Origin of the sequence: Pseudomonas sp. SO81 (genome assembly GCF_030374125.1) — a bacterium.
Taxonomy (GTDB): domain Bacteria; phylum Pseudomonadota; class Gammaproteobacteria; order Pseudomonadales; family Pseudomonadaceae; genus Aquipseudomonas.
Genome location: NZ_CP126126.1, coordinates 3,769,298 through 3,982,996, shown reverse-complemented (window position 1 = coordinate 3,982,996; position 213,699 = coordinate 3,769,298). Strand labels below are relative to the sequence as shown.

Genomic DNA, 213,699 nt, shown 5'->3' with positions numbered 1-213,699 from the left:
GCCGCCGCCCTCGCGCAGCCGGTCCACCGTCCGGTCACCCAAGGCGCCGGAGAGGGCCGGCGCGGCCAGGTTGGAAATCACGATGGTCGGCTTCACGTCCTCGTAGCGGGCGTTCACCACCTCGAACATCACCATCCGCTCGAAGTCAGTCCCGTAGCTGGCCCCCACCTCGTCCAGGATCAGCAGGTCTGGCGTCCGGAAGATCTCCAGCGCCTCGCGCTCGGACTGCTCCGCCTCCTTCCCGTAGCTCGCCTTCACCTGCTGGCACACCCGGGCCACGGTCGTGTACAGCACGTTGCGCCGGTGCTGCTCCACCACCTCGGCGGCGATCGCCGCGGCCAGGTGCGTCTTGCCGTTGCCCACATGGCCGAGCAGCAGCAGGCAGCGCCCAGCGCCGGCGTGCTCCGGGAAGTCCGCTGCATACCCGCGGCAGATGGTCAGCGCCAGGCGCTGCGCCTCCGTCTCGGCCCGGTAGTTCGCAAAGGTCTTGGTCTTAAACCGCAGCGGAATCAGGGCCTGGCCCAGCTGCCGCTCCAGCTTCGCCGCAACGGCCAGGCGCTGCTGCTCGGTGCGGTCGATGGCCTCCTGCTCGGCCAGGCGCTGCCGCGCACACTCCGGGCAGCCGGAGAGCACGTCGTCGCGCAGCTTGTTGGCGATGTAGTCACCATGCGCCAGGCACTTGGCCGGCGCCGTGCCGGTGATCCCGGCAGACCTCTGCAGGCGCGCGAGGCTGTCGCCCAGCGAACTCGGGCGGTTAGAACGAGTAGGTTCCATCGGGATTGGGCTCCAGGCCGTCACGCAGGTTTTGGGATTTCAGATCGGTGTGCTGGCTGGTCCGCCCGTTGCGGGCGGCCTGGGCAGGCTTGGCTGCAGTGCGCGCAGCAGCACGCTTGATCGAGGTAACCAGCTCGCGGCACCAACCGCCCTGGTTGTTCGCCGTCTCGGGCCGGGTCAGCCAGTACGACACGAACTCGGCAACTACCTCGTCGGTCACCTGCTCAGCCGCCACGCCGATCATCTTCAGGTGGGTGGCCAGGCTCACCTCGTCCGGCTTCCAGGTCTCCACCATCACGAAGCGCTGGCGGGCGTCCTCGGGCGGCTCCCCCTGTTGTTGTTCTTTATCTCTTCTCTTCTCTTCTCTGGTCACGCTGCTGTCACGCTCACTACGTGACGGTTCGGGTGACTCTGGCGTGACGGATGGCGTGACAGCACCGCGCTTTTTCTGCTGCCGATTCGCCGCCAGGCCCCGTGCCTTGGCGGTTGCGCCGTTGTGTCGCTCAAAATTGGGGAAGGTGATGCCCTGCTCGCTGATCACCAGCCAACCGGCCTCAGCCATCACGCCGGCGAAGCCATCGCAACGCAGGTAACGGTCGATCCATTTTTGTGTCACGCCAGCAGCGTGACCGTCGCGTGACTGACTGTCGGCCCAACTCCACAGATGCTGCAGCCGCCCAACCACCGAGAACTCGTCCAGGCCCAGCCGATCCGCGATCAGAATCACCGCAGGGTCGTCAGCCAGGGAGACGCGCATCTTGATCCAGTCGCCTGCCATGTCAGGCCACCTGCACCGAGGCTTCGAGCTGGTCCAAGCTCTCGCGCACGCCGCCGATCTCCCGGCGGATCATCGCCTTCTCCACCTGGCTCACCCGGCCGTCGGCCATGGCCACGGTCACCGCCTTGGTCACGTCGGCCACCTCGGCGTGCATGTGCAGCACCGCAGCGGAGAGGTTCACCGCCTCGGCGCCCTCCTTCGCCACCAGGTTGAAGCCGAACTCGGCAGCCAGCGCCGCCAGCGGCCGCATGTCCTGGGTGTGCAGTAGGATCTGGTACAGATGGTTGATGGTCAGCTTGTGCGCGTCGTTGTCCGGGTTCGAGCGCTGCAGCAGGCTCACATGCGGCAAACCCATCTGGCCCGCCAGGCGCTTCGGCTCGGCGTCCTTCACAGCGTCATGACAGGCCCTGAGGAACTGTTCCATGCGTAAAACCTCTCTGCTCTTTCCGTGGCGCTGTAGTCATCGCGCCTTCAATCTGGTGGCCATGAAGAACACAGCCCCTAAACCCCATTGCGTCAGCGGCGCCTGCCCTCAGGCCGCCGACTTTGCGCTCGGCTTCGCGCTCTCTTTCAGCTCGGCGGTTTGGAAAGGCTCGCCTCGCGCTGCAGCAGCTGCAGCCAGCAGCTCGGCGTACTTCGTTTCGCCGGTGTACTCGGTGCGCGGCAGCGCGCCTGCCGCGAGCCACTTGTAGATCGCGCGCGGGCTTTTGCCGCAGATGCGCGCCGCTGCAGCTGGGCCGCCAGCTGCGTCGATCGCAGCCTTGAGAGTGCTCATGGTTGCTCCTGATGGATTAGGTACTTCTGGTACATATTATGTCGGTACTGAAAGTTCACGCAACCACGTGTGATAGTGAACGAATGGTTCAAGAAATCGACTCTATCCGCGCCGGGTTCGTAGCCCGCCTAAAACAGGCGGCGGTAGCGGCTGGCTTGCCGGAATGGGGACTGGGCGCTCACCTGGCCCGCGCAACGAAGCGCACGCCCAAGGCGGTCAGCAAGTGGATGAACTGCGAGAGCATGCCCGAGCGGGATGCCATGCTCGATCTGGCCACCACCCTGGGCGTTCGTACCGAGTGGCTGGAGTACGGCGAAGAGCCAATGAAGAGCCAGTTCATGACCCCGCCTCGAACCGTAGCGGCAATCCAGCAGATCGCAGAACAGGCCTCTACCGGCTACAAGGCAACCGAGCAGGCCGCAACCAAGGTTCTGGAGATGCTGGCCAAGCACGGCAAGCTGAACAAGGACGCCGAGGCTCGCCTGGTCGAGGCCGTGCAGCAGAGCCTCGCTGAGGCGAAGACAGGCAAGGTCATCTCCGCCGACTTCTCCGGCTCGCGCCTCAAGCCAGGCGAGATCCTGATCCCGCAGTACGATGTGCGCGGCTCCATGGGCCACGGCCAGGTGCCGGCCGACTACACCGACTTCATGCGTAACGTGACGGTGAGCGGCCCCCAGCTGGAGAAACTGGGCCTCGACTACACCTCCCCCGCCAACCTGGCCATCATCAGCGGCTGGGGCCAGTCCATGGCGCCGACGATCCAGGACAAAGACCCGGTCATCGTCGACCGCGGCGTCACCGACTTCACCGGCGACGGCGTCTACGTCATCACCTGGGACGGCATGCTCTACATCAAGCGCCTGCAGAAGGTAGACGCCGAAAGCATCGAGCTGATCTCGGACAATCCCAAACACAAGGACCGCGTTGTCAGCCTCGACGAGGTCGCCATCCATGCCAGAGTACTGCTGGTATGGAACGCGCAGAAGCTCTAGCGTAGAGGCAGCGGCATCAAGGAGGGGGCGTGGAGGCACTAGCTACGTGGATTCAAATTCTCCTACCGATTGGCGGTGGGTTATGGATTTACGGGACTGCATCAGATCACAAGCGCGCCCAGTTCAGGCGCTGGCTGTCAGAAAAGGCATCCGCTTCGAAGCCCTATATTCAGCGGTTGTTGCTTCGACTTGGATGCGGAGCGGTAACAGTCGCCGCCGGCTGGATTGTCTGGGACTCGATCATCGGGGTCATCGACTTCAAGAGCAGTGCGGCCCCATTGAGCCGACGAGACGTTTTTCTCTTTGTACTTAATGCGTTTAACGGCATTTGCTACGCCGTGGTGACGGCAACATTTTTCGGGCTCACTATCAGGCGCAACGAGGAATCCGGAGAAAGTGGACGGCTCGTCGTAACACTCAACAAGCGGGAGTACTTAACCTTAAAGATTGTTGAGGGCGCGGATATCAACGGACTCATCGAAGCGCTCAAGCGGGGCGAGGTCTGCCTCCAGATGGTCGGGACTTCCAGAGGCAAAGTTAAGGTTCGCGTAGATGCGCCTAGGGATCTCCTAGTGCTCCGACAATCGGAAAATGAAAGGCTTGTTTGACCGGCCCGTTGAACAGAAAAACCGCTGCCTAACGTATAGCCTCGTCCACTGTCAGCGACCTATACTCGAATGATGAAAACGCTAACGCTCGCTTTAGATGGGACCAAGCCAGGACTGCTATCTATGGCACGTCTTACGGACTATCTTTGCGAGCTCGTTGAGTTGCTGGGTCATCCGGACAGTGTCCACTTTGATTCCGTCACTGAAGGCTCTGCGTGCCTGAACACTCACATCGATGATTCGTACTACCAGCATGTAGTGCATCGCGTACGCGAAGCTGGCCAGAATGTGGGTCCGAAAAGAGCAATCAAAGCGTACAAACGTCTCGCGAGCCTCATGGAGGAGGATCGGGTGGATGGAATCTTGCGCACGGACGATGCCCAGATTCTGCAGTTTCCCAAGGTTAAGAGCTCTGCCGCTCCTCTGGTCGTCATCAAACAGGGTAGCGTGCAAGGGCGCCTTTACATTGTTGGTGGGAAAGACGATACCGTCCCGGTACGCCTAGAAGGGGCCAATGGAGAGACATTGCTCTGCGAAGCAGATACGCATCTCGCCGAAGAGCTAGGAAAACTGCTTTTCAAGCACGTACGAGTGCACGGCAAGGGCGAGTGGCAGAGTCGCCCCCACGGCGGGTGGAGACTAAAAAAAATGTTCATCCATTCGTATGAGAAGCTTGAAAAGAGCAACCTAAAAGGCACGGTTGATCGGATCAAGAGAGCGGGAGGAATGCTCTGGGATGATCAGGAAGATCCGCATGCTACGATCCATGAGCTGAGGAGCTAAGGTGCGCGTAGTTCTCGACACAAACATCCTCATTCAAACGCTAAGGAATGCTAAAGCTGGCGCACAGCTATACGACCCCGAAACAGGTGAGCCGGTTGATCGGTTGGAGGCGCGCGCGGAAGCCCTGATCGAGCAAATAGACTCCAAAGACGGGGTTGTCTTAATCCCTGCGCCGGTACTTGCGGAATACCTTATTGGCGTAGCTCACGATGCTTATCAGACCCATTTGGACTTAATCGGAGGCACCTCCTGTTTTGAGGTTGTTCCTTTCGACCAAATCGCAGCGATCGAATGCGCGCTTATGGTCAATGACGAGGAGTTAAGAGCTCTAGACACCGTGGCCAGCAAGGCGAAACTTCGCGTCGATCGCCAGATTATCGCTATCGCATTGGCAAATAACGCGGACGAGTTATGGACGCATGATGTAGGTCTCTACAAGAAAGCCGTCAGTTGCGGGTTAAGTTGTAAATCGCTGGCACACATTCTTCCGAAACCTGAGCAACTCGAAGTCTCACTAAATGACGGTGCCGCCTAGTACTGCACATCATCCTCCACCGCCTCCAGCTCCCCCTCCTCCACCGCCCGATCCTCTTGGGTCGGCAGATCCCACCGCAGCGTCACTGACCCATCCTCGTTCGGCGTCACCGCCACCGCATCCTCCTCGGCCAACAGCTCCAACACCCCCGCCCAGTCCTCGGCTGAATCCGTATCCAGCCGGTGCACCGTCACGCAGCGCTCAAGCTGCGACCTGGGCGAATTGATCATCATCGAAACCCGCAACCCCAGCCGCTCCAACCCGGTCAGCTCGCGCTTCGCCTGACGCTCTGGGGACTTCTGCTTTGCCATCTTCCCTACTCCTGATTCTGTATATCCGTACAGTATTTCAACTGCCGCTCCGCTTGCAACGTCCTGCGCAACCGTTAGCGCGCAAAACGAAATATGTACTTTTGGTACTTGACCATATATGAACCATGAGTACATATTTATCTCACGCCGGTTCATACCAGCCAGGCCACGAGGCCACCGCTCTTTAACAACGCACGCCATGAACAGCTAGCCGGCAGCCGCCGGCGAGGCAGCCCCGGCCACTACCTGTGGGGCGACAGAAAGTCAGGTGGACACCATCAACAACAGAACGCATCGCCTCTTCGGCGACCGGCGATCAGACAGGTGCAGAGGCAACACCTGCCAACGCGAAGGCGACCCAGAACCATGGGCGACCGGAGACGGCTGATCGAGGGCCCTACCCAACCGAGAGAACGACCCGAACGCGATGCGCCCCGCCTCAACCTCCAGGGCGGCCAGGTCAGGAGGACAAGTATTCGAGAGCCTGCCCAGCAGGCACACCAGCAACGCCAACCCGAGGATCACCCCATGAAAGCGACCCACATCCTGCTCGCCGTGCTGCTGACCATCAGCGGCCTGGCCAGCGCCACCCCTGCCCCGCTCACCTTCTGCACCGGTGGCGAAGGCGGCTTCTACGAGAGCCTCGGCCAAGCCATCGGCAAGGCCATCACCAAGAACACCGGCGCCCAGCTCGAGGTGCTCAACACCGGCGGCTCGGTTGAGAACGCCCAGTTGCTGAAGGACGGCGACTGCCGCATAGCCATCATGCAGGCCGACGTCGTCACCACTGCCCCGCTCCCCGCGGACATCAAGGTGTCCGACGCCCACTCCGAGATCGTGTACTGGCTGCACGGCAAGGCCGGGGTGGACGACTTCGGCAAGATGGAAGACGACAGCGTGGCCGAGAAGTACGCCTTCGCCGCGGTCAGCGGCTCCGGCGCCCTGGTCACCGTCAAGAACTGGGTAGCAACCGACAAGGACTACGAAGGCGCGCGCATCGTCGAGTTCGACGACTGGTACAGCGCGGCCGAGGCCGTCGCCCAGGGCTACGTCTCCCGCGCCGGTGTGCGCATCGAGATCGCCGGCATGCTCTACGTCGGCCGCGCCGGCAAGATCACCACCGACATCACCGAGGACTTCGGCAACCAGATCCTGATCGGTGAGATCAACGACGACTCCTTCGCCAACGCCAAGGACGCCAACAACAACCCGCTCTACACCCACTGCAGCGTGGAAACCCAGGCGGCAACCGGCCTGAAGACCAGCACGACCTTAGCGCCGGACACCTACTGCCTACGCGCCCAGGTCGTCTACGACAACGAGTACCACAAGGACCTGGCCAGCAAGGAACAGCGCACCGTGCGCCGCGCTGTGGATAAGGGCATCAACAGCATCGTGAAGGCGGTGCGCTGATGCGCCGGCGGCTCGTGGCGGCCTGCCTGGTGCTGGCCGCCGCGCTTCTCACCATCTGGCTGCTCACCCGCCTATTCGCCTGGGGCGCCTGCTCCTGGTACGGCTACCAGACCGAGCGCAACACCCGCTATGCCGCCTTCGTGGGCTGCATGGTCGAGGTGAACGGCCGCTGGATACCGCGTAACGAGCTGCGCGTTGTGCAGTGAGGCTTCCCCGATGCCCTTGCGAGGGGCTGCAGGGAACCACCCAGGAGAACACCTATGGAAAACCAACACCGCAAGATCGCTGGCTACCGCGAGCTGAACGAGGACGAAATATCGCTGATGAACGCCATCAAGGCCCAGGGCGCTGAACTGCTGAAGCTGCAGGGCAAGCTGGTGACGATGCTGCAGGCGCAGCGGATTGGTAAGGCTGTCGCAGCTGAGCACGACGACCAGGCTGCCATCGATGAATACGAGCGTTTCAAGGCAGCTGAGCCTGAGCGCTGGGCGGCCATCGGCAAAACCGATATCCAGACCGGAATCATGGCCATGGTTCGCGCTGTCGCGCAGCCGGCTGGCGTTTGACTTCCAATCCGTGCCGGTTCGGCATGCAGCTGCGTTAGCGCGGGCTCATATCACCCGCAGATCAGCTCGCCTTCCCCTGCCGGGCCGGATCAAAGCGCGCACCTGTTCGAGTAAATCGGAAGCCAAGGGGGAAGCCCCTGCTACCGAGGTAGCCGGCGCCTCGGGCGACAAGCCGGCACACCACTCTCCCCGCCTTCATACGCCGCCGCCTTACCGAAAGACCTTGCGGAAGACCACTTCCGGCCAGGGCGGCGACCTATGCACGCAACCCCAACGAGGTGCCCATGAACATGATCACCATGGCCCAGGAGAGCATCCTGGAACTGGCGGAGATGCTCCGCCTCAGCAGCCAAGCGCGCATGGCCTTCGAGGCACGGCGCACCCAGCCGGCGCCCACCACCTACCGCGCCCAGGTCGTGGCCACCGGCTCCGGCATGGTCCGCGTCGTCGAGATCGGCACCGGCCGCGTCCTCGGCTTCCGCCGCACCATCCGCGAGGCCAAGTGGCTGGCCGAGTCCCTGGCGCGCAGTCAACAGCAGGTGCCGGCATGATCCAGCAACCCCACTTCCGCAGCCACGCAGACCAGTTGGCCGCCCTGGGTTCCGCTGCGCAGCTCGACCCAGCCAAGTATCCACGTCGTGCCGCCTTGGCCCGCGCCCGCGAGAAGCAAATGGCAACCCGCCGTGGCCACGGCGACAAGTTTCGCCAAGCCAGAGACGAGCTCGCCTCAGGCATAAAGATGCAGGCCACCACCATGACTCTAGCCGAGATATCTCGCGCTACCGGCATCGACCGCAAGCGCCTGAACCTGATCGCCGAGGAGAACGGCTTCACCTTCCTCTCCCGCCCACAGATCGAACAGGCCCGAATGGCCAAGATCGCCCGGGCATTCCTGGAGGAGGAACCACAGGATGGCGGCTAAGAGCCAGAAGGAGCGCGACGACAAGGCCGCCGCCAAGCGCATCGAGATGGACGAGAAGGAGCTGCGCCACCGCTGCCGGCGCGGCACCCGCGACAAGCTCGAAGAGCTGATGGCCTGGCACGGAATCACCGAGCAGGCCGAGGCCATTCAGCTGCTGATCTGGAACGCCCATGCCCTGGGACCGGAAGGCTCGGCACCTGCCCTTGCAATCCCGCGCCACGAATACGCACTACCGGAAAGCGTGGCGCGCACTCTCTACCAGCAGGGCGCCAAAGAAGCCGCCAGCATGGATCGCTTCGAGCAGTTGCCGAATAGCTAATTTCCGCTACCGAAGCCTGGCTCGTACCACCCTGTTGGGGTGACTCGCAAAAGCCCTCTATGCGCAACACTCTGCAGCCTGGCCTTCGCCTCGCTCTTCGAAATCCCTAGTGCATCAGCCACGAACTGCGGCGAGATCCGACCGTGTTGCTTGGCTTTGGCAACCAGCCAATCGCTCTGCGAGTCGTCAATGCGGCCAGCCAGCGCATCGCGCAGCCCATCGAGACCAGGAATGTATGCCATGTGCAGCTCCTAGCGAATCTGGTCAACAAGCCTAGCAGCCCCGCCCCCATCCCAATCTACATCCCCACGCCATCGGCCGCCCTGGGCGAGCAGATGGCCCTGTTCTGAGGTACGCATGAACCCCTATCGCATAACTGGCCCGGCGCAGATCGGGCTCAGCGGCGGCCGCACGTCCGGATTTTTGACGCGCCGCATTCTCGATGCACACGGAGGCAGTCTGCCTGCCGACGTGCATGCCTTCTTCCAGAACACCGGCAAAGAGGTGGAGGAAACGCTGGAGTTCGTGCAGGAGATGTCCGAGCGCTGGGCTTTCCCTGTCGTATGGATGGAGTGGTGTCGGGAGTACGGCCAAGCAGAGGATGCGCCGTGGTACCGGCTGGTGGACTTCAAGACCGCGAGCCGTAGTGGCGAGCCGTTCGACATGATGCTCGACTACTACGCCCGCTACCGTCGCGAGGAAAAGCAGCTACCTCCGGTCCTCCCCAACTTCTCGAACAACATGTGCACCGCCTACCTCAAGATCAAGATCGGCGAGAAGCATATGCGCAGCCTCGGCTACGACCAGTGGGATTGTGTGGTGGGCATCCGCTACGACGAGCCAGGGCGCTATCACCGCATGATGGCAGCCAATGAGCGCGGCGGTACACGCTGGGAGAACTACACCCCGCTCTACTTGGATGGCATCACCAAGGAGCATGTCGCTGAGTTCTGGAGCCAGCAGCCCTTCGACCTGGGCATCCACTCGGACATGGGCAACTGCGACCTCTGCTGGAAGAAGAGCGAAGACAAGCTCTACAGGGCGATCATCGAAGACCCGTCGAGGGTTCTGTGGTGGTCAGGCACCGAAGAGCGTTTCGGCCAGGTCTTCCGCCAGGACCGCCCCAAGTACGCCCACATGGCCTGGTATGCCGAACGCATGGCAACCCAGGACGCCTTCGACTTCGAAGCAGCTGGCCTTATTTCCGAGGACATCGACTGCTTCTGCGGGGATTGATCATGAACACCTACCGCATCACCTTTGCCGCCACCTGCCCCAACGATGGGGAACTGATCGTCTACAAACTGGAGATCCAGACCAGCGAGGTGATCTACGTCGAGCATCTCAAGGCCGAAACGGCGCTGATCAAGACGGGAATCCAGGAGCAGATTGCGGATCGACTGCAGCAGCGCTTCGGCGGCGAGCAGACGATGGTTGCAGTTCACCAGGGCGTCGAGATTGAGACTGTGCGGGCGCCGGCGTGATGATCCACTATCACGGCACTCCGGTCGGTGGCACGCGCCATGATGCGGCTCGCCTACTGGCTGGCCGGCACGCCCTGGTGCCATTCCCTCGCCAGGACGACATGGGCATCGTCGCCGAGGCATGCCAGTCCTTCGTCTTCGATAATGGGGCGTTCACTGTCTGGCGCCAGGGCGGCCAACTCGACGTTGACGGCTACCTTCGCTGGGTCGATGACTGGTACCGACATCCTGGCTTCGACTGGGCGCTCATTCCTGACGTGATCGACGGCGACGAGAACGCCAACGATCTATTGCTCGAGCAATGGCCCGCACATCTGCCTGGCGTACCGGTCTGGCACTTGCACGAGTCACTGGAGCGCCTTCAACGGCTGGCCAGCGATTGGCGCACAGTGGCCTTCGGCAGCTCCGGCCAATGGTCCTCTCCCGGTACAGCGCCATGGTGGACGCGCATGAGCGCGGCCATGGATGCGATCTGCGATGAACATGGCCGCCCTCTCTGCCGGCTGCATGGCCTCCGCATGCTAGACCCAGCCATCTTCTCGCGCCTGCCCCTCGCCAGCGCCGACAGCACCAACGCAGCGGTCAACGGCGGAAGCGTCAAGCGCTTCGGTATGTACGTGCCGCCAACGGCTGGGCAGCGCGCGGCGGTGATTGCCGACCGCATCGAGGCTCACAACTCAGCCCCGATCTGGCAGCGCAGCGGGCAAGCCGAATTCGCGCTCTAGCCCAGTTCAATACCCTCAACAGATCCGGAACACCAGCATGACCACGCCAGTAGCCGTGTTGTTCGCGCGCGCCGACAGCAACTACAAGCCCCTGCCAGGATGCGATGTGTACGACATTGACCGCGACGCTAGAACGTTCGCAGGCGGCATGCCAGTTGTGGCGCACCCGCCCTGCAGGATGTGGGGGAAGCTCCGGAAGTTCGCCAAGGGACGGGCAGACGAGAAGGACCTGGCGCGCTTCGCCGTGAAAATGGTCCGTGAGTGGGGAGGCGTCCTAGAGCATCCTTTCTCATCGACGCTTTGGCTTGATCAAGACCTGCCAGCTATCGGTCAGCGTGACGGGTACGGTGGCTGGACATTGGTGATCGATCAGGATTGGTTCGGACACAAGGCTGAGAAACGGACGAAGCTCTATATCGTCGGTGTGGAGCCTAGAGATATACCGCCACTGCCATTCCGAATTGAAGAGCCCACCCATGTGCTGGCATCTGATCGCCGAGCCGGACCTGGCCGTGATTCGCCGCGGCTGAAGAAGGGTGACCCAGGGTGGCGCCCGGAGATCAGCAAGGCCGAGCGCGAACACACCCCGCAGCTTCTGGCTGAATGGCTGGTAGAACTGGCGCGGCGCTGCCGCGTCGATCGCCGCCAAGGTGCCTAAGCCACCCTGTCCGGCCGTCATCCTTGCCCGATGCGCGGCCGGCGGGCGTGCCGCGGAGTATAGGGGGCGAGCAGCACCAGGCCAGGTACAAGAGGTCGCAGCCGACGAGCTACCCCTTGGCATCCTCCGCGTCGTTGTTATCCCAATACGCATAGGCGGCCTGCTCTGCGGCAGACTCCAGGGCGAACAGCTTGTCCTGCAGCTCGACCGCGCTGATGTCGGGGTTGGCTGCCAGGAAGGAGTCGATCTCCATCCAGCTGGCGGCGGCAGCCCGGGCCAGGCGGCGCGAGCGGTCGTGAAATGTCTCCATGGGCATGCTCCTGCAGGGTGTCTTCGGATAGACCGCAGGCGGCCGGCAAGGTTGAGGCGACGAGCGCGCCTCGACCAACCGAAAGGAAGGCGCCAGAATACTGTATATACAAACAGTATTTAGCCATGCATTACGAAATCCTGCCCCTCTACAACCTTGGCGTCCGGCGCAAGCCGAAGGAGCTGGACCGCGCGGACCGGATCAGCGCCGACATCCACATCCAGAAAGACCCGTGGGGGCCGCTGGGTAGGGAAAGCCTGAAGGCCTACTTGTTCAGCGCCTCGCTACCCAGGAGCGTGCATCAGCACCAAGAGCCGCGAGATCTGCCACCGCTCTGGGATGTCCGCATGGAAGGCATGGCCACCCTGGCCTTTGTGATCGAGGGTGTCGAGTTCGTCGACGGCCGCATGTACCAGCAGGCATGGCACTGCAAGGTGTCGGATGAGCGCTTCACAGTTCCGTGGACCCTATGCCCACGCGGGCCATTAGACGAATTGATGTAGTCAGATCGGATTCTTTCTACCGGCCGCTAACCCGGTGATCCGTTGCTATGCGCGGTTTCCAAAAACTTCGAGAAACGGCCTTGTTCCACATCGAAGTAATACAGCACCTGATAACGAAGATGACGGACATCCTGATACAGTATTATTAGCTGGCCAGTTATATCCTCAGCCCCCGGTTCGATCAGAACTTCAAATTCTCGCACCTCATCCCTTCTAATCAATGCAAAGTTCATACTATTTAGCGATCCTGCAATGGGGCTTGCAATAATTGACACATGCAGAGCATCACCGCCCAGGTTTGTGATTCTGAACTTGGATCTCACTCCTTCCGAGGAGGTCATCTTGTGGCGCGCCTCGATAGCAAATTTTGCTTTGTAGGCTAGCGCTTCACGCGACCGTGCCTCTTCGAGCTCTTTCAATTGATTATCAACTTGCATCCGAGTGGCTTCGGCCATAACTTTCTGCTGTTCCACGGAGTTCTTCAATTCAGTTGCCTGAAGGCGCAACTCAGCACCCTGCTGGAGATATCCGAGAACAAGCCAAAGAAATGCCAGAGGCCCAAATATGCCCGCGAAGAAATCCCCAAGCTCGTTGAGATCTAGCGCCCCCAGCGTGGTAAATCGCGAACCGATTAAAGACCAGACCCACAGCAAGTAAGCGGCACTGACGAATACTCCAAACCAAGTTCTTCTCGACCCCATACTTCGCATCCTTTCCAGTTTCGCCGCTTCGCTTGACCCTACCCCACAACCCACCTTTCACGCCACTGGCGAGGGAGAAGTCATGTCCACCGAAAACACCGCCAACGCAGAGTTCCTGCGTGACGTGGCCACCCACGAACTGACCATCATCCGCGAGGACGGCCTCTATCGGCACCTGCGCTTCAAGCGCCCAGGCACGTCCTGCATGTTCTTCGACTTGATCACCTGGCCTGGCCACCTCTGCTACACCGGCGACATGGGCACCTACGTATTCCAGCGGATCGAGGACATGCTGGAGTTCTTCCGCCGTGAAACGAAAGGCGAGGACCTGCCGATCAATCCGAGCTACTGGTCGGAGAAGGTTATTGCCGTCGACGGCGGCCGCAGCGCTGGCAGCGTGTTCGAGTATGACCACCAGAAGTTTCTGGATGCCGTGATGGACTATCAGGGCGACTGGCTCGAAGGCCTCAGCGAGGAGCACCAGGCCGAGCTGAAAGAGGCGGTATGGGATGACGTCCTGCAATGGGCCGACGAGCACGACGAGCACGGCAATTATCGGCGGGTGTACGACTTCTCAGCCGAGGTCGGCGGCCGGGAGTACCAGTTCACCGACATTCTCGAGCGCAGCATGCGCCGCTTCACTGACCGCTATATCTGGTGCTGCCGCGCTCTCGTGTGGGGCATCGGTAAGTACGACGCTGCCACCCAGCCGACCGAGCAGGAGCAGCAGCCATGAAAGAACGCCCCATCCTGTTCAGCGGCGCCATGGTGCGCGCCATCCTCGAGGGCCGGAAGACTGTCACCCGGCGGGTAGTACCCAGCTGGCAGCTACCAAGCAAAACACGAGGCGAAGATATCGAAGGGCTGCGCTGGATGTCGGTGGCACAGCGTCACCCTCGGTGGGGGTTTGGTGTGTTTGGCGCCACCGAAGAAGAGTGCATGGCGAACTACTGCGCCGAGTACAGGAGCTGCTGCCCGTACGGCATGCTAGGCGACCGGCTGTGGGTACGCGAGAGCACCGAGGCTGACTACGACACCTTCGAAGAGGTGGTGCTCGCGCGCTACTGCGCCGACAAGGAGCCCGTTCTGTACGAGGCCGTCGATGAGGAAGGAGACCCTATCCAACCCGTTGAGCACTGGAACTATCCGCGTGACGTGCGCCCGTCCATCCACATGCCGCGCTCCCAAGCTCGCATCCTGCTGGAGATCACCGCCGTGCGCGTCGAGCGCCTGCAGGACATCAGCGAGCAGCAGGCCCTGGCCGAGGGCGTCCGCGATGCTGGCGAGGGGTTCTTTGACGTCGAGGACAGCCGGCACCTGGCGGCAGACCCACGCGAGAGTTTTGCCTCTCTGTGGGAATCGATCAACGGCGCCGAGTCCTGGGCCGCCAACCCCTGGGTCTGGGTGGTCGAGTTCAAGCGGGTGACGCCATGAACAAGCCCACCACCTCAACCACCATGACCACCGCCCAGCAGGCAGTGATCTGGCAGCCCTACCTCGACGACCGCGGCCCAGGCGAGCCCGCCCTGCTCGTCCAGGTCGACGCCTGCGGCCTACTCACCATCACCCAGGAAGGCCGCGACGTGCTGATCCAGCCCGAGACGCTGCCAGAGCTGTTCAAGCAGCTGCGGCGCCTGACCAAAGGAAAACCATGACCACCAAGATCCTCTGCCGCACCACCCGCAAGCCGGTCGAAGAGTGCCGCTGCCTGCGCTGCACCCCAGTTCAGCCTGGGGGCTAGCCTCCTGCTCCAGGAGCCCAACCACCCACCTCGTGGAGCCTGGCCACGATCTGCCGCATACCCACGTGAGTGCAGGGCCTACCAGGCGCCACCTGCTCGATCAGCTGGTTGATCCGCGCGTCCGAGAGGTCTGCCTCCAGGATCGCTGGATAGAGCTGCCGCAGATGCTGCTCGCTCAGCCACTTATCGCTCGTCTCGTTGAAGCAGATGCTCCACCCGGGCCGCCGCTCTTCGATCTTCAGGCCGAGCTCAGCCGCCAGCTGCAGCACAGCCTCCACAAATCCATCCGCATCCAATGCCTTCATGACCATGCCCTCGGCTGTTTATTCGGCCGAGTATAGGAGCTGCACGGAATGAAACGAATCTACCTAGCCGGCCCCATGACCGGCCTGCCCGAATACAACTACCCCGCCTTCCACGCCGAAGCCGCCCGCCTCCGCGCCTTGGGCTACCACGTGGAGAACCCGGCGGAGAATCCGGAGCAGGACAGCTGGGAGGCCTACATGCGCCAGGCCATCCGCCAGATGCTCACCTGCGACATCGTCGCCTTCCTGTTCGGGTGGGCCGAGAGCCGCGGCGCGCTGCTCGAGCGCTACATCGCGCAGCAGGTGGGGCTGGCCGTCATGCCTTCCGCGCAAATCGAATTGCAGGAGGTGCCATGCGAGGCCTGAACGAATCAGCGGCACAGGCCCGGGCGCGCCGCGACACCCACAACGAGCTGCAGGAGATGGAAAGCCGAGTCGGCCCGATCTACGCCCTGATCGCCATCGCCGGCCTGATCAGCCTGGGCATCTTCATCTGGAGCCTGACCTATGAACCGGCATCCCGCCAACGGCATTCGGCAGCGCCAGGCGCAGTACCGACCACCCTGCAGCCACAACTGGGGCTTCGGCGCTCCTGGGTGCATCCGCTGCACGTTGTGCCCGGCTACCGGGACGAGGCGCTTGTCTGCCGCCGAGGTTGAGGAGCTGAGCTCCGGCGCCTGGATATACCTGCGCCACCCCTGATCACCCTATACGCACCCCATAGCTCGCCGGCGACGCCCGGCGTGGAGGAAAGTCATGGCTGCTGCCGAGAAGATCCACCCGCTCATCACCCCGGCCGACTGGTTCCGGGGCAATCTCCTGCCGGCCGTGTTCGGCATCACCAGCGAGGCGGCGCGAAAGTACCGCGAGCGAGGCCAGTGGCTGGAGGGCGTGCACTACCGCAAGGACCCGGTCGGCCAGTATGTCTACAGCCGGCCGGCGATCACCGCATGGATGGGAGGCAGGGTTTGAGCAAGGCGAAGCTGCCCAAGGGCGTGGACAAGCTACCCCAGGGGGTCGAGATCAACGGCAACCGCCTGCGCATCTCCTTTTACCTGAACGGCCGGCGGTGCAAGGAGCCCCTGCCGGCCGTTACCACCATCACCAAAGCCTCGATCGCCTACGCCGACAACAAGCGGCGGACGATCCTGGCCGAGATCAAGGAGGGGCGGTTCGACTACGCGACTCACTTCCCAGAGTCACCCCTGGCGCCGATCTTCTCCGGCACCGGCGGGCCAAGCACAAACAGAACAGTAGCCGAGGGCGTGACGCGCTGGCTGGAGGTGCAGAAGGCCAAGCGAGCGAAGAGCACCTACGACAACTACGCCAGCAAGTCGAAGCACATTACCGCGTGGGCCGGCCCGCGCCGAATCGCCGACATATCTAAGACCGAGTTCGAGCTGCTCCAGGCGAAGCTGCTCAAGTCAGGCCTCAAGCCGAAGACGGTCAACGACGTGTTCACTGTGGTGCGCGGGGTATGGGCGGATGCCTTCAGCGACGGGGTGGTGAAGTCCAACCCTCTGGAGCGGATCACCAACATCGAGCGCGACAGCGACGACGGCGAACACGCCAACCCCTTCAGCCGCGACGAGATCGACAGCATCGCCGCCGGCGACCCCAGCCGCATGCCCGACGTCCGGATGATGCTCTTCAACTGCTGGGCGGGGCTGTCGTTGTCCGAGATGGTGGCGCTTGCTATTGAGGATGTGGACCTGGCAGCCGGCGGCATTTACGTCCGGCGCGCCCGCGTCGGGGCGGACTACAAGGTGCCCAAGGAGCGCTCGCGCATACGCTTCGTCGAGCTGATCACTCCCGCCCTCGAGCTGCTGCAGCAGATACTGCTCGATGCCGCCGACCACCCTGCCGCCACCATCGAAGTGATCCAGCGGGACAACATGACGGTGAAGAAGGAGCGCGTTACCCTCCTGTTCCGGAACTCCGTCAGCGGCATCCCGTGGAGCGGCCAGAACGTGCACGAGTGGTTCACCGACCACCTGGCGCGCAGCGGAGTAGCCCACCGCGGGCCAAACCAATGCCGCCACACCTTCGCCAGCCAGGCGGTGTCCAGCTACGTTCCCCTGGAATGGGTCGCACGCCAGCTCGGCCACACCGACACAACGATGGTGAAGAAGCACTACGCGCGCTGGATACCCGCAAACACGAAGAGCATGGCGCGGCTCGTGTCGGAGATGATGGGATTCAAAGCGGACTAAGGCGTCCAGATACGGCCTAGAGGGTGGCGTTTCGGTCCTAATTTGGTCCTAAACGCAGCGCCAGAAAAGACAAAGCCCCTGTAATCTTCAACAGATTCAGGGGCTTAGGCTTACTTCAATATGGCGGGAAGATAGGGATTTGAACCCTAGGTGCCATTGCTGACACAACGGATTTCGAATCCGTCCCGTTCGACCACTCCGGCATCTTCCCAAAGCGGTGCGCATGATATCAGCTGAGCGCCGTTAGTCCAGCAGTTTTTCTTGTGTGATCAGGTGCTTGCGGCAGACATGAAAAAGGGAGCCATGGCTCCCTCGTTCTTTCCACGATTAAACTCAGCTGGTCAGCCGAGTCAGTGCCTCGCGGTATTTGTCGGCAGTCTTCTGTGCCACTTCGGCCGGTACGGCCGGGGCCGGCGGCTCCTTGTTCCAGCCGGTGGACTCCAGCCAGTCGCGCACGAACTGCTTGTCGAAGCTCGGCGGGTTGCTGCCTTCGGCGTAGCTGTCGGCCGGCCAGAAGCGGCTGGAATCGGGGGTAAGCGCCTCGTCCATCAGCGTCAGGGTGCCGTCTTCGTCCAGACCGAACTCGAACTTGGTGTCGGCGATGATGATGCCGCGAGTGGCCGCATATTCGACCGCCGCGCTGTACAGGGCGATGGCGGTGTCGCGCACCTTGGCCGCCAGCTCGGCACCGATGATGGCCTCGCACTGGGCGAAGCTGATGTTCTCGTCGTGGTCGCCGACGGCAGCCTTGGTCGAAGGGGTGAAGATCGGCTGCGGCAGCTTGGCCGCTTCCTTCAGGCCGGCCGGCAGCTGTATGCCGCAGACGGTGCCGCTCTTCTGATATTCCTTCCAGCCGGAGCCGACAATATAGCCACGCACGATGGCTTCCACCGCCACCGGCTGCAGGCGCTTGGCGACCACCGCACGACCCTCCACCAGCGGCAACTCGGCGGCCGGCACCACGTCCTCGACCTTGTCGCCGGTGAAGTGGTTGGGCACCACGTCCTTGAGCTTGTCGAACCAGAAGTTGGAGATGGCGGTGAGGATCTTGCCCTTCTCCGGGATCGGCTCGTCGAGGATCACGTCGAAGGCCGACAGGCGATCGGTGGCGACCATCAGCATGCGCTTGGCATCGATCTCGTAGAGGTCGCGGACTTTGCCGGAGTAGATCTTCTTCAGGCTCAGGGTGGTGGGAGTGGTCATGTCGAAGTTTCCGCCTGGTTTAAACGAAACAGGCGAAACCCATCGGGTTTCGCCTATCGATTCGCTGCAGGCCCGGCAGGTGCCGGGCCGGGATCAGCCGAGGTTTTCCTGGATCAGGGTCAGCACACGGCGGGCCACGTCTTCCGGGGCCACGGTGTTGATGTCCTTCTCCACGGTGACCTGCACGTCGCCACCGGCGCTGCTGGTCAGGCGTACCTGATAACGCTCGGCGCGGGCGTCGATCTCTTCCTGGGTCGGCTCGCTGCCGAACAGGCCGCTGATGAAGCCCTTCTCTTCTTCCGGCTTCTTGGCGCCCTCGGCCAGGTTGACGTAGTACACGCCCAGGCTGCGGTTGATGTCGTCGACGCGTACGTCGCCCAGCTCCAGGGCACGACCGACGCTGGACCAGGCACGGTCGAAGTCGGTGCTGAGGTTCAGTACCGGGTTGCCGGCACCGTCCTGGGTCAGGTTGATACGGCTCGGGGCGTCATAGTTGCGCGCGGCCAGCAGGGACACCGAGCCGTGCTCGGCGGTGCTGCTGAGGTCGGCGAGCATGCCGTCGAGCAGCGAGGCCTCGAGGCTGGCGTTGCCGGTGCGGGCCGGGAAGGCCACGTCGGCAGTGCTGCCTTCTTCACGCTCGGCGCTGACCACGAACACTTCGCTGGTATTGCGCACCACGCCCGGCTCGATGCGCACACGCACACGAACCTGGTTGTCGGTATCGGCCATCAGGCTGCCCACGCGACGGCCCATGGAAGGAGCCAGGTCCTCGACGCCCTGCCACTCGGTGATGAATTCACCGGTCTGCGGGCGCTCTTCGGCGATGCGGAAACCGCTGTTCTCGAAGTAGGAGCGAGCCACCGGCCAGACTTCCGCCGGAGCGCGCTGGGCCACCAGCCAGCGCGAGTCGCCGCTCTTCTGCAGGCTGAACTCGCTGGCCTCGCCAGTAGTGCCGAGGGCCTGCGGACGCGGCACCTCGAAGCTCTGCGGGGTTTCGGAACTGGTGGCGACGTGCGCCGGCACCGGCAGCAGCGGGTCGATGCGCTTGGCGTCAACGTTCGGCGGCATCTGCATCGGCGCAGTCTGACGCGCATCCAGATAGTCGGTGGAGCGATCACGGAAGTAGCCTTCATCGCCCCAGAGCCAGCCGCAGCCGCTGGTGGTGGAGATGATCAGGGCAAGGGCAGAGAGTCCAGCCAGTCGCTTCATGCGCAAGTATTCCTCGATTAAGCCAGGACGCCGGACTGGCGCATGGCCTGACGCAGCGGTTCGTGACAGCGCGGGCTGAGCCAGGTCAGCGGCAGACGAATGCCGTCCTGCATCATGCCCATTTCCTGCAGGGCCCATTTCACCGGAATCGGGTTGGATTCGATGAACAGATTCTTGTGCAGCGGCATCAGGCGCTCGTTGATAGCGCGGGAGGTGGCGGCATCGCCGGCCATGGCGGCGGCGCACAGCTCGGCCATGGCGCGCGGGGCGACGTTGGCGGTTACCGAGATATTGCCCTTGCCGCCCATCAGCATCAGCTCGACGGCGGTGGCGTCATCGCCGGAATAGACCAGGAAGTCGGAGCTGACGCGATCGAGGATGTCCTGAGCGCGCTGCAGGTCGCCGGTGGCTTCTTTGATACCGATGATGTTGGCCACCTTGGACAGGCGCTCGACGGTTTCCGGCAGCATGTCGCAGGCGGTACGGCCCGGCACGTTGTAGAGAATCTGCGGGATGGCCACGCTCTCGGCGATGTGGCGGAAGTGCTGGTACAGGCCTTCCTGAGTCGGCTTGTTGTAATAAGGGGTGACCAGCAGGCAGGCATCGGCGCCGACGCTCTTGGCGTTCTGGGTTAGCTCGATGGCTTCGCGGGTGCTGTTGGCGCCGGTACCGGCGATCACCGGGATACGACCGGCAACCTGGTCGACCACGCGGCGGATGACTTCGACGTGCTCGTTGACATCCAAGGTGGCGGATTCGCCAGTGGTGCCGACGGCGACTATGGCGTTGGTGCCCTCCTGCAGGTGGAAGTCGACCAGCTTGCTCAGAGCAGCCCAGTCCAGACCACCCTGTGCGTCCATGGGCGTGACCAGTGCCACCATACTGCCCGAAATCATGCAACCGCTCCTGCCGGAAAAAGAGAGCGGTAATGGTACTGGCGCCACCTGTGTTGCACAAGCGAACGGGACCCAGGCCAGCATTCCCCTGAGCGGCGCTTTTCGCTACCCTTCCCTCTTTGTTGGGCGCCTCATCGCGCCGACCCTCATCGTTTCAGGAAAGCTGAATGTCCACCCCCCAGGTTCGCGAACAATTCCTTGTCATCAGTGCCCTCGGCGCCAACCCCATGGAGCTGACCAGCGTGCTCTGCCGGGCCAGCCAGGAAAACCGCTGCGGCGTGGTCAGCAGCCGCCTGACCCGCCACGGCGAGTACAGCTCCCTGACCCTGCAAATCAGCGGCAGCTGGGACGCCCTTGCCCGTCTGGAAGGCGTTCTGCCGCCCCTGGCCAAGCGCCACAGCTTTAGCGTCAACATGATCCGCAGCGGCGCCCTCGAGGCTCGCCCCAATTCGCTGCCTTATGTCGCCTATGTCAGCTGTGCCTACCGCCCGGACATCCTCAACGAGCTGTGCCAGTTCTTCAGCGACCACCGCGTGGAGCTGGAAAGCATCACCTGCGACACCTATCAGGCCCCGCAGACCGGCGGCACCCTGCTCAACGCCACGCTGACCGTGACGCTGCCGCCGGGCACCCAGATCAGCTGGCTGCGCGACCAGTTCCTCGACTTCTCCGACGCCCTCAACCTGGACGCGCTGATCGAACCCTGGCGCCCGCAGAACCCATAAGGAATCCGAGATGGCCGTTTCCATCGACCAGCCGGTCGCCGACTTCAGCGCCGCCGCCACCAGCGGCCAGCAGGTCTCGCTCAGCGCCCTCAAGGGCCAGCAAGTGGTGATCTACTTCTACCCCAAGGACAGCACCCCGGGCTGCACCACCGAGGGCCAGGGCTTCCGCGACCAATACGCCGCCTTCAACGCAGCCAACACCTTGGTCTTCGGCGTATCGCGCGACGGCCTGAAGTCCCACGAGAACTTCAAGTGCAAGCAGGAATTCCCCTTCGAGCTGATCAGCGACAAGGACGAGGCGCTGTGCGAGCTGTTCGACGTGATCAAGCTGAAGAAGCTCTATGGCAAGGAGTACCTAGGCATCGACCGCAGCACCTTCCTGATCGACGCCAACGGCGTGCTGCGTCGCGAATGGCGCGGCGTGAAGGTGCCGGGCCATGTGGACGAGGTACTGGCGGCGGCCCAGGCCCTGCACAAGGGCTGATGACGCCGAGGTGAAAAAAGGGCCGCCGATGCGGCCCTTTTTCATGGCACTCGCGTCAGGCCTTCCTCAGCCAGTAGCGGAACACCCCACCCTCTTCCTCCTCGCGCAACAGCTCATGACCGGCCAGCCGGGCGAAGGCGCGAAAGTCCCGCTGCGAGCCGGCGTCGGTGGCGGTCACCTTGAGTACCGCGCCGCTGGCCAGGCGATTGAGCTCCAGCTTGGCCTTGAGCAAGGGCAGCGGGCAGTTCAGGCCGCTGGCATCCAGCTCGGCGTCACAGGCGGGGAAATCGGTCATGCAGTCTCTCCTCGAAGGCCGGCAAGGATACCGCACAACCCTGGCCAGCAGAGCGGCGAGGCGGCTACAGTAAGGCCTTCGTTTGCCAAGAGCCCCGTGCATGACTCTTCTGCGCCCCTCCCTGCTCGCCCTCGCCTGCCTGGTGCTACCCGCCTTCGCCAGCGACCTGCCGTCGCTCGGCGACTCCAGCTCGTCCATCGTCTCGCCGGAGCAGGAACACCGGCTCGGCCGCGCCTGGCTCAGCGTGCTGCGCGGCCAGGTCGACCAGCTCTCCGACCCGTTGCTCAAGGACTACGTGGAGACCAGCGTCTATCGCCTGGCCGAGACCAGCCAGCTGGAGGATCGGCGCCTGGAGTTCGTCCTGCTCAACAGCCCGCAGATCAACGCCTTCGCCGCGCCCGGCGGCATAGTCGGGGTCAATGGCGGCCTGCTGCTGCACGCACAGACCGAAGCCGAGTACGCCTCGGTGATGGCCCACGAACTGGCGCACCTGTCGCAACGCCACTTCGCCCGCGGCATCGAGGCCCAGCAACGCATGCAGGTACCGGTGATGGCCGCCATGCTCGCCGGCATCGTCGCCGCGGCGGCCGGTGCAGGCGATGCCGGCATCGCTACCATCATGGGCGCCCAGGCTGCGGCCATTCAGGAGCAGCGCCGCTTCTCCCGTCAGAACGAACAGGAAGCCGACCGCATCGGTCTGCTCAATCTGGAGAAGGCCGGCTACGACCCACGCGCCATGCCGAGCATGTTCGAGCGCCTGATGCGCCAGTATCGCTACGACTCCAGACCGCCGGAATTCCTCCTCACCCACCCGGTGACCGAGTCGCGTATCGCCGACACCCGCAACCGCGCCGAGCAATATCCGGCCAAGGGGGTCGAAGACAGCCTGCGCTACCAGCTGATGCGCGCCCGCACCCAACTGATGTTCGAAGAGACCCCGGGCATCGCCGCCAAGCGCTTCCGCGCCATGCTCGACGGCAATGCCAAGCTGGACGCCGCCCGCTACGGCCTGGCCCTGGCGCAGATCAAAGCCGGCCGCCCCGAGGAGGCGCGCAAGGGCCTCAACGACCTGCTAGCCAAGGCGCCCGACGAGCTGATCTACAACCTGGCGATGATCGACCTGGACGAGAACGCCAACCGCCTGGCCGACGCCCGCCAGCGCGTCGAACGCCTGCGCGGCCTGTACCCGGACAGCTATCCGCTGGAGCAGGCGCGCATCGACCTGATGCTCAAGCAGAACCAGACCAAGGAGGCCGAGGTCGCCCTCGACCAGCTGCTCAAGCAGCGCGGCAACGACCCGGACGTCTGGTACCAAGTCGCCGAGGTGCGCGGCATGACGCGCAACATCATCGGCCTGCACCAGGCCCGCGCCGAGTTCTTCGCCTTGGTAGGCGACTACGACCAGGCCCTAGAGCAGCTCGACCTGGCCAAGCGCCGCGCCAGCAGCAACTTCCCCCTGGCCTCGCGCATCGACGCGCGCCAGCAGGAGCTGATGGAAGAGAAACGCGCACTGGACAAGATGATGCGCTGAACCCGGCCATGAAAAAGCCCGGCACTGCCGGGCTTTTTTCTGTGCGCAAGCTACTCAGGCGTTGCCGGCCAGCTTCAGCCGCGCGGCCTGGGTGAAATCCAGCATGCGTTTAAGCGGCTTGATTGCCCTCGGGATCAGCGCCGGCTCGACGAGAATCTCACCGCTGCCCTCGCGCAGGCATTGCAAGGTGCGCTGCAGGGTATTCATGGCCATCCACGGGCAGTGCGCGCAGCTGCGGCAGGCGGCGCCGTTGCCGGCGGTGGGCGCCTCGACAAAGACCTTGTCCGGACACAGCTGCTGCATCTTGTAGAAGATGCCGCGGTCGGTGGCGACGATGAAGGTCTTGTTCGGCAGGGTCTGCGCGGCCTTGATCAGTTGGCTGGTGGAGCCCACTGCGTCAGCCAGCTCGATCACCGCTTCGGGCGACTCGGGATGGACCAGGATGGCAGCCTCCGGATAGAGCGCCTTCATGTCCTCCAACTGCTTGGCCTTGAATTCCTCGTGAACGATGCAGGCACCGTCCCACAGCAGCATGTCGGCACCGGTCTCGCGCTGGATGTAGCGGCCCAGGTGCTGGTCCGGGGCCCAGAGGATCTTCTCGCCGTTGTCCATCAGGCTCTCGACGATCTCCAGCGCGCAGCTGGAGGTCACCACCCAGTCGGCACGCGCCTTCACCGCCGCCGAGGTGTTGGCGTACACCACCACGGTACGGTCCGGATGCTGGTCGCAGAATGCCGAGAACTCATCTACCGGGCAGCCCAGGTCGAGCGAGCAGGTGGCCTCCAGAGTCGGCATCAGCACGCGCTTTTCCGGATTGAGGATCTTCGCCGTCTCGCCCATGAACTTGACCCCGGCCACCACCACGGTCTGCGCCTCGTGCTGATTGCCGAAGCGAGCCATCTCCAGGGAGTCGGAGACGCAGCCGCCGGTTTCCTCGGCCAGGGCCTGGATCACCGGATCGCAGTAATAGTGGGCCACCAGCACGGCGTTCTGCTTCTTCAGCTCGGCGGCGATCTCGCTGCGATAGAAGGCTTCTTCGTCCGGCGTCAACGGCTTGGGTTGTTTGGCGTCGAGGTGAGCCTGAACCAACAGGCGTTCGGAAATCTGGGTCATGTCATCAGGCTCTGAATATGCTTTCAGTGCGGTCGATTATACCCACCAGGAGTTCTGGCGAGAGCGTTCTGATGGGGAGTATGCGAGGAGGTGACGCGAAGGAGGGAGTGGTGGGTCGTGTAGGATTCGAACCTACGACCAATTGGTTAAAAGCCAACTGCTCTACCGACTGAGCTAACGACCCAACGCGGAGCGCATGATACTGATTTGATTCAGGAAATCAACACTCCACGAAAAAATTTTAGGCGTAACGGGTCGGGTCCGCCACTCCGGCCGCGGTAAAACCGGCGGCGCGCAGGCGACAGCTGTCGCACTTGCCGCAGGCGCGGCCGTCGTCATCGGCCTGGTAACAGGACACCGTCAGACCATAGTCCACGCCATACTGCAGGCCGATCTGCACGATCTGCGCCTTGCTCAGGTTCTGCAGCGGCGCCTGGATGCGGAAGCCACTGCCCTCCACGCCCTCGCGAGTCGCCAGATTGGCCACCCGCTCGAAGGCGGCGATGAACTCGGGGCGGCAATCCGGATAGCCCGAATAGTCCACCGCGTTGACGCCGATGAAGATGTCATGGGCGCCCAGCACTTCCGCCCAGCCTAGGGCCAGGGAGAGGAACACGGTGTTACGCGCCGGCACGTAGGTAACCGGGATGCCTTCGGTCGGGCCCTCGGGCACGGCGATGGAGCTGTCGGTCAGCGCCGAACCGCCGATACCATTGAGGTTGAGACCGATCACCTTGTGCTCGACCACGCCCAACTGGCGCGCCACGCGCTCGGCGGCCTGCAGCTCCGCGCGGTGGCGCTGGCCATAGTCGAAGCTCACGCTGTAGCAGGCGAACCCGGCGGCCTTGGCCTGGGCCAGAATGGTTGCCGAATCGAGGCCGCCCGAGAGCAGCACCACGGCTTTCTTGTCAGTCATATTCAGTGCCCCGGCTCGTCGTTCCAGAGAATCTTGTGCAGCTGCAGCTGGAAACGCACCGGCAGGTTGTCGGCGATGATCCAGTCGGCCAAATCGCGTGCGCTCACCTGCTGGTGGCTGGGCGAGAACAGCACCTCGCCGGCGCGCTCGTCCAAGCGGTACTCGATCAGCTTGCTCACCGCCCAGTCGTAGTCCTCGCGCGAGCAGATGACGAACTTGACCTGATCGTTGCGCGTCAGCTCGGCCATGTTGCTGTAGAGATTGCGCGAGACCTCCTGGGAACCAGGCGTCTTCAGGTCGACCACCCGGCTGACGCGCTGGTCGGTCGGGGCGATATCGATGGCACCGCTGGTTTCCAGGGATACCTGGTAGCCGGCATCGCACAGACGCTGCAGCAGCGGGACGCAATTGGGCTGGGCCAGCGGCTCGCCACCGGTCACGCAGACATAGCGCGGCTTGTAGCTGGCTACCCGCTCGAGGATGGTATCCAGGCTCATGATTTCGCCGCCGCTGAAGGCGTAGGCGGTGTCGCAGTACTGGCAGCGCAGCGGGCAGCCGGTGAGGCGGACAAAAACCGTGGGCAGACCACTGGTGAGCGTCTCGCCCTGCAACGAGTAAAAGATCTCGGTGATGCGCAGGGTTTCTTGCATATGAGCACCGGGCGTGACGGCTAAACAGGCCATCCGCCTCCGTTGCGGGTGATTCGGGGCGGCGATTCTAACGAAAAACCCGCGACTAGCGCGGGTTTTCTGACCAGCAGGGCTGGCGATCAGGGCAGGCGCTGCAGGTCGCGCTGGGCCAGCTGGGCCGCCGAAGAGCCGGGGTACTGAGCGATCAGCTGCTGCAGGATGCCCTTGGCGCGATCGGTATTGCCCATGCGCTGCTCGACATCGGCCAGCTTGAACAGCGAATCCGGCACCTTGGCGTGAGTCGGGTAGTTGGCCGCGACCAGGGCGAAGGCCTTGCCGGCTTCCTGCAGGTTTCTGTTGGTCAGATTGATCTCGCCCAGCCAGTACTGGGCGTTGCCGGCGTACTGGCTCTGCGGGTACTTGCGCAGGAAGGCGTTGAAGGCCTGAGCGGCCCTGTCGAAGTCTTTGGCCTTGATCAGGTCGAAGGCAGCGTCGTAATACAGCTTTTCCTTCGCCGGGTCGGCCGGTTCGTTGCTGGCTGCCGGAGCCTGCTGGGCAGGGGCGGCGGGGTTGCCGGCGGCGTTGATCGCGCCATCGGCCGGAGGATTCTGTGCGGGCGCTTGTGCACCGGCGGCACCGCCTTGCAGGCGGCTGTCGATGTCCTGATAACGGGCATCGCCTTCTTGCTTGAGACGCTGGATCTCGTTTTGTTGCTCTTCGAGCATGCCACGCAGTTGGGCTATCTCGTCCTGCATCTGCTGCAGCTGCATGAACAGCTGGCCTTGCGCCGTGGCCGGGGCTTGCGCCCCGCCCCCGGCATAGGCGCCACTCGTACCATAACCAACCGGCGGATAGCTGCTACCGGAGCTGCCATCCACCACGGGAACCTCGGCCACGGCCGCGAGCGGCAGGGCGAGTACCAGAGAGGTCAGGATACGAGGGCACTTACGCATGGCAAATTACTTGCGCAGTTCGACGCGGCGGTTCTGAGCCCAGGAGGACTCGTCGCTGCCGGTAGCAACCGGACGCTCTTCACCGTAGGAAACCAGTTCAAGCTGAGCCGGGGAAACGCCCTGCAGTACCAGGTAGCGCTGAACGGCCTTGGAACGACGCTCGCCCAGAGCCATGTTGTACTCGCGGGTGCCGCGCTCGTCGGTGTGGCCTTCCAGAACGACGCGAGCGCCGTTGCCTTTCAGGTCCTTGGCGTGTACGTCCAGAGCGCGCATTGCTTCCGGCTTCAGGTCGGAGCTGTCGTACTCGAAGTAGAAAGTGGTGATGGCGCGCAGAGCGGCTTCTTCGCTCAGAGCACCGTCAACGCCGCTGCCGTTGGCGTTGTAGCCAGCGTTCGGGTCAACAGCGCCTTCGCCGGAAGCGTCGCCGCCTTTGGACGAGCAACCAACAGCCACGGCCAGAGCCAGGCTCAGAGCGGCAAATTTGCCAAATTTCAGCATTTCCATGGTGTAGCTCCTAATGATTTCTAGGTGTGTTTACAGCAGAAAGTGTTTTACCGCATCAGTTCAGGAAAGGAGACCAGGACGGTTCCCGGACATCACCTTGAGCGGTGGGAATCGGGAGCCTGACACGCCCGTTGGTGGACACGAGCATCAGCACTCCCCGGCCCTGCTGGCGGGTGGCGTAGATTAGCATGGTGCCATTGGGCGCAACAGTGGGCGAGTCGTCCAGACTGGTCTCGGAGAGGATGCGCAGGCGGCTGGTCACCAGATCTTGGGCGGCCACCTTGAAGTTGGTGAAACCGTCCTGACGGTGGATCATCACCAGGGTCTTCTCGTCGGCCGACAGCTTCGGGTTGGCGTTGTAGTTGCCGGTGAAGGTCACACGCTGGGCGGCACCACCATGGATGCTCTGCTTGTAGATCTGCGGCTTGCCGGCGCGGTCGCTGGTGAAGTACAGGGTCTGCCCGTCCTTGCCCCAGAACGGCTCGGTCTCGATCGAGCCGGAATTGGTCACGCGCTGAATCTGGCGCGAGCCCAGATCCATCACGTAAATCTCCGGGTTGCCGTCCTTGGACAGCACGAAGGCCAGGCGATTGCCGTCCGGCGAGAAGGCCGGGGCGCCATTGAGGCCTTCGAAGTTGGTCAGCTGCTCGCGGCGCCCGGTGTCGATGTGCTGCAGGAAGATGCGCGGGCGGCGCTGCTCGAACGACACATAGGCGATGCGGCGGCCGTCCGGTGCATAACGCGGCGACAGGATCGGCTCGCGCGATTGCAACAGGGTCACGCCACGGGCGCCGTCGTAGTCGGAGCGCTGCAGGGTGTAACGGGTGTTGTTCACGCCGAAACGCTCGGCGGTGACGTAGAGCATCTTGGTGGAGAAGGCGCCCTTGATACCGGTGAGCTTCTCGAAGGCCTGATCGGCGATATGGTGCGCCATGTCACGCAACTGATCCGGAGTACCGCCAACGGTACCGGCAACCACCTGCTGCTGGGTGGCCACGTTGAACAGGGCGAACTGCACCTGCAGGCGACCACCGTTCGGCACGATGCTGCCTACCATCACGTACTGGGCGCCCAGGGCCTGCCAGTCGCGGTAGATGATCTCGGCCGCCGAGGTCGGCAGGCTGATCATGTTCTGCCGCGGGATCGGCTCGTACATGCCGCTGTTGCGCAGGTCGTTGCCGATGACGGTGGCCATGTCCTCGGGCAACACGGTGCCGCCCTGCCAGCCGAAGGGCACCACGGCGATAGGTATGGCACGGTCGCTACCACTGGTCACCACCAACGGGTCCGCTGCCTGCACGCTGCCAACCAGCAACGCCAGACCCAGCAGGGCGATACGAATCAAGGTATTCACAGAGACAAATCCTCCGGTTTGAAAATCATCCGCCGCTGACGATACATGGCGTTAAAGGTTGCACTATCCAGCTGTTGCATCTCGGGAATACGCACGACGTTCTTGACTGCAGCCACAGCAGAACTGTCGAAGGGCGCGTCGCCACTGGAACGGGTGACAGAAGCATTGACGATAGTGCCATCGGGCAGCATCTGAATCATTACCTCGACACTCATGCCGTTGCGTGCCGACGGTGGACGCTGCCACTGCTCGCTGACCAGCTTGATGATCAGGTCATCAAGGCTACCGGCCACCTGATCGCCCACCTCGTCGGCCAGCGCCTGCTGGCGCTCGGTGGTGTCGCCCAAGAGCTCAGCAAGCGCCTGGGCCTTCTTGTCCTCGGCGGCCTTGCGCGCGGCATCCTGGGCTTTTTTCTTCTTGGCCGCCTCGGCAGCGGCCGCCTTCTTCTTGGCGTCTTCCGCAGCTTTCTTCTTAGCCTGCTCGGCCGCTTTCTTACGGGCCTCCTCGGCAGCAGCTTTTTTCTTCTCTTCCTCGGACTTCTTCTTGGCGATATCGGCCTGCTTCTTCTGCTCGGCCTTCTTCGCCTCCTCCACCTTCTTGGCTTCGGCCTGCTTCTTCGCCTCAGCCTGTTTGGCCGCCTCGGCTTTCTTTTGTTCCGCCGCCTCCTGCTTCTGCTGCTCTTCCTTCTTGGTCTCCAGCTGCTCCACTTCGTACTGGCGAGCCTTGGTCTTCTGGGCCTCGCCGGCGATCTTCTGGTTGGTCTGAGTGGTCGCCTGGCTCTGCGACTTCAGTTGGTACAGGGTCGCCTGGACGATGGGCCTGGCCGGCGGCAGCTCGGGTGCAAAGTGGAAGCTGACAAACAGCATGGCGAACATCAGGGCGTGCAGAGCCACGGCCCAGACGGTCGGCCAGAAGTAACTTTCCGATGAGGAGCGAACGCTCTGCTGCTGCATCAAGGCGCCTCGGTGATCAGCCCGACGTTGCCGACACCGGCCTCTTGCAGGCCACCCATCACGGACATGACCGAGCCATAGTCGACCGCCTTGTCGCCACGCACGAAGACCTGGACCTTCTTACCCTGGCCGGCGTTCTGGCTCATGATCGCGGTCACCGTCTGCACCAGCGCCGGCAAAGCGGTAGCGGTCTCGCTGGCCTTGCTCTGGTCCGGATCGACCTCGTCGCCCATGTTCCAGTAGTAGGTCTTGTCGGCCTTGATCGAGATGGTCAGCACGCGGGAGTTGTTGTCCTGCGGCAGTACCTCGCTAGAGACCTTGGGCAGGTCGACCTTGACGCCCTGGTTGAGCATCGGCGCGGTCACCATAAAGATCACCAGCAGCACCAGCATCACGTCGATATAAGGCACGACGTTCATCTCGGCGACCGGCTTGCGTCTGTTGCGAATTCTGGCCATGGGCTGAGCCTCAGTCCTCGCTGGTGTGCACTTTGCGGTGCAGGATCGCCTGGAACTCGTCGGCAAAGGTGTAGTAGCGGCTGATAAGGCGATCGCCTTGCGCCGAGAAGCGGTTGTAGGCGATGACCGCCGGGATCGCGGCGAACAGGCCGATGGCGGTGGCGATCAGCGCCTCGGCGATACCCGGTGCCACGGTGGCCAGGGTGGCCTGCTGCACCTGGGCCAGGCCGCGGAAGGAGTTCATGATGCCCCACACGGTCCCGAACAGACCGATATAGGGGCTGGTGGAGCCTACGGTGGCGAGGAATGGCAGGCTGGTTTCCAGCTTCTCTTCCTCACGCGAGATGGCGACGCGCATGGCACGGGCCACGCCATCCATCACCGCATCCGGATCGACGCCGGACTGCTGGCGCAGGCGGGAGAACTCCTTGAAGCCGGCGCGGAAGATTTGCTCGACGCCGCAGTCCGGGTCTGGATTGCTGCCGGCCTGGCGATACAGCTTGGACAGGTCGATGCCGGACCAGAAGCGCTCCTCGAACACTTCCAGCGACTTCTTCGCCGCACGCAGCATGGTGCTGCGCTGGAAGATCATGATCCAGGACACCACCGAGGCGGCCACCAGGGTCAGCATGACCAGCTGCACCACGAAACTGGCGTTGCTGATCAGGCTCCACATCGACATATGGTCAACGGCGTTGGCTGTTGCTTCCACGCTACTCTCCTGCTGTGACTTGACCCATGCCGGCGAAGGCTGCGCGCAGCGCTTCGGGGATGGCACGGGGCTTCAAATTGTCGGTGCGCACACAGGCCACCACGAACTGCCCCTCGCAGAGCAGTGCCTCATCCGTTGCCCGCCGTACCTGTTGACGAAAGCGCAGGCTGGCACGGTTTAACTCGATTACCTCGGCAGTGATAAAAAGTTCGTCATCCAGCTTGGCCGGCGCGTGATAACGCGCCTCGGCGGAATGCACGACGAACAACAGGTTCTCTCCGGCGAGCTGCGATTGGGCAAAACCCAGACTGCGCAGGCACTCGGTGCGAGCCCGCTCCATGAACTTGAGGTAATTGACGTAGTAGACGATGCCGCCGGCGTCGGTGTCCTCGTAATACACCCGACACTTGAGGGCAAAAGGCTGGGCCTCGTTTTGCGCGCGCATACTCTAGTGTTTACTCCTGGCCTTGCCAATCCGGGCAAGCCTTTGTTTTGCAACTATTCGTCGCTGCCGGTGAAAAGGTCGGCAGTGGATGGTTCGGACAGGCGCTTGGGCAGATTGAGCCCGAAATGCAGATAGGCATGTCGGGTCACCACCCTACCCCGCGGGGTACGCATGATATAGCCCTGCTGGATCAGGTACGGCTCGAGCACGTCCTCGATGGTGCCGCGCTCCTCGCCGATGGCGGCAGCCAGGTTGTCGATACCGACCGGGCCGCCGTCGAACTTGTCGATCATGGCCAGCAGTAGACGTCGGTCCTGGTGATCGAAGCCACGCTCGTCGACATCCAGCATGTTCAGCGCCTGGTCGGCGATGCCACGGCTGATCTGCCCACCGGCACGCACCTCGGCGAAATCACGCACGCGGCGCAGCAGGCGGTTGGCGATACGCGGAGTACCACGGGCACGACGGGCGATCTCAAAGGCGCCCTCCGCATCGATATGCAGGCCGAGAATGCCGGCCGAGCGACTGACGATGGTGGCCAGGTCCTGGCTGGAGTAGAACTCCAGGCGCTGGACGATACCGAAGCGGTCGCGCAGCGGGTTGGTCAGCATGCCGGCGCGAGTGGTGGCACCGACCAGAGTGAAGGGTGGCAGGTCGAGTTTGATCGAGCGGGCAGCCGGCCCCTCACCGATCATGATGTCGAGCTGGAAGTCCTCCATGGCCGGATACAGCACCTCCTCGACCACGGGCGAGAGGCGGTGGATCTCGTCGACGAACAGCACATCGCCGGCTTCCAGGTTGGTCAGCAGCGCGGCCAGATCGCCCGGGCGCTCCAGCACCGGGCCGGAAGTGCTCTTGATCGATACGCCCATCTCCTGGGCGATGATATTGGCCAGGGTGGTCTTGCCCAGGCCGGGCGGGCCGAAGATCAGCGTGTGGTCCAGGGCCTCCTGGCGATTCTTGGCGGCCTGAATGAACAGCTCCATCTGCTCGCGCACCACCGGCTGGCCGACGTACTCGGCCAGCTTGAGCGGGCGAATGGCGCGGTCCTGCTGCTCGTCGCGGTCGCGGCTGCTGGCGGTAATCAGGCGGTCGGCGTCTATCACTTCTTACACCATTCCTTTCAGGGCACGACGGATCAGCTCTTCGCTGGAAAGCCCTTCTTCCTGCACGGCCGCCACGGCCTTGCTGGCCTCCTGCGGCTTGAAGCCGAGCGAGATCAGCGCGCTCACGGCGTCGCTCTCGGCGCTTGAGACTGCCACGCCGGCACGAGGTTCCACCACCAGCGGTGCGATGGACGGCATGCTTTCCCAGGCCTTGAAGCGATCCTTGAGCTCCACCAGCAGGCGCTCGGCGGTCTTCTTGCCGACGCCCGGGATCTTCACCAGGGCCGAGGTGTCCTGAGCCTGCACACAGCGCACCAGCTCGTCGACTTCCAGGCCGGACATCAGCGCCAACGCCAGCTTGGGCCCGACGCCATTGAGCCGGATCAGCTCGCGGAACAGCTCACGCTCGCGCTTCTCGGCGAAGCCGTAGAGCAGATGCGCATCCTCGCGCACCACCAGATGGGTATGCAGCGTCACAGGCTGACCCAGGGCCGGCAGGCGGTAGAGGGTGGTCATCGGCACTTCCAGCTCGTAGCCGACACCGTTGACATCGAGGATCAGGTGCGGCGGCTGTTTCTCCGCCAGAGTGCCCTTCAGGCGTCCGATCACGAATTGGTTTCCTTCTGGTTACAGGCGCAGCCGCCCGCTGCGCCGCTTGGCGCCGAGCAGGCCGTGGGGAATCAGGCTCTGCCGGTGGTGGGCATGGCAGAGGGCGATGGCCAGTGCGTCGGAGGCGTCGATCTGCGGCTTCTGCGTCAGCTTGAGCAGGTGCATCACCATCATCATTACCTGCTGCTTGTCCGCCCCGCCGGTACCGGCGATGGCCTGCTTGACCTGGCTGGCGGTGTATTCGTTGACGTCCAGACCCGCCTCGATGCCGGCGACTATGGCCGCACCGCGAGCCTGGCCTAGCTTGAGCGCGGAATCGGCGTTCTTCGCCATGAATACCTGCTCGATGCCCATGGTCACCGGCCCGTGCAGGCGAATCACCTCACCGACCCCGCGGAACACCACCTGCAGACGGCTGGCCAGATCACCATCACCGGTGCGGATGCAACCCGAGGCGACGTATTCGCAGCCACGCCCGGTATCGCGCACCACGCCGTAGCCGGTGATGCGCGAGCCGGGATCGATGCCAAGAATCAGGGTCATGCAGCGTTTCGCTCCGCGGGCCGGTCGAGCCGACACACTGTCTATTTATCCAGCCGCGAGTATACGGAGCGGCGCCCATATAAAAAAGCCGGAAGCGCACGAGGCGACTTCCGGCTTCTGCCGACGAGTCGGGATCAGTCCAGCTGCTCCATGATCTCGTCCGAGATTTCCGCGTTGTGGTAGACGTTCTGCACGTCGTCCAGGTCCTCGAGCATGTCGATCAGCTTGAGCACCTTCTTGGCGGTCTCCAGATCGGCGATGGGCGCCATGGTCGAGGGGATCATCGCCACCTCGGCCTCCTCACCCTTGAAGCCGGCAGCGGTCAGCGCCTCGTTGACCGCGAGGAAGTCGGCGAAGCTGGTCGACACCAGGGCCGAACCGTCTTCACCCATCTCCACATCGTCGGCGCCGGCCTCCAGGGCCGCCTCCATCAGGGCGTCCTCGCTCACGCCCGGGGCGAAGCTGATCTGCCCCTTGCGCTCGAACATGTAGGCCACCGAACCGTCGGTGCCGAGGTTGCCGCCGCACTTGGTGAAGGCGTGGCGCACGTCGGCGGCGGTGCGGTTGCGGTTGTCGGTCATAGCTTCGACGATGATCGCCACGCCACTCGGCGCGTAGCCCTCGTAGCTCAGCTCGATCATGTTGTCGGCTTCGGTGTTGCCGGCGCCGCGGGCGATGGCGCGGTCGATCACATCACGCGACATATTGGCCGTGAGGGCTTTATCGACCGCCAGGCGCAGGCGCGGGTTATCCGCCGGCACGCCGCCGCCATGCTTCGCGGCCACGGTCAGCTCACGAATCAGCTTGGTGAAGATCTTGCCGCGCTTGGCGTCCTGACGCCCCTTGCGGTGCTTGATGTTGGCCCATTTGGAATGACCGGCCATAACTCACTCCGTTTCTTTCGGTTTTGTAGTGCCTGAAATGCAAGGAGCCTGGCATGCCAGGCTCCTGTTGCTACCGCTTACTCAGCCTTGGGCTGTTCGCGCAGGCGGATATGCAGCTCGCGCAGCGCCTTGGCATCGACGATGCCCGGCGCCTGGGTCATGACACAGGCCGCGCTCTGGGTTTTCGGGAAGGCAATCACTTCACGAATCGAGCTGGCACCGGTCATCAGCATCACCAGGCGGTCCAGGCCAAAGGCCAGACCACCATGGGGCGGAGCACCGAACTTCAGGGCGTCGAGCAGGAAGCCGAACTTCTCCTGCTGCTCGTCTTCGCTGATGCCCAGCACGCGGAACACGGTCTGCTGCATGGCCTTGTCGTGGATACGAATCGAACCGCCGCCCAGCTCGGTGCCGTTGAGCACCATGTCGTAGGCACGGGACAGGGCGGCAGCCGGGTTGGCCTCCAGCTCTTCCGGGGTGCATTTCGGCGCGGTGAACGGGTGGTGCATGGCGGTCAGGCTGCCGTCATCGTTCTCTTCGAACATCGGGAAGTCGACGACCCACAGCGGCGCCCACTCGCAGGTGAGCAGGTTCAGATCGTGGCCGACCTTGATGCGCAGCGCGCCTAGAGCGTCGCAGACGATCTTGGCCTTGTCGGCACCGAAGAACACGATGTCGCCATCGACGGCGCCCACGCGGTCGAGGATGACCTTGAGGTTGTCTTCCGGGATGAACTTGACGATCGGCGACTGCAGGCCCTCGACGCCCTTGGCGCGCTCGTTGACCTTGATGTAGGCCAGGCCCTTGGCGCCGTAGTTGCCGACGAACTTGGTGTAGTCATCGATCTGGCTACGCGGCATGGAGGCAGCGCCCGGTACACGCAGAGCGGCAACGCGGCCCTTCGGGTCGTTGGCCGGACCGGAGAACACCTTGAACTCGACGCCCTGCAGCTGATCGGCAACGTCCACCAGTTCCAGCGGGATACGCAGGTCCGGCTTGTCGGAACCGAAGCGGCGCATGGCTTCGGCCAGGGTCATGTGCGGCAGCTCGCCGAATTCCAAATCCAGCACTTCCTTGAACAGGTTGCGGATCATGGTCTCGGTGATGCCCATGATGTCGCTTTCATCGAGGAAACTGGTCTCGATGTCGATCTGGGTGAATTCAGGCTGACGGTCGGCACGCAGGTCTTCGTCGCGGAAGCACTTGGCGATCTGGTAGTAGCGGTCGAAGCCGGCCACCATCAGCAGCTGCTTGAACAGCTGCGGCGACTGCGGCAGGGCGAAGAAGCTGCCGGCGTGGGTGCGGCTCGGCACCAGGTAGTCGCGTGCACCTTCCGGAGTGGCACGGGTCAGGATCGGGGTTTCGACGTCGAGGAAGCCGTTGTCGTCGAGGTAACGGCGGATGCTGCTGGTGATGCGCGAGCGCAGCTTCAGCTTCTCGGCCATTTCCGGGCGACGCAGGTCGATGAAGCGGTAGCGCAGGCGGGTTTCCTCGCCCACGTCGGTGTATTCGTTGAGCGGGAACGGCGGGGTTTCCGCTTCGTTCAGCACCTGCAGCTCGTAGCCCAGCACTTCGATGGCACCGGAGGCCATGTTGGCGTTGACCGCACCGGCCGGACGCAGGCGCACCTTGCCGGTGATCTTCACCACGTACTCGCTGCGTACGCGGTCGGCCTTGGCGAAGGTCTCGGCGCGATCCGGGTCGAACACCACCTGGGCCAGGCCTTCACGGTCGCGGATGTCGAGGAAGATCACACCACCATGGTCGCGACGGCGGTGAACCCAGCCGCAAAGGGTGATTTCCTGGCCGTCCAGGCTCTCGTTCAACTGGCCGCAATAGTGGCTGCGCATCATGGTCGTGGTTCGCTTCTCTAGATCAGTCTTGAATTCGTACCCGGCCGGCCCGGGCATGTTTCCGCCGGATAGTGGCAGACATTTTCTTCAATTCGGAGGGGAAACCGCAGGAAAACGCGACCAATGGCGCCACAGCGCCGCGATCGATGCGTTTCCGCATCCGGAGACAAGGGGCGCGATTATATAGGGTTAATCGCCCCCTTGCAGCCCACCGCCCGCGGCCTTTCTATACTGAGAGTCCAGCCCAGCGGAGACCGCCCCATGGCCCTAGCCCGCCCCGCCGACGTCCCCAGTGATCTGCTGGAGGAATTTCGCCTCGATACCGCCGATCATCTGCCGCGCTGCGAGCAGCTGTTGATCGAACTGGAGCGCCACCCACGTGACGGTACGCGCCTGCGCGAGCTGTTCCGCCTGGTACACACCATCAAGGGCAGCCTCGGCCTGGTGGAACTGAACCACCTACTGCCGCTGCCGCAGGCCATGGAGGATGTGCTCGATCGTCTGCGCGAGGGCAGCCTGCAGTTCGACAGCCTGCTCGGCGACATCCTGCTGCTCAGCCTGGACCAGCTGCGCAACCTGATCGAGGCTGCCCTGGGCCGGGCTGCAAGCCCTGATCCCGTGCAGATCGCCAGCCAGTGCCAGGCCCTGCAAGCCCTGGCCGCCGCTCCAGCCTCACGACAGACCGAGATTCGCCGCACGCTGCTGCAACACCTGGCGCCGGAGACCCGCCTACAGCCCGTCGAGGTTGGCCACGGGCAGACTCCGCAACTGCTCGCCGACTACGGAATAGCAGTAGACGCCGACCTGCTGTTCTTTATCGAGCTGATGACCACCAGCGAACACCGCTCGCCGTTCTGGCACGGCCGCGGCCTGCGCCTGCTCGACCTGGCGCTGGGCATGAACGAGGTCGCCGAGCGGCCGGTAGAGCCCGCGCAACTGGCTGCCGCGGTCTGCCTGCACGACCTCGGCATGGCCTTTCTGCCGCTCGACCTGCTGCACAAGGAAAGCGAGCTGAGCCGCGAAGAGCGGCGACAGATGCAATCCCACCCACGCCAGGCCTGCGAGCTGCTCAAGCGCATGCCGGCCTGGAACGCGGCGAGCGAGATCATCCTGCAGCACCAGGAGCACGCCGACGGCAGCGGCTATCCCAAAGGCCTGCGCGAGGCGGAAATCCACCCGGGCGCCCTGCTGCTGAACATCGCCGATACCTTCGACGCCCGCACCCACGAGCGCGCCCACCAGACCATGAGCAAACGCCCACGCCTGCGCGCCATCCTGGAGATCAACAACCTGTCGGGCATGCAGTTCAGTGGCTACTGGGTCGAGGTATTCAATCGCACCCTGCAACTGCACCCGGAACTAGTACACCGGTAGCAGACGGAACCGCCGGCGCGCTCATAGCCTCCAAGCATCGCCTTCATTGACATAGATCGAACGGGCAAACGCAGCCCCTGTGATAGGCTCGGAACCATCACGGGGAACGTCTACCCCGGCCACCTGAGAGGAGTAAAGGTATGGAAATCAATATTGGCATCGCCGAACAGGACCGCGCCGCCATCGCCGAAGGACTGTCGCGCCTGCTGGCGGACACCTACACCCTGTATCTGAAGACCCACAACTTCCACTGGAACGTCACCGGCCCGATGTTTAACACCCTGCACCTGATGTTCGAGGCGCAGTACACCGAACTGGCACTGGCCGTGGACTCCATTGCCGAGCGTATCCGCGCCCTCGGCTTCCCGGCGCCCGGCACCTACGCCGCCTATGCCCGCCTGTCCTCGATCAAGGAAGAGGAAGGCGTGCCGAGTGCCGAGGACATGATCAAGCTGCTGGTCCAGGGCCAGGAAGCGGTGGTGCGCACCGCTCGCGGCATCTTCCCGCTGCTGGACAAGGTCAGCGACGAGCCAACCGCGGACCTGCTGACCCAGCGCATGCAGGTGCACGAGAAAACCGCCTGGATGCTGCGCAGCCTACTGGCCGCGTGATCGTCCAGAGGCAAAAAAAGGCCCGGCTAGACCGGGCCTTTTGCTAGGCGAAGCGCCCACAGCTACTCTATCCTTTGCCTTTTCCCATACCCCAGTGACGCGCATGAGCCAGCCGAAAGCCCCCTCCATTCTCGAGCTTTACCCCGAAGAGACTCGCGAGGCCGCCGATCTGCTCAAGCAGGCCGTGCCACACATGGTGCGCCACGATATTCCGCCGAACCCGGTGCATTACGCACTCTGGTACAGCTACTGCAAAGGCTCCGACCCCGAACTGAACCGACGCCTGGAAAAGGCCATCAAGGACTTCTCCAGCTTCCCGCCCGAGACGGCGATCAAGCTGTTCCGCGACTTCATCATCCGCGGCGAACTGGAAGACGCCCGCGCCGGCCAGCATCAGGTCATCGAGTTGGTGGACGATATCGAGGGCGACGTGCAGCGCAGCGTCAGCGGCAGCCAGCATTATCAGGCCAGCCTCTCCCAGGGACTGGCCGCCTTGCAGGAGCCGATAGTCGACGACCTGCCCAGCGTGCTCAACGAACTGCAGCTGAGCACCCAGCAGATGCAGGACCAGCAGGAAAAATTCCTCTACCGCCTGCGCTCGGCACAGGCCGAAATCCAGAACCTGCGCGGCCAACTGGAGCGCGCCCAGGCCGCCGCGACCCTGGATAGCCTGACCCATGTATTCAATCGCCACGCCTTCACCCGCCTGCTGGAACAGGCCCTGGCCGGAGATATCAAAGGTCTTGCCTTGGTGATGCTGGATATTGACCACTTCAAGCAGTTCAACGACCAGTACGGACATCCCTTGGGTGATCGCGTGCTGCAGCATGTCGGTCAACTGCTGCGCGAACTGCTGCCGGCACGCGGCGTGGCTGCACGCTACGGCGGCGAAGAGTTCTGCGTGATCCTGCAGGACTGCTTCGACCTTGGCACTGCCGGCGACTTCGCCGAACAGCTGCGCCTGAAGATCCAGGCCCTGCGCGTCAAGGTGCGCAGCACCGACAAGGTACTCGACACCATCACCGCCTCATTCGGCCTGGCCCTGGCCGAGATGGGCGACACCTTCGACAGCCTGGTCACCCGGGCCGACGATGCGCTCTACCAGGCCAAACGCAACGGCCGCAATCAGATTCACCCGCCTACCCCGGAAGCGGCGCTAAGCGCTTGATTTGAGCCGACATCCTCTTTGCGGTTAAATACGCACCGTGCCGTATTGCTGCGGCATAGGCGAAGCGCATTGCCCATTCATCGGACTTGCGACTCCGCTCTTCTGATATCCATTTCGAACAAGCGAGTTCCTTGACCATGTTGAAGATCGTTCACCTGATTACAGGCGGCGGCGCCCTGCTGCTGTCCTTCGCCCCCAGCCTACGCAGCGAAACGCTGCCCTACCTGCAACAACCCGACGCGATTTATCTGGCCCTGTTCGGCCTGGCCAACCTGCTGCTGGCTCCCCTGCTGCCGGTACGCCATGAAGGTGTGCGCAACCAGCTGCAAGCCCTGGTATCGGCCCTACTGGTATTCGCCAGCGTACTGCAGGCTCTGATCCTGCTCGCCCCGCTGGCACAGATCGGCAATCAACCCGCCGTATCGCTGAGCCTGGCCACCCTGCTGGCTGCCGCCCTGCTGCATCTGGCCATCAACCTAGGCAAACGCAGCCCGCGCATCGCCATGCCCCGTCGCGACCTCGACGACAGCCGCGAGACCGGCACCGTCAAGTGGTTCAACACCTCCAAGGGCTTCGGCTTCATTTCCCGCGACATCGGCGACGACATCTTCGTGCACTTCCGCGCCATTCGCGGCGAAGGCCACCGCGTTCTGGTCGAAGGCCAGCGCGTGGAGTTCTCGGTCATGCAACGCGACAAGGGCCTGCAGGCCGAAGACGTAATAGTCGCCCTGCCCGGCCAACGCTGAATAAAGGCGTATAAAAAAAAGCCCGCAGATGCGGGCTTTTTTATGGGCTCAGTAATGAGGCGGCGGCGCATCGCCCTCGGCGATGCCGAACTGGCCGACCATCTCTTCCTGGCGACGGGCCAACACGGCAATTTGCTGCTGCAGACGTTCTATATCCCGCTGCTGCGCCACCACTACGTCATTCAGCGCCGCGATGGTGTCGTCCTGAAAGGCCAGCCGGCTCTCCAGCTCAATGACACGCTGCTCCAGCCCCATCGCTCAAGCCTCCGCAAACTGGAAATCATTGGTAAGCACCAGACGCAGGCGCTCGCGAATCGAGGACACCTCGCCGGCCTCATAGGCACGCGCCGGATGCCGCCCCCAGACAGGAGCCGGCCAGGCCTGATCCTCACGGCGACGCACGATCACATGCATGTGCAGCTGGCTGACCACGTTGCCCAACGTGGCGACATTCATCTTATTGGCAACGAAGGCATCCTTGAGGGTCTCCGCCAGGCGAGTGGTTTCCAACCAGAGCTGCTGCTGATCGGCAGTATCCAGCTGGAACAGCTCGCTGACCGCCTCGCGACGCGGCACCAGAATGAACCAGGGGTAATTGGCATCGTTCATCAGCAGCAGGCGGCAGAGCGGAAAATCCCCCATGACCAGGGTGTCCTGCTGTAAACGGGAATCAAGGCTGAACATCTGAGCTTCCTCCGGACCAGGCCCAACGGCCGCGCAGCATAGCGGGATGGCCAGCGCAATTCACCTTCAGCGACTCGCCCACTGCGCCAAGATGATGCGCATCGACTCCCCGAGCGAGCCAGATGACAGCCTAAAGTATGGCCAAGCCTCGACAGCAAAGAGGAGCGAGAGGTCACCGCTCCAAAAGTGGGCACTCTCAAATCGGCAGCGCCCACAAATTGAACAAGCGCACAGGCAAAAACGTTACCGACGAGTAAATTCCACCTGCAGCAATGGATCACGGTAACGCTCGGATGCCTGCCCTATAAAGGAAATGATCCCATCAAGAGCAGGCTCGCCTGCTGTAGGGCCCATGAAAGGGGACTTCTAGCCGTGAGCCCACTCCGAAGAGAGTAAAAGAAAGAAACTTTCATAGCCGATTAGCGTTTTGTGCATGGAAGTTGCTTTAGGAGGAGCACCGTCAGCGTCGGCACGTTCCGATCCGCCTGCAAAGCCCTAAGCAATTGGATTTGCAGTCTTTTCAGAACAAGCCGGAGCGCGGGACTGAAGACGACAAAACCTACAAAATTGCGACGTTAAAAATGCAGATTTGCGACGCGCACTGAGAGAACTTGTAGGGAATCAATGATATCTGTCGCCAACTTAAGTCACCGTGCTATAAGTTAGCGCCGACACAAAAAGAAAGAGCCGCCCAGAAAACAAGACAATGGGCAGCACAAATCTTCTAAACCAAAGGAGCAATCACAATGCAAGTGATGAAGTGGAGCGCACTGGCTCTGGCCGTGACCGCCGGTACCACCCAACTGGCTTTCGCCAGCGCACAGTCCGAGTCCAAGGGCTTTGTTGAAGACAGCAGCTTCGACATCTTCAACCGCGTTCTGTACATGAACCGCGATTTCAAGAATGGCGCCGCCAACGGTGCTAGCACTTCTGCCAATCCGGCAGGCTATCGCGAAGAGACCGGCCTGGGCATCCGCCTGCTGTTCGAATCCGGTTTCACCCAAGGCACCGTTGGTGTCGGTGTTGACGCCCACTCCCTCTCCAGCATCAAGCTTGACAGCGGTCGCGGCAAGTACGGCACCGGCCAGTTCGACCAGACCAGCGATGGCCGCGGCGACGACACCCAGACCGAAGTTGGCGGCGCCATCAAGTTCCGTATCTCCGACACCGTTCTGAAGTACGGCAACCAGTTCGTTGCCAGCCCGGTATTCTCCACCGACGACAGCCGCATCCTGCCGGAAGTCGCTACCGGTACTTACCTGGTCAGCAACGAAATCGAAGGCCTGGAACTGAGCGCAGGTCGTTTCACTGCCCTTAGCAGCCAAGCATCTTCCGACCGTGATACCTTCGAAGTTACCGAAGGCGACATCGTTGGCGCCAGCTATGCCTTCACCGAGAACTTTAGCGCTGCTCTGCACCACGCTAACTTCGAGGACTACCACAAGAAGACCTACGTCAACTTCAACTACACCCTGCCGCTGGCCGATGAGCAATCGCTCAACTTCGACCTGAACGGCTACCGCACCACCGACGAAGGCGACGCTCTGGCCGGCGAGATCGACAACAAGATCTGGAGCTTGGCATCCGCTTACACCATTGGCGCCCACAAGTTCACCCTGGCCTACCAGCGTTCTTCCGGCGACACTCGCTACTCCTACGGTGTAGTAGACGGCGGCGGCACCGTTTGGCTGAACAACTCCGTTCAGTTCTCCGACTTCGACGCCCAAGACGAGAAGTCCTGGCAGGGTCGCTACGATCTCGACATGACCTCCTACGGCGTACCGGGCCTGAGCTTCATGACCCGCTACATCTACGGTGACGACATCACCACCAGCTCTGGCGAAGAAGGCAAAGAGCACGAGTGGAACTTCGAGACCAAGTACGTCATTCAAGAAGGCGCCGCGAAAGACCTGTCCTTCCGTCTGCGTCACGCCATCTGGCGTGCCAACGATGCCTACAACGCTGACTACAGCGCTGACCTGAACGACACCCGCCTGATCGTCGAGTACCCGCTGGACGTGCTGTAAGTCCTAGCGATACCGCAATCTATGCAAAAAGAACCCGGCCTAGGCCGGGTTCTTTTTTATCGGTCATCGCATCTTATTGCGGCAACGCATAGGTCCCGGTGACATGCGCCACCAGCTCGCCTTCCTCGCCTTGCGAGTAGAGCTGCACCTCGCACACCGCCTGGCGCCGTGACAGACGCAGAATGCGCGCCTCGGCAATCAGATCTACCGGCTTGGGCCGAGCCAGGAAATTGATATTGAGATTGGCCGTCACCGCCATCTCCACCCGCCCCAACCGCCCCAGCACCACCGCATACATGGCCGCATCGGCCAACGACATGATGGTCGGCCCCGACAGTGTTCCACCCGGCCGCACCAGCTTGCCTTGAAAAGGTACCCGCGCCACCGCCAGATTGGCATCGAGACGGTCGATGCACAGGTCGATATCCTCGGCCATCGGCACTCCAGCGCGGATCAGCGCCTGCACCTGGCCAGCGGTCAGTTCCGCCATCCTCAACTCCCGGTCTGTCCTGTACGCCACATGGCTGGCACCGTACAATGCCGAGTCATTATTTGCCCTCGCAACCGACATAACGGCCAAACATGCGTACCAGTCAGTACCTGCTCTCGACCCTCAAGGAAACCCCCTCCGATGCAGTAGTGATCAGCCACCAGCTGATGCTGCGTGCCGGCATGACCCGCAAGCTCGCCTCCGGCCTGTACACCTGGCTGCCGATGGGGCTGCGCGTGCTGCGCAAGGCCGAGGCCATCGTGCGTGAGGAGATGAATGCCGCCGGCGCCCTGGAAGTGCTGATGCCAGCCGTGCAGCCGGCGGAGCTGTGGCAGGAGTCGGGACGCTGGGAGCAGTACGGCCCCGAGCTGCTGCGCATCAAGGATCGCCACGACCGCGAGTTCTGCGTCGGCCCGACCCACGAGGAAGTCATTACCGATCTGGCGCGCAACGAGCTGAACAGCTACAAGCAGCTGCCGATCAACATGTACCAGATCCAGACCAAGTTCCGTGACGAGATCCGTCCGCGCTTCGGCCTGATGCGTGGGCGCGAGTTCCTGATGAAGGACGCCTACTCCTTCCATGCGGACCAGGCCTCGCTGCAGGAAACCTACGACCGCATGCACCAGGCCTACTGCAACGTGTTCACTCGCCTGGGCCTGAATTTCCGTCCGGTGCAGGCCGATACCGGCTCCATCGGCGGTACCGGCTCCCACGAGTTCCATGTGCTGGCCGAATCCGGTGAAGACGATATCGCCTTCAGCGACACCTCCGATTACGCCGCCAACATCGAGAAGGCCGAGGCCATTCCGCGCGAGAAGGCACGCGGCGCGGCCACCGAAGAACTGCGCCTGGTCGATACGCCGAACGCCAAGACCATCGACGAGCTGGTCGAGCAGTTCGGCCTGGCCATCGAAAAGACCGTGAAGACCCTGGTGGTGCATGCCGCCGAGGAAGGCAAGCTGATCGCCCTGATCGTTCGCGGCGACCACGAGCTGAACGAGATCAAGGCCGCCAATCATGAGCTGGTCGCCAGCCCGCTGGTGTTCGCCTCCGAGGCCGAGATTCGCGCCGCCATTGGCGCCGGCCCCGGCTCGCTGGGCCCGCTGAACCTGCCGATAGCCTGCGTGATTGACCGCAGCGTGGCCCTGATGAGCGATTTCGGCGCCGGCGCCAACGTCGACGACAAGCACTACTTCGGCCTCAACTGGGAGCGCGACCTGCCGCTGCCGGCGATCGCCGACCTGCGCAATGTGGTCGAAGGCGACCCCAGCCCGGACGGCCAGGGCACCCTGGTGATCAAGCGCGGCATCGAAGTCGGGCACATCTTCCAGCTCGGCACCAAGTACAGCGAGGCCATGGGCTGCAAGGTACTGGGCGAGAACGGCAAGCCGGTGACCCTGACCATGGGCTGCTACGGTATCGGCGTATCTCGCGTGGTGGCCGCAGCCATCGAGCAGAACTACGACGAGCGCGGCATTCTCTGGACCGACGCCCTGGCGCCCTTCCAGGTCGCCATCGTGCCGATGAAGTACGAGAACGAAGCGGTGCGCGAAGCCACCGACAAACTCTACGCCGAGCTGACCGCCGCCGGCTACGAAGTGCTGCTGGACGATCGTGACAAGAAGACCAGCCCCGGCGTGAAGTTCGCCGACATGGAGCTGATCGGCATTCCGCACCGCATCGTGGTCAGCGAGCGCGGCCTGGCCGAGGGCAACCTCGAGTACAAGCACCGCCGCGATAGCGAAAGCCAGCCACTGCCGGCTGCCGAGGTGTTGTCTTTCCTGGCAACCCGCATCCCCCGCTGAGTACCGAAGCCGCATGTTCCAGCGACACACCCTCAGCATTGGCGCCGCCCTGCTCAGCGCCCTCCTCCTCGGCGGCTGCGCCAACCAGCTGCCGCAGCGCAGCGAGCACGAGGAGCGCTTCGAGCGCCGCCTGCTCGACCACAGCCTGCAGATCGATGTAGGCGAGCCACGGGTGCTGGAGCTGCCGCAGCGCCGGGTACGCATCCACGAGCAGAAGACCTTCGAAGTCACCGAATTCGAGGTCACTCGCCGCTACGACCGCTACACCCCCTACCAGCCCTGGCGCGAGCTGTACGAAGTGCCGCTGGGCGCGGTGGCGGTGGTCGCTGGCGTCGGCGCCAACGTGGTCAACGTGATCGCGCTCGGCCGCCTGCCGGACAGCATGACCAAGGACTGGATCAGCTACGGCGTGGCCGGCCTCAACCCGGCGATGAACGTCGAGTCCAACGGTCGCTCCCAGCAGAACCTGGCGGCCATCGAGGAAAAGCAGCACGACAAGCGCATGGAGTATTCCAGCCTGCCCTGGGCGGAACGCCCGGTGCTGGTCAAGGCCGGTCGCGAGACCCACGAGCTGACCAGCGACCGCAGCGGCGTGTTACGCCTGAACCTGCTCGACGGCCCCTTTGCCGAGCATGACGCCAGCCAGGTCGGCACCCTGCTGCTGAGCGTGGAGGATCCGCAGGACGGCGCGCGCGCCGAAGCCACCCTGCTGGTCAGCCGCAACCTGCGCGGCAAGCTGCGCGAAGCCCACGCCCTCATCTACGACGACCTCGAAGATGACGAGGTGAGCCACTGGGTACACCGGGTCAAGCGCCTGTCAGACCTGGGTCTGGAAGAGGAAGCCAGCGAGCTGGAGCAGAGCCTGATCGAGCTGACCCGCAACGATCCGGAACTGCAACAGGAGTTCCTTAAGGCGCTGATGAAGGACGCCGGTCGCCTCGCCGCCGACCCGGGCGAAGACTGATCAACGCCTGACGACGAAGCCGGTGACGCCCTGCACCGGCAGCTGCTCCAGCTCCAGCGCATCCACCCGCGCCGCCTGCGGGCCGTGCCCGAGCCAGGTCTCCAGCTCGCGCACCGCGGACTCCTCCCCCTCGACCAGCACCTCGACCCTGCCATCGGCCAGGTTGCGCACCCAGCCATTCAAGTCGAGGCGTTCGGCCTCCTCCTGAGTGTGCTGACGAAAGCTCACACCCTGCACCTTGCCGCTGACGAAACCGTGCAAGCAGATCTGCATTCCCGTTACTCCTCGGCCTGCCAGTGGGCCAGCCGTGCCTGCAGGCCGGCGGCGGTCTGCTCGCCAACCAGCCGTTCGCGCAGCCTGCCATCGGCATCGATGATATAGGTGACCGGCAACACGTTGTTGCGCGGCAGCTCCAGGCGCGACGCGGGATCCTGCGCCAGCACGGTGAAACGGATAGCGAAGGCCTCGGCAGCCTTGCTCAGCGCCTCGCCTTGCAGGGCATCGAAGTTGACCCCGAGCACCTGGGCGCCCTTGTCGCGCAGCCCGTCGTTGAGCTTGTTCAGCTCCGGAATCTCGGTGCGGCAGGGCTTGCACCACTCGGCCCAGTAATTGATCACCAACCACTGGCCTTCCAGTTGTTCAGCCGTTACCTTTCGTCCATGCTGATCGACGCCCCAGTCCTCGGCGCAGCCGGCCAGAAGAAGCCCGGCAATGACACCTATCACCATCTGGAGTGGCCTTCCCATGCATTCGCTCCTCGTGCACGCGGGGTTGATATGACGCTGGATGCTCTGCACCTGGAAGTGCCGGACATCCTCGAAGAGGATGCCACGCCACTCGCCGACCTCATGTCCGAGCTCGCCGGCGCACGCCAGCAGTCCCGCGAGGATGGCCTGCAGCAAGTGCTGAGCCTGCTGTTCCGCCTCAATCGCTGCGCCATGACCTTACTGGAAAGGCAGCGGGCCCTGCAAAGCTTCTGCGAAGAGTACCGCCACTACTGCCAGCCGCTGCGCGACGGCGCTATGCCCAGCGCGCTGTTCGTGCACCTGTGCGACGAACTGGCTGCCGGCTTCAAGCGCCTGTTGCTGCAGATACTCCAGGGACGCCAGCCCTCGCGACCGCACCTGGCGTGGTGCCTGTACATGGCCGAGCACTTCCTCGCCCAGAGCCTGCTGCGCCATTACCAGCTGTACCAGGAACCGCCGGCCTCGCTGTGGAGCGACAGCCACCTGCTGTACTGGATCGGCGAACACCAGGGCTGCCTCGACGAACACGTCGCCGCTCCGTTCCAGCCCGCCCCGGCCGGATCGTTGCGCGGCCTGTACCAGCAGATGCTGGTGCTGGCCCTGAGCAATCCCTTCCACCTGGCCGAAGGCGAATGCGCTGTCCTGTTCGGCGCCCTCACGCCGCTGGCCGAGCTCGCTCGCCTGCTGCCCTGGGACGAAGACGAAGAAGGCGAAGGCCCGCTGATCGACCTCAGCCAGGCCCACCCCTGCCTGCCCTACGACGCCGAAGTGCAAGGCGCGCCCGAATATCTGCGCCGCTTGGAACTCGGCGCCCTGCTGGTCGCCCTGCATGAGCCGGCACCGCTGCAGAGCCCGCGCGAGCGCGAGCTGCTGGAGCGGGTGCGGCAGAACTGGCTCGGCCGTCAACAACGACGCCATCCGCGCGCCGATTTCAGCGCCGATTGCAGCCTGGTGATCGGTCTGCCAGCCATCCACGCCCAACTGCTGGAAAAGCGCCCCACCAGCTGCGCCGCACAGATGCTCGACGCCAGCCCCGGCGGTGCGCGCCTGCTCTGCCACGCCGACCAGGCCGTGCAGTTGCCGGTCGGGCAACTGGCCCTGGTGCTGACCCACAGCGGCACGCCAACCCTGGCCCTGGTGCGCTGGCGCCACCTCAATCAGGAAGGCCTGCATCTCGGGCTGCGCTATCTCAAGGGCTTGCCGCGCGCGGTCTGGCTGCGCCGCGCACCAAGCGCCCAGACCCACCCCGGCGTGCTGCAGAGCACCCCCGAACCCGGCGCCGGCTGGCACCACGGCCTGTGGTTGCCCTGCGGGCAATTCGTCGAGGGCGAGAACGTCTGGCTGCAACTGGCCAACGTCAACAACCAGGCTGTGCTGCCGCTGCCCGCAGCCAATCTCAGCACTCCCACGGTGATTCGCCACCCCCTGCGCCTGGCCTGATCCTTCAGCCAGGTTCTGCGACGAAAGTCTCAGCCAGCGGAGCTTTAGTGCACAGTTTCGCCGGGGACCCCACGCCTATAATCCGCCCATTCCTATACCAACGAGTTCTGCCGGAGCCCTCCCATGTCCCAAGCCAACGACAAGCTGATCGGCCCAGTACCTGCCAGCATCGTCAATAGCGCGCGCCTGAGCGTAACGCCCTATGAGGGCCGGGTCGGGGAGTTCAACGTGGCGGTGTGGCTGCACCTGCCGGGGCTGGCCAACCTGCCGGTGTCGCTGATGGTGCGCTACCGTGACGGCAGCCAGGTACGCGAAGTGGCGGTGGATCATGGCAAGGTCAACGGGCACAACAAGGTCATGCTCTCCGGCATCGCCCGCCTGCCGATGAAGCAGAAGATCGAGGACATGCAGGTGCGCCTGCGCTCGGCGGTACCGGCGCAGACGCTGATCGTCGAGGAACTATTCGTGCAAGCCGTGGAAATGCTAGACGCCGCTTCCCGCCAGGCGCTGGCCTGACACTTCCGGCTCTTCCCCACCCCCGCCTCGGCGGGGGTTTTGTTTTTCGGGGGCTCAGAAAACCCCGAAGCGCACCACGCTGCTGGGCTTCGGCGGCTCGGCCTCTTCCGCTGCCTGGCGGGCCAGTGCTGCCAGTGACTCGGGCCAACGCGAGAAGCGCAGGCCGGTGATGCGGTTGAGCCGCTCCAACGCCTCCTCCGAGTCCCGGGGCTGCAACGGCACTATCTTGTTCTTGCTACTGCTCATTCACTCGACTTCCCTGAGTCATCAGGCCGCTAGCAGTGTGCCAGCATATAGCTGGGTAGTTGCCAGAAGCGTGCCAGCCTTCCTGGGCCGGTGGTTTCTGCGCCTCAGCGCACCTGCAGTCTCATGCGACAGACTGCACCTCGCCTTAAACTGACTTTTTTCGTCACTTCTGGCAAGCCTATTCCTTGGCACGCAGCCACTGCGCGAGGCTGCCATCGAACAGCGCCGCCTGCTGCTCATGCAGTTGCGCCAATGCCTGGCGCAGCGCCGGATACCAGACCTCGTCCAGTTGTTCCGGCAACTGCCCCGGTCGCGGCAGCGGCCAGGGGCTATGACCGAGCAGGCGATGCAGGCTGTAATGCTCAAGATCGCGACACAGCACCCAGCCACCGCCGCTGGTGCGACAGATCAACTGTTCACGCTCGAGGAAGTCGAGCACTTCTTCCCACTCGTCCTCCGGCAGCAACCAGCCTTCGCGCTGCACATCGAGATGGCGCACCGGCCGACCACGCTGCTGACGATCGTGGAATACCCGCAGTACGCCGAGTAGCACCAGCAGGCGCGGCACGGCACGACGCCGCCAGATACGCGACGACGACAGGTTGCATACCAGCTCGGCACCGAACAGCACGATCAGCCAGGACAGATAGACCCACAGCAGAAACAACGGCACCGTGGCGAAGGCCCCGTAGATCAGCTGATAACCGGGGAACAGGCTGACGAACAGGCCGAAGATGCCCTTGGCTATTTCCACCAGCACCGCGGCGAACAGCCCACCGGTCAGCGCATGCGCCAGCGGCACGCGGGCATTGGGCACCGCCGAATAGATCAGGGTGAACGCCGCCGTGCTGAACAGCAGCGGCGCGAAACCCAGCAGGGTCTTGGCGCCGATCAGCGCGTCCGGCCCGGACAGCAGCGACAGCGAGGCGATGTAGGTGGTCACGGCAAAACCGGCGCCCAGCAGCAGCGGCCCCAGACTGAGGATCGCCCAGTACAGCAAGAAGCTGGAAATACCCCGGCGCGGCTGACGCACCCGCCAGATCGCGTTGAAGGTCTTCTCGATGGTCACCAGCATGAAGAACGCGGTGACCGCCAACAGCGCCACGCCGACCCAGGTCAGGTGACGCGCCTGGGTAGTGAACTCGCGCAGGTACTGCTGCACCGTCTCGCCGGACGACGGCACGAAGTTGTGGAAGATGAAGCTCTGAATCTGCTCGCCGGTGTCCTGAAACGCCGGCACGGCGGAGAGCGTGGCGAAGGTCACGGTCATCACCGGCACCACGGCGAACAGCGTGGTGTAGGTCAGCGCGGCGGCGCTGTTAATGGCGCGGTCGGCGAGGAAACGCTGCAACAGGAAACGCCAGAACTCCACCACATCATCCAGCCGCTGCCGCATGCCCACTCCTTAGAACCCGTTTCGTGCTCGACGCGGCTAGAATAGCGCCCTCATTCGCCAATGGGCACCCGCCATGACCGATCTGACCCTCTACCACAACCCGCGCTGTTCCAAGTCCCGCGGCGCACTGGAGCTGCTCGAAGCCCGCGGCCTGACACCGCAAGTGGTGCGCTACCTGGAAACGCCACCCAGCGCAGCCGAACTGCGCGAGCTGCTGAGCAAGCTGGGCATCGGCGCCCGCGCGCTGCTGCGCAGTGGCGAGGACGAATACAAGGAGCTCGGCCTGGGCGATGCCAGCCTCAGCGATGAGCAACTGATCGCCGCCATGGCCGCCCATCCCAAGCTGATCGAGCGGCCGATCCTGATCGCCGGCAAGCGCGCCGTGATCGGTCGCCCGCCGGAGAAGGTGCTGGAGCTGCTGGCATGAGTTCGCCCTATATCCTGGTGCTCTACTACAGCCGCCACGGCGCCACCGCCGAGATGGCCCGGCAGATTGCCCGCGGCATCGAACTGGGCGGCCTGGAGGCGCGCCTGCGCACGGTGCCGGCGGTGTCCAGCGAATGCGAGGCCGTGGCCCCGGCCATCCCCGAGGAAGGCGCGCTGTACGTCAGCATCGACGATCTCAAGCAGTGCGCCGGCCTGGCCCTGGGCAGCCCGACCCGCTTCGGCAACATGGCCGCGCCGATGAAGTACTTCATCGACGGCACCAGCAGCCTGTGGCTGACCGGCGAGCTGGTCGGCAAACCGGCCGGCGTGTTCACCTCGACCTCCAGCCTGCATGGCGGCCAGGAAAGCACCCTGCTGTCGATGATGCTGCCGTTGCTGCACCACGGCATGCTGGTCTGCGGCCTGCCCTACAGCGAAGGCGCCCTGCTCGACACCCGCGGCGGCGGCACGCCTTACGGCCCCAGCCACCATGCCGGCGCCGACGGCAAACGCAGTCTCGACGAACACGAAATCGCCCTGTGCCGCGCACTCGGCCAGCGCCTGGCGAACACCGCCGCGAAACTGGAGACCACCCGTGGCTAAAACGCCCAAGCCCCTGCCCAGCCTCGAGTGGCTGGCCCCGCGCCTGAAGATCAGCCGCGCCCTCAGCCTGTTCAGCTTCGCCGCCCTGCTGGTCCTGCTGCTGGTGTGGAACCTGGCCTTCGCCGACCTGCACGGCGCGCGCACCTGGGTAGTGCTGAGCATCCAGCTGCTGCCGCTGCTGCTGCTCGCGCCCGGGTTGCTGCTGGGCAACGCCCGCGCCCACGCCTGGGCCTGCTTCGTGGTAAACATCTATTTCATCCAGGGCGTGCTGGCCGCCATCGACCCGAACCGCGCCCTGTTCGGCGCCCTGGAGACGGTGATCAGCCTGCTGCTGTTCTGCAGCGCCCTGCTCTATGTGCGCTGGAAGTTCCAGTACGACCGCAAGCTGGCGGGCGAGTAGTCTGAGCGAGCCCTGGGCCTTACCAGCCCAGGGTTTCCTTGAGGAAGGGAATGGTCAGCTTGCGCTGGGCCTGCAGCGAGGCCTGGTCGAGGCGTTCCAGCAGCTCGAACAGCGCGCTCATGCTGCGTTCGCCGCGGGTGAGGATAAAGCGACCGACTTCGTCGGTAAGGTGCAGGCCACGGCGCGAGGCGCGCAGCTGCAGGGCGCGCAGCTTGTCTTCGTCGGACAGGGAATGCAGCTGGAACACCAGCGCCAGGGTCAGGCGCGACTGCAGGTCGGGCAGCTGGATCGGCAACTCGCGCGGCGACACGGTGGCGGCCAGCAGCAGGCGGCGGCCGGAATCGCGCAGGCGATTGAACAGGTGGAACAGCGCCTCTTCCCAATCCGCACGACCGGCCACGGCGTCGAGATCGTCCAGGCAGACCAGCTCGGCCTGATCCAGGCCATCGAGCAGCTCGGGACCGTAATCCGCCACTTCGGCCAGGGGTAGGTACACGGCCTGCTCGCCACGCTGCTCGAAGCGCAGGCAGGCCGCCTGCAGCAGATGGCTGCGCCCCACGCCCTCGCCGCCCCAGAGGTAGATCAGGCTCTCGGTCCAGCCGGCATCGGCCTCGCACAGGCGCTCGACATAGCCGAGCGCGGCCGCGTTGGCGCCGGGGTAGTAGTTGGCGAAGGTGGCGTCGTCACGCAGACGCACGCCAAGGGGCAGTTGTACAGGTTTCATGCACTGGGCGGCGGTTCTTGCGAATCGCCGGAAGACTCTCCGTAAAGTGCGGAAAGTTTATAGAAATCATGCGCATGGCGCAGCAAAACCATGATCACTGCGGCCACCGGCAGGGCCAGTAGTACGCCGGTGAAACCGAATAGCTGACCGCCGGCGAGGATGGCGAAGATCACGGCGACCGGGTGCAGGCCGATGCGATCACCGACCAGCATGGGGGTCAGCACCATGCCTTCGAGCAGTTGGCCGATGCTGAACACCACGGCGATGCCGATCAGCGGGTACAGATCGAAGCCGGCGTACTGGAACAGCGCGGCCACCACGGCGGCGCCGAAGCCGACGACGAAGCCCATGTACGGCACGATGCTGGCCAGGCCGGCGAGCAGGCCGATCAGCAGGCCCAGTTCCAGGCCGACGGCCATCAGGCCGACCGAATAGATGGCGGCCAGCGCCAGCATCACCAGCAACTGGCCGCGCATGAAAGCGCCGAGCACTTCATGGCATTCGCCGACCAGACGCACGATCAGGCCCTCGCGGGCGCGCGGCAGCAGGTTCTGCAGCTTGGCCATCATCAGGTCCCAGTCGCGCAGCAGATAGAACGCCACCACCGGGATCAGGAACAGGTTGCCCAGCCAGCCGAGCAGCGCCAGGCTCGATGCGGTGGCCTGGGCCAGCAGGCCGCCGACGATGTCGGTGGTTTTGCCCAGGTGCCCGGACAGCGCCTGCTTGACCTGTTCGAAGCGCCAGAATCCCTCGGCCAGGCCGAGTTGCGCCTGCACCCAGGGCAGCGCCTGGTGCTGCGCCCAATCCAGACCCTGCGGTGCCAGCTCGTAGAGACGCACCAGCTGACGGCCGAGCATGGGGATCAGCACCAGCAACATGATCAGCAACAGCAGGCTGAACAGCCCGAAGACGATGACCACGCTCCAGGTGCGTGACAGGCCACGCTTTTCCAGGCGATCGACCAGCGGATCGCCCATGTAGGCCAGCAGCATCGCCACCAGGAACGGCGACAGGATTGGGGTGAGCAGGTAGATCAGCCAGCCACACAGGAACAGTCCGGCCAGCCACAGCCAGCGCCGCGAATCGGTCATCTCAGGCACTCCGCCTCTAGTGATGGAACCTGCACGCCCAGTGGGCAGTGCACCTATCAGTCCTTAAACGGCGAACCGCGGTTACCAGCTGAAGCGCATGAGATTGGCCGGTGCCGGAGCGGGCGCAGCCTGGGGATCGCCGCCGGCATCCAGCGGCGCGGCATCGGCCGGCACTTCCTGCAGGCCAGCCAGGCCCAGCTGGGCGCGCAGCTGCTCGGCGCTGGCGTTGACCTGCCAGACCATCTGATCGCCCTTGATTCGCACCAGGCGCGCGGCGAAGGGCTCGAGCAGGCGTTCCAGTTCAGCGTAACGCCCCAGGTCGGCGCCCTGGACTTCCAGGGTCAGGGCGCTGGCGGCGCCCGGCTTGACCAGGAAGCGCGGCGCCAGACGCTCGCTCACCGCCAGCAGCAGGGCGTCGGCCAGCGCCTTCTGATCGGCACCCTGGGCCTTGCCCTGCTCGCGGGCGTCACCCAGCCACAGGCGCCACTCGGCCTGCCACTGGCTGCCCTCTTCACGGGCCTGCACGGCCAGCAGGGCATCCGCGCCGTAGCGCTCGGAGGCCGGTTGCAGCGCATCCGGCTGGCTAGCGCCGAGGTTCTCCGGGGTAGCCACCAGTTGCTCCTGCAGATCGGCCAGCGGCAGACGCAGCGGCAGACCGCGATGCTGGGCGGCCTGTTGCAGCGGCGCGGCGGCGTCCTGGCCATCGCCGATCAGGCTGGCACCTTCGGCGCCGCTGTTCAGCCACCAGGCCAGGATGGCCGGGCGATTGGCGCCCCACAGCGCCAGGCCGGCCTGGCGCAGCTTGTTCTCGGTGGTCACAGGATCGAAGTCCACCACCAGGGTCTCGCCCTCGTAGACGTACTGGCTGACCAGTTGTTGCGGGTCCTGGCGCACGCCTTCCAGCGCCGGGCTCTGCACCGCCTTGGCATCGCCGGTCAGGCGCAGCACCAGGGTCTCCAGGGCACGATTGAGGGCGGCCGTGCGCTCCTCCGGCTGCTGGCTGGTGACCGGCTCGCGCACCTGATAGAGGCCACTGACCGTCTCGGCCAGGGCCGGCAGGCTGAATAGCGGGAGGCAAAGTGCAAGCAGGCGGGCGGACAGGCGCATCGATAGGGTCTCGGCTCGGAGGGATGTGCCGGCGCGGCACGTGAAGGGCTATACCTTAAACAGCCGCCTGCCCCCGGGCAACCGTCGCGCCCGGTGGCCGCTGGCGGGCAAGCCTGATAAAATCGCGCGCCTTCGCGGACCGGCCCGCGCCAATGCCGGTCGCCCACAGCATTCCCCCTTCTAAAGGCCTGAACCCATGAGCAAGCAACCCTCCATCAGCTACAAGGATGCAGGTGTCGACATCGACGCCGGCGAAGCCCTGGTCGAGCGCATCAAAGGCGTGGCCAAGCGCACCGCGCGTCCGGAAGTAATGGGTGGCCTGGGTGGTTTCGGCGCCCTCTGCGAAATTCCCGCCGGCTACAAGCAGCCGGTACTGGTGTCCGGCACCGACGGCGTCGGTACCAAGCTGCGCCTGGCGCTGAACCTGAACAAGCACGACAGCATCGGCCAGGACCTGGTCGCCATGTGCGTCAACGACCTGGTGGTGTGCGGCGCCGAGCCGCTGTTCTTCCTCGACTACTACGCCACCGGCAAGCTCAACGTCGACGTGGCCGCCACCGTGGTTACCGGCATCGGCGCCGGTTGCGAGCTGGCCGGCTGCTCCCTGGTGGGTGGTGAAACCGCCGAGATGCCGGGCATGTACGAAGGCGAAGACTACGACCTGGCCGGCTTCTGCGTCGGCGTGGTGGAAAAGGCCGAGATCATCGACGGCTCCAAAGTGGTCACCGGCGACGCCCTGATCGCCCTGCCCTCCTCCGGCCCGCACTCCAACGGCTACTCGCTGATCCGCAAGATCCTCGAAGTCTCCGGCACCGACATCGAAGCCACCGAGCTGAACGGCAGCAAACTGGCCGACCTGCTGATGGCGCCGACCCGCATCTACGTCAAGCCGCTGCTCAAGCTGATCAAGGACACCGGCGCGGTCAAGGCCATGGCCCACATCACCGGCGGCGGCCTGCTCGACAATATCCCGCGTGTGCTGCCGCAAGGCGCCCAGGCGGTCATCGACGTGGCCAGCTGGAACCGTCCGGCCGTGTTCGACTTCCTGCAGGAAAAAGGCAACGTCGACGAGCACGAGATGCACCGCGTACTGAACTGCGGCGTCGGCATGGTCATCTGCGTCGCCCAGGATCAGGTCGAGGCCGCCCTGGCCAGCCTGCGCGCCTCGGGTGAAACCCCGTGGGTGATCGGCCAGATCGCCCAGGCCGCCGAAGGTGCCGAGCTGGTCGTGCTGAACAACCTGAAAGCCCACTGATGGGCGACTGCAATGTCGTGGTGCTGATCTCGGGGTCCGGCAGCAATCTGCAGGCCCTGATCGACAGCATCGCCAACGACGGCAATCCGGCGCGCATCGCCGCGGTGATCTCCAACCGCGCCGATGCCTACGGCCTGGAGCGCGCCAGGCAGGCCGGCATCGCCACCCGCGTGCTGGACCACAAGCAGTTCGACGGCCGCGAGGCCTTCGACACCGCGCTGGTCGAGGCCATCGACGGCTTCGACCCGCAGCTGGTGGTGCTGGCCGGCTTTATGCGCATTCTCACCGGCAACTTCGTGCGTCACTACGAAGGCCGTTTACTGAACATCCATCCCTCGCTGCTGCCCAAGTACAAGGGCCTGCACACCCACCAGCGTGCGCTGGAGGCCGGTGACAGCGAGCATGGCTGCAGCGTGCACTTCGTCACCGAGGAACTCGATGGCGGGCCTCTGGTCGTACAGGCGGTGGTGCCGGTAGAGTCTGGCGATACGCCGGAAAGCCTGGCCCAGCGCGTGCATTCCCAGGAGCACCACATCTATCCTCTGGCGATGCGCTGGTTCGCCGAAGGCCGCCTGCGACTGGGCGCCAGCGGCGCACAACTGGACGGCAAGGACCTGCCGGCCACCGGACACCTGATCCGCACATAGGAGATTCCATGCCCCGCGTTCTGCTGATGCTGCTCGCCCTCCTGGCCCTGCCGGTGCAGGCCGCCCTGGAGCTCAAGCCCTTCTCCGCCAGCTATACCGCCGACTGGAAGCAGGTGCCGATCAGCGGCACCGCCAGCCGCAGCCTGGAGGCCCTGGACAACGGCCGCTGGGAGCTGAACTTCGAAGCCTCGATGCTGGTGGCCAGTCTCAACGAGACCAGCACCTTCCGCATGGAGAACGACGCCTTCCTGCCGCTGACCTACCGCTTCGACCGCAGCGGTCTGGGCAAGGCCAAGCAGATCGAGCTGGACTTCGACTGGACCGAGAAGCAGGTACTGGGCAACGATCGCGGAGAGCCCGTGCGCTTCCCGCTCAATCGCGGCATCCAGGACAAGTCGACCTACCAACTGGTACTGCAGCACGACGTGGCTGCCGGCAAGCAGAGCATGAGCTACCAGGTGGTCGACGGCGACGAGATCGAGACCTACGACTTCCGCGTGCTCGGCGAGGAGCGCGTGCGTACCAAGGCCGGCCTGATCGACGCGATCAAGGTCGAGCGCGTGCGCGACCCCACCCAGAGCAGCCGCAAGACCGTGCTGTGGTTCGCCAAGGACTGGAACTACCTGCTGGTACGCCTGCACCAGGTGGAGAAGGACGGCAAGGAATATCAGATCATGCTCAAGGACGGTCAGGTCGACGGCCGTACCGTCGAGGGCATCGCCGAGTAATACTCGTGCACACGAAGAAGCCGGGCACTGCCCGGCTTTTTTCTGCCCGTACTCGGCCTAACCTGTACTCCATTGCTTCAGCAGGGGGACGCACCATGAGCGACTACCAGCCGGTTTCCTGCAACCTCTACGATCACCTCGAAGTGGCCTGCCTGCAGCATTACCGCCTGGCCATCGAGCTGCGCGACGGCACCCGCCTGGAGGCCGAGGCGATCACCACCGAGACCGATGCGCAAAAGCAGGAAATCCTCGTGGTGCGCGACGCCCAGGGCCTGCACCGGCTGCGCCTGGATTACTTGCTGGCGATCACGCCACTAACTGCCGACGCCCGCTTCGGGCGAGTCGAGCTGGGCCCGCGCTGCTGACTCAGCCCTGCCCTGCAGCCATCACCTGGTTGCGACCAGCCTTCTTCGCCGCGTACAGCGCGTTGTCGGCGCAGAGGATCAGGCTCTCGCTGTCGCCCCCGTCGTCCGGATACAGGGCGTAGCCGGCGGAGAAGCTGAAGTGGCGTTGCGGCGCCACGTCCAGCGGTGCCAGTTCGCTGAAGTCCTGGCGCAGCTGCTCAACGCGCTGGGCCAGCGCCGCCTGGCTGATGCGCGGCAGCACCAGCAGAAACTCCTCGCCGCCCCAGCGACAGAGAATGTCGCCGGCCCGCGCATGGCCGCGCAGCAGGTCGGCCAGGGCCAGCAGCACCTGGTCGCCGGCCGAGTGGCCGTAGGTGTCATTGACCAGCTTGAAGTAGTCGGCGTCGATCAGCACCAGCCCCACGCCATAGCCTTCGCGTTCGGCACGGGCGATCTCCAGCGGCAGGCTGGCGTAGAGATAGCGGCGGTTGTACAGGTTGGTCAGCGGGTCGCGCTCGGCGGCGAAGCGCAGCTGGTCCTGCAACTGCTGGTTCTCGCGCAGGCGCTCGGTCAGTGCCAGATTGCTCAGGCGCAGCGAGCGACTCAGGCGATAGAAGCGCCGCGCCACCCAGGCCACCAGCAGCAGGCCGGCGAGGATCACCAGACTGGCCCAGTTGAGCATGCGACTGCCCAGGGGCTGCGGCACTTGGTAGATCAGGCCGTCGACGCTGGCGCCCGGCGGCAACATACCCAGCTCCCGGTACACCTCGGCGATGCTCTGCCAGCGCCCCTGGTGCTGGTAGCCCATCTCGATCAGGTCGGGAAACACCAGGCGGCGCATCTGCTCGGCCTCGAAACGCAGCTTGCCCTCGCTCAGCTCCGGGGCGTAGCGCTGGCGAATCAGCGCGATGCTACCGTCGACATCGGCAAACGCCTCGCGCCAGCCACGCAGGCTGGCGGCGCGGAAGGCCTCGACCAGTGCCGGATCGCCGAGCAGCAGGCGCTCGCTGGCGAACAGCGCGTCGCCGTAGAAGTCGATGCCCGCGGCACGCGGCGTCAACTCGATATAGTCGAGACCCTGCTGTTGCAGCACATAGGCCTCGTCGGTGGAGTAGCCGGAAATCACATCGACCCGGCCCTCCAGCAGGGCCTGCAGCTGGTTGTCCATGGGCGGCACGCGGATCAGGCTGTCGCGCGCGATGCCTTCGTGCTGCAGATAGGCGAACGGCTCTGCCTCGAAATCGTGCAGCAGCACGCGCTTGCCCGGCAGGTCATGCACGCTGCCGATACCGGCGGCACGGCGGGCGAACAGCACGGCCGGGGAATGCTGGAAGATCACCGCCAGGCTCACCAGAGGGCGGCCCTGCACATGGGCCAGGACCAATTCCGAGCCGGCGATGCCGAAGTCGGCGCGTTCGGCCTGCACCTCGTCCATGGCATCGACGCCCGGCCGCCAGGGCAGGATGTGCAGATCGATACCGGCCTCGCGGTAGTAGCCGCGCTCCAGCGCCAGGTAATAGCCGGCGAACTGGAACTGGTGACGCCACTTCAGCTGCAGACTGACCGGACGCAGCTCCTCGGCCTGGGCCGGCAGCACCAGCGCCAGGCAGATCAGCCAGAGGCCGCTCAGCAGGCCGCAGAAACGGCCGCGGCGCGATGCAGGATGAATAGGGGACAAGGAGGCGTAACCTCGCGCGAGATCGCTCCTGTAGGTCTAGCAGAAGCGCAGCGGGAATGAAAAACGCCGCATTCCGGCGGAAGGCGGCGTCTGTTCAGGCGTGGCGAACGATCACCACATCAGATCGTCCGGCACCTGGTAGGCGGCGTACGGGTCGTCGGCGTCCGGCGCCTCGGTCTGGGTATTGAGCAACAGCACGCGGGCCGGGTCGCGCTCCTGGATCTTCAGCGCCGCCTCGCGCGGGATAACCTCGTAGGCGCCGCCGAGGCGAACGATGGCCAGCGAACCACGGCTGAGCTTGTCGCGCATCAGGGCGTTGACCGACAGGCGCTTGACCTTCTTCTCGTCGACGAAGTTGTAGTAGTCCTCGGTGGTCAGCTTGGGCAGGCGGCTGGTCTCGATCAGCTGCTTGATCTGCGCGGCGATGGCCTTCTGCTCGGCCTTCTCCTGCTGCTGGCGATTCAGCTCCTGGTCCTTGGCGGCCTTCTCGGCCTTGGCCTGCAGCGCGGCCTGCCTCTGCGAGTCGTCCACCTCGACCTGGTTCTTCTTCTCCAGGCGTTGCTGCTTCTGCTTCTGCTTGCCGGCCTGCTTGGCCTGCTTTTCATTGACCAGGCCGGCTTTGAGCAGCTGGTCGCGGAGGGAAAGGCTCATATTCGATCTCTACAGTCAGCAGCTAGGCTGCAGTTTTTCCAGTTTTTTGGCTTCGCCCCACAGGGCGTCGAGCTCTTCCAGGCTGCAATTCTCGATGGGGCGACCGGCGTCGCGCAATGCCTGTTCGATGTGGTGGAAGCGCCGTTCGAACTTGTTGTTGGCGGCACGCAGGGCGGTTTCCGGATCGACCTTGAGATGCCGCGCCAGATTGACCGCCACGAACAGCAGGTCGCCGACCTCCTCGGCGATGGCCTCGGCGTCGTTTTCGCTCATGGCCTCCAGCACTTCGTCCAGCTCTTCGCGCAGCTTGTCCACCACCGGCAGCGCTTCCGGCCAGTCGAAACCGACCTGGGCTGCACGTTTCTGCAGCTTGGCCGCGCGGCTCAGGGCCGGCAGCGCCTGGGGTACATCGTCGAGCAGCGACAGCTGCTGCGGCGCGGCGGCCTTCTCCGCGCGCTCCTCGGCCTTGATCTCCTCCCAGCGCTGCTTGATCGCCGCCTCTTCCAGGCGGGCCATGTCCGGCGCGCCGTACAGGTCGCCATCGGGGAACACATGGGGATGACGGCGTACCAGCTTGCGGGTGATGCCATCGACCACCTGGGCGAACTCGAAGCGCCCCTCCTCCCTGGCCAGCTGGCTGTAGTAGACGACCTGGAACAGCAGGTCGCCCAGCTCGCCGGGCAGGTGGTCGAAGTCGCCGCGCTCGATGGCGTCGGCCACCTCGTAGGCTTCTTCGAGGGTGTAGGGAACGATGGTCGCGTAGCTCTGCTTGAGGTCCCAGGGGCAACCGTGCTGCGGGTCGCGCAGGCGGGCCATCAGGTGCAGCAGGTCGTCGAGGGAATAACTGTCTTGCATGAGTCAGTCTCTGGGATTGGGCCACATGCTCCTATCTCCCGCCGGGAGAGGGGCCGGGGGTGAGGGAGCACGCAACTTCGAGTCGCCTATGGCCCCCTCACCCCTGCCCTCTCCCAGAGGGAGAGGGGGAAATCAACCGCCGCTGCGATTGCGCCGCGCCTCGATGATATTGGGCAGCTGGCTGATCCGCGCCAGCAGCCGGGCCAGGGCATCCAGGCCAGGAATCTCGATGGTCAGCAGCATGGAGGCGGTGTTGTCCTCCTTGTTCGAGCGGGTGTTCACCGCCAGCACGTTGATGCGGTCGTTGAGCAGCACCTGGGTCACGTCGCGCAGCAGGCCGGAGCGGTCGTAGGCGCGGATGACGATATCCACCGGATAGGTCTGCACCGGCACCGGGCCCCAGCTGACCTGGATGATCCGCTCCGGCTCGCGCCCGGCCAGCTGCAGCACCGAAGCGCAGTCCTGGCGGTGGATGCTGACACCGCGGCCGACGGTGATGTAGCCGACGATCGGGTCGCCCGGCAGCGGCTGGCAGCAGCCGGCCATCTGCGTCAGCAGGTTGCCGACGCCCTCGATCTGGATGTCGCCGCGGCGACCCGGACGGGGCGAGGTCGCGCGCCGCGGGATCAGCTCCAGCTGCTCGTTGCCGCGCTCCGGCTCCACCTGCTGTTGGGCCAGATTGACCGCGTGGGCCAGGCGCAGGTCGCCGGCGCCGAGGGCGGCGTACATGTCCTCGACCGTCTTCAGGTTGCACTTCTCGGCCAGCTTGGCGAAGTCCACGGCCGACAGCGCCAGGCGCGACAGGTCGCGATCGAGCATGGCCTTGCCGGCGGCGACGTTCTGCTCGCGATCCTGCAGCTTGAACCAGTGGACGATCTTCGCCCGCGCCCGCGAGGTGGTGATGTAGCCCAGGTTGGGGTTGAGCCAGTCGCGGCTCGGCGCACCCTGCTTGGAGGTGATGATCTCCACCTGCTCGCCGGTCTGCAGGCTGTAGGTCAGCGGCACGATGCGGCCGTTGACCTTGGAGCCACGGCAGTTGTGGCCGATCTGGGTGTGCACGCGGTAGGCGAAGTCCAGCGGCGTGGCGCCCTTGGGCAGGTCGATGGCGTGGCCGTCCGGGGTGAACACGTAGACCCGGTCCGGCTCGATATCCACGCGCAGCTGCTCGGCCAGGCCGCCGATGTCGCCCAGCTCCTCGTGCCACTCGAGCACCTGGCGCAGCCAGGAGATCTTCTCCTCGTAGTGGTCGGAGTTGCCCTTGACGTCGGTGCCCTTGTACTTCCAGTGCGCGCAGACGCCCAGCTCGGCTTCCTCGTGCATGGTCTGGGTGCGGATCTGCACCTCCAGCACCTTGCCGTCCGGGCCGATCACCGCCGTGTGCAGGGAGCGGTAGCCGTTCTCCTTGGGGTTGGCGATGTAGTCGTCGAATTCCTTGGGGATGTGCCGCCACAGGCTGTGCACGATGCCCAGCGCGGTGTAGCAGTCGCGCACTTCCGGCACCAGCACGCGCACCGCGCGCACGTCATAGATCTGGCTGAACTGCAGGCCCTTGCGCTGCATCTTCCGCCAGATCGAATAGATGTGTTTGGCGCGGCCACTGATGTCCGGCTTGATGCCGGTGGCGGTCAGCTCGTCACGCAGCTGCTGCATCACCTCGGCGATGTACTGCTCGCGGTCCAGGCGGCGCTCGTGCAGCAACTTGGCGATCTGCTTGTACTGCTCGGGCTCCAGGTAGCGGAAGGAGATGTCCTCCAGCTCCCACTTGATATGGCCGATGCCCAGGCGATGGGCCAGCGGCGCATAGATGTCGAACACCTCGCGGGCCACACGCAGGCGCTTCTCGTCATCGGCATGCTTGACCGCGCGAAGCGCGCAGGTGCGCTCGGCCAGTTTGATCAGGGCCACGCGCACGTCGTCGACCATGGCCACCAGCATCTTGCGCAGGTTCTCCACCTGGGCCTGGGAGCCGAGCACCAGGGAATCACGGGGGTTGAGCGAGGCGCTGATGGCGGCCATGCGCAGCACGCCCTCGATCAGCTTGGCCACCACCGGGCCGAACTTGTCCTGCACCGCCTTGAGGCTGATCTTGCCCTCGCGCACGGCGCGGTAGATCACCGCGGCCACCAGGCTGTCCTGGTCCAGCTTGAGGTCGGCGAGGATCTCGGCGATCTCCAGGCCGGTCTGGAAGCTGGAGTTGCCTTCCGCCCACAGGTTCTGCGCGGCGTTGGCCTGCTGTTCCACCTCGCGGGCGAACTCGCAGGCCGCCTTCAGGGCCGCGCGGTCCAGCGCCGGGTCGACGCTCAGCGTATGGTCCAGCCAGGCCTCGAGGTTGATGCTGCCGTCGAGGTTGATCGGCTGGTGTGCTCTCACCTGTACCATCTTCTGCCTTCCCTACGGCGGGTCGCAGCCCACCGGATTATCGCCGGCCTTCTGTGAGCCGGTCGGATTGCGCCGGCATCCTAGCCAGCCTCGAATAACGCCATCGCCTCCACATGCGCCGTCTGCGGGAACATGTCGAGAATCCCGGCCCGCTTCAACCGGAAGCCCTGCTTGACCAGTTCGGCGGTATCACGCGCCAGGGTCGCAGGGTTGCACGAAACATATACCAGGCGCCGCGCGCCCAGTTCGCCGATCTGCTTGACCACCTCGAAGGCGCCATCGCGCGGCGGGTCCAGCAGGATCGCGTCGAAGCCCTCGGCGGCCCAGGGCGCGCCGGCCAGCGGGTTCGACAGGTCGGCCTGGAAAAAGTGCAGATTGCCCAGGCCGTTGGCCGCGGCATTCGCTCGCGCCCGCTCGACCATGGCCTGCACACCTTCCACCGCCACCACCTCGCGCACCTGCTGCGCCAGCGGCAGGGCGAAGTTGCCCAGGCCGCAGAACAGGTCCAGCACGCGCTCGCCAGTCTGCGGCGCCAACCAGTCTAGCGCCTGTTCGACCATGGCCTGATTGACCGCGCCGTTGACCTGGACGAAATCGCCGGGCCGGTACTGCAGCTCCAGGTTCCAGGGCTCCAGACGATAGCCCAGGGTTTGCCCGGGCTGATCTGCCTCGGGCTCGCCGGCACCGTGCAGCCACAGTTGCGCATCATGCTCGGCGCAGAACTCGCGCAGGCGCTGCAGATCGTCTTCGCCCAGCGGCGCCGTATGGCGCAGCAGCACGGCCGACTGGGTGCCATGGAACAGCTCGACGTGACCCAGGGCCTGGGGCTTGTCCAGACCGAGCAACAGCTGCGGCAAGGCACGCATGATCGGCTGCAAGGGCTGTACCAGCACCGGGCAGTCGGCGATGGCGACTATGTCCTGGCTGGCGGCGGCGCGGAAACCGACATCCAGGCGCTTGGCCTTGACGTCCCAGCGCACGGCGATGCGCGCGCGGCGGCGGTAGGCGAACTCGGGGCCGCTGAGCGGTGCCACCCATTCATCCGGCTGCACGCCACCGAGGCGCTGCAGCTGTTCGGCCAGCGTGCGCTGTTTCAGGGCGAGCTGTTCGGCATGGGGCAGATGCTGCAGGGTGCAGCCGCCACAGCTGCCGGCGTGGGCGCAGGGTGCCTCACGGCGCAGCTCCACGGCACGCAGCACGCGTTCGGCGCGCGCCTCCACTACTTGGGCGCGCGCATTCAGCACGCGGGCTTCAACCTCCTCGCCCGGCAGGCCACCGGCGACGAACCAGCTGCGCCCATCGATGAAGGCGATGCCACGGCCGTCGTTGGCCAGGCGCTCGATCAGCAACTTCTGCTTCTTGCCGACCGGCACCTGCGCCTTGCGCTCGCCACCGGCGGGCTGGAAGCGCAGCGATCTGTGCTTGCTCATGGTCAGCGGTTGAACAGGCCGGACGACAGGTAGCGGTCGCCACGGTCGCAGATGATCGCCACCATCACGGCGTTCTCCACTTCCTGCGCCAGCTTGAGCATGGCTGCCACCGCGCCGCCGGAGGACACGCCGCAGAAGATGCCCTCCTCGCGCGCCATGCGCCGCATCATCTCCTCGGCCTCGGCCTGGGTGATGTCCAGCACGCGATCCACGCGACTGGCGTCATAGATGCTCGGCAGGTATTCCTGGGGCCAACGGCGGATGCCGGGGATGGCCGAGCCGTCCTGCGGCTGCAGGCCGATGATCTCGATGGCCGGGTTCTGCTCCTTGAGGTAGCGCGAGGTGCCCATGATGGTGCCGGTGGTGCCCATCGAACTGATGAAGTGAGTGATGCTGCCCTGGGTTTGCTGCCAGATCTCCGGGCCGGTGCCGCGGTAGTGGGCCTCGGGGTTGTCGCCGTTGGCGAACTGGTCGAGCACCTTGCCCTTGCCTTCGGCCTGCATGGCCAGGGCCAGGTCGCGGGCCACCTCCATGTTGTCCACCAGGATCAGCTCGGCACCGTAGGCGGTCATCGCCGCCTTGCGCTCGTCGGTGGAGTTGTCCGGCATGATCAGGACCATCTGGTAACCCTTGATCGCCGCCGCCATCGCCAGGGCGATGCCGGTGTTGCCGCTGGTGGCCTCGATCAGGATGTCGCCGGGCTGGATGTCGCCGCGCTGCTCGGCGCGGGTGATCATCGAAAGCGCCGGGCGGTCCTTCACCGAACCGGCCGGGTTGTTGCCCTCCAGCTTCACCAACAGGGTATTGGAGGTGTTGCCGGGCAGGCGTTGCAGGCGGACCAGCGGGGTGTTGCCGATGCAGTCGGCGATGGTGGGAAACTGCAGGGTCATGGCGAGACGGCTATCCGTTCACGAAACAGGTGCGCCATGATACCGGCAAACCGCCGCCGGCCATATCGGCATGACCGGCCGAGATCACGCCGCTGCTCCGCGCCGCTGTCCGCTCATCGGCTCAGCCGCTAAACTCGCGAAACATCGGATCGCTGGAGAACCCCGTGTTCAAGGACCTCGGCATCAAGGGCCGCGTGCTGCTGCTCACCCTGCTACCCACCAGCCTGCTGGCCTTGGTACTGGGCGGCTACTTCACCTGGATGCAGCTGGCCGACCTGCGCAGCCAGCTGCAGCAGCGTGGCGAAACGGCGGTGCAGCACCTGGCGCCACTGGCCGCCCAGGCCCTGGCCCGCGGCGATGCGGCGCAGCTGGAGCGCCTGGCCGAGGAGGCGCTGAACCAGCAGGACGTGCGCGCCGTCGGCTTCCTCTCCGCCGAGCGACAGAGCCTGGCCCAGGCCGGGCCGGACATGCTCAACCCACCGCCGCAGGCCACGGTCGAGCCACTCGCCACCAGCAGCAGCCAGGACGCCACGCGCTTCCTGATGCCGGTATTCGGCCGCCACCAGAGCCTCGCCGGCCCCACCGAGGCGGACAGCGCCGACCGCCTGCTGGGCTGGGTCGAGCTGGAGCTGTCGCACCACCGCACCCTGCTGCAGGGCTATCGCAGCCTGTTCGCCAGCCTGCTGCTGATCGTCGCCGGCCTTACCGTCACCGCCCTGCTCGCCCTGCGCATGAGCCGGGCGATCAACGACCCGCTGCGCACCATCAAGCAGGGCGTGATCCAGCTCAAGGACGGCCAGCTGGAGACCCGCCTGCCGCCGCTGGGCAACCATGAGATGGACGAACTGGCGGCCGGCATCAACCGCATGGCCGAGTCGCTGCAGAATGCCCAGGAGGAGCTGCAGCACAGCATCGACCAGGCCACCGAGGACGTGCGGCAGAACCTGGAGACCATCGAGATCCAGAACATCGAGCTGGACCTGGCGCGCAAGGAGGCCCTGGAGGCCAGCCGCATCAAGTCCGAGTTCCTGGCCAACATGAGCCACGAGATCCGCACCCCGCTCAACGGCATCCTCGGCTTCACCGGCCTGCTGCAGAAGAGCGACCTGACCCCGCGCCAGCAGGACTACCTGGGCACCATCGAGAAGTCCGCCGAGAGCCTGCTGGGGATCATCAACGAGGTGCTCGACTTCTCCAAGATCGAGGCCGGCAAGCTGGTGCTGGAGAACATCCCGTTCAACCTGCGCGACCTGATCCAGGACTGCCTGACCATCCTCGCGCCCTCCGCCCACCAGAAGCAGCTGGAGCTGGTCAGCCTGATCTACCGCGACACCCCGCTGTCGCTGCAGGGCGACCCGCAGCGCCTGAAGCAGGTGCTGACCAACCTGGTGAGCAACGCCATCAAGTTCACCCGCGAAGGCACCATCGCCGTGCGCGCCATGGTCGAGGACGAGAGCGACGACCGTGCGCAGCTGCGCATCAGCGTGCAGGACACCGGTGTCGGCCTCTCCGACGAAGACCTGCGCGCCCTGTTCCAGGCCTTCAGCCAGGCCGACAACTCGCTCAGCCGCCAGGCCGGCGGCACCGGCCTCGGCCTGGTGATTTCCAAGCGCCTGATCGAGCAGATGGGCGGCGAGATCGGCGTCGACAGCAACCCCGGCACCGGCTCGGAGTTCTGGATCAGCCTGACCCTGCCCAAGGCCCGCGACGACGGCGACGACCTGCCGCGCGCGCCGCTGCAGGGCCGCCGCGTGGCCATGCTGGAGAACCACCAGCTGACCCGCCAGGCCCTGCAGCACCAGCTGGAGGACTGCAACCTGCAGGTGCTGGAGTTCGCCAGCCTCGATCAGCTGCTGGAGCAGGTGGCCCGCCAGCGCGAGGCCGGCCAGCCGATCGACCTGGCGGTGCTCGGCGTCAATGTCCACGAGCTGCCGCCGGAACAGCTCGGCCAGCGCCTTTGGGACCTCGACCGCCTCGGCTGCAAGGCCCTGGTGCTGTGCCCCACCACCGAACAGGCGCTGTACCATGAGGCCCTGCCGGAAACCCATCTGCAGCTGCAGGCCAAGCCGGCCTGCACGCGCAAGTTGCTGCGCGCGCTCAGCGAGCTGATCAACCCACGCCAGGTGAAATCCGAGGCGCCCGCGCCGCTGACCAGCCGCGCACCACGCCTGCTGTGCGTCGACGACAACCCGGCCAACCTGCTGCTGGTGCAGACCCTGCTCGGCGACATGGGCGCCGAGGTGGTGGCGGTGGACAGCGGTTACGCAGCAGTCGAGGCGGTACAGAAGCAGAGTTTCGACCTGGTGTTCATGGACGTGCAGATGCCTGGCATGGATGGTCGCCAGGCCACCGAGGCGATCCGCCAGTGGGAACAGGAGCGCGAGTGCAGCCCGCTGCCCATCGTCGCCCTCACCGCCCACGCCCTGGCCAACGAGAAACGCGCCCTGCTGCAGGGCGGCATGGACGACTACCTGACCAAGCCGATCAACGAGCGCCAGCTGGCCCAGGTGGTACTCAAGTGGACCGGCCTGGCACTGCGCAACCATTCGCAGCCAGCCGCGTCCGCCACGGCGGCGATCAGCGCCAGCCTGCGCGTGCTCGACGCCGAGGAAGGCCTGCGCCTGGCCGCCGGCAAGGCCGACCTGGCCAGCGACATGCTCAGCATGCTGCTGGCCGGCCTGCCCGCCGATCGCCAGGCCATTCGCCAGGCCCGCGACAGCGGCGAGCGCAACGCGCTGATCGAGCGGGTCCATCGCCTGCACGGCGCCACCCGCTACTGCGGCGTGCCGCAGCTGCGCGCAGCCTGCCAGCGCAGCGAGACCCTGCTCAAGCAGGATGATCCGAACGCGCAGAACGCCCTCGACGAACTGGACGCGGCCATCGCCCGGCTGGCCGAGGAGGCCGCGATCAGCGCCTGAGGAGACTCGATGAAGATCATCCTGTTCAGCAGCAAGCCCTACGACCGCGCCAGCTTCACGGCCTGCACGCTGCCGACCGGCTGGCGGTTGCAATTCCAGGACAGCCTGCTGACGCCGGACACCGCCGCCCTGGCCGAGGGCTACGAGGTGGTCTGCGCCTTTATCAACGATGATCTTTCCGCGCCCGTGCTGGAGCGCCTGGCGGCCGGCGGTACGCGCCTGATCGCCCTGCGCTCGGCCGGCTACAACCATGTCGACCTGCAGGCCGCCGAACGCCTCGGTCTGATCGTGGTGCGGGTGCCGGCCTATTCGCCGCATGCGGTGGCCGAGCACGCGGTGGCACTGATCCTGGCGCTCAACCGGCGCATCCACCGGGCCTTTAACCGCACCCGCGAAGGCGACTTCAGCCTGCACGGCCTGACCGGATTCGATCTGCACGGCAAGACGGTCGGCGTGATCGGCGGCGGGCAGATCGGCATGGCGTTCGCCCGCATCATGGCCGGCTTCGGCTGCCGCCTGCTGGTCAGCGACCCCTGCCCCGTCGCCGGCCTGGACACCCTCGGCGCTCGCCAGGTGGCGCTGGACGAACTGATCGCCGCGAGCGACGTGATCAGCCTGCACTGCCCGCTGACCGAGGCCAGTCGCCACCTGATCGATGCCGCGCGCCTGGCGCGGATGAAGCGCGGCGCCATGCTGATCAACACCGGCCGCGGCGCGCTGGTCGACACGCCGGCGCTGGTCGAGGCGCTGAAGAACGGCCAGCTCGGCTACCTGGGCCTGGACGTCTATGAAGAAGAGGCCGAGCTGTTCTTCGAGGACCGCTCCGACCAGCCACTGCAGGACGACGTGCTGGCGCGCCTGCTGACCTTCCCCAACGTGATCGTCACCGCCCACCAGGCCTTCCTCACCCGCGAGGCGCTGGCCGCCATCGCCGGCACCACCCTGGACAACATCGCCGCCTGGGCCGCCGGCGCAGCGGTCAACCGGGTGACATCTGCCGCGTGATAGCATCCCGCCCAGCTCAGGAGGCTTCATGACCACCCACGATTTACGCTACACCCTGCTCAACCCGCAACACACCCTCACCGAGTGCCGCGCCCTGGCGCCGGGCCGATACCAGGTCACCGGCAACGGCGGCGCCATCCAGGCCGGCGACACCCTGCTGGTGACCCTCAAGGGCAGCAAGGAGCTGTCCATGAGCCTGGCCGTGGAGAAGGTCCGCCACCTGATCAACCCGCCCGGCCAGTGGCTGGCGGTAGCCAGCGGCCCGGCCTTCCGCGAACTGGCGATTCACAACTGGCAGGTGGATTGCGACGCCTGCGCCAAACGCATCGATCTGGAGTTCGCCGTCGACGCCTCGCTCGGCACCAAGGCCCAGCAGCCCGCCGCGGAGGCGCGCCTGCTCGAGCTGGGCTGGGTAAGCCGCGGCGGCAAACACTTCTGCCCCGCCTGCACGGAGAAAAGCGCATGAAGCACGCCCTGGCTCCCGCTCTGCTCGCCGCCGCCCTGAGCGGCTGCGCCAGCGACCCGGTACAGCTGGAAAGCGACAAGACCTACCAGGTGGAATGGCTGGGCGAACGCCCGCTGATCGAGCGCAGCCACCTAACCATCACCCTCGGCGAGGACGGCCGCGCCTATGGCAACGCCGGCTGCAACCACTGGTTCGCCAGCTACAGCCGCGACGGCGACAAGCTGAACTTCGGCCAGGCCGGCGCCACCCGCAAGATGTGCGCACCGGAGCTGATGGAGCAGGAGCAGCGCTTCCTCGAGGCCCTGGGCCGGGTGCAGCGCTGGGATGTCTCGGGCACCGACCAGCTGCGCCTGTGGCCGGCCGAAGGCAAGCCGATTCGCCTGTCTCCGGAAGAAGGCTAAGCGCGCCTCACCGGGCGACTCGCCGTAGGGTGTACTCGCCGCAGGCAGTACACCGCGGGCCCCCGCCACCGCGCTGCGCTCCGGGCTACTCGAACAGCTCCAGCTGCTCGTGCCGCCCGCGCAGATCCAGCAGCCGCACCCCAACGCCGAGCAGACGCACCGGCTTGTTGCCACGGGCGAAGGCCGCGCTCATCAGCAGCTGATAGCTGTCCAGGTCACGGCGCGCACCGGCCTGCTCCAGGGTGGTCTGGCTGAAGTCGTGGAACTTGATCTTCACGAAGGGCTTGTCCGGCCGGTAGCTGGCATCCAGGCGCGCCATGCGCGTATCGAGCTGCTGCAACAGTTCCGGCAGGTGCTTGAGGCAGGCCGCCAGATCCGGCAGATCCTGATTAAAGGTGTTCTCCACGCTCACCGACTGGCGCCGACTGTCCACCTGCACCGCGCGCTCGTCGATGCCGCGCGCCAGGTTCCACAGGCGCTCGCCGAAACTGCCGAACTCGCGGGCCAGGGCCAGCTTGCTCCATTCGCGCAGGTCCAGGCAGCTGATGATGCCCAGCCGCTCCATCTTGCTCGCCGTGACCTTGCCCACCCCGTGCAGCTTGCTGACCGGCAACGCGGCGACGAATTCCTCGATCTGATCCGGGGTGATCACGAACAGCCCGTTGGGCTTGCGCCAGTCGCTGGCTATCTTGGCCAGGAACTTGTTCGGCGCCACCCCGGCCGACACGGTGATGTGCAGCTCCTGCGACACCCGCCGACGAATGTCCTGGGCGATGCGCGTGGCGCTGCCCTCGAAATGCGGGCTGGCGGAGACGTCCAGGTAGGCCTCGTCTAGCGACAGCGGCTCGATGATCTCGGTGTAGTCGCGGAAGATCGCGTGAATTTCCCGCGACACCGCCTTGTAGGCATCCATGCGCGGGCGCACCACTTGCAGGTCCGGGCACAGCTTGAGGGCCTGGCCCATGGGCATGGCCGAGCGCACGCCCCAGGCCCGCGCCTCGTAGTTGCAGGTGGCGACCACCCCACGCCGATCCGCCGCCCCGCCCACCGCCAGCGGCCTGCCGGCCAGGCGCGGATCGTCGCGCATCTCGATGGCGGCGTAGAAACAGTCGCAGTCGATGTGGATGATCTTGCGCACGCCAAGCCCCGTACGGCCTGCCCTGGGCCCCGAAGTCTACCATTCGTCCCGCGCTAAGCATCTGAGAAAAAACAGCTTTTTCTGAATCAGTGGTTGACACAAAAGCTTTCGCCGCTAGAATGGCCGCCGCGGGATGGAGCAGTCTGGTAGCTCGTCGGGCTCATAACCCGAAGGTCGTCGGTTCAAATCCGGCTCCCGCAACCAGATTCAGAAAAAGGCCACTCAAACGAGTGGCCTTTTTTCTTGCCTACGATTTATGTAATTGATTAAAAAACAGAAATCGATTGACACAAGCCTTTCGCTGAGTAGAATGGCCGGCGCGGGATGGAGCAGTCTGGTAGCTCGTCGGGCTCATAACCCGAAGGTCGTCGGTTCAAATCCGGCTCCCGCAACCAGATTAAAGAACGCCTCGATGGGGAAACCCGTCGAGGCGTTTTCTTTTGTGCAGCGTAATTGCAGAGCGCTGGCGCAACTGACTAGAGTGACAACTTTCCACTCCGGTCTGCCCAACATGCTGCGCCAAGCCCTCGCCCGCTTTCCCCGCCTCGAACTGATCCCCAGCGCCACGCCGCTGGAACACCTGCCACGCCTGTCCCGGCACCTGGGGCGCGATATCTGGATCAAACGCGACGATCTCACCCCGCTGGCTCTGGGCGGCAACAAGGCACGCAAGCTGGAATTCCTCGCCGCCGACGCCCTGGCCCAGGGCGCCGATGTGCTGGTCACGGCCGGCGCCATCCAGTCCAACCATGTGCGCCAGACGGCCGCCATCGCCGCCAGGCTCGGCCTGGGCTGCCTGGCCTTGCTGGAAAACCCGATCGGCACCGCCGACAGCAACTACCTGAGCAATGGCAACCGCCTGCTACTCGACCTGTTCGGCGCCGAGATCGAGGCGGTGGACAATCTGGACAATGCCGACCAACTGCTGGCCGACGCCTGCGAGCGCCTGCGCGCCGCCGGGCGCAAGCCTTATTCAGTGCCTATCGGCGGCTCCAATGCCCTCGGCGCCCTCGGCTACGTGCGTGCCGGGCTGGAACTGGCCGAGCAAATACAGCACACCAACCAGGACTTCGCCGCCGTGCTGCTCGCCTCCGGCAGCGCCGGCACCCACAGTGGCCTGGCCCTGGCGCTGGAGCAGACGCGCCCGGGCACACGGGTGGTCGGCGTCACCGTATCGCGCCCCGACGCCACCCAGCGGCCCAAGGTCGAGAGCCTGCTGCAGCGCACCGCCGATCTGCTCGAAGTGAACGTGCCTGCCGGCCTGCGTATCGAACTCTGGGACCAATACTTCGCCCCGCGCTACGGCGAGCCGAACGCCGGCACCCTGGAGGCGATCCAACTGCTGGCCCGCCTGGAGGGCGTGTTGCTCGACCCGGTCTACACCGGCAAGGCCTTTGCCGGCCTGCTCGACGGCCTGGCCCAGGGTGCGTTCCCCGACGACGGGCCACTCCTGTTCCTGCATACCGGCGGCGCACCGGCGCTGTTCGCCTATCATCCTGCTGGACCCGCCTGAAACCTGGCAATTCACCCAGGAATAAGCAGATAATTTTTAATTATTTTATCGAATAAAAATTTAACTCTAGAGTTGCCCGACTTTCCGCCCACTGCATAAGAGGCATCCCATGAAATTCACTACTCTGCGTCGTCATTTCCTTCTCGGCAGCCTGAGCCTGCTGCTCGGAGCCAGCCTGGCCACCCCGAGCTTCGCCGCCGACCTGCTGGACGAGATCAAGGCCAACGGCGCGCTCAAGGTCGGCCTGGAAGGCACCTACCCGCCCTTCAACTACCAGGACGAGAACGGCAAGCTCACCGGCTTCGAAGTCGAACTCGCCGAGGCCCTGGCCAAGGAGCTGGGCGTCAGCGCCGAGTTCCAGCCGACCAAGTGGGACGGCATCCTCGCCGCCCTGGAGTCCAAGCGCCTGGACGTGGTGATCAACCAGGTGACCATCTCCGACGAGCGCAAGAAGAAGTACGACTTCTCCACCCCCTACACCGTCTCCGGCATCCAGGCGCTGACCCGCAAGGCCGACGGCGACAGCATCAAGAGCGCTGCGGATCTGGCCGGCAAGAAGGTCGGCGTGGGTCTGGGCACCAATTACGAGCAGTGGCTGAAGGACAACGTGCCGCAGGCCGACATCCGCACGTACGACGATGATCCGACCAAGTTCCAGGACCTCAACGTCGGCCGCATCGACGTGATCCTGGTCGACCGCCTGGCCGCCTTCGAGATGGTCGAGAAGACCGGCGGCCGCCTGGCCGTGGCCGGCGACGCCTTCTCCCGCCAGGAAGCCGGCATCGCCCTGCGCAAGGGCAACCCGCAGCTGCTGGCCGCCATCGACAAGGCGCTGGCCAAGCTGAAGGCCGACGGCACCCTCAAGCAACTCTCCGAGAAATGGTTCAAGGCTGACGTCACCCAATGATCGAAACCAGCCTGCAGCTTGCGCTGGACTCCCTGCCCTTCCTGCTGAAGGGCACCCTGTGGACGGTGGTACTGAGTCTGGGCGGCATGTTCTTCGGACTGCTGCTCGGCTTCGCCCTGGCCCTGCTGCGGCTGTACGGCTACTGGCCGCTGCAGTGGCTGTCGCGGATCTACGTCTCGTTCTTCCGCGGCACGCCGCTGCTGGTCCAGCTGTTCATGATCTATTACGGCCTGCCCCAGCTGGGCATCCAGCTGGAGCCGCTGACCGCCGCCCTGATCGGCTTCTCGCTGAACATGGGCGCGTACACCTCCGAAATTTTGCGCGCCGCCATCGCCTCCATCGACCGTGGTCAGTGGGAAGCGGCGGCGAGCATCGGCATGGGCCGGGCACAGACCCTGTACCGCGCCATCCTGCCCCAGGCCGCGCGCACCGCGCTGCCGCCGCTGGGCAACAGCTTCATCTCGCTGGTCAAGGACACCGCCCTGGCCGCCACCATCCAGGTGCCTGAGCTGTTCCGCCAGGCGCAGCTGATCACCGCGCGCACCTTCGAGATCTTCACCATGTACCTGGCCGCCGCGCTGATCTACTGGGTGCTGGCCAGCATCCTGGCGCACTTCCAGGCGCGCCTCGAGGCGCGGGTCAACCGGCACGAGCAGGACTCCTGATGATTTCCGTCCGCAACCTGAGAAAGGCCTTCAAGGGCCAGGAAGTGCTCAAGGGCATCGACCTGGACGTCGCTCCCGGCGAAGTGGTGGCCATCATCGGCCCCAGCGGCTCGGGCAAGACCACCCTGCTGCGCTGCCTGAATCTGCTGGAAGAACCCAGCGGTGGACAGATCACCGTCGGTAGCATCGCCATCGACGCCGACCAGCCGCTCAAGAGCCAGCAGGGCCTGGTGCGCAAGCTGCGCCAGCACGTCGGCTTCGTGTTCCAGAACTTCAACCTGTTCCCCCATCGCACCGCCCTGGAGAACGTCATCGAGGGCCCGGTGCAGGTGAAGAAGGAGCCGCGCGCCCAGGCCATCGAACGGGCCCGCGCCCTGCTCGCCAAGGTCGGCCTGGCCGGCAAGGAAGACGCCTACCCCAAGCGCCTCTCCGGCGGTCAGCAGCAGCGCGTGGCCATCGCCCGTGCATTGGCCATGCAACCGGACGTGATCCTGTTCGATGAACCCACCTCGGCGCTCGATCCCGAACTGGTCGGCGAAGTGCTGGCGACCATCCGCGGCCTGGCCGAGGAGAAACGCACCATGGTCATCGTCACCCACGAGATGAGCTTCGCCCGCGACGTGGCCAACCGGGCGATCTTCATCGACCAGGGCGTGATCGTCGAACAGGGCGAGGCCAAGACGCTGTTCAGCGCACCCAGGGAAGAGCGCACCCGGCAGTTCCTCAGCAAGTTCCTCGGCCAGCCTTGACCTCGCTCAGATTGCCTTAAGGTTCGCGGCGCTATGCTTCGCTCATCCGCCACGGAGCGGAGCCGCAACCGAGGAGGCATGATGAGCTGGAAGAACGACGAACACCGCTACGGCGGCCTCTCCATCGCCCTGCACTGGCTGATGCTGGTGCTGATGGTCGGGGTCTACGCCTGCATCGAACTCAAGGGTAATTTCCCCAAGGGCAGTGAGCCCCGCGAGCTGCTCAAGCAGTGGCACTTCATGCTCGGCCTCTCCGTGTTCGCCCTGGTCTGGCTGCGCCTGCTGGCGCGGCTGATCGCGCCAACGCCGCGGATCGAGCCGGCCATCGCCGCCTGGCAGGCCATCCCCGCCAAGCTGATGCACCTGGCCCTGTACGGCCTGATGATCGGCGCGCCGCTGGCAGGCTGGCTGATCCTCAGCGCCGCCGGCAAGCCGATACCCTTCTTCGGCCTGGAGCTTCCGCCGCTGATCGGCAAGAACCCGGAGCTGGCCGGGCAGATCAAGGAGCTACACGAGCTGGCCGGTACCGCCGGCTACTGGCTGATCGGCCTGCACGCGGCGGCCGCGCTGTTCCACCACTACGTCAGCCGCGACAACACCCTGAGGCGCATGCTGCCGGGGCGCGGCTGAGCCCTCCTGAAGAAACGGCGCCCATCGGTGCCGCTTGCGCTTAGATCTCAACCTGAGTGCCCAGCTCGATCACCCGATTCAGCGGCAGCCTGAAGAAACGCAGGTTGCTGTTGGCGTTGCGCAGCAGGAAGGCGAACAGCGCCTCGCGCCAGCGCGCCATGCCGAAGCGCTTGCTGGCCACCACCGTCTCCCGGCTGAGGAACCAGGTGGTGCTCATCGGGCTGAAGTCCAGATCGTTGAGGTGGCACAGGCGCAGCGCCTCCGGCACGTCCGGCTCCTCCATGAAGCCGAAGTGCAGGATCACCCGGAAGAAGCCATCGCCATAGGCCTCCACCTCGAAGCGCCGCTCCGGCAGCACCCGCGGCAGGTCTTCGCTGGCCACCGTGAGCAGCACTATCTGTTCGTGCAGCACCTGGTTGTGCAGCAGGTTGTGCAGCAGCGCGTGGGGCACGGCATCCGAGCGCGCGGTGAGGAACACCGCCGTGCCGCGCACCCGCAGCGGCGGCTGGCCGCGCAGGCTGGAGATGAAGATCGGCAGCGGCAAGGCGTTGTCGTCCAGGCGCTCCACCAGCAGGTGGCGGCCGCGCTTCCAGGTGGTCATCAGGGCGAACACGGCCAGCCCGGCGATCACCGGGAAGGCGCCACCCTGGAAGATCTTCGGCACGTTGGCGGCGAAGAACAGCACGTCCACCAGGAAGAACGCCAGCAGCAGCGGAATGGCGAGCCAGCGTGGCGCCTTCCACAGCAACAGCACCACGGCCGCCGACAGCAGCGTGGTGATCAGCATGGTGCCGGTCACCGCCACACCGTAAGCAGCGGCCAGGGCATCGGACGACTCGAAGCCCAGCACCAGCAGCACCACGGCGACCATCAGCGCCCAGTTCACCGCGGCGATATAGATCTGCCCCTGCTCCGCATCCGAGGTGTGCTGGATGTGCATGCGCGGGATATAGCCGAGCTGGATGGCCTGGCGGGTCAGCGAGAAGGCGCCGGAGATCACCGCCTGGGAGGCGACTATGGTGGCGAAGGTGGCCAGCCCCACCAGCGGCAGCAAGGCCCAGCCCGGCGCCAATAGATAGAAGGGATTGCGCGCCGCCTCCGGGTTGTCCAGCAGCATCGCGCCCTGGCCGAAATAGTTCAGCACCAGCCCCGGCAGCACCAGCAGGAACCAGGCGCGAGCGATCGGCTGGCGACCGAAATGGCCCATGTCCGCGTACAGCGCCTCGGCGCCGGTCAGCGCCAGCACCACCGCACCGAGGATGGCCACGCCGATACCCGGATGGGCGATGAAGAAATGGATGCACCAGTAGGGGTTGAGCGCCTGCAGCACCTGCGGCTGATGGAGGATGCCGTACACGCCCAGGGCGCCCAGGGTGACGAACCACAGCAGCATCACCGGGCCGAACAGGATGCCGATGCGCGCCGTGCCGTGTTTCTGGATCAGGAACAGCCCCACCAGCAGGATCAGCGCCAACGGCACCACCCAGTGCTCCAGCCCGGCGAAGGCGATCTCCAGGCCCTCCACCGCCGACAGCACCGAGATGGCCGGGGTGATCATGCTGTCGCCATAGAACAGCCCGGCGCCGAACAGGCCGAGCAGCACCAGCACCATGCGCAGCCGTGGCTGACCAGACGCCGCACGCCGGGCCAGCGCGGTCAGTGCCATCACCCCACCCTCGCCCTGGTTGTCCGCGCGCAGCACGAACAGCACGTACTTGATCGACACCACCCAGATCAGCGACCAGAAGATCAGCGACAGCACGCCGAGCACGCCCTCGTGGTTGACCTGCACGCCGTAGCCGCCGTTGAACACCTCCTTCAGCGTGTACAGCGGGCTGGTGCCGATATCGCCGTAGACCACGCCCACCGCGCCAATCAGCAGGCCGATGGAGGACGAGGCGTGGGAGGGCTTGGTGTGTTCGGCGACGACTTCGCTCATGGGCGGCTTCCATCCGGACGAGTGGGCGCGCGACCTGAACACGCCGCTCAGCCCGATCCAGGGCTGTCGCGGCTCGCTGCAGGCGGCCAGGCTGAGCATAGATCAGTTGTCTGCCCAGGCTATTCAAGCAGGCAAGCTGCCGCTAGAATTGCGCACTTTTTGATCAGAGGCGCCCTCCCGAGCGCCCGTTTGAGGTTAGCCCCCGATGTCCACCGCCACGCCCAAAGTCGGATTCGTTTCCCTTGGTTGCCCCAAGGCCACCGTCGACTCCGAACGCATCCTCACCCAGCTGCGCATGGAAGGGTACGAGATCGTCCCGACCTACCAGGATGCCGACGTGGTGGTGGTCAACACCTGCGGCTTCATCGACAGCGCCAAGGCCGAATCGCTGGACACCATCGGCGAAGCCATCGCCGAGAACGGCAAGGTGATCGTCACTGGCTGCATGGGCGTGTCCGAGAACGCCATCCGTGACGTGCACCCGAGCGTGCTGGCCGTCACCGGCCCGCAGCAGTACGAACAGGTAGTCAACGCGGTGCACGAAGTGATCCCGCCCAAGGCTGATCACAACCCCTACGTCGACCTGGTGCCGCCGCAGGGCATCAAGCTGACCCCGCGTCACTACGCGTACCTGAAGATTTCCGAGGGCTGCAACCACAGCTGCGCCTTCTGCATCATCCCGTCCATGCGCGGCAAGCTGGTCAGCCGTCCGGTCGGTGACGTGCTGTCCGAGGCCCAGCGCCTGGTCAAGGCCGGCGTCAAGGAGCTGCTGGTGATCAGCCAGGACACCAGCGCCTACGGCGTGGATCTGAAGTACAAGACCGACTTCTGGGAAGGCCAGCCGGTCAAGACGCGCATGAAGGAACTGTGCGAGGCGCTCTCCAGCATGGGCGTGTGGGTGCGCCTGCACTACGTCTACCCGTACCCGAACGTGGACGACGTGATCCCGCTGATGGCCGCCGGCAAGCTGCTGCCGTACCTGGACATCCCCTTCCAGCACGCCAGCCCGAAAGTGCTCAAGGCCATGAAGCGCCCCGCCTTCGAGGACAAGACCCTGGCGCGCATCAAGTCCTGGCGCGAGATCTGCCCGGAACTGACCATCCGCTCCACCTTCATCGTCGGCTTCCCCGGTGAGACCGAGGAAGACTTCCAGTACCTGCTGGACTGGCTGACCGAAGCCCAGCTCGACCGCGTTGGCTGCTTCCAGTACAGCCCGGTGGACGGCGCCCCGGCCAACGACCTGGGCCTGGAGCCGGTGCCGGATGATGTGAAGCAGGACCGCTGGGACCGCTTCATGGCCCACCAGCAGGCGATTTCCGCCGCGCGTCTGCAGCGCAAGGTCGGCACCGAGATCGAAGTGCTGATCGACGAAGTCGACCACGAAGGCGCCGTCGCCCGCTCCTGGGCCGATGCCCCGGAAATCGACGGCAGCGTGTTCATCGACAGCACCAGCGTGCAGCCGGGCGACAAGGTCCGTGTACGCGTCGTCGATGCCGACGAGTACGACCTCTGGGCCGAGCTGGTCTAAGCGCCGCCCATATAAAGAAGCCCCGCAAATGCGGGGCTTTTCATGACGCTGCCCCAACAAGCGGCTGCAATGCTACGAGGCGCTGTCGGACTGCCGCGCCCAGGCTGCCTCCGCTATCCGCTTCACACCCGATCCAGCGGACTCAGCACCCCCAGCCCGCCGCGATTGAGCACGTGGGTATAGATCTGCGTGGTCTTCACATCGGCATGGCCGAGCAGCTCCTGCACCGTGCGAATGTCCTGCCCGCTCTCCAATAAATGTGTGGCGAAGGAATGCCTCAAGGTATGCGGCGTGGCCGGCTTGTGCAGCCCAACCCGCCGCACTGCGTTGCGGATCGCCCGCTGGATGGTCTTCTCGTGCAGATGGTGGCGGAAGATGCCACCCGGGCGCGGGTCCTCGGAACGGTTGATCGACGGAAACACGAACTGCCAGCCCCACTCCGCCGCCGCATTCGGATACTTGCGCGCCAGCGCATGGGGCAGGTTCGCCCGACCGTAACCTTCCTGCAAATCATGCTCGTGCAGCGCGCGAACCCGCTGCAGATGCATCTCCAAAGGCGCAGCCAGCTTACGCGGCAGCATGGTCACCCGATCCTTCTGCCCCTTGCCGTCGCGAATCAGAATCTCAAAACGGGAAAACTCCACGTCCTTGACGCGCAAACGCAGCACTTCCATCAAACGCATGCCCGAGCCATACAGCAGATTGGCCACCAACCACAGCGTTCCGTCCAACTGCGCCAGCAGGCTGGCGACCTCCTCCCGTGTCAGCACCACCGGCAAACGCTGCGGGCGCCGCGCCCTAATTACCCCGTCCATCCAGGGCAGTTCTATCTGCAACACCTGCTTGTAGAGAAACAGAATCGCCGACAGCGCCTGATTCTGCGTGGACGCCGCCACATCCCGCCGCACAGCCAGATCACTCAGAAAGGCCTCAACTTCAGCAGCGCCCATCTCCTGCGGGTGACGGTATTTGTGGAAACGGATAAAGCGCTTCACCCACTCCAGATAGACAGTTTCGGTACGAATCGAATAGTGTCGAAGGCGAATTTGCTCGCGTACTTGATCGAGCAGCCTGGGCTTGCCATCCATGTCGCTATTGCTCCCTGACTGTTGTCGCATCTCCTGATGCGATTTGCAGGCTAGACAAGGACTTGCCGGACGACAAGGAACGTTATGCGACACAAGTGGCGGAAAAAAATTACGCCACTTGTGTCGTCTACTTATAGTTAGGTGCTTATGGAATTATCACACCTTCTCAATGCTGCTGGAGTCATCGCGAAGCGTAACTTGAGCGTGAACGTAAACTCAGTCACCGTTGAGTGGTCTCAGGATAAAGCAGCACTGAAGCTATTTCATTACTTCGATCTTTATCCTACCAGCGCCGATCTAGAGCTTCAGGAGCTCAGCATGTGTGAGTTACTAGCAGAATTCCCTGACATCCGAAGCTCAGAATGCATTTCACTAACTCAGCCTTTCGAAGAAGCCACGCAGTCAAAACAAAATATCGTATATGTGCGCAGCACCTAACAATGCGCTCAAAGCGCTCACTTTGTTCGCTGGGACCGGCGAAGCCGGCCCCTTAGCTTAATCGTTAGGTGCCCACATGCTGATAGCCATCCGCTTAATTCTTATCCTTACAGCTTTAGCTGTTGGGCTCCTCGTATATGGCGCTGTAGGCTCATGCATGGGAGCACGCAATTGCGAGTCAGCAGAAGAGGCGAATATCTTTTGGGCCATTCTTATTTCAGCACCCTTCGCCGTATCAGCCTTGACGCTTAATCGCCATAATAAAATTGCGTCAATTATCAACCTAGCTTGCCTGGCAATAATCTCTGCCTTTGTTTACTTTTTATTTTCCTCTTCAGCTATACCTTGGAATTCAACCAAAATATTTAAATTTATAGCTAACTGGAGAGACATTAACCTCCTGATTTTTCTAGTCGGCGTTCTTCCATCAATACTCATACACACATCCCTTATATGCATGCTGTGCATTGCACCAAGAAATATCAAATCTCTTATAAAGCAAGAGAACAAACACAATTTATCGTCCGACACCTAACAAATGGTTCAAGCCGTTCGCTTCGCTCACTCGGGACCGGCTAAAGCCGGCCCCTTAACCAAACGTTAGGCTCTATCAAATGTACGCAAAAGAGTATTCAGATGCAGGAGTTAAAGCCCGATGGCTAGAGCCTTTGAAAGCTCAGCATGCGTATGATTATGCGCTCAAATACAGCCACCCAAAGCGATATGGACTAAATAAAGAAAGCGTTGCAAACATTGATCGTCTAATTATTGAAAGCTATTCAGTTGCCAAGGCTTGGCTAGCCAAGCGAATTCCATCTACTGGCACAGTTCAAATCGTCTACAGCGAATCAGAGGTTGCGGTGGTGGAAGCCGCAGAGTTCGTTGAGCGTTGGCATGAGATCTTCTTACCCGCACGAGACGATGCTGTAGTTTTGCACAATCTCTCATCGACAGTCCTTTTTTACTGCCATGAAGAAGAGCTCGAAGTCGGCCAGCGAAAAGATCTAATAGATGGCACTGTGGAACCTCTCATATGAACGGCCTAGCCTCCAGCGCAAGCCTAACATGCGCTCAACTGCCGCTCACTTCGTTCGCTGGACAGCCAAAAGCTACGCTTTTGTCTGCCCGTTAGCTTAATCGTTAGGCAACTGAATGATCTCCTGCATTCCGGCACTTGAATTCCTGCGTAAAATATGCGGCCTGCACGAAGACTCAACTAATGCAGTTAAGTTGCGTGTATGGGCTTGTGGATATGGCATCGCTATGGATCTAACTGTCAAAGGTAAATCTATCCTTTGTGCGGTTGCGGGAGCACTCCGCCAAGAGGTCGAATGCTTTGCTCAAATTGGGCTTCCGAACGTAATTCGGTTAGTAGGCGACAAGACGTCAGAGAATCAACTAAAGCTCATAGGCATGGAACCACCAATCGAACTTCATATCTCTCGCGAACAGAGCAGTCTCCAAGTCGTAATTTTGTACGAGGGTCAGGTAAAGGCTACATATGTGCTGTCAGCCGCCTAACTACTGGTTCAAGTCGTTCGCTTCGCTCACTCGGGACCGGCTAAAGCCGGCCCCTTAACCAAACGTTAGCCCTCCCACCACCCGATTCGCTGCAAGCTAAGCTCCTCCTCCCACCCCACTCGGATACCGCGTATGTTCTCCCACGTTTTCCTTGGCATTGGCGACTTCGAGCAAGCCCTGGCGTTCTATCAGCCGCTGATGCACGCGCTGGGTAATCAACTGCGCTTCAGCGATGCCTCGCGGCCCTGGGCCGGCTGGCAGCCGATGCAGGCCGAGCCGCGCCCATTGTTTCTGATCGGCAGACCTTATGACGGGCAGCCGCATGCAGGCGGCAACGGGCAGATGGTGGCCTTCGCGGCTTCCAGTCGGGCGGTGGTGGACAGTGTCTACGCCATCGCTCTGGCCCATGGCGGCAAGTGCGAGGGCGAGCCGGGGTTGCGTTCCGAGTACCATGAGCACTACTACGGCGCCTATTTCCGCGACCCGGATGGCAACAAGCTGTGCGTGGTCTGCCACGACGCGCAGGACTGAGCCATGGACGTTCGCTGGTCCGACTCGCTCGACGGCCTCGACTGGGAGGAGCTTTCCGCCCTGTACCTGGCCGCACCGCTGGGTAACAAGAGCCCGGATTGGCTGCGCACCGCCTTCGGTAACAGCCTGTTGCGCTGCCTGGCGTACATAGACGGCCGGCTGGTGGGTGCCGGTCGCGCGCTGGCCGATGGCGTCGATTGCTCCTACATTTGCGACGTCGCCGTGTTGCCCGAGCATCAGGGCAGCGGCCTCGGCCGCGAGATAGTGACGCGGCTGGTGGAGGCCTCGCGCGGGCATCGCAAGATCATTCTCTATGCGGTGCCGGGCAAGGAGGACTTCTACCGTCGCCTCGGCTTCCGCCGCATGAGCACCACCATGGCGATTTTCGAGGACCAGGCGCAGGCGCTGCGCCAGGGCTACATCAGCGAAACCTGATCCAGTTCAGCGAGGGATTCACATGTACAACGGAAGTTGCCTGTGCGGGGCGGTGCATTACGAGATTCGCGGCGAGCTAGGTGCGGCGTTCTTCTGCCACTGCTCGCGCTGCCGCAAGGCTGGCGGCTCGGCCTTCGCTTCCAATGTTTTGGTTGCCACCGCTGATTTCGTTGTCACCGCCGGCGCGGATGCACTGAAGGACTTCCGCACCGCCGAGGGCAGCCACCGGGTGTTCTGCAGCCACTGCGGCTCGCCCATCTACAGCCGTCGGGAGCAGATGCCGGAAATCGTCCGAGTGCGCATGGGCAGCCTCGACACCCCGGTCGAACAGGGCCCCGGCGCGCATATCTTCGTCGCCTCCAAGGCGCCTTGGCTGGAGATCTGCGACCAGCTCCCACAATACCCGGAGCGCCCGCCGGCGGTCCCGGCCAAGCCCTGAGGATCGTCCCATGGTCTGCGAACACCTGCGCGCACTGGAACAGGCTCTGCTGCACAACGGCGCCGAGGAGACGTTTCGCGGCCAGGCCTGGTCGGAGAACTGCCGCGAGTGGGTGTACTTCGATGTGCGCCTGGACCTGAGTGCGCTGCAGCGGCGCTTCGCCCTGCCCGCCTGCGTGCAGCCCCACGAGAACGCCGACCCGCACTCCGGCCAGGAACGCGGCCTGGTCTGCACGCAATGCCACGATGCGGTGATGGGGCTATTCACTGAGGTGTTCCGGTGACAGCCATGACCGGCGCACGCGGTGCTTCAGACAGCTCCGCCCAACCGTCCACGCGAACGAGCGTCGAGCCATGACCGAGCTGCTGATCAATCTGGACGTGCCGGACCTGGAGCAAGCCGTGACCTTCTATGAGCAGGCCGCCGGCTTGCGCCTGCGCCGCTACCTGTTCGATGGCAGCGTGGCCGAGCTCGAGGGCGCGCCGGTGCCGGTCTACCTGCTGCACAAGGAACCCGGCAGCGCTGCGGTCGCCGCTAGCGGATTGCGCCGTGACTACGCTCCACACTGGACGCCGCTGCATCTGGACCTGGTGGTGGCGGACCTGGACAGCGCGCTGGCCCGCGCCCTGGCTGCCGGTGCACGCCTGGAACGCGGCCCGACCGACGAGGCCTGGGGCCGCCTGGCCGGCCTGCGCGATCCGTTCGGCCATGGCCTGTGCCTGCTGCAATGGCGCGGCCGTGGCTACGACGAGGTGGCCGACTGAGGCGAGCGCTCGCTACCATGGGCGGGTTTTCCCGCCACGCGTGCCGCCATGTCTCACTCCGTCAGCCCCATCGGTTTCCTGCGCTCCTGCTTCAAGGAGAAGTTCGCCATTCCCCGTCAGCCGCAACTGGCCCCGGCCGCTCGCGGCGTGCTGGAGCTGGTGGCGCCGTTCGACCGCGCCGAAGCGGTCGAGGGGCTGGAGCAGGTCAGTCACGTGTGGCTGCTGTTCCTCTTCCACCAGGCCCTGGAGGACAAGCCGCGGCTCAAGGTGCGCCCACCGCGCCTGGGCGGCAACGCCTCGCTGGGCGTATTCGCGACCCGCGCCACGCACCGCCCCAACGGCATCGGCCAGTCGGTGGTGAAGCTGGAGAAGGTCGAACCAGGGCGGCTGTGGTTGTCCGGCATCGACCTGCTGGACGGCACGCCGGTGCTGGATATCAAACCCTACGTGCCCTATGCCGACGGCGTGCCCGGCGCGTTCAACCGCATCGCCGATGCGCCGCCGACGCCAATCGACCTGACCTGGAGTGACGAGGCTCTGCAACAGGCACGGCAACACGCCCTGCGCCTGGGCGAGCCACTGGTCGAACTGATCGAGCAATGCCTGGCCCAGGACCCGCGCCCCGCCTACCAGGTGCCGGAGCCCGAGCGCCGCTACGGCGTGCTGCTGTGGGATGTGCAGGTGCGCTGGCACTACCCCGAGCCGGGGCGCATCTGCGTGCTGGAAGTGGTGCCTGGCTAACCCAGAAACGACAAACCCGCCGATAGGCGGGCTTGTGTTGTAACGATGGGCGCTTACTTCTCGACGAAGGCGCGCTCGATCAGGTAGTCGCCCGGCTCGCGCATGCGCGGGGAGATCTTCAGGCCGAAGCTGTCGAGCACTTCGCTGGTCTCGTCGAGCATGCTCGGGCTGCCGCAGATCATGGCGCGGTCATCCTGCGGGTTGATCGGCGGCAGGCCGATGTCCTCGAACAGCTTGCCGCTGCGCATCAGGTCGGTCAGGCGGCCCTGGTTCTCGAACGGCTCGCGGGTCACGGTCGGGTAGTAGATCAGCTTGTTCTTCAGCGCGTCGCCGAAGAACTCGTTCTTCGGCAGGTGCTCGGTGATGAACTCGCGGTAGGCGACTTCGTTCACGTAGCGTACGCCGTGGACCAGGATGACCTTCTCGAAGCGCTCGTAGGTTTCCGGGTCCTGGATCACGCTCATGAACGGCGCGAGGCCGGTGCCGGTGCTGAGCAGGTACAGGTGCTTGCCGGGGTTGAGGTCATCGAGCACCAGCGTGCCGGTGGGCTTCTTGCTGATGATGATCTCGTCGCCTTCCTTAAGGTGCTGCAGCTGGGAGGTCAGCGGGCCGTCCGGCACCTTGATGCTGAAGAACTCCAGATGCTCTTCCCAGTTCGGGCTGGCGATGGAGTAGGCGCGCATCAGCGGGCGGCCGTTGGGCTGCTGCAGGCCGATCATGACGAACTGGCCGTTCTCGAAGCGCAGGCCTGGGTCGCGGGTGCACTTGAAGCTGAACAGGGTGTCGTTCCAGTGGTGCACACTGACGACGCGTTCCGTGTTCATGTTGCTCATGCGGGTGTCCTCAAAAGTCTCGGTTTTCAGATTGCCGGAAAACACCATCGACCCATTTGCGTCAGGTCAATGCCAGGTGATTACGCACACAATCGTCTGCCGGGGCCGGCAGCGTTGCGCGCCATTCTAGTGACAGCCACAATATCTGTTAAGCGAATTATCACGATATCGATTATTGGTTATATAGATATGCGATTTACCCTCAGGCAATTGGAAGTGTTCGTCGCCGTGGCCAAGCAGGAAAGCGTGTCGCGCGCGGCGGAATCCCTGGCCCTTTCGCAGTCCGCCGCCAGCACCTCGCTCAGCGAACTGGAGCGGCAATCCGACTGCCAGCTGTTCGATCGCGCCGGCAAGCGCCTGTCGCTGAATGCCCTGGGTCGCCAGTTGCTGCCGCAGGCGGTGGCACTACTCGACCAGGCCAAGGAGATCGAGCGCCTGCTCAGCGGCAAGACCGGCTTCGGCCTGCTGGAGCTGGGCGCGACGCTGACGGTGGGCAACTATCTGGCCACCCTGCTGATCGGCAATTTCATGCAGCGCCACCCGGAATGCCGCCTCAAGCTGCATGTGCAGAACACCGCCAACGTGGTGCAGCGGGTCGCCCACTACGAGCTGGACCTGGGCCTGATCGAGGGCGACTGCCAGCATCCGGACATCGAAGTGCAGCCCTGGGTCGAGGACGAGCTGGTGGTGTTCTGCGCTCCGCGCCACCCGCTGGCCGAGCGCGGCACGGCGACGCTGGAAGAGCTGAGCCGCGAGGCCTGGATCCTGCGTGAGCAGGGCTCGGGCACGCGCCTAACCTTCGACCAGGCCATGCGCCATCACCCGGCGCAGCTGAATATCCGCCTGGAGCTAGAGCATACCGAGGCGATCAAACGCGCCGTGGAGTCCGGTCTGGGCATCGGCTGCATCTCGCGCCTGGCCCTGCGCGACGCCTTCCGTCGTGGCAGCCTGGTGCCGGTGGAAACCCCGGAACTGGACCTCACCCGTCAGTTCTATTTCATCTGGCACCGGCAGAAGTACCAGACCGCCGCCATGCGCGAGTTCCTCGAACTGTGCCGGGAGATGACCGCAGGTATCCGCCGCAGCGACGAAATAGTGCTGCAGCCGATCGCCTGAGCGGAGGCCCAGACGATCAGATAAGGAAGCGTGTCAGTCAGGCCGAGGCGGCCAGAGGATGAAAGCTGAAGTAGCTACGTAGGGCGTCGACCATCTCGACGTACTCGGCCGGCGGCGCGACCAGCGAGAAACCCGAATCGTAGGTGCCGGGAGTGACGTCCTCGCGGCTCCACTGGCAGCAGGCGCCGAAGTCGATGTTGTGCACACGACCATCGCGGCCGGGAATCTTCAGGCGCATGTCGAAGCGCGCATTGACCAGCATCGGGTACTGGCTGATCAGCATCAGGCCGTCCAGCGAGACATTGCCGATGTAGCCCATGGGTTTGTCGGTGATGCGGTTGAACACCTTCAAGTAGTACGGCAGCTGGTGGCGTTCGATGTGGCGCTGAATGTGCATGGTGGCCAATCGCTATGGATGGAGTTCGAGTATGGCTGCTGCGCTGGGACTCGACCAGACTCAGCCGCACCGCTCGGCAATACGAGACGACAGACGGCTGCGCGCCGCTTCTACCTCGGCTTCGTCGATATAACTGCGTTCGCCATTAGCATCCGTAGTGAAGTAACGGCCGCCGCGCTGGATCTGCGCAAGATTGCTGCGTAGCTCGCTGCATTCCTTGTTGCGTTCGGCGCGGGCCGCAGAGGCGCGAGCCTGAGAATGGGCCTTCTCGTCGCGACGCGCATCGAAGTATTGCTGGGCGCGCTGCTCACGTTCACGCGTGGCATCGTCGCGCTCCACGACCTGAGGCTTCACCTCTACCTGCTCGGCGCTACTGCCGCCGGGTTTCTCGCTGAAATGCACGCGCCCCTGGGCGTCCGTCCAGCGATAGATTTCCGCGCTGGCGAACGCCGGCACGAGCAAGGCGATGAATATGAAATGACGCATGCGGGCTTCCCTCCTTCGGCGCAGCTTAACGCCGCGCTTCGCTTCCTGCGGGCCAGCCGACTGACGGCCGCATCAGAGGGATGCGGCGGATGCCTTGGCCGGCTCTCCCGCCTGATGATGCCCGAGCTGGCGCAATGTCTCCAGCCTGGCGCGCGCGCGATAGGCGTATTCGCTGGCCGGATAACGGGTGACGATGAACTCGTAGGTCTGCGCCGCGTCGACGAACAGGTTCTGCCGTTCGAGGCACTGGCCGCGCAGCAGGGAGATTTCCGGCTGCATGTAACTGCGCGAGCGACTGCTGCGCTCGGCACGCGACAGGTCGAGCAGGGCCTGGTCGCAATCGCCCTCGGTGTAGTGCCGATAGGCCTCGTCCAGATGACGGTCCAGGGACAGGCGATTGCAGCCGACCAGACTGGTCAGGGTGAGAATCAGGATCAGGGTTCGCATGGTCAATTCCTCCGCTGTGCAGTGTATCGGCGTTCGAGGCGATTTCTGCAGAGACAAGGTAGTGCAGGCGAACGATGACTACAGTGAAAGGCCGTAGTAGCCTCGCCGCACGCTATGCAAACTGGAGTTACCGCATGACCCTGCGCCGCACCAAAATCGTCGCCACCCTAGGCCCCGCCAGTAATTCCCCGGAAGTTCTCGAACAGCTGATAGTCGCCGGCATCGACGTTGCCCGCCTGAACTTCTCCCACGGCAGCGCCGACGATCACAAGGCTCGCGCCGCGCTGGTCCGCGAGCTGGCCGCCAAGCACGGCCGCCACGTGGCGCTGCTCGGCGACCTGCAGGGTCCGAAGATCCGCATCGCCAAGTTCACCAACAAGCGCATCGAACTCAAGGAGGGCGACCTGTTCCGCCTGTCCGCCAGCCACTCGCGCACCGAAGGCAACCAAGAGGTGGTCGGCATCGACTACCCGGCGCTGATCCAGGATTGCGACGTCGGCGACGACCTGCTGCTGGACGATGGCCGCGTGGTCATGCGCGTCGAGCTCAAGGGCGCCGACGAGCTGCACTGCCGCGTGGTGATCGGTGGGCCACTGTCCGACAACAAGGGCATCAACCGCCGCGGTGGTGGCCTGACGGCGCCGGCCCTGACCGAGAAAGACAAGGTCGACATCAAGCTGGCCGCCGAGATGGATCTGGACTACGTCGCCGTGTCCTTCCCGCGCGACGCCGCCGATATGGACTACGCCCGTAGCCTGCTCACCGAGGCCGGTGGCAACGCCTGGCTGGTGGCCAAGATCGAGCGCGCCGAGGCGGTGGCCGACGATGCCGCGCTGGATGGCCTGATCCGCGCCAGCGACGCGGTGATGGTGGCCCGCGGCGACCTCGCCGTGGAGATCGGCGATGCCGAGCTGGTCGGCATCCAGAAGAAGATCATTGCCCACGCCCGCCGCTACAACAAAGCGGTGATCACCGCGACCCAGATGATGGAGTCGATGATCCACAGCCCGATGCCGACCCGCGCGGAAGTCTCCGACGTAGCCAACGCCGCGCTGGACTACACCGATGCGGTGATGCTCTCGGCCGAGAGCGCCGCCGGCGAATATCCGGTGGAAGCCGTGGAGGCGATGGCCCGCGTATGCCTGGGCGCCGAGAAGCACCCGACCAGCCAGAAATCCAGCCACCGCATCGGCCGCACCTTCGAGCGCTGTGACGAGAGCATCGCCCTGGCCACCATGTACACCGCCAACCACTTCCCGGGCGTCAAGGCCATCATCAGCCTGACCGAGAGTGGCTACAGCCCGCTGATCATGTCGCGCATCCGCTCGTCGATCCCGATCTTCGCCTTCACTCCGCACCGCGAGGCCCAGGCCCGGGTCGCCCTGTTCCGCGGCGTCTACACCGTGCCGTTCGACCCGGCCGCCCTGCCGGCCAACAAGGTCAGCCAGGCGGCGGTGGACGAGCTGCTCAAGCGCGGCTTCGTGCAGCCCGGCGACTGGGTGATCCTGACCAAGGGCGACAGCTACCACGGCACCGGGGGCACCAACACCATGAAGATCCTCCATGTGGGCGATCCGCTGGTCTGATTAGCCGCCCATGAAAAAGGCCGCTCGATGAGCGGCCTTTTTTATTCCTCTCCCTCCCTTGGAGAGAGCCGGGGTGAGGGATTGGCAGCGAGTCGCCTACAGCCCCTACCCAGCCCCTCTCCCGATAGGAGAGGGGGGTTCAAGCCTACGCGAACTTGGAGAAGTCCGGCTTCCTGCGCTGCATAAAGGCCGACAGCGCCTCGATGGCCTCCGGCGAACGCAGGCGCTGGCCGAACAGGGCGCCCTCCTCCTCGATTACCTTGCGCAGCTCCTCGCGCCCCGGCGCGCGCATCAGGCGCTTGCTGTCGGCCACCGCGGAAGGCGCCAGTTCGAGGAAACGCAGGGCCATCTCGTGGGCCTTGGCCACCGTACTCGGACCGTCCTCGAGAGCACCGCTGGCGATGCCCCACTGCGCGGCCTCGGCGCCAGTGAAGGCCTCGCCCAGCAGCAGCACTTCGGCCGCCTTGGCCTGGCCGAGCAGGCGCGGCAGCAGGAGGCTGGAGCCGAATTCTGGGCACAGGCCGAGGTTGACGAAGGGGGTGCGCAGCTTGGCGTCGCGGCTGACGTATACCAGGTCGCAGTGCAGCAGCAGGGTGGTGCCGATGCCCACGGCCGGGCCGGCAACGGCGGCCACCACCGGCTTGGCGAAGTCGAACAGCGCGCGCATGAACTGGAACACCGGGCTGTCCATGCCGGTGGGTGGCGCCTGCAGGAAGTCGGCCACGTCGTTGCCGCTGGTGAAGCACTCCGCACCGCCGGTGATCAGCACGGCACGCACCGCTCGATCCTCGTTGGCCGCGTCTAGCACCTCGGCCATCTGGCTGTACATGGCGCGGGTCAGCGCGTTCATCTTGTCCGGACGGTTCAGGCGCAGGGTCAGCAGACCGCCTTCGCGCTCGACCAGTATGTGTTCGCTCATCGCAACTCCAGGGCTGGGCCCCGGCTTGGAACCTGCTTCAGGCTTTTTGAGCTAGAGCCAGGCAAGGCGAAATTAGGCGAGGACGCGGAGTTTACGAAGTGTAAATGAGCAGTCCGAGCGTAATTTCAACGCAGCATGGCCGACGATCAAGAAGTCTGAAATAGGTTCTCACGCATGGGGCAGAAAAAGGTCAGCCAGCACCTGGTTGCGCGGCACACCGATCAGATAGAGGCGGCGGGCGAAGGCTTCCACGCTGGCGGGAGAGCCGCAGAGTAAGGCGACGGTCTGTCGCGAAACAAGCCGCAGTTCCGCCAAAACCGCCGTCTGCTCGGACGCCGTCACCAGCTGCAACTGCAGCTGCGGATGGCTCGCAGCCAGCGCCTGCAGCGGCTCGGCCAGATAGTGGCCGGAGTCGTCATGGGCCAGGTGAATGACCCGTAGCGGCCCCTGATGATGCTGGCGAAGTGCCTCGCGCAACACCCCCCAGAGTGGTGCCAGGCCGGTGCCGGCGGCGAGCAGCCAGAGCGGCCGCTCGCTCCAGGCCAGGTCGTAATGCAGGGCGCCGCCGCGCAGCTCACCCAGACGCAGCACGTCGCCCGCTTGCAGCTGGCGGGCGACATCGCTGAAGGCGCCGCTCTGACGGCAGTCCAGGTGGAACTCCAGCCAGGGCTCCTCGCCCGGCAGGCTGGCCAGCGAATAGGGCCGTGCCACGCCGTCAGCTGTCCATAACACCAGATGCTGACCGGCGGCATAGCGCAGCGGTTTCTCCGGCAGCAGGCGCAGGCGCAGTACCGATGGGCTCAGCCAGTCGAGCGAATGCACGCATGCCGGCACACCATCGCGGGACGGATCGAACAGCTGCACTTCCAGATCGCCCACCACCCGGCACTGGCAGGCCAGACGCCAGCCCTGTGCGCGGCGCGCCTCGCTCAGCGATTCGGGTTGCTGGTCCAGCACCTCGCCGCGCACGCAGCGCACCAGGCAGGCATGGCAGCTGCCAGAGCGGCAGCTATAGGGCACGCGCAGGCCGGCGCCGTTGAGAGCATCGAGCAGGTTGCTGCCGGCGGGTACCGACCAGGCCTGGCCGGAGGTTTTCAGCTCAGGCACCGGCGCCCTCCCAGGCCGCGTCGCAGCGGTTGCGCCCGCCACGCTTGGCCCGGTACAGCGCCTGGTCGGCCCGCTGCAGGGCCTCGTCGAGATCATCACCTTCGTTGAGCAGGGTCATGCCGGCGGACAGGCTCAGGTTGCTCACCTGCACGCCGACCGGCTCGGCATTGGCGAATGCCTCGCGCAGCCGCTCGCAGCAACTGGTGAACTGGTCGGCGTCGGTGTGGGGCAGCAGCAGTACGAATTCCTCGCCACCGTAGCGGGCCAGCACGTCGCCATCGCGCAGGCAGGCGCGGGCCACGGCGGCGAAGGTCTGCAGCACGCGGTCGCCGGCGGCGTGACCGTGCACATCGTTGATGCGCTTGAAGTGGTCCAGATCAATCAGTGCCAGGCCGTGCTGACGGCCGTGGCCGAGGTTGTCCAGCTCGCGGAGAGCCAGGCGCAGGAAGTGGCGGCGATTGAACAGCCCGGTCAGTTCGTCGGTGGCCACCAGGTCTTCGAGCTGGCGCATCATCCCGCGCAGGGTGTCCTGGTGTGCCTGCAGGGCGTAGCGGCGTTGGCGCATGCGCTGGCGCAGGGCCTGTACGTAGCTGGCGAACAGGCTCTGCCAGGTCAGGCCGATAAACAGCGCGCAGCATTGCAGCAGGGCCTGGCCCGGATCGTCCAGGCGCATCTGGTAGCCTTCCACCAGGTTGAGTCCGACGAAGGAAAAGAAGGCAACGGCGGCGCAACGCACGAACACCCGCGGGCGCAGCTGGAATACGCCGAACATCAGGATGATCAGGTAGAACATCAGCAGGCTGCCGCGCGCGCTGTCGAGCTGGACCAGCAAGGCGGTGTGCAGGGCAAGGCCGACGAGAATCTGCGCCTCGGTCAGGCTGGGATCGGCGAAGTGCAGGTTGCGGCCGCTGCGGAACAGGGCGTAGAAGGCCAGCTGGCTGAGCGCCACCATGCAGGTACAGAACAGGGCGAAGGAGACGGTGCCGTTATATATGCCAACCCACAGGGCCACCCACATCAACAGAAGCACCAGCGCATAGCTCGCTACCGCCATGCCGAAGCGCTTCAGCAAGAGGCTTTGCAGACCGCGCTTTGTCACCCCTGGACTACTTGTACTCATGGGTTCCGTCCCGTACTGGCACCTTGCCCAACTCTACCCCCGTAGTAGTGAAATTGATAGCGCGCCCGCGACCATCGGCCAGCCCGCGCGGCTGTGCCGGTCCCTGCCAGCGCGCTATACTGCGCCGCCTTTTTTGTGACCCGCCATCCCTGGCGGCCACCCTGCGGGCCGTCGCGGGCGACGTCAAAAATCGTTCCCGACAATTTTTTGCAGTTGCGCCGGGTCGTGGTCCGGCGTTTCCTTATAGATGTTCCCTGATAGAGGAGCGCCCAAATGACCGTGATCAAGCAGGACGACCTGATTCAGAGCGTCGCCGACGCCCTGCAGTTCATCTCCTATTACCACCCCGTCGACTTCATCCAGGCCATGCATGAGGCCTATCTGAAGGAAGAGTCGCCGGCCGCGCGCGACTCCATGGCGCAGATCCTGATCAACTCGCGCATGTGCGCCACCGGCCACCGCCCGATCTGCCAGGACACCGGCATCGTCACCGTGTTCGTCAAGGTCGGCATGGACGTGCGCTGGGACGGCGCCACCATGAGCGTCGACGACATGATCAACGAGGGCGTGCGTCGCGCCTACAACCTGCCGGAGAACGTCCTGCGCGCCTCGATCCTGGCCGACCCGGCCGGTGCGCGTAAGAACACCAAGGACAACACCCCGGCGGTGATCCACTACTCCATCGTCCCCGGCGACAAGGTGGAAGTGGACGTCGCGGCCAAGGGCGGCGGCTCCGAGAACAAGTCGAAGATGGCCATGCTCAACCCGTCCGATTCGATCGTCGACTGGGTGCTGAAGACCGTGCCGACCATGGGCGCCGGCTGGTGCCCGCCGGGCATGCTCGGCATCGGCATCGGCGGCACCGCCGAAAAGGCCGCAGTGATGGCCAAGGAAGTGCTGATGGAGCACATCGACATCCACGAACTGAAGGCTCGCGGTCCGCAGAACAAGATCGAGGAAATGCGCCTCGAGCTGTTCGACAAGGTCAATCAGCTGGGCATCGGCGCCCAGGGCCTGGGCGGCCTGACCACCGTGCTCGACGTCAAGATCATGGACTACCCGACCCACGCAGCAAGCCTGCCGGTGTGCATGATCCCCAACTGCGCCGCCACCCGTCACGCCCACTTCGTGCTCGACGGCTCCGGCCCGGCCGAGCTGGAAGCGCCGGACCTGTCCGCCTACCCGGAAATCGTCTGGGAAGCCGGCCCGAGCGCGCGCCGCGTCAACCTCGACACCATCACCCCGGAAGAAGTGCAAAGCTGGAAGCCGGGCGAGACCGTGCTGCTCAACGGCAAGATGCTCACCGGCCGCGACGCTGCGCACAAGCGCATGGTCGACATGCTGAACAAGGGCGAAGAGCTGCCGGTCGATCTGAAAGGCCGCTTCATCTACTACGTCGGCCCGGTCGATCCGGTCGGTGACGAAGTGGTAGGCCCGGCTGGTCCGACCACCGCCACCCGTATGGACAAGTTCACCCGCCAGATCCTCGAGCAAACTGGTCTGCTGGGCATGATCGGCAAGTCCGAGCGCGGCCCGATTGCCATCGACGCGATCCGCGACAACAAGGCCGTGTACCTGATGGCCGTCGGCGGCGCCGCCTACCTGGTCGCCCAGGCGATCAAGAAGTCCAAGGTGCTGGCCTTCGCCGAGCTGGGCATGGAAGCGATCTACGAGTTCGAAGTGAAAGACATGCCGGTTACCGTGGCGGTCGACACCCAGGGCGAGTCCGTGCACATCACCGGCCCGGCGATCTGGAACAAGAAGATCGCCGAAAGCCTGGCGGTGGAAGTGAAGTAAGCGCACCCGCGCTGCAAAGAAGCCCGGCCTCAGTGCCGGGCTTTTTCTTTTGCCCGACCATTGGCCGAATTGCCACGGACACGCCTCTAGTCATCCTCCATAAATGGCAATAACATTGACCTAATTCTATGTTCCGCCATCACCCCGGCGGACCATACCGCGCACCGCCCTATCCGGGCCGCGCCTGTCGCTGTGGAGATACACGATGTCTACCGATCCGGTCACCATGCTGGTGGCACGCCGCGTTCCGCGCGAGTGCTTCCAGGATTTCCGCGCCTGGCTGCACGAAGGCCAGCAACTCGCCGCCGACTTCCCCGGCTACCTCGGCTCCGGCGTCCTCGCCCCACCGCCCGAAGACGACGAGTTCCAGATCATCTTCCGCTTCGCCGACTCCGCCACTCTCGCCGCCTGGGAGCATTCCGCCTCGCGCCGTGCCTGGCTGCAGCGTGGCAGCGGCCTGTTCGCCCAGCCCCATGAGCGCCGGGTCAGCGGCCTGGACGCCTGGTTCGGCAACGCTCTGCGCCGCCCGCCGCGCTGGAAGCAGAGCGTGGCCATCTGGCTGGCGTTCTTCCCGGTGTCGCTGGCCTTCAACCTGATGTTCGGCGGCTTCATGGCCGAGTGGCCGCTGGTGCTGCGCGTGCTGCTCAGCACCCTGCTGCTCACGCCGCTGATGACCTACTGGTTCATCCCGCTCTCCACCCACCTCCTCGATCCCTGGTTGCAAGGTCGCCGCGTGCGCCAGGCGGACGAAGTGCTGCAGACGCCCTGAAGCGGCGCTTTCCCCCACGCTGCGCATGGTTGTAGCGCAGCGGGGCCTGGGGTTTACTTGGCCGATCCGGTCTGATCGACGAGCCCCGCAATGACTGCCCCTGCCCCCATCCTGATCACCGGCGCCGGCCAGCGCCTCGGCATGCACTGCGCCGAGCGCCTGCTCGACGACGGTCAGCCGGTGATCTTCAGCTACCGCAGCGAGCGCGAGGGCGTGCAGCGCCTGCGCAAGCGCGGCGCCATCGCGCTGCAGGCGGACTTCGCCAGCGAGGCCGGCATCCTCGCCTTTATCGAGCAGCTGAAAGGCACCACCGAGCGCCTGCGCGCCATCGTGCACAACGCCTCGGACTGGGAGACGGAAACCCCGGGCCACGAGGCCGAGGTGTTCCAGCGCATGGTCAGCGTGCACATGCTCGCGCCCTACCTGATCAACCTGCACTGCGAGGCGCTGCTGCGCCACGGCGGCCCGGCGGACATCGTCCACCTCGGCGACGACGTCTCGCGCAAGGGCAGCGCCAAGCGTCCCGCCTACTGCGCCAGCAAGGCCGGGCTGGACAGCCTGACCCAGTCCTTCGCCGCGCGTTTCGCCCCGGCGATCAAGGTCAACGGCATCGCCCCGGCGCTGATCCAGTTCAATGAGGGCGACGATGCCGAGTACCGCGCCAAGCGCCTGGCCGAGACGCCACTAGGCTTCGAGCCCGGCGCCGAGGTGATCTACCAGAGCCTGCGCTACCTGCTGGACAACCCCTACGTCACCGGCACCACCCTGACCGTCAACGGCGGTCGCCACCTGGTCTGAGGACCGCACCATGAACCTGCCGCAGCACTACCGCGAAATCCTCCTCGGCCTCGGTGAAGACCCGCAGCGGGAGGGCCTGCGCGACACGCCCGAGCGCGCCGCCAAGGCCATGCAGTACCTGTGTCACGGCTACGCCCAGTCGCTGGAAGAGATCGTCAACGGCGCGCTGTTCGCCTCGACCAGCGACGAGGTGGTGATCGTCCGCGACATCGAGCTGTACTCGCTGTGCGAGCACCACCTGCTGCCCTTCATCGGCAAGGCCCACGTCGCCTACATCCCCACCGGCAAAGTGCTGGGCCTGTCCAAGGTGGCGCGCATCGTCGACATGTACGCCCGCCGCCTGCAGATCCAGGAGAGCCTGACCCGGCAGATCGCCGAAGCTATCCAGAGCGTCACCAACGCCGCCGGCGTGGCCGTGGTGATCGAGGCGCAACACATGTGCATGATGATGCGCGGGGTGGAAAAGCAGAACTCGCAGATGCTCACCTCGGTTATGCTGGGCGCCTTCCGCGAGTCCAGCAACACTCGCCAGGAATTCCTGCAACTGATCGGACGGAGCAAGTAAATGCCGCGACTGGAACCTGGGATGGCGCGCATCCGGGTCAAGGACCTGCGCCTGCGCACCTTCATCGGCATCAAGGAGGAGGAGATCAACAACAAGCAGGACGTGTTGATCAACCTGACCATCCTCTACCCGGCCGACGAGGCCGTGCGTGACAACGACATCGACCACGCGCTGAACTACCGCACCATCACCAAGGCGGTGATCCGCCACGTCGAGGAAAACCGCTTCGCCCTGCTCGAGCGCCTGACCCAGGAGATCCTCGACCTGGTCATGGCCAATCCGCCCGTGCGCTACGCCGAGGTGGAAGTGGACAAGCTGCACGCCCTGCGCTTCGCCGAGTCGGTATCAATCACCCTCGCCGCCCACCGCTGAGAAGCGGCCCAAAGTCTGCTGCGCGTCGGCCATGCGTCGTTGGGAAAGGGCCTCGGGTGCTCATTTACGTCATGTAAACTCCGCGCCCTCGCCCCTTTCCCGCCTAGCCTGGCTCTAGCTCGCGAGACTTTGAATCCGCTTCCGATGACAAGGAGCCTGTATGACCGAACAACAACGCCTCGAGCTGGAAGCCGCCGCCTTCCGCCGCCTGGTCCAGCACCTGCGTGAACGCAGCGATGTGCAGAATATCGACCTGATGAACCTCGCCGGTTTCTGCCGCAACTGCCTGTCCAAGTGGTACAAGGCCGCCGCCGATGAACAGGGCGTGGCCGTCGACATGGAGCAGGCCCGTGAAGTCGTCTACGGCATGCCCTATGCCGAGTGGAAAGCCCAATACCAGAAAGAAGCCACTGCCGAGCAGCAGGCCGCCTTCGACAAAGGAAACCAGCACTGATGAGCCTGCAAGACTTCCGCGCCCGCCTGCACGGCGAGCAATTCCAGTTCGCCGAGACCCTGGCCTTCGTCGCCGAGCACTACGACTACCAGCCCAGCGCCTTCCGCAACGGCGCCGTGGAGAGCGCCGCCGGGCAGAACGAAGGTTCGTGCAAGACCCTCGGCCTGGCCCTGCTCGAAGGCCTCAGCCTGGAAGAGACCCTGCGCGCCTTCGGCGAGCACTATCGCTCCGTGCTGGCCACCCCAGAAGGCAACGACCACGCCAATATCCGCGCCCTGCAGGACACCGGCCTGGGCGGGGTGCAATTCGCCCAGCAACCGCTCAAGCGCAAGGCCTGAGTGCGCAACAAGCTGCGCATCTGTCGGCTTTGGCTGACAGACAGCGCGCAGCGAGCGCCGTATTCTCTGTCCCATCTAGCGCGGCAGGATGCCGGCGCGCCTTGAGCGGAGGAGTGCAAGGATGCAACAGAGCCTGGTCTGGAAGCCCTGGACCAACCCCGGCGTCGAACACCTCAACCTGGATATCGCCAGCGACGGGGTGAATGCCAGCAGCCACCTGATGCAGAGCATCCGTGGCAACAGCATCGTCGCCACCTATACCCTCAAGTACGACGAGCGCTGGCGCTTCCGCCGCCTGTGGCTGAAGGTGGACAACCACGGCCAGCGCAGTCTCGACCTGCATCGCGACATCCGTGGCAACTGGTTTCTCGACAGCCGCCTGCGCGAGGACCTCGCCGAGTGCCAACAGGTGATGCTGTCCGCCTCACCCTTCACCCACACCCCGCTGCTGCAGCAAGGCGCCCTCGCCGTCGGCGACAGCGAACGGGTCTCGGTGGCCCATGTCGACCTGCTCAGCCTGCGGGTCGAGGCGCGCCAGCAGCGCTACCAGTGCCTGCACCGCCAGGCCAGCCACGCCGTGTACCTGTGCGAAGCCGAGGGCCACGCGCCCTGCGAGCTGACCCTGGACGACGGCGACCTGCTGGTCCAGGCCATCGACCAGTTCATCCGCACCAGCCGGCAGACGCTGCGCCACGCCAACTGCGCCTAGGCCAAGTCGCCAGAATGAAAAAGCCCCGCCTAGGCGGGGCTTTTTACATCTGCAGGGTTTAGCGGCTGTTGAGCTGCTGCTGCAGGTTCTGCACCTGGGCCTGCAGGCCGTTGATGTTGCGGGTGACCTGGGCGCGGAAGGCATCGAACTCGGCGGTGTTGTTGCTCGGCGCCGGACGGTTCTCCAGTTCGCTGCGCAGCACCAGCAGGTCCTGCTCCAGGCTGCGCACGGCCTGGCTCTGATCGCCCCTCTTCTTCAGTGCCTCTATATCGGCGGCCTGGCCCTTGAGTTGCTCCTGCAGCTTGCCGACACCGGCCAGGCCACTCTTCTGCTCGCTGGCCAGCTTGTCCAGCTTGCCATCGAACTGGGCAGTCGAGCTCTGCTGGGTCTTCAGGTCGGCGGCCAGCTGGTCGATACGCTTGCCCTGCCCGCTCTGCTGGCCGGCCACGTTCTGCTGCTGCTTGCTCAGCTCGGCCAGCTTGGTCTCCAGCTGCTTGACTCGCAACTTGAGGGCCTCGCTGTCGCTGGTGACGCTGGACTCGGTGGCCACCACCTTGCCGGAGATGTCCTGGATACGCCCAGCGGCCTCCTCGCTGATGCGAGCGAAGGCGTCCTGGGTCGCCACTATCGACTCCTGCATGTGCAGCACCTGCTGGTAGCTCCACCAGCTCAGGCCACCCAGGGCGATGACCAGCGCGCCGATCAGCGCCCACAGCGGCCCGGTGCCGAAACCACGGCGCCGCTCCACCTGCGGGTAGCTGGGCGCGTTGCTGCGGGATGCATGGCTCTGGGCGGGCGCCTGGTAGCCGAGCTGATAGTCGTCACGGTCGCGCGGATCGGTGGTCAGGCTGGGCACATGGTCCAGTTCGTCGTGGGCGTCGTTGCGCATAGAAACCTTCAGAAATACGGAAAGGCAGAACGGATGGCGGCCAGTATACCCGGTTCGCTGGCTCGCCTTCAGCGGGCGCCAGACCAGTGCAACCTGCACCAGCGTCGGGCAGTCGGCCGCCTATGGACCTGTGAAGGCCCGCACAGTTCGCCGCTCCGGCGTTCTGGTATGCGCCTTGCTTTGGCCTGAACCTGAGTCTTCGCGCCGAGCAACCGATACGAGGGAGCCGTCATGGAACTGAACAAAGCCGTTCTCGATTGCATGCAGTCGCTGCGACGCCGTCTGCGCGAGGAATTGTCCGTGGACATCCGCCTGAGCCAGCCGGACGCGGTCGAGGCCATGCTCCTCGCCTGCCTGCGCTCGAGCGATCAGGACACCCGCAGGCTGGGCATCCGCCTGGCCGAGCTGAGCGACAGCGCCGCGGCAGCCCCCGTACCGGCCCATCCGGCGCGCCAGTATCGCGGCCACGAGCTGCCGGCACAGCCGAGCGCGCCCCAGGACATCGAGGCCGAACAGCGCGGCCACTCGGTGCGCATGTACCGCGGCCAGCGCGTCTACGCCTGAGCCGCGCGCGGAAAGTGACTGGACGAGCCGAGCCGGACGGGCAATAGTCTGCTCACGCGTCTCGTCACGGAGAACCGCATGACCGCTCGTCCCGCCTGGCTGACCTGTGTGGAATCCGACCCGCCCGCGCTGCTGCGGGCGGCCCTGTACATCGCCGCCGAGCATGAGCCGACGCTGCAGCCGGAGCAGGTGCTGCGCGAATTCGCCAACCTGCGCCAGCAGGTAGCCGCCGGCCTGCCCAACCTGGCCGGCCCGGACCTGGCCCAGCCGCTGCTGCGGCGCCTGGGCGAGCTGGACTTCCACGAAGACGACGACCTGCCGCTGCGCCCGCGCGCCGCACTGCTGCACCAGGTGCTGCAACGCCGCCGTGGCCAGCCGCTGTCGCTGGCGCTGATCGCCCTGGAGCTGGCCCAGCGTCTGGATATTCCGCTGCAGGCGGTGAATTTCCCCGGCCACCTGCTGCTGCGCGTGCCCGGCGCCGACCACCTGCTCGATCCCTGCAACGGCCGCCGCCTGTATACCCGCGACTGCCGCGAGCTACTGGCCCGTGTCGCCGGCCCCGGCGCCGAGCTGGGCGCCAGCCATTTCCAGGTGTGTGACGGACGCGCCTTGTTGCTGCGCCTGTCGCGCAACCTCTGCCACCTGCACGGCGCCGCCGGCGACCATATGGCCGCGCTGAAGGACGCCGAGCGCATCATCCTGCTGGCGCCGCCGAACAGCAGCGACCACCTGCTGCGCGCCGCCATCTACCACGAACTGGACTGCCCGCAGGCCGAGCGCTTCGACCTGGAGCGCGCCCTGCTGCTGTGCGACGACGAGCAAGATCGGGTGCGCCTAGTCCAGCGCCTCGACGAACTGGGCCGCATGGGGCGCACGCCGGCGCTGCACTAGGCCGTTCGACGCGCGTAGTACAGCGCACCAATATCTGTCTCGCTCAGAACTCGCCGTGGCGACCGGCGCCCTCGCTGAAACGCCGCGCGCCGGCACGGGTCTCGCCGCTCTCCACCACCGCCATGCCGCCGCGGAACTCGGCACGCAGGGCCGCGTCCAGCGGCAGCTGCCACTGGCCGTAGGCGCTGGCGCGGTCGGCCAGCATGCAGCGCTGCGGAAAACCGGCGATCTCCAGCGCCAGGGCCTCGGCCACGGCTCGCGCCTGTCCCGGCGGCGTCAGCCGGTTGACCAGGCCCATCTGCAGCGCCTCCTCGGCATGCACCGCACGCCCGGTGAGGATTAGGTCCAGCGCCCGGCCCTGGCCAATGATGCGCGGCAGGCGCACGGTACCGCCGTCGATCAGCGGCACGCCGAAGCGCCGGCAGAACACGCCGAGCACCGCGTCCGTCGCCATCACCCGCAGGTCCGCCAGCAGCGCCAGCTCCAGGCCGCCGGCCACGGCATGGCCCTCGATGGCGGCGATCAGCGGCTTGCTCAGCTGCATGCGACTGGGTCCCATGGGGCCATCGCCCTCGACCTGCAGCCGATTGCTGCGCTCGCCGCCTTCGGCCACCGCGCCCAGGTCGGCGCCGGCGCAGAAGGTGCCGCTGCTGCCGGTGAGCACCGCCACCCGCGCCGAGTCATCCGCCTCGAAAGCCCGCAGCGCTGCGGCCAGGGCGTCCGCGGTGGGCCGGTCCACGGCGTTGCGCACCTGCGGTCGGTCCAGGGTGAGGATGGTGACCGGGCCGTTGTGTTCGACGATCAGGCTCATGGCGGGCTCCAGAAGGCGGAAACGAAAAAGGCCGGCATCGCTGCCGGCCTTCAACTTAACTCCGCGCCGCCGGGAAAACAGCCCGCTGGCCGAATCCCCCGTGTCGCTGGCGGATCAGCCCGCGTGCTTCTGCAGGTTGGCCATCATCTCGCGCAGGGCGGTGACGTTGTCGTCCGGGTGCGCCGCGCCTTCGAAGTCGCCGATCTGCTTCCAGCTGTCCGCCACGTCTTCCGGGCTGAAGCCAGTCTTCGGATCGAAGCCGGCGCCCAGGCTGCGCTCCCAGCGCACCTTGCCCATCCAGCCGCCGCCGACTTCGTAGAGGCCGCCGGTGTCCTGGCACTGGTTGCTGCCCAGGTACACCACCAGCGGGCTGACCAGTTCCGGTTTGAGCTGCTCGAACACCTGAGGCGGGATCAGGCCCTCGGTCATGCGCGTGCCGCCGGTGGGAGCGATGGCGTTGACCAGCACGTTGTTCTTGCGGCCCTCGATGGCTAGGGTACGGGTCAGGCCATACAGGCCCAGCTTGGCCATGCCGTAGTTGGACTGGCCGAAGTTGCCGTAGATGCCGGAGGTGGAGGCGGTGAAGATCACGCGGCCGTACTGCTGCTCGCGCAGGTGTTCCCAGGCGGCGCGGGTGACCTTGTAGGCGCCCTCGACGTGGACCTTGTAGACCAGGTCCCAGTCGGCGTCTTCCATCTTGTGGAAGGACTTGTCGCGCAGGATGCCGGCGTTGTTCACCACCACGTCGATGCGGCCGAAGCTGTCCAGCGCGCACTGCACGATCTTGCCGCCATCGGTCACCGAATCATGGTTGGCCACGGCCTCGCCACCGGCGGCGCGGATCTCGGCCACCACCTTGTCCGCCGCCGAGGCGTTGGCGCCCTCGCCGTGGGTGCTGCCACCCAGATCGTTGACCACCACCTTGGCGCCATGCTTGGCGAACAGCAGCGCGTGGGCGCGGCCCAGACCGCCGCCGGCACCGGTGACTATGACCACTTGATCTTGGAAACGGATGGCGTCGCTCATGAGGGCTCCTCGGCAGTCTGCGAAACCCCGAGTTTCAGGCAGATACCGCTCGCCCCACAAGGCGCGCGGCCTGCCTGAATGACGGCCGATAATGCGACCTTATGCGTGGTTACTGACCACCACTGGCCGCGCCACCACCAGCAGCGCCGCCGCCAGTACTGCCACCACCCGTGGCACCGCCACCAGTAGTACCACCACCGGTGCTGCCGCCCGAGGTGCCGCCACCGGTGGTTCCGCCGCCCGTGGTGCCGCCCGTGCTGCTGCCGGTACCGGTGCCAGTCCCGGTGCCGCCGCCGGTAGTACCGGGCGCGGTGCTGCCCGAGCCGGTACCAGTACCCGTGCCAGTGCCAGTGCCAGTGCCAGTGCCGGTACCCGTACCGGTGCCATTACCGATTCCGCTGCCGCTGTCAGTACCGGTCCCGGTACCGGTTCCACTGTCGTTACCCAGGCCGGTGCCATTGCCCGTGCCGGGACCGTTCATGCCGGGGGCATCGTTGCCCAGGCCACTGTCATTGCCGACGCCATTGTCGGTGCCGGTCGGCGAGCCGGGGGTAAAGGTGCCGGTATCGCTGCCATTGGGCGAAGTATTGCCCGGCACCTCCGCCGGCGTGGGCGAAGTCGAGCCGGGTACGGTCGGGCCGGTGGAATCGGTTTCGGCCAGGGCAGGCAGGGAAAGACCGGTCAGCATGGCGCTGAACAGCAACGCGGAAAGCGGTTTCTTGTTCATGGGTATCACCTCGAAGATGGAGTGCATACCCTGAAAACGACTGCGCCGCCTGCGCCGATGTTCGAGTCGTTGGATCAACGGTCGTCAGGCGAGACGGCGCTTGCAGGCCTCTGGAAGGCCAGAAATCAGGCCGGCTTGATCAGGCTCAGGTGGTTGTACAGGTGCATCACGTGAGCCTGGGCGTATTCCGCATGGTCGAGGGCGCCATAGGCGAAGTGCGGCTTGAGCTCGCCCTGGTGCGCGGCGAAACGCTCGAAGGCCAGCTGCAGGCGCTGCAGGGCCAGTTCCTGGCTGGCCGGCTCGGCCAGCGGGGCGGCGCCGGGAATGGCCTCGGTCAGCGGATGGCGCATGGCGCCGCGGGCGCTGAACACGGCGAAGGCGGCCGGGCCGACGCTGTGGCGGAACCAGGCCGGCTTCAGCTCCGGATAGCCGTCCAGCGAATACTCGATGCTCTGTGCGCAGTGGTTGAACACCTCGGTCGGGGTCCAGCCCTGGATGCTGGTCAGCGCCTGGCCCTTGAGGCCGGCCAGCACCTGGCGTGCGCCATCCAGGCTCAATGCCGCCGGTGCGGCGCCGCTGGGCAATGCCCAGAACCGGGCGCCCAGCGCCACCACGCCGCCCACGGCGGCGCCTTTCAACAGAGTGCGTCTTTGCATGCCAGCGCCTCCCAGCGTTCACGGAATTCCAGATAGTGAGCGAGCACCTCTGCGGGTGCCTCGGTCTGCGGATAGTGGCCTATGGCTTCCAGCAAAACCGTGTCAGGGTTGGCGATCAGCTCGCGATAGCGCGCCACCATATGTGCGCCGGAGATCGGGTCGAGCGCGCCGTCGATCACCCGCAGCGGCACCGCCGTCTCCTGCATCGCCGCGACCCAGCGCTCGCGATTGACGCGGCGATCGAGGATGTAGTGGATCAGCCGGTGCATGACCTTGGGCCCATCGTTGTGCGCGATCAGCTCCCAGAAGGCGTCCAGCTCGCTGTCGCTGGGCGGCGTCTGCGGGCCGAATACCTTGGTCAGGTTGGCCTTCAGCTTGCTGCGCGAGAACAGCCTGCCGAGCAGCGGCCCGAGCGGGCTGAGCAGCAACTTCTGGGTTAGCACCGGGCGGTGGGTCTCGGGGAACAAACCGCCATTGAGGAACACACAACTGGCCAGTTGCAGGCGGTCTTCCTGATGACGGGCGATCAGCTCCTGGGCCACGCTGTCGCCGTAGTCATGGGCCAGCACATGCAGCGGCCCACCGATGCCCAGATGGGCCAGCAGCGCCTGCTGCAGGTCGGCCTGCTCCAGCAGGCTGTAGACATGCTCGCGCGGCTTGGCCGAGTAGCCGAAGCCGAGCATGTCGCAGGCGATCACCCGGTACTTGGCCGCCAGCGGCTGCCACAGGTAGTGCCAGTCCCAGCTGGCGGTGGGGAAGCCGTGAATCAGCAGCAGCGGCTCGCCCTCGCCCGCCGTCCAGTAGCGGATGGCCTGGCCGTTGAAACTGAAGCCGCGACTGCGCGAACGCCAGTCGTCCAGGCCGATGCCCGGCAAGGTGCTCACTCGGCGTAGCCCGGCATCTGCGCATCGAGCTTGCGCAGCAGCGCCGGCCAGGGCAGCGCGCCGCCCATCCCGGTGGGGCTCTTCATCACGCCGGCGATCATCGCGCGGGCGCCATCGAGGATCTGCTGCGGAATATGGATCAGCTCCGTGCCGCCGCTCTGCGCCATGACCTGGATCTCGCAGGCGCGCTGCAGGGTGAACATGCCGAGGAAGGCGTCGGCGATGCTGCCGAAGGCGGTGAGCAGGCCATGGTTGGGCAGGATCATGAAGTTCTTGTCGCCCAGGTCGTGCTGCAGGCGGCTCTTCTCGTCGTGGTTCAGCGCCACCCCTTCGTAGCCGTGGTAGGCCAGGCTGGCGAGGACGAACAGCGACTGTTGCGACAGCGGCAACAGGCCCTGCTTCTGCGCGGAAACGGCGATGCCGGCGGCGGTGTGGATGTGCAGCACGCAGGCCACGTCGTGGCGCACCTCGTGCACGGCGCTGTGGATGGTGTAGCCGGCCGGGTTGATGTCGTAGGGGCTGTCCATCAGCTTCCTGCCGGCCAGGTCGATCTTCACCAGGCTCGACGCGGTGATCTCGTGGAACATCAGGCCGTAGGGGTTGATCAGGAACTCTTCGCTGCCCGGGATCTTCGCCGAGATATGGGTGAAGATCAGGTCGTCCCAGCCATACAGGGCGATCAGGCGGTAGCAAGCGGCCAGGTCGACGCGGGTCTGCCATTCGGCAGCGGAAACCTGACTCTTCACATCGGGGAGATTGAGCGGAGCGTTCACGGCGGGTACCTCGGCATTTGTCGTTGTGCCGAGGAGTCTAGCGAGCGACGGGCCACCCACCAGTCGCCTTGCAGGCCAGCCTAGTGGCCGAGCGGGTCAAAGCAGCTCGGGATAGTCGCCCGCCAGGCGCGGCCAGAGCGCCAAGGCCGCCGCATCATCGGCCAGCAGGCGAAAGCCGTCGAAGCGAAACTCCGGCGCCACCGTGCAGCCCACCAGGGTGAAATCGCCCAGGCTGCGCGCGGCCTGCCAGGCCTGCGCCGGCACCACCCGCTGCGGCAGCTGGTCGGCCGTCACCGGGCCGAGCCGCTCGCTGTGCACCCGGTCCGGCGTCTGCGCGACCAATAGCTCCAGCGGCGCGCCCTCGTGGTAATGCCACAGCTCGTCCGCGTCGACCCGATGCCAGCGACTGACCACGCCGCCCGGCAGCAGGAACAGGATGGCACTGGACGCGGCGCGACCATCGGCATCCCGCCACGCGGAGGTGAACAGGCGCCGGTAGTAGCCGCCCTCGGGATGCGCGGCCAGCTGCAGCTCGCGGATCAGTTCGGCGGCGCGCGGGGGCATTAGGGTCTGTTCTCGCTTCGACGCGAGCCGCGTTGCAGAGTCAAATTGCGCCAGGTTAGGCGCGGGACGCAGGTAATGGTCATTCCCTTATCAAGTCCCGCAACAACACATGGCGCAATTTGACGCGCAACCCAAAGGGACGGGCCAGTTTTTGTGTGGCGCGTTGTTACTCGTCGCTCATTTGGAATAACCAAACCTCTGTCCTCGCGCCTAGCTCCACACAAAAACCGGCTCCGTCGCGGCCGCGGCGAAGCGAGAACAGACCCTACCCTTTCAGCACCTGAGCCAGCTCGGCCAGCCAGGGCATGGCGTCCTCTTCCGGCGTCACCGACTCGCTGGAATCCAGGCGCAGCATCGGCTGTACCTCGCGCATGCCCAGTTCCAGCAGCAGTTCGCGCATCTGCTCGCCACCACCGCAGAATACGTCGTAGCTGGAGTCGCCCAGGGCGATCACCGCGCCGGCCAGGCCGCTCCAGGCCGGGAAACGGTCACGGATGGCGTAGTAGAGGTTCTGGATATTGCCGGGCAACTCGCCCATGCCGGTGGTGGACGTGACCACCAGGATCGCCTCGGGAGCGAAGGCCAGCACCTCATCCAGCGCCACGCCGGGCTTGTGCCAGGCCTCGAAACCGGCACCTTCCAGCACCTGGACGGCGCGACGGGCGACTTCTTCGGCGGCCCCGTAGACCGAACCGGACAAAATGGCGACTTTCATGCAGCACTCCGCAGATTCCAGAAAAAACGCCGCGCATTATGCCGCATGTCGCCTGCCGGGGAACTCACCCGGCGTGCAGCCGTCCCACCCCATGTGTTCGTCCGCCTCCAGAAGGCGCATTTCTTGCTTGCAGTATCTGGCGAGCAGCCCTCGGAGGGGCCCCCATGTCCGAGCAACCTACCCTGTCCAGCGAAGAGCTGAACTTCATCAGGGAAGTCTTCAACAGCCAATTGATTGGCAAGCCTTTGCCCATTCCCGCCTTCAAGGTGGACGGCGGACCCCAGGCCAACGCCCTGCTCGCCCGCCTGGGCAGCCACGCCAGGCTCAGCCTGGAGGCGCAGATGGATGGTTGCCGGATGACTTTTCCGCTGCAGATGGTGGAAGACGAACTGCACGGCCTGCAGCTGGAAATGGGCGCGCCAAGCATCTTCGAGGACGGTGCAGTCCGTCGCCCGTGGCGCCTGGAACTTGACGAACCACTGGCCCTGCGTGACGTCGGCGGTGCCGAAAGCGGCCTGCTGGTCTATGAATTGGCGCCCACCAGCCTGGTGCTGGGCTCGCCCATGCGAGAGCCGCCGGAGAAATTCAGCCTGTGGCTACCGCTGCCGGGGCAGGAAAGCCTGCCGATTAAGGGCCAGCGCATTCGCCGCATCGGCCGCCATCGCGCCGCCTATGGCCTGCAGGTGCAACACGGCGAACATGCCGAGCGCATCCGCCAGTACATATTCGAGCAGTATCGCCAGCGACATCCGCAATTGCAGATCGCCGGCTGAGCGTCATAGATCGCTGCCACTCTTTAGATGCAGGCACATAGACCGAACCAATCGTCTTGATGCCTTCATTCAATTTAGCGATTACGGATACTGCGGTTAGTATGCGCAGCATCAAGTTACCAACCCCCAACAGGAGTTCTCTCAATGTCCCTGATCAACACCCAGGTTCAACCGTTCAAGACCACCGCTTTCCACAACGGCGAGTTCGTCGAAGTCACCGAGCAGAGCCTGAAAGGCAAGTGGTCCGTCCTGATCTTCATGCCGGCTGCCTTCACTTTCAACTGCCCGACCGAGATCGAAGACGCCGCCAACAACTACGCCGAGTTCCAGAAGGCCGGTGCCGAGGTGTACATCGTCACCACCGACACCCACTTCTCGCACAAGGTGTGGCACGAGACTTCCCCGGCCGTTGGCAAGGCCAAGTTCCCGCTGATCGGTGACCCGACCCACCAGCTGACCAACGCTTTCGGCGTGCACATTGCCGAAGAAGGTCTGGCTCTGCGCGGCACCTTCGTGATCAACCCGGAAGGCGTGATCAAGACCCTGGAGATCCACTCCAACGAAATCGCTCGCGACGTCTCCGAGACCCTGCGCAAGCTGAAAGCCGCCCAGTACACCGCTGCCAACCCGGGTCAGGTTTGCCCGGCCAAGTGGAAAGAAGGCGAGAAGACCCTGGCTCCGTCGCTGGACCTGGTCGGCAAGATCTAAGTATCTGCCCGGGGCCGTCCTGGCCCCAACCGTCTTGCGCTTCGCGGGCTGAGATCCAGCCCTCCAAGTGCCCGAACGCCCGGGCGCGATCCGCCCGGGCGTTTGTTTGTCCGAAATTCGTAATAGGAACCCCGTCATGTTGGATGCCACTCTTAAAACCCAGTTGCAGGCCTACCTCGAGAAGGTCACCCAGCCGTTCGAGATCGTCGCGTCCCTCGATGACGGCGAGAAGTCCCAGGAACTGCTCGGACTGCTCAAGGACATCGTCGGCCTGACCGACAAGATCACCCTCAAGACCGATGGCAGCGATGCGCGCCGTCCGTCCTTCGCCCTGGTTCGTCCGGGCGCCGATATCGGCGTGGCTTTCGCCGGTATCCCCATGGGCCACGAGTTCACCTCGCTGGTGCTGGCCCTGCTGCAGGTCGGCGGTCATCCGTCCAAGCTGGACGCCGAGACCATCGCCCAAATCCAGGCCATCGAAGGCAAGTTCGAGTTCGAGACCTACTTCTCGCTGTCCTGCCAGAACTGCCCGGACGTGGTCCAGGCGCTGAACCTGATGGCCGTGCTCAACCCCAACATCCGTAACGTATCCATCGACGGCGCGCTGTTCCAGGAAGAAGTCGAGCGCCGCCAGATCATGGCTGTACCGAGCATCTACCTGAACGGCGAAGTGTTCGCCTCCGGCCGCATGGAAGTGAAGGAAATCCTCGCCAAGATCGACACCCAGGCCGGTAGCCGCGATGCCGAGAAGATGAGCGCCAAGGAAGCCTTCGACGTTCTGGTCATCGGTGGTGGCCCGGCCGGCGCCGCGGCGGCCATCTACGCCGCGCGCAAGGGCATCCGCACCGGCGTCGCCGCCGAACGTTTCGGTGGCCAGGTGCTGGACACCATGGCCATCGAGAACTTCATCTCGGTCAAGGAAACCGAAGGGCCGAAGCTGGTCCGCGCCCTGGAAGAACACGTCAGGGAATACGAAGTCGACATCATGAACCTGCAGCGCGCCAGCGCCCTGGTGCCGGCCAGCAGCGAGGGCGGCCTGCATGAAGTGCAGTTCGACAATGGCGCCTCGCTCAAGGCCAAGACCGTGATCCTCTCCACCGGCGCGCGCTGGCGCGAGATGGGCGTGCCCGGCGAGCAGGAATACAAGGCCAAGGGCGTGTGCTTCTGCCCGCACTGCGACGGCCCGCTGTTCAAGGGCAAGCGCGTGGCGGTGATCGGTGGCGGCAACTCCGGCGTTGAAGCGGCCATCGACCTGGCCGGCCTGGTCGCCCACGTGACCCTGCTGGAATTCGCCGACACCCTGCGTGCCGACGCCGTGCTGCAGAAGAAGCTGTACAGCCTGCCCAACGTCACCGTGATCAAGAGCGCGCAGACCACCGAGGTCAAGGGCGACGGGCAGAAGGTCACCGGTCTGGTGTACAAGGACCGCACCAGCGACGCCGTGCATACCGTCGAGCTGGAAGGCATCTTCGTGCAGATCGGCCTGCTGCCCAACAGCGACTGGCTGAAGGGCACCGTGGAGCTGAGCCGCTTCGGCGAGATCATCGTCGACGCCAAGGGCGCCACCAACATCCCCGGCGTGTTCGCCGCCGGCGACGTGACCACCGTGCCGTACAAGCAGATCGTCATCGCCATGGGCGAAGGCTCCAAGGCCTCGCTGAGCGCCTTCGACCACCTGATCCGCACCAGCTGATCGCCGCCACACGACAAAAGGGCCCTAAGGGGCCCTTTTTCATGGGCGTCGCTCAGGGCACACTGCGCCCTCCTCCGCCTACGGCTCGACCATGAATCCCGAAGACCTCCTCCTGCTGGTCACCCGCACCATGCCCTTCGGCAAGTACCAGGGCCGGCTGATCGCCGACCTGCCGGGCAACTACCTCAACTGGTTCGCCCGCGAGGGCTTTCCCAAGGGCGAGATCGGCCGTCTGCTGGCGCTGATGCAGGAGATCGACCACAACGGCCTCAAGCCGCTGCTGGAGCCGCTGCGCCAGGGCAAACGCTGATGCCCCGGCATTTGCGCCGGCTATAAGCGCCGCGTCCACCGGCCGCCTCGTTTAGGGTACGGACTCGTCCCATCACCTTCGAGGAATCGCCATGCATCCCTATTTCAGCCTGCAGGGCCGCACCGCCCTGGTTACCGGCGGCAGCCGCGGCATCGGCCGGATGATCGCCCAGGGCCTGCTCGAAGCCGGCGCCCGGGTGTTCATCTGCGCCCGCGATGGCGCCGCCTGCCTCCAGGCTGCCGAGGAGCTGTCGGTGCATGGCGAATGCATCGGCCTGGCCGCCGACCTCTCCGGCGAGGAAGGCGCCCGCGCCCTGGCCGAGGAGCTGAGCGGCCGCATCGGGCAGCTCGACATCCTGGTCAACAACGCCGGCACCACCTGGGGCGCGCCGCTGGAAAGCTACCCGGTGAAAGGCTGGGAGAAGGTCATGCAGCTCAACGTCACCGCCGTGTTCAGCTGCATCCAGCAACTGCTGCCGCTGCTGCGCAAGGCCGGCAACCCACAGAGCCCGGCGCGTGTGATCAACATCGGCTCGGTGGCCGGCATCAGCTCGTTCGGCGAGCAGGCCTACGCCTATGGTCCGAGCAAGGCGGCGCTGCACCAGCTTTCGCGCATCCTGGCCAAGGAGCTGGTGGGCGAGCACATCAACGTCAACGTGATCGCCCCCGGGCGCTTCCCGAGCAAGATGACCAAGCACATCGCCGGCGACGAGGCGGCCATGGCCGAGGACGTGGCGCACATACCGATGCAGCGCTGGGGCCGCGAAGAGGAGATGGCCGCGCTGGCCATCAGCCTGTGCAGCGCGGCCGGCGCCTACATGACCGGCACCATCATCCCCATCGACGGCGGCTTCAGCCTCTAGCCGTTTCCCTCAAACCACCGGCAGCGTCGGCCACTGCAGATCGCGGCCGCCGGCGAAGGGTTCACGCATCTCCGCCGCCTGCTCGTGGGGCACGCCCAGCGGGATAGCGCTGGCGGCGCTGAGGCGGGCGAACTGCTCGTCGCTCAGGCTCACCTGCAGGGCGCCGAGGGTGCCATCGAACTGCTCGCGGGTGCGCGAGCCGAGGATCGGGATCAGCGTGGTGCCGGAGCGCCGCGCCTTGTGCAGCAGCCAGGCGATGGCCACCTGGGTGGCGCTGCGGCCCTGTTCCTCGGCCACGCCGAGCAGCGCATCGAGAATGGCGGTGTCGCGGGCACTCTTCTCGCCGTGCACCAGCATGCCCAGCTTGGTCGCGCGGCTGTCGTCGTTGCCGGCGCGGTACTTGCCGGTGAGGAAGCCGCCGCCCAGCGGCGACCACTGGGTGACGCCCAGGCCCAGCGCTTCGGCCATCGGCAGCAGCTCGCGGTCGGCGCTGCGCTCGGCCAGGCTGTATTCCAGCTGGATGCCCACCAGCGGCGCCCAGCCGCGCAGCTCGGCCAGCAGGTCGGCGCGGGCGATGCGCCAGGCGGGGAAGTTGGACAGCCCGGCGTAGTGAATCTTGCCGGCGCTGACCAGGTCGTCGAAGCCGCGCAGTATCTCGTCCATCGGCGTCATGCCGTCGGTGATGTGCGCCCACAGCAGGTCGAGGTGATCGGTGTTGAGCCGCTTAAGGCTCTCCTCCACCGCGCGCACCAGGTTCTTGCGGTTGTTGCCGGTATGGGCGATGCCGGCGCCGGGCGCGGTGCCCAGGCCGTACTTGGTGGCCAGCACGAAGTCGTCGCGCTGGCTGCCGAGAAACTCGCCGAGCAGCACCTCGGCCTGGCCGGCCTGGTAGCCGTTGGCCGTGTCGAAGAAGTTGCCGCCGGCCTCGACGTAGCCGTCGAAGATCCGCCGCGCCTCGTCGCGCTCGGCGCCGTGGCCCCAGCCGGTGCCGAAGTTGCCGGTGCCCAGGGCCAGTTCGGAAACACGCAGGCCGCTGCGGCGGCCGAAGGTGGTGTAGCGCATGTCTGTTCTCCCGTGGAGGGTCGAAGCACTCAGGCCAGGGCGGCGGTGACTTCGGCGGTGGTGAGGATGGCGTGGGCGAAGGTCGGCCCGTTGATTTCATGGGCGGCGTGCAGCGCCTCCTCGGAGAAGGCCGCCGTGGCATCGCGCACCAGGGTCACGTGGTAGCCCAGCTCGGCGGCGAAGCGCGACGTGGCCTCGATGCAGGTATTGGCCAGCAGACCGATGACGATCACCTGGCGCACGCCGTGCTGCTTGAGCTGCAGGTCCAGGTCGGTATTGGCGAAGCCGCTGCCGCCCCAGTGTTCCTGCACCACCACGTCCTCGTCATGAGGCTGGAAGTCCGGGTGCCATTCGCCGCCCCAGCTGCCGACGGCGAATACCTGGGCCCGCGCGGCGCCCAGCTGATAGGGGCTGGGATGCAGCCAGCCCTGGAAATCGCCGGGCCGCGCCCGGTGGTGCGGCACGTAGAACACGCGGATGCCGGCCTGGCGCGCGGCGGCGACCACGGCGCGCAGGTTGGCCAGGGTGCCGAGGCGGTCCGCCACCGGCTTGGCCAGCCCGGTGAGCTTGCCGCCCTCGCTGAGGAAGTCGTTGTAGGGGTCGACCAGCAGCAGGCCGGTGTCCTGTTTCGAGTAGCTCATGATGCACTCCAGGGATAGGGGCGGTGCCAGTTCAGCGCCGCGGGGTACCTTCACTTGGCGGTGATTGCCCAGGGCCGGTTGATCCAGGCTGCAGCCATGGTCGCGCGGCGCCGCGGACGGCACCATCAGACCGCGGTTCAGCCGGCTCATGCCTTGGTATAGGTCAGGGCAGACAGCTACCGGCGCCGCTCAGGGCCAAGGCGACGCAGCTCAGCAGTTGCTCGGCGGCGAAGGGTTTGCACAGCAGGCAAACCGCGCCACTGGCGCCGGCGCGGGCCAGCAGTTCGCGCTCGGTGCGGGCGGTCATCAGGATGATGCGCGCGGCGGCATCGCCGGCCAGCAGCCGGTCGGTGAGGTCGATGCCGCTCATGCCGGGCATCTGGATATCGCTGACCACGCAGGCGAAGCGCGCGGCATCGCCGGCCAGGAAGTCCTCGGCGCTGGCGAACAGCTCGGTGCGATAACCCTCGGAGCGCAGCAGGCTGGCGGTGGCCAGGCGCACCGATTCGTCGTCGTCGATGATGGAAATCAGCGGAGCTTCGGACACAGGCTCATCCCGGCAGGCCAACGCGGCGGAGGGTCGCGTGTCAGTTGCCTGCAGCTTGGCGCGAAGCGGACGGTTTGCAAATCATACGGAAGTTCATGTGCGCGCCGTGCCGTCGCGTTCCAGCTGCAGCACGCCGGCCATTTTTACCAGCTCGGCCAGCGAGCGCGCCTGCATCTTCTGCATGGCGTGGCCGCGGTGGATCTTCACGGTGATCTCGCTCAGGCCCAGCTCGGCCGCCACCTGTTTGTTCAGCTTGCCGGTGGTGACCAGCGCCATCACCTGGCGCTCGCGCGGGCTGAGGCTGGCGAAGCGTTCGTGCACACCGGCGACGTCGCGGTTCTGCGCACGACGCTGGCGGTCACGGTCCAGGGCGGTGGCCACCGCATCGAGCATGTCCTGGTCGCGGAACGGCTTGGTCAGGAAGTCCACGGCGCCGGCCTTCATGCTGCGCACCGACATGGAAATGTCGCCGTGGCCGGTCATGAACACCACCGGGATGGGGTTCTTCAGCTCCAGCAGTTGGCTCTGGAAATCCAGGCCGCTGCGCCCCGGCAGGCGCACGTCGAGCACCAGGCAGGCGGGCTGCTCGAGCAGTTCGGCGTCGAGGAATTCCTGGGCCGAACCGTATTGCCGGGTGGCCAGGCCGACCGAGCGAAACAGGCTGTCCAGCGCGGCGCGCAGGGACGCATCGTCATCGACTATGTGCACCAGCCCCACGGCTTCCGGCATCGCGCCCTCCTCGCTCGACGACCCCGACGGCGGGGTCGCCAAGGATTCTAGCCTCGCTAAACGCGCAGCGTCGGCGTCCCCCATACCAAGGTATGAGCGCAGCACGCCACGCCGTCCGGGCCCGGCGCGGGGATCTGCCGTTCGCCTCATACCTAGATATGCCCCGGCATGCCCCTTCGTAGAATGGTGGCGCCGGTGCCGGCCTTCTTATAGTCGGCAGCACGGGCCGGCAGTGTGGCCCACGACGGCATCCCACCGTGCAGTAGCCCCAGGCAGACGGCGACGCCCCATGCGGTTCATCTGCTGGAGGTCCGAGCATGGCCAATCCACTTTCCACCCTGGGCATTCTGCACACCGCCCTCAGCCTGGTGCCGGTGCTGGCCGGCTTCTATGCCTTCGCCCGCCACGGACGCATCCCGCCGCATGGCGCGCTCGGCAACAGCTACTGGTACGGCATGCTCGGCTCGGTGCTGACGTCCTTCGGCCTGTCCAGCACCGGCGGTTTCAACAGCGGCCACGCCATCGGCATCCTCGTCGTGGCGGTCATCCTGCTCGCCCGCCAGGCCATGCGCCTGCAGCGCCTGGGCAACGGCCGTGCCTACCTGGAAACCGCCTGCATGAGCTTCAGCTTCCTGCTGCTGATGATTCCCGGGCTCAACGAATCCCTGTCGCGCCTGCCGCCGTCCGCGCCCATCGGCAACGGACCCGATTCCCCCGAGGTGAAGCTGGCCATCCTGGCCGCGCTGCTCCTCTTCCTGGTCGGCCTCGGCTACCAGTGCCTGCGCCTGCGCGCGCGGCACGCCGGGCCGGGCCAACCCCAGTGCAACCATCCCTAAAGGAGCATCCCGCATGAGCACCATCACCACCCGCGACGGCGTCGAGATCTACTACAAGGACTGGGGCAGCGGTCAGCCCATCCTGTTCAGCCACGGCTGGCCGCTGAACGGCGACAGCTGGGAGTCGCAGATGCTGTTCCTGGCCAACCACGGCTACCGCGTCATCGCCCACGACCGCCGCGGCCACGGGCGCTCCAGCCAGCCGTGGGACGGCAACGACATGGACCACTACGCCGACGACCTGGCCGAGCTGATCGAGACCCTCGACCTGCATGACCTGATCCTGTTCGGCTTCTCCACCGGCGGCGGCGAAGTGGCGCGCTACATCGGCCGCCACGGCACCAAGCGGGTGGCCAAGCTCGGCCTGATCTCCGCCGTGCCGCCGCTGATGCTGAAGACCGAGAGCAACCCGGACGGCCTGCCCATCGAAGTGTTCGACGGCATCCGCGCCGGCTCCCTCGCCGATCGCTCGCAGCTGTACAAGGACATCGCCGGCGGCCCGTTCTACGGCTACAACCGCCCGGGCGCCAAGCCGTCCCAGGGCATCATCGATGCCTTCTGGATGCAGGGCATGCAGGCCGGGCACAAGAGCGCCTACGACTGCATCGCCGCCTTCTCCGCCACCGACTTCCGCGAAGACCTGAAGAAGTTCGACGTGCCGACCCTGGTGCTGCACGGCGACGACGACCAGATCGTGCCGATAGGTGCCGCCGCCCTGGCCTCGGCCAAGCTGATCGCCGACGCCAAGCTGGTGGTCTACCCCGGCGCGCCCCACGGCCTGGCCGACACCCACAAGGACCAGCTCAACGCCGACCTGCTGGCATTCATCAAGAGCTGAAACCGCGCACGCCGCCGCCCGCACTGCGCGGCGGCGGCGTGCGGCCATAGCCCGCCTGCACCAGTTAGCCCGGAGCCGTGCAGCTGCAGCTGCCCGGCACATCCCTACCGCCGCCCTGCGTGGCGGTTCTCACCCTAGACCAAAGTCGTACAAGACAACCTGTCTCCAGCCGCTACGCTTGAAGGTTCAGGTGTGGCGTGCACGCCATATCCCGGCAATCGACCTGTCGGCCATGGCCAGTGGCGCCGGCGCGGGAGGAGCAATGCAAGGGCACGACTGCGGCGCCTCGGCCGAGTTCGACGAGGCCCACGCAACGAAGGACGCCATGCTCGGCGTGGACCTGCTGGAGCTGGTCGACGAGAGCATCTTCCTGCGCGACCTGAACGGTCGCATCCGCTACTGGAACAAGGCCTCCGAGGAGCTCTATGGCTGGAGCAGCGCCGAGGCGCTCGGCCAGCCGGCCCACGACCTGCTGGGCTGCCAGCACGCCGAAGCGCTGGCCAGCCTGAACCAGAAGGTGCTCGACGACGGACGCTGGAGCGGCGAGCTGAGCCGGCGCCGCGCCGATGGCCGCGAGCTGCTGATCGAGACCCGCTGGTCCCTGCGCCGCGATGCCAGTGGCGCGCCCCAGGCGATCGTCGAGAGCGGCCGCGACATCACCGCGCGCAAAGCCACCGACCTGATCCTGGCGGAGAGCGAATACCGCTACCGCAACCTGTTCCAGGCCATGGCCGCATCGTTCTGGGAGCTCGACTTCACCGCCGTCGGCGCCATGGTGCGCAGTCTGTACAAGAGCGGCGTCAGCGACCTGCGTACCCACTTCCGCCAGCATCCCGAACTGGTGCGCGAAATGATGCTGGCCACCCGCGTAATCGACGTCAACGAACAGACCGTGCATCTGTTCGGCCGCGGCACCAAGGCCGAGCTGCTGACCACGGTGGAGCCGTTCTGGCCCCAGGCCAGCTCCGCGGTATTCGCCGAAAGCATCATCGCCGCGGTGACCAAGGCGCCCAGCTACGTCAAGGAAACCCGCCTGCGCACCATCGACGGCAAAGAATTCGATGTGCTGTTCACCGCCTCCTTCCCGCCGGAGAACATGCAGAAGGGCATCCTCATGGTCGGCGTCATCGACCTCTCCGCGCGCAACCAGGCCTACGCCGCCCTGGAGCAGAGCGAGTCGCGCTATCGCAACCTGTTCGAGGTGATGGCGGTGTCGTTCTGGCAGCTCGACTCCAACGGCACCAACCGCCTGTTCGCCGAGCTGCGCGAACAGGGCGTGAGCGACCTGCCCGCCTACATCGACCAGCATCCCGAGTTCGTCCGCCGGGCCATGGACGCGACCCTGGCCATCGACGTCAACCAGCGCACCCTGGAGCTGTACGGCGCCCGCGAGCGCGGCGAAATGCTCGGCTCGGTCAGCCGCTTCTGGATACCGGGGCACGACGAGGCCTTCCGCCACAGCCTGGAAGCCGCCTGGCGCCGCGAGCCGGGCTACCTGGCGGAAACCAAGACCCGCACCCTGGATGGCCGCGAGCTGGATGTGCTGTTCTTCGTCACCGCGCCGCCGGAGATGCGCGAGCGCGGCATGGTGCTGGTGGGCAACATCGACATCAGCGAACTGGTGGCCTCGCGCAACGCCCTGCAGCGCATGCAGTCCGACCTGGCCCACGCCGCGCGCATCTCCATGCTCGGCGAGCTGACCGCCTCCATCGCCCACGAGGTGAACCAGCCATTGGCGGCCATCGCCACCTATGGCGAGGCCGGCCTGCGCTGGCTCGGCCGACCGCAACCGGATCTCGACGAAGTGCGCGACCTGACCCAGCGCATGGTCGGCGACGCCCGCCGCGCCGCCGAGATCATTGCGCGCATCCGCGGCATGGCCCGCCAGCAGAGCCCGGAGCCGCAGCCCCTGTCGCTCAACGCGCTGGTCAAGGAAGCGGCCGCCTTCCTGCGTCACGAACTGCAGAGCCAGGGCGCGACCCTGCGCCTGGACCTGGAAACCGGCCTGCCGCGCCTGCGTGGCGACCGCACCCTGCTGCAGCAAGTGCTGGTCAACCTGCTGGTCAATGCTTTGCAGGCCATGACCCAGGCCGACTGCGCCACACGCAGTATCGTCCTGTCGACCCGGCGCCTGGATGAGCAGCTGCAACTGCGGGTGCAAGACAGCGGGCCGGGCATCGCCGCCGAGCATGTCGAGCGCCTGTTCGACAGCTTCTTCACCACCAAGCGCAACGGCATGGGCATGGGCCTGCCGATCTGCCGCAGCATCATCGAGAACTGCGGCGGCAGCATCGAGGCCGAACCGCGCCCCGCCGGTCAGGGCGCCTGCTTCGTCATCCGCCTGCCGCTGCCGAGCACCTGAGGCAATTTGCCACGAGGCTGCCGAGGTAGAATCTTCTTAGAGTGAACACAGAAGATTGATCTTGGAGCCGTGCATATGGATAGCGAAGGCTGTGTTCTCTCCCGGGATTACCGGCGGATCCACCAGGAAGCGACGGTACTGGCCGGCGCGCTCACCGATCTGGGCCAGCGCGCCTCGGTCTACCACCACCTCTACGAGGACTCCGGCGGGCGCAGCGTGTTCCCGCTGATCGCCGCCCACGGCGCGCTGTGGGGCGCCGGCTACTTCGCCCTGGGCCTGAAGGTCGGCGCCCTGCTCTCCGCCCAGTTCCTCTTCAGCCCGGCCGTGCGCCGCGACAAGCTGCGCCAGTTGCACGCCTTCGCCGACGCCTTCCGCGAGATCAACCGGCAGGTCTGCGTCGAGGCCTACACCGCCTATCACTTCAGCAAGCTGCATGGCCGCGCGTCCGGCGCCGAGCGCTACCTGCAGCCGCGCCTGCTGGCCGCGCTGAACCGCTGCCACCGGGCCCAGGCACTGCACGAGCCGCTGCCGCAACCGGCGCGCCGCGAGCTGTTCGAGGCGTTCTTCCTGTGGGAGCAGGAGGTCATAGTCGGGCCGGCCGTGGAGCGGGCGCTGGCGGCGCTGGACTGGCCGCTGATCCGCCACGTGGCACTGCGCCCGCGCATCCGCTTCGCCTATTTCGCCAGCAGCCGCGACATGGGCTTCACCGACTTCGCCAGCACGGCCGAGCGCATCGAAAAAGGAATGCGTGCCTATGAGCTGGCCGAACAGGCCGGGCTGCAGCAGGTGGAAGCCGCACTCAAGCGCTATGGCATCCTGCCGGGCGCCTTCTTCCAGGGTTCCGCCCTGCACTTCCAGGCCATGCGCGAGCGTTTGCACGCCGCGGCGAACCTGCCTTCCAGCTAGACCTGCAGCGCCGCACAGGCCGGGGCGGCAGCCATCGGCTGCCCCGGCCTCGCCGACGGGGCCCGCGCCTGCAGCGGCGAGCACGCACGCGCACCTCGGCATGGCGGGCCGACGCCCCCGCCAGCCAGCCCCATGGCAATAACCATGAACCTTACCGGCGGACGCTCTCACTAACGCATAAGAGCCGGCGATCCGCCGCCTCTGTGCAGTGGGTTTTCCGTCCAAGTAAGGATAAAAACATGATCACCACACCCGATCTTGCTGCAGCTGCCCTGGATGAATCAGCCAACACCTCTGGTGTTTCCTGGGCCGCGATCTTCGCCGGCGCCATCGCCGCGGCGGCGTTGTCGCTCATTCTGATCCTGCTCGGCTTCGGCCTCGGCTTCAGCGCGGTCTCGCCCTGGAGCAACGAAGGCATTAGCGCCGAGGGGCTGGGCATCTCCACGATCATCTGGCTGGCCCTGACCCAGATCATCGCGGCGGGCATGGGCGGCTACCTCGCCGGCCGCCTGCGCGTGAAGTGGACCACCCTGCATGGTGACGAGGTGTTCTTCCGCGATACCGCGCATGGCTTCCTGGCCTGGGCCGTGGCCACCCTGCTCACCGCCACCGTACTGGTCGGCTCGGTGAGCGGCATCGTCGGTGCCGGCGTGCAGGCCAGCGCCCAGGTCGCCTCTGGCGCGGCGCCGACGGCGCTGGCCGGAGCCGAGGAGGAGTACGGCTACTACATCGACGGCCTGTTCCGCGATGATCGCCCGGCGCCCAGCGCGGACGATGCCGCCCATGGCGTGGTCGCACGCATCCTCGCGCGCAACCTGGACAACGACGGCGAGCTTGTCCCGGCCGACCGCGCCTACCTCGTCCAGCTGGTGTCGCAACGCACCAACCTCTCGCCCACCGAAGCCCAGGCCCGTGTCGACGAGATCTATGCCCAGGCCCGCCAGAGCGTGGTGCAGGCCAAGCAGGCCGCCGATGAAGCCCGCAAGGCGGCCGCGCACGCCACCTTGTGGATGTTCGTCGCGCTACTGATCGGCGCCTTCGTCGGCAGCTTCGCCGCCACCCTCGGTGGCCGCGGCCGTGACGCCGTGGTGCTGGTGGTCCGCGACTACCGCACCTCGCCCAACAGCACCACCGCCCCGCTTAGCTGATAAAGGAGAACGGACATGCGCTCACTTCTGCTGTGGTTCCTCGGTGTACCCATCCCGCTGATCATCCTGATCGCCCTGATTACCTGATCGTCAGCCAGAAAAAAGGCCGCTTCCCTCAATCGGGAAGCGGCCTTTTTCATGGGTAGCGCCCGCTGCGGCGCCGCCACTCACTCCTCCTGGGCAGCCTTCAGCGCCTCGTAGGCCGGGGCGGCATAAATACCGACCTCGACGGCCAGCTCCAGCACCCGCGGCAGGTCGCTGGTGTAGACGAGCACGCACTGCAGCTCGTCATCCAGCGGCTCGCTGAGGTCCATCAGCACGTAGCCGCCCTTCTCCTTGTACAGGGCCGAGAGCTGCACCTGGATGCGGTTCAGCGCCTTGAGCGGCTCGACCTTCTGCAGCTGCTTGGGCTTGATGTTGAAGCTCACCTGCGGGCCGAAGGAGTCGATGATCTGCTGCAGCAGCTCCTCGTAGCTGTCGGCCTGGAACAGCACGGTCTCCGGCAGGCTGCCGATCACCACCCACTCGCCCAGCGGAATGGGGAAATCGTCGTCGTAGTTGATGTCCGGATTGGCGGCGAGGAAGGCCTGCGGGTCGGCGTAGGCCTGGGCGGCCTCGTCGGCGATGCGGGCGATCTCCTCCTCGGTCATGCAGCCGGAGCTGATCAGGGTGATGAGTTCGAGGAGCTGGGCTTGCATCGGGCGGTCCTGCAGAGGGTTCGGGGCGCACAGGATAGCGCGTCACGGCGAGCGCTTCACCGCCAGCTGGGTGAACTGCACCTCGCCTTTCAGTCGTGGTGCACGCTCAGCTGCGTGAACTGTACCTCGCCTTTCAGTCGTGGCGCACGGTCAGCTGCGTGAACTGCACCTCGCCCACATCGTCGTCGCCGTCCTCGTCGTCGTCCTGCACGTAGGCGCCGGCCTTGAAGTAGAACGGCACGTCGCGCCAGGCCGGGTCCTCCTTGTAGAAGTCATGCTGGATGCGCTCGCCATTGACCTCCACCGTCAGCACGCCGTCCTGCACCTCGATGATGTAGGAGAACAGATCGTTGCCCACCGGCGTGGCGAAGACATGACTGATGTCCTTGTTGCTGCCCTTGGGGTGGCGCTTGATCAGCGACTTGAGCTTGCCCTTCTCCCACTGCAGCTTGATCAGCGGGCGGGCGTCGTAGCCATGGATCTGCCCGACGACGATCTTCTGCGTGCTCGGCGCGCGCAGCACCCGGGCGCTGGCCTTGAGCTGGTGAAAGCCGGCGCCGGTCCAGTTGCGATTGTCGTCGGCCGGGTCGAGCAACTCGCGCAACTCGGCGCGCGGGTAGTCGGAGTTCTTGGTGGTGCCCGCGCCGGCCGGTGCCATGAAGACCATGGCGCCGTTGTCGGCCAGGTGGAAGTAGCGTGAGGCGTAGCCGCCCTTCAGCTCCTCGCTGCGCACCTCGCTGGCCTCGTCGTCCGGCAGGGTCAGCTTCCAATGGGTCAGGTCGTAGTTGTCGGCCGGCGACTGGTAGTCCCCCGGCTCGTCGTGGCTGCAGCCGGCAACCAGCAGCAGGCCGGCCAGGCAGAGTAGTGATCGATGCATTGGCTCGCTCCCAATGGCTGTTCAGACGTCCCAGACGGACTCTGTGCAGACAGCGCGATCAGTATGCAGGTTTCACATGACGGGGAATCTCGCATGGCGCTTGGATTTCCACATAGCGCCGACTCAGATCACAGCGCGGAATCTCGCCCAAGGCATGGCTGCGTCCACAGCGGCTGGAGAGGCTGGAGAGGCTGGAGCAACCATGCGCTCGCTGCCAACCCTAACTTGCCGCTATCGGCTAGAAGCGAACTGCCATGCCTGGGTTTCCTGCGCGTCGACGGCATTGAACTGTCCAGGGCCCTGGCCCATAAGCCCCCGGCAAAGACTGCTAGGGATCGCACATTGACATATCGGTAAATTTCGATATTCTGACGCCATGGACTTACTCGAAGTTTTCAAAGCGCTATCAAACCGGACCCGTCTTGAAATCCTGAAGGGCTTGAAGGATCCGGTGAAGAGCTTCCCTCCGCAGGATGAGGGTGACGTGCTCACGGTCGGCGTTTGCGTCAGCAGCATTCAGGAAGGCGTCGGACTATCGCAGTCGACGGTGTCTGATTATCTCGCGACGCTGCAACGCGCCGGGTTGGTCGAAGTCAGGCGCATCGGTCAGTGGACCTACTACAAGCGCAACGAAGCAGCCATCAATGCCCTTGCCGAGATGATAGGGACAGAGTTGTAATTTTTTGCCAGGATAAATCTATTATTCCCGATATCCCTATTAGTAGAAATAAGGAGCTATGATGACCTGAACACCCCGATTCTCCGCCCGAATATATCGATATTTCCCAATATCCCTTTTTATAGAAACGAGGTTTTGCAATGAAAGCGATGATGCTCAAGTCCTTCGGTGGCCCGGAGGTGTTCGAACTGCGTGATGTACCCAAGCCAATGCCCGGCCCAGACCAAGTCCTAGTTCGCGTACACGCCACCTCCATCAACCCTTTGGATTATCAAGTCCGACGCGGTGACTATTCCGACCTGGTCCCTCTTCCGGCTATCACCGGTCATGACGTCTCCGGCGTGGTCGAAGAAGTCGGGCCTGGTGTGACGGCTTTCGCCCCCGGTGACGAAGTCTGGTACACCCCACAAATATTCGATGGCCCAGGAAGCTATGCCGAGTACCACGTTGCGGCCCAAAGCATTGTCGGGAGGAAGCCTGCCTCGCTGAGTCATCTCGAGGCGGCAAGCCTGAGTCTGGTCGGCGGAACGGCGTGGGAAGCACTGACCGTACGAGCGGCGCTAAAAGTGGGCGAAAGCATCCTGATACACGGTGGTGCCGGAGGCGTCGGTCATGTAGCGATCCAGTTAGCAAAGGCCATTGGCGCGCGCGTCTTCACGACCGTGCGCGAAGCGAACGTTGAGTTCGCACGAAGCATGGGTGCCGATGTAGTCATCGACTACGAGAAGCAGGATTACGTCGACGCCATCAATCGGGCAACGGATGGCCGCGGAGTCGATGTGGTGTTTGACACCATTGGCGGAAACACACTGTCCCGAAGCCCCGACGTCCTCGCTCAACTCGGCCGAGTTGTCTCCATTGTGGACATCGCCCAGCCACAGAACCTCATTCAGGCCTGGGGCAAGAACGCGAGTTATCACTTCGTTTTCACCAGGCAAAACCGCGGCAAGCTGGATGAACTGAGCACATTGGTAGAACGCGGTCAGCTGCGTCCGCACGTGGGTGCCGTCTATTCGCTTGCCGACCTTGCGCTCGCCCATGCGCGGCTGGAGAGCCCCAACAACGGTATCCGAGGAAAGGTAGCGATCACCGTCGCGCCCTAGCCTCAAAGCTGAACTCACCTCAGGAAGAAATCCCATGATTTATGAGATCGCTGTACTGCCCGTTTACAAAGATCAGATCGAAAACTTCAGGACTGCGTTTGCCCAGGTTGCACCTTTGCTCTGCCGTGCCAAAGGTTACTGCGGGCACATGCTGGCCCAGGGCATCGAAACGCCGCACCAATTCAATCTGATCGTACGCTGGCAATCACTCGAGGATCACACTCCAGGCTTCGAAGCGAGTGAAGACCATCGGGTGTTCATGCTGGGCCTGCAGGATTACTTCTCGGAAGAACCAAAGGTCTATCACATCGAGGGAGTGGCTTTTTCTACGGGTGGTCCATTGGTCTAAAGCGAATTTGTAGTCAGCCCCGCATTGGCCGATTGCACCCTGCTGCGAAGGGCTGCAATTGGCCGCACGCGACATCCTAGTCGTCTTAACAACCTGACTCAGGACCTTTCTTCACGGCCTTGAGCCTTCAGCCAGCCGCGAAAGGCGCGCGTTGCCATAGGCATGAACAGGTACACCACGAGCTGAACGATACTGAGAGTGATGATTATGTTGCTCGGCGAGTAGCCGCCGAGCCAGGGAATACGATGGAACAGAGGCTGCCATAGCAGTGGTACCAGCAGGCTCAATGGCAAGATCGCAAGAAAAGTTACGCAGCTTTGCTTCCAGCGCAGCGGCGGCGCTTGTACCGCTTCAGGTACGAACCAGAAGTCCTTGCCTTGAGCGATCCCCAACTATTTGTACGGATAGCCCCAGAACAACAAGGCTTATTCACTCACCAATTGAATGACCGTTTTGCCCTTGCCGCGACCTCCTGCGACCTGGCGAAATGCCTCGTTGACCTCTGCCAGCGCAAAGTGCTGCTGATCGACTCGAATGGTCAGCTGCCCGGCATTGGCCAGCAAAGCCGCTTCGCGCAGGATGTCCCCATGGTGGTCGCGCCCCGTGCCGGTGAGCAACGGCGTCAGAGTGAACACGCCCGAGTAGGTGGCGCTTTTGAACGATAGCGGCGCGAGGCTGTGCTGGCCCCAGCCGAGGCAACTCAGTACGTGTCCGGTATAAGGCTTCACGGCCTGGAAGGACGCATCCAACGTGCTGCCACCCACGGTGTCATAAACGATGTCGAACCCCTCGCCGGCCGTGTACTGCTCGACATAGGCCTCCACGCTCTGCGCCTGGTAGTCGATGGCGGTGGCGCCCAGCGAGCGAATGAAGTCGAGACCCGCCGCCGAACCGGTGGCGTAGACTTCGGCACCGCGCGCCTTGGCCAGTTGCACCGCGACTTGGCCGACCCCTCCCGCACCGCCATGGATCAGCACCCGCTGGCCGGCACGGACATTGGCGCGATCCACCAAGCCTTCCCAGGCGGTAATAAAGATCAAAGGCAGAGCGGCGGCCTCACGCATGCTGAGCACATGTGGCTTTGCCGCGATCAGTCGGGCATCCACAGCGATGTACTCGGCCATGGTGCCTTGAGCACCGCCGATCCCGCCGGCCATGCCGAAGACCTCCTGGCCGGGCGTGAAGCCCTCGACCGCCTCGCCCAGCTCGACAACCATGCCGGCCAGATCCAGACCGAGCACCGCCGGCAGTGCCTGGTGGGCATGTTTTCCTGCGCCGGAGGCGATCTTGGTATCGAGCGGGTTGATCCCCGCGGCGTGAACCTTCACCAAAACCTGTCCCTTACCGGGAACAGGGCGAGCAATGTGGCGGACGGCCAGCGGGGCCTGGGCGGACTCGGCGATAGCGGCAAGCATGGTCTGATTCATGACGGGTACCTCTGAATGAGTGGACGCTTACAGGTTGCCCCGTCTTCTCCATTCCGATAAGAAACTAAATTTTCATATCACTCATTCCTCAAAGAGGCCTAATGGCGATGGATCTGTTCGACAGCATGCGCATCTTCGTGCGCGTCGTGGAGCGTGGCTCGTTCTCGGCGGTCGCGCGCGAACTGAACATGGGGCAGCCTGCGGTGAGCAAGCAGATCCGTGCGCTGGAGCAGTATCTGGGCGGGCCCGTGTTCGCCCGCAGCACCCGGCTTCTGGCCCTGACCGACCAGGGGCAAGGCTTTTACAGGCACTGCCAGGACATTCTCGGCCAGCTCGACAGCGCCACCCGCAGCTTCGCCAGCGGCCAGGAGCAGATCGCCGGCCCCCTGCGAATCGCCGCACCGGTCAGCTACGGAAGGTTGTGCATAGCGCCGCTGCTTGGGACCTTTCTGCAGCGCCATCCCGATGTGCGGATCGACCTGCGCCTGAGCGATCACAACGAGGATCTGCTCAAGGAAAACATCGACCTGGCGATCCGCATCGGGGTAGTGAAGAGCGAAGGGCTGGTGGCCGTCTCTCTTGGCGCCAGCACGCGGCGGATCTATGCCGCACCCAGCTATCTGGATCGCCACGGCCCGCCAGGCGAGCCCGCCGACCTGGCACACCACAACTGCATCGCCTTCACCCTGCTGGAGCACTACGATCGCTGGCACTTCACCCGCGGTGCGCAAGCGCTCGATATCGCCATCAAGGGCAACGTCACCAGCAACAGCAGTGAGGCCATACGGGAGATGGTCCTGAGCGGCCTGGGCGTTTCCCTCTCTCCGGAATGGCTGTTCGCAGCAGACGTCCAACAAGGCACCGTGCGCAGCGTGCTCGACGATTACCAGACCACCGCGCTGCCAGTTAGCGCCGTATTCAGCCGCGAGCGACGACGCTCGGCACGGACGATGGCGTTCATCGATTTTCTCCGCGAGCACTTGTAGCTGCTCCCACGCGTGGCGCAGGCCCGCGTGCATTGCCGTAACGGGCAGACCTGTCAGGTATCATGCCGTGTTCTGCTGCAGCCATTCCCTCGGGCTTGCGCCTACCTTGCGGCGAAAGGTGCGGGCCAGCGCAGACGGACTTTCGTAGCCCACCTCATCGGCGATCAGGGCAATCGGGCGGCCTTCGCGCAGGCGCTTCTGCGTCAGGCTGATTCGCCAGTTGGCCAGGTAATCCGCAGGGGTGGCCCCCACGGTCTCGCGAAAGTGCGCAGCAAAGCTCGCGCGGGACATACCGGCACGATCCGCCAACTCCGCCACGGACCAGTTTTGCTGGGGCTCGTTGTGGATGACCACGAGCGCGCGGGACAACTGAGGGTTGGCCAACCCGGCCATCATTCCGGAGTCGATGCTGCGGCTGGCGAGGAGGTGGCGCAGCAGCTGGATCACCATCAGTTCGAACAGGCGATTGAGAATCACATCCCGCCCGCATTCGTCGCCGAAGGCTTCATCGAACAGCCAGTCGAGGGTGCCATCGAGCCCCTGTAACTCGCGCAGCGGCTTGATGATGAAGTCCGGCAACGCCAGCGTCAGCGGGTTGTTGGCCCCGCCATCGAATTGCAAGGTGGCACACACCAACTCTGCTCCATCGGCTTCGCTCGCCGACAACTGATGCTCCTGCGGGCGGACTGCCAGAATCAGGCTGGGTTCCGTCAATTCAATTAGCTGGCCGCGCTTGTCCCTCAAGGCCAGGCGCCCCGAACGCAGCAGATGGGCGTGGCCGACGCCGTGCTGCCCATAAAGACTGGTCGTTCCGCAAAGCCCACCCTGGTGAAAGGTGGAAGCGTGCAGGTTGAAGTGCTTGAGCAGTGTCGATAGTCGGTCCATAGCTCGCTCAGATTTAGACGATCTGTCGCATAAGTTCGACGATCTGAATCCGAAAGGAAAGATGGCCTTCCTAGTATGGACTCCAAGCTTGACCGACAAGCCGGTTAATCAACCTACTGGAGAACCACCATGACTCGTATCGCCGCTCTCTCGCTGGACCAAGCCCCTGCTGGCTCGCGCGCTGCCCTCGAAGGCATTCAGAAAGGTCTCGGCTTCATTCCCAACGCATTCAAGACCCTGGCCCACTCCCCGGCCGCACTCAACGGTTACCTGGGACTCGCCCAGTCCCTGGGTAAAAGCTCGCTGAGCGCCGCCGAGCGTGAAGTCGTTGCCCTCGCCACTTCGGAAGTCAACGGTTGTGACTACTGCCTGGCCGCACACGCTTTCTTTGGCGCCAAGGCGGGCTTGAGCGACGAGTCCATCGGCCAAGCCCGCAGCGGCACACTTAGTGCGGTCGCAACGCTGGCGCATCAGATCACCGCGAGCCGCGGCCAATTGAGTGACGAGCAGATCGCTGCAGCGCGCGAGACCGGCCTCACCGATGGCCAGATCGTGGAGGTGGTGGCACAGGTCACGCTGCTGACCCTGACCAACTACCTGAACAACATCGCCACGACCGATATCGACTTCCCGCCTTCGGCACGCTAGGAAGGTAACCATCATGAGCCAAGTGACTATCTACACCACCCAGCACTGCCCTTACTGCGTGAGTGCCAAGCGACTGCTGTCGAGCAAGGGTGTTACCCCGCTCGAAATCAATATTGAAGCGTCGCCGCAACACCTCGCGGAAATGCTGCAGCGATCTCGGCGCCGTAGCGTCCCGCAGATATTCGTAGGGGATGTGCATGTCGGCGGTTTTGACGACCTGGCCAGCCTCGACCAACAGGGCGGGCTCGATGCGCTGCTTCACGCCTGATCTGCATGAGTGCTCCGGAACGGGATTCCATCCGGAGCACTCATTATTGCCGCTCGATGCCCGTGCTGGTCGCAGTTCATGTCCGACCCAGTTCCAATGTGCGAAGCGTGTTATTGGACCGTGCGACCATCGCGCCAAGAGCGATGTCCTTCCGGTGTCCGCTTACGGGCGGAATGACCTACGCCGCAAGAGTTTGATGACGCCCTGTTTAACGGAGCGCCGAACGTCCGCTTCTGGCCGGAAGCAGACTCCGGTGACAGGCTGCTTCCGGCCACTAGCAGCCGCTCGAAAGCTCTATCCATTGATCGGCTTGGACGGTTGATAGCGCTCACCGAAATAGGTATTGAAGCGTGCCCACTGGAGGGACCATTTAAAAAGTAGCCAGGCAGTGCCTGTATCATCGAGAGCGATGGCTCACTACCACCATTCCCTCAGTTTCTAGCAGTAGGCCCTCATACAGATCTGCGAGTGGGGAATGAGCAAGCACTGGCGAAAAGACGATCGCTCCGGGTGCGCGATGGCAGGAAAGTAATAGCCTGACTGGAGAGTATCGCTCTTCAGGGACGCATTCATTCTTGTTCGACCTCCAATTGCTAGTGCCGTGGTCGCAGCGCCGTGGGGGCTATGTTCGAAAGCCAGCGGAAAGCCGACAAACGTTAAAAGAACCCACGCGTTCGAGAAAAACTGAAGCATTTAGCAAACAGTGATGCTGGTTGCATGGAGAGATAGCCGACTAACCTGATATCCAGTCACAGCGAGACGGGACTGCAGCCCATGAGCGACGTTGGCAACCTACTGGATGCTCTGGAAGAGCTCGCCATCCAGAAACAGGAGGCGGTGCTGGCTACGGTCGTAAAAGTTGAGGGTTCGGCATACCGGCGACCTGGTGCCCGCATGCTCATTCCTCAGATCGGTAATGCCGTCGGGACCGTCAGCGGGGGGTGTCTCGAAAGCGACCTAGCCAAGAAAGCTTGGTGGCTTACCGAGCAAGGACAACCAGTGATCCGCACCTACAGCACTGGCATGCCAGGAGATGAGGCTGGAGAAGAAGAGGAACTGGCCTTTGGGCTTGGATGCAATGGCACAGTCCACATCCTCCTCGAGCGAGTACGAGTCGCACAACCCTACTTGCCAGCACAGTTGCTGCGTCAGGTAATCCAGGAACAGCGCCCTGCCACTCTGGCGACAGTTATTGCAGGCACTGGTGACGCCAAAGCCCTAATCGGTGCACGAGTGGCGCTGTCCCCAATGGACGATCTTTTCCTGAGCGGTAATCACGCAGCGCTAGCTGATTTACTGACTGTCGACCTGCAAGCTGCATTCGATCAGCGGAAAACTGCCTTACATCGCTACGACCTAGGAGCTGACGAAATAGAGGTAGTCATCGAGTACCTGGCCCCACCACGCAAACTAGTTATTTTCGGCGCGGGGCACGATGCTCAACCTCTGGTAGCAATGGCCAAGCAGCAAGGCTGGCGAGTGACTGTAATCGACTCGAGAAGCCATTTTGCCAGGAACGAACGCTTCCCAGGGGCCGACCAAGTCCTCCACCTATCGTTGGAGACCGGTCAGATCCCATCTGGCCTGATCGCGCATGCCGCTGTGATAGTCATGTCCCACAGTTACTCCCAAGACCGCCATTGGTTGGCTCAGGCGCTCAGCCAAGCGCCCTCTTACATCGGTCAGCTAGGACCACGTAGCCGTACGGAGAGGTTGCTCGCCGAGATTCCCAATAGCCTTTCGATGCCGGCGTTCGAGAAACTGCACTACCCCATGGGGTTGGATCTAGGCGGAGATACACCCGAGAGCATTGCGCTGTCTCTTGTGGCCGAGGTAACAGCTCACTTCAACGGACGTAATGGCGGTATGTTGAGGGAGCGGACCGCCCCGATTCATGATGCAGAGCCAGTGATGCGACACCAGAAGGCGAGTGAAAGTCTCTAGCCTCCGATGGCCTTCATCGGAATCAATGCTCCTGAGAAGGTGCTATCGCGCTTATCGGCCAGTGCCCCTGCTAATAGCTCTTGCAGCTCCGATAGCGCCTCGTCATGAGGCTTACTAAGCAATGGGGCGAGAGCATGTCGGTTACTCGACGACAGGCACCCATACAACCAGCCAGATGAAGACAAACGCAACCGAGAGCAGGTGCGGCAGAAGGGGGCGCTTTCGTTCGCGATAATGCCGAAGTGCCCCAGCCCGGCAATCTCATAGCGAAGCGCAGTTGAGTCCAGTGGAGCGGGAGCCTGGATGTAGGTGTGTTGGCTACCTATCAGCTCCAGAATCTCATCCATGCCGAAGTACTGACGAGAGAAATTAGCGGTGTCTCGAGCTAGATGCCCCATGCGCATGAGCTCTATGAAACGAAGCTCGAATCCTCGTTCAAGGCAGTACTCCAGCATTGGCAGAATCTGGTTCTCGTTGGCGCCACGCAGTGGAACCATATTTACCTTGATACGAACTCCTGCCACTCGGGCTAACTCCAGTCCGTGCAGAACGCTGCCAAGATCGCCTGAACGAGCAATTTCGCGAAACGCCTGAGCATCAAGCGTATCGAGGGAAACGTTCAGACGGCGAATTCCATATTCGAGCAGTAGTGGCAATCTCTGAGCCAGGAGTTGGCCATTGCTCGTAATGCTGATGTCTTTTATTTCTAAGCCAGAAATCAAGCGAAGAAATGGCTCAAGCTTGGCGCTGACAAGGGGCTCGCCTCCGGTGATCCGCAACCGGTCAATCTCTGTTGCCTCTACCAGCAGTGTCACAGCGCTAGCCATATCGGCTGCGGACAACTCGTCGCTCGCCGCCACCAACCGCCTGCCATCCGGCACGCAGTAGGTGCACGCATAGTTGCAGGCGGCGGTGAGGCTAACGCGTAGGTTTCGAAAACTTCTCCCTTGCCGGTCTACTACCACTGGCGAGACTCCACTCAGGCTGTACGAAGCTCACTCGAGTTGATCGGGAGGCTGCGTAGTCGCTTACCAGTCGCGGCGAAAATTGCATTCACAACGGCAGGTGCGATAGTCACAGTTGATACCTCACCAAGCCCCCCAGGGGCTTCCTGGCTGTCGATACGATACGTCTCTATCGCCGGTGCCTCATTGATCCTTAGCAAACGATATGTGTCGAAATTGCCCTGCTCCATGCGCCCATCTTTGAACGTGATGTTTCCAAAGAGCGCCGCAGTTAGGCCGAAGATGGTGCCTCCCTGCACTTGCGCAACCACGCTGTCTGGATTGATTGCGATGCCGCAGTCGACTACAGATGTGACCTTATGCACCCGAACATCGCCATTCGCGTTAACGCTCACCTCAGCAACCTGCGCAGCGTAGGTGCTGAAGCAGTAGGTAAGCGCAAGACCTCGACCATGCCCAGCGGGCAGAGGGGAGTCCCAGCCCGACTTTTCACGCAGTAACTCCAGCACCTTGAGGGCCCGCGGATGTTCCTTCAAAAGCGGATAGCGGTACTCAAAAGGGTCTGCTTTCGCCAGCTGCACCAACTCGTCGAGCAAGCCTTCAACCATGAATGCATTTTGAGTGTGTCCAACTCCACGCCAGAACGCCGGAAGAATCCCTTTCGGGGGTTCATGCCGAATGTAGTGCACGCTCAAATTCGGAAATGAATACGGCCCACAGGCGTCCCGCACAGCATCACCGTCGATGCCGTCCTTGAACGCAGCGGGCAACCACCGAGCCAAAATCGAAGCGCCTGTCACCTTATGGGTCCACGCTATCGGCCTTCCCTCGTTATCCAACGCAGCACTCAGATGGTTGTAGTGAGCGGGACGGAGCGTGCTATGTCGGGTGTCCTCCTCGCGCGACCAGATAACTTTCAACGGGAAGTCCACCTGCTTGGCGAGCTTCACCGCGTCAGCCACGAAATCGACCTCAAGGCGACGGCCGAATCCGCCGCCGATAAGATGGTTGTGTACTTGCACTGAGTCTTCAGGCAGCCCTGTGATCTGGGCTGCAACGGTCTTGGCACGGGCTGGAACTTGAATGCCTAACCAAAGATCGCAGGAGTCCTTTCGCACGTGGACGGTGCAGTTAACTGGCTCCAGACAGGCATGAGCTAGAAACGGAATTTGGTACGTTACTTCAACTTTCTGGGCTGCGCCGGCGAACGCCTCTTCGACGTTGCCTTCGTTTCGGACTTGAAGCCCAGGTTGTTCAGAGGCCTCCTTCATTTTCTGCAGCATCTGCTCGCTGGAAACTGATGAGTTAGCTCCGCCATTCCATTTGATGTTCAAAGCTGCGAGGCCTTTGCGAGCAGCTCCGGTATGGTCAGCAACCACGGCTACAGAGTTGTCCGTACGCAGCACCTGGCGAACGCCATTGATCGATAGGGCAGGAGCCGGATCAACATCATCGAGAGTTCCCCCTATCACGGGGCAAAGCATGATCGCGGCAACCTTCACGCCCTCAGGCCGAGCATCAATGCCAAACACTGCCTTGCCGACAACTTTGTCCGGAGTATCGGTGCGCTTGGCAGGGGTTCCTATCAATTTGAAGCTCTTGGGATCCTTGAGGGGAATACTTTCTGGAAGAGGAAGACCCGCGGCTGCGTCCACTAGCTCTCCGTATCCAAGCTTACGACCACTAGTAGGATGATGGACCTCGCCGTTTTCAGCTTTACAGCTATCTGCCGATACACCCCACTCCTTAGCAGCTGCAGAGATCAACAGGACGCGGGCAGCCGCACCGGCTTCACGCAAAGGCTTCCAGTTGGCCGGCACGGATGTCGAGCCGCCGGTAACCTGGAAACCAAGAGCCGGGTTGGCGTACCGCTTATCGTCAGCTGGAGCATGCTCAACGACCACTCGATCCAGTCCTACCTCTAGCTCTTCTGCGATAAGTGCGGGCATAGAGGTGTAGGTGCCCTGACCCATCTCCACCGGTTGTATGGTGAGGAAAACTCGCCCCTCCCGGTCGATTCGCACATAGGCATTCGGCGCAAAAGTCCCTGCCTCGGCAAATGCTCCTCGCATTAAGCCAGGCAGACTGAAGCTAATTAATAGGCCACCGCCGACGGCTACGCCGGCCTTAAGAAAGCTACGGCGAGTAAGGCCTTCAGAGAGGTCAGAGCTACGAAGTGTGTCATTCATGATCAACCCTCCGCTCTCGGCTCTGCTGCAGACTTGATTGCCTCACGAATCCTTACATAGGTACCACAACGGCAAATGTTGCCTGCCATAGCACTGTCGATGTCGCTATCGCTAGGGTTGGAATTGGTTTTCAGCAGAGCCGTTGCGGACATGATCTGTCCAGATTGGCAGTAGCCACACTGCACCACCTCGTGGGCAAGCCAAGCCTCCTGGACTCGCTTGCCGACCGGTGTGCTACCAACAGCCTCGATCGTAGTGATCTCTGCTCCTACGAGAGCGCTGACCGGCATGATGCAGGAGCGAACAGCATTGCCATTCATATGGACGGTGCACGCCCCACACAACGCCATTCCGCAACCGAATTTTGTACCTGTCATCCCTAGAACATCTCGGAGCACCCACAACAATGGAGTGTCCGGATCGACGTCCACCTGGACCTCGGCGCCATTGATCATGAGCTTATGATCCATACAGCCTCCTCGCTAAACCGGTAGGGGATTGCGCCGCACCACTAACGATGTGGGGCGCTTATATTGGTAGGCAGCTTCAGTTGCTGGTCAGAATCCACTCGGCGATGCTGGTTCGGTCTGCATCACTCAATTGAGCTTGAGGCGGCATAGGTACAGCGCCCCAAGTCCCGGTGCTTCCAGTCTTTATGGTTTCGCTGAGCTGGGCGGCGGTCTTACTACCGTCACGATACTTGTCGGCAATTTCCTTCCATGAGGGGCCGACGACCCGCGTTGCCGGTTGATGGCACGCGGAACAGGCATTGGCCTGCAGGAGAGTGGCAATATCCTGTGCTTGAACGGTCTGCAAACCGACAGAACCGAGCACCGCCATACCGAAAGCAATTTTTCGCATAAGCTTGCCTCCACCGCTTCGCTGACTAGTCAAGACTAGTACTCACTTAACGTATGACGACCGACATTTGTAACGAAGTATTAGATGAGAACAGAACGCAATTAGCTCCGACTGTGCAATGCCGATTAGCGATATACGGCCGGTCGCGAGCTTCCTTCCACAGTTAGATGTCGCTAACTGTGCTTGATTTACAAAGGTGGAAAGACGGTCCACCGAGCGGCTCTTCAGAGGACAAACAGTCCATGACGAAACACTCTGCTCCGTGCATGACAGCTGGACTGGTTCTGGCTGCCGGTAGTAGCGCGCGATTTGGAAGCGACAAAAGGAAAGCAGAGGTATGCGATGGCACTACCTTGCTTTCTGCCAGCCTACGACTCCCCAGCCAATATTTGGAGGAGGTATGGCTTGTACTACGCCCAGATGACGATCCTCGAGATCTGAACTTGCCGCACGCCGTTCGAGTTATCCAGGATCCAGCGACCGCTCGAGGAATGGGACATAGCCTGGCCGTCGGCGCGACGCAGATCACTCGATTATCGGCAGCGGATAGCCTTGCGGTTTTCCTAGGCGACATGCCGGGCATCAAGAGTTCGTCTCTGATGCTTCTACTTAGCAACGCTGCCTCTGATCGAATCACTGTGCCGACATACAACGGCAGCCGTGGACACCCAGTGCTGTTTGGCCGAGTGTTCTGGTGTCATTTGAGTGCGCTAACAGGGGATCAAGGAGCACGGAGCGTGCTAAACCGCTTTGCTGAATCCGTTCACCTTGTTGAGACAGGTGACCCAGGTATCCTTAGCGATGTGGACTCGATACAGGACCTCACTGCACTTGTCCCAAGGTCTCTAGCCCACTAGCGGTACGGTGTCACTTACGCGGTGGGCCAGCGCCTTTGGGTCGAACGAAAAAACGCCCGCGGATGCGGGCGTTGCTTTCACTCAGGACTCTATTACTGTTCCACGTCTGGTGCTTGTTATCAGAGATACGTACTCAGCCTAGGCATCCTGTACCCATCACCTGATACCGCAAGGTATGACGTTGACCTTTAGAGTCCTCGTACACCATCTCGACAGGAACAAGCTTGCAGACTGCTGGTATCTCACTGTGAGAGATGACCTGTGCAATATCCAGCTCCTGGTTGGCCTGATACTGAGCATCCAGAATTCGTACTTGATGTACTGAATGAACCCCAGCGCCTTCAGCCGCAACTTGAGTGGCGATCATCAGCCCCATGATTGAAATCAGCATCTTCATGTTCATTCCTCCGAGAGGCGATCTCAGGATGCGAAGTCAGTGGTCAGAGCCAGCTCTCGCCACTCAGCCAGCTCAGCTTCAACCAACTCGTGCTTCGCCTTGATTCGCTCGACAGCGTCACTACCCAGGGGCAGACGCAGCGGCGGGTTCGGGGCGTTCACCAGCGTGACCATGGCCTCAGCAAGCTTGATGGGGTTCCCCGGTTGAGCATGGTTAGCGGCCTTAGCAAAGCGGCGGATCACACCAACAGTCTCGTCGTATTCGGGCAGCTCCAGAGCGGTCTTAACCAGCGATTGCTCATCAAGGAAATCGGTGCGGAAGAAGCCGGGCTCTACCACCGTCACTTTGATACCCAGCGGGGTCAACTCTTGGTGCATGGCCTCGCTGATGCCTTCAACAGCGAACTTGGTAGATCCATACACACCCCAACCCATATAGGCGTAGTAGCCACCCAGGGAAGAGATGTTGATCACGTGACCGGAACGTTGACGACGCATATGCGGCAGCACAGCCCGGGTGACGTTGAGAAGGCCAAAGACGTTCGTGGAAAACAGGCGCTCAGTTTCGCTAGCACTGGTTTCCTCTACCGCGCCTAGTACGCCAAAACCTGCGTTGTTAATCAGTACATCGATGCGGCCGAAGCGCTTGATGCCTTCAGCGACTGCCTGATGAGCATCTGCCTCTTTGGTGACGTCCAGGCGAACTGCAAAGAGGTTCGGGTGGTTGCCAAGGCGATTCTCCACGTCTTGCGGATTGCGAGCGGTAGCGATGACAGCGTCACCAATACGCAGGGCTTGCTCAGCGATAAGTGCGCCGAAACCACGGGAAGCTCCAGTAATGAACCAAGTACGCATTTCAACTCCTCCGTTTTGGGACCCTGCACCATTGCGAGGTCTTCTTGATGAGTTGACGCAACTCTAAGGCTCAGCTACTGATGTGATAATCCCAACAAAATTGCATGGGCTTGTGAGCCATATTCACATATGAAATCTGTCTCTCCCGCTGACCTTTCGATATTTCTGTGCATCGCCAATAACCTCAGCTTTAGCCGAGCGGCAGTTGAGCTAGGCCTTTCGCCCTCTGCCCTAAGTCATTCATTACGCGGGTTGGAGGCACGGCTAGGGGTCAGGCTCTTCAACCGAACGACCCGTAGCGTGGCGCTGACCGCAGCGGGTGAACGTCTCTACTCACGTGTACGTCCGGCATTCCTGGACATCGCAGATGCACTCGAAGATCTCAACAGCTTCCGAGACAAGCCATCGGGATCATTGCGCATTACAGCTGGGCGCCCTGCCACACAATTAGTTCTACTTCCGTTGGCTAGTCGCTTCCTTGAAAGCTACCCAGACGTGCGGCTGGAAATTGTCGCTGACGACGCTCTGGTGGACGTTGTTTCAGGGGGGTTCGATGCTGGGGTGCGTTTTGGCGAGCGGCTTGAAGCTGACATGATTTCTCTCGCCATCGGCCCGAACATGCGCTCTGTAGTCGTAGGCTCCCCTGCATTGCTTGCACGCTATCCGGCTCCTCAGAAGCCGGGGGATTTACACGGCCTACCCTGCATCCGACATCGTTTTCCGAGCGGCAATTTCTACCGCTGGGAATTCGAGAGAGGAGGCATCGCCCAGGAGATCGAGGTGGATGGACCTCTGACGCTGGATGATGTCGGCCTCATGGTTGGGCCGGCTGAGCATGGCGTTGGCCTAGCCTATGTCTTCGAAGAGATGGTGAAGGAGCAGATAGCCGACGGTCGCTTGATCCAGGTGCTGGATGACTGGTGTCCATACTACGCAGGCCTTCATCTCTATTATCCGAGCCGTAGACACGTTCCCGCAGCGCTCAAAGCATTCATAGACTTTGCTCGAGATGCTCGGTAGCCACTCACCAACTGTGGCAGGACGAATTGCTTGTCGCCCATAGAGCTTTGATATCGACCTAATGTTGGAGTAGCCGAATGCGCCAAGATCACTTGGATGGGCTGATAACCTTCATCGCTGTTGCTGAGGAGAAAGGGTTTTCAGCTGCCTCGGTTAAGCTAGGCATATCTCCCTCTGCGGTAAGCCAAAGTATCCGAGCTCTTGAGCAACGCTTGGGCTTAGTCCTCTTCAATCGCACCACTCGTAGCGTCAGCCTGACCGAGATTGGCGAACGATATCTAGAGAGAGTCCAACCCGCACTAGAGCAGTTGACCTCTGCCTCCCAAGAGTTGGGGCGTGAAGCTGACCACCCTGCTGGCATGCTGCGCCTGAACGTTCCGAGGGCCGCGTACCTGATAGTTCTGCAGCCGATGTTGCGCCGGTTCCTGCAAGCCTACCCGGAAATCAGCTTAGAGATACGAGCCGAGAATATGCTCGTCGATATCGTCAGCCAGGGCTTCGATGCGGGGATACGCTTCGGTGAGTTAGTGGAAAAAGACATGGTGGCAGTGCCTGTCGGACCAGCGTTGCAGATCCATGTGATTGCCTCCCCAGGCTACCTAGAGAGAAACGGCACCCCCGCGCATCCGCGCGAGCTGCTGAACCACAACTGCATCGGATTTCGCCATACCACCAGCGGGCAAATTGAACGGTGGGATTTTGCCCGAGGTGATGAAGTCCTATCGCTGCAGATCAAGGGGCGGATGATAGTGAATGACTCCGAGATCCTCGTGCGAGCAGCCCTTGATGGGCTGGGAATTGCCTACATGATCAATGGCTACATCGATCCACTCATCGAGCAAGGCCAACTGGTTAGACTGCTTCCCGAGTGGAGTCCCGACTTTCCCTCTCTGCACCTGTACTACCCGGATAGGCGCCGAGTTCCAGGAAAGCTCAGGGCGATGATCGACTTTCTTCGAGCGGAGCGTGAGGGCGCTCCTCAGACGAGATGGACGCCCCTATGACGCTATCGCCAGCACATGCTTTGCGGTAGTTTCGATCACCTTTCCGTCTTGTAACCACAGCACCCTGTCTGCCGCCTGAATCGCTGCTGGCCGGTGGGCAATTACAATTCGGGTCTGGTCTTGGCGGTACGACGCAATCCCTCGAAGAACCCGTGCTTCGGTTTGCTGGTCTAGGGCCGACGTTGCTTCGTCCAGAATCAGGACTGGTGCATCAGCCAGGAGAGCTCGAGCGATAGCTAACCGCTGCCGTTGCCCGCCAGACAGCAGCGTACCGTGCTCTCCTACAATCGTGTCGTAACCGCGGGGTAACTGCATGATGAAGTCATGAGCGCAGGCCGCCTTTGCCGCAGCAATGACCTCATGGGTGCTTGCCTTAGGGCGAGAGTATCGGATGTTTTCCAGGATGCTCCGATAGAGCAGTGCTGGCTCTTGATCAACCACCGCGATTTGACTGCGCAGTTCTTTGAGGGAGAGCTGGGAGATATCCCGACCGTTCAAGAATATGCGCCCTGACTGAGGCCCATAGAATCGCTGCAGCAGTCGAGCAATTGTTGATTTACCTGATCCGCTGAGACCGGCAATGGCAATCGTCTCACCAGCACTGGCTTGTAAGCTCAACCCTTCAATGAGATTCCCAGTTGCGTTCGGATATGCAAAGGAGACGTTTTCGAACAAGACGGCTCCGCGCAGATTGTTCTCTGCAGCTTGTATCGCAGCTGGAGCTTGACCATTTGCTTCTTGGGGCAACGCATTGAGCATCAGGGCGTCAGCAGCATCTTCCAGTCCCTTCTGAGCGACTCGAAGGCTTTCTCCAAACCCGCGTAAGTAACCGGCCATCAACAGGAATGAGGTGACGGCAAACGCCACATCGCCAGCCCCAGTTGAGCCATCAGACCATGCCAGAAGTGCAACGCCGCTCAGCCCTGCCAGCAAGGCAAGCAGCAGGAGGTTCTGAATCAGTCCGAGATCAACGAAACGTCGCCACTCCAAGGACGATGCTTGCCCCCACCCCTGAGCGACTTTAGCCATATGCAGGCGCTCGCGTCGTTCGGCACGGAAGCTTTTGATCGTAGTGGCTGCAGTCAGTAGATCAGCTGCTGCGCCACTCAACTGTCCATCAGAGGCATTGGCTTGCAGGTGAGCCGGACGGATCCAATGCATGCCCAGCAGTAAATTGCTGAAGACGAAGGCTATCGCAATAGCAGCCGCTAAAAGCCCGGCCAAGGGCTCGCGCCAACCAATCATTCCAACGATGCCCAGCAGTACTATCAACGCTGGCCCGAGGTGGATGGTCACTGCATCGGTGACTGCATCGTACCCCTCCATAGCCCGCCGCAGTCTACGAACCGTCTCTCCAGTTGACTGAGAGACATGCCACTCAAACGGAGCAGCCAGCACGTGCTCCACGCCCTGCAGCAGAACTGACTGCATGTTGCGCGCAGCCAATGGAATCCAAAGGCGGTGTGCCACATTGCGGCTAATTGCAAAGCCTGCGAAAACGCCGATCAGAACAGCCCAGCTTTGCCAGATGTTCGTCGTCTCTCCGTTCTTGGCAACCTGGTCGATGAGTTCTGAAGCCGCCCACGGCATGCTGAGATCGAATCCAGTTGCTGCTAACGTCAGCAGGACGCCGAGCAAGAACCGACCTGGACGCCTCAGCCATAGCCGACCAACGAAGCCCAGGATCTGGCTGTAGGCCAGGGGTTTTGTGTTCTGAACCATTGTCCCCCCTCTGCCGGTGGCAATCTGTCGGCATGAGCAATCTGCATAAGCGCGAGCCATACGCCCCTATGGCGTTGACGGAGGCCATGTTCGATAGAAAGCGGATTTTGAGAAAGATGACTAATCGGTATGGCCTTTGAAGCCAGGCTAACAAATGGGCTTATATCCCTGAGCGCTCGTGCGGGACGTTTGCTGTATAGATAAAAAGTGGACTACATCGGGTCCATGCGCTATAGCAGATAGGTTTGATGCCTCAATAGCCGTCCGCGCAGAGGTGCCTGATGATCACTCCCAACACAGTCATTCTCTTTGCTCAGTACAAGCGCTGGGCTGACCAAGTACTGCTAAATAGCCTAGCGGAGCTTCCCCCCGAGGAGCTCGTCAAAGTGCGCGCTGGTCCACTCAAAAACTTCATCGGCATCCTCAACCATGTCCACGTAATAGACCGCATCTGGCAGGGAAATATTCTGCAACGCGAGCATGGACACAAATCTCGGATGGAGGTCCCTTACCCAGAGTTTTTTGACCTTTACAAAGCCCAGGAGGAAATGAACGAGTGGTTCACCTCATGGGCGAAGCAGCAAACGGAAGACTCCCTGGCTATGCCCTTAGATTTCCATTTTCTGTCAGGCCAACCTGGAAACATGACTGTTGGAGCAATGTTTCTCCACGTAGCAAACCATGCGACCTTCCATCGAGGTTGGATAACGCAGCTGTACTTTGAGATCCCTGCTCCACCGCCTGTGACAGACCTATGTGTTTATCTGACCGAAGTCAGCTGCGCAGCGACACTGTCTTGCTAGCCCTAGCTTGATTCCGACATATGCTGAGAAATCATGCTTCTGAGCCAGCGCTCTGCGGGGTCGTTGTCCGTACCCTCGCTCCAGACCATGCATAGGTCCGAGGTAATGGTAGGAAACGGTGGATCATCTGCGCGTAAGTCGGCACCTTGAACCAGAGCCGCGGCAGCGTAGTCGGGTACCGCGGCTAGCAGCTCGGTTCCGGGCAATATGCAGCGCAATCCACTGAATTGCGGCACGGCCAGCACTACGTTGCGTGAGCCGCCAACCCGCTCTAAATCCTTGTCGATGTTGCCACTAAGATCCCCAGAAAACGACACCAGTGCATGGGGTCTCGAGCAATAGTCCTCTAGAGTAAGAGCTCCTGGTCTGTCATCTCCTCGCAGCACCTTCACTCGCATCTCGCGCAACTTTTTGCGCCTTGCGTTTGCAGGCAGGTCCTTCGTATAGCTGACCCCTACGGAAACCTCCCCGGACGTCAGCATAGGGGGAAGCATCAGGAAGTTAACTCGGCGAACCACGACCGTTACGTGCGGTGCTTCTTGACGCAAATGCTTAAGCAACTCCGGGAAAAGTCCAAACTCAGCATCATCTGAGAGGCCAATTCGGAAGGTGTCCTGACTTGTCGCCGGATCGAACTCTCTGGCTCGGCTGACGGCGCTTGAGATCGTATCAAGTGCCGGCTGGAGCTCTTTCAATATTGCGAGCGCACGGGCTGTAGCTTCAAATCCGCGACCACTTCGGACAAGAAGCGGGTCATCGAAAAGGTCACGTAGGCGCGCTAGCGCTGCGCTGACGGCTGGCTGTCCGAGGAAAAGTTTCTCCGCAGCACGAGTTAGATTCTTCTCGTACATTAAAGTCTCGAACACCACTAGGAGATTCAGGTCAACGCGGCGCAGCTCATTCCGGTTCATAGGCCCCCTCCTCGCTACTCATCTTCCAAGATAGCAGCAGGTTCAACTAGCTACGCGAGATCAATATGCCTCCGGATGATGGCAGGCCGCAGTTGCCCGGTTAGCGATGGCGGTGCATCGCTCGGTAGGAGCGCGTTCTAGTTAGAGCGCTCCCCGAAGGGCCGCTTCTGGCCAATAGCGGCCTGTCACCAGCGTCTGTTTCCAGCTAGAAGGGAACACTACTCGCCATCCCGACCAATCAAGCCATATCGCTCTGACTGAACTCCTCGGCAAGAAAGTCGATCAGCGTGCGCACCGACGGCAGCAGGCCGCGGCGTGAAGGGAAGATGGCGTGGACGATGCCGCAGCGGGGAGTCCAGCCCGGCAGCATCTCCACCAGCCGGCCGTCCGCCAGTTCCTCGCGCACCGATACCCGTGGCAAGTGGGCGATGCCCACGCCGGCCAGCGCGGCGTTGCGCAGGGCGACCAGGTCGTCGGTGACCATGCGCGGCCGGTGCGGGATCACCAGCCGGGCCTCGTCCTGCAGCAGCTCCCACTGGTAGTCGCGCTGCGTGCCGCCCCAGTGCAGGCTCGGCAACCGGCCCAGGTCCTCCGGTTGGAAGCCCGGCGGCAGGCTGGCCAGGTGATCCGGGTGGCCCACCAGACACTGGGTGCTGGCGCCCAGCACCTTCATCACCATGTCGGTGTTTTCCAACGGCGGGAAGCGTACCCGCAGGGCGATGTCGAAGCCTTCGTGGAGCAGGTCGACCCGGCGGTTGGTGCTCTCGATGTACAGCTCCACCAGCGGGTACCTGAGCATGTAGCGGCTGAGCATCGGCCCGACCCAGGAATTCAGCAGAGTGGTGGGGCACGCCAGGCGTACCAGGCCGCGCGGCTCGGCGCGGTTGCGCTCGACCACCTCGGCCGCGCCCTCCGCCTCCACGCGCATCGCCAGGCAGCGCCGGTAGTACTCCTGGCCGATCTCGGTGAGTGACAGATGCCGGCTGGTGCGATTCAGCAGGCGCACACCGAGGCGCTCCTCGAGCTGGGCGATGCGCCGGCTAAGCTTGGACTTGGGCATGTCCAGCGCGCGCCCGGCAGGGGCGAAGCCGCCGTGCTCAACGACCTGGGTGAAGTAATAGAGGCTGTTGAGGTCTTCCATGATCGTTCTCCAAATAGAACGCTAGAGGCAATTTTCGCAGTCTAGTGCATCAACGGGTCTGAATTTAATCTTTCTTCCATGCAGTCAGCACTGCACAGCAACACCCCAACACACCCGCCGGCTCATTCGGCATCAACTGCAAAGCGAGGAACGCAACCATGACTACTTCTTTCAAATACAACCGTCTGGACAAAGATAACGCCGCCGTTCTGCTGGTCGACCATCAGGCCGGTCTGCTCTCCCTGGTGCGCGACATCGAGCCGGACAAGTTCAAGAACAACGTCCTGGCCCTGGCCGACCTCGCCAAATTCTTCAACCTGCCGACCATCCTCACCACCAGCTTCGAAACCGGTCCCAACGGCCCGCTGGTTCCCGAGCTGAAAGAGATGTTCCCGGACGCGCCTTACATTGCCCGCCCCGGCCAGATCAACGCCTGGGACAACGAGGACTTCGTCAAGGCGATCAAGGCCACCGGCAAGAAGCAGCTGATCATCGCGGGTGTGGTCACCGAGGTGTGCGTGGCGTTCCCGGCCCTGTCGGCCATCGAGGAAGGCTTCGAGGTGTTCGTGGTCACCGATGCCTCCGGCACCTTCAACCAGATCACCCGCGATTCCGCCTGGAGCCGCATGACCCAGGCCGGCGCGCAGCTGATGAACTGGTTCGCCGTGGCCTGCGAGCTGCACCGCGACTGGCGCAACGACGTGGAAGGCCTGGCTAAGATCTGCTCCGACCACATCCCGGACTACCGCAACCTGATCACCAGCTACAGCGCCCTGACCGCGGCCAAGTGAGCCACCCATAAACAAAAACCGGAGCCCGTATGGGCTCCGGTTTTTGCGTTGGACTCAACCTGCGCAGGCAGCGCATCTATCGCGGCAGCTTGGCGATCACCTTGATCTCGAAGTCGAAGCCGGACAACCAGGTCACACCGATGGCGGTGACCGTCGGGTAAGGCGCTTCGCCCCAGTACTCGGCGGCTACCTCCCAGATGGTCTCGAACTTCGAGTCGGGATCGACCATGAAGATGGTCGTGTCGACCACATCGTCGAAGCTGCTGCCGGCCTCGGCCAGGATCGCATTTAGATTGGCAAAGGCCAGGCGCACCTGCGCGGCGAGGTCCGGCTCGGCCGAGCCATCCTTGCGGCTGCCTACCTGGCCGGACACGAACAGGAAACCGTTGGAGCGAATCGCCGGCGAGTAGCGGTGCAGCTCGTACAGGGCGTGGCGGTCAGGGGGGAAAACGACATCACGTTTGCTGCTCATGGCATACCTCCAGTGGGGCCATCGCGGCCCGCTGTTGACGATGGAGCCACTGTAGGAAGGCCGCCGGCCTGGATAAACGAGCAACTCTGGTCATGACTGTTTGTAGAATCCAAACTATCCAGACCCGAGTGAGACGTGAGATGGACCGTTTCAATGCGATGCAGGCCTTCGCCCGAGTGGTGGAAACCGGCAGTTTCACCAAGGCGGCCGCCACCCTGAACATGAGCAAGACCAGCGTGACCCAGCTCGTCCAGCAACTGGAGGCCAGGCTGCGCGTGCGCCTGCTCAATCGCACGACTCGCAAGGTCAACGTCACCGCCGATGGCGCGGTCTATTACGAGCGCGTCGTCAGTCTGCTGGCCGATCTGGACGACGCCGAGACCAGCCTGTCCAGCGCCTCGATGGCGCCGCGCGGGCGGCTGCGGGTGGACGTGCCCAGCCCGCTGGCGCGCATGCTGCTGATACCGGCCCTGCCCGGCTTCTACGCACGCTACCCGGAAATCCAGCTGACGATGGGCGTGAGCGATCGCATCGTCGACATCATCGGGGAGAACGTCGACTGCGTGGTGCGTGGCGGCGAGATCACCGACCAATCCCTGGTGGCGCGGCATGTGGGCGACCTGCAACTCGGTATCTATGCGGCGCCAAGCTACCTGCAGCGCGCCGGCCGGCCAGCGCACCCGCGCGAGCTGGAAGAGGGTCGCCACACAACCGTCGGCTACCTCTGGTTTCGCACGGGCAAGGCCCTGCCCATTGCGATGCAGCGTGGCGAGGAACGCATCGAGGCCCAGGGGCGCGCGCTTCTGACGGTCGACGACGGCAATGCCTATCTCGCCGCCGGTCTCGCCGGCCTGGGCATGCTCTGGTTGCCGCACTACATGGCCAGGCCGCACCTGGCCAGCGGCGAGCTGCTGCCGCTGTTCGAGGATTGGCACATGGCGCCGATGCCCATGTATCTGGCATTTCCGCCGAACCGCCATGTCAGCGCCAAGCTGCGAGTGTTCATCGACTGGGTAGTGGAGCTGCTGGCCGAGCATGCACCGACGACAGGGCGAAATTGATGCCGCGATCACGTCACTGGTCGAGTCGCCGACTGATTAGCCTGCTTCAAACGACGGCATGGGATAACCTTGCGTCTCGAACCAACCATGAGCCGTGAATTGAACGATGGGTTTTGAGCAACTAGCTGAGCTACGTGACCGCCTGCGGGCCGAAAAAGAGCAGGTGAAGACCGAGAGCACGAAACCGCGCAGGCGGAAGCCCTCCCAGCCAACCAAGCCTCGCGAGCAGGATCCTGCGGTGGAGGCGATCTGGCGATTGCAGATGCACTTCCCCCTGGCCTTCCCGGTCAATCCGGCGCCCAAGGTGCCGCTCAAGGAAGGTATTCTCAAGGATGCCGAGCAGCACCTGGAGCTGCTCGGCATCACCGCCGAACAGCTCAAACTGGGCCTCGCCACCTGGTGCCGGGGCAGCCGCTACTGGGCCAGCATGACGGAGAACGCACCGCGCCTGGACCTGCAAGGTCAGGCAGTTGGCACGGTGACGGCGACTCAGGCGCAGCATGCGAAGCAACAGGCCAAGCGGCAGCGCATGCAGGCACGGCGTAATCAGTCGAAGCCGAAGGAACCTACCCGGGATCCCGCCGCCGACACCGCGGCGGAACAGGCCGCGGAGTAATCCGCTCGCGCTCGATATCGAATCGCTCCATCAGACCCAGTCACTGGCAAGCAGCGAATAGGGCTGCTTGCCATCGCTGCCGATGGAGCGAGAGGTGATAGTGCGGCGATTCGACGGCATCAAGAGCGCTGCAGCCAGCTGAGGAATTTGCCCTTCTTGATCGTCACCGGCTTCTGCTCCAGCAGCGAGGCACTGGCCTGCTGACGGAAGCTCTGCAACTTGGCCAGCGCGCTGCCGACTTCGCTGCGTTGCTCCAGGCAGGCCTGCAGCGCTTCCTTGTCGAGACGGTAGAGCACCCCCGAACTGAGCGCGGTGAAGCGCGCCTCGGACGGCGTGCCGAAGGTAACGCCCTGTTCACCCATGACCTCGCCGGGGCCCATGCGTCCGGCCTCGATCACTTCGCTGCCATTGGGCACGGCGGCCGATATGACGCCGGTGCCGATCAGCAGCAACTGCTCGCTGACTTCGCCGACCTCCAGCACCACCTGGCCCTTGCTGAAGGTCTGCGGCACCAGCAGTTCGGCCAGGCGATCCTTGTCCTCGGCATCCAGCGTGCGGAAGATCTTCACGTCGTCGAGCAGCGCGCGCTGGCGGCTGCGCGGCGCATCGTCATGCTCGGTGCCACGCAGAATGCCAGCGGCCTGCAGATGCCGGTGAGCGAGGTCGAACAACTGATTGCGCACCTCGCTCGAGCTGCTGCCGGCGGCCACGAAGGCACTCATTTCATACTCCACCATGCTCAGGTCGGAGCTCTTGACCGACACCTTCGGCCTGGGCTTCTGCAGCAGCGCACTGACACCCTGCAGGGCGCGGTTGAGGGCGTCGAGCACCAGGATGGGTCGCACCTGCACCGGCACGCCGATGCTCAGTTTGACGTTCTCGATATCGGTGGAACGATTGAGGTTGAGAACCTTGGTCTTGGCGGCCACCGAGTTGGGAATCACCACGGTGCTGCCCTGGCTGGTGCGCAGGTGAGTGGCGCGCCAGTCGATCTCGATCACCTTGCCTTCGATGCCGTCGATCGAGACCCAGTCATCCAGGCGATAGGGTTTGGTGGTGTTCAGCACGATGCCGGAGAACACGTCGCCCAGGGTGTTCTGCAGGGCCAAGCCGATGACGATGGCGACCACCCCGGAGGTGGCCAGCAGGCCCTTGACCGGCAGCTGCATGATGTAGGCCGCCGCCGCGACTATGGCCGCGAGGAAGATCACCGCCCCCAGCACATCCTGCAGCAGGCGCCCGGTGTGGCCGCTGCGCGGCATCAGCAGCACGCCGAGCACCACGGTCAGGGTGCGCGCAAAGAGCAGCCACCAGGCGATACCCAATGCGGAGCCGAGCATGCTCAGCGCCGGCTCGCTCCACGGCGGCGGCTGCAGCGGGCTCATCCCGGCGCTGACGATGGCCAGGCTGTAGGCGATGAAGATCCCCAGGCGCAGCAGCACCCTTAAGACCTTGGCCTCGGCCGGCAACAGACGCCAGCACGCGAGGTCGGCGAGCAGCAGGCCGACGCCGATGGTGAGTGGGTGTTGGGCGATCAGTGCAAGCATGGCGGGTTCCACGGCAGGAAAGGGAACAGGCACCAAGCATGACTGGATTGCCGGCAAAGATGAATGGGACTGCGGCCACATCTTCGGCCGGCTCCCGACGCCAACCGAGGCTGAAGCGGCCATCCAGAAGCGGGCTCGCCGGTCGACCTGGGGGCTGCTGCACGCCTAGCGCTGCGCAGCGCCGCCACGCCGCACCGGCATACAGCTGACAGCCATCTGCCCGGACCATTAGGCTACTGTCAGGCGCCGCACCGATGGCGGCCCCATCCACTCGGCAAACTGGCGGTGAGCGTGGACAGGTTTCAGGAAATGAAAGTGCTGCTGGCCGTCACGGAAGCGCAGAGCTTTGCCGGTGGCGCCAAGCTGCTGGGCATGTCGCCACCGAGCGTGACCCGGGCGATTGCGGCGCTGGAGAACCGCCTCGGCACCCTGCTGCTGGCACGCAGCACCCGCAGCCTGCGCCTGACCGAAGCCGGCCGGCGCTATGTGGAAGACTGCCGGCGCATCCTGCTCGAACTGGAAGAGGCCGAAGAACTCGCCGCGGGCGCCAGCGTGCGGGTGCGCGGCACCCTGACGGTCACCGCGCCGGTGATGTTCGGCGAGCTGCATGTGATCCCGCTGATCAGCAGCTTCCTCGCCGAGCACGCGGAGCTGAACATCAACGCGCTGCTGGTGGATCGCCCGGTCAACATGGCCGAGGAAGGCGTGGACGTGGCCATCCGCATCGGTCGCCTGCCGGAGGGCGACTACCACGCGCTGAAGGTGGGCGAAGTGCGCTCGGTGATCTGCGCATCGCCCGGTTACCTGGACCAGGTGTCCAGGCCGCAAACCCCGGACGACCTGCTGACGGCGCAGATCATCATGACCTCCGCCAGTGCCGCGATGACCCAATGGCAACTGATGGGCCCCGGCGGCCCAATGACCCTGCCCCTGAAACCCCGCCTGACCGTCAGCTCCAACCAGGCGGCGATCCGTGCGGCAAGCCTGGGCGGCGGCTTCACCCGCGTGCTCTCGTATCAGGTGGCCGAAGCCCTGGGCAAGGGCGAGCTGGAGCTGGTGCTGGAAGACTTCGGCACGCCACCGCTGCCGATTCATGTGGTCTCTCTCGGCTCGCGGCCATCGGCCAAGGTGCGCAGCTTCGTCGATTACTGCGTGGCGCGTTTTCGACAGAACCCCGCGCTGAACGCCGCCACCGCCTCATGAACCGCTTTCGCGAAATGCAGGTGTTCCTCGCCGTGGCCGAGGCTGGCAGCCTGGCCGCGGCGGCGCGCGCCTTGGGTTTGTCCACCGCCACCGTCATGCGCACCCTCGCCACGCTGGAGGCACGCCTGAATGCCACCCTGTTGCTGCGCGGTGCACGGGGCACGGGCCTGAGCCCGGCCGGCACGCTGTTCGCCGCCAGCTGCCGGCAGATTCTCGAGGGTGTGGAGCAGGCCGAACGCTCCGCGATTGGCCAGCACGCGCGACCTGCCGGGCAACTGACGCTCTCGGCACCGCTGCTGATGAGCCATCGGGTGCTCACTCCTGTGGTGCTGGATTATCTGGCGGCGTTTCCCGAAGTCAGCATCGTCACCGAAAACCGCGAAGACCTGCCGCGCCTGGTGGAGGATGGCATCGACGTGGCGCTGGTGGTGGGCCACCTGCCGGACTCCAGCGGCTTCGCCGTTGCCGTCGGCGCCGTGGCGCCCATCGTGTGTGCGGCGCCGGCCTACCTGCAGCAGTGGGGCCGGCCGCTGAGCCCGGACGATCTCCACGCCCACCAGACCATCGCGGCCAGCAGCACCGGCCATGTGGTCGAGTGGCGTTTTCGCGGGGAGCACGGCGTGCGCCTGGTCCGCCCTGCCCCGCGCCTGAATTGCACCACCCAGCAGGCGGCGATCCGCGCGGCCACCACCGGCCTGGGCCTGGTGCGCTGCATGAGCCATGAGGTCCACCACGAGCTGCAGACCGGCCTGCTGGTGCCGGTCCTGAACGACTTCTCCCTGCCCAGTATCCCCGCTCACCTGATCTACCGTGAAGGCCGCCGCGCCGCTGCGCGCACGCGTACCTTCATCGACTTCAGCGTACCGCTGCTGCGCGCCCATCCCGCCCTGCGGCAAGCCTGACGCCCTGCAACAGCGAACCTGCCGCGCCTGCACAATTTCATAAAACGCAATTATCGATTGCGTTTTTTGGCGATTCCGCCACCGAGTGCATTGACTCAATCTACAGCCATCGACGCGAACCCAACCCACGCTTCGGTCTCGACCACCCTCACTCAAGGAATCACCGCCATGTCCCGCGCCCCGATCAAGCTCTACCATTTCCCGCTGTCCGGCCACGCTCACCGTGTCCAGCTGATGCTGTCGCTGCTGCAGCTGCCCACCGAGCTGGTCTTCGTCGACCTGGCCAAGGGCGAGCACAAGCAGGAGCGTTTCCTGGCCATCAACCCCTTCGGCCAGGTGCCGGCGATCGACGACAACGGCGTGATCCTCAGCGACTCCAACGCCATCCTGGTGTACCTGGCCAAGCAGTACGGCGAGGGCCGCTGGCTGTCCGAGGAGCCGGCTGCCGCAGCCCGGGTGCAGCGCTGGTTGTCGGTGGCTGCCGGGCAGCTCGCCTTCGGCCCGGCAGCGGCCCGCCTGGTCACCGTATTCGGCGCCAAGTTCAACGCCGAAGAAGTGATCAACCGCGCCCATGCCCTGCTCACCCTGATGGAAGGTGAACTCGATGCCGTGCCCTTCCTGACCGGCTCGGCGCCGACCATCGCCGATGTCGCCAACTACAGTTACATCGCCCATGCCCCGGAAGGAAACGTGTCGCTGGAGGCCTACCCGAACGTGCGGGCCTGGCTGCAACGCATCGAAGCACTGCCCGGTTTCGTGGCCATGCCGCGTACCGCTGCGGGCCTGCAAGCCAACTGAGTGTCGACCTGGCTGCCGGGCTTCCCGGCAGCCCTCTCAAGGAGCGCGTCATGGACCATCTGCCCAAGCACCGCAAATCGCCCTGGCACGCCGGCGAACGCCAGCTGCAGGAAAGCGTGCACGCCATCGAACGCATGGAAGTGATCGGGCAGAAGGTCATCCGCGACTACATGCCCGACCAGCACCGCGAGTTCTACCAGCAGCTGCCGTTCATGGTGGTCGGCGCAGTGGATACCGAGGGCCGCCCCTGGGCCACTCTGCTCGAGGGGCAGGAAGGCTTCGTCACCTCGGCCGACCCGCAGCACCTGTTCCTCGCCACTCAGCCCGACTCGCAAGACCCGGCCGCCGCCGGACTGCAGGCGGGCAACGCCATCGGCATGCTCGGCATCGAGCTGCATACGCGCCGGCGCAATCGCATCAACGGCGTGATCCAGCAGGCCTCGGCCGCAGGCTTCGCCGTGGAGGTCGAACACTCCTACGGCAACTGCCCCAAGTACATCCAGGAACGCTCCTACACCCGCGTCACCGCGCCGGCCGGCAGCCTGCCGCCGCGCCAGGACTTCACCGGCCTGGACGACTACAGCAGCGCGCTGATCCGCGCCGCCGACACCTTCTTCATCGCCAGCTACGTCGAACATGACGACCATAGCCGCTCGGTGGACGTCTCCCACCGCGGCGGCCGTGCCGGTTTCGTCAGGGTCGAAGGCAACCGCCTGACCATTCCCGACTACGCCGGCAATCTGTTCTTCAACACCCTGGGCAACCTGCAGACCAACCCGGTCGCCGGCCTGCTGTTCGTCGACTTCGCCACGGGCGACGTGCTGCAACTCAGCGGGCGCACCGAGCTGCTGCTCGACAGCCCGCTGACCAAGTCCTTCGAGGGCGCCGAACGGCTGTGGACGGTCGAGGTCGAGCACGTGGTGCTGCGCCCGGCTGCCGTGGGCATTCGCTGGCAGTTTCACGACTACGCGCCGACCAGCCTGGCCACCGGCACCTGGGCGGAAACCGAAGAGCGCGTGCGCCAGTACGAGCAGCGCCGGCAATGGCAGCAATGGCGCGTGGCGCGGGTGCAGCAGGAGAGCAGCGACATCCGCTCGCTGTTCCTCGCCCCGCTGGACAACGCCAGCGTGCCTTTCGCCGCCGGCCAGCACCTGCCGATGCGGCTGCAGGCCAGCGACGAGGCCCTGGTCAGGACCTACACCGTCTCCAGCGCGCCGTCCGACGGGCATATCCGCATCAGCGTGAAACTGCAGGGCAAGGCCTCGCGCCACCTGCACGAGAACGTCCAGGTCGGCGACCTGCTGGAGGTGCGCGCACCGCTGGGCAGCTTCACCCTGGTCGATGAAACCGAACGGCCGGTGGTGCTGATCGGCGCCGGCGTCGGCATCACCCCGATGGTGTCCATGGCCCGCGAGCTGGTGGCGCAGAACCGCCAGCACCAGCGCGCACGGCATATCCATCTGTTCCACAGCGCCCGTAGCCTGGCCGAGTTGCCCTTCCGCGAGGAGCTGAGCGCGCTGCAGCAACAGGCGGACGGACTGCTGCATATCCACCGCGCCCTGAGCAGCCCCGGCGCCGAGGCGCAGCTCGACCGCGATTACCAGCTGGCCGGCCGCCTGAGCTTCGCCCAGGTCAAGGCGCGCCTGCCGCTGGACGACTACGACTTCTACCTGTGCGGTCCCAGCAGTTTCCTGCAGGACATGTACGACGGCCTGCGCGGTATCAACATCCCCGACCAGCGCATCCACGCCGAGGCCTTCGGCCCCTCTGCCTTGCGCCGTTCACAAAGCGAGCAGCCGCCGAGCCTGGAGCAGCCGCCGGCGGCCACGGTGCCGGTACCGGTGTACTTCTCCGCCTCGGCCACCGAGGCGCGCTGGAAGCCCGACAGCGGCAGCCTGCTGGAGCTGGCCGAAAGCCGTGGCCTGAGCCCCGAGTTCAGCTGCCGGGGCGGCTCGTGCGGCACCTGCGCCGCCAGGCTGGTCAGCGGCGCCGTGCACTACCCCAATCCGCCGGCGCAGTTGCCGGACGGCGACAAGGTGCTGATCTGCTGCGCCGTGCCGGCGCAGACCGACGACAGCCCGCAACCCCTGGTGCTGGATATCTGACGAGGAGGCCGCGAGATGAACAGAAGCGATTTGCGCAGTTGGGAAATGCAGCCGTCCGTGCAGTGGCACGACGCGCCCACCTCTTCGTCGCTAAACCATGACGCCATGGAGTGGGAGGCGAATCTGCTGCTGCCACAGATGGCCGCGGCGCTGGAATACCCCTGCTCCGCCGCATCGGCCAACCGCCTGCTCAGCCTATGGCGCGCACTGCGCACCGGCATTCGTCAGCCAGTCGCCGGCGCCGCGCGCCACTGAACGCCCCCAATTCCCTTCGCCAACAGGAGCAAGCCCATGTCCACGCCCGAAATCCGCCAGCCGGTGCCGCCCTTCACCCGCGAGACCGCCATCCTCAAAGTGCGCATGGCCGAGGATGGCTGGAACAGCCGCGATGCGGCCAAGGTGGCACTGGCCTATACCCCCGATACCAAATGGCGCAATCGTGCGGAATTCGCCAGCAGCCGCGCCGAGGCGCAGGCGTTCCTCACCCGCAAGTGGAACAAGGAGCTGGAGTACCGCCTGATCAAGGAGCTGTGGGCCTTCAGCGAAAACCGCATCGCCGTGCGCTACGCCTACGAATGGCATGACGACTCCGGCAACTGGTTCCGCTCCTACGGCAACGAGAACTGGGAGTTCGCCGACAACGGCCTGATGGCCCACCGCTTCGCCTGCATCAACGACCTGCCCATCAGCGAGGCCGAGCGCAAGTTCCGCTGGCCGCTGGGCCGGCGTCCGGATGACCATCCGGGGCTGTCGGAGCTGGGCCTGTAACGACGCCAGGCGACCCGCTTCCGGGTGGAGGCGGGCCTGCCCAGACGGCGCTATCAGCGCAGCTTTTCCATCATCTGGTAGTACCACATGCCGGCAGCCAGCATCGGGTTGCCGAACACATCGCCCATCGGCACCTTGATGTGCTTGCAGGCGGCGAAGGTGTCGTAGTGGCCGAGGGTGCCGGTCAGGGCGTTGGCCATGATCTCACCCATGATGTGGGTGGTGGCGATGCCGTGGCCGGAGTAGCCCTGGCAGTACCAGACGTTCTGCGACAGCTTGCCCAGTTGCGGGATGCGGTTCATCACGATGCCCATGGCGCAGCTCCACTGGAACTCGATCTCCACGCCCTTGAGCTGCGGGAAGGTGCGCTCGATGCAAGGGCGCAGCTCGGCGGCGATATCGCGCGAGTCGCGGCCCGAGTAGTTGGCGCCACCGCCGAACAGCAGGCGGCCGTCGTTGGTCATGCGGTAGTAGTCGAGCACGAAGCGGCAGTCGTACACGGCCAGGGTCTGCGGGTTGAGCTCCTTGGCCAGCTCACCCAGCGGCGCGGTGGTGACGATGCCGCCCATGGCCGGGAAGATCATGCCTTTGAGCTGCTTGCGCGCCAGCTTGTGGTAGACGTCGCCGGCCAGCAGCACCTGCTTGGCGTCGATGCGGCCCTGGGCGGTGATCACCGCCGGGTTGGCGCCCTGGACGATGTCCAGCACCTCGGAGTGTTCGAAGATCAGCGCGCCCAGGCTCGCGGCGGCCTTGGCCTCGCCGATGCACAGATTCAGGGGATGCAGGTGCATATTGCGGGTGTTCTTGATCGCACCCAGGTAGATATCGGTTGCCAGGTGCTCGCGCACGCCGGCGGCGTCCAGCAGGCTCACGTCGTCGCCCATGCCGCGCTCGATGGCCTCGGCGTAGGAGGCGCGCAGCTCGTCCATGTGCGAGGGCTTCATCGCCGCATGCAGGTGGCCGTGACGCAGGTCGCACTGGATGCCGTACTTGGCCACGCGGTTCTTGATGATCTCGTGGCCGCGCCAGCGCAGGTGCCAAATGAAGTCGTCGACTTCCTCGCCCAGGGTGTTGCGCATCTGCTTGCGCATGGCCGCATCGCCCGACAGGCTGCCGGTGACCTGGCCGCCGTTGCGCCCGGTGGCGCCCCAGCCGATCTTGTTGGTCTCGACTATGGCTACCTTGAGGCCGCGCTCGGCCAACTCCACCGCAGTGGCGACGCCGGTGAAGCCGCCGCCGATGATGGCGACGTCGACGCTGACCTGGCCCTGCAGGGTCGGGTAGTTGGTCTCCTCGTTCAACGTGGCGCTGTAGTAGGACTTGGCCCGCTCGGCGGCGGCGATCACGGGTTGGGTGGCGGCGTTCATCGTTGCTTTCCTCTGGGCCGCCCCATCGCGCGGGTCGGCTGTTGTTGTTCTGTATCGGGTGCTGGTCAGGCGCCGGTTCGTCTTGTCATCAGTTGGCGGTATGCGCGCAGCAATCGAGCGGGACGCATCGCTGCCCAGGGCGTGGAAAAAACGCGTGGTTCGGCAGATGAAGTTTGCAAACCAGGGCGTCCGCGCACGGGCGCGGGGCAGCGCTCAAGGGGCGAGCGGGCCATCCGGTGGGCGGGCGTGGCGGCAGTGCCACAGGGCCCAGAAGGCGAGGATTTCCGGGAGCAGCGCGTCAGTGCCGTCGGCCCTGCACGGGCAAGGACTGGACGCGAGGCTGGAACGGCGGCTGGGCGAACTCATGAAGGCGAGACTCGCACGGCGGTTAATCCGGGTTAAATCCGATTCTTTGCACGCTCAGTTCATCCATCACTAAACAATTTCGGCTCACGGCTGATACTGAAACGGCCGGCCCAGGCCCTCCTCGATCTGCCCGGAGAGGTACCAGACGCCGGCCAGCACCCCGCGGTCCGGGCTGCTCAGCAGCGCCCTGGTTTCCTGGTCGAGCGCCACCGCCAGGCTCTGGCGTAGCTGCGCCTCGCTCTCCGGGCGGTCGGCGTCACGGCTGATCAGGGTGAAGAGGGTCGCGCCCAGGGACAGCGCCGTACCGGCGACCCTGCCAACCATGGCGGCCACCGCGCTGACCGCGCCGCTGGTGGTCATCTCGTCGACCAGGCGCTCGCTGGTGCGCTGGGCCACCAGGGAGATGCCGGGGTCGGCCGACCAGTCGCCGCCGGGCACGGCGCCCACCCGTTCGAGCAGCGCGGCATAGGCCGGCAGGCGCTCCAGCGGGTCGGCGTGGATCAGCTGGTAGAGGCTGGCGCCCGGTTCGCCGGAGATCACCGGCAGCGCGGCCAGGCGCTGGTCGAACTGCTCCTGAGGCACGCCGTGGCGCCCGGGGATGCTCCGCAGGCGCATGTCCAGCAGGCGCACATAGAGGCGAGTGGACCCATGCAGGATGCGCTCCGGTGAAACCTCCTCGGCCACCGGCTCGAGCACCAGCTCCTGATACTCCTCCTGCAGGTAGGCGGCCAGGCGCCGCACCGTGGGGTCGTCCTCGTCGGCGCCGAGCTTGTACCAGGACACCTTGAAGCTCAGCCACTGCTGGGTCCAGTAGCCGTAGAACCAGGGAATGAACTCCTCGTCGGTCTGCCGCTGCACCAGTGCCAGCCAGCGCTGCATGGCCTCCAGCGCGTGCTGGCGAGCCTGATCCTCGGCACTGCGCGAGGCGGCGGCGATGTCCTGGTCGACCTGGCGCCAGGTGCTCGCGGAGACATGCACGGGCGGGTCGCTGGCGCAGCCGACCAGCAACCCGGCCAGCAGCGGGATGCACAGGCGCCGGCGCGCGGCGACCAGCCATGCGGTGCTCATGTGATATCGCCTGCCCGCCGCTGCGGCGAGCCACCCTTCCCTTTCCCGGCAGTCGCGGGTGAAGCCCCGCTACCCGCCCGGCCCCCGCTCCAACGGAACGTCCAGCACGCCCGACCCTGGTGGTTTCAGTATAGGAGCCGGCGCCTCGGCGAAGCGCAGAAACGACAACCGCCCGAGAGGGCGGTTGTATTGATCGCGGCAATGGGTGCGCGGGTTATTCGCGTTGCAGTTCTTCCTGCTTGGCCAGGAATTCCTCTTCGAGCAGGGCATCGGTGAGCAACACGTCGCCGGCTTCGACGAAGCGGCCGGTGGAGAGGGGCTTGCCTTCCAGACGCCCGGTCAGGTGCTCCAGGGCGTGGCGCATCTTCTCGGCGGCGCCGTCGATGGCCAGGCCCATGGCCTCGGCCTTGTGCGTCACGGAGATGGGCTGATGGCCCTTGGGCCGGGCCTCGATCTGGCATCGCTTGTCGTCGCCGCCCGACTTGTGCGCGTTCTCGTCGCTGATATGGACGACCACCCGGGTCAGCAGCTCGTCGAAATGTTCGAGCCTGTCCATCACCTCCGCGCTAACCCATTCCTGAAGCCGAGCACTACCTTCGATCTGATTGGTGCGAACTTGAACTTGCATGGGGCTTCCTCGTTTTCCTGGGGTGTTCCGAGGTACTGCGGCTGCGGGGTCAGGCGGGTGAAGCATCTCCTCTGGTGTGCCTGCGAAGCGCCGTGCGCCGACCATCGGCGCACCACTCCCCTTGCTGGGCCACACAACTTCGAATGGACCGGCGGCATCCACCACGGTCCGAATGAATCTCTGGCTCCAGTCTTACTACAGGCGCTGCCGGCGAGCAAATCCAGTATGTCGCATCCCCGCCGCACGAGTATTGCAGCAGATTGCGCTAGTCGGCCTGCCGCGCCTTGCGCAGGCTGGCCATCATGCGCTCGGCGTTCTCGTTGCACAGCATGCCTTCGGGCTTGTTCTCGATATCGGCGATGGTGGCCAGCAGCTGCGCCTTGTTCTGCGCCAGGCGCGCCTGCATCGCCTCGATTTCCTCGACCTTGCGCTTGAGCGCGGCGAGCAGTTCGTCGTGGGGCCAGCTCTGCGCCACCGGGTCGGGCAGCAGGCGGCGGATCTCCTCCAGGCTGAAGCCGGACTGCTGGGCGCGGGTGATCACCGCCAGGATCTGCTCGGTCTGCGCCGGATACTCGCGATAGCCGTTGGCCTGGCGCTGGGCGGCGATCAGCCCGCTGGCCTCGTAGAAGCGGATGCGCGAGGCCGCCAGGCCGGTGCGCTTGGCCAGTTCGCCGATCTTCATGGAAATGCTCCGAGGGGTATTGACCTTGAAGTTCACTTTAATCTTAGGCTTCGCCCATCGTCCACCGGGAGAACCCTTCATGAGCCCCTTCCAGCCCCTGCAACTGCCCAACGGCACCCGCATTCCCAACCGCATCGCCAAGGCCGCCATGGAAGAGAACATGGCCAGCATCGACCAGGGTCCTTCCGCCGAACTGCTGCGCCTGTACCGGGCCTGGGCCGAGGGGGGCGCCGGCTTGCTGCTGACCGGCAACGTGATGATCGACCGCCACGCCATGACCGGTCCCGGCGGCGTGGTGCTGGAAGACGACAGCCTGCTGCAGCGCTTCCGCGAATGGGCCCAGGTCGGCCGCTCCCATGGCGCGCAGTTCTGGATGCAGCTCAACCATCCGGGCCGGCAGATGCAGGCCAACCTCGGTCAGCCGACCGTGGCGCCCTCCGCCGTGGCCCTGGAGCTGGGCAGTTTCTCCAAGATGTTCTCGCTGCCCAAGGCGCTGGACGACGCGGAGATCGGTGAGCTGATCCAGCGTTTCGCCCGCTCCGCCGAGCTGGCCGAACGCGCCGGCTTCAGCGGCGTGCAGGTTCACGCCGCCCACGGCTACCTGCTCAGCCAGTTCCTCTCGCCGCTGTCCAACCAGCGCACGGACCGCTGGGGCGGGCCGCTGGAGAACCGTGCCCGCCTGCTGCTGGAAGTGGTCAAGGCCGTGCGCGCGCGCGTTGCGCCGGGCTTCTGCGTGGCGGTCAAACTCAACTCGGCGGACTTCCAGCGCGGCGGCTTCGACGCCGCCGACGCCAAGCGCGTGGTGGAGATGCTCAACGAGCTGGACGTCGACCTGGTCGAGCTGTCCGGCGGCAGCTACGAGGCGCCGGCCATGCAGGGCGACGCCCGCGACGGCCGCACCCTGGCGCGCGAGGCCTACTTCCTCGAGTTCGCCAGCGAGATCGCCGCGGTGGCGCGCATGCCGGTGATGGTCACCGGCGGCATCCGTCGCCTGCCGGTGGTGGAGAAGGTGCTGGAGAGTGGCGTGGCCATGGCCGGCATCGCCACCGCCCTGGCCATCGACCCGGCGCTGCCCGAGCACTGGCGCCAGGGCCGCGAGCGTCGCGTCGAGCTGGCGCCGATCGCCTGGAAGCGCAAGGCCCTGGCCTCGCTGGCCTATATGGCGGCGGTGAAGTTCCAGCTGCGCCGTCTCAGCCAGGGCCACCAGCCCAACCCGGACGTGTCGCCACTGCGCGCCCTGATCGGCGAGCAGCTGCGTATCGCCCGCCGCGCCCGCCAATACAAGCGCTGGATCGCCAGCCGCGCCGGCTAGCGCAGGCCGTCCAGGGCCTGGCGGCTGCGCTCGAACCAGCCCAGCAGGTAGTCCGCCAGGGCCTGGGTGCGGCGCGGCAGGCTGCCCTGCCAGGGATGCACGAGGAACACCGGCGTGCTGCGGGTCTGATGATCGCGCAACAGCCACACCAGGCGGCCGTCGGCCAGCTCGTCCTGCACCATGTAGGACGGCAGGCGCGCCACCCCGGCGCCGCTCAGCGCCGCCTTTTTCAAAAGGCTGTAGTGGTTGCTGGCCAGGTTGCCGGATACCCGCACCCGCTCCAGCTGATGCTGACGGTGGTACAGCCATTCCTCGAAACCGCTGTAGTGGGTGTTCAGCAGGCACCGGTGCGCGCCCAGCTCGGCCGGCGTCTGCGGCTTGCCGTGGCGCGCTAGATAGGCCGGCGCGGCGCAGGTGATCTCCTGCAGGGCGAACAGCGGCTTGGCCACCAGGCGCTCGTCCGGACTTACGCCGGAGCGGATGGCCAGGTCGAAGCCGTCCGCCACCAGGTCGCGGTAGACATTGGCCAGGTCCAGCTCGACCCGCACCTGCGGATAGCGGCTGGCGAAGTCCAGCAGCAGCGCGTCGAAGAAGGTCTCGCCGAGGGACACCGGCACGGTCAGGCGCACCGTGCCACTGACCTCCTCCTGCAGGCTGCGCACCACCTGGCGCGCGCGCTGGGCCTGGGTCTGCAGCGCCTGGGCCTCGGGCAGCAGCGCCGCGCCGGCGGCGGTCAGGTGCAGCCGGCGTGTGGTGCGGTGCAGCAGCTGGCTGCCGAGGCTGCGTTCCAGGCCGCTGATGCGCTTGGACAGCTGTCCCTTGCTGCAGCCCAGGCGCTCGGCGGCGGCGGTGAAGCTGCCGGCCTCCACCAGCAGGGCGAAGGCGGCCAGGTCTTCCAGTTCGCTCATGGCGCGGCGCTCATTGTTTCCTGATGAGAACCAAAGGTTTCACATTGCCCGGATTATTGGCAACAGCGCAGCGCCTAAGCTGGCCCCGTCACTCAACCAGTACGGAGCCACTCCATGAAAATCATCCTGATCGGCGCCAGCGGCACCATCGGCCGCGCCATCGACCACGAACTCAAGGACCGTCACCAGATCGTCCGCGTCGGCCGCAACAGCGGCGAGCTCCAGGTGGACATCACCGACCCGGCCTCGATCCGCCGCCTGTTCGAGCAGACCGGCCGCTTCGATGCCCTGATCAGCGCCGCCGGCAACGGCCACTTCGGCCCGCTGGAAGAACTCACCGCCAAGGAATTCGCCGTGGGCCTGGACGACAAGCTGATGGGCCAGGTCAACCTGGTGCTGATCGGCCGTGAGTTCGCCAACGACGGCGCCTCTTTCACCCTCACCTCCGGCGTGCTCAGCGAAGACCCGATCCGCTTCGGCAGCGCCCTGAGCATGGTCAACGCGGCGGTCGACGGCTTCGTCCGCGGCGCAGCCATCGAGCTGCCGCGCGGCCTGCGCATCAACAGCGTGAGCCCGACCGTGCTGGAGGAGTCCTTGCCCAGCTACGGCCCCTACTTCCGCGGCTTCAAGGCGGTACCGGCGGCCAGCGTGGCGCTGGCCTACGCCAAGAGCGCGGAAGGCCGGCAGACCGGGCAGGTCTATCGCGTACTGTGATCCCGGCGGTTGCCTGAGCGTGCCAGCGGTGGCACCGTGGTGGGGTGTTTCAGACAAGGACGCCCCTCATGACCCGATCACTGCAACTCTCCGCCCTGCTCGCCTGCGCGCTGCTGGCCGCCTGTTCCTCCAGCCCGGACAAGCCGGCCGCCGCGAGCAAGGGCGATGGCCGCTGCAACGCCGAGGCGGTGCAACATCTGGTGGACCAGCGCATCACCACCGAGATGGCCGAGGAAGCCCGCGCAGAAGCCGGCGCCGAGCACCTGCGGGTGACCCAGCCGAACCAGCCGGTGACCATGGACTACAACCCGCAGCGCCTGAACATCGACATCGACGAAGACGACACCATCATCCGCCTGAGCTGCGGCTGATGCGTGCGCTGCTCTGCGCTCTGCTCGCCACCTGCGTGGTCGGCCAGGCCACGGCGCTGGGCCGGGAAGTCGGCTACGGCGAGGCCCGCGAGCACTTCGCCAGCCTGCGCCAGGTGCTCGACTGCGGCAGCTGGAAGATTGGCGAGAACCATGGCGACCTGCGCCTGCTGCGCTACTCGCAATACGGCCAGGACCTGATCTTCGTCGACCGCATCGCCCCGGATCAGACGGGTGCGCTGTGGCGGGTGGAACAGGGCTACGGCTTCGCCGAGATCAACAACGACCACGCCGAACTGAGCTTCGCCCGGCTCAGCTGCTCCAGCGATGGCGCCACCCGGGTGACGTTGGAAGGCCTGGCCGAGAATGGCCACGAGCAGAGCGACTGGCAGATCCGCATCGACCTGAACCTCGAAAGCGGCACTTACCGCTACGACGCCAGTCCCGCCGAATAACCCTCGACGCGCATCTCCATGCGCCGGATCAGGCCGCTTTCCACCAGGCGGCCGAGCAGCTGCATGTGCGGCAGTTGCAGATGCGCCTCCAAGGCCTTCTCGGAAGCCCACTGCCCGCACAGCTGCCACTCCTCAGGGCACTGCTGGTCGTGCAGCAGCTCGCAACCCTGGCAGGCGGCATCGCGCCGGGCCCGCAGCAACAATTCGCACAGACGCAGGCCGAGCTCCTCGCCGCGGCCTTCCCGGGCCTGGAAGCGCACCAGGCTGGTGATTGCTTGATTCATTGCATGTCTCCCGCAAGAGCCGCCCCTGCGGGGCGGCGTATCGTTGCAGACGGGCCGTCTCGGACAGACCCTCTCAATAGGCGCTGGAGGTGGGGCGGATCACCAGTTCGCTGACATCCACCGCGGCCGGCTGGCCGATGGCATAGGCGATCGCTTCGGCGATGGCGCCGGCCGGAATCGCGTCGCGGCGGAACTCGCGGATCATCTCCAGGGTGGCGCCATCGGAGATGGTCTCGGCCAGGTCCGACTCGGTGACGCCGGGCGAGACCACGGTGACGCGGATATCGGCGCCCACTTCCTGGCGCAGCGCCTCGGACAGCGACACCACCGCCGCCTTGGTCGCGCAGTACACGGCGCCGGTGGCGATCGGCTTGTAGGCGCCGATGGAGGCGACGTTGATGATCTGCCCGGCGCGGCGCTGCTGCATGCTGGGCAGCACGGCGGCGATGCCGTGCAGCACGCCGCGGATATTGACGTCGATCATGCGATTCCACTCGCCGATCTTCAGCGCCGCCATGGGCGACAGCGGCATCACCCCGGCGTTGTTGACCAGCACATCGACCCGGCCGAAACGCTCCAGGGCCAAGTCGACCAGGGCCTGCACATCCTCCTCGCGGACCACGTCGGTGACGCGGTACTCGGCCGTGCCGCCCTGGTTGCGGATATCCGCGGCCAATGCCTCCAGGCGCTCGCTGCGGCGGGCGCCGAGTACGACGCGGGCGCCCTGGCTGGCCAGCAGGCGGGCGGTGGCTTCGCCGATGCCACTGCTGGCACCGGTGATGACGATGACTTTCTCTGCGATCTGCGACATGAGCTATTCCTCGGCAAGCGGCGCGGAAGTGGCGCCGGGACGAGGCAGAGATTGCGCGCCGGAATAGGCGGGACGTTAGCTGGAAACTGCCGACGACTTGCCTGATCCTGCAAACCATCCACAATCAGGCACTGCGCTTAGCAGACTATGAAAAGTCGGCTTGCCCAAACCTGCCGTGCTCTTGCCTGATCCTGCCGATGCCAGCCGAACCGCCACACGGTGCGGTTATGCTTGCGGCAACCGAGGAGACCCGCCCCATGCCCAACGTCGAGAATGCCGAACAGAACCTGGAAGGCCAGCGCCGCGAGCTGGCCGGCCTGATTGCCCAATACTGTGACGGTGAGGGTGTGGTCGAGACGGCGATCCCCGGCCTGGCGCTGTACCGCACCACCGAGCCGTCGCCCATCGTCCATACCCTGTACCGCCCGGCCCTGTGCATCATGGCCCAGGGGCAGAAGGTGGTGCGCCTGGAGGGCGAGGTGTACTGCTACGACCCGCTGCATTACCTGGTGGCCTCGGTGACCCTGCCGGTGACCGGCGAAGTCACGGTGGCCGCGGTGGAGCAGCCGTACCTGAGCCTGCGCCTGGATATCGACACGGCCGAGCTGGCCAACCTGATCGCCAGCGCCGGGCCCATCGGCGTGCCCAACCAGGGCAGCGGCCGCGGCCTGCATGTCGACCGCCTCGACGCCCCGCTGCTGGACGCCGTGCTGCGCCTGGTGCGCCTGCTCGACAATCCACGCGACATCGCCATGCTCGCCCCGCTGGTACAGCGCGAGATCCTCTACCGCCTGCTGCACAGCCGCCAGGGCCAGCTGTTGCGCGACATCGCCACGGCGGATAGCCAGGCGCATCGGGTCAACCGCGCCATCGAGTGGCTCAACCAGCACTACGGCGAGCCGCTGCGCATCGAGGAACTGGCCAAGGTGGCCAACCTCAGCACCTCTACCCTGCACCACCGCTTCAAGGCTCTGACCGCCATGAGCCCGCTGCAATACCAGAAGCAGCTGCGCCTGCAGGAGGCACGACGCCTGATGCTGTGCGAGAACCTGGATGTGTCGAGTGCCGGCTACCGGGTCGGCTACGAGAGCCCGTCGCAGTTCAGCCGCGAATACAGCCGCCTGTTCGGCGAGCCGCCGATGCGCGATCTGGCTCGGTTGCGCAACGCGGTCTGAAACTTCGCCCTACCAATCCAGTTCGATAGCGCTCTCGAAGCGCCGCGCCTCACCGCTCAGCGGGTCGGCGAACTCCAGGCTGTGGGCCAGCAGCTTGAGCGGCCGCTCGAAGTCGTCCACGCCCTTCTCGTCGTTGAGCTGCGGATAGAAGGTGTCGTTGCAGATCGGCGCGCCCAGCGCGGCCATGTGCACGCGCAACTGGTGCTGCTTGCCGGTGACCGGGAACAGCCGGTAACGCCAGAGCTCGCCGTTGCGCTCCAGTACTTCCAGCAGGGTCTCGCTGTTCGGCGCACCGTCCACCTCGCACATGCGGAAGAACGGCTCGCCCTTCTCCAGGCGGCTGTGTCGACGCAGCGGGAACTGGTGCTGCGGCAGCGCCGGGGCGATGGCCTGGTAGCGCTTGTCGATGCGCCGCTCGCGGAACAGCGCCTGATAGGCGCCGCGGCTGGCCGGCTCGGCGGAGAACAGCACCAGCCCGGCGGTATGCCGGTCGATGCGGTGCAGCGGCGCCAGGTGCGGGTTGCCGGTCTCGCGCACCAGGCGGGTGAGCAGGGTTTCCTCGGCGTAGTCGCCGGCCGGCATCACCGGCAGGAAGTGCGGCTTGTCCGCCACCAGCAGGTGCTGGTCCTGGTAGACGATCCGGGCCTGGAACGGGATCTTCCGCTCGTTCTCGATCTCGCGGAAATACTGCACCCGCAGTGCCTCGCGGTACGCCGCCTCGGGGCCCAGCGGGCGATCCTGGTCGTCCAGCACCAGGCCGCGGGCCATGCGCTGCAGCCAGGTATCGCGGGAAATCTGCGGGAAGCGCGCACACAGGCAGTCGAGCACGGTCGGCCAGTTGCCGGCCGGCAGGTGCAGGTAGCTGGGGCGGACGTTGAGCGGACGCGAGGACATGGCAGGGAGCTTGGCGACGAGGCTGCGCATTATTCCTCAGACCGGGGAAAAACGCCGCCCCACTCGTCTGCGCCGACTAGGCTGTTGGGCGATATCACAGGGAGGCTCCACCATGCTCAAGACCTATCACGGCAGTTGCCATTGCCAGCAGGTGCGCTTCAGCGCGCAGATCGACCTGGCCAACGGCACCGGCAAGTGCAACTGCAGTTTCTGCGTCAAGGCGCGCAACTGGAGCGTGCTGATCAAGCCCGAGGCCCTGCAGCTGGAGAGCGGCGAGGATGCACTGAGCGGCTACCAGTTCAACACCTTCAGCACCCATCACCTGTTCTGCAAGCACTGCGGCATCCGCGTGTTCAGCCGCGGCAACATACCGGAGATCGGCGGAGCCTTCGCCTCGGTGAGCCTGGCCAGCCTGGACGACCTCAGCCCGGACGAGCTGCTGGCCGCCCCGGTGCACTACGCCGACGGCCTGCACAACAACTGGATGGAGACGCCCGCCGATATCCGCCATCTGTAGGGCTTGATCCGCGCGCCGCTGTAGCTGCCGGGACCGGCCATGGCGGCGCAGGATAGTCCCTCGATATCCGAGGAGCCCTCATGAAGACCATAGGCCTGATCGGCGGCATGAGCTGGGAGTCCACCCTGCCCTACTACCGCCACATCAACGAAGCAATCAAGGCACGCCTGGGCGGCCTGCATTCGGCGCGACTGGTGCTGTACAGCGTGGACTTCCATGAGATCGAGCAACTGCAGCGCAGCGGCGACTGGCAGCGCGCCGGCGAGTTGCTGGGCGAGGCGGCTGCGGCGCTGGAGCGGGCCGGCGCGGAGTTCCTGGTGCTCTGTACCAACACCATGCACAAGGTCACCGACGCCATCGAGCAGGCGGTGAGCATCCCGCTGCTGCATATCGCCGACCCGACCGCCACCGCGATCCGCACTGCGGGGCTGCAGCGGGTCGGCCTGCTCGGCACCCGCTTCACCATGGAGCAGCCGTTCTACCGCGAACGCCTGGAGAGCCGGCACGGCATCCAGGTGCTGGTGCCGGACGAGGCCGATCGCCAGCTGGTGCACCGGGTGATCTACGAGGAGCTGTGCCTAGGAACGGTGCGCGAGACCTCGCGCCAGGCCTATCGCGAGGTGATCGCCCGGCTGGTGGCGCAAGGCGCACAGGCGGTGATCCTCGGCTGCACCGAGATCGGCCTGCTGGTAGGGGATACGGATGCCGCGGTACCGCTGTTCGACACCACCCTGTTGCATGCGCGGGCGGCGGCCGACCAGGCGCTGGGCTAGCCGATCAGCTGCTCGACCATGCCGTCGTACAGCACCACGCGGTCGCGGCCGGCGGCCTTGGCCGCGTACAGCGCCTTGTCGGCGCCCTGGATCAGGCGCTCCGGCCCGGTCTCCGCCGCCATGTTGGGGGTCGGCTGGCAGACGTTGACCCCGGCGCTCAGGCTCAGCCGGCGCCAGGGCGAGCCGGCATGCGCGACGCCAAGCTCCTCCAGGGCCACGCGCGCCTGCTCGGCGACCTGCAACGCGCCCTGGGCATCGGTCTCCGGTAGCAGCAGGCAGAACTCCTCGCCGCCATAGCGCACCGCCAGATCCGCCGGGCGCTTCTGCCCGCCACGGATCACCTCGGCCACGGCGCGCAGGCATTCGTCGCCGGCGGAATGGCCGTAGATATCGTTGTACTGCTTGAAGTAGTCGACATCGAACATCACCAGCGCCAGCGGCTTCTGGCTGCGCGCGGCGCGGGCGAACTCGTCGCTGAGTGCGCGGATGAAGCGGCGGCGGTTGGCCAGGCGGGTCAGCTCGTCCTCCAGAGCCTGCTGCTCCAGGCGCCGGTTGAAGGCGCGCAGGGCGTCGCGGGTGGCCATCAGCTCGATCTCGGTCTTCTGGCCCTGCTTGATCAGGCGCAGCAGGTAGAAGCCGAACAGCGCCAAGAGCGCGGCGAGCAGCATCACCACCACCAACTGGCGCGAGGTGTCGGCGCGCCAGTCGGCGAGGATGTCCTGCTCGGCCAGGGCGGCGATCACCACCAGCGGATAGCCCTGGATCTGCCGGTAGCTGAACATGCGCTCCACGCCATCGATCACCGACGGCAGCATGGCGGTGCCGGTGGGGCTCTGCGGCAGCAGGCTCTTGAAGATCTGCCCGCCGGCGATGCTGGCGCCGATCAGGTCCTCGCGGTAGGGGTTGCGCACCAGCAGGGTGCCGTCGTTGAGCACCAGGTTGATGCTGCCGTGTTCGCGGATATCGAAGGTGGCATAGAACTGGCGGAAGAAGTCGACGGATATGGTGGCCAGGGCCACGCCGACGAAGTTGCCCTGGGCATCCTCCACCCGCCGCGACAGCGGGATGATCCAGTCGCCGGTGGTACGGCTGCGCACCGGCTTGCCGACATGGGCGCCGTGGTCGTCCGGGTACTGGCGGTGATAGCGGAAGTACTCGCGGTCGGCATTGTTGGCGCCCGGCGGCACCTCGCCGAAGGAGTTGACCAGCCAGTTGCCGTCGCGGTCGTAGGCGAACAGGCCGTGTAGCTCCGGCTGCTCATAGACGTGCTGGCGCATCAGGCCCTCCAGACGCTGCAGCTGCTGCGGCTGCATGCCGTCCACCTGCAGGCGCTCGACCAGGTCGAGCAGCACGGTATCGGCCTTTTTCAGGGTATCGCTGGCCTGGCGCGCCAGGGCGGAGGCCAGGTTGGAAGTCTCGATCTCGGCCTCGCGCAGCTGTACCTGGCGGGCGTTCCACATCAACCAACCATCGGTGGCCACCAGCGACACACAGACCAGTATCACGAAGACCCTGGCCAGCGGCACCAGGGTCGGCCCCCGCCACCAACGGTGATCCGCGCTATCCGTATTTGCGTTCTGACTCATCGAATCCTGCTGCCTTCAGCCACTCTGCTTCAGATATAGAAAAGCCCGGATCGGGTCAATAAAAAGACGCCGTAATAGATGCAGCGAGGACCCACTGCGGCGCCGGCAAAGCCCTGGGCCACAACCCATGGTAGGCGAAGAACAGCGACCGACGCCGCAGTGATGGTGGAGAGCGAAGCGGCGAATTCAGCTCGCCGTGGCCGACTCCACGCCGATCAGCGCGGCCGCCCTGGCGCTGGGTGGCGACCTTTACCGTCGGCCCGCCGAGGCGGATGAGCCCGGCCTGAGCCAGAACAGCGGCGCCGCGCGCCAGCTTAGCGGCTGCGGTGCAGCTTCTTTTTTTCTTCGTGCGGCCCCTGACCGCAATAAACAGTGGCCATGCTGCCACAGGCACTGCGACAACGGCATGGCGATTGGCATCTTCGGCCGGGACTTGGGCTGCGCGGATGCATACACTAGCGACCAGTTTTCCTTCTGCAGAGAGCCCACCATGACCGACGCTGCATCCTCCATCGCCATCATCATCGGTGCCGGCCACGCCGGCGGCGAACTGGCCATCGCCCTGCGCAACGAGGGCTGGGAGGGCCGCATCCTGCTGCTCGGCGAGGAGGCGCACCTGCCCTACCACCGCCCGCCGCTGTCCAAGGCCTACCTGGCCGGCAGCGTGGAGAAGAGCAGCCTGTCGATCCGTCCGCAGCTGGCCTACGACAAGGCCAACGTGGAGTTCTTCGGCGGTGTGCGGGTGGTGCGCATCGACCGCGCCAACAAGCGCCTGGAACTGGCCGACGGCAAGCAGCTGGCCTACGACAAGCTGGCCATCGCCACCGGCGGCCGCCCGCGCCCGCTGAGCGTACCGAATGCCGCAGCCGCCGAGCGCTGCGCCAACTTCCATTACCTGCGCACCCTCGACGACGTCGAGCTGATCCGCGCGCAGATGGCTGCCGGCAAGCGCCTGGCCATCGTCGGTGGCGGCTATATCGGCCTGGAGGTGGCGGCCGCCGCCGTCGCCCAGGGCCTGCAGGTCACCGTGCTGGAGGCGCTGCCGCGGGTGCTGCAGCGGGTCACCGCCGCCGAGCTGTCGGCCTACTACAAGCGCAAGCACCGCGAGGCCGGCGTGGACATCCGCACCAACGTGCAGGTGGCCGATCTGGAGGTGACTGGCGAGGCGGTCAGCGCGGTGATCTGCGCCGACGGCAGCCACCTGGAGACCGACCTGGTGGTGGTCGGCATCGGCCTGATCGCCAACACCGAGCTGGCCGCCGAGGCCGGCCTGGAAGTGGACAACGGCATCCTGGTTAACGAATACGCGCAGACCAGCGATCCGGACATCTTTGCCGCCGGCGACTGCACCAACCACCCCAACCCGCTGCTCGGTCGCCGCCTGCGCCTGGAGTCGGTGCCCAACGCCCTGGAGCAGTCGCGTGTGGCCGCCGCCGGCATGGCCGGTAAGCTCAAGGCCTACGCCTCGGTGCCGTGGTTCTGGTCCGACCAGTACGAACTGAAGCTGAAGATGGTCGGCCTATCGGAAGGCTTCGAACGCCTGGTGCTGCGCGGCGAGCCGCAGACCGACAGCTTCAGCGCCTTCTATCTCAAGGACGGCAAGGTCCTGGCCGCCGACACGGTCAACCGCCCGCAGGACTTTATCGCCGCCAAGCGCCTGGTGGCCGAAGGCATCGCCGTGACGGCCGAGCAACTGGCCGACGACAGCAAGCCGCTGAAGGAGCTGCTGCCGGTACCGGCGGCGTAAGGATCGTCACTACTGCAGATGGGCCGCGGCCCGGTCATAGCTCGACCATTGCGAAGTCGGCCTTGGCCGCACCGCAGTCGGGACAAAGCCAGTCCGCCGGAACGTCCTCCCAGCGGGTTCCCGGCTCGATGCCCTCGTCCGGCCAGCCCAAGGCCTCGTCATAGATGAAGCCGCAGATGACGCATTGCCACTTTTTCATATCGCTCTCCGCCCCCACACACCATTCAGCATAGGAAGTGCTGCATAGGTAGTTTGTCGAAGAGCAACTTGCCTAAGCGGTCAGATTTACTGAACTCACCGTGCGACGCGGCTTCCAATAATTGTGGTGAGTACTTACGAGCATGGAAACGAAAGTACCGATCGCTATAATTGCATCAGCTTTTTCTTAACAAACTTCGATATAAATACCGGTTAAAGGCCGGTTATGGCCTTCTATTTCAACTTGGTGAATATGTGACGAAAGACGAACTGCGCGCCGAACTGGAGCGTCAGGCGCAACGTTACAAGGATGTTTATGGCGGCGAGGTGATTACCTACGCGGCCCAACCGGACCCCGAGCGCAAGCCCTGGCGCAAGAAACAGAGCCTGCTGGATCAGGCGTTCCAACAGGAACTGCAGAAGATCGAGCAGGCCCGCGAAGCCGAATAGACGATAGCCGCCGTTCCAACCAGGTCTGAACGGCGGTGCCAATATTCAGCGGCGTCGGCTACCACCCAGCAGAGACCCCATCAAACCGCGCACCAGCTGCCGACCGATCTGATTGGCCGCCTGGCGTACGGCGGTCTTCATTACCTGGCTGGCCAGACTGCCCAGCAGCTCGCCTGCCATGCCACCCAATCCGCCCTCTTCCACCGAAGTCGTCTTGCCAGCTTTACCGGCAGAGACCTCTGTCGGCGTCTGGGCGGCGCGAGCCATGAGTAGTTCGTAAGCCGACTCGCGATCCACCGGCCGATCATAGCGCCCCACCTGGGGCGAGGTACGCAGCAGCTGAGTTCGTTCGGCCTCGTTCAGCGGCCCGATACGTGACTGCGGCGGCGCAATGGCCACGCGCTGGACCATGGCCGGCGTGCCCTTCTCCTCCAGAGTCCCCACCAGCGCCTCGCCGATGCCCAGCTCGGTGAGCACGCTCAGACTGTCGAACGCCGGATTGGGGCGGAAGCCGTCGGCCACGGCGCGCAACGACTTCTGCTCCTTGGCGGTGAAGGCGCGCAGGCCGTGCTGAATGCGCAGGCCGAGCTGGGCCAGCACCTCATCCGGCAAGTCGCTGGGCGACTGGGTGACGAAGTAGACGCCGACGCCCTTGGAGCGAATCAGCCGCACCACTTGCTCCAGGCGTTCCTGCAGGGCCTTGGGCGTGTCGGCGAAGAGCAGGTGCGCCTCGTCGAAGAACAGCGCCAGCACCGGTTTGTCGGCATCACCCCGCTCCGGCAGCTGCTCGAACAGCTCGGCCAGCAGCCACAACAGGAAGGTCGCGTAGACCTTGGGCGCCTCGTGCACCAGGCGGCTGGCGTCCAGCAGATGGATACGCCCACGGCCGTCGCGATCGGGATGCAGGATGTCTTCCAGCTGCAGTGCCGGCTCGCCAAACAGCGCCTCGGCGCCTTGCTGCTCCAGGGTCGCCAGGCGGCGCAACAGTGCCTGGGAGGAGGCGCCGGCAAACAGCGCACGGTCCTCACCGAGCATCTCGGGATGGTCCTTGAGGTGATTGAGCAGGGCCTTGAGATCTTTCAGGTCGAGCAGCAGCAGGCCCTCGCGGTCGGCCACCTGGAAGGCGGCATACAGGGCGGCCTGCTGGCTGTCGGTGAGTTCCAGCAGGTTGCCCAGCAGCAGCGGGCCCATCTCGCTCAGGGTGGTGCGCAGGGGATGGCCGCTCTTGCCCGCCACATCCCACAGGGTCACCGGGTAGGACTGCGGGCGGTGATTCAGCCAGGGCATGCCGACGATCCGCTCGGCGACTTTGCCCTGAGGATTGCCCGGTGCACCCAGACCGCACAGGTCGCCCTTGATGTCGGAGGCGAACACCGCCACACCGGCATCGCTGAACGCCTCGGCCAGGCGCTGCAGGGTCACCGTCTTGCCCGTGCCCGTCGCGCCGGCAACCAGGCCGTGGCGGTTGGCCAGGCGCAGCGCCTGGGCAATCGGCTGGCCCTGAGGGTCAGCACCAAGAACAAAAGAATCGACTACTGACATCTTGCCATCCCTCGGGCTAAAGCTTTACTGCAGTTATGTCGCTATAGGTGATGTAACTAAGCGCTCGTGCGTCTTCGCACAGCCATCCAATAAGACTGCTGCCAGACATTACCGGACGCAAGTGACCATGACCCAGAATCTGAAATTCAGCCACAAGATACTGCTCGCCGCCTCACTGGTGGTCATTGCCGCCTTCTCCCTGTTCACCCTGTACAACGACTACTTGCAACGCAATGCCATCCGGGTTGACCTGGAAGACGAGCTGCGCAGCCTGGGCGAAGTGACGGCAAGTAATATCCAGAACTGGCTGTCCGGCCGCATTCTGCTGGTGGAGAACGTCGCCCAGAGCGTGCAGGACGACACGCCCGAGACGCTGGCCCGCACCCTGGAACGCAAGGCACCGGCCTCGACCTTCGCCTTTACCTACCTGGGCTCGGCCGACGGCACTTTCACCATGCGCCCGGAAAGCGAGATGCCTGCCGACTACGACCCGCGAACCCGCCCCTGGTACAAGGATGCGATGAGCGCCGGGGGTTCGACCCTGACCGAACCCTACATGGATGCCGCCACCGGCAAGCTGATCATCACCATCGCCACCCCTGCCGGTAGCAGTGGCGTGGTCGGCGGCGACCTGAGCCTGGACACTCTGGTGCAGATCATCAACTCGCTGGACTTCGGCGGCCTGGGCTATGCCTTCCTGGTCAGCGCCGACGGCAAGATCCTGGTCCATCCGAACAAGGACCTGGTGATGAAGACCCTGCGCGAGGTTTACCCGCAGAACACCCCGCAGATCCGTAGCGAGCTTTCCGAGGTCGAGTTGGATGGTGTCGAGCACCTGCTCACCTTCACCCAGGTCAAGGGCCTACCCTCGGTCACCTGGTACGTCGGCCTGTCCATCGACAAGGACAAGGCCTACGCCACCCTGCATGAATTCCGTGCCTCGGCGATCATTGCCACCATCATCGCCGTGGTCATCATCATGTTACTGCTGGGCATGCTGATCCGCGTGCTGATGCAGCCGCTGCTGGTGATGGGCAAGGCGATGCGCGACATCGCCCAGGGCGAGGGTGACCTGACCAAGCGCCTGAGCGTGCAGAGCCGCGACGAATTCGGCGAGCTGGCCACTTCCTTCAACCAATTCGTCGAGCGCATTCATGGCTCGATTCGCGAGGTGTCCTCGGCCACCCAGCAGCTCAATGAAGTGGCCAAATTGGTGGTCAACGCCTCCAACTCATCGATGGCCAACTCCGACGAACAGGCCAGCCGCACCAACAGCGTGGCCGCGGCGATCAATGAACTGGGTGCCGCCGCCCAGGAGATCGCACGCAACGCCGCCGACGCCTCGCACCAGGCCTCCGACGCCCGTCATCTGGCCGAGGACGGCAGCCAGGTGCTGCAGAAGACCATCGTAGCGATGAACGAGCTGTCGGAGAAGATCAGCGCCTCGTGCCGCAATATCGAGACGCTCAACAGCAAGACGGTGGATATCGGCCAGATCCTCGAGGTGATCAAGAGCATCTCCGAGCAGACCAACCTGCTGGCGCTCAACGCGGCCATCGAGGCGGCCCGCGCCGGCGAGGCCGGACGCGGCTTCGCCGTGGTGGCGGACGAGGTGCGCAACCTGGCCCACCGCACCCAGGAGTCGGCCCAGGAAATCCAGAAGATGATTGAAGGCCTGCAGGTGGATGCCCGCGACTCGGTGTCGACCATGACCGAGAGCCAGCGCTACAGCGAGGAGAGCGTGACCATCGCCAACCAGGCCGGAGAGCGCCTGGGCAGCGTGACCCAGCGGATCGGCGAGATCGACGGCATGAATCAGTCGGTGGCCACCGCCACCGAGGAGCAGACCGCCGTGGTCGACTCGCTGAACATGGACATCACTGAGATCAACACCCTCAACCAGGAAGGCGTGGAGAACCTGCAGGCGACTCTGCGTGCCTGCGGCGACCTGGAGCAACAGGCCCAGCGCCTGAAGCAGCTGGTCGACAGCTTCCGCATCTGATCAGTCCGGCGCGGGAGTCCCCTGCGCTGACTCATTTTCACCCTCCGGCGCCTGTTGCAGGCGCTGCCAGAGTTCGGCGGCATCGGGAAACTCGGTGCCGTCGGTTTCGCTCAAGGCCTCGGGATCGTAACGCTGCAGACAGCCCTCACCCAGGGTGGGCGGCGGCGTAGCCGTACCTCGTTTCATCCTCGTCTCCTGACGGTCAGTCGAAGACCACCGTCTTGTTGTCATGCACCAGCACCCGGTCTTCCAGGTGATAACGCAGGCCACGGGCCAGCGCCATCTTCTCTACATCCTTGCCCAGGCGCACCATGTCTTCGATGCTGTCGCGATGGGTCACCCGCACCACGTCCTGCTCGATGATAGGGCCGGCATCCAGCTCCTCGGTGACATAGTGACAGGTGGCGCCGATCAGCTTGACACCACGCAGCGAGGCCTGGTGATAAGGCTTGGCGCCGACGAAGGACGGCAGGAAGCTGTGGTGGATGTTGATCACCCGCCCGGCGTATTCCTGGCACAGCTGGGGCGGCAGGATCTGCATGTAGCGGGCGAGCACCACCACGTCGGCCTGGTACTCCCCGACCAGGCGCGATACCTCGGCAAAGGCGGGCGCCTTGTCCTTGGGGTCGACCGGCACATGGTGGAACGGAATGCCATGCCACTCGACCATGCTGCGCAGGTCGTTGTGGTTGGAGATCACGCAGGGAATCTCGCAGTCCAGCTCATCGCTGTGCCAGCGGTGCAGGAGATCGGCCAGGCAATGCGACTCGCGACTGGCCATCAGCACCACGCGCTTCTTCTGCTCGGAATCGGTGATCCGCCACTCCATGGAGAACTCACGGGCAATGGGGCCGAACGCTTGGCGAAAACCGTCCAGGTCGAAAGGCAGAGAGTCGGCGCGGATTTCGTGACGCATGAAGAACCAGCCACTCTGGTTATCCGAGTGGTGGCTGGCTTCAGTTATCCAGCCATTGTAGGTAGCCAGAAAATTACTGACCTTGGCGACGATGCCAACGCGGTCCGGGCAGGCGATCACCAGCCGAAAAGTGCGCATGTGGGGAACTCCAGAACTTTGCGAGGCGCCATTCTAGCCGCAGCCGGATGAAACTTCAGTACTTCCCTCGTCGGCGCAGTCCCCGCCGATTGAGCCATAACTTGCACAGCTCAACTATTCCGGGCCGCCATAATGAATGGTCATGCGGCTGCACGAATGGTGAAACAAAACTGGCGCTACTTGCCGCTGCTGCTCATTGCTCGAATAGATACCCGCAGATAATTCCCGCAAAACTTTTCCGACTTGTTTACTTGCCCATTAGCGCTGTCTATTATTGACCTACTTACTACTGCAACTGGCCACTGGGAAAACAACATGTCTCTGATCAACGAATACCGCGCCACTGAAGAAGCCATCAAAGAGCTGCAAGAGCGCCTGAAGAATTTGTCGCAGGACGACAAGCTGAAGAAAGAACTGGAGTTCGAAGGCAAACTGCGCACCCTGATGGGCGAATACCAGAAATCCCTGCGCGACATCATCGCCCTGCTCGATCCGGAAGGTGCCAAAGGCGGCAAGACCGCTCGTCCGGCCAAACCTGCTGGCGGCAAGCGCGCACGCAAGGTCAAGCAGTACAAGAACCCGAACACCGGTGAAGTGATCGAAACCAAAGGCGGCAACCACAAGACTCTGAAAGAGTGGAAAGCCAAGTGGGGCGCCGACACCGTTGAAAGCTGGGCCACCCTGCTCGGTTAATTTCGACGAAACACCAAAAATGCCGGCGATTGCCGGCATTTTTTATTCCCCTCTTTCCTAGCCTACACAGCAATAACGCTCGCTCAGCAGTCGAGCATATTCCTGCCAGGCCTGCAGCACCTGCTGTTGTACTGGTGACGACAATGGCCATTCCGTCTGCAGCGCCAGCTCGAAGTTGGCCAGCGTATTCGGTGCACCCATCTCGCTATTGCTCAACCGATCACGACAGAATTCTTGCCAGCGCTGTCGCTCGGCACTCGTCAATGAATCGGGGAAGTTTCGCGCGCGATAGCGGAACAGCAATTCGGGCAGTCGCTCATCGCTGAATGCCCAGTTATCCCGGGCCAATTGCTCAGCGGAAGAGTGGCGTACTTGCTCGCACAGCCGACGATCACGATCACCGAGAAAGCCCGCATACAGTTGATGCTCCGGGTCGTGCAATGGCTCGAAGTCATCCGCCGCATACAGATCGGCCAGCTTGCTCTGCCACAGCGCCTGGTGCTCACCGAGTGCGGAAGCCCGCTGCTCACACTGCGCCATGTCGATCTGCAGGCGCTCGATATCATCAGGACGCAGCACCTTGAGCGGCGCCACCACCGGACACTTGTTGATATGCAGGAGTTTGAGCGGCACCGGCAGTTCACCCTCGGCCAATTCGTCGCGCCGCGTGTAGAGGCGTCTGCGCAAGCCATCGGCATCCAGGTCGAACAGCGGCTGCGGATCGGACTGCAGATCGCAGACGATCAGCGCATTGCGATTGCGCGGGTGCCAGGCCAGCGGCAGTACTACTGCCAGGTAGTGCCGACTGCCGGCAAAGCGCCCGGAAACATGCACCAGCGGCTGCAGCAGGCGAATCTGCTCCACCACCTTGGCCTTGCTGCGTAGCTGATAGAGGAAGTCATACAGGAGGGGCTGCCTATCTCTGATCAGGCGCGCCAGACCGATGGTCGCACGCACGTCGGACAACGCGTCGTGAGCCTGGCCATGATCGATGCCGTTGGCCACCGTGAGTCGCTCCAGCTTGAGCGAGACCCTACCCTCTTCGTCCTGTGGCCACTCGATGCCTTCCGGGCGCAAGGCATAGGCCGCCCGCACCAGATCGATCAGATCCCAGCGGCTGTTGCCGCCTTGCCACTCACGGGCGTAGGGGTCGTAGAAGTTTCGGTACAGGCTGTAACGGGTCACCTCATCGTCGAAACGCAGGCTGTTGTAGCCCGCGCCGCAGGTGCCCGGCAGCGCCAGCTCGGCATGCACGAGGGCCATGAACTGCGCTTCAACCAGGCCTCTTTCGGCCAGTATCTGCGGGGTGATACCAGTAATCCGACAGGCCGCCGGATGCGGCAGGATGTCATCGGATGGCCGGCAATAGATGTTGAGCGGCTCGCCGATCTCATTGAGCTGCTCATCGGTACGGATGCCCGCCACCTGCAAGGGGCGATCACAGCGAGGGTTGATGCCGGTGGTTTCGTAGTCGTACCAGAAGATGCTCGAAGACAAGGTGCTTTCCCCGGAAATATCGCCGCGGCAGTCTAGCATCCGCCCGAATCCAACCAGCCGCCACGAAAGCTTGAAATCGCTCACGCTGCCTGGCTTGTCGCTGAACCGGTGCGCCTATAGGATGGCCGGATGAGGAATTTCCCACCCACAAGGACAGTCAGTCATGAGTGAATCCACCGCTCCAAATCCCTACGCCGCGCCGAGCAGCAACCTACAGGAAGCTCCCAGCGGTCAGGTGCCGACCATCGCCGAGGCGCTCAGCCGTGGTTATGACTTCAATATCGGCGACCTGCTCAGCGAAGCCTGGCAGCGTGTCAAAGGCACCAAAGGCATCATCATCGGCGGCTTCATCGTCTTCTACGTCGCCCTGTTCGCCGCCACCGCGGTGCTCGGTTTCATCTTTGGCGGCCTGGCGAGCGAAGACAACATCGCCGGCATCATCATCGCCCAGCTGATCATCACCGTGCTGGCCTCGGCGCTGTCCTATCCCTTCCTCGCCGGCCTCAACATGGTCGGCATCCGCCGCGCCGCCGATCAGCCGGTCAGCTTCAACGAGATATTCAGCCACTTCGGTCGCCTGGTACCGCTGCTGATCACCGCCATCGTGATGATGATTCTGGTCTACGTCGGCATGCTCCTGCTGATCATCCCCGGCATCTACCTGAGCGTGGCCTACATGCTGGCCATCCCTCTGGTGGTCGAGCGCGGCCTGTCGCCCTGGCAGGCCCTGGAAACCTCGCGCAAGGCCATCAGCCAGCACTGGTTCAAGGTCTTCGGCCTGTTCCTGCTGCTCGGCATCATCATGGGCCTGAGCATGATACCGGTCGGCATCGGCCTGATCTGGACCATCCCGCTGTTCATCATCAGCATGGGCGTGCTGTACCGCACCATCTTCGGCGTACTGCCGCCGGCCAACTGATCCAGTCCAGAAGTTCGGGCCGCCTCTGGCGGCCCGATTGCTTTAGCGTCCTGCTGCTGGCTAGCATCAGGCTTTCTTCGATGCAGTCGACCGATGCAGCCTAATCGCCCCCAGCCGGAACTCCCCGACTTTCCCCTTCTGGATACCCGCCGCCTGGTGGAAACGCCGGAAGGCATCGACCTGATCCTCCGCCCCGCCGGCCTGATGCCGCGCGCCCTGGCCTTCGGTATCGACCTGCTGATCCGCGGCGCCATTCTGGTGGCCGCCTTCGTCATTCTCGGCATCCTCGGCCAGTTCGGCGCGGGTCTGGGCACCATCCTCTACTTCCTGGTCAACTGGTGGTACCCGGTGCTGTTCGAGGTGCTGAACCAGGGCCGCACCCCAGGCAAGAAGGCCATGGGCCTGCGCGTGGTGCACGACGACGGCACCCCGGTCGGCTGGGCGGCGTCGCTGACCCGCAACCTGCTGCGCGCCGTGGACATGTTGCCGTTCGCCTATTGCGTCGGCGCCGTCAGCAGTCTCAGCCATCCGAGTTTCAAACGTCTCGGCGACCTCGCCGCCGGCACCCTGGTGGTCTACCGCGACGACGAACTGAAACGCCCACAGATTCCCGAGGCGGATGCCGAGCGTGCGCCCTTCCCCCTCAACCTGGCAGAACAGCGCGCCGTGCTGGACTTCGCCGAGCGCCGCGCCAGCCTCTCCAGCGCGCGCCGCGCCGAGCTGGCCGGCATCCTGGCTGAGCCCCTGGAAAGCCTGCCGGAACATGCCGAAACGCGCCTGCACGGTATCGCCCGCGGCCTGGTGGGTTCGGCATGAAACAGCACCTGTTCGAACAGCGCCACAGCACCGACTGGCAACGCTTCGAGGCGCGACTGAGCAGCCTGGAAAAGGGCAAGGTCGAGCGTCAGGATTGTGAGAGCTTCGCCGCCGACTATCGCCATCTGTGCCAACACCTGGCCCTCGCCCAGGAGCGCGGCTACAGCAGCCACCTGATCGACCAGCTGCAGCAGCTGGCTATGCGTGGCCACCAGCAGTTCTACCGCCACCGCAGCCACCTGGGTGCACAGATCATCGGCTTCGTCATCGCCGGATTCCCACAGCTGGTGCGCCGCGAATGGCGCGCCGTACTGGCCGGTACCCTGCTGTTCTTCGGCGCGCTGATCGGCATGGGCCTGCTCACCTGGCTGTTCCCGGACATCATCTACAGCCTGATGGACCCCGAGCAGGTGCGGGAGATGGAGAAGATGTACGACCCGGCCGCCCGGCGCATCGGCCGCTTCGCCGAGCGCGACTCCGGCGACGACTGGATGATGTTCGGCTTCTACATCATGAACAACATCGGCATCGCCTTTCAGACCTTCGCCAGCGGCCTGATCTTCGGCCTCGGCAGCCTGTTCTTCCTGCTCTACAACGGCCTGGTAATCGGCGCCGTTGCCGGCCACCTGACCCGCATCGGCTACAGCGAGACCTTCTGGTCCTTCGTCATCGGCCACGGTGCCTTCGAACTCACCGCCATCGCCTTCGCCGGCGCCGCCGGCCTCAAGCTCGGCTGGGCCCTGCTCGCCCCTGGTCGCCTCGGGCGTGGCGAGGCCCTGCGCCAGGCCGCCGGCAAGGCCATCCAGCTGGTCGCCGGGGTCATCCTGTTCCTGCTGATCGCCGCCTTCGTCGAGGCCTACTGGTCCTCCATGACCTATGCCACGCCCGTCACCAAATACTGGGTCGGCGCCGGTCTGTGGGCGCTGGTGATCGCTTATTTCCTGTTCGCCGGACGGACCCGCCATGCGCCTGACTGACGCCAGCGTCGCCATCCGCCCGCGCACCGCCTGGGAGGCCATCGACCTGGGCGTGCTCCTGGCTCGCCGCCACGCCGGTCTGCTGATGGCCAGCTGGGCCATCGTGACCCTGCCGCTGTTCGCGCTACTGACCGCCCTGCTCTGGCAGTACCCTACCATCGCCGCTCTGCTGTTCTGGTGGCTGAAGCCGGCCTGGGAGCGCCTGCCGCTGCACATCCTGTCGCGCTCGCTGTTCGGCGACACGCCGACGCTCAAGGAAGCGCTCAAGGCCCTGCCGCGTCTGCTCAAGCCCCAGCTGCTCGCCAGTCTGACCTGGCGGCGCCTGAGCCCGACCCGCAGCTTCGACCTGCCGGTACTGCAGCTCGAAGGCCTCGGCGGCGATGCGCGCAGCAAGCGCCTGACCGTACTCGGCCAGCGCCACTCGGGCGGTGCCGCCTGGCTGACCATCCTCGGCTTCCATCTGGAAGGGCTGCTGTGGATGGGCATGGCCACGCTGATCTGGCTCATGGTGCCGCAACAGATGGAAACCCAGCTGGACTGGGACACCCTGATCCAGGCCAGCCGCGGCAAGTGGCTGTGGCTGGAGCATGTCTCCAACCTGGTCTACGCCCTGATCCTGGTGTTCTGGGAACCGATCTACGTCGCCTGCGGCTTCACCCTCTACCTCAACCGGCGCACCGACCTGGAAGCCTGGGACATCGAGCTGACCTTCCGCCGGCTGCGCCAGCGTCTGATCGGCAGTGCCTACGCCCTGTTGCTGGCCTGCGCCACCCTGACCCTGATGCTGCCGACCGGCGATGCCCTGGCCGACGAGCCCAGCGGCACCTGCCCGGTGCCCTTCGACGACCCCATGGGCCCCGACGCCGAACGCCTGCTCAACCAGCCGCTGAGCAGCCAGGCCGCCCGGGACAGCATCGCCAAGCTGCTGGACGCCGCCCCCTTCGAGAACCGCGAGACCGTCACCCGCTGGCGCTTCGGCGACGAGGAGAAGGCCGAGGAGCCCTCCGAGGAAGAGGTGAAGAGCTTCGCCGAACTGATCAAGAAGCTGCTCAAGCTCGGCGAGTTCTGGGGCAAGCTCGACATGGTCGCCCTGGCCTTCGAGGTCGTGCTCTGGGCCCTGCTGGTCCTGGCCATCGCCCTGCTGCTATGGCGCTACCGCGAGTGGCTGGAGACCTTCGTCGGCCGCCTCGGCCTGCCGCAGCGCCGCGTGCGCGAGATGCCGAGCCAGCTGTTCGGCCTGGAGCTCGCCCCGGAAAGCCTGCCCGACGACGTGGCCGGCGAAGCCGAGCGACTCTGGGCGGAACAACCACGCGAGGCCCTCGGCCTGCTCTACCGCGCGCTGCTCAGCCGCCTGCTGCATGACTTCCGCCTGCCGCTGAAGGGCTCGCATACCGAGGGCGAAGTGCTGCAACTGGTCGAGCGCCTGGAACGCGACGAGCTGAGCCGCTTCAGCCAGGTACTGACCCGCCACTGGCAGAACCTCGCCTACGGTCACCGCCTGCCGCCGGAGAACCTCAAGCGCGGCCTCTGCGAGGGCTGGCGCCGCCTGTTCGCCCAGGGGGCCACCGCATGAACAGGCCGGTGAAGATCGCCCTCGGCGGCATCCTGCTGATCGCACTCGGCTGGCTCGCCCTGCTTGCCGTGCAGCAACTGCAGCCCTACGAGGAAACCCTCGAACACGGCCCCGCCCCCGAGGCCCGCGCCAACGATTATCTGGCTGCGGAAATGTTCCTGCGCCAGCAGAAGATCAGCGTCAAACGCGCCGACGGCCTGGATGCGCTCAATGGCCTGCCCTCGGCCGGACAGACCCTGATGCTGCTCGGCCCGCGCCACAACATGACGCCACGCCAGGCCAAGCTTGTACTGGACTGGGCCGCCAAGGGCGGTCATCTGGTGTTCGTCGCCGAAGAAGTCTGGGACGAGGAAGAAGGCCGCAGCGGCGACCTGCTGCTGGACAGCCTCGGCGTGCAGCAAAGCAGCACCTACGAAGAAGATGAAGACGAGGACAGCGAGGACGCCGAAGCCGGCGACGACGAATCGGCTGTCGAAGACGAGGAGCCGGATGTCGAGGCCGAGGCCGAAGTCGAACTGGAAAACGATGTCGATGCCGCCGATGACGAGCAGTCCGAGCAGTCCGAGCAGTCCGAAGCCAGCGAAGAAGAGACCGAGGAAGATCGCTATCCCGAGCTGACCAAGATCTACCTGGAGAACGAGGAGGCACCGGCCTACGTCGAGTTCGACACCAGCTTCCACCTGCTGGACACCGAGAACCGCGCCTATGCCTGGGCCAACAGCGGCGACGCCACCCACATGCTGCAACTGGAGCATGGCGAGGGCCTGGTCACCGTGGTGACGGACGCCTGGCTGTGGCAGAACCACAGCATCGGCGACTACGACAACGCCTGGCTGCTCTGGTACCTGAGCCAGGACAGCGCCGTGACCCTGGTCTACAGCACCGAGCGCGCCGACCTGTTCAGCCAGCTGTTCAAGCACTACCCCGCCGCCCTCGCCGCCCTGGCCCTGCTGGTCGCCCTGCTCCTATGGCATGTCGGCATGCGCCATGGCCCGCTGCTGGCGGCACCGACCCACACCCGCCGCCAGCTCGAAGAACACCTGCGCGCCGCCGCCGACTTCCTGCTGCGCCGCGCCGGCCAACAGCACCTGCTGAGCAACCTGCAGCGCGACATCCTGCGCCGCGCCCGTCACCGCCACCCCGGTTTCGAACGCCTGCCCGTGGCCGAACAGTGGCAGGTGCTCGGTCGCCTCACCCGTCTACCCAGTGGCGCCGCCAGCGCAGCCATGCGCCCGCTGCCGACACAGCGCCTGTCCGCCGCCGACTTCACCCGCCAGGTCGCCAACCTGCAAAACCTCAGGAATGCCCTATGAGCGAAATTCCGCAGCAACCCAGCACCAATCCCGAAGCCCCCGCCGCGCCGGTCGAGGCCCCTGTCGCACCGGCCGTAGCCGCCGCGGCTCCCGCCAACCCTGCCGGCCAGCAGCGCCAGCGCGCCAGCCAGATGCTCCAGGCCCTGCGCCTGGAGCTGCAGAAGGCGGTGGTCGGCCAGCGCGCGGTGGTGGACGACGTGCTCACCGCGCTGATCGCCGGCGGCCACGTACTGGTCGAGGGCGTGCCGGGCCTGGGCAAGACCCTGCTGGTGCGCGCCCTGGCCAAGTGCTTCGGCGGCGAGTTCGCGCGCATCCAGTTCACCCCGGACCTGATGCCCAGCGACGTCACCGGCCACGCCGTGTACGACCTGCAGACCGAGCAGTTCAAGCTGCGCAAGGGCCCGGCCTTCACCAACCTGCTGCTGGCGGACGAGATCAACCGTGCGCCGGCCAAGACCCAGGCCGCCCTGCTGGAAGTGATGCAGGAGCGCCAAATCACCCTGGAAGGTCGCGCCATGCCGGTGCCGCAGCCGTTCCTGGTGTTGGCCACGCAGAACCCCATCGAGCAGGAGGGCACCTACCCGCTGCCGGAAGCCGAGCTGGACCGTTTCATGCTCAAGCTGCGCATGGACTACCCGCAGGCCGACGAGGAGCTGAGCCTGGTACGCCAGGTGACCCGCTCGGCCAAGGCCGACATGCTCGAAGTGGCGCCACTGCGCACCCTGCTGCAGGCCAAGGACGTCCTGGCCCTGCAGAAGATCGCCAGCGACCTGCCGATCGACGACCAGGTGCTCGACTACGCCGTGCGCCTGGCTCGCGCCACTCGCAGCTGGCCGGGCCTGGCCATGGGCGCCGGCCCGCGTGCCTCCATCGCCCTGGTGCGTGGCGGCCGTGCCCGCGCCCTGCTGCGCGGCGGCGACTTCGTGGTGCCGGACGACGTCAAGGCCTGCGCCCTGGCCGTGCTGCGCCATCGCGTGCGCCTGGCGCCGGAGCTGGATATCGAGGGGCTGTCGGTGGATCAGGTGCTGCAGCAGCTGCTCGACCAGGTTCCGGCACCGCGCCTGTGATCGCCCACGCATGAAGCCATCCCCCCTGTTCCTCGGCCTGCTCGGCGGCCTGCTGGCCCTGGCCATCGTCCTCGGCAGCCTGCCCCTGCTCGGCATCAAGCTGCCGCAGACCCTGCAGCCGCTGTGGTGGGGTCTGCTGCTGGCGCTGCTGCTGATCGCCGGTCTGGATGCCGCCTGGCTGCGCCGCCTGCCGTCGCCGCGTCTGGAGCGCCAGCTGCCGGGCAACCTGCCATTGGGCCGCTGGAGCGAGGTGCGCCTGACCCTGCACCACGACTATCGCCAGGCCCTGGCGGTGCAGGCCTTCGACCATCTGCCCGAGCACATGGACTTCGAGTTTCTGCCGCAGCAGGTCGAGTTGCATCCGGGTGAGCAGACCGAATTCGGCTATCGGGTGCGCCCGCTCAAGCGCGGGCACTTCCGCTTCCCCCGCTGCGAGCTGCTGCTGCCCAGCCCGCTGCGCCTGTGGCAGTCGCGGCGCTTCATCGATCAGGCCAGCGAGACCCGCGTCTACCCGGACTTCGCTCGTCTTTACGGCGCGCAGCTGATGGCCGTGGACGACTGGCTCAGCCAGATGGGCGTGCGCCAGCGCCAGCGCCGCGGCCTCGGCCTGGAGTTCCACCAACTGCGCGAATTCCGTGATGGCGACACCCTGCGCCAGATCGACTGGAAGGCCACCGCGCGCAAGCGCACGCCGATCGCCCGCGAGTATCAGGACGAGCGCGACCAGCAGATCGTGTTCCTGATCGACTGCGGCCGACGCATGCGCAGCCAGGACGACGAGCTGTCACATTTCGACCACGCCCTCAACGCTTGCCTGCTGCTCAGCTACGTGGCCCTGCGCCAGGGCGATGCGGTCGGCCTGGCGACCTTCGCCGGCGATCAGGACCAGTACGTCGCACCGGTCAAGGGCCAGGCCCATATCAGCAGCCTGCTCAACGCCGTGTACGCCCTCGACAGCACCCGGCGCCCGGCCGACTACGCGGCGGCGATCAACGCCCTGCTCGCCCGCCAGCGCCGCCGCGCCCTGGTGGTGCTGGTGACCAATCTGCGCGACGAAGACGACGAGGAGCTGCTCGGTGCGGTCAAGCGCCTGGGCCGCCAGCATCGCGTGCTGATCGCCAGTCTGCGCGAAGAGGTGCTGGATCGCCTGCGCCACACCCAGGTGCAGGACTACGAGCAGGCCCTGGCCTACTGCGGCACCATCGATTACCTGAATGCCCGCGCCGGCCTGCACGAGCGCCTGCTCGCCCACGGCGTGCCGGTGCTGGATGCCAGGCCGAACGAGCTGGGACCGGAACTGGTCGGGCGTTATCTGGCCTGGAAAAAGGCCGGGGTTCTTTAACCCGGACCAGCGTCCGGGCAGGGATCGGCCTCAGCCGATCAGAATGATCGCCCAGACCAGGGTGATCAGCGCCAGGGAAGTGAGCTGCGCGGCGCTGCCCATGTCCTTGGCGTTCTTCGACAGCGGATGGCGATCCAGGGAGATGCGGTCGATGGCCGCCTCGATCGCCGAATTGAGCAGCTCGACGATCAGCGACAGCATGCTCACCGCCACCATCAGCGCCCGCTCCACAGGACTGACATCGAGCCAGAAGGCCAGCGGTACCAGGACCACGTTGAGCAGTACCAGCTGGCGGAAAGCGGCTTCGCCGGTGAAGGCCGCACGCAGGCCGTCGAAGGAGTAGCCGGCGGCGTTGAGGATACGTTTCAGGCCGGTCTGGCCCTTGAATGGCGACATGAAGAACTGCTGTCCTGTGCGATGAAGGTCGGCACCTTAGAGGCCGCGCCGTCAAAAATGCGTGAAGGGCTCATTGCCCGGGAATCGATTCCATCTGCTGCAGCAGCAGCGCCGCCTGGGTGCGGGTGCGTACACCCAGCTTGCGGAAGATGGCGGTGACGTGAGCCTTGATGGTGGCTTCCGACACGCTCAGCTCGAAGGCGATCTGCTTGTTCAGCAGCCCCTCGCAGACCATGGTCAACACACGGAACTGTTGCGGCGTCAGGCTGGCCAGGCCGGCGCTAGCGGCCTTGGCCTCGGCCGATACGCTGACCGCAGCGAACGCCTGCGGCGGCCACCAGGCATCGCCGTCCAGCACCTGGCGCACGGCCTGCTGGATGGTCTCCAGCGAACTCGACTTGGGAATGAAACCGCTGGCGCCGAACTCGCGGGAGCGCGCCACCACGGCCGCCTCTTCCTGGGCCGAGATCATCACCACCGGGATCTGCGGGTACTGGCCGCGCAGCAGCACCAGGCCGGAAAAGCCGTAGGCGCCCGGCATGTTCAGATCGAGCAGGACCAGGTCCCAGTCGCTCTTCTCACCCAGGCAGGCTTCCAGCTCGGCGATGCTGGCCGCCTCGACCAGACGCACATCCGGGCCCAGGCCCAGGGTCAGCGCCTGCTGCAGGGCGCTGCGAAACAGGGGATGGTCGTCGGCGATGAGAATCTCGTAAGCGGCCATGTGCTTTCCTGTTGTTGTTGTCGAGCTGGCTAGCGAGGCGGCGCCCAGCATGCCGAGCCGTGACGGGGTGGTCAAGTTCCCTGCTTTGCGGCAAAGTCGCCAGCTTTTCCTGCCGAGATGCACCATGCGAAGCCAAGCCCTGCGCGCCGATCTGTTGATGCTGCTGACCGCGATGATCTGGGGCTCCGCCTTCGTCGCCCAGCGCCTGGGCATGGATGCCATCGGTCCCTTCCTCTATACCGGCCTGCGCTTCGCCCTCGCCACCCTGGCCCTGCTGCCACTGGTGCTCTGGCTGGGCAGCCGCGATAGCGCGCACAAGCCCGCCCCGCTCAATCGTGGCCTGCTGTTCGGCGGCCTGGCCATGGGCCTGGCGCTGTCGCTGGGGATCAACCTGCAGCAGGTCGGTCTGCTGTTCACCAGCGTGACCAATTCCGGCTTCATCACCGGACTCTACGTCATTGTGGTGCCGCTGCTCGGTCTGTTCATCGGCCATCGCACCGGCACCGGCACCTGGCTGGGGGCCGGCCTGGCAGTGGCGGGCATGTTCCTGCTCAGCGTCGGCGAAGGTTTCCAGGTGGCTTCCGGCGACTGGCTGCAACTGGCCGGCGCCTTCGTCTGGGGCGTGCACGTGCTGCTGGTGAGCTTCTTCGCCAGCCGTCACGACCCGCTGCGCCTGGCCCTGCTGCAATTCGCCACCTGCGCGCTACTCAGCCTGATCCTGGCGGTGGTATTCGAAGAGATTCGCCTCGACGCAATCATCGCCGCCGGCCCGGCCATCCTCTATGGCGGCCTGCTCGGCGTGGCCGTCGGCTTCACCCTGCAGGTGGTGGCGCAGAAGCATGCGATCGCCTCCCACGCCGCCATCATCCTCTCGCTGGAAGCGGTGTTCGCCGCCATCGCCGGCGCCCTGCTGCTCGGCGAGGCGCTGGCGCTGAAGGGCTACTTCGGCTGCGCACTGATGTTCGCCGGCATGCTGCTCGCCCAGCTGTGGCCGAAGAAGGCCTGAGAACCTATCCAAGGTCTGCTGCACGTCGGCCATGCGCTGTTGGAGAAGGGGCTTAGACGCTCGTTTACCCTGTGTAAACTCCGTGCCCTCGCCCCTTCGCCGCCTGGCCTGACTCTAGCTCGCGAGGCCTTGAACAGGTTTCGAGGGATTTACAGGAAAGGCTTGAGCGCCTGGTGTGCCGGGCTCTGCTCATCCAGCACGCGGCGGTGCTTGGCGCCCAGGTAATGCTCGGTGAACAAATCCAGCCAGGCATCCAGCGCCACCGCCGCCTGCGGCTCGCCGGCCAGTTCCAGACAGAGCGCGGCCACCTCGGCGGTGCACAGGTGCTCGTCGCGCTTGGAGCGGCGCAGGCGATAGCGCGACAGCTGCTCCGGCCTCAGGCTGAGCACCGGGAAGCGGTTCAGATAGGGGCTCTTGCGGAACATCTTGCGCGCCTCGGTCCAGGTGGCGTCGAGCAGGATGAACAGCGGCCGCTTGCCCGTCGCCAGGGGCGGCAACTCCTCGATTACCCGCTCGGGTTCGGCGTACTCGCCGGGAAACACCACGCAGGGCGCATATTGCGGATCGTCCAGCAGCGCCAGCAGGCGCGGGTCGACCGCGGTGCGCTGCCAGCCGAAGGCGTGGGTGTCGGCCACCAGATCGGCGATCAGCCAGCCGGTGTTGCTCGGCTTCAGCGCCTCCACGTCGTACATCAGCAGGCACACGCCGGCCTGTACTTCGACTTTTGGCCGCCAAGCACACAGGCAGTAGCTGGGGATCACCCGGCAGCCGGGGCAGCGCTCGGAGCGCGAGCCGCGGGACACGAAGGGCTTGAGGCTGCGCGCCAGGCGCTCGGCGCGCAGGCGGGCGACGGCATGGCTCATGACGGACTCCACAGGAAAGGCGCGCAGTCTACTCCCGCCGTCGGCAGGGAGTAAGATGGCCGCCTGCTGAACCCGGGCAAGGAGCACCGGTCGAAGGCAGCATCGTTTATCTGGAGATCACCATGCCCCGCCTTATCGCCTTGTTCGCCCTCGCCGCTTTCCTGCCCGCCGCCCAGGCCGCCTCGCTGCAGGAACACGAGCTGACCAAGATGCTCGAGCAGGTCGCCAAGGAGAGTAGCGCCGGCACGCCACGGGCGATCAACGAGGACATCCTCGACCAGGGCTATACGGTGGAAGGCAACGAGCTGGTCAATCACCTCAGCGTGCGTCAGGGCCACGCCCAGCAGATGCGCGCGAATCCGGACACGGTACGCCAGCAACTGGCAGCCAGCGTGTGCAACAACCAGGGCTACCTGCGTCTGCTGGGCAGTGGTGCGGTGTTGCGCTACCAGTTCAGCGAATACAAGAGCAACCGCCCGGTCGCCGTCGAGCGCTTCGCCAAGGCCGACTGCGGCCTGCAGTGACCTCAGCCCTTGCTGCGTCGCTGCTCGCCGTCTGCCCTGAGCTCGGCCAGCAGCGCCTGCATATAGCTGGAGCGGCGCACCCCGCCCTCCAGTCGTCGCAAGCATTCCTCTTCCAGGCTCAGATCGTTGGTTTGCGCCGCTCGCACCAGCATGCGGTACAGCTCCAGATCTACCTCCAGCGTCAACTTGGGCATACCTGCCCCTCCCTTTCCAGGCGCCACGGCGGGCGCATGCATCGCTAACTGCAAGTAAATCAGAGGTGCATCGTCGCTCACTCTCAACGGACGAACGGCGCCACCTCTTCGCCCGTCAAAGCGTCATGCCGCGGGCCATACTCTCAGCAGGGCCTGGCGCCGCAGGGAGTGGCGGCGGGCCTGCCTTAGCAGAAGGAGATGTCTATGCCTTATGAACCGGATGACTACCTGTCCCGGCACTTCCATACCAGCGGCATCGATCTGACCAGCAAAGTGGAGGAGCTGGCCGCCCTCGTGGTTCCCGCCAACAGTCCCAACCTGCCCCTTTACCAGGAGATGCTCACCACCGTGATCCGCATGGCCCAGGCCGACCGCAACCGCTGGGACGCCAAGATCATGCTGCAGACCCTGCGCGAGATGGAGCTGGCCTTCAGCACGCTCGAACAGTTCAAGCGCCGGCGCAAGGTCACGGTCTTCGGTTCGGCCCGCACGCCGACCGACCACCCCGTCTATGCCCTTGCCCGCGACCTCGGCCGCACCCTGGCCCGCCTTGACCTGATGGTGGTCACCGGCGCCGGTGGCGGCGTGATGGCCGCCGCCCATGAGGGCGCCGGGCTTGAAAACAGCCTGGGCTTCAACATCACCCTGCCGTTCGAGCAGGGCGCCAATGCCACCGTGCATGGCACCGGCAACCTGCTGTCGTTCCACTTCTTCTTCCTGCGCAAGCTGTTCTTCGTCAAGGAAGCCGACGCCCTGGTGCTCTGCCCCGGCGGCTTCGGCACTCTGGACGAGGCGCTGGAAGTGATGACCCTGGTGCAGACCGGCAAGAGCCCGCTGGTGCCCATTGTTCTGCTCGACGAGCCGGACAGCAATTACTGGGGCGAGTTGCTGCGCGTCATCCGCGAGCAGCTGCAGGAGCGCCACTACATCCTGCCCAGCGACATGCATCTGGTGCGCCTGGTCCACAGCGCCGAGGAGGCCGGCCAGGAGATCGCCCGCTTCTACCGCAACTACCACTCCTCGCGCTGGCTCAAGGGCCAGTTCGTGATCCGCATGAACCACCCGCTGAGCGAGGCCGCCATGCGGGTACTGAACAAGGAGTTCGCCGACCTGTGCCTGAGCGGCGACTACCAGCAGCAGGCGGCCAGCGAGAAGGAGCGTGACGAGCCAGAGCTGTTCGACCTCCGCCGTCTGGCGTTCCACTTCAACGCCCGCGACCATGGACGTCTGCGCGAGCTGGTGGACTTCATCAACCTGCCACAGAACTGGGCACAGAACGGCTGAAACGGAAAAACGGAGCCCGGAGAGGGGAAAGCTCCGGGCTCAAGGGGAAGTCAGTCGAGACTGGCGCCGCGTAGCAGGCGACCAATCTGCTCCTGGGAAAAACCACGGTAGGCGAGAAAGCGCGCCTGCTTGGCCTTCTCGCGCATATCCACCGGCAGCTGGCCGGCAAACTTGCGCTGCCACAGCTCACGCAGCTGCTCGCCCCAATCGACACCGGTCTCGCTCAGCGCCTGCTCGATATCGGGTCTGGGCAGGCCGCGCTGAGCCAGCTCCTCGCGGATGCGGAGGGGGCCGTAACCGGCACGGCCACGGCTGGCGACGAAACTCTCCAGATAGCGGGCCTCCGACAGCAGCCCCTCCTCCGTCAGACGGTCGAGGGCGCTGTCGATCAGCTCCTGCGGCGCGCCGCGCTGGCGCAGCTTGCGCACCAGCTCGACCCGCCCATGCTCGCGCCGCGCCAGCAGGTCCATGGCGACCCGGCGCACGGCGACCGGGTTATCGAGCATGCCACTCACGGGGCGCTCCATGCGTCAGGCGAGCCGATCAGGCGTCCAGGTCGGCCGTTTCGTCGGCATCGGCCTCGACCGCACCACGGGCGGCGGAGTCGACCAGCAGCTTCTCGCGGATGATCTTCTCGATGGCGCCGCCCACTTCCGGATTGTCCTCCAGGTACTTGGCGGCATTGGCCTTGCCCTGGCCGATCTTGTTGCCCTGGTAGCTGTACCAGGCGCCGGACTTCTCCACCAGACCGAGCTGCACACCCAGGTCGATGATCTCGCCGGTACGGTAGATACCCTTGCCGTACATGATCTGGAACTCGGCCTGACGGAACGGCGGGGCCACCTTGTTCTTCACGACCTTGACGCGGGTCTCGCTGCCGACCACCTCGTCGCCTTCCTTCACCGCGCCGGTACGACGGATGTCCAGACGCACGGAGGCGTAGAACTTCAGGGCGTTACCGCCGGTGGTGGTTTCCGGGTTGCCGAACATCACACCGATCTTCATGCGGATCTGGTTGATAAAGATGACCAGACAGTTGGCGTTCTTAATGTTACCGGTGATCTTGCGCAGCGCCTGGCTCATCAGGCGTGCCTGCAGGCCGACGTGGGCATCACCCATCTCGCCTTCGATCTCGGCCTTGGGCACCAGGGCGGCCACGGAGTCGACGATGATCACGTCAACCGCATTGGAGCGCACCAGCATGTCGGTGATTTCCAGGGCCTGCTCGCCGGTATCCGGCTGGGAAACCAGCAGATCGTCGACATTGACGCCCAGCTTGCCGGCGTAGTCCGGGTCCAGCGCGTGTTCGGCGTCGACGAAGGCGCAGGTGGCGCCAGCCTTCTGGGCCTCGGCGATGACCGACAGGGTCAGAGTGGTCTTACCCGAGGATTCCGGACCGTAGATCTCGACGATACGGCCCTTCGGCAGGCCGCCGATGCCAAGCGCGATGTCCAGGCCGAGGGAGCCGGTGGAAATGGCCGGAATCGCCTGCCGCTCGTGGTCGCCCATGCGCATCACGGCACCCTTGCCGAACTGCTTCTCGATCTGACCCAGGGCTGCCGCCAACGCGCGCTTCTTGTTCTCGTCCATTTCCATCCTCACGTGATCAAAGGGAGCCGTTCGCCCACCAACAACTGTATAAGTAGACAGTAGTATTCCATAAGGCAAGTCGCTCGCCTACCCCTGTGCAGGATTTTCTCCCGCCGTCAGTCGGAGCAATCCCTCCAGGGCCCATTGCACCGTCTGCCGCCGTACGGCCTCACGGTCACCGGCGAACTGGCAGCGCTCGGCAAACAGCTTTGTACCGTCGCCCCAGGCCAGCCATACCGTACCGACGGGCTTCTCCGCAGAGCCACCCGCGGGGCCGGCGATGCCGCTGACCGCCACCGCAAAGCGCGCCCCGCTGCGCTGCTGCGCGCCGCTCACCATGGCCTCGACGACTTCACGACTGACCGCGCCGACACGCGCGAACAGCTCTGCCGGCACCTGCAGCTGCGCAGTCTTCTGCGTATTCGAATAGGTGATGTAGCCCGCCTCGAACCAGGCCGAACTGCCGGCGACACGGGTGATCGCCTCGGCGATACCGCCGCCGGTACAGGACTCGGCGGTAGTGACCTGGGCGCCGAGCGCCTTGAGCCGACTACCGAGTGCTTCGGCCTGCAGGGTAATGCTGGAATCCATATGCTCTCCGGATGAAACAGATGCGGGGGATACCCTACACTACGCGCTTTTGCGATTTCAGCCGGACCGAACAGCATGAGCGATTTGTCAGCCCACACACCGATGATGCAGCAGTACTGGAAGCTGAAGAATCAGCATCCGGACATGCTGATGTTCTACCGCATGGGCGACTTCTACGAGCTGTTCTACGAAGATGCCAAGAAGGCCGCGGCCCTGCTCGACATCACCCTCACCGCCCGCGGCCAGTCGGCCGGCCAGGCCATCCCCATGGCCGGCATTCCCTTCCATTCCGCCGAGGGCTACCTGGCGCGCCTGGTGAAATTCGGCGAGGCGGTGGCGATCTGCGAGCAGATCGGCGACCCGGCCACCAGCAAGGGCCCGGTGGAGCGCCAGGTGGTGCGCATCATCACCCCCGGCACCATCAGCGACGAGGCCTTCCTCGACGAGCGCCGCGACAACCTGGTCGGCGCCATCCTCGGCGACGAGAAACTGTTCGGCCTGGCCGTACTGGATATCACCAGCGGCCGCTTCAGCGTGCAGGAAATGAAGGGCTGGGAGAACCTGCTGGCCGAACTGGAGCGCTTAAGCCCCGCCGAATTGCTGATCCCCGACGACTGGCCCCAGGGCCTGCCAATCGAGAAGCGTCGTGGCGTGCGTCGCCGTGCGCCCTGGGACTTCGAGCGTGACAGCGCGCGCAAGAGCCTGTGCCAGCAGTTCGGCGTGCAGGATCTCAAGGGCTTCGGCTGCGAGGGCCTGACCCTGGCCATCGGCGCCGCCGGCTGTTTGCTGGTGTACGCCAAGGAGACCCAACGCACTGCCCTGCCGCATCTGCGCAACCTGCGCCACGAGCGTCTGGACGACACCGTGATCCTCGATGGCGCCAGTCGCCGTAACCTGGAGCTGGACACCAACCTCGCCGGCGGCCGCGACAACACCCTGCAGTCGGTGGTGGACCGCTGCCAGACCGCCATGGGCTCGCGCCTGCTGACTCGCTGGCTGAACCGTCCGCTGCGCGATCGCAATGTATTGGAGGCGCGTCAGGAAGCCATCGCCTGCTTGCTCGACCGCTACCGCTTCGAACTGCTGCAGCCGCAGCTGAAGGACATCGGCGACGTCGAACGCATCCTCGCCCGTATCGGCCTGCGCAACGCCCGTCCGCGCGACCTGGCGCGCCTGCGTGACGCCCTCGCCGCCCTGCCGCAGCTGCAAAGCGCGCTGGCCGAGCTGGACGCCCCGCACCTGGCCGAGCTGGCGGTGAATATCCGCACCTATCCGGAACTGGCCGACCTGCTGGCCCGCGCCATCATCGACAACCCGCCGGCGGTGATCCGCGACGGTGGCGTGCTGAAGACCGGCTACGACGCCGAGCTGGACGAGCTGCAGTCGATCAGCGAGAACGCCGGACAGTACCTGATGGACCTCGAGGCGCGCGAAAAGGAGCGCACCGGCCTGGCCAACCTCAAGGTCGGCTACAACCGCGTGCACGGCTACTTCATCGAGCTGCCGAGCAAGCAGGCCGAGTCGGCCCCGGCCGACTACATCCGCCGCCAGACTCTGAAGGGCGCCGAGCGCTTTATCACCCCGGAACTGAAGACCTTCGAGGACAAGGCGCTGTCGGCCAAGAGCCGCGCCCTGGCCCGCGAGAAGCAGCTCTACGAGGAGCTGCTCGAGCTGCTGATCGCCCAACTGGCGCCGCTGCAGGACACCGCCGGCGCCCTGGCCGAACTGGACGTGCTGGCCAACCTGGCCGAGCGCGCACTGAACCTCGATCTGAACCGTCCGCGCTTCGTCGACGAGCCCTGCATGCGCATCGACCAGGGCCGTCACCCAGTGGTCGAGCAGGTGCTGGAGACGCCGTTCGTCGCCAACGACCTCGGCCTAGACGACGGCACCCGCATGCTGATCATCACCGGCCCGAACATGGGCGGTAAGTCCACCTACATGCGCCAGACCGCCCTGATCGTGCTGCTCGCCCATATCGGCAGTTTCGTGCCGGCGGCCGCGTGCGAGCTGTCGCTGGTGGACCGCATCTTCACCCGTATCGGCTCCAGCGACGACCTGGCCGGCGGCCGCTCCACCTTCATGGTGGAGATGAGCGAGACCGCCAACATCCTGCACAACGCCACCGACCGCAGCCTGGTGCTGATGGACGAGGTAGGCCGCGGCACCAGCACCTTCGACGGCCTGTCGCTAGCCTGGTCGGCCGCCGAGCACCTGGCCAAACTGCGCGCCTGGACGCTGTTTGCCACCCACTACTTCGAGCTGACCGTGCTGCCGGAGAGCGAACCGGTCGTAGCCAACGTGCACCTCAACGCCACCGAGCACAACGAGCGCATCGTCTTCCTGCACCACGTGCTGCCCGGCCCGGCCAGCCAGAGCTACGGCCTGGCGGTGGCGCAACTGGCCGGCGTACCCGGCCCGGTGATCCAGCGCGCCCGTCAGCATCTGGCCCGTCTGGAAACCACCAGCCTGCCCCATGAATTACCGCGCAGCGAACCAGGCCAACCCGGCGCACCGCTGCAGAGCGACATGTTCGCCGCCCTGCCCCACCCGGTGCTGGAGGAATTGGGCAAGATCAATCCCGATGATCTGACACCGCGCCGCGCCCTGGAGCTGATATATACATGGAAGACGCGCAGCTAACGCCAGCCGGCTCAAGCTGATAGAATCGCGCGCATTTTTACGACTGCCCGGTTTACAGCCTGAGCCGCGGCCAATACCGAGCGCCTGCAAACCCGCACAGATTGGGTCAGGCCGCCGCCCGAGGAGAGAATCAGAGATGACCTTCGTCGTTACCGACAACTGCATCAAGTGCAAATACACCGACTGCGTGGAAGTCTGCCCAGTGGACTGCTTCTATGAAGGCCCGAACTTTCTGGTGATTCATCCGGACGAGTGCATCGACTGCGCCCTGTGCGAGCCAGAGTGCCCGGCCCAGGCCATCTTCTCCGAGGACGAAGTACCGGAGAACATGCAGGAATTCATCGAGCTCAACGCCGAGTTGGCGGAAGTCTGGCCGAACATCACCGAGAGAAAGGAAGCGCTGCCGGACGCCGAGGAATGGGATGGCGTGAAGGACAAGCTGCCGCAACTGGAGCGCTAAGCCCCAGAACGCAAAAGGCCCGCTGCATGCGGGCCTTTTCGTTTCTGCCTTTTCTCCAGGCAAAAAAAAGGGGCGGTGATTAGCCGCCCGCTCTTTCTTCCCTACTCCCTGAGAATCCTTTCATCATCCTGATGAACTGCATCCTGCAGCGGCTCCCTGGTCGCCGTCCTGGCTCCCGTGCCTTCTCCCTAGGCACGGCTTCATATTAGCGTTTCGCCGCAGCCGAACAAGGCCTGCCTCGGCCAGCGAACACCCCAGTCACGGCCCGACATCCAAGAATAAATACTTTAAAATCATATGCTTACTCAAAATCCACAGATAAGAATGCATCGCAACCAATGCATTTTTCCTGCGATCTCTTACAGGCCATGTAAGCAATGACTTACATGGGCGAGCAATAAAAAGCCCGGCTGGAGCCGGGCTTTCTGGTGGAGCGATCCGCTTCGCTGAGCTATTGGAACAAAGCGTCGCTGGACAGGCCGTTCTTCTCCAGGATCTCGCGCAGACGCTTGAGCGCTTCAACCTGGATCTGCCGTACCCGCTCGCGGGTCAGGCCGATTTCCTGGCCGACTTCCTCCAGCGTGCAGCTCTCGTGGCCGCGCAGGCCGAAACGCCGCACCACCACTTCGCGCTGCTTGTCGGTCAGCTCGGATAGCCACTGGTCGATGCTCTCGGACAGATCATCGTCCTGCAGCAGATCGCAAGGATCGCTGGGACGGTCATCGGTAAGGGTATCGAGCAAGGTCTTGTCCGAGTCTGGCCCCAGAGACACGTCCACCGAAGTGACTCGCTCGTTGAGGCCGAGCATGCGCTTGACCTCATCCACCGGTTTCTCCAGCAGATTGGCGATCTCTTCGGCCGAGGGCTCGTGATCCAGTTTCTGGGTCAGCTCGCGAGCGGCGCGCAGGTAGACGTTGAGCTCCTTCACCACATGAATCGGCAGGCGAATCGTGCGGGTCTGGTTCATGATCGCCCGCTCGATGGTCTGACGAATCCACCAGGTGGCGTAGGTGGAGAAACGGAAACCGCGCTCGGGATCGAACTTCTCCACCGCGCGGATCAGGCCGAGGTTGCCCTCTTCGATCAGATCCAGCAGGGAAAGTCCGCGATTGACATAGCGTCGGGCGATTTTCACCACCAGGCGCAGGTTGCTTTCGATCATGCGCTTGCGCCCGGCAGGGTCGCCCTTCTGCGCTAGGCGCGCGAAGTGCACTTCTTCCTGAGGGGTCAGCAGGGGGGAGAAACCTATCTCGTTGAGGTACAGCTGGGTCGCGTCGAGCGCCCGGGTGTAATCGATGTACTTGTGCTGTTTGAGAGTAGTGGTCGAGTTCTTGGATTTGGCGCTGGAAAGAGACAGCTCGGCTTCCTCTGTCATGTCTTCCAGGACGATGTCGGGCTCCATCAGGAGAACCTCATCGTCGACGTCAAACTCCGGCGCTTCTTTGCTGAGTGCCATTGTTGTTGTCCTGTGCTGAGTTCGACAACAAGCCTTGGCGGCACCCGATCCAGATCCGCATCAGGGAGAACCGGCCCCCCAAGTCAGCACAAAGCTGACCTGCCGCCGACTCATGGCGCACCTGATGAATAGCTGGATGACTCCCTGGCAACAACCAAAGCCCGCTCCTCCCACGCATGGAACAGGCTGGCTGCAGAGTCAACGACGAGGCAGATATTGCAGGGGGTCTACCGGTTTGCCCTGGCGGCGAATCTCGAAGTGGAGCTTCACCCGATCAGTGCCCGTGGATCCCATCTCGGCGATATGCTGTCCGACCTTGACCTGCTGTCCCTCCCGCACCAGCAACCTGCGGTTATGTCCGTAGGCGCTTACGTAGGCATCGCTGTGCTTGATGATCACCAGTTCGCCGTAGCCCCGTAAACCACTTCCGGCGTACACCACGGAACCATCAGACGCAGCTAAAACAGGCTGGCCCAATTCCCCAGCGATATCAATTCCTTTATTCAAACTCCCGTTTGACGAGAATTTGCCGATCAGCACACCCGCGGAAGGCCAGGCCCAGCCCTTCGCCGAACGCGGCACCTGCTGCACTTTGCCAGGCGTTGCCGGTGTGCTGCTGGTGGCTACGGGCGGCTGGCTGACCGGCTGCTGCGGCTGAGATGGGGTCACCACCGGTGGTGGTGTGGCCACCGGCGGACGCGAGGCCGTCTGCGGTGGCGTGCTCGGCAGGCTGGTTACCGGTGGCCTGCTCGGCTGCGCCGCTACCGGCACACTGCTCTGCTGCGGCAGATCGAAACGCACGCGCTGCCCCGGGCGAATGGTGTACGGCGGGGGAATATTGTTGCGCGCGGCCAGGGCTTTCCAGTCCCAGCCGAAGCGGAAGGCGATCGAGTAGAGGGTGTCGCCACGCTGCACCACGTACTGGCCGGCAGTGGTCTGCGGACGCGCCGGTGCGGCAGTGCCACCGCCGTGGGTGCGATCCACCACCTGCGGAGATGTAGAAGGCGAGCTGCTGCAGCCCGACAGTATGGCTGCGAAGACTGCTGCCCCCAGGCCGAGGCCTGCCAGGCGCTTTCGCTGCTGTCCGCTCGTGAGACTCACCCCGTGCTCCCCTGCCGGTGTTTCTTGTAGATAGATGTCGCGCATTGTGCCGGAATTATCCGGCATCGCCAGCGTTCGCGCTGGCACTGTGCCGCAACGTGCCACGCCTCAGGCCAGAGGGCCGTTGAGCAGCGGAACGAAGCGCACCAGGTCGAGCACATGGCGGGAATAGCCATCCTCCTCGCGCACAATCAGCAGCAGCTCCTGGGTTTCCCCGGCGCCGACCGGAATGACCAGGCGACCGCCGACGGCCAGCTGGTCCAGCAGCGCCTGCGGCACTTCGGCGGCGGCGGCGGTGACCATGATGCCGTTGTACGGGCCGAGGGCATTCCAGCCCTCCCAGCCATCGCCCCAGCGGAACACCACATTGCGCAGCTTGAGCTCGACCAGGCGCTCCTTGGCGCGGTCCTGCAGGGACTGGATGCGCTCCACCGAGAACACCCGTTCCACCAGCTGCGCCAGTACGGCGGTCTGGTAGCCGGAGCCGGTGCCGATCTCCAGCACCTTGTCCAGCGGGCCGCCGGCCAGCAGCAGCTCGGTCATGCGCCCGACTATATAAGGCTGGGAAATCGTCTGGTTGTGGCCGATGGGCAGCGCGGTGTCCTCATAGGCGCGATGGGCCAGCGCCTCGTCGACGAACAGGTGGCGCGGCGTGCGACGGATGACTTCCAGCACGTGCGGGTTGGACAGGCCTTCCTCGTACAGCCGCTCGATCAGGCGCTCGCGGGTGCGCTGCGAGGTCATGCCGACGCCCTGGCGCTGCAGATGATCCTGGCCGCGCATCAGACCAGGCCCTCCAGCCAGCCGCCGATGCCTTCGAAGGCTTCGTGCAGGGTGCGATCGAGCTGCAACGGGGTGATCGACACATAGCCCTGCATCACGGCATGGAAATCGGTACCCGGGCCGCCGTCCTCGGCATCGCCGGAGACGGAGATCCAATAGCCTTCCTTGCCGCGCGGATTGACCATCTTCACCGGCGCGGCGGCGCGGGCGCGATGGCCCAGGCGGGTCAGCTGGATGCCGCGGATATGCTCCAGCGGCAGGTTCGGTACGTTGACGTTGAGCACGGTGCGCGGCGGCAGGTCGAGCCGCTCGTGCGCCTCCACCAGCTTGCGCGCGAAGTAGGCGGCAGTGGCCAGATTGTCGGTGCGCCGCGATACCAGCGAGAAGGCGAAGGCCGGCTTGGCCAGGAAACGCCCCTCCAGCGCGGCGGCCACGGTGCCGGAATAGAGCACGTCGTCACCCAGGTTGGCGCCCAGGTTGATGCCCGACACCACCATGTCCGGCACTTGCTCCAGCAGGCCGTTGAGGCCCAGGTGCACACAATCGGTCGGCGTGCCGTTGAGGCCGATATAGCCGTTGGGCATGGTCGCCGGGTGCAGCGGGCGGTCCAGGGTCAGCGAGCTGCTGGCACCGCTCTTGTCTTCGGTGGGCGCGACGATGGTGCACTCGGCATAGTCCTGCAGCGCGCCATGCAGCGCGGCGATACCGGGTGCCATCACCCCGTCGTCGTTGGAGATCAGAATTCGCATGGGGAGTCCGTGTGCCCCGCCGGCAGCAGATCGACCAGTTCGCGCACCACCGCGGTGGCGAAGCATCCGGCCGGCAGGACGAATTGCAGTTGCACTATCTCAGGCTCCGGATAATGCCACGTCAGATCGGCGATGGGGAGGCGCAGGATGCGCCGTTCGTGCGCCATGCCCGCCTTCGCCAGCCAGGCGATCAACGCTGGATCGGCGGCGGCCAGCTCTTGCTCCAACTCCTGTGCGGCGCCCTCGGCCGACGATGCACCTTCGCCCCACAGCGGGCCGGTCGGATGCAGATCGAGAATGGCCAGGCGCGGATCCCTAGTCTCAGCCTCGCCGGCCATAAAGAAGCTGCGACTGTCGGTGAAGGCCAGCAGGTCGCCGATCCGCGCCTGGTTCCAGCTGCCATTCGCCACCCGCGCCGCCAGGGCGCGGTTGAACAGATAGCTGCGCGCCGATGAGAGCAGGCGCGAACGGGTATTGCGCTGCTCCGGCAGCTCGCTGCGCTCGGCGAAAGCACGTGCATCGGCCACGTTGCCACCCTGCCAGCCAAAGCGCTGCAGGCCGTAGTAGTTGGGTACGCCCTGCTCGCGGATACGTTGCAGGCGCTGCTCCAGCGCCTCGCGATCGGCCTTGAGGCCGGTCAGGCGCAGGGTGAAGCCGTTGGCCGAATGTGCGCCGCGCTGCAGTTTGCGCGAGTGACGCACCCTCTTGAGGATGGCCAGGGTCTCGCCCTCGGCGGCGGACAGATCGGGATCGGCCTTGCCCGGCAGGTGCAGGCTGAACCACTGGCGGGTCAGCGCCTGGCGATCCTTCAGTCCGGCGTAGCTGATATTGCGCTGCGACACCCCAGCCGCACGAGCCAGGCGGCGCGCCGCCTCCTCGGTGTTGAGGCCGCGCTTCTCCACCCACAGCCAGAGATGCTCACCAGTGCCGGACAACGGAATGTCCAGCACCTCGTCGACCTGGAAGTCCTCGGCGGTGGCCTTGAGCACGGCCTGGCCACAGGCCTCGCCATGGGCGCGCGGGCCCAGCAGGTCCAGCTCGGTCATGCTTTAACCAGCAGCGCCACGGCGTGAACCGCGATGCCTTCCTCACGGCCGGTGAAACCGAGCTTCTCGGTGGTAGTGGCCTTGACGTTGACCGCGTCCAACTCGACCTGCAGGTCCTCGGCGATCAGGCCACGCATGGCCTCGATATGCGGCGCCATCTTCGGCGCCTGGGCGACGATGGTGGCATCGACGTTGCCGACCACATAGCCCTTGGCGTGGATCAGGCCGAGCACATGGCGCAGCAGCGCGCGGCTGTCGGCGCCCTTGAAGGTCGGGTCGGTATCGGGGAAGTGCTTGCCTATATCGCCCAGGGCGCAGGCGCCGAGCAGCGCATCGCTGAGGGCATGCAGCAGCACGTCGCCATCGGAGTGGGCGATCAGGCCGAACTTGTGCGGGATGCGCACGCCACCGAGGGTGATGAAGTCGCCCTCGCCGAAGCGATGAACGTCGTAGCCGTGACCGATACGCATAGGGCTGCTCATGAAAACCTGGCCTAGAAAAAATCAGGGCGAGATTCTACCGCAGGCCAGCCCCCCGCGAACCCTTCTCATCCAGACCTTCAGTCGTCGGCGGCTTCGTCGAAGGCGCGGTGCCCGGCAAAGCCCCTCGCTTCACCGAGCACCAGCGGCATTGCGGACGACAAGCGCCAGACATCTAATTATGTAGGAGCGAGCTCTGCTCGCGAACGCTCCATGTCTAGCAGGTTCGCGAGCAGAGCTCGCTCCTACAGATACCTCGCCGTAGCCGACAGCGTCGTAGCCCGGATGCAATCTGGGAATTCGAGCAGCTCCGCCCCGTATCACGACTACTTCAGCGCAGCCGCATGATGGCGCAGATGGTCGTCGATAAAGCTGGCGATGAAGTAGTAGCTGTGGTCGTAGCCCGGCTGCATACGCAGGGTCAGTGGATGCTCGGCGGCCTTGGCCGCGGCCTGCAGGGCCTGGGGCTTGAGCTGGACCTCGAGGAAGTCGTCGCGGTCGCCCTGATCGACCAGGATCGGCAGCTTCTCGCTCGCCTCGGCCAGCAGCACGCAGGCGTCCCACTCGCGCCAGCGCGAACGGTCGTCTCCCAGGTAGTTGGAGAACGCCTTCTCGCCCCAGGGGCAATTGAGCGGATTGCTGATCGGCGAGAAGGCCGAGACCGACTGGTAGCGCCCCGGATTCTTCAGCGCGCAGATCAGCGCACCGTGGCCGCCCATGGAGTGGCCGGCGATGCCGCGCTTGTCGCTAACCGGGAAGTTGGCCTCGATCAGCGCCGGCAGCTCCTGCACTACGTAGTCGTACATGCGGTAGTGGCGCGCCCAGGGCTCCTGGGTGGCATTGAGGTAGAAGCCGGCACCGAGACCAAAGTCCCAGGCCTTGTTGGCATCATCCGGCACGCCTTCGCCACGCGGGCTGGTGTCCGGAGCGACGATGATCAGGCCGAGCTCGGCGGCCAGTTTCTGCGCGCCAGCCTTCTGCATGAAGTTCTCGTCGGTGCAGGTCAGGCCACTCAGCCAGTACAACACCGGCAGCTTGGCGCCCTGCTCCGCCTGCGGTGGCAGGTACACGGCGAACACCATCTCGCAGTTGAGCGCTGTGGAGCGGTGGCGATAGCGCTTGTGCCAGCCGCCACAGCTCTTGTTGCTGGAAACGATCTCAAGAGTCATCACGATCTCCGTAGGGGGCGCAGCAGCGCCCCGCCCATGGATTTAGTAGTGGATAACGGTGCGGATGCTCTTGCCTTCGTGCATCAGGTCGAAGGCGGTGTTGATCTCGTCTAGGCCCATGGTGTGGGTGATGAAGGTGTCCAGCGGGATCTCGCCCTTTTGCGACTTCTGCACGTAGCTCGGCAGCTCGGTACGACCCTTGACGCCACCGAAGGCCGAGCCGCGCCAGACGCGCCCGGTCACCAGCTGGAACGGGCGGGTGCTGATTTCTTCGCCGGCACCAGCCACGCCGATGATCACGCTCTCGCCCCAGCCCTTGTGTGCGCACTCCAGTGCGGCGCGCATCAGCTGCACGTTGCCGACGCACTCGAAGCTGTAGTCGACGCCGCCGTCGGTCATCTCGACGATGACTTCCTGGATCGGCTTGGCGTGGTCCTTCGGATTGACGAAGTCGGTCGCGCCCAGCTCGCGGGCCACGTCGAATTTGGCCGGGTTGATGTCGACCGCAATGATGCGGCTGGCCTTGGCCATCTTGGCGCCGATGATCGCCGCCAGACCAATTCCGCCCAGGCCGAAGATGGCCACGGTGGCGCCCTCTTCAACCTTGGCGGTGTTGAGCACGGCGCCGATGCCGGTGGTGACGCCGCAGCCGAGCAGGCAGACCTTCTCCAGCGGCGCGTCCTTCGGGATCACCGCCAGGGAGATTTCCGGCAGCACGGTGTATTCGGAGAAGGTCGAGCAGCCCATGTAGTGGTAGATCGGCTCGCCGTTGTAGCTGAAGCGGCTGGTGCCGTCCGGCATCAGGCCCTTGCCCTGAGTGGCGCGTACCTTCTGGCACAGGTTGGTCTTGCCGGATTTGCAGAATTTGCACTCGCGGCATTCAGCCGTGTACAGCGGGATCACATGGTCGCCGACCTGCACCGAGGTCACGCCCTCGCCAATGGCTTCAACGATACCGCCGCCTTCGTGGCCGAGGATCGACGGGAACACGCCCTCGGAGTCAGCACCGGACAGGGTGTAGGCGTCGGTGTGGCACACGCCGGTGGCGACGATGCGCACCAGCACTTCGCCGGCCTTCGGTGGAGCGACGTCCACTTCGACGATCTTGAGCGGCTGGTTGGGGCCGAACGCGACGGCGGCACGGGACTTGATCATGGACGTTCTCCAGCGAGTAACGAGTAAAAAGTGCCGAGAGTGTAGACCCCAGTGTTTTTCTGGATAATCCAGGCAATCAGCAAAACATTATTGCCAGCCAGGGATAATCGATGAGCAACTGGGAAGGTCTGGACGAGTTCGTCGCGGTCGCCGAATGCGGCCGTTTCGCCGCCGCCGCGCAGCGTCTGGGGCTATCTACCTCGCAGGTCAGCCGCCAGGTGGCGCGCCTCGAGGAGCGCCTGCAGACCCGCCTTTTCTACCGCAGCACACGCAAGGTGACGCTGACCGAGGCCGGGCAGACCTTCCTGCAGCACTGCCAGCGCCTGCAGGACGCCCGCGAGGAAGCCCTGCGCGCCATCGGCGACCTCAACGACGAGCCCAAGGGCCTGCTGCGCATGACCTGCGCGGTGGCCTATGGCGAGCGCTTCATCGTGCCGCTGGTCAACCAGTTCATGGCGCGCCATCCACAGCTGCGCGTGGAGATCGAGCTGAGCAACCAGACCCTCGACCTGCTGCACAGCAGCATGGACCTGGCCATCCGCCTCGGTCGCCTGCAGGACTCGCGACTGGTCGCCACCCGCCTGGCGCCACGGGTCATGCACCTGTGCGCGGCGCCCGCCTATCTGGAGCGCTACGGCCGGCCGCACTCGCTGTCCGAGCTGGGCCGGCACAACTGCCTGGTCGGCAGCAGCGATCAGTGGAGCTTCCAGCAGGACGGTCGCGAGCTGAGCCAACGGGTACAGGGCAACTGGCGCTGCAACAGTGGCGAGGCGGTGCTCGACGCCGCCCTACGCGGCTTCGGCCTGTGCCAGTTGCCGGACTACTACGTGCAGCCGCACCTGCGCAGCGGCGCGCTGGTCGACCTGTTGCCACAACAGCGCCCACCGCACACCGCCGTATGGGCGCTCTACCCGCAGCAGCGCCACCTCTCGCCCAAAGTGCGCCTGCTGGTAGAACTACTAAAAGAAGGCCTGGCCCAGCGCCCCGAGTACCACGAAGCCAACACCCCCATCCCGTAGGGTGGACTCAGGAGCGAAGCGAACAGTCCACCACTGCCAAGAACTGGACGACGACCCCACCTACCCCGGAGTAAGACACTCCGGCCCCTCGAAGGCAGGATCATTGATCAGCGTACTCAGCACCCGCTCGCGCAGCTGCGGTTGCGGCGCCACCAGCAATGCCTGCAACTGCTCGACCGACGCCTGCGGATCGAGCCACACACGGGTAGCGGCCTGGTCGAGCAGCACCGGGCGGCGCAGGTAATTGGCCGGCGCGGTGATCATCGCCACGCTCAGGTAGGTCTGCCCCGCCGTCGGGTAGGCCTCCCACAGGCCGGCGAAGTACAGCAGCCCTTCGCTGCTCATCCAGTACGGCCGCTTGTGGTTGGCCTGGCCACGCCACTCATAGAAGCCGTTGGCCGGCAACAGACAACGGCGCTGGCGGAAGGCCTCGCGGAACATCGGTTGTTCGGCCAGGGTCTCGGCCCGGGCATGGGCCGGCGCCTTGCTGAAGTCATCGAGCCAGGCCGGCGTCAGCCCCCAGCGCCCCGCTGCCGCCCGCAGCTCGCCTTCGGGCTGATGAATGAACAGCACCTGAGCGCCGGGCGACAGATTCCAGCGCTGTGGAAAGCTTTCGGGAAAGCCCGGCAGGCTCGACAGGGCCTGGGGCCAACGGAACAGGGCGTAGCGTCCACTCATGGGCGGCGGTATTTCCGGCAACAGAAGAAAGCAACAGAACAGTCAGCAGAGCAGCACGCCGGGGAACCCCTCGGGCTCCTCGCCCGGCAGCGGCGCGGCGGCATTGTACGCGGCGATCAGCCGACGCGCGTGCTCGGCATCGTCGTCTTCCACCAGCAGCCCTAGCAGACCCAGCGCCGGCAGCTCCCCCACCGCACCGAGCAAATGCCGCCCGGCCAGATGCGCCTCCACACCCTCGCTGGCCAGCACACCGACCAGCAGTTCGGCCTCCAGCAGATCCTGTGGCTCGTAAATCCGCTGCATCAGTCGTCCTCCCGACGCACATCCAGCGACCATTCCTCACCATCGGTGCGCAGATCGAAAACAATCGGCCGGCAACACACCGGGCAGTCCTCGACATACTCCTGGTCGCCGGCGGAGAGATCGAGCAAGGCCTCGGCCTGCTCCCAGCAATAAGGGCACTGGTACGACTGTGATTCCAGCATCGCGGCCTCCATGTGACTTGCCGTTATAATCGCCGGTCTATTGCAGGCCCGCGCACGGGCATTCCGAGCAGCCTAACCACGAGAGCATGATGGGCGAATTCGATTCCATCCGACCCTACGCCGACCACGAAGTCCCTGCCGTGCTTGCACGCCTGCTGAGCGACGACACCTTTCTCGGCGCCCTTACTCGCTTCCGCTTCCCGCGCCTGGCCGGGCCATTCGGTTGGTTGCTCAAACCTCTTATAGCCCATCGGTTGCGCAGCGAGACGGCTGGCATCACCTCGGTGGATGCCCTGCAGGCGCGCATCGAGCCCTATATCGACCGCACCGTGGAGCGTGCCACCGATGGCATCAGCTTCTCCGGCATCGAGCACCTGAAGGCCGGCACGCCCTATCTGTTCCTGGCCAACCACCGCGACATCGTGATGGACCCGGCCTTCGTCAACTACGCGGTGTTCCACGCCAAACTGCCGACGCCGCGCATCGCCATCGGCGACAACCTGCTGCAGCGTCCCTTCGTCAGCGACCTGATGCGTCTGAACAAGAGCTTCATCGTGCACCGCAGCGTGGCCGGGCGGCGCGAGAAGCTGGCGGCCTTCCAGCTGCTGTCGGCGTACATCAATCATTCGATCCGCGAGGAAGGCCAGTCGATCTGGATCGCCCAGGCCGAGGGCCGGGCCAAGGACGGTGACGACCGTACCGATTCGGCGATCCTCAAAATGTTCCACATGAGCCGCAAGGACGAACCGTTCGCCGAGGTACTGGCCGCGCTGAACCTGGTGCCGGTGTCGATCAGCTACGAGTATGACCCCTGCGACCAGGCCAAGGCCCGCGAGCTGCAGCTGCGCGCCAGCACCGGCAGCTACGAGAAGGCGCCGGGCGAGGACGATGCCAGCATTGCCCTGGGCATCACCGGCTACAAGGGTCGCGTGCATGTGCAGTTCGGCGAGCCGGTGCGCGAAGGCTTCGAGGATGCCAAGCAGCTGGCAACCCTGATGGATCAGCACATTCTCGGCGGCTACCGGCTGTTCCCGGTGCACCACCTGGCCTACGCCGAGTGGGAGCAGCGCGATGCCGAACTGCAGGTGCCTGCTGCCGAGCAGCTGTTCCCCGCTGCCGAGCTGGCCAAGGCCCGCGCCGAATGGCAGCGCCGCCTGGACGCCTGCCCCGCCGAGCAACGCCCCTGGCTGATCCGCCAGTACGCTACACCGGTGCGCAACCAGTACCGGATCAAGGCCGGTCTGCCACTGTGATTGCACAGCCTGCCCGGGCATATCCGGGCAGGCCTTCTTATTGATCAAACGATCAAACTTTCCCGCACACTTCGATATATATCCGCCGCCCGCGGATTCATATTGAATTTCTCGTCAAACCCCGCATAAAGCGCAACTAAGGCTGGCAAAAAAAGCCAAACTTTGGTTAGTTATCGCCCAGGGAAAACCGGCAACTTTTATCCACCGGATTGCGCGCGAAAACTTCTGCCCGAGTGCATCTTCGCCGCCATCCGCAGCTCGACCGGCCCGGACCATCGTCTGAGAAAGGGATTTGTGCATGCGCCGCGTCGTGATCACCGGAATGGGGCTGGTCTCCAGCCTCGGCAACGACCTGGAAACCGTTACCCGCAACCTGCGGGACGGCCGCTCGGGAATTCGTTTCAACCCCACCTACGCCGAAGTCGGCATGCGCAGCCAGGTGTGCGGCGCGGTGCCGCTGGACATAGACGACCTGAGCATCGACCGCAAGGTCAAACGCTTCATGGGCGACGCCGCGGCCTACGCCTACCTGGCCCTGCAGCAGGCGATCAAGGACGCCGGCCTGGGCAACGGACACATCTCCAACCCACGCACCGGGCTGATCGCCGGCTCCGGCGGGGCCTCGGCCTTCAACCAGATGGAGGCCATGGACATCCTGCGCGAGAAGGGCATCTCTCGGGTCGGCCCGTTCCGCGTGCCGCGCACTATGAGCAACACGGTGTCGGCCTGCCTGGCCACGCCGTTCCGCATCAAGGGCCTGAGCTACTCCATCGCCTCCGCCTGCGCCAGCAGCGCCCACTGCATCGGCCACGCCATGGAGCAGATCCAGCTGGGCAAGCAGGACATCGTCTTCGCCGGCGGCGGCGAGGAAGAACACTGGAGCCAGAGCTACCTGTTCGACGCCATGGGCGCCCTCTCCAGCCAGTACAACGACAACCCGGAGAAGGCCTCGCGCCCCTACGACACCCGACGCGACGGCTTCGTCATCGCCGCTGGCGGCGGCATGGTGGTGGTCGAGGCGCTGGATCATGCCCTGGCCCGCGGCGCGCAGATCCATGCCGAGATCATTGGCTACGGCGCCACCTCCGATGGCTACGACATGGTCGCGCCGAGCGGTGAAGGCGGCATGCGCTGCATGCAGCAGGCACTGGAAAAAGTGGAAGAGCCGATCGACTACATCAACGCCCACGGCACCTCCACTCCGGTCGGCGACCTGGCTGAGATGCGTGCGATCCGCAAGGTGTTTGGCCGCCAGCTACCGCCGATCAGCTCGACCAAGAGCCTATCCGGCCACGCCCTGGGCGCCGCCGGCGTGCACGAGGCGATCTACTGCCTGCTGATGATGCGCGAGAACTTCATTGCCGCCTCGGCCAACATCGACAACCTCGACCCCGAGCTGACCGACATGCCGGTGCTGCGCGAGACCCGCCACGGCGTGCGCCTGAACACGGTGATGAGCAACAGCTTCGGCTTCGGCGGCACCAATGCCACCCTGGTACTGAAGCGCTGGGAAGGCTGAGGCCCCCTCTCCCGCCAGCGGGAGAGGGGGAGAACTCGTAGTCCGAATGCAGCAGCTCCGTCCCCGGATTGCATCCGGGCTACCGTACTCAAGCGCTGGCCTGCATGAAAAAAGCCGGCGGACGCCGGCTTTTTCTTGCATCGCATCCAAGGATTCAGGCCGCCAGCCCTACTCCGCCGGTGGCCACCAGGATCTGCCCACGGATGGCGCTGGAGCGATCCGAGGCGAGGAAGGCCACCACGTTGGCGATCTCCTCCGGCTCCAGAGCCCAGCGCCGCCCCGAGGACTCCATGTTGCCGATCATCCGCGGCCACATCTCCGTCAGATAGGGCAGCATCTCGCTGCGCACCACCCCGCCGCACACGCCGTTGACGCGGATACCGCGGTCGTACAGCTCCACCTCCATGTAGCGCACCAGGTTCTCCAGCGCCGCCTTCATCAGGCCCAGCGGGTAGTTGGGCAGCACGGTGTGCGAACCCACCCCGGAGATGGCGCAGATGGTTCCGCCGGCCGGCATCAGCGGCGCCACGGCGTTGATCATCGCCACGTTGCCGATCAGGCTGGTGCCGAACAGCTGCTTCCAGTCGTGCTTGGTCAGATCGAGGATCGACTTGAACGGCGCGCTGGCGGCGTTCAGCACCAGGTGGTGGATGCGTTCGAGGCCATCGAGCTGCAGGCTCTTGATCATCTGCTCCACGTCGCGGCTCTCGGAGATGTCCGCCAGGGCCTTGTACGCTCTCACGCCACGAGCCTCCGCGCGGGACACCAGGTTGTCCAGGTTGGCGGCGCCCTTGCCCTGGGTGCGGCGGTAGTTGAGCACCACATCGAAGCCGTCGTCGATGAACCGTTCGGCGATGGCCGCGCCAATGCCGCGGGCGGCGCCGGTGATGAGGACGACTTGCCGTTCTGCTGTCATAACTTGCTCTCACTCTGTATATGAAGCGCGCTCGCCAACAACAACTTCAATAACAGCAGCGCAGTATTAAACACCCACTAGCAGGCACAACTTACCCTGCACTAAGGCGCATCGCTTATTACCACCACCCGGCAACTTCCAGCGTCGCCGGGTGACAACTATCCAAGTTATTCAGGTGAACCTGAATGCCTCGGCGATCAGCAACTTCGAGGCGCGTTTCGCCGGGATGATCGAGGCTAATACCGCGGTGACTATGGCCAGGGCGCAGGTGAACCAGAACAGATCGAAATCCTCGTCCCACAGGATGAAAGCCAGGTAGCCCTTGGTGTATCCCGGAGACGGCGGCATGGGCAGGCCGTTGACGTTGATCAGTTCGGCCAGGCCGATGCCCACCGCTACGCTGAGCGCCGCGCCGAGCAGGCCGATGAAGATGCCTTCTAGAATGAACAGCCGCCCCACCTCGCGCTGGGTCAGGCCCAGGGCGCGCAGGGTGGCGATCTCACGGGTGCGCTCGACCACGTTCATCATCAGCGTGTTACCGATCATGAACACCACGATCACGCTGACGATCGACTTGATGAAGAAGAAGATGCCGTCGAACAGGCTGACCACCTGGTGGTAGTACACGGCCAGCTCGGACCAGGGCCGCACCTCCAGCTTCAGCCCCTGCTCGGCGATCAGCGCCTTGACCCGCTCGAGTGCGGCGGCGGTCTGCTCGGTGTCGTTGAGCAGGATGATGATGCGGCTGACCTCGTCGGTCTCCAGCAGCGCCTGGGCGGTTTCCAGCGGCATCTTCAGCGAGCGGTCGTCGTACTCCTTGATACCCGACTCCATCACCCCACGCACGGTCACCGACATGGCGTTCTGGCCGCCCTTGGGATTGACCACCAGCAGGTCCAGCTCGCTGTCGTAGCCGGCGCCGATGCCCTTGGCCACGCCGCTGCCGATGGTTACGCCGAGGCCGTCGATACGCGACAGGTCGCTGCCCAGCACGATGCGGTCCAGCGCGCCCAGGGTCAGTGAGCTGGCCGGCTCGATGCCGACGCCGGAGATGAAGGTGGAGGTCTCCGACTCGTAGTGCGAGGCGATGCCGGAGAATTCGATCTGCCCGGTCACCGTCTTCAGCATCGGCCCCAGCTCGGGGTCGGCGGCCAGCACCTGCTTGATCTGCTGGTAGCCGGGAATGCCGTGGCGCAGCGGGTTGGTCGCGCCGCTGGCGAGATAGCCCTCGCGGTACAGCTGCAGGTGGCCGAGGTTGGTGCGGATGGTCTGCTCGCGCAGGGCGGAGAAGGAATGCTGGACGAAGCCGCCGAAGGTGAACACCGCCACCCCGCCCATGATGATCGCCAGCAGGGTGATGCCCGAGCGGCGGCGCTGACGGAACAGGTTGGCGAACGCGTAGCGGATCGAGGTGGGCCGCCGCAGTGCGGTCCACAGCACCAGCAGCAGGGCGTAGGCGATGATGGCGTTGGCCAGGTAATACAGCAGTTCGCTCATGGCGCCGCCTCCACTATGGGTGCCAGCACCCGCTGCACTTCCGCCTGGGTGATGGGCAGGCGACCCTCGGCCTGCAGCAGCTCGCCCCACGGCGCCTGGTCGGCCAAGGCCTTGGCCGCAGCCTCGTCACCGGCGGCGCGCTGGGCGCGGGCCTGCAGGAAGTCCTGCAGCGGACGCAGCTCGGCCGGCACCTGCTCGGGATGTTCGCGCAGGTAACGCAGGTCCTTGAGCGCCACCACATGGCGACCGAACTCGGCCGGCACGTAGCAATCCATGCGCGCGCGCAGCAGGCGCAGGCGCCAGTCCTCGGGGTTCTGGTCGACCGCCTCGTCCATCAGGAAGAAGCCGCGCTTGGCCAGCTCGGCGGCGCGGAAGTAGTTCTGCTGCTTGACGTACTCGCCGGCCATGAACAGCCAGCCGTAACCCTCGTAGAGCTTGGCCGGCAGGTCGTCCGGGTGCTGTTCGCGCCAGGCTGCGAGCGACTCCAGGGTGCTCTCCGCGAGCCCCTCGTTCGGCGCCTGCACCACCACCAGGATCGCCTGATCGCGCGCCGGCAGCTGGCTGCTGCGCTCGACCAGCGCATCCAGCGCCGTACGGCCCTGCTGGCGCAGCTGTTCGGCGTCGAGCGCGGCCTGGGCGGTGGAGGCCAGCAGCAGGAGCATCAGCGGCAGCAGCTTAGTCATGCTGGATACTCCCGTCGGCGATGCGCACCACCCGCCCGGCCACGTCGCGTACCGCGTCGGAGTGGGTGGAGATGATGAAAGTGGTGCCGTTCTCGCGGTTGATCTCCTGCATCAGCTCCAGCACCGAGCGGCCGGTTTCCGAATCCAGATTGCCGGTGGGTTCGTCGGCGATCACCAGCGCCGGCTTCTTCACCAGGGCGCGGGCGATGGCCACGCGCTGCTGCTGGCCGCCGGACAGTTCCACCGGGCGGCGCAGGGCGTGCTGCTGCAGGCCGACCCGCTCCAGCGCCTGCAACACCTGGCGGCGCGCCTGCTCCTTGCGATAGCCGTTGAGCATCAGCGGGTAGTAGACGTTATCGAACACGCTGAGCACCGGCAGCAGGTTGAAGAACTGGAAGATGAAACCGATCTCGCGGGCGCGCAGCTGGGCCAGGTCGCGGTCGCCGAGGTCGGCCAGGTCCTGACCGAGGAAGTGCACGGCGCCGGCGCTGGGCTGGTCGATGCCGCCGATCAGGTTGAGCAGAGTGCTCTTGCCGCTGCCGGACTGGCCGACCAGGGCGACGAACTCGCCGCGCTCCACTTGCAGGTCGATGCTGCGCAGCGCCTGCACGCTGCCCTCGCCCTTGCCGTAGCGTTTCTCCACCTGGCTCAGGCGCACGATCGGCAGCTGGCTCGCCTTGACCAGTTGCAGCCGGCGAGGCTCGCCGGCGGGTGTGGCGGATGCCTGCACCTTGTTCTCTCTTTCCGTCATCTCATTCCCCTCGCAGCAGCCAAGTGCCGCCCTGGCTGTCGCTCAGGCTCAGCAGGGCCGGCGGCGTGTCCGCCTGGGCGGCCTTGCGCTCGGCATGGCGCTGCAGGGCCAGCAGCGGATTGAGCCCGCCGCTGTCACCGAAGCGCCGGCAGATGTTCTCGTAGACCCAGCAGTCACCCTGGGCCGCCGCGCCGGCCTCGACCTGATCGAGCAGGCTGGACGGGTAGTGGCCGCCATAGACCAGCGCGCGCGGCTCCGGCAACAGCTCGGCCCAGCGCTCGCTCAGCGCCTGCTGGGTCGCCGCGCGCCCGGCCGGTGCCTGCAGGTAATGCGGCTCGCCCAGTAGCAGGCCGGGCTGGCGCGCAGTGGCCAGGGCTTCGCCACGGCGCAGCACCATGAAGCCGGCGCGCTCCACCAGCGGTGCGTTGTGCTGCCCGCCGCGCCCCAGCCAGCCACGCTCCGCCGCACTGCCGCTGATGGCCTCGGCGAAGCACAGCACCGGGAAGCTGCGGAACAGCCCGCCGAGCAGCACGCTGTCGGCACCGCCGCCGTGCAAAAGGGCCTGGGCCATGCGCAGCGCCTGGATAAAGGCGCCGCGGCCCGCCTGCACCTTGCAGGAGAAGGCCTCGGTGGCCTGGTCACGCAGGATGAATTTGGGGATCACGTCCAGATCGAAACTGTCGCGCCAGTTGAACGCTTGCTCCAGGTGCGAGCTCTGCCCCCAGAAATCGAAATACAGCAGCGCCATGCGCTCGCGCGAGCTGCGCCGACCGCAGCTGGCTTCGGCCGCCGCCACCGCCTGCTTGGCCGCCTGGGCCATTGCGCCCAGGGTGTCGCGATAGCCGACCTTGGCCGCCTCCAGGCCGCCGTCCCGGCTGAAGCGGCTGAAGTCCCACTGGCGGCGCCCGGTCTTGCGCGCCGCGCGCTGGTACAGCTGCGCCTCCCAGGCACGGAACCAGCGCGGCTCGAAACGCTGCGGC

General features: G+C 64.7%; 247 protein-coding genes, 4 tRNA genes and 2 pseudogenes (2 of these 253 only partly in view). 131 read left to right on the top strand and 122 right to left on the bottom strand.

What is annotated here, in order from left to right; translation table 11 throughout:
- The 4 genes from OH686_RS18895 to OH686_RS18880 all read right to left on the bottom strand — a co-directional run.
- Window positions 1-774 carry the 5' portion of an ATP-binding protein gene (locus OH686_RS18895; RefSeq protein WP_289534455.1) on the bottom strand. Its footprint begins 54 nt before the window's first position, so only the first 774 of its 828 coding nucleotides appear in the window; it begins with the start codon at window positions 772-774; its stop codon lies off the left edge, out of view.
- The gene (locus OH686_RS18890) at window positions 755-1,552 is read right to left on the bottom strand and encodes a DnaT-like ssDNA-binding domain-containing protein (protein ID WP_289534454.1); all 798 of its coding nucleotides are present in this window, start codon (window positions 1,550-1,552) and stop codon (window positions 755-757) included. The genes OH686_RS18895 and OH686_RS18890 overlap by 20 nt, the downstream gene beginning before the upstream one ends.
- A 1-nt stretch (window position 1,553) precedes the next feature.
- A complete protein-coding gene (locus tag OH686_RS18885; RefSeq protein ID WP_289534452.1) occupies window positions 1,554-1,976 on the bottom strand; it encodes a phage regulatory CII family protein in 423 nt (140 codons plus the stop codon).
- 108 nt (window positions 1,977-2,084) lie between these two features.
- Window positions 2,085-2,327: a hypothetical protein gene (locus OH686_RS18880; protein WP_289534450.1), complete on the bottom strand. Its 243-nt coding sequence runs from the start codon at window positions 2,325-2,327 to the stop codon at window positions 2,085-2,087.
- Window positions 2,328-2,482: 155 nt separating this feature from the next.
- On the opposite strand from OH686_RS18880, the gene OH686_RS18875 reads away from it, so the two are divergent.
- The 4 genes from OH686_RS18875 to OH686_RS18860 all read left to right on the top strand — a co-directional run bounded on the left by OH686_RS18875 (window position 2,483) and on the right by OH686_RS18860 (window position 5,245).
- Complete coding sequence (locus OH686_RS18875; protein WP_289534449.1) at window positions 2,483-3,319, top strand: S24 family peptidase; 837 nt, start codon at window positions 2,483-2,485, stop codon at window positions 3,317-3,319.
- Between the two features lie 29 nt (window positions 3,320-3,348).
- Window positions 3,349-3,927 (top strand): hypothetical protein, encoded by a 579-nt coding sequence (locus OH686_RS18870; protein ID WP_289534448.1) that lies wholly within the window; start codon window positions 3,349-3,351, stop codon window positions 3,925-3,927.
- Between the two features lie 123 nt (window positions 3,928-4,050).
- Window positions 4,051-4,710 (top strand): hypothetical protein, encoded by a 660-nt coding sequence (locus OH686_RS18865; protein ID WP_289534447.1) that lies wholly within the window; start codon window positions 4,051-4,053, stop codon window positions 4,708-4,710.
- 1 nt (window position 4,711) lies between these two features.
- Window positions 4,712-5,245: a type II toxin-antitoxin system VapC family toxin gene (locus OH686_RS18860; protein ID WP_289534446.1), complete on the top strand. Its 534-nt coding sequence runs from the start codon at window positions 4,712-4,714 to the stop codon at window positions 5,243-5,245.
- On the opposite strand, the gene OH686_RS18855 is transcribed toward OH686_RS18860, so the two are convergent.
- Window positions 5,242-5,556, bottom strand: a complete 315-nt coding sequence (locus OH686_RS18855; protein WP_289534444.1) for a DUF1654 domain-containing protein — start codon at window positions 5,554-5,556, stop codon at window positions 5,242-5,244. The two genes, OH686_RS18860 and OH686_RS18855, sit on opposite strands and share 4 nt — an antisense overlap.
- Window positions 5,557-6,084: 528 nt before the next feature.
- Between OH686_RS18855 and OH686_RS18850 the strand changes: the two genes are divergently transcribed.
- The 6 genes from OH686_RS18850 (at window position 6,085) to OH686_RS18825 (ending at window position 8,776) form a co-directional block, all read left to right on the top strand.
- Window positions 6,085-6,969, top strand: a complete 885-nt coding sequence (locus OH686_RS18850) for a TAXI family TRAP transporter solute-binding subunit (RefSeq protein ID WP_289534442.1) — start codon at window positions 6,085-6,087, stop codon at window positions 6,967-6,969.
- Complete coding sequence (locus OH686_RS18845; RefSeq protein WP_289534441.1) at window positions 6,969-7,175, top strand: hypothetical protein; 207 nt, start codon at window positions 6,969-6,971, stop codon at window positions 7,173-7,175. Before OH686_RS18850 ends, OH686_RS18845 begins: the two co-directional genes overlap by 1 nt.
- 54 nt (window positions 7,176-7,229) lie before the next feature.
- The gene (locus tag OH686_RS18840; RefSeq protein WP_289534440.1) at window positions 7,230-7,535 is read left to right on the top strand and encodes an Acb2/Tad1 domain-containing protein; all 306 of its coding nucleotides are present in this window, start codon (window positions 7,230-7,232) and stop codon (window positions 7,533-7,535) included.
- A gap of 284 nt (window positions 7,536-7,819) precedes the next feature.
- Entirely contained in the window at window positions 7,820-8,086 is a 267-nt protein-coding gene (locus OH686_RS18835) for a hypothetical protein (RefSeq protein WP_289534438.1), read from the top strand.
- Window positions 8,083-8,457 (top strand): hypothetical protein, encoded by a 375-nt coding sequence (locus OH686_RS18830; RefSeq protein WP_289534436.1) that lies wholly within the window; start codon window positions 8,083-8,085, stop codon window positions 8,455-8,457. The genes OH686_RS18835 and OH686_RS18830 overlap by 4 nt, the downstream gene beginning before the upstream one ends.
- Entirely contained in the window at window positions 8,447-8,776 is a 330-nt protein-coding gene (locus OH686_RS18825) for a hypothetical protein (protein ID WP_289534434.1), read from the top strand. The genes OH686_RS18830 and OH686_RS18825 overlap by 11 nt, the downstream gene beginning before the upstream one ends.
- On the opposite strand, the gene OH686_RS18820 is transcribed toward OH686_RS18825, so the two are convergent.
- Window positions 8,773-9,018, bottom strand: a complete 246-nt coding sequence (locus tag OH686_RS18820; RefSeq protein ID WP_289534432.1) for a hypothetical protein — start codon at window positions 9,016-9,018, stop codon at window positions 8,773-8,775. The two genes, OH686_RS18825 and OH686_RS18820, sit on opposite strands and share 4 nt — an antisense overlap.
- Before the next feature lie 115 nt (window positions 9,019-9,133).
- Between OH686_RS18820 and OH686_RS18815 the strand changes: the two genes are divergently transcribed.
- From OH686_RS18815 to OH686_RS18800, 4 genes are read left to right on the top strand one after another with little or no spacing between them, the layout of a single operon-like run.
- Window positions 9,134-10,012 carry an adenine nucleotide alpha hydrolase family protein gene (locus tag OH686_RS18815; protein ID WP_289534431.1) on the top strand — a complete coding sequence of 293 codons (879 nt, stop codon included), beginning with the start codon at window positions 9,134-9,136 and terminating at the stop codon, window positions 10,010-10,012.
- Between the two features lie 2 nt (window positions 10,013-10,014).
- On the top strand, window positions 10,015-10,260 hold the full coding sequence (locus OH686_RS18810) for a hypothetical protein (protein WP_289534429.1): 246 nt from the start codon (window positions 10,015-10,017) through the stop codon (window positions 10,258-10,260).
- Window positions 10,260-10,985 carry a hypothetical protein gene (locus tag OH686_RS18805; protein ID WP_289534427.1) on the top strand — a complete coding sequence of 242 codons (726 nt, stop codon included), beginning with the start codon at window positions 10,260-10,262 and terminating at the stop codon, window positions 10,983-10,985. Before OH686_RS18810 ends, OH686_RS18805 begins: the two co-directional genes overlap by 1 nt.
- Before the next feature lie 37 nt (window positions 10,986-11,022).
- Complete coding sequence (locus OH686_RS18800; RefSeq protein ID WP_289534426.1) at window positions 11,023-11,643, top strand: hypothetical protein; 621 nt, start codon at window positions 11,023-11,025, stop codon at window positions 11,641-11,643.
- Between the two features lie 109 nt (window positions 11,644-11,752).
- On the opposite strand, the gene OH686_RS18795 is transcribed toward OH686_RS18800, so the two are convergent.
- A complete protein-coding gene (locus OH686_RS18795; protein ID WP_289534425.1) occupies window positions 11,753-11,953 on the bottom strand; it encodes a hypothetical protein in 201 nt (66 codons plus the stop codon).
- 125 nt (window positions 11,954-12,078) lie between these two features.
- Between OH686_RS18795 and OH686_RS18790 the strand changes: the two genes are divergently transcribed.
- Complete coding sequence (locus tag OH686_RS18790; protein ID WP_289534423.1) at window positions 12,079-12,456, top strand: hypothetical protein; 378 nt, start codon at window positions 12,079-12,081, stop codon at window positions 12,454-12,456.
- Between the two features lie 26 nt (window positions 12,457-12,482).
- Here the strand turns inward: OH686_RS18790 and OH686_RS18785 are convergent, their stop codons facing one another.
- On the bottom strand, window positions 12,483-13,157 hold the full coding sequence (locus OH686_RS18785) for a hypothetical protein (protein WP_289534421.1): 675 nt from the start codon (window positions 13,155-13,157) through the stop codon (window positions 12,483-12,485).
- An 82-nt stretch (window positions 13,158-13,239) separates the two neighbouring features.
- On the opposite strand from OH686_RS18785, the gene OH686_RS18780 reads away from it, so the two are divergent.
- From OH686_RS18780 to OH686_RS18770, 3 genes are read left to right on the top strand one after another with little or no spacing between them, the layout of a single operon-like run.
- A complete protein-coding gene (locus tag OH686_RS18780; RefSeq protein ID WP_289534419.1) occupies window positions 13,240-13,893 on the top strand; it encodes a hypothetical protein in 654 nt (217 codons plus the stop codon).
- Window positions 13,890-14,591 (top strand): hypothetical protein, encoded by a 702-nt coding sequence (locus tag OH686_RS18775; RefSeq protein WP_289534418.1) that lies wholly within the window; start codon window positions 13,890-13,892, stop codon window positions 14,589-14,591. The genes OH686_RS18780 and OH686_RS18775 overlap by 4 nt, the downstream gene beginning before the upstream one ends.
- Window positions 14,588-14,812, top strand: coding sequence for a hypothetical protein (locus OH686_RS18770; protein ID WP_289534417.1), 225 nt, complete (start codon window positions 14,588-14,590; stop codon window positions 14,810-14,812). Before OH686_RS18775 ends, OH686_RS18770 begins: the two co-directional genes overlap by 4 nt.
- Window positions 14,813-14,894: 82 nt before the next feature.
- On the opposite strand, the gene OH686_RS18765 is transcribed toward OH686_RS18770, so the two are convergent.
- Complete coding sequence (locus tag OH686_RS18765) at window positions 14,895-15,203, bottom strand: hypothetical protein (protein ID WP_289534416.1); 309 nt, start codon at window positions 15,201-15,203, stop codon at window positions 14,895-14,897.
- A 48-nt stretch (window positions 15,204-15,251) separates the two neighbouring features.
- On the opposite strand from OH686_RS18765, the gene OH686_RS18760 reads away from it, so the two are divergent.
- The 4 genes from OH686_RS18760 to OH686_RS18745 all read left to right on the top strand — a co-directional run bounded on the left by OH686_RS18760 (window position 15,252) and on the right by OH686_RS18745 (window position 17,416).
- Entirely contained in the window at window positions 15,252-15,569 is a 318-nt protein-coding gene (locus OH686_RS18760; protein ID WP_289534414.1) for a DUF4406 domain-containing protein, read from the top strand.
- Window positions 15,557-15,862: a hypothetical protein gene (locus tag OH686_RS18755; protein WP_289534413.1), complete on the top strand. Its 306-nt coding sequence runs from the start codon at window positions 15,557-15,559 to the stop codon at window positions 15,860-15,862. The genes OH686_RS18760 and OH686_RS18755 overlap by 13 nt, the downstream gene beginning before the upstream one ends.
- A 97-nt stretch (window positions 15,863-15,959) precedes the next feature.
- On the top strand, window positions 15,960-16,175 hold the full coding sequence (xisR, locus tag OH686_RS18750; RefSeq protein ID WP_289534412.1) for an excisionase family protein: 216 nt from the start codon (window positions 15,960-15,962) through the stop codon (window positions 16,173-16,175).
- Window positions 16,172-17,416 (top strand): Arm DNA-binding domain-containing protein, encoded by a 1,245-nt coding sequence (locus tag OH686_RS18745; protein WP_289534411.1) that lies wholly within the window; start codon window positions 16,172-16,174, stop codon window positions 17,414-17,416. The genes xisR and OH686_RS18745 overlap by 4 nt, the downstream gene beginning before the upstream one ends.
- A gap of 121 nt (window positions 17,417-17,537) precedes the next feature.
- Here OH686_RS18745 and OH686_RS18740 read toward each other — a convergent pair.
- The 4 genes from OH686_RS18740 to dapA all read right to left on the bottom strand — a co-directional run bounded on the left by OH686_RS18740 (window position 17,538) and on the right by dapA (window position 20,724).
- Window positions 17,538-17,627, bottom strand: a tRNA-Ser gene (locus tag OH686_RS18740).
- A gap of 122 nt (window positions 17,628-17,749) precedes the next feature.
- Window positions 17,750-18,619, bottom strand: a complete 870-nt coding sequence (locus OH686_RS18735; protein WP_279867524.1) for a phosphoribosylaminoimidazolesuccinocarboxamide synthase — start codon at window positions 18,617-18,619, stop codon at window positions 17,750-17,752.
- Window positions 18,620-18,712: 93 nt separating this feature from the next.
- Window positions 18,713-19,828, bottom strand: coding sequence for an NlpB/DapX family lipoprotein (gene bamC, locus OH686_RS18730; protein ID WP_137971408.1), 1,116 nt, complete (start codon window positions 19,826-19,828; stop codon window positions 18,713-18,715).
- A gap of 17 nt (window positions 19,829-19,845) precedes the next feature.
- Complete coding sequence (dapA, locus tag OH686_RS18725) at window positions 19,846-20,724, bottom strand: 4-hydroxy-tetrahydrodipicolinate synthase (protein ID WP_137971407.1); 879 nt, start codon at window positions 20,722-20,724, stop codon at window positions 19,846-19,848.
- 167 nt (window positions 20,725-20,891) lie between these two features.
- On the opposite strand from dapA, the gene OH686_RS18720 reads away from it, so the two are divergent.
- Window positions 20,892-21,449 carry a glycine cleavage system transcriptional repressor gene (locus OH686_RS18720; RefSeq protein WP_289534408.1) on the top strand — a complete coding sequence of 186 codons (558 nt, stop codon included), beginning with the start codon at window positions 20,892-20,894 and terminating at the stop codon, window positions 21,447-21,449.
- A gap of 10 nt (window positions 21,450-21,459) precedes the next feature.
- Window positions 21,460-21,933, top strand: a complete 474-nt coding sequence (locus tag OH686_RS18715) for a peroxiredoxin (protein WP_289534407.1) — start codon at window positions 21,460-21,462, stop codon at window positions 21,931-21,933.
- A gap of 55 nt (window positions 21,934-21,988) precedes the next feature.
- Here OH686_RS18715 and OH686_RS18710 read toward each other — a convergent pair whose 3' ends face one another.
- Window positions 21,989-22,228 carry a sulfurtransferase TusA family protein gene (locus OH686_RS18710; RefSeq protein WP_137971404.1) on the bottom strand — a complete coding sequence of 80 codons (240 nt, stop codon included), beginning with the start codon at window positions 22,226-22,228 and terminating at the stop codon, window positions 21,989-21,991.
- 100 nt (window positions 22,229-22,328) lie between these two features.
- Here OH686_RS18710 and OH686_RS18705 point away from each other — a divergent pair, with 100 nt between their 5' ends.
- Window positions 22,329-23,759: a M48 family metalloprotease gene (locus OH686_RS18705; protein ID WP_289534405.1), complete on the top strand. Its 1,431-nt coding sequence runs from the start codon at window positions 22,329-22,331 to the stop codon at window positions 23,757-23,759.
- A 54-nt stretch (window positions 23,760-23,813) separates the two neighbouring features.
- Here the strand turns inward: OH686_RS18705 and nadA are convergent, their stop codons facing one another.
- The 16 genes from nadA to aspS form a co-directional block, all read right to left on the bottom strand.
- Window positions 23,814-24,872 (bottom strand): quinolinate synthase NadA, encoded by a 1,059-nt coding sequence (gene nadA / locus OH686_RS18700; RefSeq protein WP_289534403.1) that lies wholly within the window; start codon window positions 24,870-24,872, stop codon window positions 23,814-23,816.
- A 108-nt stretch (window positions 24,873-24,980) separates the two neighbouring features.
- Window positions 24,981-25,056, bottom strand: a tRNA-Lys gene (locus tag OH686_RS18695).
- A 57-nt stretch (window positions 25,057-25,113) separates the two neighbouring features.
- A complete protein-coding gene (gene queC / locus OH686_RS18690) occupies window positions 25,114-25,788 on the bottom strand; it encodes a 7-cyano-7-deazaguanine synthase QueC (protein ID WP_289534402.1) in 675 nt (224 codons plus the stop codon).
- Between the two features lie 2 nt (window positions 25,789-25,790).
- Window positions 25,791-26,438 carry a 7-carboxy-7-deazaguanine synthase QueE gene (gene queE / locus OH686_RS18685; RefSeq protein WP_289534401.1) on the bottom strand — a complete coding sequence of 216 codons (648 nt, stop codon included), beginning with the start codon at window positions 26,436-26,438 and terminating at the stop codon, window positions 25,791-25,793.
- A gap of 119 nt (window positions 26,439-26,557) precedes the next feature.
- Window positions 26,558-27,370 (bottom strand): tol-pal system protein YbgF, encoded by an 813-nt coding sequence (ybgF, locus tag OH686_RS18680; protein WP_137971399.1) that lies wholly within the window; start codon window positions 27,368-27,370, stop codon window positions 26,558-26,560.
- Window positions 27,371-27,376: 6 nt separating this feature from the next.
- On the bottom strand, window positions 27,377-27,874 hold the full coding sequence (pal, locus tag OH686_RS18675; protein ID WP_137971398.1) for a peptidoglycan-associated lipoprotein Pal: 498 nt from the start codon (window positions 27,872-27,874) through the stop codon (window positions 27,377-27,379).
- A 55-nt stretch (window positions 27,875-27,929) separates the two neighbouring features.
- Window positions 27,930-29,228 (bottom strand): Tol-Pal system beta propeller repeat protein TolB, encoded by a 1,299-nt coding sequence (gene tolB / locus OH686_RS18670; RefSeq protein WP_289534400.1) that lies wholly within the window; start codon window positions 29,226-29,228, stop codon window positions 27,930-27,932.
- Window positions 29,225-30,181: a cell envelope integrity protein TolA gene (gene tolA / locus OH686_RS18665; RefSeq protein ID WP_289534398.1), complete on the bottom strand. Its 957-nt coding sequence runs from the start codon at window positions 30,179-30,181 to the stop codon at window positions 29,225-29,227. Before tolA ends, tolB begins: the two co-directional genes overlap by 4 nt.
- The gene (gene tolR / locus OH686_RS18660; RefSeq protein ID WP_289534397.1) at window positions 30,181-30,639 is read right to left on the bottom strand and encodes a protein TolR; all 459 of its coding nucleotides are present in this window, start codon (window positions 30,637-30,639) and stop codon (window positions 30,181-30,183) included. Before tolR ends, tolA begins: the two co-directional genes overlap by 1 nt.
- A 10-nt stretch (window positions 30,640-30,649) precedes the next feature.
- Window positions 30,650-31,321 (bottom strand): protein TolQ, encoded by a 672-nt coding sequence (tolQ, locus tag OH686_RS18655; RefSeq protein WP_137972217.1) that lies wholly within the window; start codon window positions 31,319-31,321, stop codon window positions 30,650-30,652.
- Between the two features lie 31 nt (window positions 31,322-31,352).
- Window positions 31,353-31,796: a tol-pal system-associated acyl-CoA thioesterase gene (gene ybgC / locus OH686_RS18650; protein ID WP_137971394.1), complete on the bottom strand. Its 444-nt coding sequence runs from the start codon at window positions 31,794-31,796 to the stop codon at window positions 31,353-31,355.
- A gap of 53 nt (window positions 31,797-31,849) precedes the next feature.
- Complete coding sequence (gene ruvB, locus OH686_RS18645; RefSeq protein ID WP_289534396.1) at window positions 31,850-32,902, bottom strand: Holliday junction branch migration DNA helicase RuvB; 1,053 nt, start codon at window positions 32,900-32,902, stop codon at window positions 31,850-31,852.
- Between the two features lie 3 nt (window positions 32,903-32,905).
- Window positions 32,906-33,511 (bottom strand): Holliday junction branch migration protein RuvA, encoded by a 606-nt coding sequence (gene ruvA, locus OH686_RS18640; RefSeq protein ID WP_289534395.1) that lies wholly within the window; start codon window positions 33,509-33,511, stop codon window positions 32,906-32,908.
- An 18-nt stretch (window positions 33,512-33,529) separates the two neighbouring features.
- Window positions 33,530-34,054 (bottom strand): crossover junction endodeoxyribonuclease RuvC, encoded by a 525-nt coding sequence (gene ruvC / locus OH686_RS18635; RefSeq protein WP_137971391.1) that lies wholly within the window; start codon window positions 34,052-34,054, stop codon window positions 33,530-33,532.
- 134 nt (window positions 34,055-34,188) lie between these two features.
- On the bottom strand, window positions 34,189-34,938 hold the full coding sequence (locus OH686_RS18630) for a YebC/PmpR family DNA-binding transcriptional regulator (RefSeq protein ID WP_289534392.1): 750 nt from the start codon (window positions 34,936-34,938) through the stop codon (window positions 34,189-34,191).
- A 77-nt stretch (window positions 34,939-35,015) separates the two neighbouring features.
- Window positions 35,016-36,791 (bottom strand): aspartate--tRNA ligase, encoded by a 1,776-nt coding sequence (gene aspS, locus OH686_RS18625; protein WP_289534390.1) that lies wholly within the window; start codon window positions 36,789-36,791, stop codon window positions 35,016-35,018.
- A gap of 261 nt (window positions 36,792-37,052) precedes the next feature.
- Between aspS and OH686_RS18620 the strand changes: the two genes are divergently transcribed.
- From OH686_RS18620 to OH686_RS18600, 5 genes and pseudogenes are all read left to right on the top strand, one after another.
- Window positions 37,053-38,165: an HD-GYP domain-containing protein gene (locus OH686_RS18620; protein WP_289534388.1), complete on the top strand. Its 1,113-nt coding sequence runs from the start codon at window positions 37,053-37,055 to the stop codon at window positions 38,163-38,165.
- Window positions 38,166-38,305: 140 nt separating this feature from the next.
- Window positions 38,306-38,776 (top strand): Dps family protein, encoded by a 471-nt coding sequence (locus tag OH686_RS18615; protein ID WP_192397695.1) that lies wholly within the window; start codon window positions 38,306-38,308, stop codon window positions 38,774-38,776.
- 103 nt (window positions 38,777-38,879) lie between these two features.
- Complete coding sequence (locus OH686_RS18610) at window positions 38,880-39,944, top strand: GGDEF domain-containing protein (protein ID WP_289534385.1); 1,065 nt, start codon at window positions 38,880-38,882, stop codon at window positions 39,942-39,944.
- 137 nt (window positions 39,945-40,081) lie between these two features.
- A pseudogene (locus OH686_RS18605) lies at window positions 40,082-40,357 on the top strand (cold shock domain-containing protein membrane protein); the annotation flags it as partial.
- Between the two features lie 90 nt (window positions 40,358-40,447).
- The gene (locus OH686_RS18600) at window positions 40,448-40,690 is read left to right on the top strand and encodes a cold shock domain-containing protein (protein ID WP_225592204.1); all 243 of its coding nucleotides are present in this window, start codon (window positions 40,448-40,450) and stop codon (window positions 40,688-40,690) included.
- A gap of 48 nt (window positions 40,691-40,738) precedes the next feature.
- Here the strand turns inward: OH686_RS18600 and OH686_RS18595 are convergent, their stop codons facing one another.
- Together OH686_RS18595 and OH686_RS18590 are read right to left on the bottom strand one after the other, a co-directional pair.
- The gene (locus OH686_RS18595) at window positions 40,739-40,945 is read right to left on the bottom strand and encodes a SlyX family protein (RefSeq protein WP_289534383.1); all 207 of its coding nucleotides are present in this window, start codon (window positions 40,943-40,945) and stop codon (window positions 40,739-40,741) included.
- A 3-nt stretch (window positions 40,946-40,948) separates the two neighbouring features.
- The gene (locus OH686_RS18590) at window positions 40,949-41,374 is read right to left on the bottom strand and encodes an HIT family protein (RefSeq protein WP_289534381.1); all 426 of its coding nucleotides are present in this window, start codon (window positions 41,372-41,374) and stop codon (window positions 40,949-40,951) included.
- 746 nt (window positions 41,375-42,120) lie between these two features.
- On the opposite strand from OH686_RS18590, the gene OH686_RS18585 reads away from it, so the two are divergent.
- Window positions 42,121-43,401 (top strand): OprD family porin, encoded by a 1,281-nt coding sequence (locus tag OH686_RS18585; protein WP_289534379.1) that lies wholly within the window; start codon window positions 42,121-42,123, stop codon window positions 43,399-43,401.
- A gap of 73 nt (window positions 43,402-43,474) precedes the next feature.
- Here the strand turns inward: OH686_RS18585 and OH686_RS18580 are convergent, their stop codons facing one another.
- Window positions 43,475-43,882, bottom strand: coding sequence for a PaaI family thioesterase (locus OH686_RS18580; RefSeq protein WP_279867652.1), 408 nt, complete (start codon window positions 43,880-43,882; stop codon window positions 43,475-43,477).
- 101 nt (window positions 43,883-43,983) lie between these two features.
- Here OH686_RS18580 and OH686_RS18575 point away from each other — a divergent pair, with 101 nt between their 5' ends.
- Together OH686_RS18575 and OH686_RS18570 are read left to right on the top strand one after the other, a co-directional pair.
- Window positions 43,984-45,699 carry a proline--tRNA ligase gene (locus tag OH686_RS18575; protein WP_289534377.1) on the top strand — a complete coding sequence of 572 codons (1,716 nt, stop codon included), beginning with the start codon at window positions 43,984-43,986 and terminating at the stop codon, window positions 45,697-45,699.
- A gap of 13 nt (window positions 45,700-45,712) precedes the next feature.
- Window positions 45,713-46,663 (top strand): hypothetical protein, encoded by a 951-nt coding sequence (locus OH686_RS18570; RefSeq protein ID WP_289534375.1) that lies wholly within the window; start codon window positions 45,713-45,715, stop codon window positions 46,661-46,663.
- On the opposite strand, the gene OH686_RS18565 is transcribed toward OH686_RS18570, so the two are convergent.
- Window positions 46,664-46,936, bottom strand: a complete 273-nt coding sequence (locus OH686_RS18565; RefSeq protein WP_289534373.1) for an acylphosphatase — start codon at window positions 46,934-46,936, stop codon at window positions 46,664-46,666.
- A 5-nt stretch (window positions 46,937-46,941) separates the two neighbouring features.
- Window positions 46,942-47,409: a TlpA disulfide reductase family protein gene (locus tag OH686_RS18560; RefSeq protein WP_289534371.1), complete on the bottom strand. Its 468-nt coding sequence runs from the start codon at window positions 47,407-47,409 to the stop codon at window positions 46,942-46,944.
- A 30-nt stretch (window positions 47,410-47,439) separates the two neighbouring features.
- Between OH686_RS18560 and OH686_RS18555 the strand changes: the two genes are divergently transcribed.
- Together OH686_RS18555 and OH686_RS18550 are read left to right on the top strand one after the other, a co-directional pair.
- Complete coding sequence (locus OH686_RS18555; RefSeq protein WP_289534369.1) at window positions 47,440-48,849, top strand: PilZ domain-containing protein; 1,410 nt, start codon at window positions 47,440-47,442, stop codon at window positions 48,847-48,849.
- Window positions 48,850-48,972: 123 nt separating this feature from the next.
- The gene (locus OH686_RS18550) at window positions 48,973-49,365 is read left to right on the top strand and encodes a hypothetical protein (RefSeq protein WP_137971375.1); all 393 of its coding nucleotides are present in this window, start codon (window positions 48,973-48,975) and stop codon (window positions 49,363-49,365) included.
- 54 nt (window positions 49,366-49,419) lie between these two features.
- Here the strand turns inward: OH686_RS18550 and OH686_RS18545 are convergent, their stop codons facing one another.
- Window positions 49,420-49,611: a hypothetical protein gene (locus OH686_RS18545; protein ID WP_137971374.1), complete on the bottom strand. Its 192-nt coding sequence runs from the start codon at window positions 49,609-49,611 to the stop codon at window positions 49,420-49,422.
- Window positions 49,612-49,789: 178 nt separating this feature from the next.
- Window positions 49,790-51,007 carry a YihY family inner membrane protein gene (locus OH686_RS18540; RefSeq protein WP_289534367.1) on the bottom strand — a complete coding sequence of 406 codons (1,218 nt, stop codon included), beginning with the start codon at window positions 51,005-51,007 and terminating at the stop codon, window positions 49,790-49,792.
- Window positions 51,008-51,080: 73 nt separating this feature from the next.
- Between OH686_RS18540 and arsC the strand changes: the two genes are divergently transcribed.
- From arsC to OH686_RS18525, 3 genes are read left to right on the top strand one after another with little or no spacing between them, the layout of a single operon-like run.
- Window positions 51,081-51,434 carry an arsenate reductase (glutaredoxin) gene (arsC, locus tag OH686_RS18535; RefSeq protein WP_289534365.1) on the top strand — a complete coding sequence of 118 codons (354 nt, stop codon included), beginning with the start codon at window positions 51,081-51,083 and terminating at the stop codon, window positions 51,432-51,434.
- Window positions 51,431-52,036: an NAD(P)H:quinone oxidoreductase gene (wrbA, locus tag OH686_RS18530; RefSeq protein WP_289534363.1), complete on the top strand. Its 606-nt coding sequence runs from the start codon at window positions 51,431-51,433 to the stop codon at window positions 52,034-52,036. Before arsC ends, wrbA begins: the two co-directional genes overlap by 4 nt.
- The gene (locus tag OH686_RS18525) at window positions 52,029-52,436 is read left to right on the top strand and encodes a DUF2069 domain-containing protein (RefSeq protein WP_289534361.1); all 408 of its coding nucleotides are present in this window, start codon (window positions 52,029-52,031) and stop codon (window positions 52,434-52,436) included. The genes wrbA and OH686_RS18525 overlap by 8 nt, the downstream gene beginning before the upstream one ends.
- A gap of 19 nt (window positions 52,437-52,455) precedes the next feature.
- On the opposite strand, the gene hda is transcribed toward OH686_RS18525, so the two are convergent.
- The 3 genes from hda to OH686_RS18510 form a co-directional block, all read right to left on the bottom strand.
- Window positions 52,456-53,160, bottom strand: a complete 705-nt coding sequence (gene hda, locus OH686_RS18520; protein ID WP_289534360.1) for a DnaA regulatory inactivator Hda — start codon at window positions 53,158-53,160, stop codon at window positions 52,456-52,458.
- Complete coding sequence (locus tag OH686_RS18515; protein WP_289534359.1) at window positions 53,157-54,251, bottom strand: AI-2E family transporter; 1,095 nt, start codon at window positions 54,249-54,251, stop codon at window positions 53,157-53,159. Before OH686_RS18515 ends, hda begins: the two co-directional genes overlap by 4 nt.
- An 81-nt stretch (window positions 54,252-54,332) precedes the next feature.
- Window positions 54,333-55,358: a DUF2066 domain-containing protein gene (locus tag OH686_RS18510; protein ID WP_289534357.1), complete on the bottom strand. Its 1,026-nt coding sequence runs from the start codon at window positions 55,356-55,358 to the stop codon at window positions 54,333-54,335.
- Window positions 55,359-55,554: 196 nt separating this feature from the next.
- Here OH686_RS18510 and purM point away from each other — a divergent pair, with 196 nt between their 5' ends.
- From purM to OH686_RS18490, 4 genes are all read left to right on the top strand, one after another.
- Window positions 55,555-56,613 carry a phosphoribosylformylglycinamidine cyclo-ligase gene (gene purM / locus OH686_RS18505; RefSeq protein WP_289534356.1) on the top strand — a complete coding sequence of 353 codons (1,059 nt, stop codon included), beginning with the start codon at window positions 55,555-55,557 and terminating at the stop codon, window positions 56,611-56,613.
- Entirely contained in the window at window positions 56,613-57,260 is a 648-nt protein-coding gene (purN, locus tag OH686_RS18500) for a phosphoribosylglycinamide formyltransferase (protein WP_371920095.1), read from the top strand. The genes purM and purN overlap by 1 nt, the downstream gene beginning before the upstream one ends.
- A gap of 8 nt (window positions 57,261-57,268) precedes the next feature.
- Window positions 57,269-57,988: a DUF3108 domain-containing protein gene (locus tag OH686_RS18495; protein WP_137971364.1), complete on the top strand. Its 720-nt coding sequence runs from the start codon at window positions 57,269-57,271 to the stop codon at window positions 57,986-57,988.
- A gap of 95 nt (window positions 57,989-58,083) precedes the next feature.
- Window positions 58,084-58,353: a Rho-binding antiterminator gene (locus tag OH686_RS18490; RefSeq protein WP_289534354.1), complete on the top strand. Its 270-nt coding sequence runs from the start codon at window positions 58,084-58,086 to the stop codon at window positions 58,351-58,353.
- 1 nt (window position 58,354) lies between these two features.
- Here the strand turns inward: OH686_RS18490 and OH686_RS18485 are convergent, their stop codons facing one another.
- The 6 genes from OH686_RS18485 to cysM form a co-directional block, all read right to left on the bottom strand.
- Window positions 58,355-60,010, bottom strand: a complete 1,656-nt coding sequence (locus OH686_RS18485) for a GGDEF domain-containing protein (protein WP_289534353.1) — start codon at window positions 60,008-60,010, stop codon at window positions 58,355-58,357.
- Between the two features lie 111 nt (window positions 60,011-60,121).
- On the bottom strand, window positions 60,122-60,661 hold the full coding sequence (locus OH686_RS18480) for a DUF2058 domain-containing protein (RefSeq protein WP_289534352.1): 540 nt from the start codon (window positions 60,659-60,661) through the stop codon (window positions 60,122-60,124).
- Between the two features lie 15 nt (window positions 60,662-60,676).
- Window positions 60,677-61,516 (bottom strand): nucleoside triphosphate pyrophosphohydrolase, encoded by an 840-nt coding sequence (gene mazG / locus OH686_RS18475; RefSeq protein ID WP_289534351.1) that lies wholly within the window; start codon window positions 61,514-61,516, stop codon window positions 60,677-60,679.
- 132 nt (window positions 61,517-61,648) lie between these two features.
- Window positions 61,649-63,895, bottom strand: a complete 2,247-nt coding sequence (gene relA, locus OH686_RS18470; protein WP_137971359.1) for a GTP diphosphokinase — start codon at window positions 63,893-63,895, stop codon at window positions 61,649-61,651.
- An 80-nt stretch (window positions 63,896-63,975) separates the two neighbouring features.
- Entirely contained in the window at window positions 63,976-65,325 is a 1,350-nt protein-coding gene (gene rlmD, locus OH686_RS18465; protein WP_289534350.1) for a 23S rRNA (uracil(1939)-C(5))-methyltransferase RlmD, read from the bottom strand.
- Window positions 65,326-65,327: 2 nt separating this feature from the next.
- Complete coding sequence (cysM, locus tag OH686_RS18460; RefSeq protein WP_289534348.1) at window positions 65,328-66,215, bottom strand: cysteine synthase CysM; 888 nt, start codon at window positions 66,213-66,215, stop codon at window positions 65,328-65,330.
- A 164-nt stretch (window positions 66,216-66,379) separates the two neighbouring features.
- On the opposite strand from cysM, the gene OH686_RS18455 reads away from it, so the two are divergent.
- Genes OH686_RS18455 through OH686_RS18440 form a run of 4 tightly spaced genes read left to right on the top strand, consistent with a single transcriptional unit; the run spans window position 66,380 to window position 71,005 of the window.
- Window positions 66,380-69,133, top strand: coding sequence for a response regulator (locus OH686_RS18455; RefSeq protein WP_289534346.1), 2,754 nt, complete (start codon window positions 66,380-66,382; stop codon window positions 69,131-69,133).
- Between the two features lie 9 nt (window positions 69,134-69,142).
- Entirely contained in the window at window positions 69,143-70,138 is a 996-nt protein-coding gene (locus OH686_RS18450) for a 2-hydroxyacid dehydrogenase (protein ID WP_289534344.1), read from the top strand.
- Window positions 70,139-70,166: 28 nt separating this feature from the next.
- The gene (locus tag OH686_RS18445) at window positions 70,167-70,604 is read left to right on the top strand and encodes a hypothetical protein (protein WP_289534342.1); all 438 of its coding nucleotides are present in this window, start codon (window positions 70,167-70,169) and stop codon (window positions 70,602-70,604) included.
- Entirely contained in the window at window positions 70,601-71,005 is a 405-nt protein-coding gene (locus OH686_RS18440) for an META domain-containing protein (protein ID WP_137971353.1), read from the top strand. Before OH686_RS18445 ends, OH686_RS18440 begins: the two co-directional genes overlap by 4 nt.
- Before the next feature lie 85 nt (window positions 71,006-71,090).
- On the opposite strand, the gene dinB is transcribed toward OH686_RS18440, so the two are convergent.
- Window positions 71,091-72,143 (bottom strand): DNA polymerase IV, encoded by a 1,053-nt coding sequence (dinB, locus tag OH686_RS18435; protein ID WP_289534340.1) that lies wholly within the window; start codon window positions 72,141-72,143, stop codon window positions 71,091-71,093.
- A 127-nt stretch (window positions 72,144-72,270) separates the two neighbouring features.
- Between dinB and OH686_RS18430 the strand changes: the two genes are divergently transcribed.
- From OH686_RS18430 to OH686_RS18400, 7 genes are all read left to right on the top strand, one after another.
- Window positions 72,271-72,347, top strand: a tRNA-Met gene (locus OH686_RS18430).
- A 114-nt stretch (window positions 72,348-72,461) separates the two neighbouring features.
- Window positions 72,462-72,538, top strand: a tRNA-Met gene (locus OH686_RS18425).
- Window positions 72,539-72,654: 116 nt separating this feature from the next.
- On the top strand, window positions 72,655-73,656 hold the full coding sequence (locus OH686_RS18420) for a D-cysteine desulfhydrase (protein ID WP_289534339.1): 1,002 nt from the start codon (window positions 72,655-72,657) through the stop codon (window positions 73,654-73,656).
- A gap of 109 nt (window positions 73,657-73,765) precedes the next feature.
- On the top strand, window positions 73,766-74,563 hold the full coding sequence (gene tcyJ / locus OH686_RS18415) for a cystine ABC transporter substrate-binding protein (protein ID WP_289534338.1): 798 nt from the start codon (window positions 73,766-73,768) through the stop codon (window positions 74,561-74,563).
- The gene (tcyL, locus tag OH686_RS18410; RefSeq protein ID WP_289534337.1) at window positions 74,560-75,228 is read left to right on the top strand and encodes a cystine ABC transporter permease; all 669 of its coding nucleotides are present in this window, start codon (window positions 74,560-74,562) and stop codon (window positions 75,226-75,228) included. The genes tcyJ and tcyL overlap by 4 nt, the downstream gene beginning before the upstream one ends.
- On the top strand, window positions 75,228-75,977 hold the full coding sequence (gene tcyN, locus OH686_RS18405) for an L-cystine ABC transporter ATP-binding protein TcyN (RefSeq protein ID WP_289534335.1): 750 nt from the start codon (window positions 75,228-75,230) through the stop codon (window positions 75,975-75,977). The genes tcyL and tcyN overlap by 1 nt, the downstream gene beginning before the upstream one ends.
- A gap of 81 nt (window positions 75,978-76,058) precedes the next feature.
- A complete protein-coding gene (locus tag OH686_RS18400) occupies window positions 76,059-76,607 on the top strand; it encodes a cytochrome b (RefSeq protein WP_289534333.1) in 549 nt (182 codons plus the stop codon).
- Window positions 76,608-76,647: 40 nt separating this feature from the next.
- On the opposite strand, the gene OH686_RS18395 is transcribed toward OH686_RS18400, so the two are convergent.
- On the bottom strand, window positions 76,648-78,546 hold the full coding sequence (locus tag OH686_RS18395) for a potassium transporter Kup (protein ID WP_289534331.1): 1,899 nt from the start codon (window positions 78,544-78,546) through the stop codon (window positions 76,648-76,650).
- Here OH686_RS18395 and OH686_RS18390 point away from each other — a divergent pair.
- Together OH686_RS18390 and rimO are read left to right on the top strand one after the other, a co-directional pair.
- Complete coding sequence (locus OH686_RS18390; RefSeq protein WP_289534329.1) at window positions 78,545-78,709, top strand: hypothetical protein; 165 nt, start codon at window positions 78,545-78,547, stop codon at window positions 78,707-78,709. The genes OH686_RS18395 and OH686_RS18390 overlap by 2 nt on opposite strands.
- 42 nt (window positions 78,710-78,751) lie before the next feature.
- A complete protein-coding gene (gene rimO / locus OH686_RS18385; RefSeq protein WP_289534327.1) occupies window positions 78,752-80,074 on the top strand; it encodes a 30S ribosomal protein S12 methylthiotransferase RimO in 1,323 nt (440 codons plus the stop codon).
- A gap of 122 nt (window positions 80,075-80,196) precedes the next feature.
- Here the strand turns inward: rimO and OH686_RS18380 are convergent, their stop codons facing one another.
- The gene (locus OH686_RS18380; protein WP_289534324.1) at window positions 80,197-81,162 is read right to left on the bottom strand and encodes an integron integrase; all 966 of its coding nucleotides are present in this window, start codon (window positions 81,160-81,162) and stop codon (window positions 80,197-80,199) included.
- Window positions 81,163-81,309: 147 nt separating this feature from the next.
- On the opposite strand from OH686_RS18380, the gene OH686_RS23425 reads away from it, so the two are divergent.
- From OH686_RS23425 to tsaA, 8 genes are all read left to right on the top strand, one after another.
- Window positions 81,310-81,600, top strand: a complete 291-nt coding sequence (locus OH686_RS23425; protein ID WP_502942751.1) for a MafI2 family immunity protein — start codon at window positions 81,310-81,312, stop codon at window positions 81,598-81,600.
- Window positions 81,601-82,214: 614 nt separating this feature from the next.
- On the top strand, window positions 82,215-82,637 hold the full coding sequence (locus tag OH686_RS18375; protein WP_289534323.1) for a hypothetical protein: 423 nt from the start codon (window positions 82,215-82,217) through the stop codon (window positions 82,635-82,637).
- A gap of 616 nt (window positions 82,638-83,253) precedes the next feature.
- Window positions 83,254-83,652, top strand: a complete 399-nt coding sequence (locus OH686_RS18370) for a VOC family protein (RefSeq protein WP_289534322.1) — start codon at window positions 83,254-83,256, stop codon at window positions 83,650-83,652.
- 3 nt (window positions 83,653-83,655) lie between these two features.
- The gene (locus OH686_RS18365; protein ID WP_289534321.1) at window positions 83,656-84,087 is read left to right on the top strand and encodes a GNAT family N-acetyltransferase; all 432 of its coding nucleotides are present in this window, start codon (window positions 83,656-83,658) and stop codon (window positions 84,085-84,087) included.
- Window positions 84,088-84,109: 22 nt separating this feature from the next.
- Window positions 84,110-84,526, top strand: a complete 417-nt coding sequence (locus tag OH686_RS18360) for a GFA family protein (RefSeq protein ID WP_289534320.1) — start codon at window positions 84,110-84,112, stop codon at window positions 84,524-84,526.
- A gap of 10 nt (window positions 84,527-84,536) precedes the next feature.
- Window positions 84,537-84,809 (top strand): hypothetical protein, encoded by a 273-nt coding sequence (locus OH686_RS18355; RefSeq protein ID WP_289534318.1) that lies wholly within the window; start codon window positions 84,537-84,539, stop codon window positions 84,807-84,809.
- A gap of 70 nt (window positions 84,810-84,879) precedes the next feature.
- Window positions 84,880-85,290, top strand: coding sequence for a VOC family protein (locus OH686_RS18350; protein WP_289534316.1), 411 nt, complete (start codon window positions 84,880-84,882; stop codon window positions 85,288-85,290).
- Between the two features lie 48 nt (window positions 85,291-85,338).
- The gene (tsaA, locus tag OH686_RS18345) at window positions 85,339-86,031 is read left to right on the top strand and encodes a tRNA (N6-threonylcarbamoyladenosine(37)-N6)-methyltransferase TrmO (protein ID WP_289534315.1); all 693 of its coding nucleotides are present in this window, start codon (window positions 85,339-85,341) and stop codon (window positions 86,029-86,031) included.
- Between the two features lie 53 nt (window positions 86,032-86,084).
- On the opposite strand, the gene fpr is transcribed toward tsaA, so the two are convergent.
- Window positions 86,085-86,864 (bottom strand): ferredoxin-NADP reductase, encoded by a 780-nt coding sequence (gene fpr, locus OH686_RS18340; RefSeq protein WP_289534314.1) that lies wholly within the window; start codon window positions 86,862-86,864, stop codon window positions 86,085-86,087.
- Window positions 86,865-87,053: 189 nt separating this feature from the next.
- On the opposite strand from fpr, the gene OH686_RS18335 reads away from it, so the two are divergent.
- A complete protein-coding gene (locus tag OH686_RS18335) occupies window positions 87,054-87,980 on the top strand; it encodes a LysR family transcriptional regulator (RefSeq protein ID WP_171016255.1) in 927 nt (308 codons plus the stop codon).
- Between the two features lie 37 nt (window positions 87,981-88,017).
- On the opposite strand, the gene OH686_RS18330 is transcribed toward OH686_RS18335, so the two are convergent.
- The 3 genes from OH686_RS18330 to OH686_RS18320 form a co-directional block, all read right to left on the bottom strand.
- Window positions 88,018-88,377: a PilZ domain-containing protein gene (locus OH686_RS18330; RefSeq protein WP_137971333.1), complete on the bottom strand. Its 360-nt coding sequence runs from the start codon at window positions 88,375-88,377 to the stop codon at window positions 88,018-88,020.
- Window positions 88,378-88,437: 60 nt separating this feature from the next.
- Window positions 88,438-88,863 carry a DUF4124 domain-containing protein gene (locus tag OH686_RS18325; RefSeq protein ID WP_289534310.1) on the bottom strand — a complete coding sequence of 142 codons (426 nt, stop codon included), beginning with the start codon at window positions 88,861-88,863 and terminating at the stop codon, window positions 88,438-88,440.
- A 72-nt stretch (window positions 88,864-88,935) separates the two neighbouring features.
- Window positions 88,936-89,310 carry a tetratricopeptide repeat protein gene (locus OH686_RS18320; protein WP_279868727.1) on the bottom strand — a complete coding sequence of 125 codons (375 nt, stop codon included), beginning with the start codon at window positions 89,308-89,310 and terminating at the stop codon, window positions 88,936-88,938.
- A gap of 134 nt (window positions 89,311-89,444) precedes the next feature.
- Between OH686_RS18320 and pyk the strand changes: the two genes are divergently transcribed.
- Complete coding sequence (pyk, locus tag OH686_RS18315) at window positions 89,445-90,896, top strand: pyruvate kinase (RefSeq protein WP_289534309.1); 1,452 nt, start codon at window positions 89,445-89,447, stop codon at window positions 90,894-90,896.
- Window positions 90,897-91,041: 145 nt separating this feature from the next.
- Here pyk and OH686_RS18310 read toward each other — a convergent pair whose 3' ends face one another.
- From OH686_RS18310 to OH686_RS18300, 3 genes are all read right to left on the bottom strand, one after another.
- Window positions 91,042-91,815, bottom strand: coding sequence for an enoyl-CoA hydratase (locus tag OH686_RS18310; protein WP_289534307.1), 774 nt, complete (start codon window positions 91,813-91,815; stop codon window positions 91,042-91,044).
- Window positions 91,816-91,983: 168 nt separating this feature from the next.
- Entirely contained in the window at window positions 91,984-92,922 is a 939-nt protein-coding gene (locus OH686_RS18305; protein ID WP_289534305.1) for an iron-sulfur-binding ferredoxin reductase, read from the bottom strand.
- Window positions 92,915-94,042, bottom strand: coding sequence for a GGDEF domain-containing protein (locus OH686_RS18300; RefSeq protein WP_289534303.1), 1,128 nt, complete (start codon window positions 94,040-94,042; stop codon window positions 92,915-92,917). Before OH686_RS18300 ends, OH686_RS18305 begins: the two co-directional genes overlap by 8 nt.
- Before the next feature lie 273 nt (window positions 94,043-94,315).
- On the opposite strand from OH686_RS18300, the gene OH686_RS18295 reads away from it, so the two are divergent.
- The 8 genes from OH686_RS18295 (at window position 94,316) to OH686_RS18260 (ending at window position 99,844) form a co-directional block, all read left to right on the top strand.
- Window positions 94,316-95,839: a fumarate hydratase gene (locus OH686_RS18295; RefSeq protein WP_289534302.1), complete on the top strand. Its 1,524-nt coding sequence runs from the start codon at window positions 94,316-94,318 to the stop codon at window positions 95,837-95,839.
- Between the two features lie 205 nt (window positions 95,840-96,044).
- Window positions 96,045-96,608 carry an antibiotic biosynthesis monooxygenase gene (locus OH686_RS18290; protein WP_289534301.1) on the top strand — a complete coding sequence of 188 codons (564 nt, stop codon included), beginning with the start codon at window positions 96,045-96,047 and terminating at the stop codon, window positions 96,606-96,608.
- A gap of 90 nt (window positions 96,609-96,698) precedes the next feature.
- Entirely contained in the window at window positions 96,699-97,406 is a 708-nt protein-coding gene (gene folM, locus OH686_RS18285) for a dihydromonapterin reductase (protein ID WP_289534299.1), read from the top strand.
- Between the two features lie 10 nt (window positions 97,407-97,416).
- Window positions 97,417-97,971 carry a GTP cyclohydrolase I FolE gene (gene folE / locus OH686_RS18280; protein ID WP_137971323.1) on the top strand — a complete coding sequence of 185 codons (555 nt, stop codon included), beginning with the start codon at window positions 97,417-97,419 and terminating at the stop codon, window positions 97,969-97,971.
- Window positions 97,972-98,343 carry a dihydroneopterin triphosphate 2'-epimerase gene (gene folX, locus OH686_RS18275; protein WP_289534298.1) on the top strand — a complete coding sequence of 124 codons (372 nt, stop codon included), beginning with the start codon at window positions 97,972-97,974 and terminating at the stop codon, window positions 98,341-98,343.
- A gap of 160 nt (window positions 98,344-98,503) precedes the next feature.
- Window positions 98,504-98,797, top strand: a complete 294-nt coding sequence (locus OH686_RS18270) for a DUF1244 domain-containing protein (protein WP_289534297.1) — start codon at window positions 98,504-98,506, stop codon at window positions 98,795-98,797.
- Window positions 98,797-99,135, top strand: coding sequence for a HopJ type III effector protein (locus OH686_RS18265; RefSeq protein ID WP_256662104.1), 339 nt, complete (start codon window positions 98,797-98,799; stop codon window positions 99,133-99,135). The genes OH686_RS18270 and OH686_RS18265 overlap by 1 nt, the downstream gene beginning before the upstream one ends.
- Window positions 99,136-99,256: 121 nt before the next feature.
- Window positions 99,257-99,844 carry a putative glycolipid-binding domain-containing protein gene (locus OH686_RS18260; RefSeq protein ID WP_289534296.1) on the top strand — a complete coding sequence of 196 codons (588 nt, stop codon included), beginning with the start codon at window positions 99,257-99,259 and terminating at the stop codon, window positions 99,842-99,844.
- Between the two features lie 58 nt (window positions 99,845-99,902).
- On the opposite strand, the gene OH686_RS18255 is transcribed toward OH686_RS18260, so the two are convergent.
- Window positions 99,903-100,733: an ATPase gene (locus tag OH686_RS18255; protein ID WP_289534295.1), complete on the bottom strand. Its 831-nt coding sequence runs from the start codon at window positions 100,731-100,733 to the stop codon at window positions 99,903-99,905.
- A 231-nt stretch (window positions 100,734-100,964) separates the two neighbouring features.
- Here OH686_RS18255 and OH686_RS18250 point away from each other — a divergent pair, with 231 nt between their 5' ends.
- Both OH686_RS18250 and OH686_RS18245 read left to right on the top strand, forming a co-directional pair.
- Window positions 100,965-101,297, top strand: a complete 333-nt coding sequence (locus OH686_RS18250) for a hypothetical protein (protein WP_289534294.1) — start codon at window positions 100,965-100,967, stop codon at window positions 101,295-101,297.
- 78 nt (window positions 101,298-101,375) lie between these two features.
- Window positions 101,376-102,188 (top strand): SirB1 family protein, encoded by an 813-nt coding sequence (locus OH686_RS18245; RefSeq protein ID WP_289534293.1) that lies wholly within the window; start codon window positions 101,376-101,378, stop codon window positions 102,186-102,188.
- A gap of 43 nt (window positions 102,189-102,231) precedes the next feature.
- Here OH686_RS18245 and OH686_RS18240 read toward each other — a convergent pair whose 3' ends face one another.
- The 8 genes from OH686_RS18240 to OH686_RS18205 form a co-directional block, all read right to left on the bottom strand.
- Complete coding sequence (locus tag OH686_RS18240; protein ID WP_289534292.1) at window positions 102,232-102,999, bottom strand: crotonase/enoyl-CoA hydratase family protein; 768 nt, start codon at window positions 102,997-102,999, stop codon at window positions 102,232-102,234.
- A gap of 114 nt (window positions 103,000-103,113) precedes the next feature.
- A complete protein-coding gene (locus OH686_RS18235; protein ID WP_289534291.1) occupies window positions 103,114-104,025 on the bottom strand; it encodes an SDR family oxidoreductase in 912 nt (303 codons plus the stop codon).
- A gap of 109 nt (window positions 104,026-104,134) precedes the next feature.
- Complete coding sequence (locus OH686_RS18230) at window positions 104,135-104,752, bottom strand: hypothetical protein (RefSeq protein WP_289534290.1); 618 nt, start codon at window positions 104,750-104,752, stop codon at window positions 104,135-104,137.
- 125 nt (window positions 104,753-104,877) lie between these two features.
- Window positions 104,878-105,408, bottom strand: coding sequence for a DUF1569 domain-containing protein (locus OH686_RS18225; RefSeq protein ID WP_289534289.1), 531 nt, complete (start codon window positions 105,406-105,408; stop codon window positions 104,878-104,880).
- The gene (locus OH686_RS18220) at window positions 105,387-106,292 is read right to left on the bottom strand and encodes an alpha/beta fold hydrolase (RefSeq protein ID WP_289534288.1); all 906 of its coding nucleotides are present in this window, start codon (window positions 106,290-106,292) and stop codon (window positions 105,387-105,389) included. The genes OH686_RS18225 and OH686_RS18220 overlap by 22 nt, the downstream gene beginning before the upstream one ends.
- On the bottom strand, window positions 106,289-107,065 hold the full coding sequence (locus tag OH686_RS18215; RefSeq protein WP_289534287.1) for a class II aldolase/adducin family protein: 777 nt from the start codon (window positions 107,063-107,065) through the stop codon (window positions 106,289-106,291). Before OH686_RS18215 ends, OH686_RS18220 begins: the two co-directional genes overlap by 4 nt.
- A 96-nt stretch (window positions 107,066-107,161) precedes the next feature.
- The gene (locus OH686_RS18210) at window positions 107,162-107,629 is read right to left on the bottom strand and encodes a cupin domain-containing protein (RefSeq protein WP_289534286.1); all 468 of its coding nucleotides are present in this window, start codon (window positions 107,627-107,629) and stop codon (window positions 107,162-107,164) included.
- 265 nt (window positions 107,630-107,894) lie between these two features.
- Window positions 107,895-108,344: a flavodoxin gene (locus OH686_RS18205; RefSeq protein ID WP_137971309.1), complete on the bottom strand. Its 450-nt coding sequence runs from the start codon at window positions 108,342-108,344 to the stop codon at window positions 107,895-107,897.
- Between the two features lie 164 nt (window positions 108,345-108,508).
- Here OH686_RS18205 and OH686_RS18200 point away from each other — a divergent pair, with 164 nt between their 5' ends.
- The 5 genes from OH686_RS18200 (at window position 108,509) to OH686_RS18180 (ending at window position 112,690) form a co-directional block, all read left to right on the top strand.
- Window positions 108,509-109,117: a PilZ domain-containing protein gene (locus tag OH686_RS18200; protein WP_289534285.1), complete on the top strand. Its 609-nt coding sequence runs from the start codon at window positions 108,509-108,511 to the stop codon at window positions 109,115-109,117.
- A 144-nt stretch (window positions 109,118-109,261) separates the two neighbouring features.
- On the top strand, window positions 109,262-109,825 hold the full coding sequence (gene ahpC, locus OH686_RS18195) for an alkyl hydroperoxide reductase subunit C (protein ID WP_192397773.1): 564 nt from the start codon (window positions 109,262-109,264) through the stop codon (window positions 109,823-109,825).
- A 136-nt stretch (window positions 109,826-109,961) separates the two neighbouring features.
- Window positions 109,962-111,518 carry an alkyl hydroperoxide reductase subunit F gene (gene ahpF, locus OH686_RS18190; protein WP_289534284.1) on the top strand — a complete coding sequence of 519 codons (1,557 nt, stop codon included), beginning with the start codon at window positions 109,962-109,964 and terminating at the stop codon, window positions 111,516-111,518.
- 91 nt (window positions 111,519-111,609) lie between these two features.
- Window positions 111,610-111,828 (top strand): DUF3820 family protein, encoded by a 219-nt coding sequence (locus OH686_RS18185; RefSeq protein WP_137971305.1) that lies wholly within the window; start codon window positions 111,610-111,612, stop codon window positions 111,826-111,828.
- Window positions 111,829-111,919: 91 nt separating this feature from the next.
- On the top strand, window positions 111,920-112,690 hold the full coding sequence (locus tag OH686_RS18180) for an SDR family oxidoreductase (RefSeq protein WP_289534283.1): 771 nt from the start codon (window positions 111,920-111,922) through the stop codon (window positions 112,688-112,690).
- 9 nt (window positions 112,691-112,699) lie between these two features.
- Here OH686_RS18180 and OH686_RS18175 read toward each other — a convergent pair whose 3' ends face one another.
- The 4 genes from OH686_RS18175 to OH686_RS18160 all read right to left on the bottom strand — a co-directional run bounded on the left by OH686_RS18175 (window position 112,700) and on the right by OH686_RS18160 (window position 115,669).
- Entirely contained in the window at window positions 112,700-113,752 is a 1,053-nt protein-coding gene (locus tag OH686_RS18175; protein WP_289534282.1) for an aldo/keto reductase, read from the bottom strand.
- Between the two features lie 29 nt (window positions 113,753-113,781).
- Window positions 113,782-114,393: a cysteine hydrolase family protein gene (locus OH686_RS18170; protein ID WP_289534281.1), complete on the bottom strand. Its 612-nt coding sequence runs from the start codon at window positions 114,391-114,393 to the stop codon at window positions 113,782-113,784.
- Between the two features lie 163 nt (window positions 114,394-114,556).
- Entirely contained in the window at window positions 114,557-114,940 is a 384-nt protein-coding gene (locus tag OH686_RS18165; RefSeq protein ID WP_192397779.1) for a response regulator transcription factor, read from the bottom strand.
- Window positions 114,941-115,033: 93 nt separating this feature from the next.
- Window positions 115,034-115,669, bottom strand: a complete 636-nt coding sequence (locus tag OH686_RS18160; RefSeq protein ID WP_289534280.1) for a response regulator transcription factor — start codon at window positions 115,667-115,669, stop codon at window positions 115,034-115,036.
- A 317-nt stretch (window positions 115,670-115,986) separates the two neighbouring features.
- On the opposite strand from OH686_RS18160, the gene OH686_RS18155 reads away from it, so the two are divergent.
- The 5 genes from OH686_RS18155 to OH686_RS18135 all read left to right on the top strand — a co-directional run bounded on the left by OH686_RS18155 (window position 115,987) and on the right by OH686_RS18135 (window position 121,759).
- The gene (locus OH686_RS18155; protein WP_289534279.1) at window positions 115,987-116,505 is read left to right on the top strand and encodes a hypothetical protein; all 519 of its coding nucleotides are present in this window, start codon (window positions 115,987-115,989) and stop codon (window positions 116,503-116,505) included.
- Window positions 116,506-116,518: 13 nt separating this feature from the next.
- Window positions 116,519-117,343, top strand: a complete 825-nt coding sequence (locus OH686_RS18150; RefSeq protein WP_289534278.1) for an alpha/beta fold hydrolase — start codon at window positions 116,519-116,521, stop codon at window positions 117,341-117,343.
- Between the two features lie 262 nt (window positions 117,344-117,605).
- Window positions 117,606-119,705, top strand: a complete 2,100-nt coding sequence (locus OH686_RS18145) for a PAS domain-containing sensor histidine kinase (protein WP_289534277.1) — start codon at window positions 117,606-117,608, stop codon at window positions 119,703-119,705.
- A 75-nt stretch (window positions 119,706-119,780) separates the two neighbouring features.
- Window positions 119,781-120,611: a hypothetical protein gene (locus tag OH686_RS18140; RefSeq protein WP_289534276.1), complete on the top strand. Its 831-nt coding sequence runs from the start codon at window positions 119,781-119,783 to the stop codon at window positions 120,609-120,611.
- A 239-nt stretch (window positions 120,612-120,850) separates the two neighbouring features.
- The gene (locus OH686_RS18135) at window positions 120,851-121,759 is read left to right on the top strand and encodes a hypothetical protein (protein ID WP_289534275.1); all 909 of its coding nucleotides are present in this window, start codon (window positions 120,851-120,853) and stop codon (window positions 121,757-121,759) included.
- Between the two features lie 167 nt (window positions 121,760-121,926).
- Here OH686_RS18135 and OH686_RS18130 read toward each other — a convergent pair whose 3' ends face one another.
- Together OH686_RS18130 and OH686_RS18125 are read right to left on the bottom strand one after the other, a co-directional pair.
- The gene (locus tag OH686_RS18130) at window positions 121,927-122,457 is read right to left on the bottom strand and encodes a hypothetical protein (RefSeq protein ID WP_289534274.1); all 531 of its coding nucleotides are present in this window, start codon (window positions 122,455-122,457) and stop codon (window positions 121,927-121,929) included.
- 133 nt (window positions 122,458-122,590) lie between these two features.
- Window positions 122,591-123,334, bottom strand: coding sequence for a polysaccharide lyase family 7 protein (locus tag OH686_RS18125; RefSeq protein WP_289534273.1), 744 nt, complete (start codon window positions 123,332-123,334; stop codon window positions 122,591-122,593).
- Between the two features lie 376 nt (window positions 123,335-123,710).
- On the opposite strand from OH686_RS18125, the gene OH686_RS18120 reads away from it, so the two are divergent.
- The 3 genes from OH686_RS18120 (at window position 123,711) to OH686_RS18110 (ending at window position 125,465) form a co-directional block, all read left to right on the top strand.
- Entirely contained in the window at window positions 123,711-124,013 is a 303-nt protein-coding gene (locus OH686_RS18120) for an ArsR/SmtB family transcription factor (protein WP_289534272.1), read from the top strand.
- Window positions 124,014-124,153: 140 nt separating this feature from the next.
- Complete coding sequence (locus OH686_RS18115) at window positions 124,154-125,116, top strand: zinc-dependent alcohol dehydrogenase family protein (protein WP_289534271.1); 963 nt, start codon at window positions 124,154-124,156, stop codon at window positions 125,114-125,116.
- A 34-nt stretch (window positions 125,117-125,150) separates the two neighbouring features.
- Window positions 125,151-125,465 carry an antibiotic biosynthesis monooxygenase family protein gene (locus tag OH686_RS18110; protein ID WP_289534270.1) on the top strand — a complete coding sequence of 105 codons (315 nt, stop codon included), beginning with the start codon at window positions 125,151-125,153 and terminating at the stop codon, window positions 125,463-125,465.
- A gap of 98 nt (window positions 125,466-125,563) precedes the next feature.
- On the opposite strand, the pseudogene OH686_RS18105 reads toward OH686_RS18110, so the two are convergent.
- Together OH686_RS18105 and OH686_RS18100 are read right to left on the bottom strand one after the other, a co-directional pair.
- A pseudogene (locus tag OH686_RS18105) lies at window positions 125,564-125,842 on the bottom strand (putative antibiotic biosynthesis monooxygenase); the annotation flags it as partial.
- 48 nt (window positions 125,843-125,890) lie between these two features.
- On the bottom strand, window positions 125,891-126,892 hold the full coding sequence (locus OH686_RS18100; protein WP_289534269.1) for a zinc-dependent alcohol dehydrogenase family protein: 1,002 nt from the start codon (window positions 126,890-126,892) through the stop codon (window positions 125,891-125,893).
- Between the two features lie 107 nt (window positions 126,893-126,999).
- On the opposite strand from OH686_RS18100, the gene OH686_RS18095 reads away from it, so the two are divergent.
- Complete coding sequence (locus OH686_RS18095) at window positions 127,000-127,878, top strand: LysR family transcriptional regulator (protein ID WP_289539040.1); 879 nt, start codon at window positions 127,000-127,002, stop codon at window positions 127,876-127,878.
- Between the two features lie 60 nt (window positions 127,879-127,938).
- Here OH686_RS18095 and OH686_RS18090 read toward each other — a convergent pair whose 3' ends face one another.
- Window positions 127,939-128,763 carry an AraC family transcriptional regulator gene (locus OH686_RS18090; protein WP_289534268.1) on the bottom strand — a complete coding sequence of 275 codons (825 nt, stop codon included), beginning with the start codon at window positions 128,761-128,763 and terminating at the stop codon, window positions 127,939-127,941.
- 129 nt (window positions 128,764-128,892) lie between these two features.
- Here OH686_RS18090 and OH686_RS18085 point away from each other — a divergent pair, with 129 nt between their 5' ends.
- From OH686_RS18085 to OH686_RS18075, 3 genes are all read left to right on the top strand, one after another.
- A complete protein-coding gene (locus OH686_RS18085) occupies window positions 128,893-129,411 on the top strand; it encodes a carboxymuconolactone decarboxylase family protein (protein WP_289534267.1) in 519 nt (172 codons plus the stop codon).
- Window positions 129,412-129,424: 13 nt separating this feature from the next.
- Window positions 129,425-129,679 carry a glutaredoxin 3 gene (gene grxC, locus OH686_RS18080; RefSeq protein ID WP_289534266.1) on the top strand — a complete coding sequence of 85 codons (255 nt, stop codon included), beginning with the start codon at window positions 129,425-129,427 and terminating at the stop codon, window positions 129,677-129,679.
- Between the two features lie 774 nt (window positions 129,680-130,453).
- Window positions 130,454-131,623 (top strand): XdhC family protein, encoded by a 1,170-nt coding sequence (locus OH686_RS18075; protein WP_289534265.1) that lies wholly within the window; start codon window positions 130,454-130,456, stop codon window positions 131,621-131,623.
- Here OH686_RS18075 and OH686_RS18070 read toward each other — a convergent pair.
- From OH686_RS18070 to OH686_RS18055, 4 genes are all read right to left on the bottom strand, one after another.
- Window positions 131,620-132,588, bottom strand: coding sequence for a GTP 3',8-cyclase MoaA (locus OH686_RS18070; RefSeq protein WP_289534264.1), 969 nt, complete (start codon window positions 132,586-132,588; stop codon window positions 131,620-131,622). The genes OH686_RS18075 and OH686_RS18070 overlap by 4 nt on opposite strands.
- 14 nt (window positions 132,589-132,602) lie before the next feature.
- Complete coding sequence (locus OH686_RS18065) at window positions 132,603-134,777, bottom strand: xanthine dehydrogenase family protein molybdopterin-binding subunit (RefSeq protein WP_289534263.1); 2,175 nt, start codon at window positions 134,775-134,777, stop codon at window positions 132,603-132,605.
- Window positions 134,778-134,779: 2 nt separating this feature from the next.
- Window positions 134,780-135,247 (bottom strand): (2Fe-2S)-binding protein, encoded by a 468-nt coding sequence (locus OH686_RS18060; protein WP_289534262.1) that lies wholly within the window; start codon window positions 135,245-135,247, stop codon window positions 134,780-134,782.
- Between the two features lie 76 nt (window positions 135,248-135,323).
- Window positions 135,324-135,638 carry a c-type cytochrome gene (locus OH686_RS18055; RefSeq protein ID WP_289534261.1) on the bottom strand — a complete coding sequence of 105 codons (315 nt, stop codon included), beginning with the start codon at window positions 135,636-135,638 and terminating at the stop codon, window positions 135,324-135,326.
- A 167-nt stretch (window positions 135,639-135,805) separates the two neighbouring features.
- Here OH686_RS18055 and OH686_RS18050 point away from each other — a divergent pair, with 167 nt between their 5' ends.
- Window positions 135,806-136,495, top strand: a complete 690-nt coding sequence (locus OH686_RS18050) for a nucleotidyltransferase family protein (RefSeq protein ID WP_354005259.1) — start codon at window positions 135,806-135,808, stop codon at window positions 136,493-136,495.
- Window positions 136,496-136,628: 133 nt separating this feature from the next.
- Here the strand turns inward: OH686_RS18050 and OH686_RS18045 are convergent, their stop codons facing one another.
- On the bottom strand, window positions 136,629-136,892 hold the full coding sequence (locus OH686_RS18045; RefSeq protein ID WP_354005258.1) for a DUF2790 domain-containing protein: 264 nt from the start codon (window positions 136,890-136,892) through the stop codon (window positions 136,629-136,631).
- 23 nt (window positions 136,893-136,915) lie between these two features.
- Window positions 136,916-137,746, bottom strand: coding sequence for an oxidoreductase (locus OH686_RS18040; RefSeq protein ID WP_289534260.1), 831 nt, complete (start codon window positions 137,744-137,746; stop codon window positions 136,916-136,918).
- A 129-nt stretch (window positions 137,747-137,875) separates the two neighbouring features.
- On the opposite strand from OH686_RS18040, the gene OH686_RS18035 reads away from it, so the two are divergent.
- A complete protein-coding gene (locus OH686_RS18035; RefSeq protein ID WP_289534259.1) occupies window positions 137,876-138,766 on the top strand; it encodes a LysR family transcriptional regulator in 891 nt (296 codons plus the stop codon).
- 77 nt (window positions 138,767-138,843) lie between these two features.
- Entirely contained in the window at window positions 138,844-139,770 is a 927-nt protein-coding gene (locus OH686_RS18030) for a LysR family transcriptional regulator (RefSeq protein ID WP_289534258.1), read from the top strand.
- Here OH686_RS18030 and OH686_RS18025 read toward each other — a convergent pair.
- Window positions 139,765-141,408, bottom strand: a complete 1,644-nt coding sequence (locus OH686_RS18025; protein WP_289534257.1) for an ABC transporter ATP-binding protein — start codon at window positions 141,406-141,408, stop codon at window positions 139,765-139,767. The two genes, OH686_RS18030 and OH686_RS18025, sit on opposite strands and share 6 nt — an antisense overlap.
- Window positions 141,409-141,773: 365 nt before the next feature.
- On the opposite strand from OH686_RS18025, the gene OH686_RS18020 reads away from it, so the two are divergent.
- Window positions 141,774-142,295, top strand: a complete 522-nt coding sequence (locus tag OH686_RS18020; RefSeq protein WP_289534256.1) for a DinB family protein — start codon at window positions 141,774-141,776, stop codon at window positions 142,293-142,295.
- A gap of 2 nt (window positions 142,296-142,297) precedes the next feature.
- Here OH686_RS18020 and OH686_RS18015 read toward each other — a convergent pair whose 3' ends face one another.
- Both OH686_RS18015 and OH686_RS18010 read right to left on the bottom strand, forming a co-directional pair.
- Window positions 142,298-143,206: a LysR substrate-binding domain-containing protein gene (locus OH686_RS18015; RefSeq protein WP_289534255.1), complete on the bottom strand. Its 909-nt coding sequence runs from the start codon at window positions 143,204-143,206 to the stop codon at window positions 142,298-142,300.
- 238 nt (window positions 143,207-143,444) lie between these two features.
- The gene (locus tag OH686_RS18010; protein WP_289534254.1) at window positions 143,445-144,347 is read right to left on the bottom strand and encodes a LysR substrate-binding domain-containing protein; all 903 of its coding nucleotides are present in this window, start codon (window positions 144,345-144,347) and stop codon (window positions 143,445-143,447) included.
- A 158-nt stretch (window positions 144,348-144,505) separates the two neighbouring features.
- Between OH686_RS18010 and ycaC the strand changes: the two genes are divergently transcribed.
- Window positions 144,506-145,138 carry an isochorismate family cysteine hydrolase YcaC gene (ycaC, locus tag OH686_RS18005; RefSeq protein ID WP_289534253.1) on the top strand — a complete coding sequence of 211 codons (633 nt, stop codon included), beginning with the start codon at window positions 144,506-144,508 and terminating at the stop codon, window positions 145,136-145,138.
- A gap of 76 nt (window positions 145,139-145,214) precedes the next feature.
- Here the strand turns inward: ycaC and OH686_RS18000 are convergent, their stop codons facing one another.
- Complete coding sequence (locus OH686_RS18000; RefSeq protein WP_289534252.1) at window positions 145,215-145,610, bottom strand: RidA family protein; 396 nt, start codon at window positions 145,608-145,610, stop codon at window positions 145,215-145,217.
- Between the two features lie 140 nt (window positions 145,611-145,750).
- Here OH686_RS18000 and OH686_RS17995 point away from each other — a divergent pair, with 140 nt between their 5' ends.
- Window positions 145,751-146,671 carry a LysR family transcriptional regulator gene (locus OH686_RS17995; protein WP_289534251.1) on the top strand — a complete coding sequence of 307 codons (921 nt, stop codon included), beginning with the start codon at window positions 145,751-145,753 and terminating at the stop codon, window positions 146,669-146,671.
- A 106-nt stretch (window positions 146,672-146,777) separates the two neighbouring features.
- Window positions 146,778-147,287 (top strand): ProQ/FinO family protein, encoded by a 510-nt coding sequence (locus OH686_RS17990; RefSeq protein WP_289534250.1) that lies wholly within the window; start codon window positions 146,778-146,780, stop codon window positions 147,285-147,287.
- 119 nt (window positions 147,288-147,406) lie between these two features.
- Here the strand turns inward: OH686_RS17990 and OH686_RS17985 are convergent, their stop codons facing one another.
- The gene (locus OH686_RS17985) at window positions 147,407-148,834 is read right to left on the bottom strand and encodes a mechanosensitive ion channel family protein (RefSeq protein WP_289534249.1); all 1,428 of its coding nucleotides are present in this window, start codon (window positions 148,832-148,834) and stop codon (window positions 147,407-147,409) included.
- Window positions 148,835-149,143: 309 nt separating this feature from the next.
- On the opposite strand from OH686_RS17985, the gene OH686_RS17980 reads away from it, so the two are divergent.
- From OH686_RS17980 to OH686_RS17955, 6 genes are all read left to right on the top strand, one after another.
- On the top strand, window positions 149,144-150,037 hold the full coding sequence (locus OH686_RS17980) for a LysR family transcriptional regulator (protein WP_289534248.1): 894 nt from the start codon (window positions 149,144-149,146) through the stop codon (window positions 150,035-150,037).
- Entirely contained in the window at window positions 150,034-150,939 is a 906-nt protein-coding gene (locus OH686_RS17975) for a LysR substrate-binding domain-containing protein (RefSeq protein WP_289534247.1), read from the top strand. The genes OH686_RS17980 and OH686_RS17975 overlap by 4 nt, the downstream gene beginning before the upstream one ends.
- A gap of 168 nt (window positions 150,940-151,107) precedes the next feature.
- Window positions 151,108-151,737, top strand: a complete 630-nt coding sequence (locus OH686_RS17970; RefSeq protein WP_289534246.1) for a glutathione S-transferase family protein — start codon at window positions 151,108-151,110, stop codon at window positions 151,735-151,737.
- A 50-nt stretch (window positions 151,738-151,787) separates the two neighbouring features.
- Window positions 151,788-153,842, top strand: coding sequence for a pyridoxamine 5'-phosphate oxidase family protein (locus OH686_RS17965; RefSeq protein ID WP_289534245.1), 2,055 nt, complete (start codon window positions 151,788-151,790; stop codon window positions 153,840-153,842).
- A 15-nt stretch (window positions 153,843-153,857) separates the two neighbouring features.
- Window positions 153,858-154,097, top strand: a complete 240-nt coding sequence (locus tag OH686_RS17960) for a hypothetical protein (protein WP_289534244.1) — start codon at window positions 153,858-153,860, stop codon at window positions 154,095-154,097.
- Window positions 154,098-154,133: 36 nt separating this feature from the next.
- Entirely contained in the window at window positions 154,134-154,610 is a 477-nt protein-coding gene (locus tag OH686_RS17955) for a nuclear transport factor 2 family protein (protein WP_137971274.1), read from the top strand.
- A 53-nt stretch (window positions 154,611-154,663) separates the two neighbouring features.
- On the opposite strand, the gene OH686_RS17950 is transcribed toward OH686_RS17955, so the two are convergent.
- The 4 genes from OH686_RS17950 to OH686_RS17935 all read right to left on the bottom strand — a co-directional run bounded on the left by OH686_RS17950 (window position 154,664) and on the right by OH686_RS17935 (window position 158,721).
- The gene (locus OH686_RS17950; RefSeq protein ID WP_289534243.1) at window positions 154,664-155,977 is read right to left on the bottom strand and encodes an NAD(P)/FAD-dependent oxidoreductase; all 1,314 of its coding nucleotides are present in this window, start codon (window positions 155,975-155,977) and stop codon (window positions 154,664-154,666) included.
- A 450-nt stretch (window positions 155,978-156,427) separates the two neighbouring features.
- Window positions 156,428-157,411 (bottom strand): hypothetical protein, encoded by a 984-nt coding sequence (locus OH686_RS17945; RefSeq protein WP_289534242.1) that lies wholly within the window; start codon window positions 157,409-157,411, stop codon window positions 156,428-156,430.
- Window positions 157,412-157,625: 214 nt separating this feature from the next.
- Window positions 157,626-158,039 carry an HPF/RaiA family ribosome-associated protein gene (locus tag OH686_RS17940; RefSeq protein WP_137971271.1) on the bottom strand — a complete coding sequence of 138 codons (414 nt, stop codon included), beginning with the start codon at window positions 158,037-158,039 and terminating at the stop codon, window positions 157,626-157,628.
- 265 nt (window positions 158,040-158,304) lie between these two features.
- Entirely contained in the window at window positions 158,305-158,721 is a 417-nt protein-coding gene (locus OH686_RS17935; protein ID WP_137971270.1) for a MerR family transcriptional regulator, read from the bottom strand.
- Window positions 158,722-158,800: 79 nt separating this feature from the next.
- Between OH686_RS17935 and OH686_RS17930 the strand changes: the two genes are divergently transcribed.
- Entirely contained in the window at window positions 158,801-160,033 is a 1,233-nt protein-coding gene (locus OH686_RS17930) for an NADH:flavin oxidoreductase/NADH oxidase family protein (RefSeq protein ID WP_289534241.1), read from the top strand.
- On the opposite strand, the gene OH686_RS17925 is transcribed toward OH686_RS17930, so the two are convergent.
- Window positions 160,030-160,941, bottom strand: coding sequence for a LysR family transcriptional regulator (locus tag OH686_RS17925; RefSeq protein ID WP_289534240.1), 912 nt, complete (start codon window positions 160,939-160,941; stop codon window positions 160,030-160,032). The two genes, OH686_RS17930 and OH686_RS17925, sit on opposite strands and share 4 nt — an antisense overlap.
- A 114-nt stretch (window positions 160,942-161,055) precedes the next feature.
- Here OH686_RS17925 and OH686_RS17920 point away from each other — a divergent pair, with 114 nt between their 5' ends.
- The 3 genes from OH686_RS17920 to OH686_RS17910 all read left to right on the top strand — a co-directional run bounded on the left by OH686_RS17920 (window position 161,056) and on the right by OH686_RS17910 (window position 162,478).
- A complete protein-coding gene (locus tag OH686_RS17920; RefSeq protein WP_137971267.1) occupies window positions 161,056-161,655 on the top strand; it encodes a short chain dehydrogenase in 600 nt (199 codons plus the stop codon).
- A 68-nt stretch (window positions 161,656-161,723) separates the two neighbouring features.
- Window positions 161,724-162,026, top strand: coding sequence for an I78 family peptidase inhibitor (locus OH686_RS17915; RefSeq protein ID WP_137971266.1), 303 nt, complete (start codon window positions 161,724-161,726; stop codon window positions 162,024-162,026).
- On the top strand, window positions 162,026-162,478 hold the full coding sequence (locus OH686_RS17910) for a hypothetical protein (protein ID WP_289534239.1): 453 nt from the start codon (window positions 162,026-162,028) through the stop codon (window positions 162,476-162,478). Before OH686_RS17915 ends, OH686_RS17910 begins: the two co-directional genes overlap by 1 nt.
- Here the strand turns inward: OH686_RS17910 and OH686_RS17905 are convergent.
- A complete protein-coding gene (locus OH686_RS17905) occupies window positions 162,454-162,762 on the bottom strand; it encodes a putative quinol monooxygenase (protein ID WP_289534237.1) in 309 nt (102 codons plus the stop codon). The genes OH686_RS17910 and OH686_RS17905 overlap by 25 nt on opposite strands.
- A 73-nt stretch (window positions 162,763-162,835) precedes the next feature.
- Window positions 162,836-163,573, bottom strand: coding sequence for an SDR family oxidoreductase (locus OH686_RS17900; RefSeq protein WP_289534236.1), 738 nt, complete (start codon window positions 163,571-163,573; stop codon window positions 162,836-162,838).
- Window positions 163,574-163,830: 257 nt separating this feature from the next.
- Between OH686_RS17900 and OH686_RS17895 the strand changes: the two genes are divergently transcribed.
- Window positions 163,831-164,748, top strand: coding sequence for an AraC family transcriptional regulator (locus OH686_RS17895; protein WP_289534235.1), 918 nt, complete (start codon window positions 163,831-163,833; stop codon window positions 164,746-164,748).
- Between the two features lie 9 nt (window positions 164,749-164,757).
- Here the strand turns inward: OH686_RS17895 and OH686_RS17890 are convergent, their stop codons facing one another.
- On the bottom strand, window positions 164,758-165,642 hold the full coding sequence (locus OH686_RS17890; RefSeq protein WP_289539030.1) for a pseudouridine synthase: 885 nt from the start codon (window positions 165,640-165,642) through the stop codon (window positions 164,758-164,760).
- A gap of 112 nt (window positions 165,643-165,754) precedes the next feature.
- Here OH686_RS17890 and OH686_RS17885 point away from each other — a divergent pair, with 112 nt between their 5' ends.
- Together OH686_RS17885 and OH686_RS17880 are read left to right on the top strand one after the other, a co-directional pair.
- Window positions 165,755-166,159 carry a GFA family protein gene (locus tag OH686_RS17885; protein ID WP_289534234.1) on the top strand — a complete coding sequence of 135 codons (405 nt, stop codon included), beginning with the start codon at window positions 165,755-165,757 and terminating at the stop codon, window positions 166,157-166,159.
- 80 nt (window positions 166,160-166,239) lie between these two features.
- A complete protein-coding gene (locus tag OH686_RS17880) occupies window positions 166,240-166,932 on the top strand; it encodes an aspartate/glutamate racemase family protein (RefSeq protein ID WP_289534233.1) in 693 nt (230 codons plus the stop codon).
- Here the strand turns inward: OH686_RS17880 and OH686_RS17875 are convergent.
- Window positions 166,929-168,518: a sensor domain-containing diguanylate cyclase gene (locus OH686_RS17875; protein ID WP_289534232.1), complete on the bottom strand. Its 1,590-nt coding sequence runs from the start codon at window positions 168,516-168,518 to the stop codon at window positions 166,929-166,931. The two genes, OH686_RS17880 and OH686_RS17875, sit on opposite strands and share 4 nt — an antisense overlap.
- Before the next feature lie 490 nt (window positions 168,519-169,008).
- Here OH686_RS17875 and OH686_RS17870 point away from each other — a divergent pair, with 490 nt between their 5' ends.
- Entirely contained in the window at window positions 169,009-170,265 is a 1,257-nt protein-coding gene (locus tag OH686_RS17870; protein WP_289534231.1) for an NAD(P)/FAD-dependent oxidoreductase, read from the top strand.
- Between the two features lie 34 nt (window positions 170,266-170,299).
- Here OH686_RS17870 and OH686_RS17865 read toward each other — a convergent pair whose 3' ends face one another.
- Window positions 170,300-170,464 (bottom strand): rubredoxin, encoded by a 165-nt coding sequence (locus OH686_RS17865; RefSeq protein WP_289534230.1) that lies wholly within the window; start codon window positions 170,462-170,464, stop codon window positions 170,300-170,302.
- 254 nt (window positions 170,465-170,718) lie between these two features.
- Here OH686_RS17865 and OH686_RS17860 point away from each other — a divergent pair, with 254 nt between their 5' ends.
- On the top strand, window positions 170,719-170,913 hold the full coding sequence (locus OH686_RS17860; RefSeq protein ID WP_289534229.1) for a hypothetical protein: 195 nt from the start codon (window positions 170,719-170,721) through the stop codon (window positions 170,911-170,913).
- A 45-nt stretch (window positions 170,914-170,958) separates the two neighbouring features.
- Here the strand turns inward: OH686_RS17860 and OH686_RS17855 are convergent, their stop codons facing one another.
- Entirely contained in the window at window positions 170,959-172,455 is a 1,497-nt protein-coding gene (locus tag OH686_RS17855) for a helicase HerA-like domain-containing protein (RefSeq protein ID WP_289534228.1), read from the bottom strand.
- 127 nt (window positions 172,456-172,582) lie between these two features.
- Here OH686_RS17855 and OH686_RS17850 point away from each other — a divergent pair, with 127 nt between their 5' ends.
- Complete coding sequence (locus OH686_RS17850; RefSeq protein WP_289534227.1) at window positions 172,583-174,457, top strand: methyl-accepting chemotaxis protein; 1,875 nt, start codon at window positions 172,583-172,585, stop codon at window positions 174,455-174,457.
- Here OH686_RS17850 and OH686_RS17845 read toward each other — a convergent pair whose 3' ends face one another.
- A complete protein-coding gene (locus tag OH686_RS17845; RefSeq protein WP_289534226.1) occupies window positions 174,458-174,643 on the bottom strand; it encodes a hypothetical protein in 186 nt (61 codons plus the stop codon). It abuts the gene before it with no gap.
- Between the two features lie 16 nt (window positions 174,644-174,659).
- Window positions 174,660-175,511, bottom strand: a complete 852-nt coding sequence (gene purU / locus OH686_RS17840) for a formyltetrahydrofolate deformylase (RefSeq protein WP_289534225.1) — start codon at window positions 175,509-175,511, stop codon at window positions 174,660-174,662.
- 315 nt (window positions 175,512-175,826) lie between these two features.
- Here purU and mvaT point away from each other — a divergent pair, with 315 nt between their 5' ends.
- Window positions 175,827-176,204 carry a histone-like nucleoid-structuring protein MvaT gene (mvaT, locus tag OH686_RS17835; RefSeq protein ID WP_137971252.1) on the top strand — a complete coding sequence of 126 codons (378 nt, stop codon included), beginning with the start codon at window positions 175,827-175,829 and terminating at the stop codon, window positions 176,202-176,204.
- A gap of 57 nt (window positions 176,205-176,261) precedes the next feature.
- Here mvaT and sbcB read toward each other — a convergent pair whose 3' ends face one another.
- On the bottom strand, window positions 176,262-177,740 hold the full coding sequence (gene sbcB / locus OH686_RS17830) for an exodeoxyribonuclease I (protein WP_289539027.1): 1,479 nt from the start codon (window positions 177,738-177,740) through the stop codon (window positions 176,262-176,264).
- Window positions 177,741-177,864: 124 nt separating this feature from the next.
- On the opposite strand from sbcB, the gene OH686_RS17825 reads away from it, so the two are divergent.
- The 7 genes from OH686_RS17825 to OH686_RS17795 all read left to right on the top strand — a co-directional run bounded on the left by OH686_RS17825 (window position 177,865) and on the right by OH686_RS17795 (window position 185,708).
- Window positions 177,865-178,620, top strand: a complete 756-nt coding sequence (locus OH686_RS17825; protein ID WP_289534224.1) for a DUF2189 domain-containing protein — start codon at window positions 177,865-177,867, stop codon at window positions 178,618-178,620.
- A 93-nt stretch (window positions 178,621-178,713) separates the two neighbouring features.
- Window positions 178,714-179,436, top strand: coding sequence for an RDD family protein (locus tag OH686_RS17820; RefSeq protein WP_289534223.1), 723 nt, complete (start codon window positions 178,714-178,716; stop codon window positions 179,434-179,436).
- Window positions 179,433-180,413, top strand: coding sequence for a stage II sporulation protein M (locus OH686_RS17815; protein ID WP_289534222.1), 981 nt, complete (start codon window positions 179,433-179,435; stop codon window positions 180,411-180,413). The genes OH686_RS17820 and OH686_RS17815 overlap by 4 nt, the downstream gene beginning before the upstream one ends.
- Window positions 180,400-181,986, top strand: coding sequence for a DUF4129 domain-containing protein (locus OH686_RS17810; protein ID WP_289534221.1), 1,587 nt, complete (start codon window positions 180,400-180,402; stop codon window positions 181,984-181,986). Before OH686_RS17815 ends, OH686_RS17810 begins: the two co-directional genes overlap by 14 nt.
- Window positions 181,983-183,299 carry a DUF4350 domain-containing protein gene (locus OH686_RS17805; protein ID WP_289534220.1) on the top strand — a complete coding sequence of 439 codons (1,317 nt, stop codon included), beginning with the start codon at window positions 181,983-181,985 and terminating at the stop codon, window positions 183,297-183,299. Before OH686_RS17810 ends, OH686_RS17805 begins: the two co-directional genes overlap by 4 nt.
- A complete protein-coding gene (locus OH686_RS17800) occupies window positions 183,296-184,366 on the top strand; it encodes an AAA family ATPase (RefSeq protein WP_289534219.1) in 1,071 nt (356 codons plus the stop codon). The genes OH686_RS17805 and OH686_RS17800 overlap by 4 nt, the downstream gene beginning before the upstream one ends.
- A 10-nt stretch (window positions 184,367-184,376) precedes the next feature.
- A complete protein-coding gene (locus tag OH686_RS17795) occupies window positions 184,377-185,708 on the top strand; it encodes a DUF58 domain-containing protein (protein WP_289534218.1) in 1,332 nt (443 codons plus the stop codon).
- Window positions 185,709-185,738: 30 nt separating this feature from the next.
- On the opposite strand, the gene OH686_RS17790 is transcribed toward OH686_RS17795, so the two are convergent.
- A complete protein-coding gene (locus OH686_RS17790; RefSeq protein WP_137971244.1) occupies window positions 185,739-186,104 on the bottom strand; it encodes a diacylglycerol kinase in 366 nt (121 codons plus the stop codon).
- A 70-nt stretch (window positions 186,105-186,174) separates the two neighbouring features.
- Window positions 186,175-186,825 carry a response regulator transcription factor ErdR gene (erdR, locus tag OH686_RS17785; RefSeq protein ID WP_137971243.1) on the bottom strand — a complete coding sequence of 217 codons (651 nt, stop codon included), beginning with the start codon at window positions 186,823-186,825 and terminating at the stop codon, window positions 186,175-186,177.
- Window positions 186,826-186,949: 124 nt separating this feature from the next.
- On the opposite strand from erdR, the gene OH686_RS17780 reads away from it, so the two are divergent.
- Complete coding sequence (locus OH686_RS17780; RefSeq protein WP_289534217.1) at window positions 186,950-187,831, top strand: DMT family transporter; 882 nt, start codon at window positions 186,950-186,952, stop codon at window positions 187,829-187,831.
- Window positions 187,832-187,980: 149 nt separating this feature from the next.
- On the opposite strand, the gene OH686_RS17775 is transcribed toward OH686_RS17780, so the two are convergent.
- Window positions 187,981-188,694 (bottom strand): tRNA-uridine aminocarboxypropyltransferase, encoded by a 714-nt coding sequence (locus OH686_RS17775; RefSeq protein WP_289534216.1) that lies wholly within the window; start codon window positions 188,692-188,694, stop codon window positions 187,981-187,983.
- Between the two features lie 122 nt (window positions 188,695-188,816).
- On the opposite strand from OH686_RS17775, the gene OH686_RS17770 reads away from it, so the two are divergent.
- Entirely contained in the window at window positions 188,817-189,218 is a 402-nt protein-coding gene (locus tag OH686_RS17770) for a quorum-sensing-regulated virulence factor family protein (RefSeq protein WP_137971240.1), read from the top strand.
- Between the two features lie 2 nt (window positions 189,219-189,220).
- On the opposite strand, the gene OH686_RS17765 is transcribed toward OH686_RS17770, so the two are convergent.
- Window positions 189,221-189,412 (bottom strand): hypothetical protein, encoded by a 192-nt coding sequence (locus OH686_RS17765; protein WP_137971239.1) that lies wholly within the window; start codon window positions 189,410-189,412, stop codon window positions 189,221-189,223.
- Window positions 189,413-189,616: 204 nt separating this feature from the next.
- Here OH686_RS17765 and OH686_RS17760 point away from each other — a divergent pair, with 204 nt between their 5' ends.
- Window positions 189,617-190,696 carry an LOG family protein gene (locus OH686_RS17760; RefSeq protein ID WP_289534215.1) on the top strand — a complete coding sequence of 360 codons (1,080 nt, stop codon included), beginning with the start codon at window positions 189,617-189,619 and terminating at the stop codon, window positions 190,694-190,696.
- Between the two features lie 50 nt (window positions 190,697-190,746).
- On the opposite strand, the gene recX is transcribed toward OH686_RS17760, so the two are convergent.
- From recX to OH686_RS17745, 3 genes are all read right to left on the bottom strand, one after another.
- Window positions 190,747-191,202, bottom strand: coding sequence for a recombination regulator RecX (gene recX, locus OH686_RS17755; protein ID WP_412547717.1), 456 nt, complete (start codon window positions 191,200-191,202; stop codon window positions 190,747-190,749).
- 37 nt (window positions 191,203-191,239) lie between these two features.
- Window positions 191,240-192,286, bottom strand: a complete 1,047-nt coding sequence (gene recA / locus OH686_RS17750; protein WP_043308566.1) for a recombinase RecA — start codon at window positions 192,284-192,286, stop codon at window positions 191,240-191,242.
- Window positions 192,287-192,373: 87 nt separating this feature from the next.
- On the bottom strand, window positions 192,374-192,877 hold the full coding sequence (locus OH686_RS17745) for a CinA family protein (protein WP_289534214.1): 504 nt from the start codon (window positions 192,875-192,877) through the stop codon (window positions 192,374-192,376).
- A gap of 75 nt (window positions 192,878-192,952) precedes the next feature.
- Here OH686_RS17745 and mutS point away from each other — a divergent pair, with 75 nt between their 5' ends.
- Window positions 192,953-195,520 carry a DNA mismatch repair protein MutS gene (gene mutS / locus OH686_RS17740; RefSeq protein ID WP_289534213.1) on the top strand — a complete coding sequence of 856 codons (2,568 nt, stop codon included), beginning with the start codon at window positions 192,953-192,955 and terminating at the stop codon, window positions 195,518-195,520.
- Window positions 195,521-195,656: 136 nt separating this feature from the next.
- Window positions 195,657-195,980: a ferredoxin FdxA gene (gene fdxA, locus OH686_RS17735; protein WP_137971234.1), complete on the top strand. Its 324-nt coding sequence runs from the start codon at window positions 195,657-195,659 to the stop codon at window positions 195,978-195,980.
- A 451-nt stretch (window positions 195,981-196,431) separates the two neighbouring features.
- Here fdxA and rpoS read toward each other — a convergent pair whose 3' ends face one another.
- The 8 genes from rpoS to OH686_RS17695 all read right to left on the bottom strand — a co-directional run bounded on the left by rpoS (window position 196,432) and on the right by OH686_RS17695 (window position 203,918).
- Window positions 196,432-197,436 carry an RNA polymerase sigma factor RpoS gene (gene rpoS, locus OH686_RS17730; RefSeq protein WP_289534212.1) on the bottom strand — a complete coding sequence of 335 codons (1,005 nt, stop codon included), beginning with the start codon at window positions 197,434-197,436 and terminating at the stop codon, window positions 196,432-196,434.
- A 198-nt stretch (window positions 197,437-197,634) separates the two neighbouring features.
- The gene (locus OH686_RS17725; protein WP_289534211.1) at window positions 197,635-198,582 is read right to left on the bottom strand and encodes a peptidoglycan DD-metalloendopeptidase family protein; all 948 of its coding nucleotides are present in this window, start codon (window positions 198,580-198,582) and stop codon (window positions 197,635-197,637) included.
- A gap of 63 nt (window positions 198,583-198,645) precedes the next feature.
- Window positions 198,646-199,281, bottom strand: coding sequence for a protein-L-isoaspartate(D-aspartate) O-methyltransferase (locus OH686_RS17720; RefSeq protein ID WP_289539024.1), 636 nt, complete (start codon window positions 199,279-199,281; stop codon window positions 198,646-198,648).
- Between the two features lie 38 nt (window positions 199,282-199,319).
- Window positions 199,320-200,069 carry a 5'/3'-nucleotidase SurE gene (surE, locus tag OH686_RS17715; protein WP_289534210.1) on the bottom strand — a complete coding sequence of 250 codons (750 nt, stop codon included), beginning with the start codon at window positions 200,067-200,069 and terminating at the stop codon, window positions 199,320-199,322.
- A complete protein-coding gene (gene truD / locus OH686_RS17710; protein ID WP_289534209.1) occupies window positions 200,057-201,115 on the bottom strand; it encodes a tRNA pseudouridine(13) synthase TruD in 1,059 nt (352 codons plus the stop codon). The genes surE and truD overlap by 13 nt, the downstream gene beginning before the upstream one ends.
- Complete coding sequence (gene ispF / locus OH686_RS17705; protein ID WP_289534208.1) at window positions 201,112-201,585, bottom strand: 2-C-methyl-D-erythritol 2,4-cyclodiphosphate synthase; 474 nt, start codon at window positions 201,583-201,585, stop codon at window positions 201,112-201,114. The genes truD and ispF overlap by 4 nt, the downstream gene beginning before the upstream one ends.
- A gap of 335 nt (window positions 201,586-201,920) precedes the next feature.
- Window positions 201,921-202,763: an S-formylglutathione hydrolase gene (fghA, locus tag OH686_RS17700; protein WP_502942749.1), complete on the bottom strand. Its 843-nt coding sequence runs from the start codon at window positions 202,761-202,763 to the stop codon at window positions 201,921-201,923.
- 42 nt (window positions 202,764-202,805) lie between these two features.
- The gene (locus tag OH686_RS17695) at window positions 202,806-203,918 is read right to left on the bottom strand and encodes an S-(hydroxymethyl)glutathione dehydrogenase/class III alcohol dehydrogenase (RefSeq protein ID WP_289534207.1); all 1,113 of its coding nucleotides are present in this window, start codon (window positions 203,916-203,918) and stop codon (window positions 202,806-202,808) included.
- A gap of 110 nt (window positions 203,919-204,028) precedes the next feature.
- On the opposite strand from OH686_RS17695, the gene OH686_RS17690 reads away from it, so the two are divergent.
- Window positions 204,029-204,937, top strand: coding sequence for a LysR substrate-binding domain-containing protein (locus OH686_RS17690; protein WP_289534206.1), 909 nt, complete (start codon window positions 204,029-204,031; stop codon window positions 204,935-204,937).
- A 60-nt stretch (window positions 204,938-204,997) separates the two neighbouring features.
- On the opposite strand, the gene OH686_RS17685 is transcribed toward OH686_RS17690, so the two are convergent.
- Genes OH686_RS17685 through OH686_RS17675 form a run of 3 tightly spaced genes read right to left on the bottom strand, consistent with a single transcriptional unit; the run spans window position 204,998 to window position 206,100 of the window.
- Window positions 204,998-205,615, bottom strand: a complete 618-nt coding sequence (locus OH686_RS17685) for an SOS response-associated peptidase (RefSeq protein ID WP_289534205.1) — start codon at window positions 205,613-205,615, stop codon at window positions 204,998-205,000.
- A 42-nt stretch (window positions 205,616-205,657) separates the two neighbouring features.
- On the bottom strand, window positions 205,658-205,918 hold the full coding sequence (locus OH686_RS17680; protein ID WP_043308586.1) for a putative signal transducing protein: 261 nt from the start codon (window positions 205,916-205,918) through the stop codon (window positions 205,658-205,660).
- Window positions 205,918-206,100: a CPXCG motif-containing cysteine-rich protein gene (locus OH686_RS17675; RefSeq protein ID WP_289534204.1), complete on the bottom strand. Its 183-nt coding sequence runs from the start codon at window positions 206,098-206,100 to the stop codon at window positions 205,918-205,920. Before OH686_RS17675 ends, OH686_RS17680 begins: the two co-directional genes overlap by 1 nt.
- An 86-nt stretch (window positions 206,101-206,186) precedes the next feature.
- On the opposite strand from OH686_RS17675, the gene OH686_RS17670 reads away from it, so the two are divergent.
- Window positions 206,187-207,353 carry a 1-acyl-sn-glycerol-3-phosphate acyltransferase gene (locus tag OH686_RS17670; RefSeq protein ID WP_289534203.1) on the top strand — a complete coding sequence of 389 codons (1,167 nt, stop codon included), beginning with the start codon at window positions 206,187-206,189 and terminating at the stop codon, window positions 207,351-207,353.
- A 298-nt stretch (window positions 207,354-207,651) separates the two neighbouring features.
- Window positions 207,652-208,872 (top strand): beta-ketoacyl-ACP synthase I, encoded by a 1,221-nt coding sequence (gene fabB / locus OH686_RS17665; protein ID WP_289534202.1) that lies wholly within the window; start codon window positions 207,652-207,654, stop codon window positions 208,870-208,872.
- A 154-nt stretch (window positions 208,873-209,026) separates the two neighbouring features.
- Here fabB and OH686_RS17660 read toward each other — a convergent pair whose 3' ends face one another.
- The 5 genes from OH686_RS17660 to OH686_RS17640 form a co-directional block, all read right to left on the bottom strand.
- Window positions 209,027-209,788, bottom strand: a complete 762-nt coding sequence (locus OH686_RS17660; protein WP_289534201.1) for an SDR family oxidoreductase — start codon at window positions 209,786-209,788, stop codon at window positions 209,027-209,029.
- Window positions 209,789-209,959: 171 nt separating this feature from the next.
- Entirely contained in the window at window positions 209,960-211,285 is a 1,326-nt protein-coding gene (locus OH686_RS17655) for an ABC transporter permease (RefSeq protein WP_289534200.1), read from the bottom strand.
- Window positions 211,282-211,968 carry a hypothetical protein gene (locus OH686_RS17650; protein ID WP_289534199.1) on the bottom strand — a complete coding sequence of 229 codons (687 nt, stop codon included), beginning with the start codon at window positions 211,966-211,968 and terminating at the stop codon, window positions 211,282-211,284. Before OH686_RS17650 ends, OH686_RS17655 begins: the two co-directional genes overlap by 4 nt.
- A complete protein-coding gene (locus OH686_RS17645; RefSeq protein WP_289534198.1) occupies window positions 211,961-212,719 on the bottom strand; it encodes an ABC transporter ATP-binding protein in 759 nt (252 codons plus the stop codon). Before OH686_RS17645 ends, OH686_RS17650 begins: the two co-directional genes overlap by 8 nt.
- A 1-nt stretch (window position 212,720) precedes the next feature.
- On the bottom strand, window positions 212,721-213,699 hold the 3' portion of the coding sequence (locus OH686_RS17640; protein ID WP_289534197.1) for a hypothetical protein. Its footprint extends 140 nt past the window's final position; the window shows 979 of its 1,119 coding nt (coding positions 141-1,119); its start codon lies beyond the right edge, outside the window; the stop codon is at window positions 212,721-212,723.

Bases quoted from the DNA above. Each gene is read 5' to 3' on its own strand.
- OH686_RS18260 (WP_289534296.1), top strand. From the start codon at position 99,257: ATGCAACAGAGCCTGGTCTGGAAGCCCTGGACCAACCCCGGCGTCGAA.
- OH686_RS18715 (WP_289534407.1), top strand. From the start codon at position 21,460: ATGGCCGTTTCCATCGACCAGCCGGTCGCCGACTTCAGCGCCGCCGCC.
- OH686_RS18720 (WP_289534408.1), top strand. From the start codon at position 20,892: ATGTCCACCCCCCAGGTTCGCGAACAATTCCTTGTCATCAGTGCCCTC.
- purN (WP_371920095.1), top strand. From the start codon at position 56,613: ATGGGCGACTGCAATGTCGTGGTGCTGATCTCGGGGTCCGGCAGCAAT.
- OH686_RS18800 (WP_289534426.1), top strand. From the start codon at position 11,023: ATGACCACGCCAGTAGCCGTGTTGTTCGCGCGCGCCGACAGCAACTAC.
- OH686_RS18815 (WP_289534431.1), top strand. From the start codon at position 9,134: ATGAACCCCTATCGCATAACTGGCCCGGCGCAGATCGGGCTCAGCGGC.
- OH686_RS17995 (WP_289534251.1), top strand. From the start codon at position 145,751: ATGGACCGTTTCAATGCGATGCAGGCCTTCGCCCGAGTGGTGGAAACC.
- OH686_RS17925 (WP_289534240.1), bottom strand. From the start codon at position 160,941: ATGAGCGAACTGGAAGACCTGGCCGCCTTCGCCCTGCTGGTGGAGGCC.
- tolQ (WP_137972217.1), bottom strand. From the start codon at position 31,321: ATGTCGATGTGGAGCCTGATCAGCAACGCCAGTTTCGTGGTGCAGCTG.
- OH686_RS18495 (WP_137971364.1), top strand. From the start codon at position 57,269: ATGCCCCGCGTTCTGCTGATGCTGCTCGCCCTCCTGGCCCTGCCGGTG.
- erdR (WP_137971243.1), bottom strand. From the start codon at position 186,825: ATGGCCGCTTACGAGATTCTCATCGCCGACGACCATCCCCTGTTTCGC.
- cysM (WP_289534348.1), bottom strand. From the start codon at position 66,215: ATGACCCTGCAGTTTCCCACCATCGCCGACTGCATCGGCAACACCCCG.
- OH686_RS17940 (WP_137971271.1), bottom strand. From the start codon at position 158,039: ATGCAAGTTCAAGTTCGCACCAATCAGATCGAAGGTAGTGCTCGGCTT.
- mazG (WP_289534351.1), bottom strand. From the start codon at position 61,516: ATGCAAGACAGTTATTCCCTCGACGACCTGCTGCACCTGATGGCCCGC.
- OH686_RS18850 (WP_289534442.1), top strand. From the start codon at position 6,085: ATGAAAGCGACCCACATCCTGCTCGCCGTGCTGCTGACCATCAGCGGC.
- OH686_RS18710 (WP_137971404.1), bottom strand. From the start codon at position 22,228: ATGACCGATTTCCCCGCCTGTGACGCCGAGCTGGATGCCAGCGGCCTG.
- OH686_RS17660 (WP_289534201.1), bottom strand. From the start codon at position 209,788: ATGACAGCAGAACGGCAAGTCGTCCTCATCACCGGCGCCGCCCGCGGC.
- OH686_RS18035 (WP_289534259.1), top strand. From the start codon at position 137,876: ATGAAATCTGTCTCTCCCGCTGACCTTTCGATATTTCTGTGCATCGCC.
- OH686_RS17985 (WP_289534249.1), bottom strand. From the start codon at position 148,834: ATGCTTGCACTGATCGCCCAACACCCACTCACCATCGGCGTCGGCCTG.
- OH686_RS17655 (WP_289534200.1), bottom strand. From the start codon at position 211,285: ATGAGCGAACTGCTGTATTACCTGGCCAACGCCATCATCGCCTACGCC.
- OH686_RS18145 (WP_289534277.1), top strand. From the start codon at position 117,606: ATGCAAGGGCACGACTGCGGCGCCTCGGCCGAGTTCGACGAGGCCCAC.
- ybgC (WP_137971394.1), bottom strand. From the start codon at position 31,796: ATGCGCGCGCAAAACGAGGCCCAGCCTTTTGCCCTCAAGTGTCGGGTG.
- tolR (WP_289534397.1), bottom strand. From the start codon at position 30,639: ATGGCCAGAATTCGCAACAGACGCAAGCCGGTCGCCGAGATGAACGTC.
- OH686_RS18330 (WP_137971333.1), bottom strand. From the start codon at position 88,377: ATGCACATTCAGCGCCACATCGAACGCCACCAGCTGCCGTACTACTTG.
- mvaT (WP_137971252.1), top strand. From the start codon at position 175,827: ATGTCTCTGATCAACGAATACCGCGCCACTGAAGAAGCCATCAAAGAG.
- OH686_RS17895 (WP_289534235.1), top strand. From the start codon at position 163,831: ATGCCCAACGTCGAGAATGCCGAACAGAACCTGGAAGGCCAGCGCCGC.
- OH686_RS17980 (WP_289534248.1), top strand. From the start codon at position 149,144: ATGAAAGTGCTGCTGGCCGTCACGGAAGCGCAGAGCTTTGCCGGTGGC.
- OH686_RS18515 (WP_289534359.1), bottom strand. From the start codon at position 54,251: ATGACCGATTCGCGGCGCTGGCTGTGGCTGGCCGGACTGTTCCTGTGT.
- OH686_RS18200 (WP_289534285.1), top strand. From the start codon at position 108,509: ATGTCCGAGCAACCTACCCTGTCCAGCGAAGAGCTGAACTTCATCAGG.
- pal (WP_137971398.1), bottom strand. From the start codon at position 27,874: ATGGAAATGCTGAAATTTGGCAAATTTGCCGCTCTGAGCCTGGCTCTG.
- OH686_RS18880 (WP_289534450.1), bottom strand. From the start codon at position 2,327: ATGAGCACTCTCAAGGCTGCGATCGACGCAGCTGGCGGCCCAGCTGCA.
- OH686_RS17650 (WP_289534199.1), bottom strand. From the start codon at position 211,968: ATGACTAAGCTGCTGCCGCTGATGCTCCTGCTGCTGGCCTCCACCGCC.
- OH686_RS18180 (WP_289534283.1), top strand. From the start codon at position 111,920: ATGCATCCCTATTTCAGCCTGCAGGGCCGCACCGCCCTGGTTACCGGC.
- tcyL (WP_289534337.1), top strand. From the start codon at position 74,560: ATGATCGAAACCAGCCTGCAGCTTGCGCTGGACTCCCTGCCCTTCCTG.
- OH686_RS18100 (WP_289534269.1), bottom strand. From the start codon at position 126,892: ATGAATCAGACCATGCTTGCCGCTATCGCCGAGTCCGCCCAGGCCCCG.
- OH686_RS18830 (WP_289534436.1), top strand. From the start codon at position 8,083: ATGATCCAGCAACCCCACTTCCGCAGCCACGCAGACCAGTTGGCCGCC.
- OH686_RS17645 (WP_289534198.1), bottom strand. From the start codon at position 212,719: ATGACGGAAAGAGAGAACAAGGTGCAGGCATCCGCCACACCCGCCGGC.
- OH686_RS17805 (WP_289534220.1), top strand. From the start codon at position 181,983: ATGAACAGGCCGGTGAAGATCGCCCTCGGCGGCATCCTGCTGATCGCA.
- OH686_RS17935 (WP_137971270.1), bottom strand. From the start codon at position 158,721: ATGAAGATCGGCGAACTGGCCAAGCGCACCGGCCTGGCGGCCTCGCGC.
- tsaA (WP_289534315.1), top strand. From the start codon at position 85,339: ATGTCTCACTCCGTCAGCCCCATCGGTTTCCTGCGCTCCTGCTTCAAG.
- OH686_RS17820 (WP_289534223.1), top strand. From the start codon at position 178,714: ATGCAGCCTAATCGCCCCCAGCCGGAACTCCCCGACTTTCCCCTTCTG.
- fghA (WP_502942749.1), bottom strand. From the start codon at position 202,763: ATGACTCTTGAGATCGTTTCCAGCAACAAGAGCTGTGGCGGCTGGCAC.
- OH686_RS17855 (WP_289534228.1), bottom strand. From the start codon at position 172,455: ATGTCAGTAGTCGATTCTTTTGTTCTTGGTGCTGACCCTCAGGGCCAG.
- OH686_RS18270 (WP_289534297.1), top strand. From the start codon at position 98,504: ATGACCGAACAACAACGCCTCGAGCTGGAAGCCGCCGCCTTCCGCCGC.
- OH686_RS18245 (WP_289534293.1), top strand. From the start codon at position 101,376: ATGACCGCTCGTCCCGCCTGGCTGACCTGTGTGGAATCCGACCCGCCC.
- queC (WP_289534402.1), bottom strand. From the start codon at position 25,788: ATGACTGACAAGAAAGCCGTGGTGCTGCTCTCGGGCGGCCTCGATTCG.
- OH686_RS18445 (WP_289534342.1), top strand. From the start codon at position 70,167: ATGACCACCCACGATTTACGCTACACCCTGCTCAACCCGCAACACACC.
- OH686_RS18595 (WP_289534383.1), bottom strand. From the start codon at position 40,945: ATGGGGCTGGAGCAGCGTGTCATTGAGCTGGAGAGCCGGCTGGCCTTT.
- OH686_RS18150 (WP_289534278.1), top strand. From the start codon at position 116,519: ATGAGCACCATCACCACCCGCGACGGCGTCGAGATCTACTACAAGGAC.
- OH686_RS18230 (WP_289534290.1), bottom strand. From the start codon at position 104,752: ATGAACAAGAAACCGCTTTCCGCGTTGCTGTTCAGCGCCATGCTGACC.
- OH686_RS18775 (WP_289534418.1), top strand. From the start codon at position 13,890: ATGAAAGAACGCCCCATCCTGTTCAGCGGCGCCATGGTGCGCGCCATC.
- OH686_RS18760 (WP_289534414.1), top strand. From the start codon at position 15,252: ATGAAACGAATCTACCTAGCCGGCCCCATGACCGGCCTGCCCGAATAC.
- OH686_RS18570 (WP_289534375.1), top strand. From the start codon at position 45,713: ATGTTCCAGCGACACACCCTCAGCATTGGCGCCGCCCTGCTCAGCGCC.
- OH686_RS18250 (WP_289534294.1), top strand. From the start codon at position 100,965: ATGGAACTGAACAAAGCCGTTCTCGATTGCATGCAGTCGCTGCGACGC.
- OH686_RS18365 (WP_289534321.1), top strand. From the start codon at position 83,656: ATGGACGTTCGCTGGTCCGACTCGCTCGACGGCCTCGACTGGGAGGAG.
- OH686_RS18265 (WP_256662104.1), top strand. From the start codon at position 98,797: ATGAGCCTGCAAGACTTCCGCGCCCGCCTGCACGGCGAGCAATTCCAG.
- OH686_RS18390 (WP_289534329.1), top strand. From the start codon at position 78,545: ATGGGCGGCTTCCATCCGGACGAGTGGGCGCGCGACCTGAACACGCCG.
- OH686_RS18290 (WP_289534301.1), top strand. From the start codon at position 96,045: ATGTCTACCGATCCGGTCACCATGCTGGTGGCACGCCGCGTTCCGCGC.
- recA (WP_043308566.1), bottom strand. From the start codon at position 192,286: ATGGACGAGAACAAGAAGCGCGCGTTGGCGGCAGCCCTGGGTCAGATC.
- ybgF (WP_137971399.1), bottom strand. From the start codon at position 27,370: ATGCGTAAGTGCCCTCGTATCCTGACCTCTCTGGTACTCGCCCTGCCG.
- OH686_RS18325 (WP_289534310.1), bottom strand. From the start codon at position 88,863: ATGCGTCATTTCATATTCATCGCCTTGCTCGTGCCGGCGTTCGCCAGC.
- sbcB (WP_289539027.1), bottom strand. From the start codon at position 177,740: ATGCTAGACTGCCGCGGCGATATTTCCGGGGAAAGCACCTTGTCTTCG.
- OH686_RS17800 (WP_289534219.1), top strand. From the start codon at position 183,296: ATGAGCGAAATTCCGCAGCAACCCAGCACCAATCCCGAAGCCCCCGCC.
- OH686_RS18030 (WP_289534258.1), top strand. From the start codon at position 138,844: ATGCGCCAAGATCACTTGGATGGGCTGATAACCTTCATCGCTGTTGCT.
- bamC (WP_137971408.1), bottom strand. From the start codon at position 19,828: ATGAAGCGACTGGCTGGACTCTCTGCCCTTGCCCTGATCATCTCCACC.
- OH686_RS17910 (WP_289534239.1), top strand. From the start codon at position 162,026: ATGCGTGCGCTGCTCTGCGCTCTGCTCGCCACCTGCGTGGTCGGCCAG.
- OH686_RS18130 (WP_289534274.1), bottom strand. From the start codon at position 122,457: ATGCAAGCCCAGCTCCTCGAACTCATCACCCTGATCAGCTCCGGCTGC.
- OH686_RS17670 (WP_289534203.1), top strand. From the start codon at position 206,187: ATGATGGGCGAATTCGATTCCATCCGACCCTACGCCGACCACGAAGTC.
- OH686_RS18820 (WP_289534432.1), bottom strand. From the start codon at position 9,018: ATGGCATACATTCCTGGTCTCGATGGGCTGCGCGATGCGCTGGCTGGC.
- OH686_RS18770 (WP_289534417.1), top strand. From the start codon at position 14,588: ATGAACAAGCCCACCACCTCAACCACCATGACCACCGCCCAGCAGGCA.
- OH686_RS17770 (WP_137971240.1), top strand. From the start codon at position 188,817: ATGCCCCGCCTTATCGCCTTGTTCGCCCTCGCCGCTTTCCTGCCCGCC.
- OH686_RS17875 (WP_289534232.1), bottom strand. From the start codon at position 168,518: ATGAGTCAGAACGCAAATACGGATAGCGCGGATCACCGTTGGTGGCGG.
- OH686_RS18235 (WP_289534291.1), bottom strand. From the start codon at position 104,025: ATGAGCGACGCCATCCGTTTCCAAGATCAAGTGGTCATAGTCACCGGT.
- rimO (WP_289534327.1), top strand. From the start codon at position 78,752: ATGTCCACCGCCACGCCCAAAGTCGGATTCGTTTCCCTTGGTTGCCCC.
- OH686_RS18400 (WP_289534333.1), top strand. From the start codon at position 76,059: ATGAGCTGGAAGAACGACGAACACCGCTACGGCGGCCTCTCCATCGCC.
- OH686_RS18565 (WP_289534373.1), bottom strand. From the start codon at position 46,936: ATGCAGATCTGCTTGCACGGTTTCGTCAGCGGCAAGGTGCAGGGTGTG.
- mutS (WP_289534213.1), top strand. From the start codon at position 192,953: ATGAGCGATTTGTCAGCCCACACACCGATGATGCAGCAGTACTGGAAG.
- OH686_RS18140 (WP_289534276.1), top strand. From the start codon at position 119,781: ATGGATAGCGAAGGCTGTGTTCTCTCCCGGGATTACCGGCGGATCCAC.
- OH686_RS18055 (WP_289534261.1), bottom strand. From the start codon at position 135,638: ATGCGAAAAATTGCTTTCGGTATGGCGGTGCTCGGTTCTGTCGGTTTG.
- OH686_RS18395 (WP_289534331.1), bottom strand. From the start codon at position 78,546: ATGAGCGAAGTCGTCGCCGAACACACCAAGCCCTCCCACGCCTCGTCC.
- OH686_RS18550 (WP_137971375.1), top strand. From the start codon at position 48,973: ATGTCCCAAGCCAACGACAAGCTGATCGGCCCAGTACCTGCCAGCATC.
- OH686_RS18115 (WP_289534271.1), top strand. From the start codon at position 124,154: ATGAAAGCGATGATGCTCAAGTCCTTCGGTGGCCCGGAGGTGTTCGAA.
- OH686_RS18090 (WP_289534268.1), bottom strand. From the start codon at position 128,763: ATGGACCGACTATCGACACTGCTCAAGCACTTCAACCTGCACGCTTCC.
- OH686_RS17720 (WP_289539024.1), bottom strand. From the start codon at position 199,281: ATGACCTCGCAGCGCACCCGCGAGCGCCTGATCGAGCGGCTGTACGAG.
- OH686_RS18790 (WP_289534423.1), top strand. From the start codon at position 12,079: ATGCATTACGAAATCCTGCCCCTCTACAACCTTGGCGTCCGGCGCAAG.
- OH686_RS18240 (WP_289534292.1), bottom strand. From the start codon at position 102,999: ATGAGCCTGATCGTCGAACACAACGGCCCGGTCACCATCCTCACCCTG.
- OH686_RS18440 (WP_137971353.1), top strand. From the start codon at position 70,601: ATGAAGCACGCCCTGGCTCCCGCTCTGCTCGCCGCCGCCCTGAGCGGC.
- OH686_RS18705 (WP_289534405.1), top strand. From the start codon at position 22,329: ATGACTCTTCTGCGCCCCTCCCTGCTCGCCCTCGCCTGCCTGGTGCTA.
- OH686_RS17970 (WP_289534246.1), top strand. From the start codon at position 151,108: ATGTCCCGCGCCCCGATCAAGCTCTACCATTTCCCGCTGTCCGGCCAC.
- OH686_RS18865 (WP_289534447.1), top strand. From the start codon at position 4,051: ATGGCACGTCTTACGGACTATCTTTGCGAGCTCGTTGAGTTGCTGGGT.
- OH686_RS17865 (WP_289534230.1), bottom strand. From the start codon at position 170,464: ATGAAAAAGTGGCAATGCGTCATCTGCGGCTTCATCTATGACGAGGCC.
- OH686_RS18840 (WP_289534440.1), top strand. From the start codon at position 7,230: ATGGAAAACCAACACCGCAAGATCGCTGGCTACCGCGAGCTGAACGAG.
- OH686_RS18310 (WP_289534307.1), bottom strand. From the start codon at position 91,815: ATGAGCGAACACATACTGGTCGAGCGCGAAGGCGGTCTGCTGACCCTG.
- OH686_RS18300 (WP_289534303.1), bottom strand. From the start codon at position 94,042: ATGAGTACAAGTAGTCCAGGGGTGACAAAGCGCGGTCTGCAAAGCCTC.
- OH686_RS18480 (WP_289534352.1), bottom strand. From the start codon at position 60,661: ATGAGCCTTTCCCTCCGCGACCAGCTGCTCAAAGCCGGCCTGGTCAAT.
- OH686_RS18155 (WP_289534279.1), top strand. From the start codon at position 115,987: ATGGCCAATCCACTTTCCACCCTGGGCATTCTGCACACCGCCCTCAGC.
- OH686_RS18560 (WP_289534371.1), bottom strand. From the start codon at position 47,409: ATGGGAAGGCCACTCCAGATGGTGATAGGTGTCATTGCCGGGCTTCTT.
- OH686_RS18020 (WP_289534256.1), top strand. From the start codon at position 141,774: ATGATCACTCCCAACACAGTCATTCTCTTTGCTCAGTACAAGCGCTGG.
- OH686_RS18590 (WP_289534381.1), bottom strand. From the start codon at position 41,374: ATGTTCAGCCTTGATTCCCGTTTACAGCAGGACACCCTGGTCATGGGG.
- OH686_RS18885 (WP_289534452.1), bottom strand. From the start codon at position 1,976: ATGGAACAGTTCCTCAGGGCCTGTCATGACGCTGTGAAGGACGCCGAG.
- ruvC (WP_137971391.1), bottom strand. From the start codon at position 34,054: ATGACCCTGATTCTTGGCATCGATCCCGGCTCGCGCATCACCGGCTAC.
- OH686_RS17900 (WP_289534236.1), bottom strand. From the start codon at position 163,573: ATGTCGCAGATCGCAGAGAAAGTCATCGTCATCACCGGTGCCAGCAGT.
- OH686_RS23425 (WP_502942751.1), top strand. From the start codon at position 81,310: ATGGAATTATCACACCTTCTCAATGCTGCTGGAGTCATCGCGAAGCGT.
- OH686_RS18125 (WP_289534273.1), bottom strand. From the start codon at position 123,334: ATGCATCGATCACTACTCTGCCTGGCCGGCCTGCTGCTGGTTGCCGGC.
- OH686_RS18170 (WP_289534281.1), bottom strand. From the start codon at position 114,393: ATGAGCTACTCGAAACAGGACACCGGCCTGCTGCTGGTCGACCCCTAC.
- dapA (WP_137971407.1), bottom strand. From the start codon at position 20,724: ATGATTTCGGGCAGTATGGTGGCACTGGTCACGCCCATGGACGCACAG.
- OH686_RS18510 (WP_289534357.1), bottom strand. From the start codon at position 55,358: ATGCGCCTGTCCGCCCGCCTGCTTGCACTTTGCCTCCCGCTATTCAGC.
- ahpC (WP_192397773.1), top strand. From the start codon at position 109,262: ATGTCCCTGATCAACACCCAGGTTCAACCGTTCAAGACCACCGCTTTC.
- OH686_RS18585 (WP_289534379.1), top strand. From the start codon at position 42,121: ATGCAAGTGATGAAGTGGAGCGCACTGGCTCTGGCCGTGACCGCCGGT.
- OH686_RS18420 (WP_289534339.1), top strand. From the start codon at position 72,655: ATGCTGCGCCAAGCCCTCGCCCGCTTTCCCCGCCTCGAACTGATCCCC.
- OH686_RS18135 (WP_289534275.1), top strand. From the start codon at position 120,851: ATGATCACCACACCCGATCTTGCTGCAGCTGCCCTGGATGAATCAGCC.
- OH686_RS17965 (WP_289534245.1), top strand. From the start codon at position 151,788: ATGGACCATCTGCCCAAGCACCGCAAATCGCCCTGGCACGCCGGCGAA.
- OH686_RS17915 (WP_137971266.1), top strand. From the start codon at position 161,724: ATGACCCGATCACTGCAACTCTCCGCCCTGCTCGCCTGCGCGCTGCTG.
- ispF (WP_289534208.1), bottom strand. From the start codon at position 201,585: ATGCGTATCGGTCACGGCTACGACGTTCATCGCTTCGGCGAGGGCGAC.
- OH686_RS18295 (WP_289534302.1), top strand. From the start codon at position 94,316: ATGACCGTGATCAAGCAGGACGACCTGATTCAGAGCGTCGCCGACGCC.
- OH686_RS17695 (WP_289534207.1), bottom strand. From the start codon at position 203,918: ATGATCAAGTCCCGTGCCGCCGTCGCGTTCGGCCCCAACCAGCCGCTC.
- OH686_RS18375 (WP_289534323.1), top strand. From the start codon at position 82,215: ATGTACGCAAAAGAGTATTCAGATGCAGGAGTTAAAGCCCGATGGCTA.
- OH686_RS18320 (WP_279868727.1), bottom strand. From the start codon at position 89,310: ATGCGAACCCTGATCCTGATTCTCACCCTGACCAGTCTGGTCGGCTGC.
- OH686_RS17955 (WP_137971274.1), top strand. From the start codon at position 154,134: ATGTCCACGCCCGAAATCCGCCAGCCGGTGCCGCCCTTCACCCGCGAG.
- OH686_RS17790 (WP_137971244.1), bottom strand. From the start codon at position 186,104: ATGTCGCCATTCAAGGGCCAGACCGGCCTGAAACGTATCCTCAACGCC.
- OH686_RS18540 (WP_289534367.1), bottom strand. From the start codon at position 51,007: ATGCGGCAGCGGCTGGATGATGTGGTGGAGTTCTGGCGTTTCCTGTTG.
- OH686_RS18355 (WP_289534318.1), top strand. From the start codon at position 84,537: ATGGTCTGCGAACACCTGCGCGCACTGGAACAGGCTCTGCTGCACAAC.
- OH686_RS17810 (WP_289534221.1), top strand. From the start codon at position 180,400: ATGCGCCTGACTGACGCCAGCGTCGCCATCCGCCCGCGCACCGCCTGG.
- OH686_RS17885 (WP_289534234.1), top strand. From the start codon at position 165,755: ATGCTCAAGACCTATCACGGCAGTTGCCATTGCCAGCAGGTGCGCTTC.
- OH686_RS18185 (WP_137971305.1), top strand. From the start codon at position 111,610: ATGAATCCCGAAGACCTCCTCCTGCTGGTCACCCGCACCATGCCCTTC.
- OH686_RS18755 (WP_289534413.1), top strand. From the start codon at position 15,557: ATGCGAGGCCTGAACGAATCAGCGGCACAGGCCCGGGCGCGCCGCGAC.
- OH686_RS18575 (WP_289534377.1), top strand. From the start codon at position 43,984: ATGCGTACCAGTCAGTACCTGCTCTCGACCCTCAAGGAAACCCCCTCC.
- OH686_RS18085 (WP_289534267.1), top strand. From the start codon at position 128,893: ATGACTCGTATCGCCGCTCTCTCGCTGGACCAAGCCCCTGCTGGCTCG.
- OH686_RS17930 (WP_289534241.1), top strand. From the start codon at position 158,801: ATGAGCCCCTTCCAGCCCCTGCAACTGCCCAACGGCACCCGCATTCCC.
- OH686_RS18000 (WP_289534252.1), bottom strand. From the start codon at position 145,610: ATGAGCAGCAAACGTGATGTCGTTTTCCCCCCTGACCGCCACGCCCTG.
- fabB (WP_289534202.1), top strand. From the start codon at position 207,652: ATGCGCCGCGTCGTGATCACCGGAATGGGGCTGGTCTCCAGCCTCGGC.
- OH686_RS17960 (WP_289534244.1), top strand. From the start codon at position 153,858: ATGAACAGAAGCGATTTGCGCAGTTGGGAAATGCAGCCGTCCGTGCAG.
- rpoS (WP_289534212.1), bottom strand. From the start codon at position 197,436: ATGGCACTCAGCAAAGAAGCGCCGGAGTTTGACGTCGACGATGAGGTT.
- OH686_RS18845 (WP_289534441.1), top strand. From the start codon at position 6,969: ATGCGCCGGCGGCTCGTGGCGGCCTGCCTGGTGCTGGCCGCCGCGCTT.
- nadA (WP_289534403.1), bottom strand. From the start codon at position 24,872: ATGACCCAGATTTCCGAACGCCTGTTGGTTCAGGCTCACCTCGACGCC.
- OH686_RS18075 (WP_289534265.1), top strand. From the start codon at position 130,454: ATGAGCGACGTTGGCAACCTACTGGATGCTCTGGAAGAGCTCGCCATC.
- OH686_RS18890 (WP_289534454.1), bottom strand. From the start codon at position 1,552: ATGGCAGGCGACTGGATCAAGATGCGCGTCTCCCTGGCTGACGACCCT.
- OH686_RS18810 (WP_289534429.1), top strand. From the start codon at position 10,015: ATGAACACCTACCGCATCACCTTTGCCGCCACCTGCCCCAACGATGGG.
- OH686_RS17850 (WP_289534227.1), top strand. From the start codon at position 172,583: ATGACCCAGAATCTGAAATTCAGCCACAAGATACTGCTCGCCGCCTCA.
- OH686_RS17870 (WP_289534231.1), top strand. From the start codon at position 169,009: ATGACCGACGCTGCATCCTCCATCGCCATCATCATCGGTGCCGGCCAC.
- OH686_RS18735 (WP_279867524.1), bottom strand. From the start codon at position 18,619: ATGACCACTCCCACCACCCTGAGCCTGAAGAAGATCTACTCCGGCAAA.
- relA (WP_137971359.1), bottom strand. From the start codon at position 63,895: ATGGTACAGGTGAGAGCACACCAGCCGATCAACCTCGACGGCAGCATC.
- OH686_RS18065 (WP_289534263.1), bottom strand. From the start codon at position 134,777: ATGAATGACACACTTCGTAGCTCTGACCTCTCTGAAGGCCTTACTCGC.
- OH686_RS18825 (WP_289534434.1), top strand. From the start codon at position 8,447: ATGGCGGCTAAGAGCCAGAAGGAGCGCGACGACAAGGCCGCCGCCAAG.
- OH686_RS18370 (WP_289534322.1), top strand. From the start codon at position 83,254: ATGTTCTCCCACGTTTTCCTTGGCATTGGCGACTTCGAGCAAGCCCTG.
- folE (WP_137971323.1), top strand. From the start codon at position 97,417: ATGAACCTGCCGCAGCACTACCGCGAAATCCTCCTCGGCCTCGGTGAA.
- OH686_RS18555 (WP_289534369.1), top strand. From the start codon at position 47,440: ATGACGCTGGATGCTCTGCACCTGGAAGTGCCGGACATCCTCGAAGAG.
- OH686_RS17990 (WP_289534250.1), top strand. From the start codon at position 146,778: ATGGGTTTTGAGCAACTAGCTGAGCTACGTGACCGCCTGCGGGCCGAA.
- OH686_RS17680 (WP_043308586.1), bottom strand. From the start codon at position 205,918: ATGCAGCGGATTTACGAGCCACAGGATCTGCTGGAGGCCGAACTGCTG.
- OH686_RS17825 (WP_289534224.1), top strand. From the start codon at position 177,865: ATGAGTGAATCCACCGCTCCAAATCCCTACGCCGCGCCGAGCAGCAAC.
- OH686_RS17890 (WP_289539030.1), bottom strand. From the start codon at position 165,642: ATGTCCTCGCGTCCGCTCAACGTCCGCCCCAGCTACCTGCACCTGCCG.
- OH686_RS17795 (WP_289534218.1), top strand. From the start codon at position 184,377: ATGAAGCCATCCCCCCTGTTCCTCGGCCTGCTCGGCGGCCTGCTGGCC.
- OH686_RS18050 (WP_354005259.1), top strand. From the start codon at position 135,806: ATGTCGCTAACTGTGCTTGATTTACAAAGGTGGAAAGACGGTCCACCG.
- OH686_RS18615 (WP_192397695.1), top strand. From the start codon at position 38,306: ATGGAAATCAATATTGGCATCGCCGAACAGGACCGCGCCGCCATCGCC.
- OH686_RS18015 (WP_289534255.1), bottom strand. From the start codon at position 143,206: ATGAACCGGAATGAGCTGCGCCGCGTTGACCTGAATCTCCTAGTGGTG.
- OH686_RS18350 (WP_289534316.1), top strand. From the start codon at position 84,880: ATGACCGAGCTGCTGATCAATCTGGACGTGCCGGACCTGGAGCAAGCC.
- OH686_RS17745 (WP_289534214.1), bottom strand. From the start codon at position 192,877: ATGGATTCCAGCATTACCCTGCAGGCCGAAGCACTCGGTAGTCGGCTC.
- OH686_RS18610 (WP_289534385.1), top strand. From the start codon at position 38,880: ATGAGCCAGCCGAAAGCCCCCTCCATTCTCGAGCTTTACCCCGAAGAG.
- OH686_RS17905 (WP_289534237.1), bottom strand. From the start codon at position 162,762: ATGAATCAAGCAATCACCAGCCTGGTGCGCTTCCAGGCCCGGGAAGGC.
- OH686_RS17945 (WP_289534242.1), bottom strand. From the start codon at position 157,411: ATGAGCACCGCATGGCTGGTCGCCGCGCGCCGGCGCCTGTGCATCCCG.
- OH686_RS18110 (WP_289534270.1), top strand. From the start codon at position 125,151: ATGATTTATGAGATCGCTGTACTGCCCGTTTACAAAGATCAGATCGAA.
- OH686_RS17920 (WP_137971267.1), top strand. From the start codon at position 161,056: ATGAAAATCATCCTGATCGGCGCCAGCGGCACCATCGGCCGCGCCATC.
- tolA (WP_289534398.1), bottom strand. From the start codon at position 30,181: ATGCAGCAGCAGAGCGTTCGCTCCTCATCGGAAAGTTACTTCTGGCCG.
- grxC (WP_289534266.1), top strand. From the start codon at position 129,425: ATGAGCCAAGTGACTATCTACACCACCCAGCACTGCCCTTACTGCGTG.
- OH686_RS18805 (WP_289534427.1), top strand. From the start codon at position 10,260: ATGATCCACTATCACGGCACTCCGGTCGGTGGCACGCGCCATGATGCG.
- OH686_RS17725 (WP_289534211.1), bottom strand. From the start codon at position 198,582: ATGCGCGACATCTATCTACAAGAAACACCGGCAGGGGAGCACGGGGTG.
- OH686_RS18120 (WP_289534272.1), top strand. From the start codon at position 123,711: ATGGACTTACTCGAAGTTTTCAAAGCGCTATCAAACCGGACCCGTCTT.
- surE (WP_289534210.1), bottom strand. From the start codon at position 200,069: ATGCGAATTCTGATCTCCAACGACGACGGGGTGATGGCACCCGGTATC.
- xisR (WP_289534412.1), top strand. From the start codon at position 15,960: ATGGCTGCTGCCGAGAAGATCCACCCGCTCATCACCCCGGCCGACTGG.
- OH686_RS18040 (WP_289534260.1), bottom strand. From the start codon at position 137,746: ATGCGTACTTGGTTCATTACTGGAGCTTCCCGTGGTTTCGGCGCACTT.
- purM (WP_289534356.1), top strand. From the start codon at position 55,555: ATGAGCAAGCAACCCTCCATCAGCTACAAGGATGCAGGTGTCGACATC.
- queE (WP_289534401.1), bottom strand. From the start codon at position 26,438: ATGCAAGAAACCCTGCGCATCACCGAGATCTTTTACTCGTTGCAGGGC.
- OH686_RS18045 (WP_354005258.1), bottom strand. From the start codon at position 136,892: ATGAAGATGCTGATTTCAATCATGGGGCTGATGATCGCCACTCAAGTT.
- OH686_RS18160 (WP_289534280.1), bottom strand. From the start codon at position 115,669: ATGCCGGAAGCCGTGGGGCTGGTGCACATAGTCGATGACGATGCGTCC.
- OH686_RS17880 (WP_289534233.1), top strand. From the start codon at position 166,240: ATGAAGACCATAGGCCTGATCGGCGGCATGAGCTGGGAGTCCACCCTG.
- OH686_RS18380 (WP_289534324.1), bottom strand. From the start codon at position 81,162: ATGGATGGCAAGCCCAGGCTGCTCGATCAAGTACGCGAGCAAATTCGC.
- OH686_RS17675 (WP_289534204.1), bottom strand. From the start codon at position 206,100: ATGCTGGAATCACAGTCGTACCAGTGCCCTTATTGCTGGGAGCAGGCC.
- fpr (WP_289534314.1), bottom strand. From the start codon at position 86,864: ATGAGCAACATGAACACGGAACGCGTCGTCAGTGTGCACCACTGGAAC.
- OH686_RS18765 (WP_289534416.1), bottom strand. From the start codon at position 15,203: ATGAAGGCATTGGATGCGGATGGATTTGTGGAGGCTGTGCTGCAGCTG.
- OH686_RS17760 (WP_289534215.1), top strand. From the start codon at position 189,617: ATGCCTTATGAACCGGATGACTACCTGTCCCGGCACTTCCATACCAGC.
- ycaC (WP_289534253.1), top strand. From the start codon at position 144,506: ATGACTACTTCTTTCAAATACAACCGTCTGGACAAAGATAACGCCGCC.
- OH686_RS18855 (WP_289534444.1), bottom strand. From the start codon at position 5,556: ATGGCAAAGCAGAAGTCCCCAGAGCGTCAGGCGAAGCGCGAGCTGACC.
- OH686_RS18600 (WP_225592204.1), top strand. From the start codon at position 40,448: ATGCCCCGTCGCGACCTCGACGACAGCCGCGAGACCGGCACCGTCAAG.
- arsC (WP_289534365.1), top strand. From the start codon at position 51,081: ATGACCGATCTGACCCTCTACCACAACCCGCGCTGTTCCAAGTCCCGC.
- OH686_RS17950 (WP_289534243.1), bottom strand. From the start codon at position 155,977: ATGAACGCCGCCACCCAACCCGTGATCGCCGCCGCCGAGCGGGCCAAG.
- OH686_RS18210 (WP_289534286.1), bottom strand. From the start codon at position 107,629: ATGCCCCCGCGCGCCGCCGAACTGATCCGCGAGCTGCAGCTGGCCGCG.
- tcyN (WP_289534335.1), top strand. From the start codon at position 75,228: ATGATTTCCGTCCGCAACCTGAGAAAGGCCTTCAAGGGCCAGGAAGTG.
- OH686_RS18175 (WP_289534282.1), bottom strand. From the start codon at position 113,752: ATGCGCTACACCACCTTCGGCCGCCGCAGCGGCCTGCGTGTTTCCGAA.
- OH686_RS17815 (WP_289534222.1), top strand. From the start codon at position 179,433: ATGAAACAGCACCTGTTCGAACAGCGCCACAGCACCGACTGGCAACGC.
- OH686_RS18255 (WP_289534295.1), bottom strand. From the start codon at position 100,733: ATGCGCAACGACGCCCACGACGAACTGGACCATGTGCCCAGCCTGACC.
- OH686_RS17690 (WP_289534206.1), top strand. From the start codon at position 204,029: ATGAGCAACTGGGAAGGTCTGGACGAGTTCGTCGCGGTCGCCGAATGC.
- folM (WP_289534299.1), top strand. From the start codon at position 96,699: ATGACTGCCCCTGCCCCCATCCTGATCACCGGCGCCGGCCAGCGCCTC.
- folX (WP_289534298.1), top strand. From the start codon at position 97,972: ATGCCGCGACTGGAACCTGGGATGGCGCGCATCCGGGTCAAGGACCTG.
- ahpF (WP_289534284.1), top strand. From the start codon at position 109,962: ATGTTGGATGCCACTCTTAAAACCCAGTTGCAGGCCTACCTCGAGAAG.
- OH686_RS17685 (WP_289534205.1), bottom strand. From the start codon at position 205,615: ATGAGTGGACGCTACGCCCTGTTCCGTTGGCCCCAGGCCCTGTCGAGC.
- OH686_RS17975 (WP_289534247.1), top strand. From the start codon at position 150,034: ATGAACCGCTTTCGCGAAATGCAGGTGTTCCTCGCCGTGGCCGAGGCT.
- OH686_RS18095 (WP_289539040.1), top strand. From the start codon at position 127,000: ATGGATCTGTTCGACAGCATGCGCATCTTCGTGCGCGTCGTGGAGCGT.
- OH686_RS18835 (WP_289534438.1), top strand. From the start codon at position 7,820: ATGAACATGATCACCATGGCCCAGGAGAGCATCCTGGAACTGGCGGAG.
- OH686_RS17845 (WP_289534226.1), bottom strand. From the start codon at position 174,643: ATGAAACGAGGTACGGCTACGCCGCCGCCCACCCTGGGTGAGGGCTGT.
- OH686_RS18205 (WP_137971309.1), bottom strand. From the start codon at position 108,344: ATGAAAGTCGCCATTTTGTCCGGTTCGGTCTACGGGGCCGCCGAAGAA.
- OH686_RS18450 (WP_289534344.1), top strand. From the start codon at position 69,143: ATGAAGATCATCCTGTTCAGCAGCAAGCCCTACGACCGCGCCAGCTTC.
- tcyJ (WP_289534338.1), top strand. From the start codon at position 73,766: ATGAAATTCACTACTCTGCGTCGTCATTTCCTTCTCGGCAGCCTGAGC.
- OH686_RS17765 (WP_137971239.1), bottom strand. From the start codon at position 189,412: ATGCCCAAGTTGACGCTGGAGGTAGATCTGGAGCTGTACCGCATGCTG.
- OH686_RS18620 (WP_289534388.1), top strand. From the start codon at position 37,053: ATGGCCCTAGCCCGCCCCGCCGACGTCCCCAGTGATCTGCTGGAGGAA.
- purU (WP_289534225.1), bottom strand. From the start codon at position 175,511: ATGCGCACTTTTCGGCTGGTGATCGCCTGCCCGGACCGCGTTGGCATC.
- pyk (WP_289534309.1), top strand. From the start codon at position 89,445: ATGACCCTGCGCCGCACCAAAATCGTCGCCACCCTAGGCCCCGCCAGT.
- fdxA (WP_137971234.1), top strand. From the start codon at position 195,657: ATGACCTTCGTCGTTACCGACAACTGCATCAAGTGCAAATACACCGAC.
- OH686_RS18795 (WP_289534425.1), bottom strand. From the start codon at position 11,953: ATGGAGACATTTCACGACCGCTCGCGCCGCCTGGCCCGGGCTGCCGCC.
- OH686_RS17780 (WP_289534217.1), top strand. From the start codon at position 186,950: ATGCGAAGCCAAGCCCTGCGCGCCGATCTGTTGATGCTGCTGACCGCG.
- aspS (WP_289534390.1), bottom strand. From the start codon at position 36,791: ATGATGCGCAGCCACTATTGCGGCCAGTTGAACGAGAGCCTGGACGGC.
- OH686_RS18225 (WP_289534289.1), bottom strand. From the start codon at position 105,408: ATGCAAAGACGCACTCTGTTGAAAGGCGCCGCCGTGGGCGGCGTGGTG.
- OH686_RS17775 (WP_289534216.1), bottom strand. From the start codon at position 188,694: ATGAGCCATGCCGTCGCCCGCCTGCGCGCCGAGCGCCTGGCGCGCAGC.
- wrbA (WP_289534363.1), top strand. From the start codon at position 51,431: ATGAGTTCGCCCTATATCCTGGTGCTCTACTACAGCCGCCACGGCGCC.
- OH686_RS18060 (WP_289534262.1), bottom strand. From the start codon at position 135,247: ATGGATCATAAGCTCATGATCAATGGCGCCGAGGTCCAGGTGGACGTC.
- OH686_RS18780 (WP_289534419.1), top strand. From the start codon at position 13,240: ATGTCCACCGAAAACACCGCCAACGCAGAGTTCCTGCGTGACGTGGCC.
- OH686_RS18490 (WP_289534354.1), top strand. From the start codon at position 58,084: ATGAGCGACTACCAGCCGGTTTCCTGCAACCTCTACGATCACCTCGAA.
- OH686_RS18360 (WP_289534320.1), top strand. From the start codon at position 84,110: ATGTACAACGGAAGTTGCCTGTGCGGGGCGGTGCATTACGAGATTCGC.
- truD (WP_289534209.1), bottom strand. From the start codon at position 201,115: ATGACCGAGCTGGACCTGCTGGGCCCGCGCGCCCATGGCGAGGCCTGT.
- OH686_RS18545 (WP_137971374.1), bottom strand. From the start codon at position 49,611: ATGAGCAGTAGCAAGAACAAGATAGTGCCGTTGCAGCCCCGGGACTCG.
- OH686_RS18630 (WP_289534392.1), bottom strand. From the start codon at position 34,938: ATGGCCGGTCATTCCAAATGGGCCAACATCAAGCACCGCAAGGGGCGT.
- hda (WP_289534360.1), bottom strand. From the start codon at position 53,160: ATGAAACCTGTACAACTGCCCCTTGGCGTGCGTCTGCGTGACGACGCC.
- recX (WP_412547717.1), bottom strand. From the start codon at position 191,202: ATGCTCGATAACCCGGTCGCCGTGCGCCGGGTCGCCATGGACCTGCTG.
- OH686_RS18335 (WP_171016255.1), top strand. From the start codon at position 87,054: ATGCGATTTACCCTCAGGCAATTGGAAGTGTTCGTCGCCGTGGCCAAG.
- rlmD (WP_289534350.1), bottom strand. From the start codon at position 65,325: ATGAGCAAGCACAGATCGCTGCGCTTCCAGCCCGCCGGTGGCGAGCGC.
- OH686_RS18785 (WP_289534421.1), bottom strand. From the start codon at position 13,157: ATGGGGTCGAGAAGAACTTGGTTTGGAGTATTCGTCAGTGCCGCTTAC.
- OH686_RS18010 (WP_289534254.1), bottom strand. From the start codon at position 144,347: ATGGAAGACCTCAACAGCCTCTATTACTTCACCCAGGTCGTTGAGCAC.